The organism is Streptomyces hokutonensis (assembly GCF_000376565.1).
In the GTDB taxonomy this organism is placed as follows: Bacteria; Actinomycetota; Actinomycetes; order Streptomycetales; family Streptomycetaceae; genus Streptomyces; species Streptomyces hokutonensis.
Genome location: NZ_BARG01000018.1, coordinates 1 through 226,139 on the forward strand (window position 1 = coordinate 1; position 226,139 = coordinate 226,139).

Consider the following 226,139-nt stretch of genomic DNA (forward strand, 5'->3'; position numbering starts at 1 on the left):
CAGTGGGAGTGGGTGGGCCCTCGCCGTGGGGTGAGGGCTTGCGCCGTTGGTTCAGCTTGCCAGGGCTGATTGGTGGGCGGCTTGTACGAGCCGTGTGTTTTCTGGTGCCGGGCCGCCGGGGAGGGTGAAGCGGCGGCGGGTGTAGCCGTAGGTCAGGCCGGTGCGGGGGTCGGCGAAGGCCTGGGAGCCTCCGGCGCCGCTGTGGCCGATCGTGCCGGCGCTCAGGAACGGGTACCAGGTGCTCGCCGTCGCCTGGAAGCCGAGGCCGTACGCCCGGTGCGTGCCGGTGATCATGTCGTGGCCGACGGAGTGGAGCTGGCCGAACTCCGCGACCGTGTCCGGCTTCAGGAGCGGGGCCCGGTCCTCGACCACGCTGATCGCCGCCGCGTAGAGGCCGGCCAGGCCGCGTGCCGATGCCACTCCGCCGACCGATGCGGGGCCCTTGGCGCGGATGGGTGTCTGGTTCGGGAGCGACATGAGTTCGGTGGGCTGGGCCGCGTGTTCGTTGAAGGCGATGCCGGTGAGGCTGCGGCGGTCATCCGGTTCCGCAGCGACCGGGGCCGGTTCGGTGGAGGAGGGGAGCGGTGGTTGGGTGGTGCGGAAGCGTGGCTCTTGGGCGGACGGCAGGCCCAGGTAGAAGTCCAGGGCGTAGGGGGCGCGGACTCTCTCCTCGTACACGTCCTGGAGTGAACGGCCTGTCGCTCGCCTTACGATCTCGCCGGTCAGGGCGCCGATGACCAGGGCGTGATAGCCGAAGATCGTGCCGGGGCGCCAGAACGGGCGCTGGTCGGCGAGGCGTTCGGCGACCGCGCGGTCGTCGGCGAGTTCGTCGAGCGTGAAGCCCGTGTCCGTGCCGATCAGGCCCGCCCGGTGCGCGAGCAACTCGCGTAGAGTCAGCGCGCCTTTGCCCTCGGATGCGAACTCCGGCCAGTAGTAGGTGACTTTGCGGTCCAGTTCGAGGGTGCCGTCCTGGACCAGCAGGGCCACCACGAGGTGGGCTGCGCCCTTGGTGGACGAGAACACGCCGTAGAGGGAGTTGTCGGGGGTGGTGGGTGGTCCGGCCCAGAGGTCTACTACCTGTCGGCCGTGGACGTATGCGCACAACTGGCCCTCGTAGTCCGCGCGTTCCGTCGACACGAACGCGGCGAACTCCTCCCGGACTGTCTCGAAGCCGTCGGCTACGGTGCCGTGGATCTCCTGGGTCATCCGCTCTCCTCAACTGATCCGCTGCTCGCGTGTGCCATGGTGAACAACGCCTGTCCGACCTGCGGGAGTTCCCCCTCGGACCTCCTCCTGGTTCCAGAGATCGGTACGGCGAGCGGCACCCGTTCGACTCAATGGGCCAGGGAAGAAGCAGGGGAGATGCGGGGAAGGTGTTGGTGTCGTAGATGCCCGGATGTCGCATTCAGGGGGGTGGGGAGTGGGCATGCTGAGCACAGGTACCGGGCAGTGGTCGGCGGGCGCACGGTGAGGAGTTCCCATGGCGACTATTCCTTCGCTTCCCAGCAGGGACGAGGTGTTGCGCATGGCACGCAGCACCACCGACATCACGGGGCAACTCCTGGACACCGCCGGGAACATCACCAGAATCGCCATCAACACCCTTGATCCACGCGACGGTTCGGGCGCCGAGGCGCTGCGGGTGCTGCGGGAGACCACCGCGGAACTGGCCGAGGCGAGTGCTTCGCCGCAGGCCCAGGAGGCGTTCTATCGGATCGTCGACACCCTGACGCGGCTCGGTACGACCGGCGCGCCGCTGGCCGTGCATCCGGTGAGTCAGCCGGCGCAGGTGTTGTTGGGTGTGCTCGGGGACAGTCTGCTGCCCGTTCTGGACGCGGTGGAACCGGCCGTGGAGGAGTTCGCCGCGGCACTCGGCGATCTGGTCGAGGCGGCCTCCCCGCTGCTCCCCGCGGCTGCGGGCGTGGCCGCCGGCATCCTCCTCGCCCTCACCCCGCTGCTCCGCGCGGCGGCCGACGCCCTGGCCGACTCCTCCCCCGAACTCCGCCGCATCGCCGAGGCGTTGACGGCAGCACTGGCTCCACTGCTGCCCCCACAGGTCGCCCTCGCCCAACGCGCTGCGACTACGGGCGCGAAGGTCCTCCGCGCCACCCTCCCACCCCTCGCCGACCTCACGGAGGCCGCGGCCGCGACGACGAAGACCGCCGTGCCGATGGTCGTCGCGGGCGAGGAGTTGTTCGTCGCCGCCTTGGAGAAGGTCCAGCCGGTTCTGCTGGCCGCAGCCTTCCGGGCGGGGCGGGTTGCCCGGGCCACCGCGGTACGGGTGACGGCTGCGGTGTCGCCTGCGGCGGATCAGGGGGTTGTCGTGGGTGTGAGCGTGGCTTGAGGGTGTCTGCTTCTAACGGGGCGAATCTCGCTCATCGCCGCACAAGTTTGTTCCAGATACTTGCGCCGGTTTCTGATTTTTCGTAGGTAAGGCCCCCTTTTGGGGCAAGTGGCCTGGTTTCGGGCACCTATTCACTACGGTCGTTGTGTGAGTGACGACGGACGCGACGAGGTCGGCGGTGCGGTCGAGAGTGTTCTGACGGAACTGCGTCGCCGCATCGTCGCCAGGGAGTACCCGGAGGGCGGCATGCTGCCGTCCCAGCGAGAACTGGCCACCTCGTTCAACGTTTCCCGGGACACCGTGCAACGCGCCCTGCGGGAACTGCGTGACGAGGGCTGGATCAAGTCCCGCCAGGGCAGCGGTTCACGCGTCGTCATCAAGGAGCCCCAGACCGCTTCCGCAGCGGACGCTGCCGCCCGGATCCAGAGAGTGGGAATGAGCTGGTTCGTTGAGCGGGCTTTCGCGAGGACGGAAGTGCGGCTGGACGCCTTCTGCTTGACGTCTGAATCGCTCGACGTTCATCTCCGGGTTCAGGTGGAACGCATTCTGGCTGGCCTGGCCCCTGTGCCGGCAGAGATCAGACTGCGGATGCTGCTTCCGGACAGGGAGATGGACCTGCCTGTCCCGCGCAACATCGATGCGCCGGATGACAAGAGCGTGGTGGAGCGCCTGTTGGCGATCTCCGACCGCTGTCTGTCATCTCTGAGGGACACCCTCCAGAATCTCCGGGCGAACAGCCCGGTCCAGGAGGTCGACTTCCAGGTCAGACGTGTTCCCGTGGCACCGATGTTCAAGTTGTTCCTGCTCAACGAGTCCGAGGCCTTCCAGACCATGTACAAACTGGCCCGGCGGCGCATCCCGCTGGGTGGGTCGGAAGAGGTGGAGGCGGTCGACATCCTCAGCGTTGGCGCCACCGGCACCTACTTCGACAAAGGTGATGACGAGGACGACGCGCAGGCTGCCTGGGTGAAGGACCAGCAGGAGTGGTTCGATTCGCTCTGGGAGCACCTCGCCACCTGACTGCGGCGCACCCGACCCGGTGGCGGCCGGGACCCTGAGTAAGGTTCTCCCCATGCATGATCTTGGGGCGGGATTCGGCTATCTCCTGAAGGGCCAGCGCTGGGTGGCCCGGCACGGGCGGCAGTACGGGTTCGGGTTGGTTCCCGGGCTGATCACGCTGGTTCTCTATGTCGCGGTGCTTGTCGCGCTCGCGGTGTGGGGTGACGACTTCGTCGGCTGGGCCACGCCCTTCGCGGACGACTGGTCGAGTCCGTGGCAGGGGCTGTTCCGGGGATTCCTCACCGTCGTTCTGTTCGTACTCGCCCTGCTGCTCTCGGTGTTGACCTTCACGGCGGTCACCCTGCTGATAGGGCAGCCCTTCTACGAGACCCTCTCCGAGAAGGTCGACCGGGACGTCTCACCCGACGGCACGGCCCCCGAGTCGGGGCTCCCGCTCTGGCGCGAACTGTGGGTCTCGGCCCGCGACAGCCTGCGTGTGCTGGTCCGCGCGCTGGTGTGGGGTGTGCTGCTCTTCGCGCTGGGGTTCCTGCCGTTCGTCGGGCAGACCGTCGTCCCGGTGATCGGGTTCTTCGTCACCGGGTTCTTCCTCACCGAGGAGCTGACGGCCGTCGCCCTCCAGCGCCGAGGCGTCGACCTCCGCGCCCGCCTCACCCTCCTCCGCTCCCGCAAGCCCCTGATCTGGGGCTTCGGCACCCCCCTCGGCCTCGCCTTCTTGGTCCCGTTCGTCGCCGTCTTCCTGATGCCGGGTGCGGTGGCGGGGGCGACGATGATGGCGCGGGAGCTGTTGGACGAGGAGACCGAGGGGAGCGACGAGGGGGAGGACACGGAGAGCGGGCCTGCGTCAGTCGACCGCTGACGCGTTCATCGCCGCTGTCACCATTGCCTTCACCTGCGCGATGATGTCCACCCGGTTCTGTATGAAGTCAGGGTCGGTGATCGTCCCGGTCGTCGGGTTCGTGTTGCCCGTTCCGAACTGCAGTACCGGCGTGTGGATGTGCCCGCCCGGCAGCGAGTCGTGCAGCCCGAGCCGGTCCCGCAGCAGGGTCGCGCGGTAGGCGATCTCGTTGGAGAGGTAGTTGCCGCCGCCACCGGAACGCGCCGTGGAGCCGGCGGTCGGGCCGTCCGGCTGTACGACGGGAGTCGTCCCGCCCGCCGGGATCTCGGTGACCTCGGTGTGGTCGTAGACGGGGAAACGTCCCGTGTTCGCGGCCACAATCGCCTTGTACGGCAGGGTCGTCGACGTCCACTGGGGCTGCGAGGCCGGGTCGGTGACCGGGATGGTCTCCGTGCGCGAGACGGTGTCGTTGTCCGGATAACCGCCCCGCCAGGCCCCGTTGGTCCGCTCGACGTCGAACCGGCCCACCCGCCCCTGGCTCACGGTAGTGAACAGGTCCACTTTCGGCAGATACGGCCGCAGCGTCCGCTCCACGGTCCCCTCGGCGAAGTCCGCCCAGCGCACCGGGAACATCGCCGTCTCGATCCGCGCCGGACCGTCCGCCGTCTGGATCACCGTGCCGTCGAGCGCGAGCGCGGTGGCCCCGGACGGGTTGGAGATCCTGATGTCCGCGTCCAGCGTGAACGGGTCGAAGCCGGTCACCAGGATCCGCTTCAGCCCCTTGTCACGGGCCGGGTAGCGGATGCTGCTCTGCCCGCGTGAAGTCTGCTCCAACTGGCCGAGCAGCGCAGCCCGTTGACCGGCACTGATCCCGAACTCCGGTTCCCAGGCCCGGACTTCCCTGGTCATCCCCAACCGCGCCCAGTACAGCGGCCGGTCGTCGTCCCGGCTGAGGTCCCCGCCGGCCGGTCCCCGTCCCTGCGCGCGGTCGACTGCCCGCTGCCACAGGGCGGTTCCCTCGCGTACGACGATGCGGCGGGCCTGCGCGTAGCTGTGCGCCCCTTCGAGCGCGCGGGTGAACTCCGGTGTCACCGTGTCGAATCCGGAGTGTTCGAGGATCTCCTGGGGGACCGCCCTGTCGAGCCGTTGTTCCTCGACGGTCGGGGGGAGCGTGGTGTCGGCCGCCGCGGCGCTGGTGCCGGGGGCGGAGAAACCGGCCAGCAGGGCCAGCCCGAGGACGCCTGTCCGAACTCGTATGACGTTCAAAGTGGTTGAGGCCTTCCGTCGCAGTGGGGTGCGGTGCCGGACGGCCGCAGTATCGCGTGACGGGAGTGGTCTACGCCACGGGTGCGGCGGACGATCCGATCCCCCGCCTCCTCGGCCGGGACGGAGTGATCCGCTCCGGGTGATACTGCCGCTCATGACGGCACTGAAGACAGCGAAGGCAGCGAACCTCGGCGTGCTCTTCGCCATTGAGCTCGGCGCCCTGGTCGCCGTCGCCTACTGGGGGTTCACCCGGGACATCGCCACCCCGCTGACCTGGCTGCTCGGCCTGGGCGCGCCCGTTGTGCTCGCCGTGCTGTGGGGGCTGTGCGGTTCACCGAAGGCCAAGTACAAGACGCGCGGGGCCGGTCGGGTCGCCTTCGAGGTGGTGTGGTTCGGTGCGGGCGTGGCCGCGCTGGTCCTTGCCGGGGCCAACGACTGGGCGCTCGTCTTCGGCCTCGTGTGCGCGGTGAGCAAGACGCTCACCGTCATCTGGCGGCAGACGTAGGGGAGTTGGGGGACGTCATGTCTCGCCCAGCAGCGTCAGGAAGTCGCGGAACGCCCCGGGCATGTCCACCGACTCCGGGTCCAGCAGCCACTGGTACTGCAGGCCGTCCATCACCGCGACCAGGAGCGGGGCCGTGCGCTCCGGGGTGAGGCCGTTCGGCAGTCGATCGCCGTATTCGGCGCGCAGTACCCCGGCCATGCTCGCCCGCACCCTCGCGTACCTCGCGGTGAAGTAGTCGCGCGCCGGATGCTCCTCCGTGACGCTCTCGCCGAGGAGTGCGGAGAAGGTCTGGATGATCGCGGGTCGCATCGCGTTGTACTCGACGAGGGATGCGAGTAGGTCGATTCGCCACTGACTGTCCGGGACCGCGTCCCACTGGTCCCGTTCCTCCAGGACGGCCACCAGCAGCGCGTCCTTCGTGGGGAAGTAGTGCAGCAGGCCCTGCTGGGTCAGCCCGACCCGCTCCGCCACCGCCGCCAGGCTCGCGCCCCGGTAGCCGCGCTCGGCGATCACCTCCAGCGCCGCCCGCACGATCTCGGCGCGCCGCTCCGCACTCTTGGCCCTGGCGTTCATGGCGTCACCGTACGACATTCGCCGATTGTGAATATAACGGCAAGGTTACAAAACCTACCGATCTACAGGTAGTCGATGCACGATGGAGGCACAGGGCACAGGACGGACCCGGACTCAACGAGGAGGCGCCTCGGTGGCGGAAACCCATGAAATCCATGAAACCCATGAAACCCGTGAAGCAGTCGTCGAAGCGGCCCTCGGCGCACTCGACCTCGATGCCAAGACCCGGCTGCTGGCCGGTCAGGACATGTGGTCCCTGCCCGCGCTCCCGGAGATCGGCCTGGCGTCCCTCGTGATGTCCGACGGCCCGATCGGCGTCCGGGGGCGGCACTGGACCGCCGACGACCCCTCCGTCGCACTGCCCTCCCCGACCGCCCTCGCCGCCGCCTGGGACCCCGAACTCGCCCGCCGCGCCGGTGTGCTGCTCGCCCAGGAGGCCCGCCGCAAGGGCGTCCACGTGCTGCTCGCGCCCACGGTCAACCTGCACCGGTCCCCGCTCGGCGGCCGGCACTTCGAGGCGTACAGCGAGGATCCGTACCTCACCGGGCGGATCGGCTCGGGGTATGTGGCGGGCGTTCAGGCGGGTGGCGTCGGCACCACCGTCAAGCACTTCGTCGCCAACGACGCCGAGACCGAGCGTTTCACCGTCGACAATCTCATCTCCCAACGCGCGCTGCGTGAGCTGTACTTGGCCCCCTTCGAGCTCATCGTCGAGCAGGCCCGCCCCTGGGGTGTCATGACCGCCTACAACACGGTCAACGGCACGACGATGACCGAACACCGCCGACTGGTGAACGAGATCCTGCGCGGCGAATGGGGCTTCGACGGCTTCAACGTCTCCGACTGGACCGCCGCCCGCTGCACCGTCGGCGCCATCGAGGGCGGCCTCGACGTCGCCATGCCCGGCCCTAAGACCGTCTACGGCGATGACCTCGCCCGGGCCGTGCGCGACGGCGAGGTAGCCGAGGCCACGGTCGACGCGGCCGTACGGAACGTGCTGCGGCTCGCCGCCCGCGTCGGCATCCTGGCCGGCGCCGAACCCGTCGTCGCGGCAGCCGAACTCCCGGCCCCCGTCGACGGCGAGGCCCTCGCCCGCGAGATCGCCCGCCGCTCCTTCGTCCTCGTGCGGAACCAGGACAACGCCCTTCCGCTGAAGCCGAGTTCGACCGTCGCGCTCATCGGCGCCGCCGCCCGCGACGCCCGCGTCCTCGGCGGCGGCTCCGCCACCGTCTTCCCGGCCCGGATCGTCTCCCCGCTCGACGGACTCACCGCCACCCTCCCCGAAGGCGCCCTGACCTACGCCGTCGGCGCCGACCCGAACACCGAACTCGCCGTCGCCGAACAGGGGTTCACGCTCCGCGCGATCTGCCGGGACGCGGCGGGCCAGGTCGTCGCGACCGTCCCCCTGCCCAACGGGCAGATCAAGTGGGTGGGTTCGGACCTTCCCGACGGTGTCAGCCACGACACCCTCCACACCGTCGAACTCACCGGCACCTTCACCCCGCGCGCCACCGGACAACACACCTTCGGCATCAAGGGAATCGGCGCGTTCACCCTCACCGTCGACGGCACGACGTACTACGACGACGTCCAACGCCCGGCGAAGGACGACCCGTTCATCTCCTTCTTCGGCGCCCCCGAGCCCCGCGCCCTCGTCCAGCTCACCGCCGACGCCCCGGTCCAGGTGTCCCTGACCTACACCGTCGCCCGGCCCGTCGGCATCCCCCTTCGGGTCGTCGGCTTCGCGCTCGCCCACCAGGAACCGCAGCGCGACCCCGACGAACTGATCGCCGAGGCCGTCGAGTTGGCCCGTGCCGCCGACACCGCCGTCGTCGTGGTCGCCACCACCGAGCGGGTCGAGTCGGAGGGGTACGACCGTACGGATCTTCAACTGCCCGGCCGTCAGGACGACTTGGTGCACGCCGTCGCCGCCGCCAACCCGAACACCGTCGTGATCGTCAACTCCGGCTCCCCGGTCGAACTGCCCTGGCGGGAGGAGGTCGCCGCGGTTCTGCTCGGCTGGTTCCCCGGCCAGGAGGCCGGTGCCGCGCTCGCCGACGTCCTCACCGGCGCTCACGAACCCGGCGGCCGGCTCCCCACCACCTGGGGCTCACTGGCCGATGCCCCGGTCAGCCAAGTGGTCCCCGAGAACGGCGAACTCCCTTACACCGAGGGTGTGTTCATCGGCTACCGCGCCTGGGAGAAGGCGGGCCGCATCCCCTCGTACCCCTTCGGGCACGGCCTCGGCTACACCGACTGGACCTACGACGACATCAAGGCCGACAGTTCGTCCGTCACCGTGCGCGTCACCAACTCCGGTGCCCGGCATGGGCGTGAGGTCGTCCAGGTCTATCTGGCCCCGACCGAGCCCGATCCCGAGCGTCCGGCCCGCTGGCTGGCCGGATTCGCCGGGGTCGAGGCCGGGCCCGGCGAGAGTGTCGAGGTGCGGGTCGAACTGCCGCGCCGATCTTTCGAGATCTGGGATGAGACGGCGAACGGGTGGGCAGTTGTAAAGGGTTCGTACGAGATCCAGGCGGGCCGCTCGATCACGGACCGCAGGGTCGCCACGACGATTAACGTCTGACCCGGGACCCGTCTCCCCACAGACAGCCCCGGTCCGGGACCTGACCCCTGGACCGGGGCTCATTTCATGCCCATGCCCGCGTTACCGCCACGGTCAGCGGGTCGAGAAGGCGTACACCGTCTCCGAGTTGTAGACCTCGCCCGGGCGCAGTTCCGTGCTCGGGAACTCGGGGCGGTTCGGGGAGTCCGGGAAGTGCTGGGTCTCCAGGGCGATTCCGGCGCCCGGGGCGAACGGGTCGCTCAGGTGGTCACCGGTGTAGAGCTGGATGCCGGGCTCGGTCGTCGCGATCGTCAGGACCCGGCCGGACGCCGGGTCGTGCAGCTCGGCGATCTCCACGGGGGCCGGGGTCAGACCCTTGTCGAGCGCGAAGTTGTGGTCGTAGCCCGTGCCGACCTTGCGCGACTCGCGGAAGTCGAAGCGGGTGCCCGACACGTCGTCCAGGGAACCCGTGGGAATCAGGTCCGCGTCGACGGGCGTGAACCGCGAGGCGGCGAGCCGCAGTTCATGACCGCCCGGGTTTCCGCTGCCGCTCAGGTCGAAGTAGCTGTGGTTGGTGAGGTTCACGACGGTCGGCGCGTCGGTCGTCGCCTCGTAGGCGATGCGCAGCGCGCCCGACTCGTCCAGCGTGTACGTCGCCGAGACGTCCAGGCGCCCGGGGAAGCCCTCCTCGCCGTGCCCGCTGACCCGGGTCAGCCGCAGCCCGTGCTCGACCGGCTCGACGTCCCACACCCGCTTGTCGAAGCCGCGCTCGCCGCCGTGCAGGGAGTTGGGCGCGTTGTTGCGCGCCAGCGCGTAGGTCACGCCCTCCAGCGGGAAACGGCCGCCCGCGATCCGGTTCGCGTACCGGCCGACCAGCGCGCCGAGATACGGCTCCGGGTGGGTGAGATAGCCGTCCAGCTCGGCGAACCCGAGCACCACGTCCGCCGCGTGGCCCGCCCGGTCCGGCACCTCCACCGACTGCACGATCCCGCCGTACGACAGCACCCGCACCCGTACGCCCGCCCGCTCCAGGGTCCAGCGGCGCACGGGAGTGCCGTCGGGAAGGGTGCCGAAAAGTTCGCTCATGAGGGAAACCCTAGGTCACGGGTTCGCGTGCGGTGATCCTCTGGTAGGCCATCGCCGCGAGCCGCGCCTGGCCGTCCTTGCTCGGGTGGAACCAGTCCCAGTGGCTCAACTGGTCCGTGCCGAAGCGGTAGTCGTAGACCGCGCCCCCGTCGAAACGGCAGCGCACATCCGTCGCGCACACCTGCTCCAGGACCTTGTTGTACGCCTCCACCCGGTCCTGCACCGTGTCGCGCCGCTCGGTGGCCGCCGAGTCCAGGGAGTCCGCGTCGGCCAGCATCGAGGGGCAGATGCCCAGCTTCCACACCGCCTTGCCCATGGGGTTGGTCCGCCCCTGCGACCAGAGCCGCTTGAGATTCGGCACGCTCGCGACGTAGACCTGTGTCTTCGGCAGCGCCCGGCGCAGGGACTTCAGGGAGTTCTCGAACTCGGTGCGGAAGTCGGCCACGGAGGTCATCGCCGAGGTGGAGGCCCGGCAGGCGTCGTTGGCCCCCACCATCACCGTGACCAACTGAGGCTTGCGGGCGACCGCCTGGGCGATCTGGCCGGACAGGTCGGCCATCCGCGCGCCGGTCTCCGCGTAGTTCCAACTGCGCTCGGCCGCCCCGGTCTTGCCCAGCAGCCGTACGGCGAGACTGTCCACCGAGGCTTCGCTGCCCGTCGCCCAGGACACCTCGGGGCAGTCCGACAGGACCGTACAGGCGTCGAAACCACGGGTGATGGAGTCGCCGACCGCCGCGACCGAGGACGGGCTGCGGTCCCAGACCGCGGTGGGGGAGGGCTTCGCCTTGGCCGCCGTACCGCTCTTGCTGTGGGCGCCGGAGGACGCGCCGCCGCCCGAGTCGCAGCCGGCCGCGCCCAGCACGGCCGCTGTCATGAGGGCGAGCGCGGCCCGTGAACGAGTACGTCGCATGCGCATGTTGAGACCCATCCCCTCCATAACGGTCTCAACCCATAACAACGCGCCAGGGTTCCCGTTGCGGCCCGATGCAACGGCTCACCCCCGTACAAGCGTCCCCCTGGGTGAATGGCAGGGTTTCCTGGCACCGGGAGGGACGGTACGTCACACTCCGCGCGTCGCCGCACGGTAGCCTCGCCCTCAACGTGGCGGCCCTGCCGCCGCTGTTTGCCAGTCAGCAAGATGCCCCGCTCTGTCCGGAGGTCCCGGTGACGACACGTGGAGTTCTGTACGTGCACTCCGCGCCGCGCGCGCTGTGCCCGCACGTCGAGTGGGCCGTCGCCGGGGTGCTCGGCACACGCGTCAGCCTCGACTGGATCCGACAGCCCGCCGCGCCCGGAACATGGCGCTCCGAATTCTCCTGGCAGGCGGAGGCGGGAACGGCCTCCAAGCTGGCCTCGGCCCTCCGCGGCTGGCACCTCCTCCGCTTCGAGGTCACCGCCGAGCCCTGCCCCACCGCCGAGGGCGAGCGCTACAGCTGCACCCCCGACCTCGGCATCTTCCACGCCGTCACCGGCATCCACGGCGACATCCTCATCCCCGAGGACCGCCTCCGTGCCGCCCTGACAAGGTCCCAACAGGGCGAGACCAACCTGGAAGCCGACATCGCCAAACTCCTCGGCAAGCCCTGGGACGACGAGTTGGAGCCGTTCAGGTACGCGGGCGAGGGCGCGCCGGTGCGCTGGCTGCACCAGGTGGTCTGAGAAACGCCTTCAGGGGCGACTCCCTTAGGGGCGCGGGGAACTGCGCGACCAGCCCCCACCGGGCCGGCACCCGACAAACGACGAAGTGGCCCGCCCCCAACCCGGGGAGCGGGCCACACGCCGTTCACAGCAATTCTCAGACCGTCCGGAACGCCAGCACCACGTTGTGCCCACCGAACCCGAACGAGTCGTTCAGCGCGGCGATACGGCCCTCGACCGGCAGCTTGCGGGCCTCGCCGCGGACGACGTCCGCGTTGGCCTCCGCCTCCGGGTCGAGGTTCTCGACGTTGATGGTCGGCGGGGCGATGCGGTTGTACAGGGCGAGGACGGTCGCGACCGACTCGACGCCGCCCGCGCCGCCCAGCAGGTGACCGGTCATCGACTTGGTGGCCGAGACCGCCATGTGGTCTGCGTCGTCGCCGAACACCTTGCGCAGCGCCTTCAGTTCGGCCACGTCACCGGCCGGCGTCGAGGTCGCGTGCGCGTTCACGTGCACGATCTCCGCCGGGTCCAGGTCGGTGCTGTCGAGCAGGTGCTTCAGGGCCTGCGAGATACCGCGGCCCTCCGGCTCCGGCTGCACGATGTCGTGGCCGTCGGCCGAGATGCCCTGACCGACCGCCTCCGCGTACACCCGGGCACCGCGCTTGGCGGCGTGCTCGGCGGACTCCAGGACCAGGACGCCGGCGCCCTCGCCGAGGACGAAGCCGTCGCGGGCGGTGTCGTAGGGACGCGAGGCGCCCTGCGGGTCGTCGTTGTTCTTGGACATCGCCATCATGTTGCCGAACGCGGCGATGGGCAGCGGGTGGATCGCCGCCTCCGTGCCACCCGCGACGACGACGTCGGCGCGGCCGGTGCGGATCATCTCGATGGCGTAGCCGATGGCCTCGGCGCCGGAGGCGCACGCGGAGACCGGCGTGTGCACACCCGCGCGGGCGCCCACGAGCAGACCCACGTTGGCGGACGGGCCGTTCGGCATCAGCATGGGGACGGTGTGCGGGGAGACGCGGCGGACGCCCTTCTCCTTGAGCACGTCGTACTGGTCGAGGAGGGTCGTCACACCGCCGATGCCGGAGGCGATGACGGTGCCCAGGCGGTCGGGGTCGACGGCGGGATCCTCGCCGGCCTTGTCGGTGAAGCCGGCGTCGGCCCACGCCTCCTTGGCCGCGATCAGCGCGAACTGCGCCGAGCGGTCCAGTCGGCGGGCCTGCGGACGCGGGATCACCTCGGAGGGGTCCACGGCGGCCGGCGCGGCGATACGGACCGCCTGCTCGGCGGCCCACTCCTGGTCGAGGGCCTTCACACCGGACTTGCCGGCGATCAGCCCTTCCCAGGTCGAGGCTGCGTCGCCACCCAGCGGTGTGGTTGCGCCGATACCGGTGACGACCACGGTGCGATTGGTCGGGCTCACGGGAATTCTCTCTCCAACGGTACGAGGATTAAGCGGCGCCACCGCCGGGTGGCGGGGCCATGCAGCCGGGCCTAGGGGGTGGCTCGGGCCTGGTGGTGGTCCGGGCCTAGAAGGTGGCTCAGCCCTGGTTCTTGAGGATGTAGTCGGTCGCGTCGCCGACCGTCTTGAGGTTCTTGACGTCCTCGTCGGGGATCTTGACGTCGAAGCGCTCTTCGGCGGCGACGACGACCTCGACCATGGACAGCGAGTCGACGTCCAGGTCGTCGGTGAAGGACTTGTCCAGCTGGACGTCCTCAACCGGGATGCCGGCGATCTCGTTCACGATGTCGGCGAGACCGGCGACGATCTCTTCCTGAGTGGCGGCCATGTCAGGCGCTCCTTCTTTGTGATCCAGAGGGTGTGGCGGTGCTTTCCACGCCGGATCCGATGATGATCCGGCACGGAGTGCCTAGGGGAGGGTAACGACCGTCGCGGCGTACACAAGACCCGCCCCGAAGCCGATGACGAGCGCGGTGTCGCCGCTCTTCGCCTCGCCGGTCGCCAGAAGCCGCTCCATAGCGAGCGGAATCGAGGCGGCCGAGGTGTTGCCGGTGGTGCGTACGTCACGCGCGACCGTGACGTGCTCCGGCAGTTTCAGCGTCTTCACCATCGAGTCGATGATCCGCTCGTTGGCCTGGTGGGGAATGAAGACATCCAGGTCGTCCGGGCTGATCCCGGCCGCGTCCAGCGCCTGCTGCGCGACCTTCGCCATCTCGAACACGGCCCAGCGGAACACCGCCTGGCCCTCCTGCGTGATCGCAGGGAACTTGCCCGTGGAGTCGTACTCGTTCCACGGCACGGTCTGCTTGATGGTGTCGGACTTGTCGCCCTCCGAACCCCACACGGTTGGGCCGATCGCCGGCTCCTTGGAGGGGCCGACCACGACCGCGCCCGCGCCGTCGCCGAACAGGAAGGCCGTCGCGCGGTCCTCCAGGTCGGTCAGGTCGGACAGCCGCTCCACGCCGATGACGAGGACGTACTCCGCGCTGCCCTCGACGACCATGCCCTTGGCGAGGGTCAGGCCGTAGCCGAAGCCCGCGCAGCCCGCCGAGATGTCGAACGCGGCGGCCTTGTTCGTGCCCAGCTTGTCGGCGATCTCCGTCGCCACGGCCGGGGTCTGCTTGAAGTGCGAGACCGTCGACACGATCACGCCGCCGATCTGCTCGGCGGAGATCCCCGCGTCCGCGATCGCCTTGCCGGACGCCTCGACGGACATCGCGGCGACGGTCTCCTCGTCGTTCGCCCAGTGCCGGGTCTCGATACCGGAACGCGAGCGGATCCACTCGTCGGACGAGTCGATCGTCTCCAGGATCACCTCGTTCGGGACGACCCGGACCGGACGGTAGCCGCCCACGCCGAGAATGCGCGCGTACGGTGCGCCCTTGCTCGGCTTGATCTTCGTCGACATTTCCTACGGCTCCTTCTTCAGGCGTTGGCGTGCTCTGCGATGAGCTCGCGGGCCGCGTCGAGGTCGTCGGGGGTCTTCAGGGCCAGCGTCTTGACGCCCGGCAGGGCGCGCTTGGCGAGGCCGGTCAGGGTGCCGCCGGGGCACACCTCCAGGAGCGCGGTGACGCCGAGCTCCTTGAAGGTCTCCATGCACAGGTCCCAGCGGACCGGGTTGGCGACCTGGCCGACGAGGCGGTCCAGCACCTCGGCGCCGGTGGCGACCGCCTTGCCGTCCTTGTTCGAGATGTACGTCAACTGCGGGTCGGCGGGCGTCAGTTCACGCGCGGCCTCGGCGAGCGCGTCGACCGCCGGGCCCATGTGCTCGGTGTGGAACGCGCCGGCCACCTTCAGCGCCACGACCCGCCGCACACCCTCGGGCTTGTCGGCCTCCAGGGCGGCGAGCTGCTCCAGCGTGCCGGCGGCCACGATCTGGCCCGCGCCGTTCACGTTGGCCGGGGTCAGGCCCAGCTTCTTGAGGTGCGGGATCGTGGTCTCCGGGTCACCGCCGAGCAGCGCCGACATACCCGTCGCGGTGATCGCGGCGGCCTCGGCCATCGCCAGACCACGCTTGCGTACGAGGGTCAGGGCGGCCGTGTCGTCGAGGACACCGGCGAGGACGGCGGCGGTGATCTCACCGACGCTGTGACCGGCGACGGCACCCGGGGACACCTCGCCGAGCGCGGTCGCGGAGACCAGTCCGGCGGCGACCAGCAGCGGCTGGGCGACGGCGGTGTCGCGGATCTCGTCCGCGTCGGCCTTCGTGCCGTAGTGCACCAGATCGAGGTCGACGGCGGCCGAGAGGGCACGCAGACGGTCCTCGACACCGGGGAGGTCGAGCCAGGGGGTCAGGAAGCCGGGCGTCTGGGCGCCCTGGCCGGGAGCGACGAGTACGAGCACTCTCACACTCTCTCTTGGGGACGGGCACGGCCGCCCGTGGGGACAGGGACGAAGAACACGAGGGGGTTTTGTGGGGCCCCGACAAAAACCTAGGTCTGGAGATCTCCATCGGCCAGACGCCCCAGGATCAGCGCGATCCGCAGCGTGAACGCGGAACGTACATCGGACGGCGACCAGCCGGTGACGTCAGTCACACGTCGAAGCCGGTAGCGCACGGTGTTGGGATGGACGAACAGCATGCGTGCCGCACCTTCGAGACTACTCGCCTGCTCCAGATAGACACTGAGTGTCTCCAGGAGCGCGGACCCGGCCTCCTCCAGTGGTCTGTAGATCTCCTCCACCAACTGGTCACGCGCACTGGGGTCACCGGCCATCGCGCGTTCCGGAAGCAGGTCGTCCGCCAGCACCGGGCGCGGTGCGTCCTGCCAGGCGGAGCAGGCCTTCAGCCCGGCCGCGGCGGCCTGGGCGGACCGGGTGGCGGCGAGGAGATCGGGCACGATGGGGCCCGCGACCACGGGTCCTGCCGCGTACGGGCCGATCAGCGACTTGGCGACCGCGAGGGGGTTGTCGCTGCCGCCCGCGATGACGACCAGCCGGTCGCCGAGCACCCCGGTCAGCACCTGGAGCTTGGCGTGCCGGGCGGCGCGGCGGATCGCCTCGACGGTCAGCTCGCTGTCGCCGTCGGGCGCGGTGCCGAGTACGACACACACGTGCTCCGGCGAGTTCCACCCGAGCGCGGCGGCCCGGGAGACGGCTCCTTCGTCCGCCTCGCCGCTCAGCACGGCGTTCACGACCAGCGACTCCAGCCGCGCGTCCCACGCGCCGCGCGCCTCGGCGGCCTGCGCGTACACCTGCGCGGTCGCGAAGGCGATCTCCCGGGCGTACACGAGCAGCGCCTCGCGGAGGACGGACTCGTCGCCCGGGGCCGCCACCTCGTCGATGGCCGACTCCATGACCTCGATCGTCGTGCGCACCATCTCCACGGTCTGGCGGAGCGTGATCGCCCGGGTCAGCTCGCGGGGCGCCGTACCGAAGACGTCGGTGGAGATGGCCTGCGGCGCGTCGGGATGCCGGAACCACTCGGTGAACGCGGCGATACCCGCCTGGGCGACCAGCCCGATCCAGGAACGGTTCTCCGGTGGCATCGCCCGGTACCACGGCAGCGACTCGTCCATGCGCGCGATGGCCTGGGCGGCGAGACTCCCGGACGACTGCTCCAGCCGCTTGAGGGTCGCGGGGTGGGAGTGGGCGCGGGGGAGGGGGGCTGCGGGTCTGGTGGTTTCGGGTTCGGGCACGTGACAAGACTGCACCATCTTTTGGTTCGGTCACCTTCGGGGCGCCTCAAGCCGGTGGCGTGGGGACAGAACAAGTGGGTGGGCCCTTGCCGTGGGCGGGACTACCGTGGTGGGTGTGATGGACGTGCGGCGCTCTGCGGAGCGGTACCCAGGCGGTGACCCGCAGGTCGGGATCCAGTCGTGGCATGCCTTTTCGTTCGGGCCGCACTACGACCCCGACAATCTTCGGTTCGGCGCGGTCATCGCCTGCAACGAGGAACGGCTTGCCCCCGGCGCCGGGTTCGGTGAACACCCGCACAGCCACACGGAGATCGTCACGTGGGTGGTGGAGGGGGAGCTCAGCCATCGCGACTCCACGGGGCAGTTGACGCGCGTCCGGCCCGGTGACGTGCAGCGCCTCAGTTCGGCTGCCGGTGTGCGGCATGTCGAGCGCAACGACAGCGACTCGCCCCTGACCTTCGTGCAGATGTGGCTCGCCCCGCTGGAGCCCGGTGGCGAGCCGTCGTACGAGATCGTCCACGGCATCGCGGACTCGACTCCGTACGCGGTGCCGGAGGCCGGCGCGATGCTGCATGTGCGGCGGCTGGTTCCCGGCGAGCGGACGGCCGTACCGGACGCGGCGCATGTGTACGTTCATGTGGTGCGCGGTGAAGTGAGCCTGGGTGGGGAGAAGTTGGGGCCGGGGGATGCTGCTCGGATCACGGACGCGCGGGATCTGGCGGCTCAGGCGGTCACCGGGGCCGAGTTGTTGATGTGGGAGATGCTCTAGAGCTCCGCGAGGACCGCGTCCGTGAACGGCGGCCATGCCTCCACTGCCCACGGGCCGAACGCGCGGTCCGTCAGGGCCACGCAGGCCGCTCCCGCTGCCGGGTCCACCCACAGGAACGTGCCGGACTGGCCGAAGTGGCCGAAGGTGCGTGGGGAGGACGAACTGCCTGTCCAGTGCGGGGACTTGGAGTCGCGGATCTCGAAGCCGAGGCCCCAGTCGTTGGGGTTCTGGTGGCCGTAGCCCGGCAGGACGCCCTTGGTGCCGGGGTACTGGACCGTCATCGCCTCGGCGACCGTGCGGGGGTCCAGGAGGCGCGGTGCCTGGACTTCGGCGGCGAAGAGGAGCAGGTCGTCGACCGTCGAGATTCCGTCCTTCGCCGGGGAACCGTTCAGCGAGGTCGCGTTCATGCCCAGGGGGGCCAGGACCGCCTGGTGCAGGTACTCGGCGAACTCGATCTCCGTCGCCTTCGCGATGTGGTCGCCGAGTTGCTCGAAGCCCGCGTTCGAGTACAGGCGGCGCTCTCCGGGGGGTGCCGTCACGCGGTGTTCGTCGAAGGCCAGGCCCGAGGTGTGGGCGAGGAGGTGGCGGACGGTGGAGCCGGGCGGGCCCGCCGGTTCGTCCAGCTCGATGGCGCCCTCCTCGTACGCGACGAGGGCGGCGTAGGCCGCGAGCGGCTTGGTGACCGAGGCGAGCGGGAAGCGGTCGGCGGTCGGGCCGTGGGTCCCGAGGACGGTTCCGTCGGCTCGTACGACGCCCGCCGCCGCGGTCGGCACCGGCCAGTTCTCGATCAGCGCGAGGTTGTGCAAGGACATGGCCTTGAGCCTAAGCGCTCGGTCTCGGGCCTCCCGCCGATTTCTTACCGGTTCCGCTTGCTTCGAGTGCACTCCAAGGCCATAGCGTGGTGGTCATGACGGTGATGGAGACCACGGGTACCAGGACCGACAGCTGCGGAGGCCCGCCGCAGGCCGAGCGGCGTCCCGACGGCGCGGACAGCTACACGATCAGCGAGGTCGTCGCCTTCACCGGCCTGACGGCTCACACCCTGCGGTGGTACGAGCGCATCGGGCTGATGCAGCACATCGACCGCTCGCACACCGGCCAGCGCCGCTACAGCAACCGCGACCTCGACTGGCTCGACCTCGTCGGCAAGCTCCGGCTGACCGGCATGCCGGTCGCCGACATGGTCCGGTACGCCGAGCTCGTGCGCGAGGGCGACCACACCTACGGCGACCGCTTCGAACTCCTCGAGGCCACCCGCCGGGACGTCCTGGCCAGGATCGCCGAACTGCACGACACCCTCGCCGTACTCGACCGGAAGATCGCCTTCTACGGCGAGGCCCACGCCTACGAGAAGGAGAAGGCAGGATGACCGACACCACGATCCCGACCGCACGGCTCGGCGCGGACGGCCCCGAGGTCGGCGTCCAGGGTCTCGGGTGCATGGGCATGAGCTTCGCCTACGGTCCTCCCGACGCGAAGGAGTCGCTGGCCACCCTGGACCGGGCGCTGGAGCTCGGCGTGACCTTCTACGACACGGCGGACGTGTACGGGGCCGGGGAGAACGAGCGGTTCCTCTCGCCGTTCTTCAAGGCGCACCGCGACGAGGTCGTGATCGCCACCAAGTTCGCCATGTCGATCCCGCCCGGCGAGCCCACCCGGCGGGTCGTCCGCAACGACCGGCCCTACATCCGCCAGGCCGTCGAGGCGAGCCTGCAGCGGCTCGGCATCGATGTCATCGACCTCTACTACATGCACCGCCGCGACCCGGCCGTCCCCATCGAGGAGACCGTCGGCGCGATGGCGGAGCTGGTGCGCGAGGGCAAGGTCAGGCACCTCGGGCTGAGCGAGGTCACGGGAGCGGAGCTGCGTGCCGCGCACACCGTGCACCCGATCGCCGCCGTGCAGTCGGAGTGGTCGCTGTTCAGCCGGGACGTCGAGATCAGCCTGGTCGGGGCGGCCGTCGAGCTCGGTTCGGCCGTCGTGCCGTACTCGCCGCTCGGCCGCGGCTTCCTCACCGGCTCCTTCGCCAACGCCGAACAGGACCTGACGGAGGGCGACTTCCGCCGCCACCAGCCCCGCTTCACCGGTGAGAACGCGGCGGCCAACGCGGCCCTCCTCGACCCCGTCCGCACGGTCGCCGAAGCCCACGACGCCTCCCTCGGCCAGATCGCCCTGGCCTGGGTCCAGCAGCGCGCCCAGGTCCACGGCCTCCCGGTGATCCCGATCCCCGGCACGACCAAGCGCAGGCGGGTGGAGGAGAACACGGCGGCGACGAGGATCGTCCTCACGGACGATGAGCTGAGCCTGCTGGAACCGATCGCGGGCAAGGTGGCAGGCGACCGCTACGCGGACATGACCTTCGCTTCCACCAGCAGGGAGTAGGGGTTCTTACAGTTCCGCGAGGAGTTCCGCCTTCTTCACCGTGAACTCCTCGTCCGTCACCAGCCCCGCCGCATGCAACTCCCCGAGATGCCGGATCCGCTCGGCGATATCGGCGGGGTCACGCCGAGCAGCCGGTATCACGGCAGTGGGCCGAGCAGACCGCACCGCAGCAAGGACCGCTGCCGCGAACGGCAGTGACTCGTGCACCGGCCCGTATCCTAGCCCGAACACCACGGCCGCCGGATCCTGATCCACCGGCACAGGCGGCGCAGTACCTCGCAGCAGCCGTAGATGCCCCTCGAACACCTCGGGGGAGCGCCACTCGACGCCATTCAGGTCGGCGACCGGGAAGGTCTGGTCGCCGGCCTTCCACTTCGCCGACGAGGCGCCGGTCCAGAACCAGCGGAAGGAGACCGTCTTCCCGTCGAAGGTCGCCTTTCCGTCGTACGCCTTGAAACGCAGTGGTACTTCGGGCGCGGCCACCAGGAAGCGTTCGGCCGGACCGCGGTCCCGCTTCAGCTGGGCGCGCAGCTCGTCGGCGTAGTACTCGGCGAGGGTCTCGCGCTCGGCGGGCAGGACGAGTTGGTAGGGGTCGCTGCCCTCCTTGAGCTGGCCGGCGGCCGCCTCCATGAGGGGGTCGGCGCCGGCGCGCGGTACGAGGCGCAGGACGACGGTGCCGCGCTTGCCGGGGGCGAGGGTCACCGTCTCCATCGCCTCGAAGGGGATCCGGCGTTCACCGAGTGCCTGGAACAGCTTGGGGGTTCGAATGCCCCGCTCGTAGCGGATACGCACGAAGTCGGACTCGAACTCCCAAGCGGCATGAAATCCGGCCAGTACGTCACCCATGCGGCTCATCGTAGGCGGCACATGTCCTCCGTCCCATCCCCGCGCAGACCGCAGTTCCTGCTGTTTCTACGCGCGTCCGGCCTCTGGGGCGTCGGACAGACCCTGTCGGCAGGTGTCGGTGTCGTGCGCGCACGACACCGCGTCGTACGCGCCCACACCGATGTCGGCGAAATTGGCGAGGCTGTCGGTACCCCACGCGAAGTAGCCGGTGTGGCCCTTGGCGTCCTTCGCGGCCAGCACCCGCGCGCCGAACGCGTTGGACACCGGGTCCTCGCCGTGGCCGAGACCGCCGACCTCCATGTACGGCACGTCCTGGATCCAGTCGTCGGCGTCCCGCATCGCCCACACCCGGGCGAGGGTGTGCAGGTGGGCGGCGTTCGAGGCGCGCATGCCGGGGCTGCCGGCCACCGCGATGTCGGTCACCCGGGTCGGCAGTTCGTGCGCGGCGACCCCGCACACCACCGAGCCGTAGCTGTGGCAGAAGAGGGCGATCTGCGAGGTGCCGGGAAGGGCGCGCACCAGCGAGTTCAGTCGTACGGCGCCTGCCTCGGCGCGGCCCGCGGTGGCCGAGTCGATGCCGAGGCCGCCGGGCGCGGTGTAGTCGGCCCAGGCGATGACGGCCGTGCGCGTGCCGGTGTCGGTCGCGGACTTCGCCGTGTTCTCGGCGGCGTACAGGTTCTGCGCCATGCCGACCGGCGCCGAGTAGCTCTTGTTCGTCTTCTGGAAGGTCAGCAGGTCGGTGTCGACACCGGGGACGATGATCGACACGCGCTGCGCGGTGTCCAGGTCGCCGAAGACCTCGGCGATCCGGCCCGAACCCTCGGGGTCGAAGGCGAGGATGTGGCGGTCCCCGCTCATCAGCGCCTCGAAGCGGTGCATGAGGCGGCCTGCCTCCTGCTTGCCGTAGGGCGTGAGGCGGCTGTCGTGCATGCGCTTCCGCTCGACCTTGCGGGCCTGGTCGAGGGCGATGTGGTTGGCGCGGTAGCGCAGCTGGACCGGGGCGCCGTTCATGTTGCCGACCGCGAGCGGGTAGCGGTGCGCGAGGCGCGTGCGCTGCTGTGCGGTGAGCGAGGCGAAGAAGCGGGCCAGCCGGGTCGGGGAGGCGTCCGGGTCGGGCAGCTCGCGCCCGTTCATATGGCCGTGTTCCCAAGCGGAGAGGGAGGCCTGGAGCGCCGTTTTCCCGGGATGGCTGCGCACCGCGGTCCAGCCGGTGGTCGCCAGCATCACGAACACCACGGCCAGCGCGAGCAGCGCGCGCCAGGCGTTCAGCGTGGGGGAGGAGTCGAAGGAAGTCACTGGGAGGACACACTAGGAGAACGAGAGGGTCTCGCGTTAACCGAGTGACGGGGATCACGTTTCAGCGGTACGTGATGAGGAACTCAGTACGACTCGCTCGCGCGCCAGTTCCCCGCGAGCGCCGGGCCCACCCCGTCGAGGTAGGCGGCCGTCAGCTCCCGCATCGCCTCGATGCTCAGGTCGTCCCCCGCGATCCACATCCGCTCCACCACCCGCATCACCCCGCCGAACACCGCCACCACCAGCCGCGGCCTGGGGTCCGTGTCCATCGCCAGCCCCTCGCGTACGGCGATGATCTGCGCGAGTTCCTCCTCCAGCTCCATCGAGCGCCGCAGATGCGCGGCCAGCAGTCCCGGCGTCGACTCGATGACCCGGTAGGTGCGCATGTGCAGCTCCAGCGGTACGACCTGCTGGATCGCCTCGTTGATGGTGTCCCAGCTCTCCAGCACGGCCCGGCGCAGCGCCTCCAGCGGGGCCTCGTGCGGCGGGCGGGCGCGGACGGCGTCGACGAAGTGCGTCTCGGTGAGCCGGGGCACGAAGAACGCGGCCTCCTCCTTGCTCGCGAAGTAGCGGAAGAAGGTGCGCTGCGAGACGTCGACGGCCTCGGCGATCTCGTCGACGGTGGTCTGTTCGTAGCCCTTGGTCGTGAACAGTTCGAGGGCGGCGTGCAGCAGCGCGTCCCGCGTGCGGGCCTTCTTGCGCTCGCGCAATGTCTCCATGCCGTTCTCCTCGCGATTGTTGACAGCCGCCGACATCTGAACCTGTTTGTCAACTGTCAGTGGCTGACACTAGCCTCGAACGCATGACTAGTCAGACCACCATCAGCGCGACGGGGCCGGGGGACAAGGCGGCGGCCGCCCCGTCCGACCCGACGCCCTCCACGGGGCTGCGCGGCCACCCGTGGTTCACCCTCATAACCGTCGCCGTCGGCGTCATGATGGTGGCCCTCGACGGCACCATCGTCGCCATCGCCAACCCGGCCATCCAGAAGGACCTCGGCGCCAGCTTCGCCGACGTCCAGTGGATCACCAACGGCTACTTCCTCGCCCTCGCGGTCTCCCTCATCACCGCAGGCAAGCTCGGCGACCGCTTCGGCCACCGCCAGACCTTCCTGATCGGCGTCACCGGCTTCGCCGCCGCGTCCGGTGCCATCGGCCTCTCCCACAGCATCGCGTTCGTCGTCACCTTCCGCGTGCTCCAGGGCCTGTTCGGCGCGCTGCTGATGCCGGCCGCGCTCGGCCTCCTGCGGGCCACCTTCCCGGCCGAGAAGCTCAACATGGCCATCGGCCTGTGGGGCATGGTCATCGGCGCCTCCACCGCGGGCGGCCCGATCCTCGGCGGTGTCCTCGTCGAGCACGTCAACTGGCAGTCGGTGTTCTTCATCAACGTGCCGGTCGGCGCCATCGCGCTGATCCTCGGCCTGCTGATCCTGCGCGACCACCGCGCCGAGAACGCCCCGCGCTCCTTCGACATCCTCGGCATCGCGCTGCTCTCCGGCGCGATGTTCTGCCTCGTCTGGGCCCTGATCAAGGCGCCCACCTGGGGCTGGGGCTCCGGCACGACCTGGGCGTTCCTCGCCGCGTCCGTCCTGGGCTTCGGCCTGTTCGCCTTCTGGGAGCAGCGCGTCAAGGAACCCCTGATCCCGCTGGGCCTGTTCCGCTCGGTCCCGCTGTCCGCGGGCGTGGTCCTGATGGTCCTGATGGCGATCGCCTTCATGGGCGGCCTGTTCTTCGTGACGTTCTACTTGCAGAACGTGCACGGTATGAGCCCCATCGACGCCGGTCTCCACCTTCTCCCACTCACCGGGATGATGATCGTCGGCTCCCCGCTGGCCGGCGCCGCGATCACCAAGCTCGGCCCGCGCATCCCGCTGGCCGGCGGCATGGCGGCCACCGCGATCGCCATGTACGGCATGTCCACCCTGGAGTCGGACACCGGCAGCGCGGTCATGTCGATCTGGTTCGCCCTGCTCGGCTTCGGCCTCGCCCCGGTGATGGTCGGCGCCACCGAGGTCATCGTGGGCAACGCGCCGATGGAGCTCTCCGGTGTCGCCGGCGGTCTCCAGCAGGCCGCGATGCAGATCGGCGGCAGCCTCGGTACGGCCGTCCTCGGCGCCGTGATGGCCTCCCGCGTCGACAGTGACCTGCCCGGCAACTGGACGGACGCGGGCCTGCCCAAGCTCACCCGGCCCCAACTGGACGCGACCGCCGAAGCGGTCCAGGTCGGAGTCGCCCCGGTCGCCCCGGGCACCCCGGCGGCGGTCGCCGCGAAGATCACGCAGGTCGCCCACGACACCTTCATCTCCGGCATGAGCCTGGCCTGCCTGGTCGCCGCCGGCGTGGCGGTGGTCGCGGTGTTCGTCGCCCTGCTGACCAAGCGCGGCGAGAACGCGGAGGCGGGTGCCGGAGCCGCTCACATCTAACCCTGATTCAGGGCGAGTTCGCCTATCAGGGTGACTGCGCTAAAGATTCCTGGCGTTCGGTACGCGCCGCAGGTCACAGTAAGTCAAGTCCTCCGCAGGGCAGGGGGGGACGGGTGGTCTGCGGCGCGCTGCCGGAGGGGGGCAGCGCGCAGGCAGGCTTTTTTCGCGTGTACGGGGGTATCCGGTCACTGTAGGAGTACGGGCCGAACGGGCGTGAACGCCCAGGGAGTTGACGATGACAGGCTTCGGCAACGGAACGCGCAGGACCCCCCGCTCACGTGGCCGCATGGGGTCAGGGACCGGGCCGGACCGCGCGACCCTCGCCATCGTCGGACTGGTCTGCGCGATCGCGGGCTTCTTCCTGGCGGGCAACCTGGGGATCGTCCTCGGCCCGATCGCGGTGGTCTGCGGCTGGCTGGCCATGGGCCGCCGGTGGGCGGGCTCACGCCGGGTGATGGCCCTGGTGGCCCTCGTCCTGGGCGCGATAGACACGGTGGCGGCGGTCCTGTGGACGTTCTTCTGAATCAGGGCCGGATCCGCGGCTAGCGGGACACCTCGTCCCCGACCGGCTCCGGAACCCCCACCACCGGCACCCCGGACAGGGCCGCCACCTCCGCCCGCAGCGCCCGCACTTCCTCTGTCAGCGCCTCGATGGCCTCGGTCTGCCGGCGCTCCTCCACGTCGTCCTTCTCGAACCGGGCGATGAACCAGGTGGCGATGTTCGCGGTGACGACACCGAGCAGCGCGATCCCGGACAGCATCAGCCCGACGGCGATCATCCGACCGAGCCCGGTGGTCGGCGCGTGATCCCCGTACCCCACCGTCGTCATGGTCGTGAACGACCACCACACGGCGTCACCCAGCGTCCGGATGTTCCCGTTGGGCGAGTCCCGTTCCACGGACAGCACCGCGAGCGAGCCGAACATCAGCAGCCCGACGACCGCGCCGGCGACATACGTCGTCAGCTGGATCTGCGAGGCCATCCGGGCGCGCCGCCCGACGAGTATGAGCGTCGACACCATGCGCAGCAGCCGCAGCGGCTGGAGTATCGGCAGCACGACCGCGCACAGGTCCATCCAGTGCGTCCGTACGAACCGCCGCCGGTCCCGGGACATCGCGAGCCGCATCAGATAGTCGGCGGCGAACGCCGCCCACACCACCCACTCGACCGCCGTGCACATCTCCGTCAGCGAATGACCGGCAGTGGTGTCCACGATCGGCACGGCATAGGCCACGGCAAACGCAACGGCGAGCGCCAGCAGGGGCCGTTGAGTGAGCTGCTCCCAACGGGCTTGCGCCGATTGTTGCTTCATGCCCGCATCGTAGGGCGGCGGGATGGCTCTCAAAGGCGCCCCGAAGGGGCTTGCCTTCGGGGGCGCGGGGAACTGCGCGACCAGCCCCCACGCACCCGCAGACGAGAAACGACTACGCGTCCCCTCCAGCCACACCCGGATCGGCCGAGGCGACATCCAGCAACTGATACCGATCGATCGCCTGCTTCAGCACAGACCGGTCGACCTTCCCTTCCCGGGCCAGCTCCGTCAGCACAGCCACCACGATCGACTCGGCGTCGATGTGGAAGAACCGCCGAGCAGCCCCGCGCGTATCCGCGAACCCGAATCCATCAGCCCCCAACGACTGATAAGTCCCCGGCACCCACCGAGCGATCTGATCAGGAACCGACCGCATCCAGTCGGAAACCGCCACGAACGGCCCCTCCGCCCCGCTCAACTTCCGCGTGACATAAGGAACCTGCTGCTCCTCCTCGGGATGCAGCAAGTTGTGCCGCTCCACCTCGACCGCCTCGCGCCGCAGCTCGTTCCAGGAGGTCGCGGACCACACATCGGCCCGTACGTTCCAGTCCTCGGCGAGAATCCGCTGCGCCTCGATGGCCCACGGCACCGCCACACCCGACGCCATGATCTGCGCCGGAACCGTGCCCGAGGCACCCCGGCTGATCCGGTGAACGCCCTTGAGGATGCCCTCGACGTCGACGTCCGCCGGCTCGGCCGGGTGCTGGATCGGCTCGTTGTAGACGGTGAGGTAGTAGAAGACGTCCTCACTGTCCGGCCCGTACATCCGCCGCAGCCCGTCCTGCACGATGTAGGCGATCTCGTACGAGTACGCCGGGTCGTAGGCGACACAGCCCGGGTTGGTCGAGGCCAGCAACTGCGAGTGTCCGTCCGCGTGTTGCAGACCCTCACCGGTCAGAGTCGTACGCCCGGCGGTCGCACCCAGGACGAAACCGCGCGCCAACTGGTCGGCCATCTGCCAGAACTGGTCACCGGTGCGCTGGAAACCGAACATCGAGTAGAAGACGTAGACCGGGATGAGCGGTTCGCCGTGCGTGGCGTACGCCGAACCCGCCGCGATCAGCGAGGCGGTGCAGCCCGCCTCGGAGATGCCGTCGTGCAGCATCTGCCCGGTCGGCGACTCCTTGTACGCGAGCAGCAGATCGCGGTCCACCGACTCGTACTGCTGGCCCAGCGGGTTGTAGATCTTCGCGCTCGGGAAGAACGAGTCCATGCCGAACGTGCGGTACTCGTCCGGCGCGATCAGCACGAACCGCTTGCCGATCTCCTTGTCCCGCATGAGGTCCTTGAGCAGTCGTACGAACGCCATGGTGGTGGCGATCGACTGCTGGCCTGAACCCTTCTTCACGCTCGCGTACGTCTTGTCCTCGGGGAGGGCGAGCGGCTTGGAGCGCACGACACGGGTCGGGACGTAGCCGCCCAGCGCGTTGCGCCGGTCGTGCATGTACTGGATCTCCTCCGAGTTCCGGCCCGGGTGGTAGTACGGCGGCGCGCCGGACTCCAGTTCCTGGTCGGTGATCGGGAGGTGCAGGCGGTCGCGGAAGCCCTTGAGGTCGGCGACCGTCAGCTTCTTCATCTGGTGCGTGGCGTTGCGGCCCTCGAAGTTGGGGCCCAGCGTCCAGCCCTTGACCGTCTGGGCGAGCACGACCGTCGGCTGGCCCTTGTGCTCCTTGGCGGCCTCGAAGGCGGCGAACACCTTCCGGTGGTCGTGGCCGCCGCGCCCCAGGTGCAGGATCTGGTCGTCCGTCATGTTCTCGACCATCGCGCGCAGCCGGTGGTCGTGCCCGAAGAAGTGCTCGCGGATGTACGCGCCGGTCTCCGTGGCGTACGTCTGGAACTGGCCGTCCGGCGTGGTGTTGAGCTGGTTGACCAGCACACCGTCGCGGTCCTGGGCCAGCAGCGGGTCCCAGGTGCGGTCCCAGACCAGCTTGATGACGTTCCAGCCGGCGCCCCGGAACTGGGACTCCAGTTCCTGGATGATCTTGCCGTTGCCGCGCACCGGGCCGTCGAGCCGCTGGAGGTTGCAGTTGACGACGAAGGTCAGGTTGTCCAGGCCCTCGCGCGCCGCGATCGACAGCTGGCCGAGCGACTCCGGCTCGTCCATCTCGCCGTCACCGAGGAACGCCCACACGTGCGACCTGGAGGTGTCCGCGATCCCGCGCGCCTCCATGTAGCGGTTCATCCGCGCCTGGAAGATCGCGCCGAGCGGGCCGAGGCCCATGGACACGGTCGGGAACTCCCAGAAGTCCGGCATCGACCGCGGGTGCGGATACGAGGACAGCCCGTACGGCGCCTTCGACTTCTCCTGGCGGAACGCGTCGAGCTGCTGCTCGCTGAGCCGGTCCAGGAGGAACGCGCGGGCGTAGATGCCCGGCGAGGCGTGCCCCTGGAAGAAGATCTGGTCGCCGCCGTCGCCCTGGTCCTTGCCGCGGAAGAAGTGGTTGAAGCCCACGTCGTAGAGGGAGGCGGAGGAGGCGAAGGTGGCGATGTGGCCGCCGACCCCGATACCGGGACGCTGGGCCCGGGACACCATCACCGCCGCGTTCCAGCGGGTGGCGTTCAGGATCTTGCGCTCGATCTCCTCGTTGCCGGGGAAGAACGGCTCGTCCTTGGTGGCGATGGTGTTGACGTAGTCCGTGCTGCGCATCTCGGGCACGGCCACGCGCTTCTCGCGGGCCCGCTCGATCAGCCGGAGCATCAGATAGCGGGCCCGCTCACGGCCGCGCTGGTCCACGGCGGCGTCGAGCGAGTCGAGCCACTCCTGGGTCTCTTCGGGATCGAAGTCAGGAACCTGACTCGGAAGGCCGCCAATGATGATCGGATTGCGATCGGATCCGGAAGCCACGCTGTTCCTTACCTGTCAGAGGGAGCTGGGTGAGGGGGCTGCACCGTTCCCCATGGTCTACCGCGGGGCGGCAATCGTCATCTCTACCGTGAGGTAACCGTGACTCGTTTAGCAAAGTCATTCGAGTCGCGTACCCTCGGAGGGTTCTCAAACGTGCAAACCGGGCAGAACGCTGTGGTGTACGTCACCAGCGGCCGCGATAGCGTGCCTGGAGTTGCGGCGACACGGCCAGGATCGTCACCGTTTCGGCGTTCCGAATCGCCGGGTACTTGCGCGATCCGGCCCGTCCGTGTGGACTACGGCCAATGCTTCGCGCACGCGCGATGCTGGACATTCATCAAGACATGATCAGGAGGCAACCCGTGAGCGCGACCGCGGACCACGCGGAGGAGCGGACGAACCCTGCCGCAAGGCTGGGGTTCCAGCCCGAGCAGGTGGTCCAGGAGATCGGCTACGACGACGACGTAGACCAGGAACTCCGCGAGGCCATTGAAGAAGTCATCGGCAGCGACCTGGTGGACGAGGACTACGACGACGTCGCCGATGCCGTGGTGCTGTGGTTCCGCGACGAGGACGGCGACCTGACCGACGTGCTGGTGGACGCCATCTCGTACGTCGAGGAGGGCGGCTCCATCCTGCTGCTGACGCCGAAGACCGGCCGTGACGGCTACGTCGAGCCGAGCGACATCTCGGAAGCCGCCACGACCGCGGGACTCTCCGCGGCCAAGAGCGTCAGCGTGGGCAAGGACTGGAGTGGCAGCCGGCTGGTGACGCCCAAGGCGGCCAAGTCCAAGAGGTAGTCCACGGAGGTACCTCGATCGTCGAACCCCGGACGGGCCGGCCACGCCGGCCCGTCCGTCCGCATGCCGTGATCGCTGCGTAGGGTGGTGGACCCAGGGTGCTCTCACCCGAACGGCCCCATCGAAGGGATGCAGGACGAGATGGCGATCCAGGTCGGCGAAAAGGCCCCCGATTTCGAGCTCAAGGACAACCACGGCGCCACCGTGAAGCTCTCCGACTTCCGCGGTGACAAGAACGTGGTGCTGCTCTTCTACCCCTTCGCCTTCACCGGCGTCTGCACCGGCGAACTGTGCTCCCTGCGCGACAACCTGCCGCAGTTCACCGACCGCGACACCCAGCTCCTCGCGGTCTCCAACGACTCCATCCACACCCTGCGCGTCTTCGCCGAACAGGAGGGCCTGGAGTACCCGCTGCTCTCCGACTTCTGGCCGCACGGCAACACTTCGCGCGCGTACGGCGTCTTCGCCGAGGACAAGGGGTGCGCGCTGCGCGGCACCTTCATCATCGACAAGGAGGGCGTCGTGCGCTGGACGGTCGTCAACGGTCTCCCGGACGCGCGGGACCTGGGCGAGTACGTGAAGGCGCTCGACACCCTGTGATTGTTAGGTTCCAGGGCCTGCGAGGGTCGGGAACCCGTCACTAGGATCGAGACGTTGATCCGATACCGACGCACTACGGGGCATCCCCGCCCCTGGACACCAATGGAGGACTCGTGGGAGTCAGCCTCAGCAAGGGCGGCAACGTTTCACTGACCAAGGAGGCCCCGGGCCTGACCGCGGTCATCGTCGGTCTGGGGTGGGACGTCCGCACCACCACCGGTACCGACTTCGACCTCGACGCCAGCGCACTGCTGCTGAACAGCGCGGGCAAGGTCGCGAGCGACGCCAACTTCGTCTTCTTCAACAACCTCAAGAGCCCCGACGGCTCCGTCGAGCACACCGGTGACAACACCACCGGTGAGGGCGAGGGCGACGACGAGGCGATCAAGGTCAACCTGGCGGCGGTCCCGGCCGACGTCGACAAGATCACCTTCCCGGTCTCGATCTACGACGCCGAGAACCGCCAGCAGTCCTTCGGCCAGGTCCGCAACGCGTTCATCCGCGTGGTGAACCAGGCCGGCGGCGCCGAGATCGCCCGCTACGACCTCTCCGAGGACGCCTCGACCGAGACGGCCATGGTCTTCGGCGAGCTGTACCGCAACGGCGCGGAGTGGAAGTTCCGCGCCATCGGCCAGGGCTACGCCTCGGGCCTGCGCGGCATCGCCCAGGACTTCGGCGTCAACGTCTGACGTCCCCAGGCTTCACCGCCCGGCGCCGCACGGTTCGCGTGCGGCGCCGGGCCGCAGGACAACTCACACAGCATCGCCTCGGGGAGGACCAGCACTATGGGCGTCACACTCGCCAAGGGGGGCAACGTCTCCCTGTCCAAGGCCGCACCGAACCTCACGAACGTACTGATCGGACTCGGCTGGGACGCGCGTTCCACCACCGGAGCCGACTTCGACCTCGACGCCAGCGCGCTGCTCTGCAACGGCGGCCGGGTGCTCGGGGACGAGTGGTTCATCTTCTACAACCAGCTCAAGAGCCCCGACGGCTCCGTGGAGCACACCGGCGACAACCTCACCGGCGAGGGCGAGGGCGACGACGAGTCGATCCTGGTCGACCTCTCCAAGGTCCCGGCCAACGTCGACAAGGTCGTCTTCCCGGTCTCCATCCACGACGCCGACAACCGCGGCCAGACCTTCGGCCAGGTCAGCAACGCCTTCATCCGCGTCGTCAACCAGGCAGACGGCCAGGAACTCGCCCGCTACGACCTCTCCGAGGACGCCTCCACCGAGACGGCCATGATCTTCGGCGAGCTCTACCGCTACCAGGGCGAGTGGAAGTTCAGGGCGGTCGGTCAGGGGTACGCGTCCGGCCTGCGGGGCATCGCACTGGACTTCGGGGTCAACGTCTCGTAAAGGGCCTTGGTCCCGACCGGCTGTCCCGGTCCGGGGAGTCTCCCTCTAGACTCAGTGCTCGACGTCAAATTTTAAGTAAAGCCGAGTGCGGCGCGGGGGAGACCCGTACACACAGGGATTGGGTAGCCAGTGCTTCTGAAAACCTTCGGCTGGTCGTTCGCGGTCACCGCGCTCGGCCTGGTCGCGGCGGCGTTCTACGGGGGGTGGGAAGCCTTCGGAATCGTGGCGATCCTGGCCGTCCTGGAGATCTCGCTGTCCTTCGACAACGCGGTGGTCAACGCCGGGATCCTGAAGAAGATGTCCGCCTTCTGGCAGAAGATCTTCCTCACGGTCGGCGTCCTGATCGCCGTCTTCGGCATGCGGCTGGTGTTCCCCGTCGTCATCGTCGCCGTCACCGCCAAGATCGGCCCGATCGACGCGGTCGACCTCGCGCTCAACAACAAGGACCACTACCAGCAGCTGGTCACCGACGCCCACCCGGCGATCGCGGCCTTCGGCGGCATGTTCCTGCTGATGATCTTCCTCGACTTCATCTTCGAGGACCGGGACATCCAGTGGCTGCGCTGGATCGAGCGCCCGCTCGCCAAGCTCGGCAGGGTCGACATGCTGTCGGTCTGCATCGCGCTGATCGTCCTGCTCATCACGTCCTTCACCTTCGCGGCCCACGCCCACCAGCACGGCGGTGCGCACACCGACAAGGCGCAGACGGTCCTGATCGCCGGCATCTCCGGTCTGATCACGTACATGATCGTCGGCGGACTCTCCGGCTACTTCGAGGACAAGCTCGAGGAAGAGGAGGAGCGGGAGCACGAGGCGGAGGAAGAGGCCGCGCGCACCGGCAAGCAGCGCTCGGCGGTGGTCCTCGCCGGCCAGGCCGCGTTCTTCATGTTCCTGTACCTCGAGGTCCTGGACGCGTCCTTCTCCTTCGACGGCGTGATCGGCGCCTTCGCCATCACGAACGACATCGTCCTGATGGCGCTGGGCCTGGGCATCGGCGCGATGTACGTCCGCTCGCTGACGGTGTACCTGGTCCGCCAGGGCACGTTGGACGACTACGTCTACCTGGAGCACGGCGCCCACTACGCGATCGGCGCCCTCGCCGTGATCCTCATGGTCACCATCCAGTACCAGATCAACGAGGTCATCACCGGCCTCGTCGGCGTGGTCCTGATCGGCTGGTCCTTCTGGTCCTCGGTCCGCCGCAACAACGCCATCGCGGAAGCCGAGGGAAAAGCCGGCTCGGACGAGAAGACTGAGGTCTCGTCCGGGGTGTGACAAGCTCCCTGGTAAGGGAACGCTCTGTTCGGGGCGGCAGACAGAGGACATGCCCTCGGTCCGCCGCCCCGAACAGCTTTGTCGTGAGTCATGTGGACGTGGGGGCGGGAATGGGCTTCTTCGACGGAATCTGGCGCCGCGAGATCGACTTCGACTCGGGCAGCGCGGCCAGCAACGCGATCGAACTGACCAAACGGCACCACCAGGTCTCGCTCACCAAACAGGGCGCGGCCACCGGCAACCTGCGCGTCAACCTCACCTGGCGGATGCGGACCTCCGACATCGGCGGCCTCCAGCGCGACAGCCTGCTTCGCCACCCCTTCAAGGCCCTCAAGCCGCCCGAGGTCATGGGCCACAGCCAGAGCATGGTCAACGTCGACCTCGACCTGGGCTGCCTCTACGAACTCATGGACGGCACCAAGGGCGTCGTCCAGCCCCTCGGCGGCCTCCTCGGCGACGTCAACTCACCCCCGTACGTGAAGCTCAGCGGCGACGACCGCTTCGGCTCCGCGTCCGGCGAGACGATGTACGTCAACCTCGACCACCGCGACCAGATCAAGCGCCTCCTGGTCTTCGTCTACATCTATGACCAGACCCCCGCCTTCGACCGCACCCACGCGATCGTCACCCTCTACCCCAGCAACGGCCCCCGCATCGAGATAGGCCTCGACGAACGCCACCCCCAGGCCCGCTCCTGCGCGGTAGTGATGATCGAGAACGTCAAGGGCGAACTCGTCGTCCGCCGGGAAGTGAAGTTCGTCTACGGCTTCCAGGCGGAGCTGGACAGGTTGTACGGCTGGGGATTGCAGTGGGGCCGAGGCTACAAAACCAAGGTCGAGCGATAGGTCTTCAGGGGCGCGGGGAACTGCGCGACAAGCCCCCACCGGCCCGCGCCGAAAAAACTACGCACGCGCCCTCAAATGAACTGCGGCCCCTGCGGAGGCAACCGAAAATCCGGATCCACCGCACTCGCCGCAGGCACAGGCTGGGGATACCCGTAGGTCCCCGCAGGAGCCGCCTGCGGATACCCGTACGCAGGCTGAGTCACCGGCTCCTGCGCCGGCGGATACCCGTACCCGGACTGACCCGGAACCGCCGGAGGCACCTGCACAGGAACCGCCGGAGGCAACGGCTGCGAGACCGCCTCAGGACTACCCCCCGCCTCCGACTCGTCCACCGTGATGCCGAAGTCCATGGCCAGCCCGCGCAGCCCGTTCGAATACCCCTCGCCGAGCGCCCGGAACTTCCACCCCTCGCCCCGCCGGTACAGCTCCCCGCAGATCAGCGCGGTCTCCTCGCCGGTCTCCGGCTTGATGTCGAAATACAGCAGCGGATCGCCCTCGGCGACCGCCGCGTCGTACAGCATGATGCGCAGACCCTGTACGCGGTCGAAGGTCTCGTCCTCCGCCGATGCGACCACCAGAATCCGGCTGACTTCGGGCTCGACACCGGCCAGATCTGTCTGGATCGTGTCGGTGGGGCCCTCGGCGACACGCTTCTTGCCGAGCCGCCAGACCTTCCCGGAGGGGTGCCGGGGCTGGTTGTAGAAGACGAAGTCCTCGTCGGAACGCACCCGACCGGCGGGGCCGAGGAGCAGCGCCGAGACATCCACGTCCGGGCCCCCCTGCCCGGGCGTCCAGCGCAGCACGGCACGTACCGTGGTGGCCTCCAGCGGGACGTTCGACCCCTTCAGCATCGCGTGCGTCATGCGGTCATCCTGCCCTCTCGGTCCTGGTCACGACAACGTGGGGTGCGGACTCCGACACGGCCGAGTTACCTGAAGTTCATGCCCGGCGGGAACCCCTGACATGGGTTTGTACGTACTATTACCGGCCACCTATCGAAAACACACACGGTTCACATCGTCACCACGGGGGAGCTTTATGCGTCATTTCGGGCACATTGCCCCTGAGGTGCGGCAGCGTCTCTTCTTCCAGGAGCCGTGCGAGTTCGACGCGGACTCCCCGGCCCGGCTGCTCGCCGCCGCCCTCGGCGCCACGCTCTACAGCCCGGCCACCCGCCCGCACCTGGCCGACGACATCGTCAAGCTGGCCGGGCGCGGCGTCGTGTCGATGGTGCTGTGCCTGGAGGACTCGATCGGCGACGAGGACGTCCCGGCCGCCGAGGAGAACCTGGTCCGGCAGTTCACCGAGCTGGCCGCCCGCCCGGGCGTGGAGCTTCCGCTGCTGTTCGTCCGGGTCCGCGTGCCCGAACAGATCCCCGATCTCGTCCGCCGCATGGGCCCTGCCGTACGACTCCTCTCCGGCTTCGTGATGCCGAAGTTCACCGAGGAACGCGGCATGCCCTTCCTGGAGGCGCTGTCCGACGCCGAGACGGAGAGCGGCCGACGCCTCTTCGGCATGCCGGTCCTGGAGTCGCCCGAGCTGCTCTACCGCGAGTCGCGCGTCGAGACCCTGGAGGGCATCTCCCGCGCGGTCGACAAGTACCGCGACCGCGTCCTCGCGCTGCGCCTGGGCGTGACGGACTTCTGCTCTTCGTACGGCCTCCGCAGGGCCTCCGACATGACGGCCTACGACGTCCAGATCGTCGCCTCCGTGATCGCCGACGTGGTGAACATGCTGGGCCGCGCCGACGGCACCGGCTTCACGGTGACCGGCCCGGTGTGGGAGTACTTCCGGGTCCAGGAGCGCATGTTCAAGCCGCAGCTGCGCCGCAGCCCCTTCCTGGAGGGACAGGCCGAGGAGCTGCGCGAGGCGCTGATCGAGCACGCCATGGACGGGCTGCTGCGCGAGATCGCCCTCGACCAGGCCAACGGGCTGATGGGCAAGACCTGCATCCACCCCACGCACGTACTGCCCGTGCACGCGCTGTCCGTGGTCAGCCACGAGGAGTTCTGCGACGCGCAGGACATCCTGCGGCCGGAGCGGGGCGGCGGGGGCGTGCTGCGCTCGGCGTACACGAACAAGATGAACGAGGTGAAGCCGCACCGCGCCTGGGCCGAGCGGACCATGCTGCGCGCCGAGATCTTCGGCGTCGCACGCGAGGACGTCGGCTTCGTGGAGCTGCTCGCCGCCGGAATCCCCGGCTGAATCGCAAGGGACGCATGAACAAGGCAGTGAACAACGGGGCTTGGTCCGGCAGTTGGGTCGCGGAGCGGCTCGGCGTCGAACTCCTCGGCGACCCCGAACTGACCGACCTCCTGGGCCTGGCTCTCCGCCGCAACCCCAAACGGGCCCATCTCCTCGTCTCGAACGTGCTCGGCAAACACGTCCCCCAGTCCCCGTCGATCGTCTACGGCTACGGCGTCACCCTGGGCCACCGCGTACGCGACCTCCTCGGCCCCGAGGAGTCCCGCCGTGCGGTGGTCCTCGGCTACGCGGAAACCGCGACGGGCCTGGGCCACGCGGTGGCCGACGGCATCGCCGTCGCCCCCTACCTCCACTCCACCCGCCGCCCCGTCCCCGGAGTGGCCACGGCAGGCGGCTTCGAGGAGTCCCACTCCCACGCGACGTCCCACCTCCTGCTGCCGGAGGATCCGGAGCTGCTGGCCGGTGACGGCCCGCTGGTGCTGGTCGACGACGAGTTCTCGACGGGCAACACGGTCCTCAACACGATCCGCGACCTGCACGGGCGCTATCCCCGAGACCGGTACGTGGTGGTGGCCCTGGTCGACATGCGGTCGGCGTCGGACGCGGGCCGCCTGGACGAGTTCGCGGCGGAGATAGGCGCGAGGGTGGACCTGGTGGCAGCGGCCTCAGGCACGGTTCGCCTGCCGGCGGGGGTGCTGGAAAAGGGGCAGGAGTTGGTGGCGCGATACGAGGCAGGGGGTGCCGGGACAGGTGATTCGTCGAGTGCGGCGCCGTCTGGGCTGGCCGCGCAGTTCCCCGCGCCCCTAAAGACCCACCTGGGCGCCAACCCCCTAGGGGCGCGGGGAACTGCGCGCCCAGCCCCCACCGGCCCGCAGCCAACACGAGTCGACCTCCGCTGGCCCCTCAACCTCCCCGACGGCGGAAGACACGGCTTCACCCCCGCCCACCGAATACGCCTGGAAGCAGCTCTCCCCGCCATGGCCGCCCGCCTGGCAGAGGCTCTCCCAGAAAAAGCGCACCGTGTGCACATCCTGGGCTTCGAAGAGCTGATGTACGCCCCCCTCCGACTCGCCCGCGAACTGGAGCAGATAGTCGACGCCGACGTCACCTACTCCACGACCACCCGTTCCCCCGTGCTCGCGGTGGACGACCCCGGCTACGCGATCCGCACCCGCCTCACCTTCCCCGCCCACGACACCCCCGCCGACGGCCCCGGCGACCGCTACGCCTACAACATCGCCGGCGCCGGCTTCGACGCGGTCGTCGCGGTCGTCGACTCGCGCGGGGACACTCCCGAACTGCACGGCCTGCTGGCCGAGTTGGCCGCACACACCCCGCACGTCGTCCTCGCGGTGATCCCCTCGTACGTCCCCGAAAGGCCCCCCATGCTGCCCGAGCCCCTCCGCGGCCCCGCCTTCTCCTCGTACGCGCCGGAAGAGGTGGGCTGGCTGCTCCAGGACCTCTCGGACGTGACGCTGGAGGCGCCGACCGAGGAGCGGGAGGAAGCGATCCAGAGCGGCGGGGCGCACTACGCCGAGTCGCTGCCGGTGGAGTACCAGCCGAGCGAGCAGTACCAGGAGCTGTTCCACACCGCACTGGACGAGGCGGCAGGACGCCTCGCGCTGGCGGTCGGCGCGGTCACCGAACTGGTCCTCGCCGAGCGCTCACCCCACCCCGTGCTGGTGTCCCTCGCCCGCGCCGGCACCCCCGTAGGTGTCCTGATGCGCCGCTGGGCCCAGTACCGCCACGGTCTCGACCTCCCGCACTACGCCGTGTCGATCGTGCGCGGCCGGGGCATCGACGCCAACGCGCTGCGCTATCTCGCCGCCCATCACGACCCCGCCGACGTCGTGTTCGTCGACGGCTGGACCGGCAAGGGCGCCATCACCCGCGAACTCGCCGACGCGATCAGGGAGTTCGAGGAGTCCGACGGCATCACCGGCTTCGACCCGGAGATCGCGGTACTGGCCGACCCCGGCTCGTGCGTGAAGACGTACGGCACCCGCGAGGACTTCCTCATTCCCTCCGCGTGCCTCAACTCGACCGTGTCGGGGCTGATCTCACGCACGGTGCTGCGCTCGGACCTGGTCGGCCCGCACGACTTCCACGGCGCGAAGTTCTACCGCGAACTCGCCGGCGCGGACGTCTCGGTGGAGTTCCTGGACGCCGTGGCCGCCCGCTTCCCGGACGTCACGGACGCCGTGGCGACCCTCGCCAAGGAGTTGCTGGCCGCGGACCGCACGCCAACCTGGGAGGGCTGGGCGGCAGTTGAGCGGATCAGCGAGGAGTACGGCATCCACGACGTGAACCTCGTCAAGCCCGGCGTCGGCGAGACGACCCGGGTGCTGCTGCGCCGGGTGCCCTGGAAGATCCTCGCGCGAGCCGGTGCGGGTGCCGACCTCGACCACGTCAGACTGCTCGCCGAGCAGCGGGGCGTACCCGTCGAGGAGGTGGCCGAACTGCCGTACACCTGCGTGGGGTTGATCCACCCCAAGTACACGCGCGGTGCGACCGGTGCCGACGGCAAGGCGGTGGCGGTCTGATGCCGGTACTCGTCGCGAGCGACCTCGACCGTACGCTCATCTACTCCTCGGCCGCCCTCGCCCTGACCATGCCGGACGCGCGGGCACCCCGGCTGCTCTGCGTCGAGGTGCACGAGAGCAAGCCGCTGTCCTTCATGACGGAGACGGCGGCGGGACTCCTCACCGAACTCGGCGGACTCGGCGCCGACACGGCCGTCTTCGTGCCGACCACCACCCGCACCCGCAAGCAGTACCAGCGCATCAGCCTGCCCGGTCCGGAGCCGAAGTACGCGATCTGCGCCAACGGCGGCCACCTTCTGGTCGACGGCGCGACCGACGAGGACTGGCACGCCGGGGTGCAGGCAAGGCTGGCCGCCGAGTGCGCGCCGCTGGAGGAGGTCCGCCAGTACCTGGCCGACTCCGCCGACCCGTCCTGGGTACGCAAGCACCGCGTCGCCGAGGACCTCTTCGCCTACCTCGTCGTAGAGCGCGAACTCCTCCCCGAGGAGTGGGTGAAGGAACTCGCGGTCTGGGCCGAGAACCGCGGCTGGACGATCTCCCTCCAGGGCCGCAAGATCTACGCCGTCCCGAAGCCCCTCACCAAGAGCGCGGCGATGAGGGAAGTAGCCCACCGCACAGGCGCCACCCTGACCCTCGCAGCCGGCGACTCCCTCCTCGACGCCGACCTCCTCCTGGCAGCGGACAAGGGCTGGCGCCCAGGCCACGGAGAACTGGCAGACGAGTCCTGGACGGCCCCCAACATCACGGCCCTACCGGAGCGAGGCGTCCTGGCAGGCGAACGGATCCTCCAGGAGTTCCTCAGGGCAACTCCTTAGGGGCGCGGGGAACTGCGCGACCAGCCCCCACGCACCCGCACCCGACAACGCACCGAACCCGCCTAGCCGCAACACCCTCCACCACAGCAACCGCCCCCTCCGCCCGCCGCAGGCGAGGGGGCGGACGACGTCCCACCCACCGCCACAGCCGACAGCAACTTCACCGTGTCGTCATGCCCCGAGGGGCACGATGCGGGCGCGGAAGACTCCGCCATCGGCCGGCTGACTTCGAACGTCGATCCGCAGGTACGGCAGCGGTACTCATAGCGAGGCATGGCATCAGGCTAACGCCGCGCTGACATGAAGACGGCACCTTGTTTTTTCATGAAGGTTTCGGCTGTGTCCTGTTCTGTCGTTTTCTTATATGGAGAACTTGCGAAGACCACTGGTAATTTGAGTTCGCCGCGTGACCTGTGAGGCCGGGGGGAACCGGGATTTGCAGCCGCGTCCACGGCAACCTTGTAGGACCCTCGTACGTCTGTGCGTCTGCCTGTGCGAGCAATATGGAGTGCGGAGGGAGCCGTCGTGACCCACGAGGGGGAGGGGGAGCAGCCTCAACGGCCGGACGAGACCATGCAGTTGAAGCTCCCCGCCGGGTTCCGGGCGGACGAGACCATGCAGCTGCGGGTGTCCGACCTGGTCATACCCGAGGCCCCCGAGATACCCGAGGGGGAGACGAAACCGGTACGGCACCGGGGCCGCAAAGCCCCCCGCCCGTCCCTCCGCACCCGTCTCTCCCGTCTCGCCCAGGCCCTCGGCCCCCGCTTCGCTCCCCTCATCGCCCGCCTCGCCCCGGTCGTGATCTTCCTCACGCCGTACGTCCGCAAGATGCGCCCGCAGTACCCGCGCCCGGGCCGTACCGACTGGCGCCGCTGGATACCGTCCTGGCGGCAGTGGCTCGGGGGAGCGCTCGCCTCCGTCGGGTTCAGCGGACTGTTCCTGGTCGTCGCCTACGCGGCCACCGACATCCCCTCGAACCTCAACTCGTACGCGACCCAGCAGGACAACGTGTACTTCTGGTCCGACGGCACGCCCATGGCCCGTACCGGCTGGGTGCAGCGGCAGGCGATGCCGCTGAAGGACATTCCGACCGATGTCCGCTGGGCGGTGCTCGCCGCGGAGAACGAGAGCTTCTACAGCGATCCCGGCATTTCGATGAAGGGCATCGCCCGCGCCCTCTACCGCACGGTCGGGGAGGGGGACACCGAGGGCGGCTCGACGATCACCCAGCAATATGTCAAAAACGTCTATCTGACCCAGAACCAGACGGTGAGCCGCAAATTCACCGAAGCGATGATCTCCCTCAAGCTCGACAACAAGATGAGCAAGGACAAGATCCTCGAGGGCTATCTCAACACCAGCTGGTTCGGCCGCGGCACCTACGGTCTGCAGCGCGCGTCGCAGGCGTACTACGGCAAGGACGTCAGCCAGCTCAACGCCAGCGAGGGCGCCTTCCTCGCCTCCCTGCTGAAGGGCGCGGGCCTCTACGACCCGACGATCAGCAAGGCCAACCACGCCCGGGCGGTGGCCCGTTGGTCCTGGATCCTGGACCGCATGGTGAAGATCGGCAAGCTGTCCCCGGCCGAGCGCGCCAAGTACAAGACGTTCCCCGAGCCGCTCAAGCAGTCGAAGACGTACGACACCGGTAAGCAGAGCGACTACCTGGTCGAGCTGGCGACGCAGTACGCGAAGAAGACCGGGCACATCTCGGACAAGGACTTCGACCTCGGCGGCTACCAGATCTACACGACCTTCGACCGCAACCGCGAGACCGAGCTGACGGACGCCGTCACCAAGGCCCGCAAGGCCGCCCAGAAGGACGACCCCGCCAATGCGAAGGCCGCGCACTACGGCGCCTCCTCGGTGGCTTCCGACGGCCGCATCCTCGCGGTCTACGGCGGCCCGGACCACCGTACGCAGGGCTTCAACGAGTCCAACGCGACCACCGTCCCGGCGGGTTCGGCCTTCGAACCCTTCGTCTACGCGGCCGCGTTGGAGCACGGGGTCACCAAGACCCGGGGCCAACCGCCGACGCCGGTCACCCCTCAGACGCTGTACGACGGGGACGACGGCGTGCCGGTGACCACGCCGGAGGGACCGTACTGGGACCGCAGCGGCAAGAAGGTGTCCGCGCACAACGACGGCAAGAAGTCCTACGGGCAGATCAGTCTGCGCCAGGCCCTCGCGCAGTCCGTGAACACCCCGTTCATGCAGCTCGGCATGGACACCGGCCTGTCGACCGTGCGGGCGACCGCGGAGAAGGCCGGACTGCTCTCCTCCAGTTTCGGGGCGCAGGTGCCCGCGCTGTCCCTGGGCAACGCCACGCCCAGCGCACTGCGGATGGCGAGCGCGTACGGCACGTTCGACGCCGGGGGCATCCACACCGAGCCGTACTCGGTCCGCCGTATCACCCGCAACGGTGCCGCGGTCGTGCTGGAGCGGCCGAAGCCGAACCGGGCGATGAGCAGGACCACCGCCGACGAGGTGACGGACGCGCTCACGGACTCCTTCGGCCTCGCGCACCCCACCGCGGCCAGGGCGGCCGGAGCCGAGGTGGCGGGCAAGACCGGCACCACCCAGGACGACACCGCCGCCTGGTACGTGGGCACCGCCAAGTCCGTGTCGACGGCCGTCGTCGTCTACCGCATCGACCTGGGCAAGAGCCTCGAGCCCCTGCCGCTGAAAGGAATCTCCGGCACCCCAGTCACCGACGTCCCCTACGGCATCTGGTCGAGAGCCATGACCTCGCTCGGCTGACCACCGCAGCGCAACCGCCACCTCCTCGCAGAATGAGCCGCCCATGAAGCCCCCGACGAAGGCACCGTCCGGCCGCCGCCGCAGAGCCCGTGAACCTCGTCGTACCCCGAAGCCGGGATTTCTCACCCTGGCCGTGTTCCTTGTCGTCGCCTCGCTGGTGACCGGGTATCTGGCGTTGAACCGGGACAGCACGGCGCCGACCGCGTCGGCCGGCAAGAACGCCTCGCCGAAGTCGACCAAGGAACCCGTCTGGGACGGCAAGACGAAGGTGCTGGGGGACGGCTCGACCTCGTACACGGGGCCGCAGAAGGACCAGTTGAAGGCCGTACCGCTCAAGCCCGGTGAGAAACCGCCCCAGTTCGTCGTCTTCTCCTGGGACGGGGCCCTGCAGGGGGACGACAAACTCTTCTCGCACTACCGGGAGATGGCCAAGGAGTACAACGCCCACATGACCTTCTTCCTCACGGGCATCTATCTGCTGCCCAAGAGCAAGAGGGACCTGTACCACCCGCCGATGCACCCGGTGGGCTCGGCCGCGATCGACTTCCCGACCGACCAGCACATCCGCGACACCCTGGAGCAACTCCGCCTCGCCTACGAGCAGGGCAACGAGATCGGCACCCACTTCAACGGCCACTTCTGCGAGGCCAAGGGCGGCGGTGACTGGAGCGTCGCGCAGTGGAAGAGCGAGATCGACCAGTTCTTCTCCTTCGTCGAGAACTGGAAGACCAACACCGGCTACACCGACATCCCGGCCCTGCCCTTCGACTTCAAGAAGGAGGTCGTCGGGGGCCGCGCCCCCTGCCTGGAGGGCCAGCCCAACCTCCTGAAGGCGCTGAAGGGTTACGGCTGGAAGTACGACGCCAGCTCCCCGGGCGACTTCCAGATATGGCCCACCAAGAAGAACGGCCTCTGGGACTTCCCGCTCGAACTGCTCCCCTACGGGAACAACATCCAGGCCCTGTCGATGGACTTCAACTTCCTCTACAACCAGTCCAACGGCGCCACCCAGGGCGACCCCGCGAAGTACGCCGAGTGGGAACAGAAGACCGTCGACTCGTACATGGCCGGCTTCAACCGGGTCTACTACGGCAGCCGTGCGCCCCTGTTCATCGGCAACCACTTCGAGAACTGGAACGGCAGCATCTACATGAAGGCCATCGACCAGATCATCCCGAAGATCTGCACCAAGAAGGGCGTCAAGTGCGTGTCCTTCAAGGAGCTTTCGGACTGGATGGATGTGCAGTCGCCGCAGACTTTGCAGCAGTTGCGCAGTCTGGACCCGGCCCAGTCGCCGGACTGGTCCACGGTGGTCAAGTGACCTGTCGCGACTGGTGAACTCACCAACCGCAACCCCCTTCACAGGAGCCACACATGGCGTGCGAAGATGCCCTCGCCCGGTAGGCGTACCGGCGTAGAGGGGAACCCCATTGAAATCCAGAAAACTGAGCCGTAGCAGGAGCCGTACGGCCATAGTCACGGCGGCGGCAGCCTCGGTCGTCGCCGGTGTCGCCCTCGTGCCCAACTGGAGCGCGGGCGCGGCCGTAGTGAACGACCCGACCGTGGACGCCTCGACCAAGGCGACCTTCCAGAAGCTGGCCGACGCGGTCTTCACCGACCGCACCCAGGCCCTTGTCCACGGGGCGACCACGAAGCAGAGCACCACGCGCTTCTCCGGCGACGTCCGTCTCTCCGGCACCCAGTCGCGCGACGAGAAGGCCGCGCTGACCCAACTGCGCGGCCGCCAGAGCAGCATCGCGAAGCTCGGCGAGACGTACAGCACGGGCAGCACCAAGGTCACGCTCGACGCCACCCGGGTCACCGGCCGTACCGCCAAGGCCGACGTCACCGAGACGACCACGCTGACGTACGCGAAGGCCGTCGCCGGGGCGCCGAAGACCACCGGCTTCCAGGCCCACCACGAGCTGACCTTCAAGGCCGACCAGCAGGGCACCTGGCAGCTGTCGAACATCCAGGACACCGACACCGGCGGCCTCGCCGTCAACACGGTGGCCAAGCCCGCGGTCAAGGCCTCGCCCGCCCCCGCCGACGACGGCAACACCACGCCGGACGCCCCGCGCGCGGCCACCACCCGCAACCCGGTGGCGGTGCCGAAGACGAGCACGGCGTACGACTACAAGGCGATGGCGACCTACGCCGAGAAGTACTGGAACGTGTACAACACGGACTACCCCAACTACAACGGCCACGCGGACGGCGGCGACTGCACCAACTTCGTCAGCCAGTCCCTCAAGGCCGGCGGTTGGAAGCACGTCCCGGGCTACACGTACGACTACACGAAGTGGTTCGGCAACGCCGACATCCAGTCGGACTCCTTCGTCGGCGTCAACGAGTGGTCCTGGTTCGCCCAGAACTCCAAGCGGACCACCCCGCTCGCCAACGTCTACCAGGCGGAGGTCGGTGACGTCATCCAGGTCGACTTCGACCGGGACGGCGCCAAGGACCACACGATGATCGTGACGTACAAGGCCAACGGCATCCCGTACGTCACCTACCACTCGAACAACACCTACCGCAGGTCCCTGTCGAGCCTCATCGCGTCGTACCCGAACGCGTACTACTACGCGTACCGCACCTGAGCCTCGCGGCTCGGCAGCACGTCATCGGCCCCCGTCGCTTCAATGCGCGACCGGGGGCCGATCCGCGTTCACGGCCTCGCCCTGGGCGCGTGGCTCACGGGGAGAGCGTCGCCCTTACAAGGCGCAGGTCGGCCGCCGTGGGACGTACTCGCGTGACCGGGGTCAGTGCCCGGGCGTCCCGCGCTCCTCGCGGATCTGGCCGACCACCCGTGCGACCGTCTGTCGTACGGCCTCGGTCTCGGTCAGGAAGTGCCAGTAGTCGGGGTGGCGGCCCTCCAGCGTGGTGATCGCGCGGTCCAGGCGGGCCACGGCGTCGTCGAGGGGACGGGCGTGCCGCGGCTCGGGTGTGGTCCGGCCCGACATGGCCAGGCGCTGGGCGTCGCGGATCGCGAAGCGGGTGCGGTTGATCTCCTGCTGGGGGTCCTTCTGTACGGCGTTCAGCCGCCGCAGCCGGTCACCGGCCGCCGACACGGCCTCGTCGGTGGTGTTCAGCAGCGCCCGTACCGTCGACAGCAGTGACGTGGCGTCCGGCCAGCGCTGCGCGTCCCGCGCGGCCTGCGCCTCCTTCAGCTTCAGCTCGGCCTGCCGTACGTTCTCGCCGGCCTGGTCGGGCACGTGCTGGAGGTCCTGCCAGCAGGCGGCCGAGAACCGCCGCCGCAGCTCGCTCAGGACCGGGTCGACCTGCCCCGCACGGGTGGTCAGCGCCTGGGCGCGGGTCCGCAGCGACACCAGCCGGTGGTCGATCTCGGCGGCCCGCTCGGGCAGTTGACCGGCCTCGGCCGTGATGGCCTCCGCCTCCCGCGCGACCTGCGTGGCCCGCTCCAGCGTCTGCGGCACTCCGTGCTGCCCGGCGCCCTGGTTCAGCTTCGTCAGCTCCGGCCCGAGCTTCGCGAGCCGCCCGGCGAGATCGTCGGCCCGCAGCCCCGACGCCCGTACGGTGTCCAGCGCGTTGCTCGCGGCCAGCAGCGCCTGCCGGGCCCGCTCCACGGCCGGCGCCAGCCGCGCGAGCTGTGTCTCCGCCTTGCCGAGCAGGGGTCCGAGCCCGCTCTCGAACCGGTCCAACTCCTGCTTGACCTGGCCGAGTTGGTCCTTGGCGGCGGTCAGCTCGGCGCGGGCGCGGTTCGCGGCGGCGGCCTCCAGGTCGTCGCGGTCGAGGTCGTGCGCGTCGACGGCGTTGATGTACCGGCCGCTCGCCTCGTCGATCCGCCGGCCCAGCGCCTCGAAGTCGGTCACCGCGCGGCGCGCGGCCGGCGAGTCGTCGACCGCGGTGATGGTGTCTATCGAGATCCGCAGATCCCGCTGGGCGGTGTCCAGCTCGTAGAACGCGGCCGCCGCCGCGTCCTTCGCCGCCTGCGCCTCGGCCCGCTGGCTCTCCGCCCGCCCGCCGAACCAGCGCCGGGTGCCACCGCCCGCGAACGCGGCGGCCAGCGCCGGCGCGGCGAGCAGCGGCAGGCTCAGCAGCGTGAGGGTGTCGAAGGCGGCACGGGCGGCGGTGGAACCGCGCCGGGACCGTGTGAGCGGCGAATACGGCTGCGCAGGTGTCGCCGTCACATCCCTCTCCCGTGTTGTGCGTCCTGACCGTTGTCATTCTCCCACCGGTAGAGGACGAACACACGGGCCGGTCAGTTCGCGTTCCGCACCGTGACTTTCCCGTCGCCCGTGTGGGCGCTCACCACATGGGAACTCGACGAGTCCCGGGGCACCGACACATCCACTCCGCCGTCCCCCGTCTTCGTCGTCACCCGGTACTCGGTGGCCCCCTCGGGCAGCGTGACCGTCACCGATCCGTCGCCACTGCGCGACTCCACCAGATCCGGTACGACCCCGAGGTCCAGGTGCACCGAACCGTCACTGGTGGTCGTGCGCACTTCCCGGGACGACACCTCGGCGTGCACGGACCCGTCCCCGGTGTGCAGCGTCAGCGGCCCGGTGGAGTCGGTCACATGCACGGACCCGTCGCCGGTCCGCACACTCAGCGCGTCCTTGAACCCCCGCGCCCGCACACTCCCGTCCCCGTCCTCGACCTTCACGGTGACCCCGCGCGGCACCTCGATCCGGTGCTTGGCCGAGCAGTCCGCGATCACCCCGGAACACTTCATCCGCAGCACCAGCCGGTCCCCCTTCATGGCCCAGGTCACCTTGGGATCCGAACCGATCGCCACGCTGCCCTGCCACCACCGGGTGACCTCGATCTTCCCCGCCGGGTTGGAGTCCGCGGCGACGACTTCCAGCGCCGAGTCGTCCGAGTCGATCGTGAGCGTACGGCCCGACAGCGCGAAGGTCCGCTGATCGGGATGCTTGTCGTCACCGGCGGAAGCACCGGCGCACGCGGTGACCCCGACGAGGAGCAGGGCGAGGCCGCCGGTCGCGGCGAGGACACGGCGGGTGCTGCGGATGCGGGTCACGATGATTTCCCCCTGGGACGGTCGCGGAGTCCCGATGACTCCTACGGCTCCCCTCGACCGTAGAGAGCCGCGATCCTCCGGGGCATCCGGCGCACTCCCGGACCAGGGGTGGGGAAAACCCCCGGCACATCTCCGTGGGGATACGGGTTTGCAGGACAGGCCCCCTGGCAATGTAGGCTGTCGACTCGTCCTGGGCGCGTAGCTCAGGGGTAGAGCGTCGCCCTTACAAGGCGAATGTCGGCGGTTCGAAACCGTCCGCGCCCACCAGGATTGCCAGCAGATCGGCCCCGTACCTCCCAGCTCAGGGTGGTGCGGGGCCTTTCGCGTGGGCTCAACTCCGAGCCGTCTACGTAGTGGCTGCCCCTTACTGTGCCCCTACTGCGGGGCCGGTCCCCTAAAAAGCCCCCAGAGGATCACGGTGTTTCCGCAGGTCAACCCGGAAGCCTGTAACCCCCGCACTCCCCAAGGGCGCGGGGGCTGTCCGCGCAGGGGCCGGCACGTGGTTGCTGACGTGGCGCCAGCCGGCCGCGGACAGTTCCGCCAGTGCGGCGGCGGTGTCGGGGAAGACGGTCCAGCGGGTCGGTTCGGTGTAGTGGGCCCGTACGCCCCGCGCGGCGTCGGCGGCCGGTTCGGCGGCGATGCCCGCGTCGACGTAGGCCTTCACGAAGAGCGGGTGAAGGGCGTCCCACCAGGCGTCGGGGGTGTTCAGGGCGGGATGGCCGGTCTCCGGTCGGTGCCAGGGGAATCCGTCGTGCAGCCCGGGTGCCAGGTCGGCGCGGGTCACGCCGTGGCCGGGCGTGACCTCGGTCAGCGCCTCCACCAGGCAGCCGCGCCACATGCCGTCCCTGAACGCCAGGGTTCCGTCGAAGTCCCACAGCACGACGCTTCCGGTCACGGGCGGGATTCTACGGAAGTGCCGGAAGGCGCTCGCGGATTTCGGGGGCGGTGGGCAGGATGGGGGCATGACTCAAGCCGGCGCCACGCACTCGGGTTCCGTGTTGTCCCTGTGGTCGAAGGACTCGGTGTTGTCGATCGGTTCGGTGGGGTCGGTGCTGTCCATCGGGTCCGTCGGGTCGGCCCTGTCCGTCGGGTCGATCGGCAGTTCGTTGTCGGCCGGGTCGATCGGCTCGGCGCTGTCGGTGGTCTCGGCGGGCTCGTGGCTGAGCACGGGGTCCGTGCTGTCCGCGCAGTCGCGCTGGTCGGTGCTGTCGTGGCGGGCGACGCGCGGTTTCCGGGCGGTCGGGGACGGGGCGGGGACCGGCACCGGGGTCCGGTTCGGCGGGGTGCCGGTCGTGGGGGCGGTGGGAGTCGCCGGTGCCGTTGCCGTCCTTGCGCTGGCCCAACGGGCCCTGCGCAGGCCGTAGTTCGGGTACGGCGGGGCGGTCAGGACCAGAACTCGTTCGACTTGTCGATGTCCTCGACGCACTCGTCCAGGTCCGTGATCTTGTCGCCGAGGATGCGGAACACGATGCCGCCGGTCTCGTCGATGTGCTTGCCTTCGCGGTCGGCCGTGAAGTGGTGGAGTGTGACCGCGTGGCCCCGGCCGTCGACGAGGACGTTGCGCAGTTCGACGCGCAAGGTGCCGTTCGTCTGCGCGAACAGCTGACCGTACATGTCGATGGCCGCGTCCAGGCCCTTGAAGTCGCCGGACAGCGGGTGGGTGCCGGGAACGTGGTGCGTGACGTCCGAGGACATCAGTGAGCGCAGGGTGTCCATGTCGCCGCGGACGAAGGCGTCGTAGCCCTTGCGGACGAGGAGTGCGTGCGGGTGGTCGGCCATGATCGATCGCCGCCTCTCGATTGCTTCGGCGATATAAGGCTTAACTCACCCATTGTCCGCCTTTTCGTCCACCGGTGGCGCCTCGTGGGCATGCTTCAGCTTCATCCGTGACTCGACGCGCTCCGCCGCGGTGACCTCCGTCCAGAAGCGGTGGCCGCTGACGAAGACCGCGAGCTCGTGCTCGCGCTGCCGGAGCTTCTCCACCTCGGCCTGTTCGTCGGGCGTCCAGCCCGGGGAGGCGGGGCGCTCCACCTTGCGCCAGCCGCCCGTGTCGCTGAACCCGTCCAGGGGCTCGACCGACCAGGGCAGACGCTTCAGCAGGGTCGCCAGCTCTGCCCGGACCTGATGCAGCTCCTCCTGACCGGCTAGGAGGTCGCTCGGGAAGTCGTAGGTCGTTGCCACGCGCTAATGCTACGCCTGTTCGAATTTGGGTCGCGAGTTCCTTCCGGGACTTCATACGAACGGGTGTGGGCGGCCGTGGTGGCCGAGGAGCCCGGCGGTGTCAGTGGGGCCGCCTACCGTGGTCGGCATGGACGTGGAACGGGTACGGCTCCGGTCGTGGGCGGACAGTGACTTCTGGCTGTTGGGGCGGCTCAACAGCCCTGAGACGACCGAGCACTTGGGGGGTCCGGAGACCGAGGCGCAGCTCGAGGCCCGGCATCGGCGGTACGTCGGGCTGGAGTCGGGGCGCATGTACCGGGTCGAGTCGGCGGGGAGCGGGGAGACCGTCGGCTCGATCGGGTTCTGGGAGCGGGAGTGGCGGGGCGAGCCGGTGTGGGAGACCGGGTGGGGAGTGCTGCCCGAGTTCCAGGGGCGCGGGCTGGCCGCCCGCGCCGCCCGCGCCGTCGTCGAAGCGGCACGGGCAGCGGGGCGGAACCGGTATCTGCACGCCTTTCCGGGCGTCGACCATCACGCGTCCAACTCGGTCTGCCGGAAAGCCGGGTTCACCCTGCTCGGCGAGGCGGAGTTCGAGTACCCCAAGGGGCACTGGCTCACCTCGAACGACTGGCGGATCGACCTCGACGAGGCGTGAGCCGCCGGTCAGTTGGCCTGCGGCTTCGCCAACTCCCTTACCAGTCCTGCCGCCACCGGCACCGCGATTCCCTTGCGCTCCGCCGCCCGCAGCAACGCCCCGCCGATCGCGTCCAGTTCGAGCGGCCGGTGGGCCTCCGCGTCGCGCTGCATCGACGACTTGGTGCCCGGCGGGAACGTGTCGTAGCGGGCCAGCGCTCCCGCCGGGTCGGACGGGCCGCCGTAGGAACGGCTCACCGCCGCCGTCTCCTCCAGCAGGGCCGTCAACTCCTCGCGGTGGCGCGTGCGGACGTCGCCGAGGGGGAGGTCGTAGCGGGTCGTGAGGAGGGCGAGGGGGGCCAGGAAGGTCATCTTGGCCCAGAGCGCCGCCGTCTCGTCGGGCAGGACGCGGGTCGTGGGGCCGGTCGCGCGCAGTGCGGCTGCCAGTGTCTCCAGGCGTTCGTGGGGGACCGGGTCGCCCGTGACGTCGATCTCCGCGAACGGGCTGCCGTGCTCAATCACCCCGGGGGCGAGGCGAGTTGACTCGACGCGGATGATCGCGGGGGCGACCTGGGCGGGCGGGTAGTGGGCGCGGAGACGGGCCGGGTGTTCTACGCCGTTCAGGAACGGGACGAGGAGGGCGTCGCCGAGTGCCTGTGCCGGGACGCGGGCCAGTGCCGGGGTGAGTGCCGTCGCCTTGACCGTGATCAGGCAGGCGTCGACCGGTTCGCGCAGTTCCGTGTCCGCCTCCACCGGTGCCGTGAAGTCCCCGAAGGGGGCGCTGCGGACGCGGATTCCGTTGGTGCGGAGGGTGGTGGCCGTCTCTTCTCCGGCCAGGCAGATCACCCGGTGGCCGGCCCGGGACAACAGCGCCGCGAGCAGGCCGCCCACGCCGCCGGGGCCCAGTACGGCCACGGTGAGTTCGTTGTTCGCCATGTTGTCGGTCCTCTCGTCGGTCGGCCCCCTACGCGGTATCGCCTTCGGGGCGCGAGACTGGACGTATGTGCCGCAGTATCAAGACTCTTCGACCGCCCGCCCTGCCCGACGAGGCCACGGAGGAGGAGATTCGCGCCGCCGCGTTGCAGTACGTGCGCAAGGTCTCCGGGTTCCGGGCGCCCGCCGCGCACAATCGCGAGGTCTTCGACCGCGCGGTTGATTTGATCGCCGAAGCGACGGCTGAGCTGCTGTCCGGGCTTGAGGTGAGGGGGGTTTCGCGGTGATCAAAGTGCGGGTCGGTGGGGGCTGGTCGCGCAGTTCCCCGCGCCCCTGAAGGCGGTCGCCTGCGGCGCCCGGCCTTCAGGGCGCGACAGCTTCGGCGCCCGGCCCGTCTACGGCGCGGCAGGCGCCTCTGTCGCCCCCGGCTGGCGTCGCATGACATACGCCGCCCCCGCCCCCGCCCCGAACAGCGCCGCCAGTGACACCCCCGTCGCCAGCCACGTCGCCCCCAGCCACTGGGCGCCGTAGTAGCCCAGCGCCACGCTGTACGCCGCCCAGGACAGGCCCGCGAGGGCCGACCAGGGGAGGAAGTCGCGGGCTCGGCGGTGGGCGGCGCCCGCGCCGAGGGAGACGACCGAGCGGCCGGCGGGGGCGAAGCGGGCCAGGATGACGAGGGCGCCGCCGCCGCGGGCGAGGGCGTGGCCGAGACGTTCCTGCGCGGTGGTGAGGCGGCGGGAGCGGGAGATGGCGCGGTCGAGGCGTTCGCCGCCGAGCCAGGCCAGGCGGTACGCCACCAGGTCGCCCAGGACGGACGCGGCGGCGGCCGACGCGATCAGGGCCAGGATGCTGGGGACCTCGTGCGGGACGGGCACGGCGTCGGTCGCCGCGCCGGTGCCCGCTGCCGCCGCCGTGGCCGCCGCGATGACCAGGACACCGCTCGGCAGGACCGGCAGGAACACATCAAGCAGTACGGACAGGGCGATCATGGCGTAGATCCATGGGCTGCCGGTCAGCGACCCCACACTCTCGAACAACGCGTCTCCCCGTGAACTCCCCCGTGGGCCGCGGCAGCAGCGGCCAGTGACAGCCATACAGCGTACGCCTGGGTGGGGACAGGAGATTCACGGGGGGCGCGTGTGATCGGCACAGCTTGTTCACTCGGCTGCCCCGTCCCGAGGGGCGGGGCGGGCCCGTATCCCGTAGCAACGTAAAGGGGATCGAAGCGCAACTGAACGTGAGGAACGGTACACATCATGGTGGCAGGCATATGTGCGAGCGCGGTCGTCGCGGCCCTACTGGCGAGCGGCGGCACCAGCGCCGGCGCCCCGGACGGCTACTCGATGCGCACGGACGCGCGGTTCGCGCCGGTCGGCGCCCTCGTGCCGTCGGCGGCGGTCACGTACGACACGAAGCTCGTCCCCGCCGCCGCGTGGATCGAGGTCGGCCAGCGGACGACGGTGGGCGGTGCCACGACCGTGCGGCTGCGGGTCGACGGGATGGTGCCGGGGCACGCGTACGCCGTCCATGTGCACCAGAAGCCGTGCGGCGCCGACCCCGCGGCCGCGGGCGGGCACTTCCAGCACAAGCCGTCCACCGACCCGGCCGACGTCACCGCCGACAACGAGGTCTGGCTCGACTTCACGGCCGACGAGCACGGCGCCGGTGAGGCCACCGCCCGGCACGACTGGAACTTCCGGGAGGGCGAGGCGTCCTCCGTCGTGATCCACGAGATGCCGGGCAGCAAGGTCCGCGCCGCCTGCTTCACCGTGCCGTTCGGCTGGGCTCCCTGAGTCGCGCCGAGTACGTCCAGGGGCGGGCGTCGGCCGACGGCGTCCGCCCTGTCGTCGCGACCCGGAGAACCGCTCGCGCCACCGCGTCCGCGTCCGACAGCGTGACCGAGTCCACGCCGGGGCGGGCGCCCGCCGCGGTCACCCAGTGCACGCCCTCCGTGGGCACCCCGAACGCGAACCGCCGTGCGTGGGCCCGTCCCTGACGATCTATCAGACGGTACGGGCGCGCCGTCACGTCCAGCCCGCCCGTCTCGTAGCCGTCCACGGTGTGCGGCCGGCACCCGCCCGTCTTCAGCAGCCGGCCGAGCAGCGGGTCGGCGGTGCGGCGCAGGTCCGGTTCGGGGAGGCGTGCTTCTACGAGCGTGGTCACCCGCACCGCCGAGCCCGGTATCGCCGGCGAGCGGGCCACCCAGGCGCCGTCCGCCTCCCGCACCTCCAGCCGCGGCCCGAGCACCTCCACCACGCCCGCCGCCATCAGCGCGGCCAGCTCCTCGATACGGCGCCGGGGCGGGCCGATGGACAGGAACGCGTTGAGCGGGGTGTACCAGCGGTCCAGGTGGTCGCGGCGCGAGTCGCCCGCGAGGCCGCGGTGGTCGACGACCAGCCGGAGTTCGTTGCGCAGATCGCGCAGCACGTCCAGGGCGGCCTTGAGCGGGCCGTCCACATTGCCGAGCGCGGCCTGCCCGGCGTCCTCGCGCAGATACGCCAGCAGCCAGTCCCGCCAGGCCGCCGGGTCGGCGAGAGCGCGGTCCGGGTACGGGCGGGACAGCCGGTCCCAGCTCCAGCGTTCGGCGGCCGGGATCCCGAACTCGTCGAGTATCAGCGCCTCTTGGGGGTCGCGGTGCGGGACGGCGAGGAAGCACTCGGTGAACTCCGGGCGCCGGGACGGGCGTAGCAGAGTGGTGTAGTAGACCGTCTCCACCTCCTTCGCCACCAACGGCCATATCTCCGTGCGGAATTCGGGGGCCTCGCCGGAGTCGGCGCGTTTGCGGAAGGCGGCTGTGGCCTCCGGGGTGAGGACGAGCGGCGTGTGGCGGCCGTGCGGGCCCTTCGCGTTGTCGCCGCGGGCCTGGTACGGGATGCCTCGGCGTGAACCGGCGTACAGGCGGGGCTCGTTGCCGGAGGGGAGATAGCGGAGCGAGCCGTCCCCGGCGCGGACGAAACGGCCGCCCCGGCCCGTCGTCAACAGGGCCGTGTGGTCGAAGAAGTTGAGGCCGAGGCCGCGCAACAGCACTGGTTCGCCCGGCTGTACGGCGGACAGGTCGGCGTCGGCCGGGTTGGCGGGCGGGAGGTGGCGCAGGCCGTGGTGGCAGGCGTAGGCGGCGAGGCGTCGTTGGGCCGGGTCGCCGAGCGTCGGGAGGTGGCCCTGGGCCAGGACCACGGCCGAAAGGGCGGACAGGGTACGGCCGTTGTCGAGGGTGAGGGACTGGTGGCCGTCGGGTGTGTCGTCGAGCCGTACCGCGCTCGCCCGGTGTGTCGCGACCTCGACGGAGTCCGGCGCCTCGCGGACCGTGCGGGCGAACACCCACTCCAGATAGCGACCGTAGTGGGCGCGGGTGGGGTAGTCGTCGGGGCCGAGTTCGGCGGGCGCCCACTCGTGCAGGCTCGGGCCGGGGCGGATCGGGCCCGAGCAGTCGACGCTGTCGTCGGTGAAGAGGGTGACCTGGGAGGCCACGGTGTTCATCAGCAGCTCGGGAGACTGCGTGGAGCGCCAGACGCGGCCCGGGCCCGGGGGCGCGGGGTCGACGACGTGGACGGTGAGCCGGGCGCCGGGCGGGAGGAGTTCGGGAGCCGAGGCGCAGAGGCGTTCCAGGACGCTGGTGCCGCGCGGACCGGCGCCGACCACGGCGACGGAGACGGATGCCGGTTCGTCGTCGGACGCGTTCACTGCGGACAAAGACGCGTTGACTGCGGACAAAGGGGGGACTCCCGGGCGTGTGGGGCGCAATGGAGCGGACCGCCCACCGGAAGCGGACGGTCCGCCTCATCATGCCCTCAGCGACGTCACGGGGATGTCAGCGGGGACTCCTCCACGGTTCTCAGCGTCCCGTCCGCCCGCGCCTGCTCCAGCCGCAGCCGGGCCGAACGGCCGCGCAGCGTAAGGGTCATGAGCTGGTTGCCGAACCAGGGCCCGCCCGTCTTCCGCCACTTGACCGAAGGCTCGGCGCAACGGCCGTGCCGGGCGAAGCGGCGGCCCAGGCCACGGGCGACGGCACTCCAGCCGAAGCGGAAGCCGACCCGTATGTAGGCCGGGATGGAGTTGTGGACGGGGGAGCAGGTCAGCTGGAGGACGCGTGAAGTCGGGCCGCCGGTACGCCACTTGGGCTCAGCCACGTACGCGTGGTGCACGTCCCCCGACAGCACGAGCACCGACGCCGGTGCCGCCTCGCCCGATCCCACCTCGGCGATCAGCCCCGCCAGCTCCTCGAAGGAGTTCGGGAACGCCGCCCAGTGCTCCAGGTCCGCGGCCCGGCGCAGCTTCTCCCCGAACTCGGCCCAGCGGGCGCCCCGTTCCCCCTGGCACAGGGCCGCGTCCCACGACTCGGCGTCATGGATGAGGTGCGGCAGCAGCCAGGGCAGTGAGGTCCCGATGAGGAGATGGTCGTAGGAACCGCGGTCGGAGAGTGCCTCCGTGCGCAGCCAGTCGGCCTCGCCGGGGTCGAGCATCGCGCGGTGCTGCTCGTCGAGGACGCGGGCCGCCCTGCTGTCCACCATCACCAGCCGTACCCGGCCGAAGTCGCGCCGGTAGCTCCAGCGGACGGAGGCCGGGTCGGCGTCGGCCTTGCAGGCGAAGGCGCGGAGTTCGTCGGTGCCGTCGGGGGCGCTGCGGACGGCCAAGTAGAGGGGATCGGCGGCCAGTTCGGCGGGGGAGAGGTTCCCCAGGTGCTGGTGCACCCAGTACGACATCAGTCCGCTCAGCAGCCGCTCGCGCCACCACGGGGTCTCCCGCATGTCGGCGAGCCAGGAGGCGGAGGTGTTCCAATCATCGATCACGTCGTGGTCGTCGAAGATCATGCACGACGGCACGGTGGAGAGGAGCCAGCGGATCTCGGGGTCGAGCCAGGACTCGTAGTAGAGGCGCGTGTACTCCTCGTAGTCCGCGACCTCGCTCCCGGGCGGTTCGCTCAGGTCGCGGCGGGCGGAGAGCCAGCGGCGGGTCGCGTCGGAGACCTCGTCGGCGTACACCTGGTCGCCCAACAGGAGGAGTACGTCCGGCCGTTCGGTCTCCGGGTCGCGCGCGATGCGCGAGGCCAGCGTGTCCAGGGCGTCCGGGCCCACCGGGTCGTGGTCGTCGGCGGGCGGCGCGGCCCACCGGCAGGAGCCGAACGCGACGCGGACCGTGCCGTCGGCATCGGGGGTGTGGATCGCGGAGGGCGGGAACGGCGAGTCGGGCAGCGGCCACACCCGCGTGCCGTCCAGGAGGACGTCGTACGGCGTCGAGGTCCCGGGCGTGAGGCCCTCCACCGGCACCAACGCGTAGTGGTGGCCCGCGACTTGGAAGGTGCGGGCGGTGCCGCCGGCCCCGTCCGCGCAGCGCACCTCGGCGGTGCACGGACGGCTCGCCTCGACCCATACGGTCGCGGACGAGCCGTCGGCGTAGCGAAGCAGCGGTCCAAGACGCAGTCCGGCCACGGGTGATCACTCTCCTCCGTCGCCCCGTACGGTACGGAACGACGGAGGTCAGCGACTAGGTCTCCGGGCTGTCGAAAGAGGATCAGCAGCCGCTGAGGACCGAGGTCAGCTTGGCCTTCTCGGCGGTGTCGACCGAGAGGTCGTAGTAGTACTTCACCTGGACCCAGGCACGGACGTACGTGCAGGCGTACGAGGTGAGCGGGGGCATCCACTCGGCCGGGTCCTGATCGCTCTTGGACTGGTTGACGTTGTCCGTGACGGCGATCAGCTGCGGCCGGGTGATGTCGTTGGCGAAGGCCTGGCGCTGGGCGGTGGTCCAGTTGCGGGCGCCGGAGTCCCAGGCCTCGGCGAGCGGGACGAGGTGGTCGATGTCCAGGTCGGAGGCGGCGGTCCAGGTGGCGCCGTCGTAGACCGAGTACCAGCTGCCGCTGGTCGCGGTGCAGGCGGAGTTGGTGACGACGTTCGTACCGTCCCGCTTGAGGATGTACTCACGGGTGTTGCAGGTGCCGCTGATCGTGATCCAGGTGGGGAACAGGTCACGGTCGTAGCCGGTCCGGACCTCGGTCGCGACGGTCAGTGAGGCGAGGTAGGTGCGGGCGGTGGCGGCGCTGACGGGGGTGGGGAGGGCGGCGGAGGCGGTCGGGCCGTTGAAAAGCGCGACGGAGGCTATGAATCCGGTAAGAGCCGCGAGTATGCTCAGCCGTCGACGCGCGTAGAACTTCGGCATACGAACTCCCTTGTGGTGTGGGGGTGTTGGAGTCGAGCGAAGGAATGCTTGCGGTGCCGTGTTGCGGCCGGGTGTGCGTTTGGTAAGAAGTTAGTGACGCGAGCATGACAAGGCAATGCTTTGGCGGTCGCGTACTATGAATGGCGCAGAAGGGGAGTAGCTCTTCGCCGGACCGTCGACATACTGCTCAGCTCGTCTGAGCCGGCGCCCGGAGGACGATCTCTTGCAGGTCGGCCAGCGAGACCTTCGGCAAGCAGTGCACCGTTTTCCTGTGTGCTGCCATGCCGAGGTGTCCGTGGACAGCAGTAACACTCTCGGTGGGGCAGCCCCGACCGATTGAGGAACCTTGATCAGCATCACCGTCACGGCGCTCGTCTTCGGCGTCGTCTTTCTCGCCGAACTCCCCGACAAGACCGCGCTCGCCGGACTCGTCCTCGGCACCCGCTACCGCGCCTCGTACGTCTTCGCCGGCGTCGCCGCCGCGTTCCTGCTGCACGTCGTGCTCGCGGTGGCGGCGGGGAGCGTGCTGACGCTGCTGCCGCAGCAGATCGTGCACGCGGTCACCGGTGTGCTCTTCCTGGGCGGGGCCGCGGTGCTTCTCTTCAAGAAGGGGGATGACGAGGAGGAGGTCCGGGCGCCCAAGGACCAGTCCTTCTGGAAGGTCTCCGGCGCCGGGTTCATGCTCATCCTGGTCGCCGAGTTCGGTGACCTGACCCAGATCATGACGGCCAACCTCGCGGCCCGCTACGACGACCCGTTCTCCGTCGGTCTCGGCGCGGTGCTCGCGCTGTGGGCGGTCGCCGGGCTCGGCATCGTGGGCGGAAAGGCGCTGATGAAGCGGGTGCCGCTGGAGTTGATCACACGGATCGCTGCGGTGCTCATGCTGGCGCTGGGGGCGTGGAGTCTGTGGGAGGCCGTGGCGGGCTGAGCCCGCGTGCGAGCTGAACGGTGAGTGAACTGTTTCCGGGGATGGTGGCGCGATGCCGGTCCGGTTTTGTACCGTAGAGAAACAAAGTGGCTCCCGTCCGTTTTCCCTGACCGGCGGACGGGGCCGCCTTGTCCCTCCGGGGGCCGGCTTGTACCCCCTGATCCGTTCCGTTCCTTGGAGCCTGCCGATGACGGCCACCACCGTGCTCACCGCCCGCGCCCTCCTGCTGGACATGGACGGCACCCTCGTCGACTCGCACGCCGTCGTCGAGCGGATCTGGCGGCGCTGGTCCGAGCGGCACGGGCTGAACGCGGACGAGGTCATGAAGGTCGTGCACGGCCGGCAGGGCCACGCCTCCATGGCACTGCTGCTGCCCAACCGGCCCATGGAGCAGAACCACGCCGAGAACGCCCGCATGCTCGCCGAGGAGACCGCCGACGTCGAGGGCGTCGTCCCGATCCCGGGCGCACCCGAGTTCCTGGCCTCGCTGCGCGGGCTCCCGCACGCGCTGGTGACATCGGCCGACGTCGCGCTCTCCACGGCCCGGATGGGCGCGGCCGGGCTGGAACTGCCCGACGTCCGGATCACCGCGGAATCCGTCGGCGCCAGCAAGCCCGACCCCGAGGGCTTCCTCAAGGGCGCCGCCGAACTGGGCATCGCGCCCGCCGACTGCGTCGTCTTCGAGGACTCCGGGGCGGGGATCGCGGCGGGGCGCGCCGCCGGGATGCGCGTGGTGGGGGTCGGGCCGCAGGCCGCGTATCACCGGCCGGATGTGCTGGTGCGGGATCTGCGTGCGGTGCGGGTGGAGGGTGTGGGCGGGGAGATTCGGTTGTCCGTGGGGTAGGGGCCCATGGGCATAGGGGCTCATGGGTGCTGTGTTACGGCTCTGTCGTCTCCGACTCCAGCTTTGCCCGTGTCGCCGCCCCGTACACCCCGAGCGTGTCGGACTGGATGCCGCGTGCCAGCTGGTAGGTGCGTACCGAGGCCTGCACCTGCTTGTCGAAGACGCCGTTGTCGGGGCCGGTGTAGAGGTTCAACTGCGTCAGCCTGAGCTGGAGTTCGGTGACCTCGGGGCCCTCGTCGCCGCGTTGCAGGACCGGCGCGGTGCTGCTGCCGCCCTGGCGGTCCGTGGCGGACGCGCCGCCCGACGCCGTGGCGCTGGTCGTCGGGGTCGGGCTGGCGGCCGCGGACCGTGACGCCGTGGCGGACGGGCTGCTCGACGTCGACGCTGACGGGCTCGCGCTGAGCGTCGGGGACGGGGACGCCGACGTCGGCTGTACGGACGTGGAGGCGCTCGTGGACGGTGTCGCCGGTTCCGCGCTCTCCGACGCGGTCGGGACGCTCCCCCGTACGTCCTGGGGTGCCGCGTCGTCCCGCGACGGCGGCTCGTACGAGAACATGCCGCTCGCGAAACCGGCCGCCGCGACCACTGCTACGACGGCTCCGGTGGAGGCGAGGAGGACGGTGCGGCGCCGGCGTCGGCGGGGGCGGCTGTCGTCGGCGAGCTGTTCCGGGATGTCCTCGCCGCCCTCGAACAGGCTCAGGTCGTTCATGCCCGCGGCCGTCGGTGGCACGGCGCGCAGTGGCATCGTCTGCTCGACCGCCGGCAGTTGTTGCGTCTCGCCCTCGGGCGGCGCCGGGGTCCCGGGTGCGGGCCGCTGCTCCTGCGGGGTGGCGTCCAGTTCCACATACGGTCTGATCCGCAGCGGGTCGAAGTCCTCCGCCGCTGCCGCCTCCGCCGTGCGCGCGTCGCGCAGCGCGTCGGACGCCCGCTGGGTGCAGGTGCAGGACGGGGAGCCGTCGGCTGCCCGCGGCGCCCCGCACTGCGGGCATATGTGGCCCTTCGCCTCGTTCACGTGTTCGTCCCTCCCCGTCAGAACTCCCGAGGTTATGCGGATCTCCTTCACGCCGTCTCCTCCGACCCCCGGAATGACGGCTTCCATTCGGACTCGACAGGCCGTAACGGGACACACCGATCACCATGGGTGTGTCGGGACACACCGATCGCCATGGATGTGTAACGAGAGCCTCGGGAGGTCTTCATGGCCGGCGATGCGCACGGTATGACAGGGAATGTGCACGACGCGCAGCCACCGGAGAAACCCCCGCGGCGGGGCAGCGCCGCCCAGGAACACGTGTCGGGCAACGTCCTCGTCTCCATCGGGGCGCTGCTCCTCGGGCTGCTGCTCGCCGCCCTCGACCAGACCATCGTGTCGACCGCGCTGCCGACGATCGTCAGCGATCTCGGCGGGCTGGAGCATCTGTCGTGGGTCGTTACGGCCTATCTGCTCGCCTCGACCGCCGCGACTCCGCTGTGGGGGAAGCTGGGCGACCAGTACGGGCGCAAGCGGCTGTTCCAGATCGCGATCGTGATCTTCCTCGTCGGGTCCGCGCTGTGCGGGGCGGCGCAGAACATGCCTCAGTTGATCGGCTTCCGGGCGCTTCAGGGCTTGGGCGGCGGCGGGCTCATCGTGCTCTCGATGGCGATCGTCGGCGATGTCGTCTCACCGCGTGAACGCGGGCGCTACCAGGGGCTGTTCGGCGCTGTCTTCGGCGCGACGAGTGTTCTCGGGCCGCTGCTGGGAGGGCTGTTCACCGAGCATCTGAGCTGGCGGTGGGTCTTCTACATCAACCTTCCGGTCGGTGTCGTCGCGCTTGCCGTTATCGCGACCGCGCTGCATATCCCGCGCAAGTCCACCCGGCATGTCATCGACTACCTCGGTACGTTTCTCATCGCCGCCGTCGCGACCTGCCTGGTGCTCGTCGCCTCGCTGGGGGGTACGACCTGGGGCTGGGGGTCGCCGCAGATCGTCGGGCTGGCGGTGCTTGGGGTGGTGCTGGCGGTGGCGTTCGTGGCGGTGGAGCGGCGGGCCGCGGAGCCTGTGCTTCCGTTGAAACTGTTTCGTGTCCGTACCTTCTCGCTGGCCGCCGTCATCAGTTTTATCGTCGGCTTCGCCATGTTCGGTGCGATGACCTATCTGCCGACCTTCCTCCAGGTCGTGCAGGGCATCTCGCCGACCATGTCCGGCGTGCACATGCTGCCGATGGTGTTCGGCATGCTGATCTCGTCCACCACGTCCGGGCAGATCGTCAGCCGGACCGGTCGGTGGAAGGTTTTCCCGATCGCGGGCACCGGTGTTACGGCGCTTGGTCTGCTTCTGCTTCATCAGCTTGACGAGAACAGTTCCACCGGGGAGATGAGTGCTTATTTCTTTGTCTTCGGGCTCGGGCTCGGGCTGGTCATGCAGGTGTTGGTGTTGATTGTGCAGAATGCCGTGTCGTATGAGGATCTTGGCGTTGCTACTTCTGGTGCGACCTTCTTTCGGTCCATTGGTGCCTCTTTCGGTGTTGCGATCTTCGGCACGATCTTTGCGAGTCGGCTGGGGGACAAGCTGACGGATGCTCTGCGGGGTGCGTCGTTGCCGGGGGGCGTCACGGCTGATGGCCTTGAGTCCGATCCGCGGGGTATCTCCCAACTGCCGTCAGCGGTACGGCCCGAGGCCCTGCACGCTTATGCGTCGTCGATTACGGATGTCTTCCTGTACGCCGCTCCCGTCGCCCTCGTCGGCTTCGTCCTGGCGTGGTTCCTCAAGGAGGACAAGCTGCGCGGCTCCGTCACCGCACCCGACCTCACGGAGACCCTTGCCAGCAATCCGGTTCAGCGGTCCTCCTACGACGAGGTGTGCCGCGCGCTGTCCGTGCTGGGTACGCGGGAGGGGCGCCGGGAGATCTACAAGACGATCACTGCGAAGGCGGGCTACGACCTTCAGCCGGCGGCCAGTTGGCTGCTGCTGCGCATCAAGCGGGACGGGTGGGCGGAACCGGGGGTGCTGGCCGAGCGAAGTTCCGTGCCATTGCCCGTCATCCTCGCCGCCGTCCGGCAGATCGAGGGGCGGCAGCTGGCGGTGCGGGAAGGGCTTGATCTTCAACTGACCGATCAGGGGAGGGAGATGGCCGACCGGCTGGCGCAGGCTCGTGAGGAGTCCCTCGCGGAGACGCTGGGGGACTGGTGGGGGCCTGATCGGCCGACGGATCTGGTGCAGTTGGTGAAGGAGCTCAACGGGGAGTTGTGCGGGTCGGATCGGGAGCAGCCGCACAACGGGGCGGTTATCGGCGGTAGTTGAGGTCCTTGAGGGGGCGGTGTTGGGTAGGCGCCGTGCGCGCGCACCTCTTTTGGTTCGGTCGCCTTCGGGGCGCCTGAAGCCGGTGTCGAGAGCCCCACCGTGCTCGGCGCTGCGCGCCTCCGCGCGCTGGGGCTCTCGACACCGGCGCGCCCCTACGGCTCCCTCTCGGCCGGTGGCGTGGGGACAGAACAAGTGGGTGGGCCCTCACTGTTGGTTGAGGAGGGCTTTGCGGAACCAGTGTTCTGCGTAGGGGTCGTTGTTGTGGCGGGCGGTTTCCGTGTAGCCGAGGTGGGTGTAGAGGGTTCGGGCCTCGATGAGGTCGTGGCGGGTGTCGAGGATGATGGTGTTGGCTCCGAGGTTGCGGGCTGCTTCCTCTGCTGCCACCACGAGTTTTGCGGCGCCGCCCTGGCCGCGCATGCCCTTGTGGAGGAAGACCCTCTTCAGCTCGGCGGTCGTGGGGGAGAGGAGTCGTACGCCCGCGGTGCCGGCTGGTTCGCCCTTGTAGCGCGCCACCAGCAACTGGCCGTTGGGTGGGGTGAGTTCGGCGCCGGTGACGGCGGCGATCTCGCGCTCCAGCTCCGCCGGGTCCGTGCGCCGGTTCTCGTGGAGCAGGTACCAGCGGTCGCTGACCTCCGTGTAGTACGCCCGCCAGAGTGCGGCGGCCACGGGGGAGTCGTAGGGTTCCGGGGCGATCGTCCAGGGCATGGGGCATTGTCACGAAGCCGCCCGTGGGCCACGCAAGTGAATTGGCACGCAAGTGAATATGGGTGACCCGGGTGCCGTGCCTTGCGGAGACTGGGTGTTATGAACCGCACCGATCGGCTGTACGCCCTGGTGGAGGAGTTGCGGGCCGCCTCGCCCCGGCCGCGCAGCGCCCGTATGCTCGCCGCGCGCTTCGAGGTCAGCGTGCGGACCGTCGAGCGGGACCTCGCGGCGTTGCAGCAGTCGGGCGTGCCGGTGTACGCCGTGCCGGGGCGCAGCGGCGGGTACGTGCTGGACCGGCGGCGGACCCTGCCGCCGCTGACGATCACGCCGGCCGAGGCTACGGCGCTGGCGGTCGGGCTGAACGCGCTCGCGGGGACGCCGTTCGCCGCCGACGCGCGCAGTGCGCTGCACAAGGTGCTCGCGGTGATGCCGGAGCGGGAGCGGGCCGCCGCCGCCGAGATGGCGGGGCGGGTGCAACTGCTTGTGCCGGCGGCCGGGGCGGCGCGGTCCGCCGAGCCTGTCGTACCGGCCGTGCTGCGCGAGGCGTTGACCGCCGGGCGGGTGCTGCGGCTCGAGTACGGCGACAGGGAGGGGGCCCTCACCAGTCGTGAGGTGGAACCGGTCGCCTTTCTCGGGGGTGACGAGCACTGGTATCTGGCGGGGTGGTGCCGGCTGCGGCAGGCGCCTCGCGGGTTTCGGCTGGATCGGATCCGGGCGGTCGAGGCGCTCGACGAGCGGGTTCCGGCGCGTCATGTCGATCTGTCCGAACTGGACACGCTGGGCTCGGACTTGGTGCCCCTGGCCGAGTTCGGGGTGTGACGGCAATCACCGACAGGGGGGTGTCGCCGACGGGGGACAGGGTGGCCGTATGACCACAGACACAAGCACTGTCATCGGCCTCTTCGAACGCTGGACCGCCCTGTGGAACGGCGACTTCAGCCAGCCGGAGAGCTTCCTCGCCCCCGATTTTCGTATCCGTTTCGGCAGCCTTCCGGAAGGGGCGCCGGACACCGATGCGCTGCGCGGTCCCTCGGGCATCGTCGAACTCATCGCCCGGCATCGTGCCGAGAGTCCCGGACGCCGGTACGCCGTCGAGGGCGTACCGGTTGTCGACGGAGGGCTGGGGCGGGTCGCCTCGTGTTGGTACGTCACGCGTGCCGACGGCTCGCAGAAGAGCGGGATCGATCTCCTGGAGGTCGTGGACGGGCGGATCGCGTCCGTGTGGTCCGTGACCGGGGTGCGCCGGTTCGCCGCGTGACGGCGGCCGTTTGAAGGGTGCCTTCCGGGCAACCCGGTACAGGAACCGACCGACTACGAGAGCCGGTTGGCCAAGAATCCGGAAGGCACTCATGTCCACAGGCGTGATCATCGTTTTGATCGTGATCTTGGTCGGCGTGGTCGCTGCCGCGGCGGCCCTGGTACCGCGTGCCCGAGGCGGGTTCGGCGGCTCGGGTCTGAAGCGGCGCTTCGGGCCCGAGTACGACCGGACCGTGGCCCGGCACGACGGCGACACGAAGGCCGCCGAGCGGGAGCTCGGCGAGCGCGTCCAGCAGCACGGTTCGCTGCGGGAGCAGCCGTTGGAGCCCGCGGCCCGTGAGCAGTACCAGGCCCGCTGGGCCGCCGCCCAGGAGCTCTTCGTCGACTCGCCCCGCCAGGCGGTGGCCGACGTCGACCAGTTGCTCGGCGAGGTGGCCGGGGCCCGGGGCTTCCCCGACGTCGAGGAGTACGACAAGCAGTTCGACGCGCTGTCCGTGCACCACGCGGACCACGTCCACGGCTACCGGCGCGTGCACCGCGTCGTCCAGTCGCGCACCAACGGCGCGCCGGAGAGCCAGGCCGGTACCGAGGAGATGCGCGAGGCCATGCTCGAAGCCCGCGCCCTCTTCGACGACCTGATCAGCTCGGACGACGGCGGCCGTGGCAGTGGCAGCAGCAGCGGGCGTACCGGACGGCACGCGTTCGGCTCATTCAACAGGCAAGCAGTGAAGGGAAGTTGAGCCGCATGACCGATGTGACACGACCCAACGGCGACACGAGCGACAAGCGGGACGAGAGCGACGAGCGCAAGGGCGCGAGCACGGACACGGGCAAGGGCAGCACGGACATTGGTACGGGTACGGGCGCGGGTACCGATCGGCGGGACCTGACCAAGGCCGGCGACCGGCGCGAGGCCACGACGGTCACCCCGATCCCGCGGCAGACCGACCGCCCGGCCGATCGCCAGATCGATCGGCAGACCGACCGGCCGGCCGACAAGACCGCCCCCGTGCACGCCCCCGAGCCTGCGCCCGCACCCGCGTCCACCGCCGCCGACAAGCGGCACGACCGGCTGGACACCGGGAACGGGAGCCTGCTGCCGCACGACGAGAGCGACAAGTTCAACCTGCGGCTGCAGCACGCGGTGACCGGGTTCGTCGACGAGCCGCGCTCCGCGGTCGAGGAGGCCGCCCATGTCCTGGAGGAGGTCGCCGACCGCCTCACGCAGGCCGTCACCAAGCGGCGTGACACCCTGCACAGCTCCTGGGAGTCCAAGGGCTCGGACGACACCGAGCAACTCCGGCTGGCGCTGCGGGACTACCGCGAACTGACGGAGCGGCTTCTACACATCTGACCCGCCGGGTCCACCGGACCCGTCGACCGCCCGGCGCTCCCGCCACTCCCGTGCGACCTCTTCCACGTCGTACGGCTTCATCCCCAGCGGAGGGCCGGGCGGCGGCTTGAACATCATGTCGCGGATCTTGACGTTGACCTCGGTGATGATCTGCCGGGCGATCCGCTCCGAAGGGGCCGAGTACGCCGCAGCCAGGGCGTCCTCGGCCTCTTTGCGCAGGGCCAGCGTCGGCGGGAGCACGGAGATGCCCTCGCGGGCCATCTTCTGCTTGATCCACCACAGTTCGTCGTACGTCGTGTCGGAACCGGACGGCAACGGTTTGCCCGCACCCGGGAGTTGGGCGAACTCGCCGGCTCGCTCGGCGTCCCGGATCTGCTTGTCGACCCAGGACTCGAAGGACACACCCGGTGGCTTTCGCTCGGTCATGACTCCATTGTGCCGGACGTGGCGCGGCCGGGGGATTTATCATGCGGCGGCTGTGTAAGGACACCTCAAGGGGGAAGCGCACGTGCTCGAACTCACCATGGCCTCGGTCTCCGGGACGGACGAGGGCGCCACGGCCGGCATGCTGATGGCCGAGGCGCCCGACGACCCGGGCGCGGTGCTGCGGGTGGGCCGCGACGAGTCGGTGTGCCGGCTGGTGACACCGGACGACTGGCTGTTCATCTCACGGGTCCATCTGGAGTTCCTGTGCGGACCCGAGGGCACCTGGCAGGTGAGCTGGCTGCGCGGCTCCCAGCCCGACCCGTCCTCCGAAGTACGGCTGATCGTCGGGGAGTACGCCCAGACGGTCGGCTACGGCGGCAGCGTCCCGTTGCCCCGTGGTGGCAGCGGCGAGATCGTCATCAAGGACCGCACCGGGCCGCGCAGCATCAACGTCGGCTTCTATCACGAGAGTTGAGGCGCGCTGATGCAGAGCTCCTAGTCGATGACCCTGGCCAGGGCGAAGCCGTCGTAGCCCTTCTCGCCCACCGTCTGGATCGCCGTGCCGGACAGGCGCGGGTGCGAGCCGATCAGTTCGATCGCCGCGCGGGTGCCCAGGACATCGGGGTCCGTGTTGGCCGGGTCGGCGACCCGGCCGCCGCGGACGACGTTGTCGACGATGATCAGGCTGCCGGGGCGGGTGAGCTTGAGGGCCCATTCCACGTAGTTCGGGTTGTTGGCCTTGTCGGCGTCGATGAAGACGAGGTCGAAGGGGGCCGTGTTCTCGTCGGCGAGCGCGGCCAGTGAGTCCAGGGCCGGGCCGACCCGGATCTCGACGATCTTGTCGAGGCCCGCGCGGGCGATGTTGCGGCCGGCGACCTCGGCGTGCTTCGGGCTGTACTCCAGGGTGATCAGGCGGCCGTCGGCGGGCAGCGCGCGGGCCAGCAGGATCGTGCTGTAGCCGCCGAGGGTACCGATCTCCAGGATGCGGGCGGCGCCCTGGATGCGGGCGAGGAGGTGCAGCAGCTTGCCCGCGGCGGCGGACACCGCGATCTGCGGGAGGCCGGCGGCGTCGCTGTCGCGGAGGGTCGCCTCCAGAACCTCGTCGTGCGGGGAGAGGTGGCCGATCAGGTAGTCGTCGACGTCGTTCCACAGCTGCGACTCGCTCATGTGCCGGTGCCTTTCGTAAATCCGGTGATCATGAATCCGGTGAGAATGTTGCGAACCCGTTCGTGTGCAATCACTCACTCTACGGATACGCCGTTATTTGCCGTGCCCAGGCAACCTGGGGCCGACTATCGTCATCCGGACAAAAGGAGGGCGGCCGTCAGGTGAAGAGGGGGTTGCCTGCGTCCCTCCCGCAGGGGGTGCGAACCTCATAGGGTTCGCAGAGGGAACAGCCGCGCGTGTGACGCGTGGGACGAGCGGGGCGGGAGGCCTACGAGGCGTGGCGAACGTGGAGCACAGCGGGCGACCGGCGGGAGCCGTAGGAGCTTTCGGGTCGACGGCCACCGGGACGGCCAGGGCACGGCTGCGCGCGGCGCGCCTGGTCCTGTGGCTGGTGGCCGCGGTCCTGGCCGTACGGCAGGTGGCCGTGGTCCTCAGCACCCCGCGCGGGGACCGGCTGACCGACCTGGAGACCTGGGTCGGGCCGAACGGCGTGCTGCATGTGAAGGGCTCGCTGTACGACTCGACGCAGTTCACCGGCACCCCCTTCGCCGGGCTCGTCCTCAAGCCGCTCACCCGGGCGGCCGAGCAGGCCCTCGGCTGGGGCTGGACCTTCGGCACACTGCTGCTCGTCGTGGCGCTCGGTCTGGTCGTCTCGCGGGCCCTGCCGCAGCCCGTGACCCGGCGGGCCTCGCTGCTCGCCGCGCCCGTCGCGATCAGCCTGCTGATGCTGTCGCTGCCGGTGCGCAACACGCTCTGGCTCGGCCAGACCAGCATCATCCCGGTCCTGCTCGTGCTGCTCGCCTGCTTCACGGTGCGCGGCGAGCGGGCCAGCGGCGTGCTGATCGGGCTTGCCGCCGCGCTCCAGCCGACGGTGCTGCTGTTCGCGCCGCTGCTGTGGTTCACCGACCGGCGCCGGGCCGCGGTGACCTCCGCGCTGACGTTCGCCGCGAGCGTGGTGGTCGCCTGGGCGGCGATGCCGCACGACTCGTACACCTACTGGGTGCACCACATGGCCGGTGTCGGCCTCGGCGGCAAGGCGGACGACCTCGGCAACCAGTCCCTGCACGGCGCGCTGCTGCGGCTCGACCTGACCGGGCCGCTGGAGATCGGTGTCTTCCTGGCGCTCGGAGCGGTCGTCGCCTGCCTGGGCCTGCGCCGGGCCGTGCGCTACGCCCGCGACGGGCAGCTGCTGCTCGCGGTCGCGGTCACCGGCTGCGCGGCGATCGCCGTGTCGCCGACGACGTGGCAGCACCAGCTGCTGTGGGTGCTGCTCGCGGTGGTCGGCAGGGTCGGCAAGCGGGCCTCGGACCGGTATGTGTGGCCGGTGGCGGTGGTCCTCGTCGTCACGCTGCCCGCGAAGATGATGCTGCCGAACATGTCGGCCGTCTATCCACTGCGTGACAACGTCGTCCTGCTCATGGCGCTCGCCGCCGCGACCGTCGTGCCGTTCCTGCCGCGCACCTCGGAGTACTACCGGCGGCCGATCCCCACGGAGTACGCCGAGCCGGTCCCGACGCGCTGGAAGCACGTCCCGCTGATCCCGCAGCTGCGCCGCGTCCTGACCCGCCCGAACCTCCTCCTCGAACTCCTCCTCATCCGCGTCACCTACGCCGCCTACCAGCAGGTCCGCCTCGCGGCGACGGGCGGCACCAACGCGGGCGGCCGGGCCACGGCGGAACACCACGGCCATCAGATCCTCGACATCGAGCGCTTCCTGCACATCGACATCGAGCACGCGGTCAACCACTGGGTCGTGAAGGTCGACTTCCTGCGGGAGTTCTTCAACTTCTACTACGAGTCCTTCCACTTCGTGGTCCCGCTGAGCGTGATGGCCGTCCTGTACTGGCGCCGCCCGGTCGACTACCGCTGGGCCCGCTCCTCCCTCGGCTTCGCCACCCTCCTGGCCCTGGTCGGCTTCTGGCTCTACCCGCTGGCCCCGCCGCGCCTCCTCCCCGGCCTCGGCATCATCGACACGGTCCACGGCGTCCAGGACTTCTCCAAGCCGGACTACGGCACCCTCACCGCCCTCACCAACCAGTACGCGGCGATGCCGTCCCTGCACTTCGGCTGGTCCCTGTGGTGCGGCGTCGTCATCGCGATCATCGCCCCCAAGTGGTGGATGAAGGCCCTCGGCCTCCTCCACCCCTTCTTCACCGTCTCCGCGATCGTCGCGACCGGCAACCACTGGGTCCTGGACGCGGCGGGCGGCGCGGCGGTCGTCGCGGCGGGCTTCGGTCTGTCGTACGTCTTCCAGGGGCCGCGGGCGCGGTCGGCGAGGAAACGGGCGGAGATCAGAGCCGAGTCGGAGCTGAGTCGGCTCTGATCAGTTCGGCGGTGAACTCGACCGCCTCCTCGGGGTCGTCCGTCAGGAAGAGGCAGATGTCTTCGGGATACAGGGCCCGGAGCGTCGGGTTCTCGTACGCGGCCGACAGCAGTCGCCACATGTCCGAGGCCGGATGACCGTCGGGCCGCCCGGAGGGCCTGTGCTCTTCCAGAATGACGTTCCACTCTTCTTCACGCGTTCGCATATGAGGACCGTCCGGTGTGTCAGCGATGGCTGTCGGCGTTCCAACCGGCCAGGAGGCGGATCGCGTCGGCTCCATGCTCGACAAGCCCAGGGTCGTGTAGCGGGTGACCGAAAGGGTGTTCAGCGGACTTCCGCGCCGAGGGCGATGTCGAAGCCGGCGCCGTTGCGGGCCAGCCCCATCAGCAGGATGCCGGCCCATTCGAGGACCGAAGCCATCGCGAGCCCTCCCGTGTCGAGGGGCCGCAGGTCGATGCTCTCCAGAAACGCCGCGACCTGGGCCTTCGCGGCGGCGTCGTCGCCGGCGACAAAGACGTCCAGGGGCGTGTCGTGAGCGAGGACGTGGCCGAAGACGGAGTTCAGCGCCTTCACGACGGGTGTGCCCTCGGGGGCGGCGGCAGCGATCTCCTGGGCCGCCGAGCTGTCCGGGGTGGTCGCGAGTCCGCTGGCGTCGGCGTTGAAGGGATTGGAGATGTCGACGAGGATCTTGTCGGCAAGCGCGTCGCCGTAGTGAGTGACCACGTCGACCGCGCCGGTGTACGGGACGGCCACGATGACGATGTCACCCGCCGGCGTCGCGCCGAGCGCGCCGACCGTGGCTCCGTGGCCGATCCGGTCGGCCAGCGCCGAAGCCTTGGCGGTGTCGCGGCTCATGAGCTCGACCGCGTGGCCGTGCTTGGCCGCCCGGGTGCCGATGGCGGTGGCCATGTTGCCCGAACCGATGATGCTGATGGTGGTCATGACGTGTTCCTTTGCTGTCCATGGAGCTGGCGGTAAGGAGTGGGTTGCCGGTCTGACGGGCCGCATCAAGCACTTTGGCCATGCAGCGTCGGCTCGCGGACTAGGGCCTGTCCGGCGGATCAGGTCGCAGGAGAGCAACAGCACCTGATCAGCGCCGGTGAGCAGGGCCTGGTGCGTGCAACTGCAAGGCGGAGGAGGCAGGCGACGCGGAGCGGCATGATCCGCCGGACAGGTCCTAGGTGCGTTCGCGGGCGACGTGTTCGCGTACCGCGGGGATGGTTTCAGCGGCGAAGCGCTCGATCACGTCCTGGTCGTCGCTGGCCAGGATGAAGACGCTGACGCCGTCCTCGACGGCCAGCCGGGTCAGTGCCTCCGGAGTCTGTTGGCCCGGGAAGATGTTGAGGAGACGGGTGATCTCGCGGGGATCGCGGCCCGCGGCCCGGGCGGCGTCGTCGATGATCGCGTTTCCCTTTGACACGCCGCCCGGCTCCATCATCGGCAGCGACGGCAGCCAGCCATCGGCCTTGCGTCCCACCAAGCCCTGCATCTTCGGCTTGTGGGCGCCGACCCAGATCGGGATCTCGTGGGCGGGCGCGGGTCCACGCTCGGCGCCGTGGACCGAATAGAACTCGCCGTCGACATCCACGCCGCCGGGCCCGTCGGCGTCCCAGACCCCGCGGATGATGTCGATTGCCTCGCCAAGTGCCGCAACGCCCTGCAACGGGGTCAGCCGCCGTCCGCCGGCCGCCTGCACGGCGTCCCAGTAGAAGCCGGCTCCGAGCCCGAGGCCGACCCGTCCACCGGAGAGCAGGTCGAGGCTGGCCACCGCGCGGGCGAGTACGGCGGGGGGCTGACGCAACGGCAGGTTCAGCACGTTGCCGGACACTCCGATGCGCTCGGTCCGCGCGGCCACCCAGCTCAGCAGAGTCCAGGTATCGAGAAAGCTCGACTGGTAGGGATGGTCCTGGAAGGTGACGAAGTCGAAGCCGAGCCGCTCGCTCAGCTGCGCCAACTCGACCGGACGGCTCGGCGGGGAGTTGGTGGGACCGAGGAATGTCGCGAAACGCAGGGGATGACCGTAGTCGGGCATCGGTGTCTCCTTCAGCCGTTCGTTCGTGGCCAGCCGCGACTCGACGTCGTCGCGCACAGCGTGTCGTCAGATCTGGCTGAACCCGCCGTCGACGACCAGGTTCGCGCCGGTGACGAAGCTGGCGTCCGAGGAGGCCAGGAACAGCGCGGCAGCCCCGATCTCCTCGCTGGTTCCCAGCCGTCCCAGCGGGATGGCGGCGGTGATCTGCTCTCGGAACTCGGGGGGCACGGTGCTGAAGAGCGCGGTGTCGATCGAACCGGGGCTGACGACATTCACCCGGATACCGCGGACCTTCAACTCCTCGGCCCAGGTGCGGGCCAGCGAACGAATGGCGGCCTTGCTCGCCGAGTAGACACCGGCACCGGGGATGCCCTTGGTCGCGCTGCTCGTGCCGTTCAGGATGATCGACGCACCGTCGCTCATCAACGGCAGCAGGTACTGAACGGTGAACACGGTGCCGCGGAAGTTCACACCCACCAGCGCGTCGAACGAATCGGGGGTGATACTTCCCAGCGGGTCGGACACCGACGCGACGCCGGCGCTCGCAAAGAGGACGTCGACCCGTCCGTGGCGCTCCCGCACGGTCTCGGCCAAGCGAGCCAGGTCGTCCAGATTTCCCGAGTCCGCCTGTACGCCCGTCACGTTGTGGCCGATGGCTTCGACCGCCTCGTCCAGTCTGTCCTTGTCCCGCCCGGTGATGAACACGTGGGCGCCTTCGGCCACGAACAACTTGGCCGCCGCCAACGCCATCCCAGAGGTCGCTCCGGTGATCACGGCGACCTTGCCATCAAGTTTGAGCATGTTGACCTTCACCTTTCTGTCGGCCAAAAGGCCGAACGGCAGTTCGATGCAAGCGGGGCTGGTCTCCCGTTCACGACTGCATGCCCACCGTAGCAGATGCGTGCGCGCGCACCTAAGTGGGCGAGCATCCAATTTCGGGTATGCTGCCGCGTATGAGGGCACCCGTGTCGCAGCCGCGAATCCTTTCCCCGGACCAGGTCAACGGCTGGTTCGCGCTGCTGTTCACCCACGCGACGGTCACCGGGCGGATCGACACCGTGCTGATGGACCAGCACAAGATCTCGTTCAGCACGGTCGAGATCCTGTGCTGGCTCCTGGAGGCCGAGCCTCAGTCGGTTCGAGGTCTGTCCGGCAAACTCGTCAGCGTCAGCCCGACCAGGGCATCACGGTTGGTTCAGCAACTGATCGATGCCGGGCATCTGCAACGTGGAGCCGACCAGGGCGACGGGCGGGTGTCGCTCATCAGCTTCACCAAGAGTGGACGGCGCTTCGCCGAGACGGTCAGGCGAACCTTCGAGGATTCGGTCAAGAAGTATTTCGTCGATCCCCTCGACGACGATGACATCGCTGCCCTCACCCGGATCTGGGCCAAGCTCGAAAACGCGGAAGGTCCTGCCTGAGGGAATCCCCGATTCGCCCTGGGCGGCGCGGCCGGGCAGCCGCCGCGCATCGCTGTTCCGCCGTCCCTGAATAGGATCGTGTTCTTGACCGGCGTGAACACGTTTGATTCCAGGGGGAGTTGTGGGGATTTCGGTGCGTGAGTCCGGGCCGCGGAGAGCGACCGGTGTGGCGTTCGCCGCTGTGCTGCTCGGTGGGGGAGCGGTGGGGTGTGGGGGTGACTCCGCGGACGAGGACTCGGCCAGGATGGCGCCCTCGGCGGCTGTGGAGAAGGTGGCGGAGGAGTCCGAGGGCATCAGCTCGCTGCACTACCGGGCCACCGGGACCGTGCCCGAGAGGGGGCGGCTGACGGCCGAGGCGTCCATGAAGGCGAAACCGGCGGCCATGACGATGGTGATGACCGTGGCCGGCGCGCGTAAGGGTGAGCTGGACATCCGGTTCGTCGATGAGGCGATCTATCTTGGGGGCAGTGGCGTCGACTCGGCCGAGCTCGGCGGCAAGAGTTGGTTCAGAGCCTCGCCTGCCGTGTGGGGACGGGGTGCGGCGGACAACAACTCCTATGGTGTGCTGCCCCGTTCGCTGGAGGTGAGCCCGGTCGTGCAGTCCACGTTCCTGGCCGGTTCCAAGGATGTCAGGAGGGTCGGTACCGAGACCGTCGACGGTACGAAGGCCGTGCACTACCGGGGAACGGTCGCCAGTCGCGAGCTGCGCGCCGCGCAGAGCGCCGCCAAGGGAAAGGACACCTGGGACGCCCGTACGGAGCGTGTGGACCAGTTCGTGAACCTGGGGATCGACGGCGCCCTGTCCATGGACCTGTGGGTCGACGGCGACGACCACCCCAAGCAGTTCCGGGTGCGGGGCAAGACCTTTGCCACGCAGAACGACACCGACGGCGGCACGCTCGACCTGACCGTCACCTTCCTCGACATCGATCAGAAGGTGACCGTCAAGGCCCCGCCCGCCGCCGACACCGCCGAACTCGGGGGCTGACGGCCCGAGTTCACGAGCACTCGAACCACACCGTCTTCCCGCCCCTCGACGCCGGTGACACCCCCCACTTGTCGGTCACCGCGTCCAGGATGACGAGCCCGCGGCCGCTCTCCGACTCAGGGTCCAACTCCGGCTTCAGTTCCGGGAGTTCAGGACAGCCGTCGGTCACCTCCACGCGGATTCCGGCGACCTGGCGTTGCAGGCGCAGTCCGCAGCGCCGGTCCGGGACGTGCCGGACGACGTTGGCGAGCAGCTCCGTCGCGGCCAGTTCCACGGTGTCCGACAGCTCCGGCATGCCCCACTCCAGCAGGAACGAGCGGACGATACGGCGGATGTGCCGGGCGGAGTGTTCACCCACGGTGAGGTGCATGACGTACTGCCGGCGGTCGGGAAAGGCCAGCATGGCGGGGGGAGTTGGTTCATTCACACTACGAGGCTGACGCCCCGCCGCTACCCTCGGCAACGGTACGAATACAACCCGTTCGCGGGTGGACAGGGGGCCTAACGTGCACATCAACACCCTCGATCCGGGGGCGTCACCGTTGGACTACTACGGCTTCGAGTTGCGCCGTTACCGGGAGGCCGCCGGTCTCACCCAGCGGGAACTCGGCAAGATCGTCAACTACACCGGGTCACTGATCGGCCAGATCGAGACGGCCAGGAAACTACCCACGCAGGCGTTCAGCGACGCGGTTGACGCTGCGCTGGGCACGGGTGGGTTGTTGTCCCGGTTGCTGGATCTCGTGCTGCGCAGTCAACTCCCGTCCTGGTTCCAGCAGGTGGCCGAGTTGGAGGCACGGGCGGCCGAGATCTGCACCTTCCGGACGCAGATGATCCACGGTCTCTTCCAGACCGAGGCCTACGCCCGGGCCACGCTTGCCGCGATGGACGAGACCGACCTCGACGACCGCACCGCCGTACGCCTGGCCCGTCAGCGCATCCTGAAGAAGGAGCACCCGCCGGTTGCGTGGATGATCCTCAGCGAGGCCGCGCTGTACCAGGAGATCGGCGGCCCGCAGGTCATGCGCGGTCAACTGGCCCACCTGTTGTCATTCGAGAACAATCCTCGGATCAACATCCAGATCCTGCCATTCTCGGCCGGGGCACACGCTGGACTCACGGGCTCGTTCACGCTGTTCCGCTTCGACAGCGATCCGACCATCGCCTACACCGAGGGCTACGGAAGTGGGCATCCGACTGCCAACCAGGACACCGTCAAGGACTGTTCACTCCGTTACGATCATCTACAAGCCGCCGCCCTTTCCCTCAGGGACTCGGCGGAGCTGATCCGGCGTGTGATGGAGGAACGTTATGGAGAAGTGGCGGAAGTCCAGCTACAGCAGTGATCAGGGCGGCGAGTGCGTCGAGTGCGCGCCGATCGGCCTCCTCACCTGGTGCAAGTCCTCGCACAGCAGTGACCAGGGCGGCCAGTGCGTAGAGATCGCCGAAGCCTCCTGCCCCACAACCCCCACCACCCTCCTCATCCGCGACTCCAAGACCCCGGCGGGGCCGATCCTCACCCTCGACCCCGCCGCGTTCACCACGTTCGTCAACTGGACCGCTACGACGGTTGGTTGAAGTAGTAGTCGTGGTCCAGGTCGGCCAGAAGGCCGATCCGGGTCGGAGTCCAGTCGAACCGCTTCTGTGTGAGCGTGCTCGTTCCTTTGAGGTCGGACGAGACGAAGTGGCCCAGCCAGCCGAAGTGGGTTCCGGCCTCCTCGGCCGGCACGCTGGTCACCGGTAGGTCCAGCCGCTTGCCGATGACTTCGGCGATCTCCCGTACGGGTACGCCCTCGTCGGCGACCGCGTGCAGGACGGTGCCCGCCGGGGCGTTCTCCAACGCCAGCCGGTACAGCAGCGCAGCGTCCTCGCGGTGGACGGCGGCCCAGCGGTTGGTGCCGGCGCCGACGTAGGCGGAGACGCCCTTGGCGCGGGCGATGTCGATGAGGCCGGGGACGAAGGCGTGATCGCCCTCGCCGTGCACCTGCGGCAGCCGGATGACCGACGCGCGGATGCCCTGCGCTGCCGCCGCCAGGACCGTCACCTCCGCCGGGAGGCGTGGCAGGTCGGGGCGTGCGGACGGGTCGGGTACGTCGTCCTCGGTCGGGCCGTGGCTCATCACGGAGCTGATGACGAGGGGGCGGTCCGAGCCGGAGAGCGCGTCGACGAGGGCCCTGACCGCGTTCAGGTCCGTCACGACGGAGGCCGCGTAGTTCGAGAAGTCGTGGATGAAACCGGTGTGGATCACACCGTCGGCGGCGGACGCGCCCGCGCGGAGCGCGTCGAGGTCCTCCAGGGAACCCCGGTGGACCTCCGCTCCGGTCGCGGCCAGCTGTTCCGCCGAGGTGTCGGAGCGGGCGAGGCCGAGGACCTGGTGTCCCGAGTCGAGCAGTTCGCGGACGACGGCGCCGCCGACGAATCCGGTCGCGCCGGTGACGAAAACACGCATGACGAAATCACCCCAGGTGGGTCGGGAAGTGGTGTGCTTCCAGCCTGCGCCCGCCCGGGTTCGTCCGTCCAAGACGGACTCCGGAAGACGTGATTCAGTTCCGGTATCACCCCAGCTCCTACGGACGTACAGTCGATGTATGACTGACCTGGACCTGCGTCTGGTGCGCTGTTTCACCGTCGTCGCCGAGGAACTGCACTTCGGGCGGGCGGCGGCCGTGCTGCATCTCGCGCAGCCTTCGCTCAGTCGCCATGTGCGGCGGCTGGAGGGCGAGTTGGGGGTGCGGCTCCTGGACCGGACCACGCAGGGCACCCAACTCACCGAAGCGGGGGCGGCGTTCCTGCCCCGGGCCCAGGCACTGCTGCGGTCGGCGGAGGAGGCGGCGGCCGTGGCGCTGGCGGTCGGGCAGCCCGGTCGTATCGTCATCGGGTTCATGACCGGGCTGATCGTCACCCCGGCGGTGCGCGCCCTGCGCGGGCGCCACCCGGACGCCGACGTGCACAGCCGTTTCCTGGCCTGGGGTGCGCTGCCGGCCGCCCTGCTGGAGCACCGGGTGGACGTGGTCGTGGGCCGATTCCCGTTCCCCACCGAGGGATTGAGCGTCACCGTCCTCTACGAGGAGCCCCGCGTGGTGATGATGCCGGTCACCCACCGGCTGGCCGGCAAGGAGCTCGTCACCCTCGACGACATCGCCGACGAGCCCGTACCCCGGTTCCCCGACGAGGAGTTCAACGCGTTCTGGCGCGTCGACCCCCGTCCGGACGGACGCCCGGCGCCGGACGGTCCGCTCGTCAAGAACCTGGAGGACAAGCTCGAACTCATCGCCGCGGGCGAGGCGGTGTGCCTCGCCCCGGCCGGCAGCGTCTTGAAGGGCCTGCGACCCGATCTGACCACGGTCCCACTGGAGGGAGTGGACCCCATCCCGGTCGTCCTGGCCACCCGCGCGGGCGAGGAGAACCGCCGACTGCTCGCGGCCTTCCGCGCCTGCGCGATGGAGCAACTGCCCCCTGCCGACTGGTCGGCTACAGCCGCTGAATGATCGTCCCGGTCGCCAGCGCCCCGCCCGCGCACATCGTGATCAGCGCGAACTCCTTGTCGGCGCGCTCCAGTTCGTGGAGCGCGGTGGTGATGAGGCGGGCGCCGGTCGCGCCGACCGGATGGCCTAGGGCGATCGCGCCGCCGTTCACGTTGACCTTCTCCAGGTCCTGGCCGAAGACCTGCGCCCAGCTCAACACCACTGATGCGAAAGCCTCGTTGATCTCGACGATGTCGATGTCCTTGAGGGTCATGCCCGCCTTGCCGAGTACGGCCCGTGTCGCGTCGATGGGGCCGTCGAGGTGGTAGTGCGGGTCGGCGCCCACCAGCGCCTGGGCGACGATCCGGGCGCGGGGGCGGAGCTTGAGCGCCCGGGCCATCCGCTTCGACGCCCACATGATCGCCGAGGCGCCGTCGCTGATCTGGGACGAGTTGCCGGCCGTATGGACGGCTGTCGGCATGACCGGCTTCAGCTTCGCCAGCGCCTCCATCGACGTGTCGCGCAGGCCTTCGTCGCGGTCGACGAGCCGCCACATGCCGAGGCCCGCGCGCTGCTCGTCCTCCGTCGTCGGCACCTGGACGGCGAACGTCTCCTTCTTGAACCGCTCCTCGGACCAGGCGATGGCCGCCCGCTCCTGCGAGATCAGGCCGAGCGAGTCGACGTTCTCGCGGGTCAGCTTCCGGTTGCGGGCGATGCGTTCGGCGGCCTCGAACTGGTTGGGCAGGTCCACGTTCCACTCGTCCGGGAACGGCTTCCCCGGCCCGTGCTTCGAGCCCGACCCCAGCGGCACCCGCGACATCGCCTCGACACCGCAGCTGATCCCGACGTCGATGACGCCCGCCGCGATCAGGTTGGCGGTCATGTGCGAGGCCTGCTGCGAGGAGCCGCACTGACAGTCGACCGTGGTCGCCGCCGTCTCGTACGGCAGGCCCATCGTCAGCCAGGCCGTGCGCGCGGGGTTCATCGACTGCTCGCCGGCGTGGGTCACCGTGCCGCCGACGATCTGTTCGACGCAGTCGGCGTGAATGCCGGTGCGGCCGAGGAGTTCACGGTAGGTCTCGCCCAGCAGATAGGCGGGATGAAGGTTGGCGAGCGCGCCGCCGCGCTTGCCGATGGGGGTGCGTACGGCTTCCACGATGACGGGTTCCGCGGCCATGGGACACGTCCTCTCCTCGTCCACCGCGCGGCGCGGGCGTCCCGGCCACCCGCCACGCAGAACTAGTACGCGTTCTAGTTCTGTGTGCAGTCTGCTGACAGGCCGTCCACAACCGCAAGGGTCGTGCAGGGAATTCGGCTTGCCGTGCCTCTTGCTACTTGTAGAACCCGTTATTACCTTCACGGCAGCCGGGTTCCTGATGGACCGTCAGATGACGGGAGTTGCGCCGATGCCCTGTCCAGCGTTGCCCGAAGGGTTCGACTTCACCGACCCCGATCTGCTCCACCACCGCGTGCCCCTACCGGAGTTCGCCGAACTGCGCGCGGCCGAACCGGTCCGCTGGATACCGCAGCCCGCCAACATCGCGGGGTTCCAGGACGAGGGCTACTGGGCCGTCACCCGCCACGCCGACGTCCGGTACGTCTCCACCCACCCGGAGATCTACTCCTCGACCCTCAACACGGCGATCATCCGCTTCAACGAGCACATGAACCGCGACTCGATCGACGCCCAGCGGCTCATCCTGCTCAACATGGACCCGCCCGAGCACACCCGCGTCCGCCAGATCGTCCAGCGCGGGTTCACCCCGCGCGCGATCCGCGCCCTGGAGGAACGCCTGCGCACCCGGGCCGAGGCCATCGTGGCGAACGCCCGCGCCCACTCGGGCCCCTTCGACTTCGTCACCGAGGTCGCCTGCGAACTGCCCCTCCAGGCCATCGCCGAACTCATCGGCATCCCGCAGGACGACCGCGTCAAGATCTTCGAGTGGTCCAACAAGATGATCGCCTACGACGATCCCGAGTACGCGATCACGGAGCAGGTGGGCGCCGAGTCCGCCGCCGAACTCATCGCCTACGCCATGGGAATGGCCGCCGAGCGCAAGCAGTGCCCGGCCCACGACATCGTCAGCACCCTGGTCGCCGCCGAGGACGAGGGCAACCTGAACTCCGACGAGTTCGGCTTCTTCGTGCTCATGCTGTCGGTCGCCGGGAACGAGACGACCCGCAACGCCATCACCCACGGCATGCACGCGTTCCTCACCCACCCCGAGCAGTGGGAGCTGTACAAGCGGGAGCGTCCGTCGACCGCCGCCGAGGAGATCGTCCGCTGGGCCACCCCGGTCAACGCGTTCCAGCGGACGGCGACCCAGGACACCGAACTCGGCGGCAAGCACATCAAGAAGGGCGACCGCGTCGGCATCTTCTACGCCTCCGCCAACCACGATCCCGAAGTCTTCGAGAACCCGGACGAGTTCGACGTCATGCGCGACCCGAACCCGCACCTCGGCTTCGGCGGCGGAGGCCCGCACTACTGCCTCGGCAAGTCCCTCGCGGTCCTCGAGATCGACCTGATCTTCAACGCGATCGCGGACGCGATGCCCGACCTGACCCTGACGGGCGACCCGCGCAGGCTGCGCTCCGCCTGGATCAACGGCGTCAAGGAGCTTCAGGTGACCGCCGGTTGAGGACACGCACACAGCTCGGGCCGGCGGCATCCCGGCGCCGCCGGCCCGTCCTCGCTATGGCCGTGCCTACTTCCGTACCGCGAACTTCATCAGTTCGCGCTCGTCCCCCTGCTTGATCTTCCCGGTCTCGTTGATGACCTGGAGCTTCCAACTGGCGCCCTCCCGGACCGCCTTGGCGACGGCGCAGCCGTTGTCCGCGCTCAGCAGGTTGGGCCAGATCTCGGCGACCTGCTGGGTGCTGCCACCGGTCGCGTCGTACACCTTGAAAGCGATGTTCCGTGCCTTCTGGAAGGAACTGCCCTTCTTGTAGGCGGCGGCGATGAAGACGATCGACGTGATGGCGGCCGGGATCTTGGTGAGGTCGACGGTCACCGTCTCGTCGTCGCCCTCGCCCTTGCCGGTCTGGTTGTCGCCGCTGTGCACCAGCGAGCCGTTGCCCAGCGGGTCCAGGGAGTCGAGCCCGGCGAGCCGCACCGGCTCCGCGCCCTGGAGGGCGATGGCGATGAGATCGAGGTCGGTACCCTGCTTCTGCCGCAGCTTCCCGATGATGCCGCCGCTGCTGCCGACGGTGGGGTCCCAGGACGCCCCGATCTCCAGATGGGTCACTCCGTCCAGATCCGCCGGACCGTCTTCCTTCGTGAGCGTGATCATGTGTGATCGATCCTCTTGATCGTGGGACTCAGACGCACGAATTCTGCCTTCTTGACCGGGCTTTGGGCTACTCCCGTCCAGAAGCGGTCATGGCGAACACCCCGGCGACCAGGGCCGCGAGCAGAAGTGGGTAGCGCAGATCGTGGTGCAGGATCAGCCACGCGCCGAAAAACGCGCCTACGGCCATCGCCACGGCCGCCGACAGGCGGCGGAAGGTGCCCGGGCCCCAGCCGTCGCCCGCGACCGAGTCGGCGACCAGACCGGTCAGCGTCATCGTCAGGACCGTGGTGGTGGAGAAGTCGGTGACCTTGAGCTTGCGGACCACCGCGTTGCGCAGGCCCATCGCGAAGGCGGTGAGGGCGATCAAGGGGTGCGTGGTGGCGCTGTCGCCCGGCGCGACGAACGCGATCACCGCGGCCACGCCCACGAGCAGCGCCTCCGCGCCGAGACTCACCCGGGCCCAGGTCCGGCGCGAGCCGGTGTCCATCCGCAGTGCGATCCGGCCCCCGGCCGCCGCGCCCACCAGGAAGGCGCCGAGCGAGGTGAGGGTGCGCGACACCGAGAAACCGGGCGCCCCGGCGGCGGCGAAGCCGAGGACGACGACATTGCCGGTCATGTTCGCGGTGAAGACATGCCCGAGGCCCAGATAGCTGACGGCGTCGATCAGCCCGCTCACCAGGGTCAGCCCCAGCAGCACGGGCACCAGCCGGAGTCCGCGCGCCTCACGGTCGTAGGACTTGGGCTGTGTGTTCTGGTCCATGAACGCAATGTAGCGGCGGCCTCCCGGGATGCCGGGGGCCGCCGCTACGAGCGTGTGTGTGGGCCGGTGATCAGTACCAGCCGTTGGACTGCCAGAAGCTCCAGGCCGCGGCGGGGGAGCCGTAGCGGGAGTTCATGTAGTCCAGACCCCACTTGATCTGCGTGGCGGGGTTGGTCTTCCAGTCCGAGCCGGCCGAGGCCATCTTCGAACCGGGCAGCGCCTGGACCAGGCCGTAGGCGCCGGAGGAGGAGTTCGTGGCGGTGACGTTCCAGCCGCTCTCGTGCTCGACGATCTTGCTGAACGCGTTGTACTGCGCCGCGCTCGGGATCATCTTGTGCGCGATCGCCTGGGCGGAGGAGGCGGAGGTCGTCGCGGCCTGAGCGGGAGCCGAGGTCAGCACCAGACCGGTGGTGGCGGCGGCCAGAGCGGCGGCGGTCAGGGCCTTCTTCGGGGAGGCGATGCGAGCGACGATGCGGGAGACGGACACGGAGAACCTGTTTCTTCGGGGACAGAGACGTCGTATGCCTGCCGGTGTCACGCGGGGCGCGGCCCCGGCAAGGCGTCGGCGCCGAGGCCCGTGAGGACTCGTCGGCGCCGTGCGACTGCTCCACAGAAGCACTCTCGATCCGTGTCCGCAAAGACCCCTTTTACTAGTTGTGGTCGCATGTGGGTGAATCGTCAACTGTGTGACGTGGCTCTCAAACCCCAGGTCAGAGGGCATGCGGACGCGTGCATGACACCTATTTGACCTACTAATCCACATCGTTGGTGACATGCGTCATGTGGGACGCTTCACCCGGTTCGTCCGTCGAAAGTGACCCGCGTCTCGAAGGCCGCCCGCCGGGTCGCCCGGCGCAGCGCCCGCAGCAGCGCCGGACCGACGGCCAGCGTGAGGACGACCGTGACGACCGCCCGCCCCAGGTCCCAGCCCAGCGAGGTGGCCACGCAGTAGGCGACGAAACGGGCCAGATTCGTGGGGACCGCCGCCCCGGGGTCGAAGGCGACCGACGAGGCGAGCGCGCCCATGAAGGGCCAGCCGGCCAGGTTCATCGCGGTGCCGTAGGCGAACGCGGCGAGGAAGCCGTAGCAGGCGAGCACCACGATCTCGCTACGGCCGCGCAGCCGCTCCCGGCCCGGCAGCAGGCCCGCGCCCATCGTGAACCAGCCCATCGCCAGCATCTGGAACGGCAGCCACGGGCCGACCCCGCCGGTCAGCAGCGCCGACGCGAACATCGTGACGTTGCCGAGCACGAACCCGAAACCGGGCCCCAGGACGCGTCCGCTCAGCACCATCAGGAAGAACATCGGCTCGATACCGGCCGTACCGGCGCCGATGGGGCGGAGCGCGGCGCCCGTCGCTGCGAGCACACCCAGCATGGCCACGGCTTTCGGGCCGAGCCCGGACTCCGCGATCGCCGCGGCCGCCACGGCGACGAGCAGCACGAGCAGACCCGCGAACAGCCACGGCGCGTCCTGCGAGTGCGCGGCGACCTGCGAGGCGGGCGGGGCGAGGAAGGGCCAGGTGAAGGCGGCGATCCCGGTGGCGGTGACGAGGGCGAGGGCGGTGGCGGAGCGGGGGGTGAGAGGGATGGGCCTCATGCCAGGGCCTCCCGTACCTCGGCGACCGTCAGCCACTGCTGCGGGGCCAGGATCTTCGTCGTCTGCGGGGCGAAGGACGGGGAGGCCACGACCACCTCCGCGGTCGGACCGTCCGCGATCACCTCTCCCTCGGCGAGGAGGACGACCCGGTGGGCCAGTTCCGCGGCGAGCTCCACGTCATGGGTGGCCAGGACGATCGCGTGACCCTCGGCCGCGAGCGCGCGCAGGATCGTGACCAGGCGGGACTTGGCCGCGTAGTCGAGACCCCGGGTCGGCTCGTCGAGCAGGAGGAGGGGCGGGCGGGCCGTGAGCACGATCGCGAGGGCGAGCGCGAGGCGCTGCCCCTCGGAGAGATCGCGGGGATGGATGTCGTCGGTCACGTCGGGGAGGAGATCGGAGACGAGCGCACGGCAGGTGCCCGGTTCGGCGCCCGCGTCCGCGTCGGCGGCCGTGCACTCGGCGGCGACCGTGTCCGCGTACAGCAGGTCACGCGGTTCCTGCGGGACGAGACCCACACGGCGTACGAGGTCCCGTGGCGCCGTGCGATGCGGGGTGAGGCCGCCGACCCGGACCGATCCGGAGGTGGGCGCGACCAGACCGACGAGGGTGTTGAGGAGCGTGGACTTGCCGGCGCCGTTGCGGCCCATGAGGGCGACGGTCTCGCCGGGGGCGAGGGTGAGGTCGACGCGGCGGAGGGCGTCGATGCCGGCGCGGCGGACGGAGAGGGCTTGGACTTCCGCTGTACGGGCGGGAGTTGGGGCCGGAGTCTTGCGTATGCGCCAACGGGTTGTCGGCGGGCGGGAGTCGGGGAGCGGTCCGGTGAACAGGGTTGTGCCACGGGCCGGTTCCTGTCCGGCCAGGCGCTCCCGCAGTCCGTCCGCCCGGCGTCGCGCGTCCCGCACGGTGAGCGGGAGCGGCGTCCACTCGGCGAGCCGGCCCAGGGCGACGACCGGCGGGTGCACGGGGGACACCGCCATCACCTCCGCCGGGCTGCCGAGGACCGGCGCGGCACCCGGGGCCGGGAGCAGGACGACCTGGTCGGCGTACTGGACGACGCGTTCCAGGCGGTGTTCGGCCAGCAGGACCGTGGTGCCGAGGTCGTGGACCAGGCGCTGGAGGACGGCGAGCACTTCCTCGGCGGCGGCCGGGTCCAGGGCGGAGGTCGGTTCGTCGAGGACGAGGACCTGGGGATGCGGGGTGAGGACCGAGCCGATCGCGACGCGCTGTTGCTGGCCGCCGGAGAGGGTGGCGAGGGGGCGGTCGCGCAGTCCGGCGAGGCCCAGCAGGTCGAGGGTCTCCTCGACGCGGCGGCGCATCACGTCCGGGGCGAGGCCCAACGACTCCATGCCGTAGGCGAGTTCGTCCTCCACCGTGTCCGTCACGAAGTGGGAGAGCGGGTCCTGGCCCACCGTGCCCACCACGTCGGCGAGTTCACGCGGCTTGTGGGTGTGGGTGTCGCGGCCGGCGACCGTGACCCGGCCGCGCAGGGTGCCGCCGGTGAAGTGCGGGACCAGTCCGCTCACCGCGCCGAGCAGGGTGGACTTGCCGACCCCCGACGGGCCGACGAGCAGCACGAGTTCGCCTTCCGGGACCTCGAAGTCGAGCCCCTGGACGGCTGGTTGGGCGGCCCCGTCGTACGTCACGGAGACGTCCTCGAAGCGGATCACGACGGCTCCTTGAAAGTGGGCAACGCGGGGGCCAGGCCCAGCAGTACGGCGGCCGCAGGCCAGAGGGGAAGGGTCGGCGCGACCAGTGGAACCACCCCCGGAGCCAGCGCGCCGGGGTCGCGGACGGAGGCCAGCGTCAGCAGCGCGGCGACCGCCGCACCCGAGCCCGCGACCAGCCACGCCCGCGCGCCCCACGGGTCGGGGCGGTACCGGGTGCGCAGCGTGCGGCGGCCGCCCAGCCGCAGCCCCGCCGCCGCGGCGACCACCCCGGCGAGCAGTAACGGCAGCCCGTAGCCGCCGCCTTCGGCCGTCAGTAGCCCGTACGTCCCCGCGCACACGCCCAGCAGTCCGCCGAGCGTGAGGGCGGTCGTCGTCCGCCGCACGGAGGCGGGCACCTGTGCCGTACGGCCGTAACCGCGCGCGTCCATCGCGGCGGCGAGCGCGACCGAGCGCTCCAACGAGCCCTCCAGGACCGGGAGTCCGACCTGGAGCAGGCCGCGCAGGCCCCGGTCGGGGCGGCCACGGAGGCGGCGGGCGGCGCGCAGGCGCTGGACGTCGGCCACGAGGTTCGGGGCGAAGGTGAGCGCGACGACCACCGCGACGCCGGTCTCGTACAGCGCGCCCGGCAGGGACTTGAGGAGCCGGGCCGGGTTCGCCAGGGCGTTCGCCGCGCCGACGCAGATGAGCAGTGTGGCCAGTTTCAGGCCGTCGTAGAACGCGAAGGTCAGGCCCTCCGCGGTGACCTTGCCGCCGAGGCGGATGCCCTGCGCCCAGTGGGGGAGCGGGACTTCGGGGAGCGTGAGGAGGGTGTGCGTGCCGGGGATGGGGGAGCCGAGGGCTGTCGCGAAGAGGAGGCGGATGAGGAGTACGGCCAGGGCGAGTTTCGCGAAGGCGGTGTAGGAGCGGGACCAGGGGGTGGGAGTGCGGTTCGTTGCCACGACGTAGGCCGTGACCGTGATCAGGAGGGTGAGGAGGAGGGGGTTGGTGGTGCGGGTGGCGGCGGTGGCGAGGCCCAGGGACCAGGTCCACCAGGCGCCGGGGTGGGTGACGTTGGCGGGGTTGGGGGCGCGGGAGGAATTGCCGCGGTCTGTCGCTCGGCGGGTGCGGCGCCGTCCTGGCTGGTCGCGCAGTTCCCCGCGCCCCTTGAGGGGGTTGCTGCTAGGCATGTTTGTGCCTGCGGGTTTGCCGGACCGCTGCCACTGCCAGGAGGGCGATCGCTGTCGCGCCCGTGAGTATGCCCACCGAGGGGCCGTCGTGGTGTTCCGCGGTGATCTGCTCGCCGCAACCCTGCTCCGGATACCCCCCGATCGCGCACAACAAGGCGTTCGTGTCGTAGCGCAGGGGTTTTGCGACCGTTGCCAGGGCCTCCGCCGTCGTCGCGTCGGAGGACACCGTGGCGCAGGCGGTGCGGGCGGCGGGTGGGGTCTCGCCGGACGGGGCATCGGACACCGTACCGAAGTCGATGACGAGAGCGACGCGCTTCTTCCCTTCCACGGCCGGGGAGTTGGCGCAGATGGTCGCGAAGTCGGGTGCTGGGCCCCGGGGTTGCTCGGCGTCCGCCGAGTCCTCGCTCACCGCGAAGCGGAAGCCCTGGATGTCGCCGTCGGTGGGGCGGGTGGTGGAGGGGCCCTGGGTGGCGTAGGTCCAGTGGGTGCCGGTGCGGTCCCAGAAGGACCAGTAGCGGTAACCGGCCGCCTGGGCGGGGGAGTTGGCCGCGAGGGTGAGCAGGAGTGCGGTGAGGAGGAGGATGAGGGAGGGGCGGCGGGTCACTGTTGCCGTCCGCGCTTGCGGTTGCGGGCGACCAGGACGAAACCGGCGATCGCGACGGCGAGCAGCGCGCCGCCGACGGTCCAGGCGACGTTCAGGGAACCGTCGTTGTCGTCAGAAGCTGTTTTCTCCTCCGGGCCGGCGGTGACCGGTTCCTCGATGTCCGCGGGGGTCGGGCCGGTCGCGTTCAGCAGGGTGACGAGGTCCTGGCCGCCGAAGTCGTGGACGTCGGCGCCCTTCGCGGTGGTCGCGACGAAGACGAGCTGCGCGTAGGCGGCCGGACCGCCTTGCGCGGCCCATGACTTGGCGTGGGTCTCCAGCCAGCGCAGCGGCTTCGCCGCCTGGGCGTGCAGGCCGAGGGAGGACAGGGCGACGATCGCGTCGGCCGTGTTGCCGTAGTCGGGCTGGGGCTTGGCGCCGGGGAGCGCGGAGGTCAGGTGCCCGTCCTTCACCATGGCCTTGGCGAGCCACGCGGCGCCGTTGATCGCCGACTGCTCGGGATCGGCGCCGGGCTTCTCGCACTCGGCGGGCGAGTCGGCGTCGTCCTGACGGCTGCCGGCCACCGACTGGCCGGACATCCCGAGCACGGCCGCGGCGGTCGCGTCCGCGTTGGCGAAGAGCTTGCCGTTCTTGTCGGGCTGGTAGGCGAAGGCGCCCGCGTCCGCATCGCTGTCGCAGGGCAGCGCGAGCTTTTGCAGCGCGTCGTAGGGGGACTTTCCGTCCTTCCGGACGTTCGGCACGGTCACTCCGGCGTCGGCGAGCGCGCCGATGACGACGGCGGTGGAGTTCGCGTCACTGGCGCCGCCGGGGGAGTACCCCCAGCCGCCGTCGGCGTTCTCCACGGACTTCAGCCACTTGACGGCCTTGGCGACCTGCGCGTCGTAGGAGACGGTCAGCGTCGAGAGGGCCTGTACGGCGACGGCCGTGCTGTTCGTGTCGACCTTGACCTTGGCGTCGCACGCCTTGCCGGGGTCGGCCCGGAACGCCGCGAAGGCGCCGTCCGCGCACTGCTGCCCGGCCAGCCACGCCACCGCTTCGTCGGCGGGCTGCACGCCCACGGCGTCCTGCGCGAGCAGGGCGAGGGACTGGCGCCAGACGCCGTCGTAGGTGGGGTCGGAGGTGCCGTAGAGCCCGGTGGGTATCGCCACGGACGGGGACGGTGAAGGACCGGCGGCGACGGCGGGCGTCGCGGCGATCACGGTCACGGTGATGCCGGCGGCCAGGACCGCGGCGCTGCGGCGGACGTTCATGATCGGCGGATGCCTTCCCCTACGGGGAGCACGGCAGCACGGGAACACCCCCGGGCGGCTCGGCTCCGTATTCCTCGACGGTGCGTATGAGCCGGTCACGTACCGTACGGGGCGGTCCGGCTCACCGACCCCGGACGGGGACGGATCACGGTTGCGGGTCAGCGCCGGAATTGCACCGGCTTTCCCCCGTACGGGCGTGATGACGACTCCGCCACTGTACGGCCCGGCTGAGCGTCCGCTGTGAGCAGGGGTTGCGCGGTCCGGCAGGCCCGATAGGTTCTGGCCATGCCGACGACGGAGAAGCTGATCGGCTCCGGCCGTACCGCGGACGTGTACGAGATCGACGACGCATGGGTGCTGCGCCGCAACCGTGAGGACTGGGGGGACGCGGCGGCCGAGGGCGCGGTGATGGAGCATGTGCGCGCCTACGGCTATCCCGTGCCCCGGGTACGGCCGGTGGCCTCGGTCACCTCGCGTACCTCGCGTACCGACCTGGTGATGGAACGGCTGGCCGGGCCCACCATGCTGGAGGCCCTCACCGCCGGCTCGATCGACGTGCGGGAGGCGGGGACCGTACTCGCCGCGCTGCTACGGCAGTTGCACGCGATACCCGGCCGGCGCCCCGGCACCCGCGTCCTGCATCTCGACCTCCACCCGGAGAACGTGATCCTCACCCCGGCCGGCCCCCGCGTCATCGACTGGGGCACCGCGGAGGACGGCGACCCCGGGCTCGACTGGGGGCTCTCCGCGATCATCCTCGCCCAGGTCGCCGTGGACGATCAGCCGATCGCCGACCCGGCCCGCGCGATGCTCGCCGCGCTCCTCGCCGATCCCGCCGACCTCACGGAGGCGGGGCTGGCGGAAGCCCGGCGCAGGCGCGCGGCCAACCCGACGATGACACCGCGCGAGGTCGAACTCCTCGGTGCGGCAGCGGAGTTGATTCGGTCGCTCGCGCACCTCGGGAACCGTGAATCAACGTGAACGCGTCACCGCCGACGAGTGCGTGAGGGGCCGGGGCGCCGGACGGCGTCTTCGGATGGGTTCCGATGGCTGCGGGGCAGTGTGAGGGAACTTCGGGCACGTGGGGAAGAGAGCGGGCTGCCGGGCGGCGCGGTCCCGTTCCGCCGGCGGCTGCTTGCCGGGGCGGTGGCGTCGCTCGCCGTGCTGGCGCTGACGGTGTCCTGCGCCAACTCGGCCGCACCGCAACGTCGTTCGGCCGTCGGGGTGGGTGCGACCGCGTCCACCGCCAGCGCTTCCGCGTCAGCGGCGGCCGACGGGAGCTGCGATCCGTTGCGGTCGTTGAAACCCCTCGCCCACATGCCGACGCCTGGCGGCAGGATGCCCAGCGGTACGGCGATGGAGCGGATCCTCGCCCGGGGGCGGCTGATCGTGGGCGTGGACCAGAACACCTATCTCTTCGGCTACCGCAATTCCGACACCGGACAACTGGACGGGCTCGACATCGACCTCGTGCGGGAGATCTCCCGCGCGCTGTTCGGGCGGCCGGACCGGGTGCAGTTCAAGGCCGTGCCGTCCGCGCAGCGGATCGGGATACTGCAGAGCGGTCAGGTCGACCTCGTCGCCCACTCCATGACGATCACCTGCGAGCGCATGCAACAGGTGCTGTTCAGCAGCGACTACCTCGACTCCGGCCAGCGCGTCCTCGTCACCGACACCTCCCCGGTGAAGACCCTGGCCGACCTCGCCGGACAGAAGGTGTGCACGGCCCGGGGCACCACCTCCCTGACCGAGCTGCAACGCGCCCGCCCGGCGGTGCGGCCGGTGACCGTCTCCGACTGGACCGACTGCCTCCTGCTGCTCCAGCAGGGCGAGGTCGCCGCCGTGTCGACCACGGACAACGTCCTCGCCGGACTGAGCGCCCAGGACCCCGCCACCCGCATCACCGGACCGCGGTTCACCTACGAGCCGCACGGAATCGCCGTACCGAAGACGACACCGGAACTCGTCCGCTTCATCAACGGCGTCCTCGCGGACCTGCGCACCTCGGGCAGGCTCCGCGCCCTGCACGAACGGTGGTTGGGCCCCTACGGCGACTTCTACCCGCCCGCGCCGCGCTACCGCGACTGAGGACGGGCGCAGGCTAACCGGCCGGCACCTCACCCACCCTGTCCGCGACGCCGACTCCCAGGAGAGCGGCGTCGGTTGTGCCGCGATAGACGAGGCTCGACGCGTCGAAGACCCAGGCGTAGCCCTTCGGGGCGTCCTTGAACGTGAGGCCGACGCCCTCCCGTCCCGCCGCGTCCTTGACGTGGTCCACGACGCTCACGCCCGGGAGCTCGGCCAGGGCACGGTAGATCGCGGCACTGAGGTCGGGCAGCAGGGTGGCCTCGTCGACGACGGCGCCGAGGTTCTCCACGACACCTTCCGTACGGCGGGCCGCCGATACGTTCGCGGCATCGCCGGCGAACTTCTTCAGCAGGGCGTCGGGGTCGGTGGGCAGGGCCTGGAGCTGACGGAAGGTCAGGTATCCGGTGCCCTTCATGCCCATGGACATCTTCTGGGTCGGATCGGCGACCGCGACGCCCTTCCGCAGCCCGTCCGCCTTTCCGTCCACCGAGTCCCACTGCTCCTGCCGGACGGCCCCGTTGTACGGCTTCGGCGTGAAGAGCCCCTTGTGCTGGGAGAGTTCGGCGGCGCTGCTGAACTGGACGCCCAACTCGGCCGCCGATCCCTGCGACTTGGTGTAGATGAACTGGTCGTCGCGTGCCGTGACCGCGGTGCGGTCGGCGGCGGCCAGCGCGATCCGGTCCAGCAGCTGTACGGCCTTCTGGTGGTCGTCGGCGGCGGCCGAACCGTCCTTGCCGTCCCACGTGTTGCCGACCGTGACCACGCCCAGGCCCACGGCGGCGGCGAGGGCCAGCGGCGCGGCGACGAGGACGAGCCGTCGGCGCGCGGACGGCTTGGGCGCGGTGGGGGTCGTGGTCGACTGCTCGCGGATGGTGTCGTGTTCGTGGGTGATGTGCTGCATCAGGTGTTCCCTCAGTACGCGGTGGCGGTCCCGCGAGAGCACCGGACGGCCCGGGGCGGGCAGCAACTCGGCCAGTTCCTGGGGGTCGGTGGTCATCGCGTCTTCTCCTGCGTGGACTTGGGTGTGGACCGAGCCGCCTGGAGGCGGCTGTCCGGTGACTGTCCGACCGGCGCCGGGCGTTGCGTTTCCTGTGCTTTTCTCTGCTTCTGTGCCTGTCCGAGTTCGAGGTCGGTGAGCTTGCGCAGGCGTTTCCTGGCGCGGGACAGTCGGGACCGTACGGTGCCGACGGCAACGCCCAGGGCCGCGGCCGCCGTGGCCGCGTCCAGCCCCTCCCAGACGCAGAGCGTGAACGCCTCCCGCTCGCCCCGGCGCAGCCTCCTCAACGCCCTTTGCGCGGCGGCGAGTTCCTCGGTGTCGGCCATGCGCCGGGTCACCTCGTCGGCGAAGTCGGGCACGGGATCGGGCGGCGGGATTCTGACGAGCGCGGCCTGATGTCTTCGCGCCGCCCGTGCGGTGTTGCGCGTGACGTTGGTCGCGATGCCGAGCAGCCACGGGCGCAGGCTGTCGTCGCCGGGCAGCACGCGCTCGCGCAGCCGCCATGCCTCCAGGAAGGTCAGCGACACGATGTCGTCGGCCGTGCCCCGGTCGCCGGTCATGCGGACGGCGTGCCGGTGGACCACCGAGGCGTGCTCGTCGAAGAGCTGCCCGAACGCGTCGGGGTCTCCGGCTCGCACGCGGGCCCGTAGTGAGATCTCCACACTGTTCCCTGTCCACCGGGCCGACCGCGCTGCGGTGACCCGCGTCACACGGTCCTGGGGCCGGGCCTGTCCGGCGGATCATGCCGGAGACGCGGGGTCCGGCTCACCCTCCCCACTGCCCTGAAGGAGTGGGAGCACCCCCATCGCGTCGGCGCCCTCCTCCGCCGTGCAGCTGCACGCGTCCGCCTTCCAGCTGCACGCGCCAGACCCCGCTCACCCGCGCCCATGAGGCGCCGCGGCTTTCCTCCGGCCTGATCCGCCGGACAGGCCCTGGCCGGTCACCTCGGACCGGGAACGGCCGGCGTCGGGTGTCCGGGTCGCGGACGCGAGGAGGGCCAGTTTCTCGGCGGAGTCGGTGCCGGGGTCCGGGTGGTAGACGACCAGGGTCTGGCCCGGTACGCCGTCGATGCTCAGGCGCTCCCGGTTCAGTTCCAGGCCGCCGACCTGGGGGTGGGCGATGTACTTCGGCGCGGCCTCGCAGGCCTGTACGTCGTGGCGGGCCCAGAGCCGGCTGAACAGCGGGCTGGCGAGAGAGAGTTCGCCGACGAGCTCGATGAACCGGGGGTCGTCCGTGTCGGGGCCGACGGCCTCGCGGAACCCGGCGACCATGCCTCCGGCCGCGCCCTGCCAGTACGGGTAGAGCGCCTGCTCGGCCGGGTCGAGGAACAGGGACAGCAGCCGGTTGGACCCGGCCGAGAAGCGCGGGGACAGCGCGGTCGCCAGGGAGTTGGCGGCGAGGACGTCGAAGTAGCGGCCCTCGACCAGCGCGGGCAGCGGGAGCGTGTCGAGGAGTTTGGCTATCCCCTCGGGCACGGTCTCCTTCACCGGGCGGGGCCGGCGGCGCCGGGGCTTCGCGGCGCCCAGGCGCAGCAGATGGGCCGTCGCGTCCTCGTCGAGCCGCAGCACCCGGGCGATGGACTCCAGGACCTGTACGGAGGGGTTGCGGTCGCGGCCCTGCTCCAGGCGCAGGTAGTAGTCGGCGCTGATCCCGGCGAGCAGCGCGACCTCCTCCCGCCGCAGGCCCGGCACGCGCCGTACCCCGTAGACGGGGATACCGGCCTGTTCGGGGGTGACGAGTTCGCGGCGGGCGCGCACGTACTCGCCCAGCAGATTCGGTTCACCGGCCATCCCCGCACTGTAATTCGGCCGCCGCGCGCGTGCCTGGTCCTGTCACCCCCAGGGGCGCGGGGGCCCTGGCTGGGGCCATGCGCGGGCGGCAGCGTCACCGGTGGCCGACAGCAGGCGCGCCGAACGGCGGCCCTACGACGAGGAGTCATCGCCATGTCCACATATCTACTGATCCACGGTGCCTGGCACAGCGGGGCGAGCTGGGAGCGGGTGGTCCCGCTGCTGACGGCGGCCGGACACCGGGTGTTCGCGCCCTCGCTGACCGGCCACGGCGACAAGGCCGAGTTGCTCGGGCCCGAAGTGGGCCTCGACACACACGTCGACGACGTCGTCGGGCTCATCACCGAGGAGGACCTCACCGAGGTGATCCTCGTCGGGCACAGCTACGGCGGGCTGGTCGTCTCGTGGGCCGCCAACCAGGTCCCCGACCGCATCGGCCGGCTCGTCTACCTCGACGCGATGGTCCCGGAGGACGGGGAGAGCGCGCTCGACATCATGCCCGTGACGCAGGTGCTGATCGACATGGCGGAGAGTTCGGGCACCGGCTGGCGGATCCCGCCGCTGCCCGAACTGCCGCCGCCCGGCGGCCTGTTCGGGGTCACCGACCCGGCGGACATGGCCTGGCTGCGGACCACGCTCTCGGACCAGTCGGCGCGCTGCCTCCAGCAGTCGGTACGGCTGGACAACCCGGCCGCCCGCTCGATCCCCCGCACCCACATCCACTGCGTGGGCAGCGAACCGGAGGGCTTCGAGCGGCGACCGGTCTCCGCGATCCAGCCCAACGGCACCCCGGCCCAGGTGTGGGAACTGGAGACCGGCCACGACTGCATGGTCACCAAGCCGGCCGAACTGGCCGACCTGCTCAGCAAGTTGGGCTGATCCGGGGTCGGCCTCAAAGGCATCAAAGGCATCAGACCCGCACCGGCGCCGTCACTCCCATCGGCTGGCACAGGACGAGGGCCAGGTCGTCGGCGGGCGGGCCGCCGGCGTGCGCGAGCAGACGGTCGTACAGCGCGTGCAGCGCCGCGTCCGGCGTCGGTTCGCTCAGCGCCGTCGCGCACTCGGTGAGCAGGGCGAACGGGGTGCCGTCGACGGCGCGGGACTCGGTGAGGCCGTCCGTGTAGAGCAGGAGCCGGTCGCCGGGCTGGAGGCGGACCCGGTACTGCCGCGGGTCCGGGCGCAGGCCCAACGGCGGTGCGGGGACCCGGGGTTCGAGGAGTTCGAGGCGCTGCCCGGAGCGCAGGGGCGCCGGGTGGCCGCAGTTGACGAGCCGCACCTCGCCGGGACCGAACTCGGCCAGCACCGCCGTGACGAAGTCCTCGGGGCCGAGACCGGGCGCGAGCCGGGCGTCCAGCGCCTTCGCCAGGGTCGTCAAGTCCGGTGCCGTATAGACGAGTTCACGGAAACCGATGAGCGTGTCGGCCGCCGTCCGCAGCGCGTCGAGCCCGTGCCCGCGCGCGTCCCCGACCAGCACCCGCAGGCCGTACGGCGTCACCGCGAGGTCGTACAGGTCGCCGCCGACCGAGGACTCGCGGTGCGCGCAGTGGTAGCGGGTGCTGACATGGGTGCCGGAGAGGGTGCGGGAGACCGGCCGCAGGATCGCCTCCTGGGTGATCCGGGCCACCTCCCGCGCCTCCGCGAGCCGTTCCCGCAGCCGGCCGCGCTGCCGCGCCGCGTACACACTGCACACGCAGCCGAGGAGCAGCCCGCCCCAGCGGACGGCGAACCCGGCGTTCAGCTGTGCCCCCGAGCCGAGCCCCGCCGCCAGCGCGAGCAGCACCGTCCAGCAGCAGACCAGGAGCGTACGGCGGGCACCGAGGAAGGTGGCGGCCATCAGCGGTCCGATCGCCAGCAGCGGCAGGATCGGCTGCACCCGGCCGATCAGCAGACCCGGCGTGGCCGCCAGCAGACAGCCGACCGGTGCGACGAGCAAGCGGCGTCCCCCGTCCATCGTGTTCACGGCACGACCATTGCGGAATTCCGCTCTCCGTACCCGCGCCAACGGAGAGTTGATCAGCTCTCGATCGCAACTCGTCCAATCAGGGTGGAAAGTGATCGAAAGTAATGGCCTTTCCGATGGTGACGCGATTCTTTTGATCAGCCGTGGGCCGCGTTCCGGGACCCACGCATGGAGCCGGTGACGTACGGACACACTGGCCTCGTGCCGGACAGGACCGACCGTACGAACGCGGGTGACGTCAACAAACAGGGGAATCTGCCGCCCGAGACACTGAGTTTCGTCGGGCGGGGCGTCGAACTGGCCCGGCTGCGGGCCGCGTTGGCCCCGGACACGGAACCGGCCCGGCCGGTGACCGTCGTAGGGGTCGGCGGGGTCGGCAAGACCCGGCTGGCGCTGCGCGCGGCGGCGGGGGTCCGGGACGCCTACCCCGACGGCGTCTGGCTGACCGAACTCTCCCCGCTGCGCACCTCGGGACTCGTGGACCTCGCCGTCATGGAGAGCCTCCGGCTCGCCGACCGGTCGACGCGCCCGGTGATCGACGTCATCACCGAATGGGCCCACGGCAGAAGGCTGTTGCTGATCCTCGACTCCTGCGAACACGTCCTCGCCGACTGCGCCAGGTTCACCGCCGCACTGCGCTCCCGCCTGCCCGGCCTGCGCGTCCTGCTCACCAGCAGGGAACGGCTCGCGCTGCCCGGCGAGGAGGTCCTCCACCTCGAACCGCTCCCGGTGGACGGCCGCCCCGGTGCCGACGAGGACGCCGGTGCCGCCGTAGCCCTGTTCGCCGAACGCGCCGCGGCCGCCGGACGCCCGCTGCGGGACGACGACCCGGCCGCCCGCGGCACCGCCGTCGCCGTCTGCCGCCGCCTCGACGGCATCCCGCTTGCCCTCGAACTGGCCGCCGCCCGTCTCACCGACCTGACCCTCGACCAGCTCCACACCCGCCTGGGCGAACGCCTGCCCACACTCCCGCCCCTGGCGGAGGCGTCCATGCCGTCGGGCACACCCGCCCCGTCCTCGCCCCTCGACCTGCTCGTCTCCGCCCCCGGTGAACGCCCGCCCCGCCACCAGACCCTGCGCACCGCCATCGGCTGGAGCCACGAGCTGTGCGCTCCGCTCGAACGGCTGCTGTGGGCGCGGCTGTCCGTCTTCAGCGGCGGCTTCTGCCTGGAGGCCGTCCGGCAGGTCTGCGCGGGCGGGCCGTTGCCCCCGGAGCGGATCGCCGGGCTCCTCGACCGGCTCGTCGCCCAGTCCATCGTGCTGCCCGACCCCGTCATCTCGGCCCGCTACCGCATGCTCGACACCGTCCGCGAGTACGGCGCCGACTGGCTGCACGCCCTCGGCGAGGAACGCGCCGTACGCCGACGCCACCGCGACCACTACGCCCGCCTCGCCCGCGAGGGCTGCGCCGAGTGGAACACCGGACGGCAGGTCGCCTGGTGCGAGCGCGTGCTGACCGAACACGCCAATCTCCGCACGGCAGTCGACTGCGCGCTCGCCGAGCCCGACGGGGAGCCCGCGACCGCCGTGGAGATGGCGGGCCATGTCGGCTTCCTGTGGCGGCACTGCGGCTATCTCCGCGAGGCCCAGCACTGCCTGGACCAGGCCCTCGCCGCCGAGTCGCCGCCCGGCCCCGGCCGCACCCTCGCCCTGTGGTCGCGCGGCGCGGTCGCCGTCCTCCAGGGCGACCAGGAGGCGGCGGCCAACTGGGCGGTCCGCTGCGCCGACGCGGCCCGCGAACAGGGCTCCGCGGTCGCCCAGGTCGCCGCCGTCTACCTCAGGGGCGGCCACCTGGCACTCACCGGCCGCCAGGCCGAGGCCATCGCCGTCCTCGACGCGGCGCCCCGACTCCCGGTCCAGGACGACGGGTTCGGCGCCGCCCAGCTGCAGGCCCGGCTCGCGCTGTCCCTCGCACACGTGCTGCGCGGCGAGTTCGAACGCGGCCGCGAGGTCGCCGACGAGGTGCGCACGGCCAGCCGGAAACAGGGCGAGTACTGGTGCGGGGCCTTCGCCGACTACCTGATCGCCCAGGCGGACCTGGCACGCGGCGACATACGGGCCGCGGTGAACGGCGCCCGCACGTCCGTCGCAGGCCACGCCCTCCTGCACAACACGGTCGGTGCCGCCATGTCCCTCGACCTCCTGGCCGCCGCCGTCGTCACCGCCGGCGACGCCCACCGAGCCGCCCGCCTCCTGGGCATCGGCACCCGCCTCTGGGAGTTGACCGGCCGCGCCCAGATGGACTCCCCGGACCTGATCGCCACCCGCCGCACCTGCGAACTCCGCGTCCGCGAACTCCTCGGCGACGACGCCTACACGACCGGCTACCGCACGGGCCTGGCGATGACGTACGACGAGGGAATCACGTACGCGGCCATCAGCCAGTGACACGGAAGTCAGTGACGCGGGGTGGGCCCGCCGAACGGCAGGAACAGGGTGCGGGTGCTGATCAGCCAATCCCCGTCCACCTGGCGGAAAGTGTCCTCGTAGTGGCCGACCTGGACCGGGGGAGCGGCGGGGACCATGCCGCCGTGGTGGCCGTCGACGCGGTACGTCGTGAAGTACGCCGTCGAGATCGCCGTGTCGGGGGAGGTGAGGGTGACCAGGACGTTCGACATCAGGCGGCGCGAGAGCCGGCCGGCGGGACGGGCGCCGAAGTACTTCCGCAGCGCCTCCCGCCCCTCGACCGCTCTGTCCCCCTCCGGCCACTCCCAGCGGCCGTCCTCCGTGAACAGCCCGGCGACGGAGGCCGGTTCACCGAGATCGAGCCGACGGACGAAGTCCAGGACGACGCGCTCACAGGCACGTTCGGCGAGCAGTCGCTGCAAAGGGTCCAGGTCCATGGGGTCGTTCGTACCAGCCGCACCCCTCGCCCCACGACCGAATTACACCGCCACGTACGTCACCGGCTCGCTCCCCGTCATGACCTCCGCCTGGCCCAGCTTCACCAGTCGTCGCAGGTGCGCCTCGGCCTCGGACACCGCGATGTTCCTTGACGGGAAGGGGATTTGGGACCAGGGGCGGTTCCACTCCATGCGCTCGGCGACCTGCCAGGCGGTGAGGGGTTCGGAGAGGAGGGCGAGGAGGCCGGTGAGGCGGTCCTCGTGGTGGGTGAGCAACTCCCGTACGCGGCCGGGCGCGTCGGTGAAGGTGTGCTGGTGGGCGGGGAGTACTTCGGCGGGCGCCAGGCGGCCGATCCGCTCCAGGGAGTCGAGGTAGTCGCCGAGCGGGTCGGCGATCGTGGTGTCGTCCGGGTCCTCGTACAGGCCGATGTGCGGGGTGATCTCGGGGAGCAGGTGGTCGCCGGAGAACAGCCGTCCGTGGCCCGGGAGTCGGGACGGGTGGTCCTCCTCCAGGTGCAGGCAGACGTGGCCGGGTGTGTGGCCCGGGGTCCAGATCGCGCGCAGTCGGCGGCCCGGCAGGGGGAGGAGTTCGCCGGGGACGATCTCCCGGTCGGGCAGCGCGGGCGCGAGGCCCGGCACGCTGCGCGGGCGGGCCGCCCGGAGCGGGGCCAGGTGCTCCTCGGGGGCGCCCGCCGCCGCGAGCTTCGCGGTCATGTACGTCAGCCAGCGGCCCGGTTCGGTCGAACGGGCCCGCCGGACGATCGCCGTGTCCGCCGCGTGCATCGCGAGCCACGCCCCGGACGCCTCGCGCACCCGCCCGGACAGGCCGTGGTGGTCGGGGTGGTGGTGGGTGACGATCACGCCGTGCACCTCGCCGACCCCCGTGCCACAGGCGTCGAGACCCGCGACGAGGGTGTCCCAGGAGGCCGGGTCGTCCCAGCCGGTGTCGACCAGGACCGGACCGCGGTCGGTGTCGACGACGTAGACGAGCGTGGTCCCAAGTGGGTTGTCGGGGATGGGGACTTCGATGGAACGAACACCGCCGCCGTGGTCGTGGACCTGACCCGTGGACGTCATGGACTCCCCAATCGCCGCCTTCCGGCCACTATACGTGGACTCCATCGACCGGAACTGGTATTCAGTCCTCGTATCTGATGGATCGTCAGACCGCGGTACCGGGGAGGCGTTCGGCCATGACAGAGCTCGTGGAACACCGACAGCTGTTCATCGGCGGGGAGTTGACCGATCCCCTGGGCAAGGACGTCATCGAGGTGATCTCCCCGCACACCGAGGAGGTCATCGGACGCGTCCCGCACGCGTCGAGGGAGGACGTGGACCGCGCGGTCGCCGTGGCCCGCCGGGCCTTCGACGAGGGACCCTGGCCGCGCATGACCCTGGACGAACGGGTCGCGGTCGTCACCCGCGTCAAGGACGCGATCGCCGCCCGGTACGAGGAGATCGGCCGCGTCATCTCCTCCGAGAACGGGTCGCCGTACTCCTGGAGCATCCTCGGGCAGGCCCTCGGCGCGATGATGGTGTGGGACGCGGCGATCACCGTCGCGAAGGACTTCACCTACGAGGAGTACCGCGACGGAGTCCTCGGCAGGATCCTCGTACGCCGGGAGCCGGTCGGGGTGGTCGCGGCCGTGGTCCCCTGGAACGTCCCGCAGTTCGTGGCCGCCGCCAAGCTCGCGCCCGCGCTGCTCACCGGCTGCACGGTGATCCTGAAGCCGTCGCCCGAAGCACCCCTGGACGCCTACCTGTTGGGCGAGATCGCGAAGGAGGCCGGGCTGCCGGACGGCGTCCTGTCGATCCTCCCCGCCGACCGCGAGGTCAGCGAGTACCTCGTCGGGCATCCCGGCATCGACAAGATCTCCTTCACCGGCTCGGTCGCGGCCGGCAAGCGCGTGATGGAGGTCGCCGCCCGTCATCTCACCCGCGTGACACTGGAGTTGGGCGGCAAGTCGGCGGCGATCGTGCTGCCCGACGCGGACATCACCACGTCCGTCCCCGGCATCGTCTCGGCGGCCTGGATGAACAACGGCCAGGCGTGCGTCGCCCAGACCCGCATCCTCGTACCCCGCTCGCGCTACGACGAGTTCGCGGACGCCTTCGCGGCGGCGGCGAGCGCCCTCGTCGTCGGCGACCCGCTCGACCCGGCCACCCAGGTCGGCCCGCTCGTCGCCAAGCGCCAGCAGCAGCGCAACCTCGACTACATCCGCATCGGCCAGGAGGAAGGCGCCAAGATCCTTACGGGCGGCGGCCGTCCACCCGGCCTGGACCGCGGCTGGTACGTCGAACCGACCCTCTTCGGAGACGTCGACAACTCCATGCGCATCGCCCGCGAGGAGATCTTCGGCCCGGTCATCTGCCTGCTCCCGTACGGCGACGAGACCGAGGCCGTGAAGATCGCGAACGACTCCGACTACGGGCTCAGCGGCAGCGTGTGGACGGGCGACGTGGCCCACGGCATCGACATCGCCCGCCAGGTCCGCACCGGCACCTACAACGTCAACACCTTCAGCCTCGACATGCTCGGCCCCTTCGGCGGCTACAAGAACAGCGGTCTGGGGCGGGAGTTCGGGCCCGAGGGCTTCTCCGAGTTCCTCGAACACAAGATGATCCACCTGCCGGCCGGCTGGGAGGGGTGAACGAGGGATGGGTGACCGCTGGCAGGTCGAGGTCGACCGCTCCGTCTGCATCGGCTCGGCCCAGTGCGTCCACCAGGCCCCCGACCGTTTCCGCCTCGACTCGGCCATGCAGTCCCACCCGGCCGAACCGGAGACCGACGCCAACGAGCGGATCCTCGCGGCGGCCGAGGGCTGCCCGGTGGAGGCCATCATGATCACGCTCCTGGGGAGCGGGGAGCCGGTGTTCCCGCCGGAGGAGTAGCGGTGGCCGCAGGGGAGTTGACGCCCTAGGAGACCAGGAGGTCGGCGAACAGCCCACGGACACGGGTGCCGTCGGGCTGAGCCCAGACGCCGGTGACGTGGCCGAGCGCGCCCTCGGGGGCCGTGGAGCCCGGTTCGAGCACCCGGCGCAGCCGCAGCGTCGGGCCGTCCGGTACGGCGAACTCGGTTGCCGTGTCGGTGTCGTTGGGGGCGCCGAGGGCGGGGAGGGGTGCTGTACCGGTCCAGGAGCGGGCGACCTCCCGGTCCAGGGTGTCGGAGACGCTCTGCGCCTGCGCCTGGGTCCGCCCCTCGACGAACGCCACCAACTCGGCGGTCAGCACCGGGTCGTGGCAGCCGTCGTAGGCCCAGCGCGGACCGAGGACGCCGTGCTCCATGGTGCCGACGAGGGCGTGTTCGGCGCCGGGGAGCGGGGCGGCCCGGTAGGTGAGCGGCACCAGGTAGGCCGCAGGGCCGTCGGTGACGACCATGAACTCGATGCCGACCTCGCCCTCGGGGTCGTCGAGCCGGAAACCGCCGGCCTTCGCCAACTCCGGTTCCGCGGAGCCGTGATACCAGGGGCGGGTGGGCAGCCAGACGGTGAGGAGTTCGAGCTTGGTGGGCTTGACGTGGGTCTGGTGGATGATGGCCATGCGGGAATTATCGGTCCGCGCCCGGCTCCGTGAGGTCGATGAGACGGCACACCGTCTCGATGTCGATCTTCACCTGGGCGATGGACGCGCGGCCCGACAGCCAGGTGATCAGGGCCGAGTGCCAGGTGTGCTCGATCACGCGGACGGCGGAGAGCTGCTCGGGCGTCGGGTGCTCCAAACCCATCGCGTCCAGGATGATCACCGTGGTCTGCCGGGAGACCTGGTCGACCTCGGGGGAGACGCTGCGGTCCGCGAAGGTCAGCGCGCGGACCATCGCGTCGGCGAGATGCGGCTCCCGCTGGAGTGCGCGGAAGGCCCGCATCAGGGTCTCGGCGACCCGCTCGGCCGCCGTCTCGCCGCCCGGCGGCTTCTTCCGCAGCGTGCCGTGCATGTGCTCCAGCTGGTCCTGCATCGTGGCGACCAGGAGATGCACCTTGGACGGGAAGTACCGGTACAGCGTGCCGAGCGCGACCTGCGAGGACTCCGCGACCTCCCGCATCTGCACGGCGTCGAAACCGCCCCGGCTCGCCAGCTGCGCGCTCGCGTGCAGGATGCGGCGCCGCCGGGCCTCCTGCCGCTCGGTGAGGGGCGGCGAGGTCCGCGCAGTGGCTTCGGGCTTGGTCTCCACTGGCATGGCTCCCGTTCCGTGACTGTTCCCGTGACTGTCGGTGAGGGCGGGTGATCGGACCGATCATGGCAGGGTCCCGGCCGTGGTGTGAATCACCTGATCCACTTCTCACAGCGCCCGTACCGGCCGGTAGATTCAGAACCTCCTGGACGATCAAGTCTGAAACTTGTTCTAGATTAGCGTCCCGGCGTAATCTCGCGGGACAGTGCAGGCAGAAGGGGGCTCAGAGTGACCGCTGAGGCCAGTCAGGCGGGTCCCCAGGAGGATCCGGCAGCCGACGGCGAGCGACCGCTCCGTATCGCACTCCTCACCTATAAAGGGAACCCGTTCTGCGGCGGTCAGGGCGTCTACGTCCGCCATCTCTCCCGCGAACTGGCCCGCCTCGGGCACCGCGTCGAGGTCATCGGCTCGCAGCCGTACCCGGTCCTCGACGAGGGCTACCCCGGCATCTCCCTGACCGAGCTGCCCTCGCTCGACCTCTACCGCTCCCCGGACCCCTTCCGCACCCCGAAGCGCGACGAGTACCGGGACTGGATCGACGCGCTCGAAGTCGCCACGATGTGGACCGGCGGCTTCCCCGAGCCCCTCACCTTCTCGCTGCGCGCCCGCCGTCATCTCCGCGCCAGACGCGGCGAGTTCGACGTCGTGCACGACAACCAGACACTGGGTTACGGGTTGTTGGGGGATGTCGGTGCACCGCTCGTCACGACCATCCACCATCCCATCACCGTGGACCGGCAGTTGGAACTGGACGCGGCGGAGAACTGGCGCCAGCGCATGTCGAAGCGCCGCTGGTACGCGTTCACCCAGATGCAGAAGCGCGTCGCCCGCCGGCTCCCCTCCGTGCTCACCGTCTCCGGCACCTCGCGCCAGGAGATCGTCGACCACCTCGGCGTCCGCGACGACCGTATCCACGTCGTCCACATCGGCGCCGACACCGACCAGTTCTCCCCGGACCCCGCCGTACCCCAGGTACCGGGCCGGATCGTCACCACGTCCAGCGCGGACGTCCCCCTCAAAGGCCTGGTCTTCCTCGTCGAGGCCCTGGCCAAAGTCCGCACGGAACACCCCGACGCCCACTTGATCGTCGTAGGAAAACGCCCCACGGAGGGCCCAGTGGCCCAATCCATCGAGCGCTACGGCCTGGAAGGCGCCGTCGAGTTCGTCAAGGGCATCTCCGACGCCGAACTCGTCGACCTGGTCCGCTCGGCGGAGGTCGCCTGCGTGCCCTCGCTGTACGAGGGCTTCTCGCTCCCGGCGGCCGAGGCGATGGCCACGGGGACGCCGCTCGTCGCGACGACCGGCGGAGCGATCCCGGAGGTCGCGGGGCGTGACGGGGAAACGTGCTTGGCGGTACCGCCGGGCGACCCGGGAGCGCTGGCGACCGCCCTGAGCAGGCTGCTGTCCGACCCGGAGTTGAGGGTGCGGCTCGGCCGGGCCGGGCGTGAGCGGGTACTGGCCCGGTTCACCTGGTCGCGAGCCGCAGAGGGCACGGTCCTGCGCTACCGCGAGGCGATGGCCGCCTCCGCCGGCGAGGCCATGCGCGGCTCCGCCGCCAAGCTCCCCGGCCGCTCCGCGGCCTCTCAGGGTGTCGAATCCACGACCTCCGCGACCTCCACGACTGACACCGGCGTCTATCCCGAAAGCAGGGCCACGTGCTGACCGTCGACTTCTCCCGGTTCCCGCTCGCCCCTGGCGACCGTGTCCTGGACCTCGGGTGCGGTGCCGGGCGGCACGCGTTCGAGTGCTACCGGCGAGGGGCACAGGTCGTCGCCCTCGACCAGAACGCCGAGGAGATCCGCGAGGTCGCCAAGTGGTTCGCGGCGATGAAGGAGGCCGGTGAGGCCCCGGCCGGCGCCACCGCCACCGCGATGGAGGGCGACGCGCTCCAACTCCCCTTCCCCGACGAGTCGTTCGACGTCGTGATCATCTCCGAGGTGATGGAGCACATCCCGGACGACAAGGGCGTGCTCGCCGAGATGGTCCGGGTCCTGAAGCCCGGCGGCCGGATCGCCATCACCGTCCCGCGCTACGGCCCCGAGAAGGTCTGCTGGGCGCTGTCCGACGCGTACCACGAGGTCGAGGGCGGCCACATCCGCATCTACAAGGCGGACGAACTCCTCGCCAAGATCCGCGAGGCCGGCCTCAAGCCCTACGGCACCCACCACGCGCACGCGCTGCACTCGCCGTACTGGTGGCTGAAGTGCGCGTTCGGCGTGGACAACGACAAGGCGCTGCCGGTGCAGGCGTACCACAAGCTCCTGGTCTGGGACATCATGAAGAAACCCCTCGCCACCCGGGTCGCCGAACAGGCGCTGAACCCGCTGATCGGCAAGAGCTTCGTGGCCTACGCGACCAAGCCGCACCTCCCCCTGGCGGAAGCCAAGTGACCGCTCCCCGGACAGAACACCTCGTCCTGCCCGGGGTCCTCACCGCGGAGGAGGCCGCCGCGACCGTCGCCGGCATCCTCGCCGTGCAGCGGGAGGACGGGGCGATCCCGTGGTTCCGGGGCCATCACCTCGACCCGTGGGACCACACCGAGGCCGCGATGGCGCTGGACGCGGCGGGCGAGCACGAGGCCGCCGAGCGGGCGTACAGCTGGCTCGCCCGGCACCAGAACGAGGACGGCTCCTGGTACGCGGCCTACGCCGACGGCGACGCCCACGACGTCACCGACCGGGGCCGCGAGACCAACTTCGTCGCCTACGTGGCCGTGGGCGTGTGGCACCACTACCTCTCCACCGGCGACGACACGTTCCTCGACCGGCTGTGGCCCACGGTCTACGCGGCGGTCGAGTTCGTCCTCCGGCTCCAGCAGCCGGGCGGGCAGATCGGCTGGAAGCGGGACGCCGACGGCACGGACACGGCCGACGCGCTGCTGACCGGTTCCTCCTCGATCCACCAGGCGCTGCGCTGCGCGCTCGCCATCGCCGAACAGCGCGAAGAGCCGCAGCCGGACTGGGAGTTGGCGGTCGGTGCGCTCCGGCACGCGATCCGCCGCCATCCGGAACGGTTCCTGGACAAGGACCGCTACTCGATGGACTGGTACTACCCGGTCCTCGGCGGCGCGTTGACCGGTACGGAGGCCAAGTCCCGCGTGGAGGAGGGCTGGACCCGCTTCGTCGTGCCCGGGCTCGGGGTGCGGTGCGTCGTCCCCAACCCGTGGGTCACGGGCGGCGAGTCCGCCGAACTCGCCCTGGCGCTGTGGGTGTTGGGCGAGTCCGACCGTGCGCTGGAGATCCTCCAGTCGATACAGCATCTGCGCGATGCGGAGACCGGGCTGTACTGGACCGGGTACGTCTTCGAGGACGACGCGATCTGGCCGCGTGAGTTGACGACGTGGACTGCGGGGTCGTTGCTGCTGGCGGTGGCGGCGCTGGGGGGCCATGACGCGACATGCGCCGTCTTCGGCGCCGAGCTTTTGCCGAACGGGCTGGATCCGGACTGTTGTTGAGCGCGGGCCGGTGGGGGCCGGCCGCGCAGTTCCCCGCGCCCCTAAAGACTCCGGCTCGCCGTGGCTTTTAGGGTCGCGCAGTTCCTCGCGCTTCTGAAGACTCCGGCTCACCGTGGCTTTTAGGGTCGCGCAGTTCCTCGCGCTTCTGAAGATTCCGGCCCACCGTGGCTTTTAGGGTCGCGCAGTTCGTCGCGCTTCTGAAGACTCCGGCTCGCCGTGTTTTTTAGGGTCGCGCAGTTCGTCGCGCTCCTGAAGACTCCGGCCCACCGTGTCTTTTTGGGGCCGCGCAGGTCCCCGCGCTCCTGAAGACTCCAGCCCACCGTGTCTTTTGGGGGCGCGGGGAACTGCGCGGCCAGCCACAACGGACCCGCACCCGCCAAACCGTCAGGAACGGTGTACCCGGTTGGCGATCGCATGGCCGATGAACAGGTACACGATCGCGGCGAGGCCGTACCCGCAGACCACCCGCGCCCACGCCTCGTCGAAGGTGAACAGGTCGCGGGACCAGCCCGCGAGCCAGTCCGCCGTGCGGTGGACGAACTGCACGAGGTCGTTCGCGCGGTTGGCGTCCAGCAGGTACATCAGGATCCAGAGCCCCAGGATGAGGGCCATGATGTCGGCAATGATCACGATGACATTGCCGGCGGAATTCGAACCGCGTCGGTAGTAGGGGGACATGCCCACCGGATTACCGCTTCCGCGGTGATGAAACCCGAACGGCGTCCCCCGGGTGGCGCAACCGCCCGGGCCGGGTGAGGCTGCCGGGGTAAGGACACCCACTCGGGGAAACCCCCGGAGGATTCCGTGCCCGTACCGATACGGCGCCTCTTCGTGGCGCTCACCCTGTGCTGCGCCCTGCTCGCCGGCGCCACCGCCTGCGGCAGCGCGACCGAGGACGCCACACAGAACACCGCGGCCGTCGTGGCAGCCGCTGCCGCGACCCCGAGCCCCAGCACGACCGCCGAGCGCCAGAAGCTGGCCAAGACCCGCTTCGTCGCGAACGCGGGCCTCGCCGCCGGTGCCACCTACCAGTGGATCGTGAAGCCCTGGAAGGCCGGCAAGTTCAAGAAGGGCGCGAGCGGACGCAGGTTCGCCCTCGTCAAGGCGGGCCTCGCGGGCGCCTTCGCGTACAACCGGCTCAAGGCGGCCAAGAAGAACGCCCAGGGCGACCCCACGCTCTCCAAGGCACTCGCCCCGCTGACCGCCGGCATCGACTCCCTCAAGGACCTGCCGTCCAAGCTCCGCAAGGGCGACTCGACCGACGCGACGGCGAGTTCCTTCGACGACATCATCAACAAGGTCAAGGACGCCGGGAAGAGCGCGGGCGCCGAGGTGACCGAGAAGGTGCCGTCGGCGGGCCAACTGGCGGGTGGCTCCTAGGAGTTCAGCTCGGCCAGCACCCGCAGCGTGTGCGGGTCGGGCGCAAGGGCCAGCAGGTCCGTGACCGGGCCCTTGCGCCACGACTCCAGGCGTTCCGCGATCCGTTCACGCGGGCCGACGAGTGAGATCTCGTCGGCGAACGCGTCCGGCACGGCGAGGACGGCCTCCTCCCGGCGCCCGCCGAGGAACAACTCCTGTATCCGGCGGGCCTCTTCCTCGTACCCCATGCGTGCCATCAGGTCCGCGTGGAAGTTGCGGGCCGCGTGCCCCATCCCGCCGATGTAGAAGCCGAGCATCATCTTCACGGGGAGCAGGCCTTCGGCGACGTCGTCGCAGACCTTCACCTGTGCCATGGGCGCGACCAGGAAGCCGTCGCGGAAGTCGGTCGTGCCGTAGACCTCGGGGCGGCTCGGCGACCAGTACAACGGCAGCCACCCGTCGGCGATTCGGGCCGTCTGCGCCACGTTCTTCGGCCCCTCGGCCCCCAGCAGGATCGGCAGGTCGGGGCGGAGCGGGTGGGTGATGGACTTGAGCGCCTTGCCGAGCCCGGTACCGTCCGCGCCCCGGTACGGATGCGCGTGGAACCGCCCCTCCACCTCGACCGGCGCCTCCCGCCGCAGCACCTGCCGTACGACCTCGACGTACTCCCGGGTCGCGGTCAGCGGCGACCTGGGGAACGGCCGCCCGTACCAGCCCTCCACCACCTGCGGCCCCGACAGTCCGAGCCCGAGCATCATCCGCCCGCCCGACAGATGGTCGAGGGTGAGCGCGTGCATCGCGGTGGTGGTCGGCGAGCGGGCCGCCATCTGCGCAACGGCCGTCCCCAGCTTGATCGTTGACGTCTGCGCGGCGATCCAGGTCAGCGGGGTGAACGCGTCGGAACCCCACGACTCGGCCGTCCACACCGAGTCGTAGCCGAGCCGCTCCGCCTCCTGGGCCAGCGGCACATGGCCCTCGGAGGGCCCGCGCCCCCAGTACCCGAGTGCGAGACCGAGCCGCATGTCGCCTCCACAGTCAGCAATCTGACGGATCGTCAGCCAGTCGACGGGACGGCTGCGACTGTACGACAACGGCCCCCCACCCGGAAGGGTGAGGGGCCGTGGGAGACGGTGCGGGGCTTCAGCCGCGCTGGATCCCTGACGTGTCCTGCAGTACGCCGCGACGGCCGTCCTGCGTCTGCGCGATCAGTGCGGCACCGCGCTGCTCGACGGCCAAGTACCAGGTACCCGGCGCGAGTTCGGCGATCGGCGACGGCGAACCGTCCTCCCCGAACAGCGGCCGGGCCACCGGCACGGCGAACCAGAACGGCGAGAACTCCCCGCCCGGAGGCGGCGTCGGCTGCGGCTGGGGCTGCCCGAACGGCTGGGCGGCCTGCGCCTGCTGCGGCGGAGTGCCGTACGAGGGCTGCGGCGCACCGGCACCCGGGTAGCCGTAACCACCGGGCGGCTGGGCGCCGTAGGGCTGCGGGGCGGCCGGCTTGGGCGCGGGGACGAGGGCGGCCTGGAGGGCCGGGACGAGCGGCGTCGCGATGGCGGCACCGGCCATGGCGAGGGCCGCGATGAAGCCGAGGATGAGGCCCGCGCCGGCGCTGACGTTGTCCCCGACGTCGACCAGCGTCCAGAACAGGGCCCACGCGGTGAGGACCGTGAACGCCACGCCGACTGTGCCGAGGTCCAGGCCCAGGATCTTGCGCGGCTGGGGCAGGCTGCGGTTGACGACGATGAGAGCGGCACCGATGACGCCGCCCATGTAGGTACCGAGGCCGTTACCGAGGCTCGTCCACGCGGTGATGTCCAGGTTGTACCCGTTGGCCGTGTAGAACTTGAGGAACGACGCGATGAAGAGCAATACCGCTGCCCCGATCACCACACCGTCGCCTCGTGTGAGGGAGCGGATATTCACTTCAGGTCCTTCGTAGGTCGTCTCGTCGTCGGTTGACCCTATCGTCCACCTTGCCAGGGTGTCCGCCCGGATCAGCCCACTGATCGCTACCCGCGCAGGAAACTCACGATTCCCTCAGAGATCCCCTGCGCCGCCGCCTGTCTCCAGGCGCCGTTCGTCAGCAGTGCGGCATCCTTGCTATCGCGCATATTGCCGCACTCGATGAACACCTTGGGAACCGTTGACAGATTGAGACCGCCCAGGTCCTTACGCGTGACGAGACCGGTCCCGTCGCCGACGTAGTTGGAAGGCTGTTCGCCCGTCGTACGACGGTAGTCGCTCTCGATGTTGCGGCCGAGAACGGCGGAGGGGGCGACGATCGCCCGGGTGTCGGCGCCGCCCGCGTGCACGGAGGCCGGCAGGATCACATGGAAGCCGCGGTCGCCGGCCGGTGCGCCGTCCGCGTGGATGGAGATCGCGGCGTCCGCGTGCGCGGCGTTGCCGATCTTCGCGCGCTCGTCGACACACGGTCCCCAGGCGGGGGAGGAGCCGTCGTGCGTCAGCTTCACCGTGGCGCCCTGCCGCTCCAGGATCTTCTGCAGCCGGTGGGACACGTCCATCGTGAACTGGGCTTCCGAGTAACCCGCGTTGGTGGACGTCCCGGTCGTGTCGCACTCCTTCCAGTTCGTGCCGATGTCCACCTTGCGGTTGATCTCGGCGGTGTGCTGGAAGTTGGTGACGTTGTGCCCCGGGTCGATGACGACGACCTTGCCCGTGAGGGGCCGGGAGTTCGGCGGCTTGTCGTCGTTCGAGGCGGCGACCGAGGGCGAGGAGGACGCGCCGGGCGCCGTGGCCGCCGTACCGGCCGCCGCCCCGCCCGAGTCACCCGGGCCGCCCACCGCCTCGTACACGAACCACCCGATCAGCGCCCCCGGCACCAGCGCGGCCAGCGCCACGGTCAGGGGCCCACGACGGAAACGACGGGGCTGCGGAGGATCGAAGTCCGGACCTACGTACGACACGGAAACCACCCTAGCCGTCCGACGGTGCGGTCCCGCCGAAGCGGCGACGAGCGCCGCCAGGAGTCGCGGCCGATCTTCAGATGCCGGTTCCCGTGCGCCGTAGCACCCGCAATGAGTCCGTCACCGACACCTCCGTGAACGCGCCCGATTCCAGGGCCCGTCGGTACACGCGGTACGGGGCCTGCCCGGTGAACTCGTCCTCCGGGTCCGGGAACACGTCGTGGATGACGAGCAGCCCGCCCTCGGCGACATGGGGCGCCCAGCCCTCGTAGTCGCCGTTGGCGTGCTCGTCGGTGTGCCCGCCGTCGATGAACACGAGGCCGAGGGGAGTGCCCCACACGCGTGCCACTTGCGGCGACCGCCCGACGAGCGCCACCACATGCTCCTCGAGCCCCGCCCGGTGCAGGGTCCTGCGGAACGTGGGCAACGTGTCCATCAGCCCGATCTCCGGGTCGACCGTCTCCGGATCGTGGTACTCCCACCCCGGCTGCTGCTCCTCGCTGCCCCGGTGATGGTCGACCGTGAGCGCGGTGACACCGGCCGCGCGGGCGGCATCGGCGAGGAGGATGGTGGAACGCCCGCAGTACGTCCCGACTTCCAGCAAGGGCAGCCCGAGGCTTCCGGCTTCTACGGCGGCGGAGTACAGGGCGAGCCCTTCGCCGACCGGCATGAACCCTTTCGCCGCTTCGAACGCGGCGAGGATTTCGGGCTTGGGTGCCGGGGGCATGGGGCGATCCCTTCGATACGGGCGAGCTTTCAGGAGCAGCCAGGCTACGTCTTTTGTCTTTAGGGGCGCGGGGAACTGCGCGACCAGCCCCCACGCACCCGCACAAGACGACGAAACCGATTACGCGCTAACAGTCTCACCGGGCAACGAAAGATCCAGGTCAACTGCAACCTCGTCCCCCGCGTGCGACGCAGACGAAGCCAACGGCCCATGCCCCGCCGCCCGAGCAGCCAACACATACGCTCCCTCAGACGGCACCGCGAGCACATAACTCCCGTCCTCGGAGGACAACGTAGCCCCGGCCTGCCGCCCCCGCCGGTCGATCAGCGTGACCTTGGCCCGCGCGACCGGCGAACCGTCGGCGCCCAGAACCCGCCCCCGGAAGCCCCGCAGGATCTCCTCCGCGCGCTCCAGGTTCGCCTCCTCCTCGCTGCTGAAGTTCAACTGCGGCGCCCGGTTCGGCTTCGGGAGGAACAGCGCCATCAGCAGACCGACGGCGACCGCACCCGTCGCGATCATGAAGGAGACACGGAAGCCGTGCATGGTCGGGATCGCGACCCCGCCCACATGGTTCGCGGTGTTGGCCAGCACCATGCCGATCACGGCGCTGGAGACGGACGTACCGATGGACCGCATCAGGGTGTTGAGCCCGTTCGCCGCACCGGTCTCCGACGCCGGCACCGCACCCACGATCAGCGCGGGCAGCGAGGAGTACGCGAGGCCGATGCCCGCGCCCAGGACGACCGCGATGACCAGGCTCTGCCAGGCCGCGCTCATGAGGCCGAGGCCCGCGCCGTAGCCGATGCCGATGATCAGCATGCCCAGGATCAGGGTGACCTTGGGACCGTACTTCGCCGAGAGGCGGGCGTAGACGGGGGCCGTGAACATCATCGTCAGGCCCAGCGGCGCGACCAGCAGACCGGCGGTGACCATCGACTGGCCGAGACCGTAGCCGGTGGCCTTCGGCAGCTGGAGCAGCTGGGGAAGGACGAGGGAGACGACGTAGAAGGAGACGCCGACCATGATCGAGGCGAGGTTGGTGAAGAGGACCGCGGGGCGGGCCGTGGTGCGCAGGTCGACCAGCGGGGCCTTCACGCGCAGTTCCATCACGCCCCAGAGGAGCAGGACGACGGCCGCCGCGGCGAACAGGCCGAGCGTGGTGCCGGAGGTCCAGCCCCAGTCGCTGCCCTTGGTGATGGGCAGGAGGAAGAGAACGAGGCCGGCGGAGAGGCCGATCGCGCCGAGCACGTCGAAGGTGCCCTCCGCGCGCATCGGGGACTCCGGTACGACGAGGAGGGTGAGGACGATGGCGAGGACACCGAGGCCGGCCGCGCCGTAGAAGAGGGCGTGCCAGTCGGCGTGCTGCGCGACCAGGGCCGCGAGCGGCAGCGCGAGGCCGCCGCCGACGCCGATCGAGGAGCTCATCAGGGCCATGGCCGACCCGAGCTTCTCGCGGGGCAGCATGTCGCGCATCAGGCCGATGCCCAGCGGTATCGCGCCCATGGCGAAGCCCTGGAGCGTACGGCCCGCGATCATCGTGAGGAGATCGCTGGTGAGGGCGCTGACGAGGGCGCCCACCACCATGATGGCCAGGCTGGTGATCAGCATCCGCCGCTTGCCGTAGAGGTCGCCGAGGCGGCCCATGATCGGCGTGGCGACGGCTCCGGAGAGGAGCGTCGAGGTCAGGACCCAGGTGGCGTTGCTGGGCTCGGTGCTCAGCAGCTGCGGCAGGTCCTTGATGACCGGGACGAGCAGGGTCTGCATCACCGCGACAACGATGCCCGCGAAGGCGAGCACCGGCACGATGGCGCCGGACGGCCTCCGTGCGGGCTGGTCGGTCGACGTGTGCGTCATGGAGTGAGGCCTCCAGGCCGTAAGGGTGAGTGATCCGTGCGGGATAAGTGCACGGTAAACCTCGTATGCATGGGCAACTATTCCGATGCTTCGGCGTACTAACGAATCCTTGACCGTCCCATGAAGATCTGACCCTCCGTCACCCCTGGCCATTTACTGGAACGTGTTCTAATCTCGCCCGCCATGAAGGCCTATGTCGCCGGCGTCGGGATGACGAAGTTCGAGAAGCCGGAGAGCCGGGAGTGGCAGTACTGGGACATGGTGCGGGAGGCCGGGAGCGCCGCCCTCGCGGACGCCGGGATCTCCTACGGCGACGTGGAACAGGTTCCTGTCGGCTACTGCTTCCAGCCCTCGACCGCCGGCCAGCGCGCCGTCTATGAACTCGGTCTCACCGGCATCCCCGTCTACAACGTCAACAACAACTGCGCCACGGGTTCGACCGCCCTGATGCTCGCCCGCCAGCTCGTCGAGGGCGGCGCCGCCGACTGTGTGCTCGCGGTGGGCTTCGAGAAGATGAAGCGCGGCGCGCTCGGCGGGGGTACCGACGGCGGAGACTTCGCCACGTCCCCCGTGGCCCGCCACTACGGGATCATGGCCGCCCGGCACGGCTTCGAGATGACCCCGCCCACCGCCCAGATCTTCGGCGACGCGGCCCGCGAACACATGGAGAAGTACGGCACGACCGAGGCCCAGCTCGCCGCCGTCGCCGCCAAGAACCACCGGCACTCCGCGCACAACCCGAACGCCCAGTTCCAGGACGTCTACGACGTCGACGACATCCTCGCGGCCCGGGTCGTCCACCACCCGCTGACGAAACTCCAGTGCTCACCGACCTCGGACGGGGCCGCGGCGGCGGTCGTCGTCTCCGAACGCTTCGCGCGGTCAAGGCAGTTGGCCGGCCGGCTCGTCGAGATCGTCGCCCAGGCGATGACCACCGACACCGAGGACTCCTTCGCCTCCGGCTCCTGCGTCGACGTCGTCGGACAGCCCATGTCCCGGGCCGCCGCCCGCCAGGTCTACGAACGGTCCGGACTCGGCATCGAGGACGTGGACGTCGTAGAACTCCACGACTGCTTCTCGATCAACGAACTGCTGACGTACGAGGCCCTCGGCATGTGCGAACCCGGGGAGTCCGGGAAACTCGTCGAGTCCGGGGGCACGACGTACGGCGGGCGGTGGGTGGTGAACCCGTCCGGCGGCCTGATCTCCAAGGGGCATCCGCTCGGCGCCACCGGGATCGCCCAGGTCGCCGAGCTGGTGTGGCAGTTGAGGGGCACGGCGGGGGAGCGGCAGGTACCGGGGGCCGAGGTGGGGCTCGCGCACAACATCGGGCTGGGCGGGGCGGCGGTGGTCACCCTGCTGCGGGCGGCTTAGGACCTACGGCGGTGGTACGGCTGAGGCGAAATGCCGATGCCGGGGGCGTGGACCGGTTGAGAGTATGACGACCATGTCCCGAGCCGATGGTGCCTCCCGAATATCCCGCCTGTTCAGCAGGGGCGCGCCGCCGCCCGCCTGGCTCGTGGTGGCGCTCGCGTGTGCCGGACAGTTCCTCGTCGTGCTCGACGTGTCCGTCGTCAACGTGGCGCTGCCGTCGATGCGGACCGACCTGGGCATGAGCGCGCCCGGGCTCCAGTGGGTGGTCAACGCGTACGCCATCGCCTTCGCGGGGTTCATGCTGCTCGGCGGGCGCGCCGGTGACCTCTACGGCCGCAAGCGGATGTTCCTCGTCGGGCTCGCCCTGTTCACGCTGGCCTCGCTGGCCGGCGGACTCGCCCAGGACGGCTGGCAACTGCTCCTCGCCCGGGCCGCGCAGGGACTCGGCGCCGCCGTGCTGGCGCCCTCGACGCTGACGATCGTCACCTCGGCGGTGCCGGAGGGCGCGGCCCGCGCCCGGGCCATCGCCACCTGGACCGCGGTCGGCGCGGGCGGCGGGGCCGCCGGCGGACTCGTCGGCGGGGTGCTCGTGGACACGCTGTCGTGGCGCTGGGTGCTGCTGATCAACGTGCCCGTCGGCGCGGTCGTGCTGCTCAGCTCACTGCGCTGGCTCCCGGAGAGCCGGGCCGGGGACGGCCGACGGCTCGACCTGCCCGGCGCCGTCCTGGTCACGGCGGGCCTCGGGATGCTGGCCTACGGCATCTCGCAGACCGAGGCCGAGGGGTGGACGGCCGCCGCGACCCTGGTCCCGCTGGCCGCCGGACTCGCGCTGGTCGCGCTCTTCCTGGTCGTCGAGGCCCGTACGGCGGCTCCGCTGATGCCGCTCGGGCTGTTCCGGTCGCGGGCGGTGTCGTCGGCCAACGCGGCGATGTTCCTGTGCGGCTCCGCGATGTTCTGCATGTGGTTCTTCATGACGCTGTACTCGCAGAACGTCCTCGGGTACAGCCCGCTGGAGGCCGGGCTCGCCCTGGTGCCGAGCTCCCTGGCCGTCCTCGTCGGCTCCAAGTCGGCGCCCCGCTTCATGCCGGTCCTCGGCGCGCGCAACGTCGCCGTCCTCGGGACGCTGATCGCGGCGGTCGGCTTCGGCTGGCAGTCGCTGATGACCGCGCGGGGGGACTATCTGACGGAGATCATGCTCCCCGGAATCCTGATGATGCTCGGCGCGGGCCTGACCGCCACCCCGCTCGCCGCGCTCGCCACGTCCGGGGCCGCGCCGGGTGAGGCCGGTCTCGTCTCCGGTTTGATCAACACCTCGCGCACGATGGGGGGTTCGCTGGGCCTCGCCGTGATGTCGACGATCGCGGCGGCGCGTACGGCGAGCGCGCTGGGGGTGGGCGGGACGCGAGGCGCGGCCGGTGTGATCAGTACGCCGGGGCCCGACGGCGGTGTGCCGGAGGCGCTGACGGAGGGATACGCGCTGGCCTTCCGCACGGGGGCGGGGGTGCTGCTCGGCGGGGTGGTGCTGATGCTGGTGTGGCTGCCGTGGGGGAAGGGGGCCGGGCCGGCAGTGGCCGCGAAGGTCGCCGAGGGGGCGCCCTCCACCAACGCGGAGGGTACGACTTCCACGAGTTTCGAGAAGTGAGGCAACGGTCCGGGCGGCTCATGGACTCCTTCAGACATCTAGGAGGTGCCCATGGGGGATCGCAAGGAGGCTCGGGGGACTCGGGATGACGAGTTCCAGAGCTTCGTCATCGGCCGCTGGCCGCGGTTGATGCGGACGGCATTTCTTCTCACGGGGGAGCAGCACGCCGCGGAGGACCTGGTCCAGTCGACGTTGGAGCAGGTCTTCGTGGCCTGGCGCAAGGTCGGCTCGGCGGACGATCCCGAGGCGTACGTACGGCGCGTGATGATCAACGCCCACGCACGCAAACACCGCAGACGGCTCAAGGAGTTCCTCGCCCCGAAGGACGACTCGGGACTGGTGCGCGAGATCGCCGACACCGGTGACCGCATCGCCCAGGCCGAGGACCGCAACACGCTGCTGAAGGCGCTGGCCCAACTGCCCGCGAGGCAGCGGGAAGCGGTGGTGCTGCGGTACTGGGAGGACCTCACCGAGACACAGACGGCACAGGCGATGGGCTGTTCCGTCGGCGCGGTGAAGAGCAACGCGGCCAAGGGGATCGCGAAACTCCGCGCCATACCAGGACTCGCCGAGACGGTGACGCAGGGAGGGCCGAAGCGATGAACGCGGACCGGGAGACGAACCACACCATGACGGACAGAGACATCGCCCTCCTGCTGGCCGACGCGGCGGACGGGGTCGAGATCGGCATAGCCCCCTACCAGGCGGTGATCCGCGGCGGCCGCCGCCGCCGGGCCCGCCGCTGGGCACTCGCCACGGCCGCGGCCCTGGTGATCACGGGCACGTCGGGCACCCTGGCCCTGGCTTCGCTGCGCGACGGGAACGGCGTGGAGGTGGCACCGGCGGTGAGCCAGAAGCCGACGGTGCCTTCGACGCCGGAGGAGCGGCACGTGTACGAGCCGCAGCGGACGGCGTTGGCCATGGGCACCTACCGCGACAAGCCGTGGCGGGCCGCCATCGAGGTGTGGGGGGCACCGCGCGACAAGGCCGAGGCGGACAAGCAGCTGGCCGCCATGACCGACCTGGGCCTCGAACCCGCAGGCGGACGCAAGGCCGCCGCCTTGATCGGCAAGACCTCCTTCTTCGTGACCCGGGCCTACGGCGATGCCCGCCCCCAGCAGGTCATGTTCAACACGGAGGCGAAGCAGGACACGCTGGTGGGCACGGACATGGAAGCCGCCGCGACCCGCCTGGGCACGAGCGGCGAAAGCTCCGGGCGCCTGGTGATCGGCGAGGTCGCCAAGACCGCGCAGCACGTGACCTGCCACTGGAAGGACGGCACCTCGACGGTGGCCGGCAAGATCAACGCGAACCACGACATCTACACCGAGGATCCGGTGATCCGCTCGGTGGACGGCTATCCGGGCGCCAACTGGTTCGTGTGCGTGGCTCCGGCGGGGACGAGCTATGAGTCGGCGGAGGTGACGAAGTAGCAGCTGTCCGGCCGTTCCCGCGGCGGATCCAGGGAGCGGCCGGCAGCACGCTGGCCTGGGCTGCTCGCTCGGTCGCTTCCCGTAGTAGGGGCTGACGGTCCGGGCAATTCGTGCTCGCCCTTTCCTGCCCGTCCCTTGAGGTGCATCCGCGCTACAACCACCCCTGCTGCCGAGCCTCCCGCATCGCCTCCATGCGGTTGCGCGTGGCCGTCTTGCCGATCGCCGACGAGAGGTAGTTGCGGACGGTGGATTCGGAGAGGTGGAGCTTCGTGGCGATGTCGGAGACCGTCGCGCCGTCCACCGAGGCATTGAGGACGTCGCATTCGCGGGCGGTCAGCGGGTTCGGGCCGGCGCTCAGGGCGGCGGCGGCGAGGGCCGGGTCGATGACCGTTTCGCCGGTGAGGACGCGGCGGATCGCGGCGGCGAGGTCCTCCACCGGGCCGTCCTTCACGAGGAAGCCGGCCGCGCCCGCCTCCATCGCGCGGCGGAGATAGCCGGGGCGGCCGAAGGTGGTGAGGATCAACACCCGGCAGTCGGGGGCCTGTTCGCGGAGTTCGGCGGCGGCGTCCAGGCCGCTCATGCCGGGGAGCTCGATGTCGAGGAGGGCGACATCGGGACGGTGGACCAGGGCGGCGTCCACGATCGCGTCGCCCCTCCCGACCTGGGCGACGACCTCCAGGTCCGCCTCCATGCCGAGCAGCAGGGCGAGGGCGCCGCGCATCATGCCCTGGTCCTCGGCGAGCAGCACTCTGACGGACTTGGCGGGCCGGTGGTCCCGGGGCATCTCATCCACGGGGCAAGGGTAAGGCCCGGGGCGGTTATCAAAAACTCTTCATTGTTCGCGTCCGCGAGTCTTGACGGTCTTCGGCTGCGGGCAAACAATCGCCTCGGCATTCCGCCGACATCCTGGAATTCCCCGAGCAGAGCCGTTTTCGGAAAACTTTCGACAGTTCGACATTTCGATCGCGAATTGGTTCGGCATTTCGATCGAACGACGTCCGGTATATCGAACCAATCGATCGATCGCCCGCCCGCTCCTCCGGATGTCGGTCACCCGCACCGCCCTACCAGGAACAGAAAAAGAGGTGCACCGTGTTCTTGAGACTCCTCCGCACTCGGCCGCGCCGGCTGAGAAACGCGACCCTGGCCGCCCTGTCGGCGCTCGTGACCGTCCTCGCACTGGCCGTCGGTGTTCCGCAGGCGTCGGCCGCCACCTCCCTCCCGTGCGACATCTACGCCACCGCCGGGACACCGTGCGTCGCCGCGCACAGCCTCGTCCGGGCGCTCTACTCGTCGTACAACGGCTCGCTGTACCAAGTGCAGCGCGCCTCCGACAGCGCCACCGCGAACATCGGGCTGCTCGCCGCCGGCGGATACGCCAACGCGGCGGCCCAGGACTCCTTCTGTTCCGGCACGACGTGCATCATCACCAAGATCTACGACCAGTCCGCGCGCCACAACGACCTCACGATCGAGGGCGCGGGCGGGGCCGGCGTCGCCGATGTCGGGTCGCCCGCGGACGCCCTGCCGGTGACCGTCGGCGGGCACCAGGTCTACGGCCTGGAGATCTCGGCCGGGATGGGCTACCGCGACAACTCCACCTCGGGCGTGGCCACCAACGGCGCCGCCGAGGGGATGTACATGGTGACCTCGGGCACCCACGTCAACGGCAGTTGCTGCTTCGACTACGGCAACGCCGAGACCAACAACCAGGACACCGGCAACGGGCACATGGACGCGATCAACTTCGGCACGGAGTGCTGGTTCGCGCCCTGCTACGGCAGCGGTCCCTGGGTGCAGGCCGACCTGGAGAACGGGCTGTTCCAGTCGGACTCCGGGTACAGCAAGAACACGGCGAACACCGGCACCGGGGCGATACCGTTCGTCACCGCTTTGCTGAAAAACAACGGTCAGGACCATTTCGCGCTGAAATACGGGAACGCGCAGTCGGGGAGTCTCACGACCACCTATTCCGGGGGTGAGCCCACCACGAGCGGTTACTCGCCCATGCACCAGGAGGGCGCGATCGTCCTGGGCACCGGCGGCGACAACAGCAACGGCTCCATCGGCTCGTTCTTCGAGGGCGTCATGACCGCCGGCATCCCGACGGACGCCGCCGACAACTCCGTACAGGCCAACATCGTGTCCGTCGGCTACGGCGGCTCGACCGGTACCACCGGCACGCTCGCGGCCGGTTCGGAGATCTCGCTGCGGGCGACCACCTCGTGCTGCACGGCCGACTACATCCGCCACCAGAACAACGCGGCGGTCATCTCGGCCATCACATCGAGCAGTTCGACGCTCGACAAGGGCGACGCCACCTGGATCGTCCGCCGGGGACTGGCCGACAGTTCCTGCTACTCCTTCGAGTCGCGGAACTACCCCGGCGACTTCCTGCGGCACTACAACTACCAGCTCTACCGCCAACCCATGGTCGGGACAACGCAGTTCAGACAGGACGCCACGTTCTGCGCGTCGACCGGCAAGAGCGGCACGGGCACCTCGTTCGCGTCGTACAACTACCCGACCAGATACCTCCGGCACTACAACTACAACGTCTACATAGCGAGCGACGGCGGCTCGAACGCCTTCGACAGCGCCACCTCGTGGACGGACGACGTGAGCTGGGTGGTCACGGCTCCCTGGGCGCCGTAGCCACGATTGACGATGTCAAGTCCGTCTGCTCCACCGGGAGTTCGGCGGTCACCGTGAAACCGCCGCGCGGCGACGGGCCGGCCCGCAGGGAGCCGCCCGCCGCCGCGAGGCGTTCGGTGAGGCCCTTCAGGCCGGTGCCGCCGACACTCTCGGCGGCACCGGACCCCGTGGAGTCGCCGGCGCCGTCGTCCTCGACGGTCAGGCGGGCGCGGTCCAGGACGCCGTCGAGGGTGATCTCGCAGCGGGTCGCGCCGCTGTGCCGTACGACGTTGGTGACCGCTTCGCGGACCACCCAGCCGAGCAGGGCCTCGGTCCCCGGGGTCAGCGGCGGGCCCGACTGGCGGACCACCGGGTCGATGTCGGCGGCGGACAACGCGGAGCGGGCGCGGTCGAGTTCGGTGGCGAGGCTGCCTTCGCGGTAGCCGGTGACGGCCTCGCGGATCTCGGTGAGCGCCTGCCGGCCGACGGCCTCGATGTCGGTGATCTGGCCGAGCGCGGCCTCCATGTCACGCGGTGCGAGGCGCCGGGCCGCCTCCGACTTCACCACGATCACCGAGAGGGTGTGGCCGAGCAGGTCGTGCAGGTCGCGGGAGAAGCGCATACGTTCCTCCGCCACCGCTCGGCGGGCCAACTCCTCGCGGGCGGCGCGCAGTTCGCGTACGGCCTCGGAGAGGGAGAGGATCGCGGCGGTCACCATCGTCGACAGGAAGGTGCCGTAGGCGACGTTGATCGCGTCCCAGCCCGCCCGGTAGACGGAGACCGCCGCCGCGAGCGCGGTGAGCGAGAGGCCGACCTGGCCGAGTCGCGGGCCCCGCACGACGGCGCCGGTGGCGAGGCCGAGCAGCGGGAAGAAGTACAGCCAGCTGCCGCCGTAGCCGAGGGCGAGGCCGCAGGTGACCAGGCCCATCACGACGAGCGCCACCCGGGTCGGGACCGCCTCGCGCTTCTCCTTCACGAAGGAGCGGAACACCACATAGATGTAGAGGGAGTTGAAGGTCAGCAGGCCCAGGCTGCCGATCCAGGGGTTGTCGGCCTTGCCCTGGAGGAGGTTGGAGAAGGATCCCAGACCCATCAGCAGCCACGGCAGCAGCGAGAAGCCGGTCGGCGGCGGGCCCGGGTTCTCGGGCCACTCGCCCTTCCTGCGCGCCTCCTTCTGCGCGACCTTGAACTCCGCCATGTCGGCCCGCCACCGGGCCCGTGCCACCCGCCAGGCGCGGACCTGGCACCTGATCCCTCGCATCCAGGACATCTCTCCCGCTCCCCCGGTCACACGGTCCGCCCGGTCCGGCGGTACGCCAGCACAGCGTACGAACCGAACGCGAGCAGCCAGGCCGTCAGCACCACGATCGCGCCGAGTGCCGGGGCGTGCCCGTCGGCGACGGAGGTGCCGAGCTGGGCGAAGCGGTTGGTGGGGGTGTACGTCGAGATCGCGCGCAGCCAGCCGGGGAACAGGCTGATCGGGAACCACAGGCCGCCGATCACCGCGAGCCCCAGGTTGCAGGCCATGTTGGCGACGCCGGTGGTCTGGGAGGTGAGGCCGTAGCCGTTGCCGAGGCCGAGCAGGGTGAAGGGGACCGAGCCCAGCCACAGCAGCAGCGCGATCACCGCCCACTGCCAGGCGTCGAGCCGTACGCCGTTGACCAGACCGCCCGCCGCGAGCACGGCGACGATCGCCGGCAGCACGGTCACCGAACCGGTCAGCGCCCGGCCCATGACGACCTGGCGCGGGGTCATCGGCGTCACCCGCAGCTGCCGCAGCCAGCCGATCGCCCGGTCCTCGGCGACCCCGCCACCGGTGTTGAGCGCGGAGCCGACGGCGCCGTAGGCGGCCATGCCGACCATCGCCGTGGCCTTGTAGCCGCTGTCGTCGCCACCGAGGTTGGTGAACAGCAGGTACATCATCACGGGCATCGCGATACCGCCGATCACGAAGCCGATGTCACGCAGGGTCCGGCGGACTTCGAGGCGCAGGTAGTCGATCATCGGACGGTCTCCGTCTCGGGGAACGTGCGGGCGGGGAAAAGGTGGCGCCGGGACCCGGGGGCGGCTCTGCGGCGGCGGACGTCTCGGGATCGGCCCGCGCAGTCGGTGTTCGGGGATCCCTGGGTGGCCGTGAGTCGGCGGATCGTGACCGCGCCGGCGGGCGCCGAGCCCGGGTCACGCACGGTCCGGCGACCTGCGAACCGCGGACGGTCGGCCATCACACCGTCTCCAACTCACGTGCCGTCAGCGCCAGAAACGCGTCGTCCAGCGACGCCGGCGCGACCTCCAGGCCGTGGATCGCGTCCAGGTCCGCCAGTGCGCGTACCGTCGCGTCGGAGTCGTCCGTGCGCAACAGGGCCCGGTCGCCGCGGACTTCGAGGGTGCGTACGCCGGGCAGCCGGTCGAGGCCCTCGGTGGGGCGGCCCGCCAGGTCGATGGAGACGAGGCTGCCGCCGGCCGCGCGCTTGAGCTGTTCGCCGGTGCCGTCGGCGACGATCCGGCCGCGGTCGATGACGACGATCCGGTCGGCGTGCGCGTCGGCCTCCTCCAGGTAGTGCGTGGAGAACAGGACCGTGTGGCCGCGCCGCGCGAAACCCCGCATCGACTGCCAGAACGCGTGCCGCGCCTCGACGTCCAGCGCGGCGGTCGGCTCGTCCAGGACGATCAGTGAGGGGTTGCCCGCCAGCGCCACGGCGAACCGCACCCGCTGCGTCTGGCCGCCCGACAGCCGGTCCACCCGCCGCCCGGCCAGCTCGCCGATCCCGGCCAGCTCCAGGGCCCGCGCGACGGGCATCGGCGCCGGATAGCGCCGGGCGACGAACGCGACCAGCTCACCGACGGTGACGCGGGGCACCGCCCGCGCCTCCTGGAGCATGGCCCCGACCAGGCCGCCGCGTACGGCCAACTCGGGTGCCGCGCCGAAGAGTTCGACCGTTCCGGCGTCGGGCGCGTTCAGCCCGAGCAGCAGCGAGATCGCCGTCGACTTGCCCGCGCCGTTGCGCCCGAGCAGCGCGACCGTCTCGCCGCGCCCGATCTCCAGGTCCACCCCGTCGACGGCACGCACCGCGCCGAAGGTCTTGACCGCCCCCGCGAAGGACACCGCGCGCTCTGTCCCACCTGTCTGTGTCATGGCTACGACGCTACGAACTCGCACCCCCTGTCCGGCAGATGCGCTTGTACGGACTCGGGCAGGACAAATGTCACCGGTCCCCGGCCGCGCCACCCGGACCTGACACAGTGTCAGGAGCCTTCACAACTGCCGGGTGCTGGGCTATACAAGGGTCGCCGGACTGGAACGCGTTCTAGGTCGGCCCGTGACGACCTCGGTGCGGCCGACGGTGCGGACGGCCGCACCGAGGTCTTCGACCACCGGCGATCAGGAGCCCCATGCCCATCGACGCAGCCCTGGCCCTCGCGGCCGAACCCCGGACCGGCGAGATCTCCTGGACCACCAAGGACGTCCAGCTCTACCACCTCGGCCTCGGCGCGGGCACCCCGGCGACCGACCCCGACGAGCTGCGCTACACCCTGGAGTCCCGGCTGCACGTCCTGCCGAGCTTCGCCACCGTCGCGGGCAACGGATCGCCCGGCGTGATCAGCGGCCTGTCCATGCCCGGCATCGAGGTCGACCTCGCCCGCGTCCTGCACGGCGGCCAGTCCCTGCGCCTGCACCGGCCCATCCCGGTCCGGGGCACCGCGACCAGCACCGGCCGTATCGCCGCCGTCTACGACAAGGGCAAGGCGGCCGTCCTCGTCATGCGCACCGAAGTCGCCGACGCCGACGGCCCGTTGTGGACCAACGACGCGCAGATCTTCGTACGGGGGGAGGGGGGATGGGGTGGCGACCGCGGGCCCTCCACCCGCCTCGAACCACCGACGGGCGCCCCCGACAAGGTGGTCGAGCGGCACATCCGCGAGGACCAGGCCCTCCTGTACCGCCTCTCCGGCGACTGGAACCCGCTGCACGCCGACCCCGAGTTCGCCAAGGTCGCCGGGTTCGACCGGCCCATCCTGCACGGTCTCTGCACCTACGGCATGACGCTCAAGGCCGTCGTCGACACCCTGCTCGACGGAGATGTGACCCGGGTGCGCGGCTACGACACCCGGTTCGCCGGAGTCGTCTTCCCCGGCGAGACGCTGCGCATCCGCATGTGGCGGCAGGGCGAGCCCGGCGCGGGCACCGTGCGGGTCGCGGTGAGCGCCGTACAGCGGGACGACGCGCCCGTACTCGCCGACACGATCGTCGAACACTCCTGAACCAGGCCGGACTTGAGGGGAGCCGCACCATGCGCGCAGCCGTACTGCACGAGATAGGCCAGGACAAGCTGGAAGTCCTCGACGACGTCGAGGCGACGGGATTCGGGCCCGGCCGGGTCAGGATCCGGGTGCGCGCCACGGGGCTGTGCCACTCGGACCTGTCCGCGATGGCCGGTGTCCTGCCGCAGCCGGCGCCGTTCGTGCCCGGCCACGAGGGCGCGGGCGAGATCCTCGAAGTCGGCGAGGGCGTCAGCCACTTGAAGCCCGGCGACCGGGTCGTGGTCTGCTGGCTGCCGGCCTGCGGTGTGTGCGCCGCCTGCAAGCGCGGCCAGACCCAGCTGTGTCTGGCCGGGTTCATGAACGCGGGCACCCCCAACTTCAGGCGCCCCGGCGGCGATGTGTTCGGCTTCGCGGGCACCGGCACCTTCGCCGAGGAGGTCGTCGTCGACGCGGGCTGCGCCGTCCCCATCCCCGACGACGTGCCCTTCGACATCGCGGCCCTCATCGGCTGCGGGGTCACCACCGGACTCGGCGCCGCCCTCAACACCGCCGACGTGGAGGCCGGTTCGTCGGTCGCCGTGATCGGCTGCGGGGGCGTCGGCATCTCCGCGATCCAGGGCGCCCGCCTCAAGGGCGCCGCCGAGATCGTCGCCGTCGACCCGGTCGCCTCCCGCCGCGAGGCCGCGCTCAGGTTCGGTGCCACGAAGGCGGTTTCACCGGACGAGCTGCCCGCCGCCAAGCAGGAGGTCACCGCGGGCGAGGGTTTCGACTACGTCTTCGAGGTCGTCGGCCGCTCCGCCACCGCCCGCACCGCCTACGAGAACACCCGGCGCGGCGGCACCCTCGTCGTCGTCGGCGCGGGCGCGCTCGACGACTTCCTCCAACTCAGCATGTTCGAGCTGTTCTTCGACGAGAAGCGCATCCTGCCCTCGATGTACGGCGGGGGAGACGTGCTGCGTTCCTACGAGCGCACGATCGCCCTGTGGCGGGCGGGCCGCGTCGACCTGGAGAGCCTGATCACCCACCGGGTGCCGCTCGCCGACATCAACGAGGCCCTGGACCAGATGCGTTCGGGGACGGCCCTGCGCACCTGCATCGAGATCTGAAGGCCGGTCATGACGCTGCCACTTGAGGGCCTGGTCGCGATCGTCACCGGCGCCGGACGCGGGCTCGGCCGGGCCGAGGCGCTCGAACTCGCCCGGCTCGGCGCGGCCGTGGTCGTCAACGACTACGGCCGGCCCGGCCGGGACGGCTCCGGCGAGGCCTCCGCGGGCCCCGCCGAACAGGTCGCCGCCGAGATCCGCGAGGCGGGCGGCCGGGCCGTCGCCCACACCGGTGACGTGGCCGACACCCAACAGGCCGGCGAACTGGTCGAGTCGGCGCTCGACGAGTTCGGCGGGCTCGACATCCTGGTCAACAACGCGGGCATCCTCCGCGACCGCATGGTCTTCTCCATGACGGAGGGCGAGTGGGACTCGGTGATCCGGGTCCACCTCAAGGGCCACTTCAACACGACCCACTTCGCGTCCGCGCACTGGCGCCGCCGGTCCAAGGAGACGGGCGCGCCGGTGTACGGGCGGATCGTGAACACCTCGTCCGAGGCGTTCCTCGCCGGTTCCGCCGGACAGCCCAACTACGCGGCGGCGAAAGGCGGAATCGTCGGCCTGACCACCTCCACGGCCCTGGCGCTGGCCAAGTACGGCGTCACCGCGAACGCCATCTGCCCGCGCGCCCGCACCCGGATGACCGAGGACGTCTTCGCCGGTTTCCAGGAGCCCGAAGACGGCCTCGACCCGCTCGCACCCGAGCATGTCGCCCCGCTCGTCGGCTACTTGGCCTCACCGGCCGCCGCCCGGATCAACGGACAGCTGCTCGTCGTCCACGGCGGCATGGTCGCGATCGTCGAACGCCCGCACGTGCAGGCCAAGTTCGACAGCAAGCAGGACACCTTCACCTACGACGAGCTGGACGCCGTACTCACTCCGCACTACGCGAGGCGGCCGGCGGAGGAGACGTTCGCGGCGGCCGAGGTGCTCGGGCTCAAGCGGGAGCCGGGCGGGGCATAGGGAACGCGACGGCCCCGCCCGTCCGGAGACGAGCGGGGCCGTGTGGCGCAAGGTGCCTGACGTGCCGTCAGGCGTTCGCGTACTCGGACTGCTCCGAGGGCTTGCGGTGACGGCCGTGGGCGGCCGAATCGCCGTCCTGCGCCGAGACCGGGCCCCGGTGCTTGCCGTGGCCGGAGGTGTCCTGCGTGTCGGCGGACATCGTCTGTGTGCTGCTCGTGTCGTTCATCGGAAACTTCACCCCGTAGTAACAAGATCCTTCATACAGCTCGGCGATCTTATCCAGCCGTTCCGGGGCCGACGCGAGGCGGACCGCCGTCCGGAACGACTTCGTTACCGAGCCGCACCACTTTGTTACCCGACCGCCACCCGGCCTTTCAACGGAGCCTCCCGCAACGGCACCGGACGCGGTGCGACCGGCACCGGAGGATCCGGTTCGGACGGCCCTGACGGCTCGGGCGCGGCCTCCCCAGGCGCGCCCACCGTCCCGTCCCGAACCGGATCCCCCGGGCGTGTATCCCCCGTACCCCCCATTTCCCCCGTCACTCCGGGGTTCCCCGCGACCCCCGAGCCCCCGTGGCCCCCGTTGTCCCCCGCCCCCCTGGGCACCGCGAACCGCGCCACACCGCACGGCACTTCCCGTGTGGCGTACGGCAGTCGCAGCACCCCGTCCTCGCTCCACAGCCCGGCGCCCGCCAACCACCCCTCGGGCGCCGGGAGTTGGAGCAGCTGCCGGTCGGTGGGCCGCCATACGCCGAGCCAGCTGCCGGCCGGCCCGTCGATGCGCAGCGCCACCCCGCAGTTCTCCGGCATCAGCACCTGCCCCGGCTGGATCGCGAACGGCGTCACCGTGCAGTCCGGCACCCGCAGGCACTCCGGGAACCGCACCGGCAGCGTGGAGCCGATCACCCCCCAGCCGAGCCGCTCCTCCCGCCCGGGCGACGGCGCGTCCGAGCGGATGAGCAGCAGCCCGCTGTCGGGATCGGCCGCGAGCAGCCGGTCGTCGCTGTCCGCCGCGATCTGGAGCAGCGGCGACACCTCCCCGTCCCGCTCCAGGTCGACCACGATCGCCTTGGTCCGCCCGCCGACCTCCCGGTCGAGCGCCAGCATCCGCCCCGCCCGGTCCAGCCAGACCCCGCCCGAACAGCGCCCCGGCACCATCGCGAGATGCTCGGGCCCGAAGGCACCCCCCGCCACCAGCCACACGGCCGTCGACCGCCGGCCCACGGCGAGGGCGTACGCCTTCTCGCCCCCAGGCGCAGGCGGCAGCAGTCGCAGCCGGGTGTCCGGGTCCGGGCACTCGATCGCGCCGAGCGCCAGCTCACCGGTGCCCGGACCGGTCGGGTAGAGCAGCGAGAACGTGTGCCGCCCGTCGACCAGCCGCCGGATGAGCACCCGCCCGTCGCCCATCGGCTGCACCTCGCTGCCGGGCTCCTCCGGCTGGTTGCCGGGCAGCGGCACGGCGTACGGCTCGGGGCCGTCCAGGGTCCACCGCTCCGGGAACAGACAGTCACCGGCCGGCGCGAGGCGGGCCGCGTACGCCCCGTCCGCGCTGATCGCGCACGCGGTGCCCGCGGCACCATCGGTCCGCGTCTCCCCGTCCGTCTCCCCGTCCTCGTCCGCCGCCGTGGGCTCGATCGCACAGGCCGTCATGGTTCGGTCACCTCCGGCGACGAAACTAGTTTTCGTACGTACGGACGTGGGACCGATGAGCAGCCTCATCACACATAAGGGTGGCCAAGTAACGATTCGCCTGAGGAAACCGGGGCCGGTGTGCTGAACGGGACCGTAGGCCGTCTACGGCCGCTTCAGCGGTTCAGCCGCACAGTGCGGCCAGGTAGCCTTTGCCCGTGCCCCGTCAGCCCGTATCCCGTCAGTCCGCACCCCGCCTGTCCGAAGTCGTCGCCGCGCTGGAGAACCTGTGGCCCGCCGAACGGGCCGAGTCCTGGGACGCGGTCGGCACCGTCGTGGGCGACCCGGATCAGGACGTCACGCGCGTGCTGTTCGCCGTCGACCCGGTCCAGGAGATCGTCGACGAGGCGGTGAAGCTGGGCGCCGACCTCCTGGTCACCCACCACCCCCTCTACCTCCGCGGTACGACCACGGTCGCGGCCTCCACCTTCAAGGGCCGCGTGGTGCACACCCTGATCAAGCACGACATCGCGCTGCACGTCGCCCACACCAACGCCGACCGCGCCGACCCGGGAGTCTCCGACGCCCTCGCGGGCGCGCTCGACCTCCGTGTCGTACGACCCCTCGTGCCGGACCCCACCGACCCCGACGGCCGCCGGGGCCTCGGCCGCGTCTGCGAGCTGGACCACCCCCTCACCGTCCGCGAACTCGCGGCCCGCGCCGCCGAGCGCCTCCCCGCCACCGCGCAGGGCATCCGTGTCGCCGGCGACCCCGACGCCCTGGTCCGCACGGTCGCCGTCAGCGGCGGCTCCGGCGACAGCCTCTTCGACGACGTACGCGCGGCGGGCGTCGACGCCTTCCTCACCGCGGACCTCCGCCACCACCCGGTGTCCGAGGCCCGCGCCCACAGTCCTCTCGCGCTGCTCGACGCGGCGCACTGGGCCACCGAGTGGCCCTGGTGCGAGCTGGCCGCCGCCCAGCTCGACGAGATCTCCGACCGCGAGGGATGGGACCTCAGGGTCCACGTCTCCAAGACGGTCACCGACCCCTGGACCGCCCACGCGGCGTCCTCCGCCACACCTGACCCACTGGGAGCCCCCAACTGAACGCCGCGCCCGCCGACCAGATCCGACTTCTCGACGTCCAGGCCCTCGACGTACGCCTCTCGCAGCTCGCGCACAGGCGCAACTCGCTGCCCGAGCACGCCGAGATCGACGCGCTGACCAAGGACCTCACGCAGCTGCGCGACCTGCTCGTGGCCGTGCAGACCGAGGAGAGCGACTGCGCCCGCGAGCAGACCAAGGCCGAGCAGGACGTCGACCAGGTCCGCCAGCGCGCCACCCGCGACCAGCAGCGCCTCGACTCCGGCGCCGTCACCTCGCCCAAGGACCTGGAGAACCTCCAGCGCGAGATCGTCTCCCTCGCCAAGCGCCAGGGCGACCTGGAGGACATCGTCCTGGAGGTCATGGAGCGCCGTGAGTCCGCGCAGGAGCGCACCGCCGAACTGACCGAGCGCGTCGGCTCCGTGCAGGGCAAGATCGACGACGCGACCGCCCGCCGTGACGCCGCCGCCGAGACCCTCGACGCGGACGAGGCCAAGGCCGAGAAGGAGCGCGAGGTCATCGCGGCCACCATCCCCGCCGACCTCCTCAAGCTCTACGACAAGCTCCGCCAGCAGCAGGGCGGCATCGGCGCGGCCAAGCTCTACCAGCGCACCTGCCAGGGCTGCCGCCAGGAGCTCGCCATCACCGACATCAACGAGATCCGCGCGGCGGCCCCCGACACGGTGGTCCGCTGCGAGAACTGCCGCCGCATCCTGGTGCGCACGTCCGAGTCCGGTCTGTAAGGGGTTTACGGCGTGCGGGAGTTCATCGTCGAGGCAGACGGCGGTTCCCGGGGCAACCCGGGTCCCGCGGGTTACGGCAGCGTGGTCATCGACGCGACGACGGGGGAGACCCTGGTGGAGGCGGCCGAGTACATCGGCGTAGCCACGAACAACGTCGCCGAGTACCGGGGCCTGATCGCGGGCCTCCACGCCGCCCACACCCTGGACCCCGCCGCCCGGATCCACGTCCGCATGGACTCCAAGCTGGTAGTGGAACAGATGTCGGGCCGCTGGAAGATCAAACACCCCGACATGAAGCCCTTGGCGGCGGAGGCGGGTTCGGTGTTCCCGGTGGACCAGGTGACGTACGAGTGGATTCCCCGGGAGAAGAACAAGCACGCGGACAGGCTGGCGAACGAGGCGATGGACGCCGGGAAGCGGGGCGAGCAGTGGTCGGCGGCGGATTCCACGGCTGAACTTCGCAGCGCAGGCTCAGGCGTCCCACCTAAGGGGCGCGGGGAACTGCGCGACCAGCCCCCACCGGCCCGCACTCCGACGACGACCGAAGCCGATGTCCGCGCCGCCCGCAATGTAGCGACCCCCAGCACAGGTTGGGCCCCCGCAGACATGGGCGCCCCCGCAACCTTCGTCCTCCTCCGCCACGGCGAAACCCCCCTCACCCCCCAGAAGCGCTTCTCCGGCAGCGGCGGCACCAACCCCTCCCTCTCACCCGTCGGCCAGGACCAAGCCGCCCGCGCGGCAACCGCGTTGGCGGCCCGCGGCACGATCCAGCACATCCTCGCGTCCCCCCTCACCCGCACCCGCGAGACCGCCGCGGCCGTGGCCGACCGTCTCGGCCTGGACGTGACGATCGAAGAGGGCCTGCGCGAAACGGACTTCGGCGCCTGGGAGGGCCTCACCTTCGGCGAGGTCAGGGAGCGCTACCCGGACGACCTGACGACATGGCTCGGCGACCCGACGGCCCAACCCACCGGCGGCGGCGAGAGTTTCGCGGCCACGGCGACCCGTATCGCCGCCACCCGCGACAAGCTGGTCGCGGCCTACGCGGGCCGCACGGTCCTGCTCGTCACGCACGTCACGCCGATCAAGACGTTCGTCCAACTCGCCCTGGGCGCCCCGCCGGAGTCCCTGTTCCGCATGGAACTCTCGGCGGCCTCGCTCTCCGCGGTGGCGTACTACGCGGACGGCAACGCGAGCGTACGGCTGTTCAACGACACGTCCCACCTGCGCTGAGCGTCGCCGCCTCGCGGGCCAGTGCCTCGATCCGCCCCCAGTCCCGCGCGGCCACCGCGTCCGCCGGGATCATCCAACTCCCGCCCACGCAGCCGACGTTGGGCAACGCCAGGTAGTCCGGTGCGGAGTCGATGCCTATCCCACCGGTGGGACAGAACCGCGCCTGCGGCAACGGCCCGGCCAGCGACCTGAGATAGGCCGTACCGCCCGCAGCCGCGGCCGGGAAGAACTTCATCTCCCGCACCCCGCGCTCCAGCAGCGCCACGACTTCCGACGTCGTCGACACCCCCGGCAGGAACGGCACCCCGGACCCCTGCATCGACTCCAGCAGCAGCTCGGTCCACCCGGGGCTCACCAGAAAACCGGCCCCCGCCGCCACCGACTCCTTCACCTGCCCCGGAGTCAGTACGGTCCCGACCCCGACGACCGCCCCCGACACCTCGTCCGCGATGGCCCGCAGCGCGTCCAGCGCGGCCGGTGTCCGCAACGTCACCTCGATCGCCGGCAGCCCGCCCGCGACCAGTGCCCGCGCGAGCGGTACGGCGTCGGCCGCGTCCTCGATGACGACGACGGGCAGAACGGGAGCGAGATCGAGCAGCGAGGAGGAGGCCATGGCCTCATCCTGCCGAGCGCAAGCATTCTGCGCAAAGGTCATTGCGCAGAATGCAACACGCACCCGTCTCGGGAAATGCTCAGTGAATCTCGTCCACCAGCACATCCAGCGACCAGGCCCGCCCCGCCTGCCCGGGCGCCTCCGCCTCCACCTCGTACCCCAGCCCGCGCAACGCGTCCACCAGCTCGGCGGGCGTGCCCGGCACGCTCGGCGCCGAGACCAGACTCCGTACGATCCGCCCCTTCGTCGCCTTGTTGAAGTGGCTGACGACCTTCCGGGTCGGCGCGTGCAGCACCCGTACGGTCGCCGTCCGCCCCGCGACCTCGCCCTTCGGCTTCCACGCCGCCGCGTACGCGGAGGACCGCAGGTCGAGCACGAGCCCGTTCCCGGCGGCCTCGGGCAGCACGGCCGCCATCGGCGCCCGCCAGTGCGCACCCAGCGCCCCGAGCCCCGGCAGCCGTACCCCCATCGAGCAGCGGTACGACGGAATCCGGTCCGTCACCCGCACCGCGCCCCACAGCCCGGAGAACACGAGCAGCGAGCGCGCGGCGCGCTTCTTCGCGGCCGTGTCCAGCGAGGCCAGGTCGAGGGCGTCGTAGAGGACACCCGTGTAGATCTCCCCGGCGGGTCGCGCGCCCGCCGTCCGCAGGTCGACGTTCTTGGCGATCTCGCCGCGCAGTCCCTCGCTCAGGCCCAGCACCTCGCGTGCCTTGTCCTCGTCGGCCGCGCACAGGTCGACGAGTTCGTCGAGTACGGCCGCGCGGGCGTCGGCGAGTCCCGGCAGCGACAGCGATTCCGGCTTGAGCGGGGCACCGCGGCCGGAGGAGGCCTTGCCTTCGGAGGGCGGCAGCAGGACGAGCACGGTGGGTATCTCCTTACGGTGGGTGCTGCGCCAGCGTAAAGGGTGCGGCCGGGCGGATTGTGCCTACGCTCGTGTCATGCCCCGCCGCCGCATCCGGGTGACCGGCACCCCCGAAGCCCCGCTCCGCGCCGCCCTCGCCGCGCTCCGCACCGAACTCGGCGTACCCGAGAGCTTCCCGCCGGAGGTACTGGCCGAGGCGGAACGGGCCGCCGCCGCGCCGCTGCCGCAGGTCCCGGACGCCACGGACCTCCCCTTCTTCACCGTCGACCCGCCCACGTCCATGGACCTCGACCAGGCGATGCACCTGTCCCGCCGGGGGACCGGCGGCTACCGGGTCCGGTACGCCATCGCCGACGTGGCCTCCTTCGTCGTACCCGGCGGAGCGCTCGACACGGAGGCCCACCGCCGCGTCACCACCCTCTATTTCCCCGACGAGAAGACCCCGCTGCACCCGCCCCTGCTCAGCGAGGGCGCCGCGAGTCTGCTGCCGGACGTGACCCGGCCGGCGGTGCTGTGGACGATCGACCTGGACGCGGACGGCCGTACGGTCGCCGTCGACGTCCACCGGGCGCTCGTCCGCAGCCGGGCCAAGCTCGACTACGCGACCGTCCAGCGGCGCATCGACGCGGGCACCGCCGAGGAACCGCTCGCGCTGCTCAAGGACATCGGCGAGGCGCGCGAACGCCTGGAGGTGGAGCGCGGCGGCATCTCCCTCAACGTGCCCGAGCAGGAGATCGTCGAGCGCGACCACACCTACGAACTCGCCTACCGCGCCCCGCTCCCCGCCGACGGCTGGAACGCCCAGATCTCCCTGCTCACCGGCATGGCCGCCGCCGACCTGATGCTCAAGCACGGCACGGGCGTCCTGCGCACCCTGCCCGCCGCCCCGGACGGCGCGGTCGGCCGCCTCCACCGCACGGCCCACGCCCTGGGCATCGACTGGCCGCACCACGTGTCGTACGCGCAGCTCATCCGCTCCCTCGACCCGCACCTCCCGCACCACGCGGCCTTCCTCCAGGAGTGCACGGCTCTGCTGCGCGGCGCGGGCTACACGGTCTTCCGGGACGGCGAACTCCCGCCCATCACCACCCACGCGGCCGTCGCCGCCCCCTACACCCACTGCACGGCCCCGCTACGACGTCTCGTCGACCGCTACGCCGCCGAGATCTGCCTCTCTCCGCAGTCCCCGCCCGCCTGGGTCCTGGCCGGCCTCGACGCCCTCCCCAAACAGATGGCCGACGGCACCCGCCTCGCGGGCACCGTCGAGCGCGAGTGCGTCGACATCGTCGAGGCCGCACTGCTGAAGGACCGCGTCGGCGACCTCTTCGACGGCTATGTCGTCGACGTGGACGAACACCAACCCGCCGTGGGAAAGGTGCAGTTGGACTCCCCGGCCGTCGTCGCCCGCCTCGAAGGCGGTACGACTCCGCTGCCCCTGGGGGAGCGGCTGCGGGTCCGGCTCACACAGGCGGACCCGGGGACGTCGAAGGTGCGGTTCGCGCCTGCTTGACCGCCGCTACGAGAGTGTCGGCGTCGTCGGCGTGGAAGCGGACGGTGCTCACCTCCTGTTGGCGTCCGAGGAACGTGAAGTGGGTTACGGGCTCGATGAGTTGGAGTGTGACGGTGGTCTGGGAGCCGACGGGGAGGTTCAGTTCGCCGTCGGCCCGTTCGTGGGTCATGCGCAACTCCCGCCCTACGGAGGCGACTTGGTCCAGCGGTATGCGCAGGTCGACATGGACGCCCCGGCGGATCCGGAGCGAGTCGGCCGCCAGGACGTGCGGGCGGACCGTGAAGGCCGCGTGCATGCCGACGACGAACACGATGGTGTAGACGTCCAGGGCGAGCACGACGCGGTGCACCGCCGGCAGGTTCCGCAGCAGTACGGACATGCCGAGCGTCTCGATCACACACACGAACACCAGCCCGGCCATCATCGCCCCCTGCCCCCGCCCGTACCCGAACGCCCGCCCGCCGTCCGCCCCGTGGGTCCGCCGGGTGATCCACAGCCAGAGGCTCACCAGCAGTCGCAGTTCGTGCCGCAGGAGCACGGAGACGGTCCTCATGTCCGCTCCCGGGTGACGAGTCGCAGCATGCGGCGGATCGCCTCCGCCTGGGCCGGCGCGAAGTCCGCGTAGAAGGCGCGTAGGAAGCCGCTGTCCTGGTCGACCGGGCTCCCCTCGGGGAGCACCGTGGCCGGAACGCAGGCGGCGAGGGCGCGGGCCGCCTCGTCCACGCGCGGGTCGGCGGGGTCGACGGGGTGCTCGGTGTCGGCGAGCGCGTCGAGCAGCGCGTACGCCTCGTGCGCCCGGGCGACCGCGTCCGGGGTCGCGACGGCGCTGCCCACCAGCTCCATGATCCGCGAGCGTTCGGCCGGGGTCGCCACAGTGTCGAGCAGGGCGAGCATCTCGCGGTCCTTGGTGGCCATGGGCGAGTCGGCCGGGAGCGTCGAGGTGTGGGTCAACTCGCTGAACACCGCGGTCAGTTCGGGGGAGACCGGTCCTTCGGCGGGCAGTTCTCCCGAGTCCAGCAGGGTGCGCAGCCGGGCCCGGCGCTCCCGGATCGCCGACTCCTGCCGGGCCAGGTCCTCGTCGAGTTCGGTGAGCACCTCGACGAGGTCCCGGCCCGCGTCGTCCGCGAGCACGTCCCGTACCTCGGTCAGCCCCAGACCCAGCTCGGTGAGCCGCCGGATCCGGGCGAGGACGACGGCGTGCCGCAGACCGTAGTCGCGATAGCCGTTCGAGCGTCGCTCCGGTTCCGGCAGCAGGCCCAGGTGGTGGTAGTGCCGGACGGTCCGCGTGGTGACGCCGACGGTCTCGGCGAGTTCTCCGATCCGCATGGGACCAGTAGAAACGCTGACGTTACGGCAGGGTCAAGCACCGACCGGCGCGCCGAACCAGAGCCGCAGCGCGTCCGAGGGATCGCCGTCGGAGCCGTCCGTGTCCGCCGCCCAGGCGGTGAATCCGTCGGGCCGCACCAACAGCCCGGCGAGCTCCGGCCGCCCGGGGCAGGAGGCGGTCAGGACGTCCACCACACCCTCGTAGCCGTCCGCGCGGGCCCGGAGTTTCGGGTCGTCGGCGAGGTCGAGGCGGAGGGCGCGGCCGTGGTGGAGGTGGTCGGCGAGGCGGGTGCCGTCGGCGAGTTCGAGGTCGGGGGCGCTGCGGCCGGTCAGCGGGTGGTCGCCGGGAAGGTCGTAGTGCTGCCAGACGCCGGAGATCCGCTTGACGAGATACGTCGTCCCGTCGACCGTCCCCGCGAGATCGGTGACCACCGAGCGCAGGGCCCGGGAGTGCGGCTCGGGGCGCATCACGGCGATCTGGGCGCGCGTCCAGTCGAGCACCCAGGCGCCGATCGGGTGCCGTTCCGCGGTGTAGGTGTCGAGCAGCTCCACCGGTGCCTGGCCGCTCACGACGAGGGCGAGCTTCCAGCCGAGGTTCATTGCGTCCCCGACACCGAGGTTGAGCCCCTGCCCGCCGAACGGCGAGTGGACGTGCGCCGCGTCGCCCGCGAGCAGCACCCGGCCCGCCCGATAGGTGTCCGCCTGACGGCAGTTGTCGGTGAACCGGGTCGAGGAGTGGACCTTGTGCACGGTGACGTCGACGCCGGTCACCCGGCGCACACTCGCCTGCAACTCCTCGACGGTGACCGGGGATTGGCGGTCCTCGGGCGGCCCGTCGAACTCGACGGTGAGGATCCGTCCCGGCAACGGCCCGAAGGCGTACGTCCCCACGTCCGTGGTGTTCCAGCCGCCGCTGAGCGGCTCGGTGCCGGTCATGTCGGCGATGGCCTGGTAGCCGGTGATCTCCGGTGCGGTGCCCGGGAATTGGATCCCGCTGAGCTTGCGCACGAGGCTGCGTCCACCGTCGCAGCCGACCAGCCAGCCGGCCCGGACGGCATACGGCGCGGAGCCGTCAGTGGGAGCGAGGCGGACCGTCACGCCCTCCTCGTCGGTGTCGAAGCCGGTCAACTCGACCTGCCTGCGCACCTCGACGCCGAGTGCGTCGGCATGCCGGCCGAGCAGCCGCTCCAGCGGGGCCTGCGGGACGAGTCCGACGCGGTCGACCGGGCCGAGGCCCGCGAAGGCCGGGTCCGACTCGTCGAGCAGATCGGCCCGCAGCATGATCCCGGAGAAGTGCCCGGCGAACTTCGGCGGCGGAACGGGGTTGTTGTCGCCCTCGCCGTGCGTCCGCCGGAACTCCTTGAAGCGGTTCATCGCCTCCTCGTGTATCCCGGCCAGCTCGGGCAGCAGTCCGCGCCGGTAAAGGGCCACGGTGGTCGTGGAGTTGAGACCGCCGGCCTTGATCGTCTCGTCCACGTCGGCCAGCCGCTCCACGACCAGCACGCGGGCTCCGCCGAGGGTCAGCTCGGCGGCCAGGAGCAGGCCCACGGGGCCGGCTCCGGAGACGACGACGTCGTAGTGGTTCGTTTCGGTGTTCTCGCTGATCTTGGTGCTCTCGGTGTCCATGGCCAAGAGTGTAGTCACTAAAAAATTATGTTCGCTACACTGTTCTCATGAGTGAGCGCGAGCTCTCCCTGAGAGAGCGCAAGAAGCGGGCGACCCGGCAGCGGATCTCGAACGTGGCCACGGGCCTGTTCAAGGAGCGGGGCTTCGACGGGGTGTCGGTGGCGGAGGTCGCGCGCGCCGCCGAAGTGTCGACGATGACCGTCTTCAACTACTTCCCGCGCAAGGAGGACCTGTTCCTCGACCGCATCCCGGAGGCGGTCGAGGTGCTCAGCGGGGCGGTACGCCACCGTGCCCCGGGCGAGACCCCGCTCGCCGCGCTGCGCCGCCTCACGCTCGAACTCCGCGACCAGCACCACCCGTTGGTCGGCCCCAACGACAACTTCCCGGCCTTCTGGCAGGTCGTGATCGACTCGCCGGCCCTGCGCGCCCGTGCCCGCGAAGGCCTGGAGGAGATCGAGACCGCCCTGTCCGACGCCCTCGCCGAGACCGCCCCGGACACCCCCGACCCCGCCCTGACCGCGGCCCTGATCGTCGCCGCGTACCGGTCGGTCTACGTCACCACCGCGCGCCGCCTGCTCGCGGGCGAACGCGGGGACGCGACGGCCGAGGACCACCAGGATCGGATGAACGCGGCGTTCGACATCCTGGAGCGGGCGCTGACCTGGGCATAGCGGGCGTCCCCGCCGCGTTGCACTCTTGAGGAAAGGGGGTCCCACTGGTGAACGCACGCGAACAGGCCCTGTGGACGAGGGCGAGACTGGGCCACTGCGGCCCGCCGCTCGACCTCCTGACCGCCCGCTTCGACCGGCACGTCTACGCCCCGCACGCCCACGAGGAGTTCACGATCGGCGTCTGCGTCGGCGGCTCCGAACTCATCGACTACCGCGGCGGCCACATCCGTACGACCCCCGGCTCCATCGTCGTACTCGCCCCCGGCGAAATGCACACCGGCGGCCCCGGCAGCCCCACCGCCGGCTACGCCTACCGCGCCCTCTACGCCGACCCGGCACTGCTGACCGACGGCACCCTCGGCGGCGTCCCGCACTTCCGCGAGGCGCTCCTCGACGACGTCGAACTCGCCCGGGCGTTCCGCCTCGCGCACACCGAACTCAGCGTCTGCCCCGACCCGTTGGAGGCCGAGTCCCGCCTCCCGTGGCTGCTCACGGCCCTGGCCCGCCGCCACTCGACGTCCCGCCCGGCACCGGATCTCCTCGTCGGCGCGGCCTGGGTGGCGCACGCGGTACGCGACCGCCTCGCGGACGAACTGCTGACCCCGCCGTCGCTCTCGGCCCTGGCCGCGGACTTCGGCCTGTCCCGCTACCAACTCCTCCGGGCCTTCCGTACGACGATGGGCATACCGCCGTACGCCTGGCTCGCCCAGTACCGGGTCACCCGGGCGCGCGGCCTGCTGGACGCGGGCGGGCGCCCCGCCGAGGTCGCGGCCCAGGTGGGCTTCGCGGACCAGGCGCATCTGACCCGCTGGTTCCGGCGGGTGCTCGGGGTGACCCCGGCGGCGTACCGCAACAGCGTTCAAGACGCCCGATGAGGGGGCGGCGCATCCTCGCCGTATGACTGCACGCGGCTGGTTCCTGTTCTCCCTGATGGGAGTGGTGTGGGGCATCCCCTACCTGATGATCAAGGTGGCGGTGGACGCCCCGCTCTCCCCGTCCATGGTCGTCTTCACACGCTGCGCCCTGGGCGCCGTACTCCTGCTCCCCTTCGCGCTACGACAGGGAGGCCTGATTCGTGTGGTCCGTTCGCACTGGCGCCCGATGCTGGCCTTCGCGTGCATCGAGATCATCGGCCCGTGGTTCACGCTGACGGACGCGGAACGGCACCTGTCGAGCTCTACGGCGGGTCTGCTGATCGCGGGCGTACCGATCGTGGGCGTGCTGATGGCGCGCTTCTTCGGCGACGCGGAACGGCTGGGGGCGCGCCGGGTGGCGGGCCTCGCCCTGGGCCTGTCCGGGGTCACGGTCCTCACGGTCCCGCACCTGACGGGCGGCGACGCGCGCTCCCTGGCGGAGGTGCTGCTGACGGTGCTCGGCTACGCGACGGCGCCGCTGATCGCGGCGCGCTACCTGAAGGACGTCCCGACGCTCCAACTGACGGCGCCGTGCCTGGCGTTGGCGGCGGTCGTCTACGCCCCGGCGGCGGCGGTGACCTGGCCGTCGTCGGTCCCGTCGCCCCAGGTCCTGGCCTCCCTCGCCGGTCTGGGCGTGATCTGCACGGCGGTGGCGTTCGTGGCCTTCCTGGAACTCATCAAGGAGGTCGGCCCGACCCGCTCGACGGTGATCACGTACGTCAACCCGGCGGTCGCGGTCGCGGCGGGCGCGCTGTTCCTGGGCGAGGACCTGACGGTCGGCATCGGGGTGGCCTTCACGCTGATCCTGGCGGGGTCGGTGCTGGCGACGGCGGGGCCGGGCGCCGGTCGGCGGGACGGCGACCGCCCGGTAGCATGGTCGGCACGGCAGACGAGCCGGGCGGACGGCCGCGTGGAGTGCCCCTAGCGGGAACTCCCCGAGGAACGTCCGGGCTCCACAGGGCAGGGTGATGGCTAACGGCCACCCGGGGTGACCCGCGGGACAGTGCCACAGAAAACAGACCGCCCGGCGCTTCGGCGCCGGGTAAGGGTGAAACGGTGGTGTAAGAGACCACCAGTGCCCAGGGTGACCTGGGCAGCTAGGTAAACCCCACCCGGAGCAAGGTCAAAAGGAGCGCCGCCGTAAAAAGCGCGCTCTGCGCGGACGTTCGAGGGCTGCCCGCCCGAGTCCGCGGGTAGACCGCACGAGGCCGGTGGCAACACCGGTCCTAGATGGATGGCCGTCGCCGGGGGGATCGTGAGGTCCCCCCGGAAACAGAACCCGGCGTACGGCCCGGCTCGTCTGCCGGCGGGGCTCTGAACTGGCCTTATGGGCCGGTTGGAGCCCTTTCCTGTGTTCGAGGGCTTCCCGCTTCTACCCGCGAGTTCCCGGGAGTTCCCGTGGAAGTGTGCACGCGTTGTGCACTGGAACGGCCGTCCCGGCGGTGGATCTGATGAGTGATGCCGCCGACCCCCGGGAGGGAGTCACCGGAAGCCGAGGCTTCGATCTCGATGTGTGGGTCCGTCCTCTGTGTGCTCTCGTGGTAGCCGGGGTCGCGGCCTACGCCTCGTATGTCCACCAGCGGGAGTTCGCGTTGCAGGGTGGGGCGGACATGGTCAGCGCCTCGTTGTGGCCGCTGTCCGTGGACGGGCTCTTGCTCTTGGCCACGGTCGGCTTGCTGAAGCCTTCCGGGGCTCACACTCGCCGGGCCCGAGGCGCGGTGTGGTCGGCGTTCCTTCTGGGTATCGCGGTCTCCCTGGCTGCGAACGTTGCGGCAGCCCCGGCTTTGGAGTGGAAGCCAGTGTTGGTCGCTGGGTGGCCTCCGGTGGCACTGCTGTTGTCAGTGGAGCTACTGGTGCACCGCTCAGATGGACTTCAAGGGGAGTGGGGAGGGCGAAGGGAGCAGGGGAAGAGCAAGCGGCCGCACGATGACGACGACCCGTTGCTGGCACAGGCTCGGCTGCTTGATGCCCGGCACCGGGAGCTTCACCAGCGCTCCGTGTCCGCCGAAACTCTGCGGAAGGAGCTGCGAGTTGGAGCCGGTCGATCGCGGCAGTTGGCGGCTCTCGTGCGGGGAGGGCGCAGCGTCGGGACGGGCACTGAAAAACCCAGGCCTGATCGGATACGGGGAACTCACCAGTAAGCGGTGCTTGGGAAGCGATGGTGCTTACCGCGCTGGACACCACTTGAGCTGGCACTATGTGCTCTCGTGTGGCGCCTAGGGGTGTGGGGCCGCACCGCTGTTGACCGTGGTTTACCGGTCTTATGGGCACGTTGGGGGCACGCCGCCACCCCGGTGGCGTGGAGAGCCGCTCTGTGTGGGTGGCGAGGGGGTGAGCTCGGGGAGTGAGCGTCGGCCGGAAGGGTGGCGTTACGTAGCCAGTCACAGCCATACACCGGCCCTTGTCACCGGCAGCCGGAGGGGAAGGTGAACGGGCACGGCGTCTTCGCCTCCCGCACTTGATGCTCCGTCGCGGCTGCGCGCGCCGATGTGCATGGCTGGTGGCCGGGTCGGTTCTGGTCAGGCGGGGACGCTCAGCCGTTGCCGTTCCGCCTCCGCGAGGCGCGCCGAGCGTGTGCGGGTGCCGAAGACGGCCAGGAGCATCGCGCCGAGGAGCCAGGTGCCGGCGATGAAGTAGAAGACGCTCTGGTAGCCGTGGCCGTTGTAGAGCGCGGCGACGATCAGTGGGCCGGCGGCGTTGGACAGGCGGCCGAGGCCGTAGGAGACGCTTGTGCCCAGTGAGCGGCTGCGGGTGTCGAAGAGTTCGGGGGAGTAGGCGTAGGCGAGGGCGGTGTAGCCGCGTTCGAAGAGGTTGACCAGGAAGCCGAACACGACGATGAGGACCGGGTTGAAGGTGAGGCCGTACAGCAGGCCGCAGACCGCGATCACCGTGCCGAAGGCGACCAGGCACCATTTGCGCTCGAACCGGTCGGTGACCAGGGAGGCCAGGTAGCAGCCGAGAGGTGCGCCTACGGTGGTCAGGGCCACGTAGAAGACGGACTTCTCGACGCTGAAGCCCTCCTTGGCCAGCAGGGTGGGTGCCCAGCTGGAGTAGCCGAAGAAGCCGATGGTCTGGGTCATCCACAGCATGGTGAGCAGGAGCGTCGGCAGGAGGTACTTGCGCTGGAGGAGCAGCCGCAACGGTGCCTTCGGTGACGGCTTTCCGGCGACCGGGGGTGCGGGCTGGGGGAGCAGGCCCTTCTCCGCCGCGACGCGTGCCTCGATCTCCCGCAGGGTCGAGTCCGCCGCGGCGTGGTCTCCCCGGCTTTCGAGCCAGCGCGGTGACTCCTTGAGGTGCCTGGTGAACAGGACGAGCAGGATGCCCAGGGAGCCCCAGAGGTAGACCAGTCGCCACGACCAGTCGTTGAGCGGTACGACCGCGCTGGCGAGGAGATTGGTGACGGGGGTGCCGCAGATGCCGATGGCGATGGCGTACGCCTGGTACTTGCCGCGGGTCGCCGACGGGTACATCTCGTTGACGTAGACGACTCCCACGACGGTCATCGCCGACAGGCCGGCCGAGGTCAGGACGCGGAAGACGCCCAGGGACATGAGGTCCCAGGAGAAGACCGCGGCGAAGGAGGAGAGGCCGAAGAAGAGGGTCGTCCACAGCAGGGCCCGTTTGCGGCCCCAGCGGTCGGCGAGTGATCCGGCGACGATCGCGCCGACGAACATGCCGACGAACGACAGCGAGGTGACGTAGGCGATCTGATCGACCGTCACGCCCCAGAGCTTGATCAGTTTCGGTGCGGTGGTGGCGAAGCTGTTGATGTCCGCGAACTCGAAGAAGTACGCGAAGGCGACGGCGAGCAGGGTGACCTTGTGGAAGCGGGATATGGGAAGCCGGTCCAGCCGGTTCAGCGCGTTGGCGTGTTGCATGAGCGGCCCTTGTCGAGGTCGAAGTCGGTCAGCAGGGTCGGGAGTTGGGACGTCAGGCGTCCTCGTCGGGCCAGTACAGGCGCATCGGGTTGGCGACGAGGAGCTTGTGGCGCTGGTCGTCGCTGACCGCCACCTGCGGGACGTGGTCGACGAGGAGGCCGTCGTCCGGCATGTGGTCGGTGAGGTTGGGGTGCGGCCAGTCGGTGCCCCACAGCACTCGGTCGGGGAACTCCTCCACGACGCGGCGGGCGAAGGGGACGACGTCGGTGTAGGCGTGACGTTCGCCGTTGAGGGCGGCCGGTCCCGTGACGCTGAGGCGCTCGGGGCAGGTCACCTTCACCCACACGTCGTTCTCCTCGACGAAGCGCAGGAACCGGGTGAACTCCGGTCCGTCCACCGGCCGGGTCACGTCCGGGCGGCCCATGTGGTCCACCACCAGCGGCACGGGCAACGACCCGAAGAATCCCTCCAATTCGGGCAGGTGGGCGCTCTCGAAGTAGAGGACGACGTGCCAGCCCAGGGGGGCGACCTTCTTGGCGATCGTCTGCAGGTCGTCCTCGGGTGAGGCGTCGACCAGACGCCGTACGAAGTTGAAGCGGACCCCGCGCACGCCCGCCGCGTCGAGCGCGAGCAGTTCGCTCTCGTCGATGTCCGGTCGTACGGTCGCGATGCCGCGCGCCCGGCCGCCCGATGCCCGGACGGCGTCGACCATGGCGCTGTTGTCCGCGCCGTGGCAGGTGGCCTGCACGATGACGTTGCGGGCGACCCCCAAGTGGTCGCGGAGCGCGAACAGTTCGCCCTTGCCGCCGTCGCAGGGCGTGTACTTGCGTTCCGGCGCGAAGGGGAACTCGGCCTGCGGGCCGAAGACGTGGCAGTGGGTGTCGACGGTTCCCGGCGGCAGCCGGAAGGCCGGGGCGGACGGATTCTCGTACCAGTCCAGCCAGCCGGGGGACTTGGGGGCGAGGGTGCTCATGCGCGTCACCGCCCCTGGCGCTTCAGCAGCGCGTCGAGGCGGGGGTACACGGCGCGGGCGTTGTGCTCCTGGACCGCCGCCAGGTCGTCCGCGGGCAGTTTCGCCGCCTCCGCGTAGCGGCGGGTGTCGTCGAAGTGGTGGCCGGTGCACGGGTCCACGTCCCGCACCGCGCCGATCAGCTCCGAGGCGAAGAGGATGTTGCGCGCCGGGATGACGTCGTAAAGGAGGTCGGAGCCGGGCTGGTGGTACACGCAGGTGTCGAAGTAGACATTGCCCAGGACGTGTTCCTCCAGCGGCGGCTTCCCGAGCGCCATCGCGAGCCCACGGAACCGGCCCCAGTGGTACGGCACCGCCCCGCCGCCGTGCGGGATCACCAGGCGCAGGGTCGGGAAGTCCGCGAACAGATCGCCCTGGACCAGTTGCATGAACGCCGTGGTGTCGGCGTTGAGATAGTGCGCGCCGGTGGTGTGGAAGGCCGGGTTGACGCTCGTACTGACGTGGATCATCGCCGGGATGTCGTACTCCACCATCTTCTCGTAGAGCGGATACCACGAGCGGTCGGTGAGCGGCGGGGCGGTCCAGTGGCCGCCCGAGGGGTCGGGGTTGAGGTTGACCGCTACGGCGCCCAACTCCTCTACACAGCGCGTGAGTTCGGGGACGCAGGTGGCCGGATCGACGCCGGGCGACTGCGGGAGCATCGCGGCGGGCACGAAGCGCTCCGGATACAACTGGCTGACGCGGTAGCATAGTTCGTTGCAGATCGCCGCCCAGGCGGCGGAGGTCTCGAAACCCCCGACGTGGTGCGCCATGAACGACGCGCGCGGCGAGAAGACCGTCACGTCGATGCCGCGCTCGTCCATCAGCCGCAACTGGTTCGGCTCGATGCTCTCGCGCAGCTCGTCGTCGCCGATGCGCAGCTCCGCACGGGCGGGGGCGGCCGACGGGTCGGTGAGGGAGGCGATCTGCCGCTTGCGCCACGCCTCCAGGGCCGGCGGGGCGGTCGTGTAGTGACCGTGACAGTCGATGATCATTACGGCGTCCTTCTCGGGCTGCTGGGTGCCGTGCAGCCTGGCCCCGCCCCGCACCGGCGGACGAGAGGGCCCAACGCAGAACTAACCTCCCCTTAACACTCCGGCGGGCACCCGGTCAGTGTGGTCTACATTCGGCTGGACGGGGTCGCCGGAGTGGCCGAAAGGAGGTGGGCGGAGTGCAGATACTGCTGGCCGAGGACGACGACGGCGTGGCCGCGGCGCTCGTGGAGGTCCTCTACGACCACGGCCACGTCACCCGACGCGTCCGCTACGGCCGGGACGTCCTGACCTACCACCGCAGCTCCGACCTGCTCCTTCTCGACCTGGGCCTGCCCGACACCGACGGCCTGGACGTACTGCGCGCCCTGCGCGCGGTCAGTGACATGTCCGTCGTGGTGCTCACCGCCCGCGGCGACGAGCGCTCGGTCGTGCGCGGACTGCGGCTCGGGGCCGACGACTATCTCGTCAAGCCGATACGCCTCGCGGAACTGCTCGCGCGGATCGATGCCGTCACCCGGCGGACCGCGGCGAAAGGCGGCTCGACGGTGCGGACGGTCCGTGCCGGTGACGTCGAGGTGGATCTCGACGCGCGCCGGGTCCGGGTCGGCCGGGCCGAGGTCGAGCTGACCACCAAGGAGTTCGACATCCTCGCCGTGCTGGCCGGACGGGCGGGCACCGCGGTCAGCCGTGAACAGCTCCTGGACGAGGTGTGGGGCGACGCCTACCACTCCGTGTCCCGGTCGCTCGACGTCCACCTCACCCAGCTCCGGGCCAAACTCGCCCGCCCCGAACTGCTCACTACGATCCGGGGCTTCGGCTACCGCTTCGGGGACCTCGGGAACTGAGGAACCGACGCGTGCGCACCCGGGTCCAGGCCGCGCTGCTGCTGTTCGTCGTGATCGCGGTGGCCGCGTTCGCCGTACCCCTGCTGCTGTTCACCGCGTCCGACCGCACGCAGCAACTCGTCCTCGCCCGCAGCGCGGACCTCGACCGCTTCGCCTCCCTCATGGACCAGGCCGCGCAGACCGGCGACACCTCGGCCGTCACCGCCGAGGCGCGCCGCTACACCCAGCTGTACGGCGAACCGCTCGTCGTCACCGACACCCGCCGCAGACCGATCGTCCAGACCGGCGGGATGCGCGCCGCCGACCCCGCCGTCGGTCGGCTCCTCGACGCGGCGCTGCGCAACCAGACCGCACACCCCACCGACGCACTGCGTCCCTGGTCGAAGGGGTCCCGGATGTTCGCCGAGCCCGCGGGCACCGGGACCCGGGTCTCCGGCGCCGTCGTGCTCCGGGCCTCGGTCGACACGGCGGCGGAGGACATCACCCGGCGCTGGGCCGCCGTCGTCGCGGGAACCGCTCTGGTGGCCGTCGCCTGCACGGTCCTCGCGCGGGCCGCGACGCGGTGGGTGGTCAGCCCGCTGCGCCGCTTGGACCGCGCGGTCGGACAACTCGCCGCGGGACTCCCGCCCGAACAGACCCGGGCCGGCGGCCCACCGGAACTGCGCCAGCTCGCGACCGGCTTCAACCGCATGGCGCGTACGGTCACGGCGGCACTGGAACAGCAGCGCCGACTCGTCGCCGACACCTCCCATCAGATGCGCAACCCCATGGCCGCGCTCCGGTTGCGCGTCGACGCCCTGCACCGCCACCTGCCCGCGTCCGCCGACCGCACGTACACGGGCGTGACCACCGAACTCGACCGCCTGGAGACCCTGCTCGACGACCTGCTGACCCTCGCCACCGCGGAACACCGGGCCGGGGAACTCGCCGTGACCGACGACTCCGGCGCCCACTGCGACGCCACGGTGGTCGCGACCATGCAGTACCGGCTGTGGGAGCCGGTCGCCCACCGCGCAGGCACCCGCCTCACCCTCCACACCGACGAGACCCCGGTCATGGTCGCCTGCACGGACCACGAACTCGCCCAGATCACGGACATCCTCCTGGACAACGCCATCAAGTACGCGGGCCCCGAAGCCGAGATCTCCCTGCGCTGCACCGCCGAAGGACCGCACACGGCCCTCACGGTGACAGACGACGGACCCGGCCTGACCCCGGAGGAACTCACCCAGGCCACCACGAGATTCTGGCGCTCCGGCCGACAACGGCAGGACGGGACGGCCGGTACGGGCCTGGGGCTGGCCATCGTCGAACAGCTCCTGGCGGGCCGGGGCGGCCGACTGGAACTGGGGCCGGCGCGACCGCGAGGACTGCGGGCCACAGCGGTTCTGCCGTGTGCCGTGGCCGGTGCGGCCGACTCCGGGAACGGCGGTGCGGGATGAACGGCCACAGCCACGCCCGTCGCCCGCCGCACGAGACGACCGCGGCCCGCCGTGATCCGCGCGGCGGCACACGATGACCCGCCCTGTCGCCCGCTGCACCCTGCTCCGCGCGGCCCTCGGCGCGACGACCGCCGCCGTGCTCGGGGGCGCGCTCACGGGCGACGCCTCCGGGCAGCGGCCCGGACCGAGTGGTGTCCTGCGCTTCGCGACCGGAGAACCCACGGCCTTCTACGAGGCTTTCGGCCGCCTTCTCGCCGCCGAGGTCACGGCGGCGTACCCGCGACTGAGCTGCCGCGTCCGCACCACCCCGGGCAGCCTCACCAACATCGAACTGCTCCGCGACCGCCGCGCCGACCTCGCGCTCGTCCTCACCGACACCGCGCGGGCGGCCCAGGGCACCGCCCTCTTCCCACACCCCGTTCCCCTGCGGGCGATCGGCAGGCTGTACGAGACCTATCTTCAGTTCGTGGTCCGCGCCGACTCGCCCGTGCGTACGGTGGCCGACCTGGCCGGACACGCTGTGTCGCTCGGCGCTGCTGGTTCGGGCGCGGCCGTGCTCGGCGAACAGATCCTGCACGCCGCGGGTCTGTCGCCGGGCACCGAGGTCGCCGTACGCCATCTGCCGCTGGCCGACGCGGCCGACGCCCTGCGGGCGGGCTCGGTCGACGCGTTGCTCGTCGCGGGCGGCGTACCGCTGCCGGTTCTGTCCGAGCTGGACGACCGGTTCGGTCTGCGGTTCCTGCCGTTGGCCGGCCTGCTGCCCCGGCTCGGCGGACCGGGCGGCCAGGCGGCCTCGGGCCTGGAAGAGGTGTCCTTGCCGCAGGGCGCGTACCGGGTGGCGGGCGGGGTCGCCACCATCGGGGTGTCCAACCTGCTGGTGTGCCGCCCCGAGCTGCCCCGCGGTGTGGCCGAGGCGCTCACCCGTCTGCTGGTCCTGCGCGCGAGCGACCTCGTTCCCCGCAACGCCGTCGGTACCCAGTTCCTCGACGTCCGTAGCCTCATCGGGACGGGTGCCATCCCTCTGCACCCGGGGGCGGTCGCGGCGTACCGCGCGCTGCACGGCTGAAGTCCGGACGACCTGCCGGTGTACCGCGGTACCAGTCACCAACGGTGATCTGCGCGCTGAGCGACTCCGTGATCCCGATGATCGCCGGACGGGCCCTGCAGGGACTGACCGCCGGTGTCATCCCGCTCGGCATCAGCATCATGCGCGACGTGCTGCCCGCCGAGCGGCTCGCCGGGGCGACCGCGCTGATGAGCGCGAGTCGACGGTCCGCACCGGGGGACGCTTCGACCTCATCGGCTCCTTCGGTTGGCGGTCGGCCTGGTCTGCCTGCTGCTGGCCGTCTCCAAGGGCAGCGACTGGAGCTGGACGAGCGCCCCCACGCTCTGCCTGTTCACCACCGCGCTCCTCGCCCTGCCCGCCTGGGGCCTCTACGAGCTGCGCACCACGCAGCCGCTGGTGGACCCGCGAACCACCGCCCGCCGCCAGGTCCTGGTCACCAACCTCGCCTCGGTGGCGATGGGCTTCTCGATGTTCGCGATGTCCCTGGTGCTGCCGCAGGTGCTCCAGCTTCCCCAGGCCACCGGCTACGGCCTCGGCAGGTCGATGCTGACCGTCGGTCTGGTACTGGCGCCGCAGGGCCTGGTCATGATGGCCATGTCCGCCGTATCGGCGCGCCTCACCCAGGCCAAGGGCCCGAAGCTCACCCTGATGTGCGGTCCCGTCATCGTTGCCGCCGGGTACAGCCTGAGCCTCGTGATGTTGCCCCAGCTCTGGCACTTCACTCTGATCGCCTGCACCATCGGCGCCGGTATCGGCTTCGCCTACGGCGCCATGCCCGCCCTCATCATGGCCGCCGTGCCCGCCTCCGAGACGGCCGCCGCCAACAGCCTCAACACCCTGATGCGGTCCCTCGGGACCTCCTTCGCCGGCGCCATCGACGGTGTCGTCCTCGCGCAGATGACCACCGAATTCGGCGGCAGTGCGCTGCCGTCCGAGAACGGGTTCAAGGTGGTCATGGCCATCGGCGCGGGCTCGGCCCTCCTCTCCCTCGCCGTCGCCTTCCTCCTCCCGCGCCACGACGCCGCCGCCCGGGAGGCGCCGGCCGCCGACGACCCGGTCGACAGTGCGGGCGTCACCGAAGCCCACGCCTGAGGCACCGCGAACCGACTTCACGCCCCTCGCCGGAGGGCCGACGAAGAAGACCTGCATCGCTTGACTCAAGCAGGGAAAAGAGACTCCTCTGAAAGGAAGATCCCGTGAACGCGCTCCTCTACTCTCGCCCCACCCTGTGGTTCCTGTTCCTGTTCAATTTCACCGTCGCCGCTGCCGCCCCCTTTGTAGTAGATGGCATCCAGGGCCTCTCACCAGCGTCGGCATGGGCGTCGCGGCCCTCGGTGCGGGCACCGGTCTCCTCCGCAGCCGCAGCCGACACGCCTGACCGCCACGTCCTCAACCGCCGACCCGTAACTCGACTCCGCGGCGAATTACTGCCTTCTCCAAAACCTAAGCTTGCGCGTTGTGTATCTCCACAGGGGATATCCCCACAGGCGCGCGCCCTGTCCGAACGGGCAGGCAGTCCAGTCAGGAGCGGTCATCTGGCGCGACTCTGTGAGTCTGTTATCGATTTCCTGAAGAACGGATGATTCCAAAGCGTTCTCCTTGCTCAGCTTCCTCGGCCGGGACTACCGTCCCAGGAAAGCTTTGAGACCGGTCGTTCCATTAACTCGGTCGAGTTGCCCGAAGAGAAGCCAATCGGAGGATCCCTTGACCCCGGAAAAGACACAGCGCCCCCGTGGCGGAACGGTGAGCCGACGTCTGTTCCTCGGCGGCACGCTGGCCGCCGCCGCAGGAGTGGGCGCCCTCGCCGGCGGCGCGAACCCGGCCTTCGCGGCCACCGCCGCGTCGTCCTCCACCACGTCGGGCGGGGCCGGACCGCTGCCCGGCCCCGTGCGGACCTCCACCGGCCTGCTCTCCGGGACCGCTGCCCAGCTCTCCGGTGTAACCGCCTACCTGGGCATCCCCTACGCGGCCTCGACCGCCGGGGCGAACCGCTGGCGGCCACCGCAGCCCGCCGCGTCCTGGTCGGGTGTGCGCAAGGCCGACGCCTTCGGTGACATCCCCCCGCAGCCGTCGATGGGACCCGGTGGTTCGACCTCCACCCCGGCGCAGAGTGAGGACTGCCTGAACCTCAACGTGTGGACCGCGGCGTCGTCCTCGCGCGAGCGCCGCCCGGTGTTCGTCTGGATCTACGGCGGCCGTTTCTCCATGGGTTCCGGAGCGGACCCCACCTTCGACGGAGCGGGCCTGGCCGCCAAGGGTCTGGTCGTGGTGACCCTCAACTACCGCGAAGGCGCCCTCGGTTTCCTGGCCACCCCCGAACTGACCGCCGAGGACGCGCACGGCTCCTCCGGGAACTATGGGCTGCTGGACCAGATCGCGGCGCTGAAGTGGGTGCAGCGCAACATCCGTGCCTTCGGCGGCAACCCGGACCAGGTGACGATCGCCGGGCAGTCCGCGGGGTCCGCCTCCGTCCTGGAGCTGGTGTACTCCCCGCTGGGCAGGGGGCTGTTCCACGGGGCCATCGCGGAGAGCGGGGCGCGCTCCCCGCACGATCCCGAGACCGCCGGGCTGGCCACCTCCTACCGCCCGACCCTCTCCGGGGCTGAGGCACAGGGCACCGCCTACCTCGCGGCCCTCGGAGTCAGCACCGTCGCCGAGGCCCGCGCCCTGGACTACAGCAAGGTGATCGCGGGCGAGAACGCCAACGACACGACGGTGACCGCACCGATGAATGGCAACCCACCGCTGTTCCGCCCGGTGCTGGACGGTTATGTGCAGCCCCGCAGCTACCAGGAGGCGCTCGCCCGCGGCCTGCACAACGACGTCCCGATCATCACCGGCAACAACAAGGACGAGAGCGGCGCCACCCCCACCGCGGACACGACACTGGCCGCTTACCAGGCGATGGCCAAGGCCAAGTACGGCTCGCTGGACGACCGGTTCCTGGAGCTCTACCCGGCGAGCACCGACACCGAGGCCTGGGAGCAGACCAACGCCTCCGCCCGGGACAGCTCCCGCGTCTCCACCACGCTGTGGGCCACCGAGTGGCTGAGCAAGGCCAAGAGCCCGGTGTTCACCTACTTCTGGACGCACGCCCCGCCGGGTCAGGACCGGGGCGCCTACCACGGCTCGGAGATCCAGTACGTCTTCGACAACCTCTACTCCAGCGGCAGCGGGTGGACCGACACCGACCAGAAGATCGCCGACACCCTCTCCGACTATGTGGTCAACTTCGCGACCCACGGCGACCCCAACGGCAGGGGCCTGACCCGCTGGCAGCCCACCCGCCCGGGCCGCCACACCACCATGGAACTCGGCGACAACTGGGGCGCCATCGCCGACGCCACCGGCGAACAACTGGACTTCTACGTCAAGGACTACTTCCCCAGTCAGCCGGCCTGGTGACTCTCCCGCCAGATTCGACCAACCGGTCCTAAATGCCGGAGAACGGGATCGATGTTTCGCCGTACAGGGCCACATCATAGGAAGTTGAGAGGAACTGGAGAGCCCGGATCCTGATTGCGGCGTGATAGACAAAGAGTCTGAATTGGCCTTCTCTCCTTCTCCGTAAACCGAGGAGTTCCTCCGCTCATGCGCAAGAACCTTGCCCTCGCAACCGGCGCCGTTCTGTCGGCGACTCTCGTCGTCAGCGGCTGCGGTTCAAGTGATTCCACATCGTCGTCGAGCCCCTCGGCGCAGCAGAGCAACAGCCAGGGGGGCTCGGGGGGCATGGGGATGCAGCAGGTTACGGCAGTCAACCTCAACACCGACGGGGCAAGCCCGGGCGGCGCCAACACCGCTGCGGTCGTCACGGCGGTGAAGGCGTTCCTGGCCACGTTGGACGACACCGAGCGGAAGAAGGTCGAGTACGACTTCTCGGACAACAAGTCGCGGCAGACCTGGTCGAACTTCCCCGCGACCACCGTGCCCCGCGAGGGCATCGAGATGTCCGCCCTCACCACCGCGCAGCAGAAGGCCGCCGACGCCGTGCTCCAGGTCGCTCTCAGCCCCAGCGGCGCCCAGGAGGACGCCGACATCCGGAAAGCCGACAACGAGCTGAACCGGCTCGGGGGCCAGGGCGCGGACGGCTTCGGCAGCCTGAAGGACTACTACTTCGCCGTGTACGGAACGCCCTCGACGACCCAGCCGTTCATGGTCCAGTTCGGCGGGCACCACCTGGCCCGCAACCTCACCTACAACGGCGACAAGGTCAGCCAGACCCCGCAGTTCGTCGGCTCCGAGCCGACCTCGTTCAAGTCCGACGGCACCACGGTCGAGCCGGTCAAGGCCGAGTCGACGGCCATGTTCGCCATGCTGGCGGGGCTCGACGCCAAGCAGAAGAAGGCTGCGGAGATCACCTCAGGCACGTTCGACGACCTGGTCATGGGCCCCGGCAAGGACTCGGGCACCTTCCCCGCCTCCGAGGGGCTGCTGGCATCACAGCTGACCGCCGCCCAGAAGAAGCTGGTCACCGCGGCGATCAAGACCTACGCCGGCGACCTCAACGACACGGCCGCCGCCAAGCTGATGGCCAAGTACGAGTCCGAGCTGGACAAGACCCGCATCGGCTGGTCCAACAACACCGGCCCGACCGACGAGAACAGCTATATCCGTATCGACGGCCCCAGCGTGTGGATCGAGTTCATCAACACCCGCAGCCAGAGCACACCCAACATCCACTACCACTCGGTCTACCGGGACAAGACCAACGACTACGGCAGCAGCAAGCCGAAGTGACCATGCCCGCCCTCGCACATTCCCGCTCCCGGCGCGGCCCTCTCCGCAGGTGTGCGGCCCGCGCCGGGACACTGCTCACGTGTCTCGCGGCCCTGACGGCCGTCCTGACGGTCACGGAACCGACGCGCGCGAGCGCCCACCCCCTCAGCACCACCGCGATCCTGCTCGACGCGGCACCGGACCAGGTGACCGGCGAGGTGGAACTCCCCATCGACCGGCTCGCCATCGCCCTCGACCAGCCCCTCACCCCGAAGACCGTCGTCAATCCGGCCAAGCTCGAAGAGCTGCGCCGCTACGTGCTCGGCCACACCTCGGCGGCCGACTCCGACGGCACACGGTGGACCACCGCGGTCAGCGGCGGCCGGGTCCGGCGGATCGACGGCGTCGACCACCTGGTCTTCGACCTGATGCTGAGGCCGCCGACCGGCACGGTCCACGACTTCCGGCTCACCTACGACGCGATCGTGCACCACCTGCTGTCCCACCAGATCCTCGTCTCGCTGCGCCCCGACGGCTCCCACAGCTACACGACCGTCGGCGTGCTCGACTGGCAGCAGCACACGCTCGCAATACCGGCCGCCGGCGCCTCCACCGAGCACGGTTTCGCCGCCGCCGTGCACCTGGGCATCCGGCACATCGCCGAAGGCGCCGACCATCTGCTCTTCCTCATCATGCTCCTGCTCCCCGCACCGCTCCTCGCCCGCCGCGGCCGCTGGGTACGCGCCGACGACCTGCGCCGTAGCTGCCTCCGTATCGTGCATGTGGTCACCGCCTTCGCCATCGGGCACTCCATCACCCTCGCGCTGGCCGCCCTCGGCTACATCAGCGCTCCCACGCGCGTCGTGGAAAGCCTGATCGCCCTGTCCATCCTGGTCTCCGGCATCCACGCCATCCGGCCCCTCGTCCCCGGCGGCGAAGCGTGGATCGCCACCGGGTTCGGGCTCATGCACGGCCTCGCCTTCGCCGCGCTCCTCGGTGACCTCGACCTCGGCCGCGGATCCCTCGTCACCACCCTCCTCGGCTTCAACCTCGGCATCGAACTGACCCAGCTCATGGTCGTCGCCCTACTCATGCCGTCCCTGCTGATCCTCAGCAGAACCCGGATCTACCCGGCGGTTCGCCTCACCATCGCGACGATCGGCATCGTGCTGGCCGCAGCGTGGCTCGCCGAGCGCACCACCCTGCTGGCGAACAACCCGCTCAACCACGTCACCGACGCGCTCATCGCCCATCCATTCCTTGTCGCCGGAACCCTCGCGGCCGTCGCGGCGGCCAGCTGGTCTATGCCCGACCTGCGCACGACCAGGGGACCGGAGGGCTCAGCCGCGAGGTGATTCGTCGAATCACCGCAGAAGGCCGCCATCTACCGGTGAAGGTTTAGGCCTGGCTGGATAGCAGAACATGGCCATCACGAAATGCGGAAAATCTACAGCGGTAGATGTAGATATTGGGGATCGCGGGGGGGGGGGGTAATCTCTTGCCTGTAGCCAGGAAGTCAGGAAGGTGCGGCAGACACGAACTGCCGTGCATGCAGGACGCAGGTAGTGGCACGGCAGTGGAGTGGCGGGGCCGGAAGGTTCTCGGGGTCTTCTCGCTGGCTGCCGGGCCGGGCGGCTCGACGGAGCCGTCGCAGTACGCACGATTGCAGGCATGAACAGACAGAAGGAAGCGAAGGAGGCTGACGCCATCAGGATCGCCCGGGCGGAGACAGTCGGCCCGGGTACCGCAGGCCCCGGAACGGAAGGTGGTCCCACGGTCACGCAGACGCGATCCCCGCACGCATCTCCCTCTCACGGGAGAGCGAGCGGAAAGACAACGCCGGTATCGCAGTAAGCCGGCGGATGGTGTTGAAAATCCCTCGGGGCCTTGGTGCCGTACGGCGCCAAGGCCCCCTGATGTGTTTCCGTGAAACGAGGTGCGAATGACAGCAGAAGACTCTCTCAGCCGTATCGACGACGACGACTACCCCGCCCACACGATGGGGCGGGCGGCCGAACTGCTCGGCACAACGCCCGCCTTCCTGCGGGCGATCGGTGAAGCCCGCCTGATCACGCCCCTGCGCTCGGAGGGCGGCCACCGTCGCTACTCCCGCTACCGGCTGAAGATCGCCGCTCGCGCCCGCGAACTCGTCGATCAGGGCATGCCGGTCGATGCCGCCTGCCGCATCATCATCCTCGAAGACCAGCTCGAAGAAGCCCGGCGCATCAACGAAGAACACGCCAACGCCGCCGACCCCCATCGTGCGGCGGAGACCTGACCTGCCTTTCCGGCCCGAAAGCCCGAAGCGCCGGGCTCCGACGATGACGTCGTCGGAGCCCTTCTGTGTTCCCGCCGTTCCTTGGCCGCGGTGGCGGTCGGCGCCTGTGGCGGCCTGGAACGGTCAGGCGGGCTGGGTGAGTTCGGCGCGGCCGAACAGCAGCGCGTATCCGGATGGGAGCTGGGCCAGGATGCGGTCCATGAGGCTGGGGCCGGCCAGGCAGCCGACGACGGCGAGGACGGCTCCGGTGTTCCAGCGGGCGGTCGCGGGGGTGGCGCCTGTCCGGGCGGCCAGATCCTTGACGAAGCCCCAGCCGGTGAGCGGTTGGGGGGTCGGGATCTGGCCGGTGAGGTCGAGTGCGGCCTCCACGGGCAGGCAGGCGGCGAGTTCGACGCGTTCGTCGCCGGTGAGCTGGCGGCCCAGGGCCTCCAGCACGGCGCGCGTGACGTCCTCGGCCTGCTCCCGGGTGGGGTAGGCACCCTCGTAGCGGATCCTTTCCAGCATCTGGTGAAACGTCATGCCGGGCCGGGCGGAGGCCGGTTCACGCAGCGGAAGCATGGGGAAGTGGTGCCTTTCTCGTGCGATGGGCTTGTCGCCAGTGGGAAGAGCCGGCCGGATCGGGACCGGCCGGCTGTGTGGGCGGGGCGCGTGTCGGGGTTCAGGTGTGCTCGGGGCGGCCGAAGAGGAGGTCGTAGCCCGGGGGGAGCTGGAGCAGGATGCGGCGGGTGAGTTCCTCGCCCGCCGCATCGGCGGTCACGCTCAGTACGGCGCCGACGCCCCAGGCCGCGGTCTGTTCGGTGGCTCCCTCGATCCATGCCGCGGTCGCCCGCAGGAACCGCTCGGGCGGGAGGGGTTCGGTGGCCCGCAGCGGGTTGAGAAGGATCAGGGCGAAGGTTTCCGGGAGCCGGGCGGCCAGCTCGGCCCTGACCTTGCCCACCAGATGCGCGCCAAGCAGTGCGAGAACGGTGCGCGCGGCCCTCTCTGCTTCCTGGGGTGTGGTGTACTCGCCGCGTTCCCGCACGTGGTCGAGGAATGCTTCCCAGCGCATGGCCACCCGTGCCCCTTCTGCGTCGTTGTGCGAGGGAGGTAGCGCGGAGGACGGCAGTTGAGGGGGAGATCGATGCCCGTCCTCCGCCGTCGGTGCGGTCGAGGGAACTGGCTCCTCAGTCGCTGATCTGCCGGGGCTCGGACTGGCCGCCGATGGTGATCCTGCGGGGCTTGGCGCGCTCGGCGATCGGGATCCGCAGGGTCAGCACGCCTGCTTCGTAGTCGGCCGTGATGCGCTCGGTGTCCAGGGTGTCGGCCAGCACCAGCTGACGGGAGAAGACACCCAGCGGCCGCTCGGAGAGCTCCATCTGCACGTCGTCGGCCTTCGTGACCGGGCGGCGCTCTGCCTTGACGGTGAGCATGTTCCGCTCGACGTCGATGTCGATCGCGTCCTTCGCCACACCGGGCAGGTCGAGGGCGATCACGTACTCCTCGCCCTCGCGGTAGGCGTCCATCGGCATCGTCGAGGGCCTGGACCAGGTGCCGGTCACACCTGTCAGCTGCTGGGCGAGCCGGTCGAGTTCGCGGAACGGGTCGGTGCGCATCAACATCGCGAAAACACCTCCACAGGTCTGGCAGGAACTGCCAATGCGCTTCGTCTGACACCGTTGTAACATGTCATCCAAACGATGACAAGCAAAGTGTCATCCAAACGATGACGACTGAGAGGATCTTCATGGATGCCTCCCCCGAGCCCCGTGACCCCACCTCGTTCTTCGCCGCCGCGGCAGCGCTGAACACGATCAACGAGGCCGTCCACACCGCCCAGAACTCGCAGACCCCGCCACCCGCCGAGGGCGGGCAGGCCAGTTCCGAGGAGGCCCTGGCCGCCTTGCTCATGCTGCGCGAACTACGCGAGCAGCTCGCGGGGTGGGAACCCGGACTCATCGAGGCGGCCCGCGCAGCGGGCTCCAGCTGGGCCGACCTCGCCCACCCCCTGGGCGTCGCCAGCCGCCAGGCCGCCGAACGCCGCTACCTGCGCGTACGCCCCGGAACACCCGGCACCACCGGCGAACAGCGCGTACAAGCCACCCGCAACCGCCGCGCCGCCGACCGCACCCTCACCACCTGGGCCCGCGCCAACGCCGCCGACCTGCGTCAGCTCGCCGGCCAGATCACCGCCCTCACCGACCTCCCCGCCCAGGCCCACACACCCGTGGCTCGCCTCACGGAAGCCCTCGCCGACAACGACGCCGCCAACCTCATCGCCCCACTCGCCGCCACCCACACCCACCTCACGGCCAACCACCCCGACCTCGCAGCCCGCATCACCACCTTCACGCACCACGCCGACCAACTCGGCCAAACCGGCAGCGACCACCGCCGAACCACCACCTGACGTCCCGAACCGACGGCCCCACAGGACAACACGACGATCCCGACAGGGCCCAGGACAGGTGCCGACGAGGCGACCGGGCTGCGGACGTCGAGGAATTGCGTGCCGATCGCGTCGCGGGGGCGGCCGGAGCGGCTCATCAGCAGCGCTGTGGGCTCACAGGTGGAGTCGGTCGGCGAGCATCGCCATGGCGAGTTCGGCCCGTGAACCGTGCCGTGTGTGCGAACCGTCGGTTCTCGACGCTCTTCGCTGGCTGGAGGGCCTTCGCGACCGGGCCGCGGACCTAGAAGTAGTGTTTGCGCCCGCCGATCTTGCGACCGCTCGCCCCGAGAATCCAGAGGACCGCGCCGACCACGACGAGCACGCTGCCCACGGTGGTCAGGAGGGATATACCGACCAGCAGGCCGATGATGAGCAGGATGGCGCCAAGGACGATCATTTTGGTTCCGATCTTCAGATTCCTCGGTGTGGGCCAGAGCCCGGCCGGCCGCACTGTCGGCGGCTGCCAGATCCCTGTCGTGCCACCTACGTGTGCCCCGGTCTCCGCCGACAACGCCACGGTCCTTGAACCCCCCGTCCCGGATTCCTTACCGGGCCGGGCCAGCAGCGGGCGTGTACGCCGACGTACGGCGCCATCCGCTGTCCGCCGCTCGCCCGGCAGGTCCAGGAACGGGACCGGTCGGCGTGCGCATCGAGGCCGATGGACGGGTCAGAGGAAGCGTCGTATCGGCAGGACGGCCGTCTCCATGACGCGCTGGATCAGCGCGCGTCGCTTCCACCGGCCGGCACTGATGAGTTCGCTGTGCTCAAGGTCTTCCGTGAAGTGGCGGTCCAGCGTCGCGGTGAACGTGGGATCCAGCACGGCGAGCATGACCTCTTCGTCGTGGTCGAGGGAGCGACGGTTGAAGTTCGTCGAGCCGATGAGCGCCGTGGCCCTGTCGACGGTGACGACCTTGGTGTGGAGCATGGTCGGCTGGTAGTGGTAGATCTTCACCCCGCATGCGGTGAGCTCCTCGTAGTAGCGTCGGCCCGCGAGTTGGCAGACCCGCTTGTCGGTGTACGGGCCCGGCAGCAGGATCTCCACCTCGACACCTCGGCGGGCCGCGGCGCACAGCAGCTCGATGAAATTCGCGTCGGGTGCGAAGTAGGCGGTGGCCAGCCGGAGCCTTTCCTCGACCGTCTCGATCATCACGCGGAACAGGGTCTGCATGTCCTGCCAGCCGAAACTGGCCGAGCCCCGCACCACCTGTACCACGGCATCGCCCCGGGGGATGTGGTCGGTGAACCGGTCGCGGTCGTCGAAGAGTTCGTCGTGGCACTCGGCCCAGTTCTGGGCGAAGGCGGCGGCCAGCCCGTCCACGGCGGGTCCGCGCACCTGGACGTGGGTGTCGCGCCATTCCTCCGGGCTGCGCGCGTCGCCGCACCATTCCTCGGCGATGCCGACGCCGCCGGTGAAGACGGTCTCCTCGTCGACGACAAGGACCTTGCGGTGACAGCGATGGTTCTGCTTCAACGGAGACAGGTACAGCGGCTTGCGGAACCAGGCCACCTGCACCCCGGCCCGCTCCATCGCCTCCAACTGGTCCTTCTCGATGAGCCGGCTCCCGAAGCCGTCCAGCAGCAGCCGTACGCGCACTCCTTCCCGCGCCCGCTCCGCGAGCGCGTCGGCGAACTGCCGGGCGATGTCCCCCTTCCAGTACACGAACGTCATCATGTCCACGGTGTGGCGGGCGGAACGGATCCGGCCCAGCATGGCGCCGAAGATCTCGTCCCCGTTGCGCAACGGGAACAGCGCGTTGCCTTCCGTGGCCGCGATCCCTATGAGCCGCTCCAGCCGGCGTCTGGTGCGCCGGGCCCGATCGGCGAGGACGCCACCGACGTCCTCCGCGCCGCCGGCCTCATCGGACCTGACGGTTCCCGCCGTTTCGGCGGCTGCGACGGCTGCGTTCTGCGTGTTCGGCATGGCTGCACCTTTCCTGGACACCGAGTTGGGAGACAGAACCCGGATGCCCTCGTACTTCGCGGGCATCCGGAATGGCATGGCTACTGGATCGGCAACGGCACGGGGACAGGGACAGGCCCGCCGTGCGGCGAACAGCAAGATGGTCGCGGCGGCGGCCCGTGCGGGGTTCGTCGCCCGCGGGGTCATCTACGTACTGATCGGCGTCCTCTCCCTGCGGATCGCCTTCTCCGGCGGGGGTGAGCAGGCCGACCGGGGTGGCGCGATCGCCGAGATCGCCCAAAAGCCCTTCGGTACCGTGCTGTTGTGGTTGCTGGGGATCGCTCTGGCCGGGATGTCCCTGTGGCGGCTGTCCGAGGCCGCCTTCGGGCAGGCGGGCCCCGACGGCGACAAACCGGGCAAGAGGGCGATGGCGGCGGGCCGTTTCGTCTTCTACGGCTTCGTGTCGTACTCCGTGCTCTCCTACGCGGCCGGGGACAAGGGCAGCGGCAGCGGCAGTTCCGACAAGAACTCCCAGGACGTCACGGCGAAGGCGCTGGACTGGCCCGGCGGGCAGTGGATCGTCGGCATCGCCGGTGCCGCGGTGACCGCTGCCGGCCTGTGGATCGCCGTCCGGGCGATCCTGCGCAAGTTCGAGAAGCACCTCAAGATGACGGAGATGTCCCCGAAGACCCGTCAAGTCGTCACCTTCCTGGGCGTGTTCGGCGGCACGGCCCGCGGCATCGTCTTCGCCACCGCGGGAGGCTTCGCCATCACCGCGGCCGTCCAGCACGAGCCGGGCAAGGCCAAGGGCATGGACGACACCCTGCGAACGTTCGCCGACACCCCGGCGGGCCCCTTGCTGCTGATGGTGATAGCGATCGGCCTCATCGCCTTCGGGGTCTTCTCCTGGGCCAACGCACGCTGGCGCGACGTCTGAACTGCGGTACTACGCGATACACGCCGCCGACGCGGCGCGTGCAGCCAGGGGCACGCGAATCACCACGCGTCGGACTCGCCAAGGACAGGTTGGGTCCGGATACGTTCAGGCTGCGGGGCTCCGCCTGAGTCCGCTCTGGCCGACAGGGGCAAGGACACTGTGCAGTCCGGCAAGCCCCGTGACCAGTGTGAGGCGGTCGTCCAGGGGCATCGCTTCGATGGCCGAGGTCAGCTTCCCTTCGCGCTCGGCGCGAATCTGCTGCAAGTGGCGTCTGCCGGCGGTTGTCAGACGCAGAGTCACCTCACGTCCGCTGTCGGGGCTGGGCAGGCGCTCGATGAATCCGGCCGCCTGAAGGCGGTCGCAGAGCCGGCTGACGGAGGGCGGGGCGGCGCGCAGGAGTTCGCCGAGCGCCCGCATACGTATGCCGTCGTTGCGGTCCACCAGGCACATCAGGCGTAGCTGGGAGCTGGAGACCGAGCCCGTGGTGACGGTGTCGCGTGCGTGCTCCCAGAGCAGGTCGAGCATTTCGACGACATCGCTCGCCGAGAGAATCGCGTCCCGTGCGAGCCGGTGGGTGTCGGAGTTGCCGGCTCTCGGGAACCGGCCGATCACCGTACCTCGACGGTCCGAGTACAAACAGTTCTTCGCAGAGCTCAAGGCCGGGGGCAGCCCTCGTGCCCCGGGCCGAAAGGCTCCGGGACAGCTCAGTGTCGGCATCCGTCGAGAACTCAGGGAGGTAGCAGACCATGATCACCAAGAGGAGGGCCTACGGTCATGCTGCGACGAGCCCTGCTCTGGGCGGTGTGCACGTGATGTGCACGGCGTCTCGTCGCGTGGAACGCTGGCACAGGTCAGAGGCCGTTTTCGGCAGTCTCGTCACTGTCCCCGGCGTACGGCCCGGCTCGTCTGCTGGCGGGGTTCTGACCTGGATGTGTGGATCCGGCCGCTCTGAATGCCCAGGCCGAGACGGAGCGTCGGGAAGAACAGCGTCACACTGCGGCGCACGCGGAAACCCTGTGGTTCACGGGGCTGTTGGTGCTGGAAGGGCCGCTGTGCCGCAATGGACTGTTCCGCTGCGCACAACCTTCTGGAGAGCCGCCGGTCTGAAAGGACACACACCTGCGCGAGCTACTGGGGGGTAGTCATGCGACGGATAGGTATTGCGCTGGCCGCGACAATGCTGGCGGGCGGCGGGCTGTTGGCCGGCACGGTTCCGGCGGTGGCCGCGCCGACGGCCGTGGACTGTGCCGTGACGTGGGGAAGCCTGGACAAGTCCGGTGACTCCGTTGCCTCCAGGCGACTGGCCGACGTAAGGGCCGGACAGCACGAGTGCTTCGACCGTCTGGTCTTCGACGCCCAGGGCACGGCGGCCGGCCCGATCGGCTACACGGTCCGCTACGTCGACGTACTGCACCAGGACCCGAGCGACGTCGTGGTTCCGATCAAGGGCGGAGCCATTCTGGAGATCTCGCTGTTCTCCTCGCGCTACGACCCGGCGACCGGACAGCCCTACCCGCCGCTTCCGTCCGTCGACGTCACCGGGTACCGGACCTTCCGGGAGTTCAAGGTCACAGGCGGCTCCGAGGGATACACCCAGGCCGGACTGGGCGTCCGCGCCCGGCTGCCGTTCCGGGTCTTCCAGACGGCCAACCATCTCGTGGTGGACGTGGCTCACACCTGGTGACCCCGTACGGCCCGACTCGTCCGTCAACAGGGCTCCGACCTGGCCTTATGGGCCGGGTCGGAGCCCTGCACGCGTTGTGTGCCGGTTACAGCGCGGCGCGTTCCTTCAGCGGTTCCCACCAGGCGCGGTTGTCGCGGTACCACTGCACCGTCTCCGCGAGGCCCTGCTCGAAGGCCTTGCGGGGCTCGTAGCTGAGCTCCTCGCGGATCTTCGTGCAGTCCACCGAGTAGCGGCGGTCGTGGCCCTTGCGGTCGGTGACGTACTCGACGCTGGTCTCCCAGTCGGTGCCGCAGGCCTCGAGGAGGAGGCCGGTGAGCTCCTTGTTGCTGAGCTCGGTGCCGCCGCCGATGTTGTAGACCTCGCCGGCCCGGCCCTTGGTGCGCACGAGTTCGATGCCCTGGACGTGGTCGTCGATGTGCAGCCAGTCGCGGACATTGCCGCCGTCGCCGTACAGCGGGACCTTCTTGCCGTCGAGGAGGTTGGTCACGAAGAGCGGGATGACCTTCTCGGGGAAGTGGTGGTGCCCGTAGTTGTTCGAGCAGCGGGTCACGCGGACGTCCAGGCCGTGGGTGCGGTGGTAGGACAGCGCGATCAGGTCGCTGGACGCCTTCGCCGAGGAGTACGGCGAGTTGGGCTGCAACGGGTGCGTCTCGGGCCAGGAGCCCTCGTCGATGGAGCCGTAGACCTCGTCGGTGGAGATGTGCACGAAGGTCTTGATGCCCGCGCGGTGGGCCGCGTCGACGAGGGTGTGGGTGCCGACCACGTTGGTGCGCACGAACTCCGCGCCGCCGTCGATGGAGCGGTCCACATGCGACTCGGCGGCGAAGTGCACCACCTGGTCGTGCTCGGCCAGCAGCTTGTCGACCAGCGCGGGGTCGCAGATGTCGCCCTGCACGAAGGCGAAGCCGGGGTGCTCGCGCACCTCGTCGAGGTTGGCCGGGTTGCCCGCGTACGTCAGCTTGTCCAGGACGGTGATCGCGACGTCACCGGGGCCCTGGGGGCCGAGCAGCGTACGGACGTAGTGCGAGCCGATGAAGCCGGCGCCGCCGGTCACCAGGATCCGGGTGGAGGGGGCCGGAGCCGAAGGGGAGGTCATGAAGAGATCTGTACCTTGCTGTGGTCGCCGAGAACAAGACGGTGGGCCGCGGGGTTGCGGGGCGCGGGAGTGACCTGGACGTTGCGGCCGATGAGGGACACCTCGACCCGCCGTACGCCGGTGATGGAGGAGTCGCGCAGGACGATGGAGTACTCGACCTCGCTGTCGTCGATCCGGCAGCCCTCGGAGACCGAGGTGAACGGGCCGATGTACGAGTCGCTGATCACCGAACCGGGGCCGATGACGGCCGGGCCGACGATGCGCGACCCCCGGACCTCGGCGCCGGCCTCGATCCGTACCCGGCCGATGATCTCGCTGGACTCGTCGACGGTGCCCTCGATGCGGGGCTCGACCGTCTCCAGCACGGAGCGGTTGACCTCCAGCATGTCGGCGACGTTCCCGGTGTCCTTCCAGTAGCCGGAGATGGTCGTCGAGCGCACGTCCTTGCGCTGGTCGATCAGCCACTGGATGGCGTGGGTGATCTCCAGCTCGCCGCGCCAGGAGGGCTCGATGGACCGGACGGCCTCGTGGATCGCCGGGGTGAAGAGATACACGCCCACCAGGGCGAGATCGCTCTTGGGCTCCTTCGGCTTCTCCTCCAGGCCCTTGACGCGGCCGTTCTCGTCGAGCTCGGCGACACCGAACGACGTCGGGTTGGGCACCTTGGTCAGCAGGATCTGCGCGTCGGGGTGCTCGGTGCGGAACTCGTCGACGAGGCCGGTGATGCCGCCCACGATGAAGTTGTCGCCGAGGTACATGACGAAGTCGTCGTCACCGAGGAACTCGCTCGCGATGAGCACCGCGTGCGCCAGGCCGAGCGGCTTGTCCTGCGTGATGTACGTGACATCGATCCCGAGCTTCGAGCCGTCGCCGACGGCTTCCCGGATCTCCTCGGCGGTGTCGCCGACGATGATCCCGACATCCGTGATCCCGGCGTCGGCGATGGCCTCGAGACCGTAGAAGAGCACGGGTTTGTTGGCGACGGGCACCAGCTGCTTGGCCGATGTGTGGGTTATGGGGCGCAGGCGTGTGCCCGAGCCACCGGAGAGAACGAGAGCCTTCATGCGCGGAATCCTAACGGGGGCTCTGTCAAGCGACACTCCGGCCGGTCCACCACAGTTCGCAAAACCGTTCCATGGGCTTTGTGATCCGTTTGTATCCTGGTCCGTCACTTGCTGTGACTGCGGTGGGCCCGTCACCCGCTAGCCTTAATCGAACGTCTACCGAGCGGCGGCGTACGCCGGGTCCTGACGAATGATCCCCAGCAGCTGAGGCGGAAGAAGACACATGCCCATCAAGGTGAGCGTGGTGATCCCGGTCTACAACCCGGGCAAGTACATCGAAGACTGCATCGCCTCTCTTCTGCGTCAGAGCCTGCCGGACGACGAGTACGAAGCGATCTTCGTCAACGACGGTTCCACCGACGGCACTCCCGAGCGTCTGGACCGGCTCGCCGCCGAGCACGCGCACATGCATGTCATCCACCAGGAAGCATCCGGCTGGTCCGGCAAGCCCCGCAATACGGGTATCGCGGCTGCGAAGGGTGAATTCATCCAGTTCGTGGACAACGACGACTGGCTGGGCGACGAAGCTCTCGAACGTATGTACAACTACGGTGTGGAGAACAACGCCGACGTCGTCGTGGGCAAGATGGTCGGCAAGGGCCGTGGCGTCCCCCGCGAGCTGTTCCGCAAGAACCGCCCGCGGGCCAATGTCGGCAACGCTCCACTGATCGACAGCCTCACCCCGCACAAGATGTTCCGCAAGGAATTCCTCGACCGGCACAATCTCCGTTACATGGAGGGACGCCGACGTCTTGAGGACCACGTCTTCGTCGCCGAGGCGTACCTGCGGGCCGAGAACGTCGCGGTGCTCAGCGACTACCGGTGCTACTACCACATCAAGCGTGAGGACGCGTCCAACGCGGGCTTCCAGCGCTTCGACCCGGTCGGTTACTTCAAGAACCTGCGTGAGGCCCTCGACGTCGTCGAGAAGCTCACCGAGCCCGGCCCGCTGCGCGACAAACTGTTCCGGCGCTGGCTGCGCAACGAGATGGTCGAGCGCATGCGCGGACAGCGCCTGCTGAAGCTGCCGGAGGACTACCGGCAGGAGCTGTTCGACGAGATCCACAAGGTGGTGGTCGAGCGCTTCGGACCTGGTGTCGCGGCCGGCCTGCAGCCCACGCAGCAGATCGTCGCGGGACTGATCGCGGCCGACCGGCTGGCCGACGTCGAGGAGTTCGCCCGGTGGGAGTCGGGTATCAAGCCCTCCGCTGTTCTTGACGAACTCGGCTGGGAGGACGGCAGGCTGACGATCGGTTTCACCGCCGAGTACAGGTCGGGCGGCGCGCCCGTCACCTTCCGTGCCGATGGCGAGAAGGACCTGCTCGTTCCGCCGTTGCGGCAGACCAGCCTGGACGCCATCGCCCTGCTCGGTGCGAACACCGCCGCTCCGCTGGCCAGGTCGAAGGTGGACCTCGTCCTGCGTGAGCGTTCGACGGCCGCGGAGTTCTTCCAGCCCGTCGATCTCACCCGGGAGAAGGTCGCCGTGGAGGGGCAGGAGGGATACTTCCGCCAGGTGCTGCGTGCCGTCTCGCGGGTGGACCCGCTGTCGGCGGCGAACGGCGCGGGACTGGACGCCGGTATCTGGGACGTCGTCATCCGCATCAGCTCCTGCGGGTGGTCCAAGGAGGCCCGCCTCGGTTCCGTCCGCAGCGAGGAGGCGGGGCGCGGGCGCGGCGGTGCCGTTGTCGGTTCCCCGGCCCACCTGGTGCTGCCGTACTGGACCGACCCGCAGGGCAACCTGTCACTCGACGTCGACCAGCGGACCGACCGGCTGCCGTACGAGTTCGCCCATCTCGCCTCCGCCGACGTCACCGTGACGACGGACCCGGGCCGGCTCGTCGTCGTCCTGCCGTTCCACGTCCAGGGCGAGAGCGAGGCGGCCCTGAAGCTGACGAACGTCGCGAGCGGTCGTGCGGTCGCCCTCACCGCCACGCTGACCGCCCGCGTGACCGGCGACGCCGACCTGAGTGCCGACCTCCCGGTCGACGAGTTGACGGACGGCCAGTGGCGACTGGAACTGACTCCGCCCTCGACCGGGGCCGGCAGTCCGGTGGCCCTCCCGCTGGCCCTCGATGTCTCCGCGAGCGGAGATGTCGTCGTCAGACGTCTCGCTGCCGCCGCGGCCGATCTGGCGGCGAAGGATCCGGGACGCCGCAGGCCGGCCCCCCGCCCCGCGGCCTCGACGATCTTGCGCCGCGCCGCGGGCAAGGTCCGTCGGGCTCTGAAGAAGTAGCGGGACCGACCGGGGCACCCCGCGCGGCGTCCGGAGGCCGCTACGGCTTCGGTACCTGAATGTCCGTACTGCTCAGCGTCTGCGGCCTGTCCGTGAAGACCCTCAGCCGCACCCGCAGGTGGGCCCGATCCGGCAGGGAGTAGCGTCCCGTGCTGGGCACCAGGACGTAACGCGCCGACTGGTGCGGGCGCAGCACGGCAGGGCCCTCGCGCACGGTCCAGTACGAGGAGGTGCTCTCGCCGGTGCTGGAGGCGAAGTGCGGAGTCAGCGCGGTGTCACCGGAGTTGGTCGCCCGCACGGTGAGCTCGTGGATCCCGCCGCTGTCGCCCCGTACGCCACTGACGGTCAGCCGGATCGGTGGCCCGCTCGCGGCGGCGACGGCCACGCACACGGCGGCCGGCGCCAGCACCGCCGCCGCCGTCATCGCGCTGACGGCCCGCCGCCGGCCGAACGGCAGCCGGGGCTGCCAGGCCGAGGCGAAGTCGGAACCGGTGGCGGTGGCCGCGGCGGCGACCCACAACGGGGTCATCATCAAGTAGTAGCCGTCCTGCGACCGCGTGGCCAGGTAGAACGCGCACCAGGGCAGTACGACGGCGGCCGGGCCCAACCGCCGTACGAAGAGGGCGAACAGCACGAGCAGTCCGGCGGCCAGCAGCATGCTGGCGTACGAGTAGAAGTCCAGGCGGCTGCTGCCGTCGGTGAAGTAGTAGGACAGGCCCATGATGCCCTGGCCGTGGGGTACTCCGTGCTGGGTGAACGGCAGGGCCAGGCCGGTGATCCAGGCCCGGGGGCTCTGCGCGATGAAGTAGGCGTTGGCGGCCAGGGCCACGACCGCGGCGATCGCGGTGAACCGTGCGACCACGCCGAGCGCCGCCCGCGCCGGGAGCTCACCGCGCCGTACCGCGTAGACCCCGACGAGCAGGAACGGCGTGAGGAACCAGGGCAGTTGGTGGGTCGCACACGCGGCCCCGAGGAGCCCCGCGCGCACGATGTCCGAGCGGTGAAGTCGTCCCCCGGCGCCGATCGAGGGCCAGTTGATCACCACCGGGATGAGCAGGACGAGCGCCGTGATCGCCGGGTAGCCCATGGCCGCGTACCCCTTGAGCATGGGGAAGCCCAGGCAGACCGCCGTAGCCGCCGACCGCCACGGCGTCGGCAGCAGTACCCACAACGTCGCCGCGCCGACGATCAGCAGGACTGTCGGGACGAACGTGATCGCCTTGGCACCGATCAACGCGTACACGGGAGCGTTCAGCAGCACCGCCAGCGGCGGATACGCGAAGGAGTAGTCCGCGCCGCCCGACATCGTCTTCGTGACACCGACGTGGCTGCGCTGGAACACCCACGGCCACTCGTGCCCGTACACCGCGTGGCCGTGCACCAACTCGTGCGTGGCCTGCGTCATCAGCACCGTCTCGTCGTTCATCGCGCTGCCGAGGGCGTACGAGCACATGGTCAGCACGATGCCCAGGAGCAGCACCCCCGCGTCGACCAGTACGAGAGCGCGGCGGTTGCGCACCGCGAGGGCCAGGACGCCCAGGATCAGGATCCCGGCGTATCCGAGCATGATCACTCCGCCGACCTTGGGCCGGGAGGCGATCGCCGTCGACCATTCGCCGCGTGTGCCGATGAACAGGCTGATGACGGCGAGCAGGGTGATCGCGCGGTGCAGCGGCGCAGGGCTCGCCGACTGCGACGGACTCGGGTGGATCAGCGGGGCGTGGGTGGCGATACCGCCGACCGTCTTGCTCATGTGGGGCACACCTCAAGCAGTGCAGATCGTGGTCAGATGAGACTGCTCTTGTAGTAGAAGCTCGCCATCTTATCCGTGGCGGTTGCCGAACTCTCCGAGGCGAATCCCATGACCAGTCGGCAGGCGGCCGTGTTGCTGGTGTCCGGGATCTGAATGGCGAGGCCTTCGGGTTCGCGGAAGTAGAGGCTTTGGGCGGCTTTGGTGAGCTGACGGTCGCTCACGGAACCGGTGTTCCAGTCGATTCTGGTGATGTAGGTGTTGCCGTCAGGGTTGGTGGGCGTCGTCGTTGTGGAGTTGGCGTATGTGTACGCGTTTCCGTCGAGCATGTACAGGTACTGGCCGAGGCTTGTGAAGCCCTGGAAGTCGGAATAGGCGCTGCCGGTCGGCTGGGTGGCCGTGGCCAGCGGAGTGAATGTGCCGGATTTGAAGGTGGCCAGGTCGTAGAGGCCGAATTTGAAGACACCGCCGACCCGGTACCGCACGGCCAGGCGGCTGTTGACCGGGTCGATGGCCACCGTGGTGCGGTCGGCTCCGGAGACCGGGCTGAACTTGGTCAGCTGGGACGAACCCGTGGTGAGGACCGTGCCGTTGGCGAACTTGAAGCGGGCCAGCTTGCTGCCCCAGCCGTTGGTGTTGCCGCTCGAATCGGTGGAGGCGACGGCGTCCGTCTCGGTCCACAGATAGGCGCTGTTGCCGGACGGCTCGGCGGCTATCTGAACGCCGTGGCCGAAGCCTTTGAGGTACATGCGGCCGATTTCCGCGCCGGTGAGATCGAGTCGGGTCACGACGAGGTCGCCGTTGGCCGAGCGTTCGTCGCCGGTGTACTGACGGGATTCGCCGGGGAGTTGTCGGGATCCCTGGACCAGGCCGACCGTGTAGATGTGCTTGTTGGTGTTGTCGAAGGAGAACGACTGCAGGACGCGTACGTCCTGGAGACCTATTTCCCGCAGCAACTCGCTCGACGACGCGGTGAGGTCGAACTTCGTGGACGAGGCGACGGCCGCGGAGGCGGTGCCGCTGCTCACCGCGACGGCCGCTGAGCCCACCACGGCCGTACCGAGCAATCCCCCGGCCCATTTGACCAGTTGTCTGCGGCTCATCTCCGAAAGAGCGTCGCGCATCCCGTCTTCCCCCTGAAGCTCTCCTTGGTTGTGAGGAGGGATTGAAGCATCAGGTGATCTCGTGACGCCAGACCCGGCTCGGTGCTGGTTCACGGAGGCGTGGAGTGTGACTCAAGTCACTCAAAGGGTCTGCTGAGGCTTGGTGCGGTCTGCTGTTCTCTGTCCGTTTTATTGATCTTTCCCTGGATGTTTGCTGCCGGTTAGGTTCCGCTTCTGCCTTGTGACCGGGCTGTGGGTTCGAAGTGAAAACCACAGGTCGGCGTTGTTGCGGCCACGTGCCATGTCTGGTGGGGGATACGGGATGCCGTCGCTGTTGAAGAGCCTGGTGCTGCTCGTTTTCGGCACGCTGGTGACGGGTCTGTTGTCCGGTGCGCCGGCGGTGGCCGCGTCGCAGTCGGCGACGTCACATGTCGTGCGGACGCCGGCGGTGCCGACGCGATCCGCCTCGGCCGTTCGCAAGGACGAGTCGGACCCGACACCCACCGGGCCGAGCAAGTCGTCTTGGCCGAAGGCCACCGGCGCTCTGGTGGACCTGAACGGCGTCGAGCCCGGCAAGGAACTGGCCGTGGCGCCCTCCGGCGCGGTGGTCGACGCGGCCGGAAGCAGCGCGGACGCGAAGGCCGCGGTCGTGTCCGTCGGGCCTGCGGCTTACCGCGACCTGCTGAAGAACGCGCCGGATTCAGGTGTGTCGGGCGGCTCCGGGGCGGCGAGGGCGGAGTCGGCGGCACCTGCCTCGGTCGACGTCGAGGTGCTGGACCGCAAGGCGGTGGCCCCGGCGGGCGGTGTCGGGCTGGGAGTGCGGCTGACCCGCAAGGACGGCGTCAAGTCGGCGGGCCTGGTGCGGGTGAGCCTGGACTATTCGGGCTTCAAGAACGCCTACGGCGGTAACTTCGCCTCGCGTCTGCGGCTGGTGAAACTCCCGGCGTGCGCACTGACCACACCGAAGGCCAAGGGGTGTTCGCCGGGTGACCGCAAGGTCGTGGAGGCGGCCAATGACGTCAAGAGCGGCACGCTCACGGCGACGGTCCAGGCGGACGGGGATCCGGCCGGCGTTCCACTCGATCAGCAGTCGCTGGACGGACTGACCCCGGGCGTGTCGACGCAGTTGGCACGTTCGGTCCCGCTGGAGGCGTCCGCCGACGCGTCGGGGACGGTGTACGCGGTGGCGTCGGGGTCGTCGTCGGACGCGGGGGACTACCGGGCCACGCCGCTCAGCACATCCGGCTCGTGGAGCGTGTCGCCGGGATCGGGCGGCTTCAACTACTCCCTGCCGATCCAGCTGCCGAAGCCACCGACGGGTGAGGCGCCGGATCTGACGCTGTCGTACAACTCCCAAGCCGTCGACTCCCTCACCTCCGCCGCCAACACCCAGGCCGGCCAGGCGGGCTTGGGCTGGGACCTGAACCCGGGCTACATCGAGCGCCGTTACCGCCCCTGCCGCACCGACGGCATCTCCACGGTCGGTGACCTGTGCTGGGACTCGCCGAACACGGCCAAGGAGCCGGACGGCGCGATGTACGTCATCAACTTCAACGGCCACACCTCCAACCTGGTCCAGGACGGCACCGGCACCGGCTCGTACCACCTCCAGGACGACCCGGGCTGGCGAGTGCAGCACCTGACGGGCGGGCACGGCGCGGACGACGAGTACTGGGTGATCTCCGCCCAGGACGGCACCCGCTACTACTTCGGCTGGGGCCGCAGCGAGCGGGACAAGGTGCAGAACGGCACCGACGTCTACACCCACTCCGTGCTGACCGTGCCGGTCGCGGGCAACGACGCCGGCGAGCCCTGCCACGACGTGTTCCCCGAGCCCTGCGCCCAGGCCTGGCGCTGGAACCTCGACTGGGTCGTGGACCGGAACGAGGTCGAGAACACCTACTTCTACGAGAAGCAGGCCAACCGCTACCGCTCCTGGATCAACACCGACAAGGCCCGCGACTACGACGCCTCCTCCTACCTGGTGCGCGTGGAGTACGGCTGGGCCTCCCAGCTGTCCGGCGCCCAGCTGCCGGCGAAGGTCGAACTCAGCCACGTCGGCCGCTGCACGCAGCGCATGACCGACGACCCGCTGGCCCACGACCCCGGCGCCTGCCCGTCGATCTGGACCAGCCCGTCCTCGTACCCCGACGTGCCGACCGACCTGATGTGCGACACGGGTGACGACTGCAGGTCGATCACCGGCCAGACGGCGTCGCCGACGTTCTTCAACACCGACATGCTCTGGGACATCAAGACGTACGTCCGCGGCTCCGACACCAACACCGTCCAGTCGCAGATGACGTGGGACCCGGCGATGCAGTACCAGATGAAGTACGGGCTGCCGAACCCCGACGGCACCATCGGCAACCAGCTGTGGCTGGACTACGTACAGCGCAAGGGATACGGCGACGGCCCCGACCTCACCCTGCCGACGATCAACTTCAACGGCGAGTGGCTGGACAACCAGGTCGGCTCCAGCCTGCTGAACTTCCGCAGGGTCAACCAGGTCCACGGCGACCTGGGCTCGTTCGTCAACGTCTCGTACGGCTTCGCCAACGCCTGCACCTCCGACAACCTGCCCACCGAGTCCAGCAACGACATGGACTGCTTCAAGCAGTCCTGGACGCCGGAGGGCCAGACCTCCGCCACCTCGGGCTGGTTCAAGAAGTACCTGGTCACCAGGGTCGAAGCCGACCCCGGTGTCGGCAAGGGCGCCTCCGACGACGGTGACCCGGTCATGACCACCACATACGACTACAACGGAAAGCCCGCCTGGGCGTTTCCCAACGACCCGCTGACCCCCGACAGCGACGAGTCGTGGACGGACTGGCGCGGTTACCAGCAGGTCGAGGTCCACTCCGGCACCAAGGCCAACGCGGCCTCCACCTACTACTGGCTGTACCGCGGCATGGACGGCGACCGCACCTCCAAGACCGACTCCTCGGCCACCCGCAGCGTCAGCGTCACCGACGGCCAGGGCACCTCCTACACCGACAGCGCCTGGCTGCGCGGCAAGGTGATCGAGACCAGCCAGCGCGACGGCGCGGGCAGCTCCCATCAGCGGGTCTTCCACGACTACTGGGTGCATGACACCGCGGTCTACGACGGCCTGCCGGACGCACGCTTCGTACGCGAGACGAAGACGACCACGTCCACGCTGGTCTCCTCGGGCTGGCGGGACCACGTCCTGGAGGATCAGTACGACGCCACCAGCGACACCAGCGCCAAGTTCGGCCTGCCGCTGCGCACCAACGACTGGGGCGAGGTGAACGTCGACGACAACCGGTGCACCGTCTACGGCCGCGCCTACAACACCGACTACTTCACCGACTCGAAGGTGCAGCGCTGGATGGTGCTGCCGGACGAGACCATCCACCACAGCTCCGACTGCGCGAGCCGCACGGACGCCAACCGCGACGCGTACCAGGTGAACCTGTACGACAACGCGACCGACGTGGCCACGGACAAGCCCACCGACGGCAACATCACGAAGGCCCTCGCCTACGACACGGCCTCCCACGCACGCACCACCACGACCGGCTACGACGCGGCCGGCCGGGTGAAGTCCTCCAGCGACGGAAAGACCAACGTCACCACCACCGTCTACAACTCGCCCAACAACGCCTGGCCCACCGACGGCGTCGTCGTCACCTCGCCCGACCCGGACGGCAGCGGCGCGCTGACGGCGCAGACGACCACCACCTGGTACTCGCGGCTGTGGGGCAACCCGTACAAGATCGTCGACGCGAACGGCAACCAGACCCGCGTCGTCGACGACTCGGTGGGCCGCGTCTCCCAGGTCTTCAAGCCCACCGAGATCGCCAACTACCCCGACGGGCACCCGTCGATGGCGTTCTCGTACGACATCCCGACGGCCACCAACTCCGACGGCGTGCCGACGCTCGTCACCGGCGCCGCGCTCGTCACCAGCAAGACCCTGCTGAGCGGCACCACCGACCTCGCGAGCCACGTCTACTACGACGGTCTCGGCCGCACCCGCGAGACCCAGAGCCCGGCGCCGGGCGGCACCGGCCGCACGGTGGTCGCGACCCGCTACGACACCTCCGGCAACGTCACCGGCACCTCCTCGGCGTTCTACAACGGCTCCGCGGCGGGCAGCGGCATGGTGCTGCCGACCGTGGCGACCCTGCCGTCGTACACCGACCTGCTCATCGACTACGCCGGCCGCACCACGCAGTCACGGATCCTGGTCGACGGCGATCCGCAGATCCAGGGCCAGACGATCACCAACTACCACGGCGACTACACCACCACCGTCCCCTCGGTGGGCGACCGCACGAACACCTACACCGATGTGTACGGCCAGGTGTCGAAGGTGGTCGAGTTCGGCCCTTCGACCTACACGACGGTGTACGAGTACACCCGCAGCGGCCAGCTCTCGAAGATCACCGACGCCAAGGGCAACCTCACCACCTACACGTACAACTGGCTCGGCGAGCGCATGACGACGACCGATCCCGACGCGGGCGGCTCCTCCACGGTGTACGACGACGACGGCCAGCAGCTGACGACCACCGACGGCAACGGCACGGTGCTGTCGTACGGGTACGACAACCTGGAGCGCCCGACGACGGTCAAGCAGGGCAGCACGCTGCTGACCGAGACGAAGTACGACACCGCGACCGGCGGCAAGGGCGAACTCGCCTCCGCGACCTCGTACGACAGCGCGGGCAACGCCTTCACCGAGGCCGTCGACGGCTACGACGCCCGAGGCCGCCAGACCGGCACCACCGTCACCCTCCCCAACGCGGGCGCCGGCGCCGGCCTGAACGGCAGCTACGACTTCGTCTACCACTACGACCAGGCCGACCACCGTACGGCGGTCGACTACCCCGCCATCGGCGGGCTGAAGGCGGAGACGGTCACCACCGGCTACGACAGCCTCGGCATGGTCGACAAGCTGACCAGCCCGTTGGCGACGTACGTCGGCGCGACCGACTTCGACACCCTGGGCCGCCTCTCCGGGCGTACCTACGGCAGCGGCACCGACACCACCAACACCCCGGTCACGGCGCGCCGCAGCTACACCTACGACGACGCGACCGGCACCGGCTGGCTGAAGAACATCACCTCCACGACCAGCAAGGCCGGCAGCACCCCGGTGCAGAACGACGACTACGTCCGGGACGCGTCAGGGCAGATCACCGACCGCACCGACGAGCTCACCGGCCAGCACGAGTGCTTCACGTACGACGAGCTGAACCGCCTCACCCAGGCATGGACGACGGCGGTCTCGACCGGCTGCACCGGCGCCTTCACCCCTGACCTGACCAGCACCAACGACCCGTACCAGCTGGCGTACACCTACGACGGCCTCGGCAACCTGCAGAAGGAGACGTCCACGACGTCGAGCGGCTCGACCGTCCGTGACTACGTCTACCCCGGCTACTCCGCCGACCAGCAGAGCTACACCGCGGGCGCGGCCCAGCCGCACGGCGTCACCAGCGTCGTCACATCGACCGGCACGGACACCTACGGCTACGACGACGCCGGCCAGATGGACTCCCGTACGGTGAACGGGGTCGCCTCCACGGTGCACTGGTCGTCGCTGCACAAGGTCTCGTCCGTGGTCACGGGCTCGAACACGACCAGCTACGTCTACGACGCCACCGGCAACGTGCTGCTGCGCAACGCCCCGAGCGAGAAGGTCCTCTACCTGGAGGGCCACGAGATCCACAAGACGCCGAGCGGCTCGGCGACGGCCAGCCGCTACTACTCGGCGGACGGCGCGACGGTCGCGGTCCGTGTCGCGGACGGCTCCGCGAACGGCGCGCTGACCTGGCTGCTCAACGACGGCCAGGCGTCGACCCAGCTCATGATCACCACGGTCGGCGGCATCGTGACCCGCCGCCGCTATCTGCCCTTCGGCAAGCAGCGCGGCTCCACCGCCCTGCCGGCGGCCATGGACCGCGGCTTCACGGGCAAGGCGGAGGACGACTCCACGGGCCTGTCGATCCTGGGCGCGCGGATGTACGACCCGTCGCTGGGCCGCTTCCTGTCCACCGACCCGGTGAACACGCCGTACGACCCGGAGACCAACAACCCGTACACCTATTCCGGCAACAACCCGACGAACTTCAGCGACCCCGCGGGACTTGACCCGGGTGGTACGCAGGGCACCTGCCTCTACGACATTTCACTGCCCTGCTCGAAGCCGAAGCCGAAGTCGACCGGCAGCGGCAGCAAGAAGTCGTCGACGGTGACGTCCGTGGTCGTCAACGGCACGGGTGCCGGGGTCAACGCCAGCACCAACATCCTTCCGCGGCTGTCCAACGCCCAGCGCAACGCAAAGTGGCTGCGCAACTGGGCCCGCAGCCAGGGGTGGTCGCTGAAGCCGAACAGCAATGTCGAGAAGTGGGGCTACGTCGACGCCGACGGCAACTTCAAGTGGATGATGGAGCTGAAGTTCGAGGCCAGCACCACGAGCGGACTTCAGGGGGGCAGTCAGTTCCCGAGGTTCACCGGGCGGACGGCCAACGAGGGCGAGTACACCAACCCGTTCACCGGCCAGAAGGGGGCGAAGAGCGCACTGGTGCCGGAGTCGAGCACACCGGGCTCCAACCTCAAGCACATCCCCCTGGACGAACCGTGGGCTCCGAGCGGGAGCATCGACCTCAGGTCGGCCGCCAGGGTCGGCGGCAAGTTGGTGCTGGGCGGGGCCATCGCCTACGACATCTACGATGTGGCGACGGCACCGAGCGGCGAGCGCACGCAGACGGCGATCCACGACGGCGCCAGCCTGGCGGGCGGGCTCGCGGGCGCGGGTGTCGGTGCCGAGTACGGTGCGGAAATGGGCGCCGCCTTCGGCTCCGTCATACCGGGCGCCGGAACCGCCGTCGGTGGCGTGGTCGGAGGCGTCGTGGGCGGTGTGGTCGGCGGCGTGGTCGGCAGCGGCATGGGCGAGACAGTCGTGGACGGGATCGAGGATCTGTTCTAGATGAGAAGCTGGCTGGCGAGGTTGCTCAAGAAGGACCGGCCCCGCGATCCTGCCGAGGACTCGGCGACGGTCTCGTCGCCGGGTCCGGTGTGGGCCGATCCGGAGATCCCGGACGACGAGCGCGCGGTTCTGCTGGTACGCCTTCTGGAGGACCCCGCGGCGCGCGAGGACGATCGGGAGGACGCGGCGTCGGATCTGGAGTTCCTCTCCGGACCGCTCGTCGAGAAGGCCTTGATGAGGGCGGTCCGGGACGGCGCCTTCAACAGCGTCCTGGCCCAGCACAGCGCCGAGTCCCTGGCCGGGATCTGGGCCAGGGAAGGCCACGTGGACCCCGCCTTCCTGGCGGAGCTGCGCGGCCTGGCGAAGGCGGAGGTCTTCGGCATCCTCGGTGCACGCGCCCCGCACCTGCTGCCCCCTGACGCCCACCCGCGCGAAGAAGGTCCGTGACGTCTGCCCTGAGGTAAGTCCGTGAGGGATATCCGGGATCGCCCTTGCTGTGAATTCCTCGTCCCCGCAGTCGCTATTTGTTTCCCGTGAAGTCCCTCTTGGTTTTCCAAGAATTCATGTTTGATCAAACTCCCTTGGTTGGATCTTGGGCAGATCTTGACCGTGTGCGCTCAATCCACGTAGAACTTGTGACCAGATGTTGAAGCATCGTGGCTACGGGGGCTGTTGTGGCATCAGTTGTGACGCACCGTCATGTTCGCGCGCGCAGACGGCGGTTGAGAGATATCGCGGGGTTCGTGACGGCGATGGCCGTTCTGGCGGGGATTCCCGCCGTCGGTGTCACCGCGACCGCCTCGGCGGCGCACGCGGATTCGCTTTCCGAATCCTCCGGGGACAACACCCCCGAGGCGGAAAAGGCCGCCGCGAAGGCGGTGGCGACCGGTGAACGCGTGGAGATCGTCGGAAAGCGCACGGAATACACGTCGACTTATGCGAATCCGGACGGCACCACTTTTTCCCTCAGCATGTCCACCGCGCCGGTCCGGGTGAAGCAGGCCGATGGATCGTGGGCCGCGCCGGACGCGACGCTGGAGCGCCGGGCGGACGGCACGGTCGGTCCGAAGGCGGCCGTGGCGGACGTGTCCTTCTCCGGCGGCGGGGACGGTGCCGACCTGGTGACCGTCGAGGAGGGCGGCAAGTCGCTGACGGTCGGCTGGCCGGGCGAACTGCCCGAGCCGAGGCTGGACGGCGCTTCGGCGGTGTATCCGGAGGTGCTGCCCGGAGTGGACCTGCGGATGACCGCGACCGGTGAGGGTTATCGCCAGGTTCTCGTCGTCAAGTCGGCCGCCGCGGCGAAGAGCGACGAGCTGAAGAAGCTGGACTTTCCCGTCGAGGCGCGGGGGTTGACCCTGCGGGACGGTGGCGGTGGCGGCCTGGACGCCGTCGACGCCAACGGCAATGCCGTGTTCCGCACCCCCACCGCCCGGCAGTGGGACTCCGCGGGGGACGCGTCGACGTCCGGAGCGTCCACCATGTCGCTCCGTACCGAGGACACATCCTCGGCCACCACCGAGGACCCGACCGCAGACAACGGCGATTCCACGCCCGACCCCACCGCCGGCCCCAGCAACGGCGACGCCACCGCCGTCCTCCCCGTGACCTCGGACGCCGACTCGATCACCGTCGTGCCCGACGCCGGGCTGCTGACCGGTGACGACACCGTGTACCCGGTGTACGTCGACCCCGACGTGACCTGGGGCGAGGCGGAGCGCACGCTGCTGTCCTCGGACGGCGACACCTTCTACAACTTCTCCGGCGGCAGTGACGGCGAGGGCATCGGCTACTGCGGGACGTATGTGACGGGCGGCATCGGCTACTACTGCGGCTCGGGCTACAAGCAGCGGATGTACTTCGAGTTCGCGCCGACCGCGCTGCGCGGCAAGCGGGTGCTGGACGCGACGTTCCGGGTGACCGAGCGGTTCTCGATGTCCTGCGAGCGGACGGTCGTACAGCTGGTCCGGACGCCGAACATCTCGTCGGCGACGAACTGGCCGGGGCCGACCAGCAATTGGGACGTGATGGGGGACCGTACGGTCGCGGCCGGCCGCGGTGACGCGTGCACCCCGAGCCAGCCGGACGCGCCGATCGAGTTCAACGACGACCCGACGCAGAGCTACGAGAACCTCACCAGCACCGTGAAGTCCTTTGCCGCCGGCGGCTTCTCGCGGCTCACGCTGATGCTGAAGGCGGGCAACGAGTCCGACCCCAACGGCTGGAAGCGGTTCGACGACGACGCCGTACTCGATGTCAGCTATGTGGGTCTGCCGGGTGTGCCGACGAGCCCGGTCGTGGGCACCTCGTGCGAGACGGACCCGGCGGACCCGGCCTGGCTGTCGAACCCGAAGCCGAAGTTCAGCGGTGTGGTGCAGACGGAGGCGGGCGGTGAGAGCGGCGCGAATCTGCGGGCCCACTTCACCGTGCAGGAGAAGCAGAGCGACGGGACCTGGGACCTGGTGACCGAGCCGGTCCGGCCCTCCTCCGGCTATGTCGGCGACGGAGTGAAGGTCACGGAGGACTCGCCGATCACGCTGAAGCAGAACACCCCGTACCGAATGGCGGTGTTCACGCGCTCCTACTACAACAGCGGTGCGAACAACATCGAGGCCCACAGCACGGTGACGACCAAGGGCTGGTGCTACTTCACGATCGACTCGACCCGGCCCAAGGCGCCGACGGTCACCAACCCGGCCGGCTCGCTCTACGACGTGTGCCCGGCCGAGGGCGACGGATGCGGGGCCGCGACCGGCGGGCCGGGGAAGTCCGGCGCGTTCGTCTTCACCAAGAACGCGGCCGACGCCAACATCGTGGCGTTCGAGTACAAGCTCGCCACCGACACCAAGTGGACCAAGGTGGCGGGCACGAACTCGGTGCTCCGCTCGGTCAAGCCCGTGTTGTCCGGCCTCCAGGTGCTGTACGTACGGGCGGTGGACAGCGTGGGGACGGGGCAGTCGGGAGACACGACGGCGGTCCGGATCAATGTCGCCGAGAGCAAGGGCGCCTCGGCCCGGTGGAACTTCAACGACAGCGCGGTCGGCTCCGGCGAGACCAACGCGTCCGACTCCGCGACGACCGAAGGGGTACGGCACCCGGCCACCCTCTACAACACCGGCGCGGGCTGGTCGGGCCTCGGCCGCCGCGGTTCGCAGGACAGGTCGCTGGTGCTGAACGACAACTCCGACGCCACCCGGCAGACGGGGTACGCCGCGACCGCGGGACCGGTGGTCAACACCCAGTCCTCGTACACCGTGTCCGCCTGGGCGTACCTCACGGACGACACCGTCTACCGGGGTGTCATGTCGCAGACCGGCAGCGACAGTTCGGGCTTCGTCCTCTACTACTCGGGCGGCGTCAAGCGGTGGATCTTCCGCTTCAACTGGAGCGACAGCACGGGACGGCACTTCGTCACCACGGGTTCGACCGCCGAGGGCGTGCCCCTGAAGGTGTGGACCCACGTCGCCGCCGTCTACGACGCCGACGCCAGGACCATCCAGCTGTACCTCAACGGCCGTGCCCAGGACCCCCCGGTCGCCGTGCCGGCCGGCGGTGAGGTCCAGACCCCCGACGGTGCCCTGCAGATCGGCCGGGCCAGCTATGTGTACGGCACGTACACGCAGTACTGGAAGGGCCGTATCGACGAGGCCGCGGTCTTCCCGGAGGCCCTTCAGCCGTCGGACATCGCGAAGGAGGCCAAGCTGCTGGACGCCACCGGCACCGCCACCGCCACCGAACTCATGGCGAACTGGAATCCGCAGGGCGCGACCGGCACCACGCTGGCCGACTCCCTCACCGGGTACGGCCGTTCGCTGACCCTGTCCGGGGGCGCCGCGCTGGACGGTGAGTCGATCGTCCTGGACGGCGTGAACGACGCGGCCACCGTGGCGGGACCGGTCGTCGACGACACCGGCTCCTTCACCGTGACCACCGAGGTCGAACTCGATCGGGCCGCCCTGAGCACCAGAGCGGTCGGCTACGTCGGGCAGGTCCTCGGCCAGCGCGGCGCCGACGGTTCGGCCTGGGGGCTGTGGTACCAGCAGACCGGCACCGAGACCTGGTTCGACGACGACGGGAACCTGCACGAGGACCCGGCCGGGTTCTGGAAGTTCGGCCGCCGCAACAGCGACGGCAGCTTCGACGCGGTCACCTCCGACAGCACCGCCCTCACCGGCGCGGTCCGCCTGACCGGGGTGTACGACGCCCAGGACGGCACGATCCGGCTCTACCTGGACTCCACGCGCAACGACGTGGAGACCGCGTACACGGCGAAGGCCGGCACGGGCGAACTGGCCGTCGGCAAGGGCTACGTCGGCGGGGCCTGGGGGTACTACCTGCCCGGCCGGATCAACGACATCCGGATCTGGGTCGGCGCCGCCGCGGACAGCGACCAGGTCGACACGATGATCGGCTGATCTCCGTCGGCCGGCCCGGGTACCACCCCGGGCCGGCCGACGCACCGGCACGTCTTCCGTGCCCCGGGTTCACGCGGTCCCGCTCACACTTCTCACGGGGGTCATCTCTCATGTTCCGGAAACGCAGGTCACGACTGCGCCGTTGGCAGGTACGGGTCATACCCGGGGTGGCGCTCGGCGTCGCCCTGAGTCTCGCCGCCGGCGGCCTGACCGTCGCCCAGGCGGCCGAGAGACCCGAGCCCAAGCCCCTCTCGGCACTGTGGAAAAGAGACACCGCCGACACCAGGGCGGTGACGGCCCCCGGCGCCAAGGCCGCGCGCGAACGCGCCGCCCAGCAGCGCAAGGCCAACGACCGCCAGGCCCGGCGGGCCCGCGCCGAACAACAGGCCGACTGGCCCGCCCCCGCCGACCGCACCCTGGGCATCGGCCGCTCGGCCGCCCCCGCGACCGTGGGCGAGCTGCCCGTCGCACTGACCGTCCCGAAGACCGCGAAGAAGCCCGCGTCGGGCACGGCCGCCGTGCGGGTCCTCGGCCACCAGGCCGCAACTGCCCTGGGCATCAAGGGAGTTCTGCTCAGCGTCCGTGCCGGGCAGGGCGGCTCCGCCCAGGTCGCGGTGGACTACGGCCGCTTCGCCTCCGCGTACGGCGGCGGCTGGGCCGGACGGCTCGGCCTGGTGAGCCTGCCGCAGTGCGCCCTGACCACTCCGGAGAAGACCGAGTGCCGCAGGACGACCCCGGTGGCGTCCCGCAACGACATCGACGGGCAGTCCGTGACCGGCACGGTCGCCCTGGCGAGCGCGGCGCCGACCGTGCTGGCCCTGGCCGCGACCGCGTCCGGCGAATCCGCGTCCGGCACGGGCACCTACGAGGCGTCCACGCTCTCCCCGTCGGCGACCTGGGAGGCGGGCTCCTCCTCCGGCGCGTTCAGCTGGTCGTACCCGATGGCCGTCCCGCCGGCCCCGGGAGCGACCCCGCCACTGACCCTGAGCTACAGCTCGGCCACCGTGGACGGACAGACGGCCGCCACCAACAACCAGACCAGCCAGGCCGGTGAGGGCTTCGACCTGTCGGCGAACTCCTATGTCGAGCGCTCCTACGGGTCCTGCGACGAGGACGGCCAGACCGACAAGAACGACCTGTGCTGGAAGTACGACAACGCCAGCCTGGTGCTCAACGGCAAGGCCACCGAACTGGTCAAGGACGACACGACCGGCGCGTGGCGGCTGAAGAACGACGACGCCTCCACGGTCGCCCTGTCGACCGGCGCCGACAACAGCGACAACAACGGCGAGTACTGGACCGTCACCACCGGCGACGGCATCCGCTACGTGTTCGGCCTGAACAAACTGGCGGGCGCCGGCACCGAACGCACCAACTCGGTGTGGACCACCCCGGTCTTCGGCGACGACTCGGGCGAGCCCGGCTACGACCAGGGCAGCGCGTTCGCGAGCCGCGCCGTCACCCAGGCCTGGCGCTGGAACCTCGACTACGTCGAGGACCTGCACGACAACGCCATGTCGTACTGGTACACCAAGGAGTCCAACCACTACGGCAAGAACGGCGCGAGCACCGCGACCGCGTCCTACGACCGCGGCGGCTACCTCACCAAGATCCTCTACGGGCAGCGGGCCGACGCCCTGTTCTCCGGGGTCACCTCCGCGAAGGTCGAGTTCACCTATCTGGAGCGCTGCACGGCGACCGACTGCTCGGAGCTGAAGGACTCCACCTCGGACAACTGGCCCGACGTCCCCTTCGACACGATCTGCGCCTCCGGCGCCGACTGCCACGCGACCGGCCCGGCGTTCTTCACCCGCAAGCGGCTGACCGGCGTCAACACCTTCGTGTGGTCGGCGGAGACCAGCGCCTTCACCGCCGTCGACTCCTGGGCGCTGACCCAGCAGTACCTCGACGGCGGGGACATCGGCGACACCTCGGACCAGACGCTCACGCTCAAGAGCATCGTGCGCACCGGCAAGGCCGGCACCGACCTCGCCCTGCCCCCGATCACCTTCACCTACAACATGCGGCCCAACCGCGTCGACGCGACCACCGACGACATCCTGCCGCTGTCCAAGCCCCGTATCCGCACGGTCACTTCGGAGACGGGCGCGATCACCGACGTGACGTTCTCCGACCCGGAGTGCGTCCGCGGCAGCAACATGCCCGCCGCCCAGGACGACAACGCCAAGTCCTGCTACCCGCAGTACTGGCACATCAACGGCGCCACGGAGGCCTCGGTCGACTGGTTCCACAAGTACCGGGTGCTCGCCGTCGTCACCAGCGACCCGGCCGGCCACAACGAGAACGTCGTCAACAGCTACACCTACGCCGACCCGGCCTGGCACTACAACGACTCACCGCTCGCCCCGGCCGACGAACGCACCTGGTCGATCTGGCGCGGCTACGGCACCGTCACCTCCACCCGGGGCAACGGCGGCAACCTGAACAAGGTGACCTCGGTCTACCTCCAGGGCATGGACGGGGACCGGCTCCTGGGCAGCGGCGGCACGCTCGACCCCGACGCCCGCCGCTCGGTGAACGTCTCCGGCATCCCCGTCTCCACCCTGAGCGTGCCGGCCCAGAAGGACAGCGACCAGTTCGCGGGCCTCCTGCGCCAGCAGATCACCTACAACGGCAGCACTCCGATCACCGTGGCCGTCAGCGACCCCTGGTCGAAACGGACCGCCACCCAGCACAAGTCGTACGCCGACACCGAGAGTTACTACATCGGCATCGACAAGTCGACCACATCCACCTATCTGACGGCCTCCGGCACCTGGCGCAGCCGCACCACGGCCAGCACCTACGACGACTACGGCATGGTGTCCAAGGTCGACGACACCGGTGACACCGCCAAGTCGGGCGACGAGACCTGCACCCGCACCTGGTACGCCCGCAACGACGGCCTGGGCATCAACTCCCTGGTCTCCCGCACCCGGGTCGTCGGCCGGGCCTGCTCCGTCGCGGAGACCGCCCTGTCGCTGCCGGCCAACGCGGCCACCGCGGGCGACGTCCTGTCCGACTCGGCCACCTTCTACGACAACGCCACCACCACCGTGTGGAGCGCCGCCCAGACACCCACCAAGGGCGAGGCGACCTGGACCGGCCGCCCCAGCGGCTACCCCACCGCCGCGACCGGCGGCGAGCGCAACCCCGCGTCCTGGCAGACCACCGGCCGCACCACCTACGACACCCTCGGCCGCTCCCTGACCACCACCGACGCGGGCGGCAACCCCACCACCGTCGTCTACACGCCGACGGCGACCGGACCGCTGACCCGCACCCAGACCACCGACGCCAAGTCGCAGAAGTCGTACATCTTCTTCGACCCGGCACGCGGCCTGACGACCAAGACCTACGACGTCAACAACAACCTCACGGAGTCGGCGTACGACGCGCTGGGCCGGACCACCTCCGTGTGGCTGCCCAACCGCAGCCACTCCGGCGGGCAGAGCGCCAGCTACGTCTTCCGCTACTCCGTCACCAACGACGCCCCGTCCTGGACGACGACCGGCACGCTCAAGGCGGACGGCGACACCTACACCACCAGCTACAAGATCTACGACTCGATGCTCCGCACCATCCAGACCCAGACACCGGGAGCGACGAGCGGACGCATCCTCACCGACATCCGCTACGACAGCAGGGGACTGGCCGACGAGAACTACGCGGACGTCTACGACGCCGCCGCGCCGTCGGGGACGTACACACAGGCCGAGTACGGCGAGGCGCCCCGCCTGACGAAGACCGCCTACGACGCGGCCGGCCGGCCCGTCACCACCACGTTCCTGACCGGCGGCGTACAGCAGTGGCAGACCACCAACACCTACACCGGTGACTCCACCAGCACGACGGGCATCCCCGGCGGCTCCGCCAAGCGCACCATCACCGACGCCCTGGGCCGCACGGTCGAGGAACGCCAGTATGCGGGCACCTCACCGACCGACACCGAGTTCGGCGGCACCACCGGAGCGGCCCACACCGGCACCCGGTTCACGTTCACACCCGACGGGAAGAACAAGACGATCACCGGCCCGGACGGCGCCGCCTGGTCCTACACCTACGACCTGTACGGCCGTCAGATCACCGCGAACGACCCGGACAAGGGCACCACGGCCACCGGCTACACGGCCCTCGACCAGGTGTCCTGGACGAAGGACGCCACCGGCCACGCCGTGATCTCCGCCTACGACGTGCTCGGCCGGGTCACCGACACCTGGAAGTCCGCCGTCGACGCGGACCTCACCAGCGCCACGGTGCTCACCGCGCAGAAGACGGACGCCAACAAACTGACCCACTCCGAGTACGACACGGTCACCGGCGGCAAGGGACAGCCGGCGTCCTCCACCCGGTACGTCGGCGGCGCCACCACCAGCGGGTCCGCGTACACCCAGAGCGTCACCGCGTACGACAAGCAGTACCACGCCACCGGCACCCGGCTGACGCTGCCCGCGAGCGACTCCCTGGTCACCTCCGGGGCGCTGGCCTCCAACACGCTCGACTTCTCCAGCTACTACAACATCGACGGCACCCTCCAGTACACCAACGAACCGGCGGCCGGCGGCCTCGCCGCGGAGAAGGTCGAGTACGGCTACAGCGACCGGGGACTCGCCACCACCCTCAGCGCCGGCGGCCAGGGCATCGTCCTCGGCACCACCTACACCGACCTCTCCCAGGTCTCCACCCGGCGCCTCGGCGTCTCGGAGGCCACCGGCGTGATGAAGGTCGACATCGTCCACGACTACCAGGACGGCACCGGCCGGCTGCTGCGCACCGAGGCCCGCGGCCAGGCCCACGCCTACGACGCGCTGAACCTCTTCTACTCCTACGACACGGCCGGCAACGTCACCAAGATCTCCGACACCACCACCCTCGGCGGCACCGGCGCGGCCGACACCCAGTGCCTCGGCTACGACGGCTACCAGCGCGTCACCGACGTCTGGACCCCCGCCGCCGGCGACTGCTCCGCCACGCCCAGCGCCTCGGCCCTGGCCGGCCCGGCCCCGTACTGGACGAGCTACACCTACAGCGACGGCGGACAGCGCGCGACCGAGAAGGAGCACCGCACCGACGGCACCGTCACCACGCTCAACTACTGCTACAAGGGCGGCGCCACCCAGCCGCACACCCTGCTGACCACGACCACCGCCTCCTGCACCGGCGCCACCGCGACCTACGGCTACGACGCGGCCGGCAACACCACCAAGCGGCCCGACGGCACCGCCACCCAGTCCCTCGCCTGGGACGACGAGGGCCGCCTCGCCAAGGTGACCGAGGACGCCCACACCACGGACTACGTCTACGGCGCGGACGGAAACCTGCTCATCCGCCGGGACGCGGCCGGCGACACGGTGCTGTACCTCGGCTCCACCGAGGTCCACCTCAAGGCGGGCAAGAAGTGGGCCGACCGGTACTACGGCCTCGGCGAGAGCACGGTCGCGCTGCGCAGCACGCAGAGCGGCTCGGCCCAACTGTGCTGGCTCGCCGGGGACAAGCAGGGCACCAACAGCGTGGCCATCACCGCCGACGCGACCCAGACCCTCACCAAGCGCTACACCACGGTGTTCGGCGAGAGCCGCACCGGCGGCAGGGGCACCTGGCCCGACGACAAGGGCTTCCTCGGCCAGCCGTCCGACGGCGGAACAGGCCTGACCCACCTCGGCGCACGCGAGTACGACCCGGTCATCGGCCAGTTCCTCAGCGTCGACCCGGTCCTCCAGGCGGAGATCCCGCAGAGCCTCAACGGCTACAGCTACGCCGGCCAGAACCCCGCCACCTACGCCGACCCGGCCGGCACCGAGATCGGCTCCCGTCCCAACTCCTGCCAGTACGACCTGAAGTACTGCGACAAGAAGACACAGCAGGCCGTGGGCTACGACCCGAAGACCCGCACGGTGGACTACACCAAGGGCACCCAGGTCGGCGACGGCTCGATCGTGAACGGCAAGCCGAAGACGAAGAAACTGCCCAAGATCGTCTACGACTGGATGACCAAGGACCTCGGCTACCAGGGCACGCGGTGGCTCACCGAACCGCAGTACAAGTCCTGGATCAGAACGGCGTCCGAGGACCAGGCGAAGGCCCAGATCTCGTTCTTCCATGAGTGTTTGCAGGGCGGTAGCGCCAAGGACTGCATGAGCAAGTCCCAGAACGTGAAGATCGAGGAGAAGGAGGAGGACGACGGCCACGCCTTCTTGAGCGACGACGTCGCCAACACGCTGAGCATCGCGAGTTCGGGCCTGGGTATTGCGGCGGCGTGCATGGGACCGACCCCCGCAGGAGCCGCCGTAGGCGTCGTGGCGGTCACCATCGGTATCGTTCTCGCGCTCGACACATGCGTGGCCGACCCGATCAGCCTGGGCTGTGCCTCGGCCGCCGTAGGCATCGCGGGTGGTTTGTTCCCGATCATCAAGAGCGGTGAAGCCGTGCAAGGTGTCACCTACCTCGCCAGCAACGCCGGCCGAGCCGGAAGGGCTGTCGCCAGCGGGGCGCGCAGCGCCTGGCGAAGCGTCAGCGGCTGGTTCGGCTGACGGACAGAACGGCCTCCTGCTTCTCCCCGGGGCGCCCGAAGCCGCCCCGGGGAGAACAACCGGCAGAAGAGAATGAGGAACGACGATGGTTCTGGAACGGATCGCACCCTGGTGGGACCGGCAGGTGCTGGTCGGCATCTGTGTCGCGGCTGTCGTGGCCGCGGCCGTGGCGTCCCTCCGGTCGCTGTCCGAGGTGAGGGTGTGGCAGGTCTCGCTGATCGTCAGCCTGTTGTGCGTGATGCTCTGGGTGGCGCGCACACAACTCGTGCCGTCCGCGTCCGTGAGCGCGTCCGTCCTGGTGGTCCGCAACGTCTACAGCACCTACGAGATCCCCTGGCAGACGCTGACGGGCATCGACTGGGAACCCCGCTCGGGCCTGCTCTCCCTCGAACTGGCCGACGGCCGACGGGTTCCGGTCCAGGCGTTCAGCCGCTGGCCCTCCTTCGGCCGCCACCGGAAGGTGATCGAGACCCTGGAGGAGGGCCGTCGCCTGGCGGCGGGTCCGGCGGAGGACGAGGTGCGGGTCACCGGCGCCTCCGGAATCACCGAGTTCCTCCTGGCGCTCTGCTTCGGGGCCGCCCTGGTGGCACTCCTGATCGAGGGTGTCATCGCGCTTCTGTGAACGGCACGAGTCCCAACAGGGTTTTCCCGCAACCCTGTTGGGACTCGTGGCACAGGCGCCGCTACCCCGCGCCCCCGCGAAACGCCCCGGCCACCACCGGCACCAGCTGCCGCTCCAACCGCTCGGCGGGCAAGGCCGCCAGTTCGGTACCGATGGGCGCCAGCGCGAGCCAGTTCAACAGGCCGGCCGCGCAGCGCGTGCGGAAGATCAGCTCTTCCTCGTCGACCCCGGGGACGTTCGGCCCCAGTACCCGCAGGACGTCCCGGCGGCTCTTCTCGAACTTGCCGGTCAGCCGCTCCCATCCCTGGGGCGGCTCGATGCCGATGCGCGCCACGGTTCGCATCACGGCGAGGTCCTGCCCGCCGGCCGCGAACGCGCGCATCATCGGCCCGGCGAACGCCGCGGCCACTTCATCGAGGGTCGCGGCGGGGCCGAGGGAGTCGATCGCCGCCATCTGGGCGTCCAGATACTGTTCCAGCGCGTGCTCGATCGCCGTGTCGCACAGCGCCTTGAGCGACCCGAAGTGGTAGCTCACCGCCGCGACGTTGGCCCCGGCGCGATCCGTGATCTCGCGGAGCGTCACGCCTTCCTGGCCCCGTTGCGCGAGCAACTCGAGGGCGGCCGACTGCAGGCCGTCCCGTGTGCGTTGACCGGCCTCCCGGCGCAGGTCCGTCTTTTTCACCCTTATCACGCCATGTAGTCAATCACTTGTTTGACTGCATCGTCAAGTGGTCGGCGCCTGGTCAGCCACACAATTCAAACAGTGGCTTGACAGCTTGCTGCGGCCCTCCATAAAGTCAAGCCATCGCTTGATTTACTAAGAGCGAGCGGGGGACCGCTGCTGTGCGGCTCCCGGATCCTGAGAACAAACGTGAAGGAATACGTCATGAAGCTGCTCAGCCGGAAGTCGATCACCGCCGCGACCGCGGTAGCTGTTCTGGGTGGTCTCTCCATCGCCGCCGTGCCGTCACAGGCCGCGAGCCCCACGCACCACAAGTCCGCCGCCCCGACCCTGACCGCGCGTCAGCTGGCGGCGCTGCCGCTCACCGACCGGCACCTGACCAAGCACGAGAAGACCAACCTCGCGATCGTCCTGCGCGACTACTACGTGGCCGAGGGCAGCCACATCGACGTCCCGACCTTCGTCAACAGCTTCGCCAAGGACGGCGTCTTCAACGACATGGTCCCCGGCGTCGCCTACCGGGGTAAGGCGCTCGGCAACGTGCTGCCGTACATGAAGGGCCTCTTCTCCAACGTCCACCGTGACCTCAAGCGCATCACCGTGAACGGCGACACCATCAGCATCGAGCTGTCCATCCAGGGCACGTTCGACGGGCAGCTCCAGGCGCCGACGGGCGGCTTCGTCAAGGGCAAGGGCCAGAAGGTCGACGCCCCGACCGCCGACTTCTGGTACCTGAAGAACGGCAAGGTCGAGAAGTTCGACTGCTTCGTCGGCTACTCGAAGATGTACTCCGACATGGGTGTGAACTTCGACTGGGCCTCGGCCGTCAACCAGCACTGAGCCACTCGCGGCGGGTGATGCCCGGCCCTCTGCGGCCCCGCATCACCCGCCGCGGCCCGTCCCGTCCCATCCACCTTCGGGGAACCCCTTGAACGCCACAGGCAACACCGTCCTCGTCGCCGGAGCGACCTCCGGCATCGGCCTCGGACTGGCGCTGCGGCTGCACGCGGCAGGCAACCGGGTCATCGTCTCCGGACGCCGCGAGGACAGACTGAAACAGATCGTCTCGGAGCACCCCGGCATCGAGTCCGTCGTGCTCGACGTCACCGACCCGACCGCCGTCCGGGACGTGACCGCGCAGCTCCTGCGACGCTTTCCCGACCTCGACGCCCTGGTGACGATGGCCGGCGTCATGCTGCCGGAGGACCTCCACCACGCCGATTTCCTCGCCGTGGCGGAAGAGACGGTGGCGACCAACCTCCTCGGCACCATCCGCCTCGTGGCCGCCCTGACCGAACACCTCGCCGGCCGGCCCCGGGCGACGATCATGACCGTCTCCTCCGGACTCGCCTTCGTCCCGCTGCCGATCGCCCCGACCTACAACGCCACCAAGGCCGCCGTCCACTCCTTCACCGAGAGCCTGCGCGTCCAGCTGGCGGACACGAGCGTCGAGGTTCTCGAACTGGTGCCCCCGGCCGTGCGCACCGCCCTGATGGGCCAGGAGGACTCGGAGACCGCGATGCCTCTTGACGCCTTCCTCGACGAGGTCATGAGCATCCTCGGCGCCGGCGAACAGCCCGACGAGATCCTCGTCGAGGCCGTCGAACCGATCCGGTTCGCCGAGGCCCGCGGCGAGTACGCCACCATGCTGCGCCTGCTCTCCGGCCGCTGACGAACGGCCACTTCGCCACCACACCGACTTGATCGCGCAACCGACCGCAGAGGAACGCATCGGCATGACGACCCGGCTGGGAATCGGTCTCCCGCAGAATCGGCAGTACGACCTCGGCAAGGACGTGCCCGACGTGGCCCGCGCCGCCGAGGCCATCGGATACGACAGCCTCTGGGTGTACGAACGCGCCCTGTTCCCGGAACCACAGACCCAGCCGCTCTACGGCGTCCCCGGCCTGCCGTGGCCCGAGGCCTACCGGGGCGTGGCCGAGCCGCTGGTCACGCTGACCCTCGCGGCGGCGGCCACCGAGCGGGCCGAACTGGGCACCGCCGTACTGGTCGCCCCGCTGCACATCCCCTTCCAACTCGCCAAGTCCCTGGCCACGTTGGACGCGGCGAGCGGCGGCCGGGTGATCGCCGGCCTCGGCAGCGGCTGGTCCCTCGACGAGTACGCCGCCGCCGGAGTACGCCCGTTCGCGGAGCGCGGCAAGGTCATGGACGAGGTCTTCGAGGTGTGCCGGGCGGTGTGGGGCCCGGACCCGGTGGTCTACGACAACGGCCGGATCACGAGGATCGCCTCGGCCGTGGTCGGACCGAAGCCGGCCCGCCCGATCCCGATCCTCGTCCCGGCCAACTCCCCACGGTCCATGCGGCGGTTGGTCGACCACGCCGACGGCTGGCTGCCGTACGCCGACGGTCCCGAGCAAGTGGCCGCGAGCCGGTGCCAGTTGCAGGACCTCGCCGCCGAGCGGGGCCGGACCCGCCCGCTGCGGACGGTGGTTCGCGTCAACCCGGACTACACCGCCAAGCGCTACGAGGGCCCGGACCGCCGTCCCTTCCAGGGCGACGTCGAGCAGATCGTCGGCGACCTGATGGCGTACGACGGGATCGGCCTCGACGAGTTCCTGGTCGACCTCTCGTGGGCCGCGCGGGACGCGCAGGAACTGAAGGACGTCTCCGCCGAGTTGTACACGGCGGCACGCGCGGCCGGCTTCTGACCGGCCCGGCCCTTGACGTGACGACAGGATCCGGGGTCCGGAGCGCCCCCCGCGCGCCCCGGACCGTGGACCCCCCATCCCCCCGTCGTCATGCAGCTCCTGGGTGCCGGGCGGAGCGCGGTGGGTGTGCTGCGGGCGAGTGCCTCCGGCATATCGACCCCCGTCGACGCCACAGGTTCGCCCGAAGGCATGACCAGTGCTCCTGTTCCGCCAATGGGCACGCCCCTGTGCCCGGTAGGCTCCCGGCACAGACAGCTTCGTCGGTAATCGTGCCGGTCCGCAGGGGTCGGGTGTTGCCAGCGGGTATTTGGCAACACCGGTCGGCCGGCGTGTTGTTGGGGGGATGGTCATCGAGCACGACGGATTCGGCGCGGAGTTACGCAGGCGCCGCATTGCGGCCGGTATGTCACTGAGCGAGTTGGCCGGCAGGGTGTACTGCAGCCGCAGCTTCCTCAGCCGCGTCGAGAACGGACGCCGCAGGGCGTCCCTGGAGCTGGCCCAGCTGTGCGACGAAGTCCTGCGCGCCAAGGGAGCGTTGGCGGGCCTGGCACCACCACCCGGCACCGACGCGCCGCCGAAGACAGTGCGCGGGGAGACCGTCCGCCTGGTCAAGTCCCCCGGAAACAACGGCCGTTCGGCCCAGGCGCAGGAACGGGCCGAGTTCCTACGGCTGTTGCGGCGCGGTGATCTGAGCCACGCGGCCGGCGAGATGCGCGAGGCGGAGCGGTACTACACGGCCGCCTATCGCGGCGCCGCCGGGGACCCGAGGGCGCAGGCCGAGGCCGTGATCAGGCTGGCGCGCCGCTGGTCCGACCCCGGGCAGGTCGACCGCGAACTGATCCAGTCGATCAAGGGGTGCCTGGCCGCGCTGGAGGGCGACGCGGGCCCCGAGGCCGCGGGGCTGCGGCTGCGGCTCGAAGCGCATCTGGCGAAGAAGATGGCCCTGGCGGTCAGCCAGGACACCGCGGCCGGGCTCGCCGGTCCCGCCGAGGGCGCCCGGCTCGCCGAGGACACACTGCGCCGATTACCCGAGGACGGCGACGACGAGGTGCGCTGTGAAGTCCTCACCGAATGCCGGTGGGCACGCTACGACTTCATGAGCGCCCCCGATTCACTGGACCTCTCCGAACGGCTGCGCGAGGCCGCGGCCCGGCACGATTCCGCGTACTTCCGCGGTGAGGCGCTCATGGCCGTCGCCATCGACCAGTTGCGCAACGGCAGGATCTTCAGCGCGCTGGCCACCGCCAACCAGTACCGCAAGCACGCGGCGGACACCCAGAGCGCCCTGGCCCTCTGGCAGCGGCACACCCTCGACGCCCTGCTCGACCTGTGGCACGGCCGGTTCGACGCCGCCGCCGAGTGGATCTTCGTGGAGTCACTGAAGTTCATCGAACTCCTCCGCGCCGACTACGCCGTACCGGCGGACAACCTGACCCAGACCCGGCTCGGCCAGGCCTACTGGCTGCTGCGCCAACAGGGCCGTCTGCATGAGCTGTTCACCTCCGACCTGGCCGGCGACGTCGAGCGCCACGCCTACTTCCCCGTCTGGCGGGCCGGGCTGGCCCTCGCCCTGTGCGAGACCGGGCAGCACGCCGAGGGCGCGGACCTGTTCCTCGGCTGCGTCGCCGACGTCGACCGGTTCCCGCCCTCGGGCTGGGCGGTCCCCGCGCTCGTCCTGCTGGCGGAGGTCTGCGCGGCGCTGGACCTGGAGGGCGGATTCGAGGCCGAGTTGGCGCAGGCGGTGCCCGGGCTCCGCGCGCGTCTCGCGCCGCACGACGGCGAGCAGATCGCGCTGGGCGGCTGGCCCACCGTCCTCGTCGGCCCGACCGCCCGGGCCTGCGGGCTGCTGGCGCTCGCGGCGGGGGAGCCGGAGACCGCCCTCGACCGCTTCCGGCAGGCGGCGGTCCCGGCCCGCTCCTCGCAGCCCGAACTCGCCCGCCTCCGCCTGGCCCAGGCCCGCGCGACGCGCCGGCTGGGCGGTCCGGGCAGCGAGCCGCACGCGGTCCGGCTGCTGCGGGAGGCGGCACGCGGGGCGGAGACGTACGGCATGACGGCGCTCGGTGCGCAGACCCTGGCGCTGCTGGAGGAGGCGGGGCGGGGGTGAGCAACGGCCTCTGCGGCCGGTGGAGTCGGTGTGCGCGACCGGTGTTCATGCTGTGAACTAGGTCACATTCGAGTCCTCCTCGGGTGCCCCGCCCCGCAGCTCCTGTCGCGTCCCGGGTGTCACCCGGGGCACCCTCTGCCCCGCACTTCACCGTGGGTAGTCAGCCAAAACGTCTTCGTGGGCGGGCGGTTGGACGCACCGGCCGCCGGATTGTCTACCCGCGTAGTGTACTGAACGCCCTAAACGGCTCTGCCTGGCGTGTTTGTGGGGTCCCTTGACCCGGGTCGGATGGCTCGGTTTCATAACTGACCAACTGCGCGGGGGGCTCGGGCGCCCGTCGGGAAACCGCAGCCCGTCTTTGGCGTACGTGCTTTGCTGCGCCGCCAACTCCCCAGTCTGTGCAGGCGTGTTGACGTATGCCCGCGATTCGACGCGTCACGCGCCACCCCGGAAAGGAAACCACCGGTGTCGCAGTTCCTCACCGCAGCCCGCCTCTGTCGTCGCGCCGTCGGACATCGGTGGGTGAAGTGAGCAGACACCGGGACACGTCCACGCAGACCGGACCCGGTAGCGGTCGCGGGCGCAGTATCCGCGCCTCGCTCATCACGCTCGCGGTGGTGCCGGCGACGGCGATGGTGCTGCTGTGGGTCAGTGGTTCCTTCGCGCTGTTCGACCAGTGGCACCGGTCCAACACCGTCGGGCAGGCGGCGAAGACCACATACGCCCTGCAGCCGGCGATCGGCGAGTTCCAGAAGGAACGGCAGCTGACGGTCGGTCTGTTGGCCTCGCACGGCAGCCGTACCGCGCTGGAGGCGCAACGGCGCAGGACCGATGCCCTGCTCGCGGGCTTCCGCACGGCGGACGCCGCCTCCAGCGGTGCCGGATCGGCGCAGTACAAGGCCCAGTTGGCCACCGTACGCAAGCGGATCGGCGCGCTGACCGCCGAACGGACCGCGGTCGACGCCGGGAAGAGCACCCGGCAGCAGGCCTACGCCGTCTACTCCGACGCGGTGTCGTCGGCGCTGAACCTCTTCGGGATGCTCAGCACCGACAGCGGCGACGCGGCCACCGCGGCCGACGCCGGCCACGCCCTGGCCTTCCTGCGCGGCACCGAGGCACTCTCGCAGGAGGAGGCGATCCTCGGCGGGGTCGCCGCGTCCGGGAAGCTGAGCGTCCAGGAGCGGTCCTCGCTGGCAGCGGCCGAGGCCGTCCGGGTCTCCGTGCTGTCCAACGAGGTGGAGCCGTATCTGTCCACGGAGATGGGCGCGGCGCTGGAGCAGGTCATGGGCGGCCGGGACTGGGAGGCCATGGCGGCCTTCGAGACGGCCGTCGCGTCGGCGTCCGCCGGGCACGACGGCACGATCGCGGTGCCGCACACCACGGCCGCCCGGGCGGCGGCGCCTGCGCGGGTGACCGGCGGGGTGCAGGCCGTGGAGGGCCAGTTCCTGTACAAGGTCACCGGCGACTCCCAGGACCGGACCCACCAGGTGCTCGTCAAGGCACTGCTCGGCAGCGCGCTCGCCCTGGTCGCCGTACTCGCCGTCGCCCTGCTGTCCTGGCGCATCACCCGCTCCCTCCTCGGCCGGATGTCCGGCCTGCGCGCCGAGACCCTCGAACTCGCCGAGGAGCGACTGCCCGAGCTGATCACCCGGCTGCGCACCCAGGGCAAGCGCGCCGAACTCGACGACCTGCCCGAACTCGACTACGGCACCGACGAGTTGGGCAAGGTCGCCGAAGCCTTCAACAGCGCCCAGCGGACCGCGGTGAGCGTCGCGCTGGAACAGGCCTCGCTGCGCGAGGGCGCGCGGCTCGTCTTCCACAACATGTCCCGCCGTATCCAGCTCCTGGTGCACCGTCAGCTCACGGTGATCGACTCCATGGAACGCAAGGAGCAGGATCCCCAACTCCTCGCCGACCTCTACCGCGTGGACCACCTCGCCACCCGGATGCGGCGCAACGCGGAGAGCCTCACCGTGCTGTCCGGCGCGGCCCCCCGCCGCCGCTGGAAGCACGCGGTGCCGCTCGCCGACCTGCTGCGCAGCGCGGTCTCCGAGATCGAGGGCTACACCCGCGTCGTCGTCGAACCCCTCCCGCCCATAGCGGTGTTGGGCCCGGCGGTCGGCGACACGATCCACCTCATGGCCGAACTCATCGAGAACGGCGTGACGTTCTCCCCGCCGCACACCGAAGTACGCGTCCGCGCGCTGCCGGTGGCGCAGGGGTACGCCGTCGAGGTCGAGGACCGGGGGCTCGGCCTCGCCGTGGACGAGTACGCGGCGGCCAACGAACTCCTGCACCACCCCAAGGACTTCAGCTTCACCACCCTCGGCGAGGACCCGCGCCTCGGCCTCTTCACCGTCGGCCACCTCGCCCAGCGCCACGGCATCACCGCCAGCCTCCAGGCCTCGTCCTACGGCGGCTCGCTCGCCGTCGTGGTCCTCCCGCAGGCCCTCACGGAGCCGGTCGCCGACGCCGTACCGTCCCCCCTGGACGCCCGCGCGGAACGCCACCTGGCGTCGGTCGCCGGTTCCCCCACCGACCCGTTCCCGCCCCCCGGCCAGCCCACCGGCCCGGTCGGCGGCCCACCCCGCGCCGGAGTGACGGCAGGCGGCATGCCGATGCGCACACGCCGCACACGAAACGCCGCGGCGGGCCCCGTGGTTACCACCACTACGCCGACCCAAGAGGCCACGCCCTCCTACGGGACCGCACCGACCTACGAACCCGCACCTTCCCGCGAGCCCGCGCCCTCCTACGAAGCGGCGCCGTCCCGCGAGCCCGCGCCCTCCTACGACGCGGCGCCGCCCCGCGAGACCGGTCCTTTCACCGGCTCGCACGCGGGGGACGCGCCGTCCGACGGCCCCCGCACGGGAGATGCGCCGACGCCTGGTGACATGCCGTCAGCGGGTTCCCGCACGGGAGACATGCCGTCCGGGGCCTCTCGCGCCGGCGACATGTCGTCCGCAGGGTCCCGAGCGGGGGACCTGCCCTCGACCGGTTCCCGAGCGAAGGACCTGCCGTCCAAGGGTTCCCGCATCGGGGAGATGCGGGCCCTGGGGTCCCGCAAGGGGGGCGCGCCGTCCCCGGGTTCCCGCGCGGGGGAGACGCCGTCCGTGGGCTTCCAGGCGGGGGACGCGTCGTACACGGGCTCCCGTACCGGGGAGATGCGGTCGTTGAGTCCGCAGGCGGGGGACGCGCCGTACACGATCTCCCGCACTGGCGAGACGCCGTCCGTGGGTTCCCGTACCGGGGAGACGCGATCCCCGGGTTCGCAGGCGGGGGATGCGCCGTATGCGGGTTCCCGTACGGGTGAGACGCCGTCCGCAGGTCCTCGTACCGGGGAGACGCGATCCCTGGGTTCCCAAGCGGGGGATGCGCCGTATGCGGGTTCCCGTACGGGTGAGACGCCGTCCGCAGGTCCTCGTGCCGGGGAGACGCGATCCCCGGGTTCGCAGGCGGGGGACGCTCCGTACGCGGGCTCCCGCACCGGCGTGACGTCGTCCGCGGGGCATCGCACCGGGGAGGTACGGCCCCTCGGCTCCCGGGCGGGTGACGTGCCCTCCGCGGGCTCCCGTACCGGCGAGATGCCGTCCGCGGGTTCCCCCGTCCGGGAGGCGCCGGCCGCTGGTCTTTACGCCGGTGATTCGGCTTCCGTCGGTTTGCGGGCCGGAGGTGCTCTGCCCGGCGGGTCTCGTTCCGGTGGGGGCGCGTCGTCGCTCGGGGCCCGGTCGGGAGGTGTGCCCGGCTCGGGTGCCTGGAGTGGGTCCGGGCGGCTGCCCCGGCGGGTGCGGCAGGCCAATCTGGCGCCGCAGTTGCGGGACCGGGTCGTGGAGGCCGACGGTGACCACGGGCCGGGGCGGGAGGCGGAGCGGCGGCCGGAGCAGGCGCGGTCGATGCTCGCCGCGCTCCGGGACGGTACCCGTCGGGCCCGTGCGCAGGAGGAAGTGCCCATGCCCGCCTGGCCGTCGGCGATGGGCAGGGAAGGCTCCGCGCCGGGCCGTCCGGCAACCCCGCAAGACGAGTTTCCGCCGGCCACCTGGCCCACCACCCCGCCCGAGCGGCGTCAGCTGCCCACCCGTCCCCGTCCGACAAGGAACAACCCATGACTGCGCCCAACACCACGCACGGCGGACTGGCCTGGCTGCTGGACAACCTGATCGAGCGGATCCCCGAGACCCTGCACGCCATCGTCCTGTCGGAGGACGGACTCCTCGTCGGCTCCTCCGAGAAGCTCGCCCAGGACGACGCCGAGCAACTCGCCGCCATTTCCTCGGGAGTTCACTCGCTCGCGCTCGGCACCAGCCGCCACTTCGGCGGCGGCCGGGTGCAGCAGACCGTCATCGAGATGGACGACCTGTTCCTCTTCGTCACCACCGCGGGCGGCGGCGCCCGGCTCGCCGTCCTCGCCACCTCCGAGGTCGACGTCGGCAACGTCGGTTATGAAATGACCATGGTCGTGCGGCAGGTGGGGCAGTTCCTCAGTGCCGCCCCCCGGTTCCCGGAGTACAGCGGTGTGCCCTTCGCGGGTGAGCATGAATGAGACATTGGTCGGAGGAAGATCCCTGGGAGGACGAAGACCCCGCGCTGCTCGTCCGCCCGTACACGGTGACCGGCGGCCGCACCCCGACCGCCCACTCCGGCATCGAGCTGATCACCCTGATCAGCACGGTCCGGCCACCCACCCGCGACCAGCGCCTCCAGCCCGAACAGAACCGGCTGCTCGCGCTCTGCCGCACCCCGACGGCGCTGGTGGAGGTCGCCGCCCTGCTCGACCAACCCGTCGCGGTCATACGGGTGTTGCTCGATGACCTCCTGGACAACGAACTCGTCTCCGTCTCCCCGCCCGCCGCGGCCGGTACCCCCGACGCCCGTTTCCTCCAGGCAGTGATCGATGGCATTCGCAGAATCTGACCCCCGCGCAAGCCGCTCTCGCGCCACCACCGTCGCGCCCAACGCCGCCACGGCCAAGATCCTCGTCGCGGGCGGTTTCGGCGTCGGCAAGACCACGCTCGTCGGCGCGATCAGCGAGACGACGCCCTTGCGCACCGAGGAACTCATCACCGAGGCCAGCGTCGGCATCGACAGCCTCGCCGGCGTCGAGCAGAAGACCACGACCACGGTCGCCATGGACTTCGGCCGGATCACGCTGAGTTCGGCCCTCGTGGTCTATCTCTTCGGCGCCCCGGGCCAGGACCGGTTCTGGTTCATGTGGGACGACCTGTCCCGCGGCGCGCTCGGCGCGGTCGTCCTCGCCGACACCCGGCGGCTGGAGAGCTGCTTCCCGTCCGTCGACTTCTTCGAGCACCGCGGCATCCCCTTCGCCGTGGGCGTCAACTGCTTCAACGGCGTCTGCGAGGAGGACCCCGAGGAGATCCGCACCGCCCTCGACCTCGCCCCCGACATCCCGCTCGTCCTGTGCGACGCCCGAGACCGCGAGTCGGTCAAGACGGTCCTGCTCGCCCTCCTCGAACACGTCATGCGGGGCCTGGCGGTGGAGGCGTCGGGGGACCGCCAGCCGGTGTAGCCGTACGGCCGGGCGTCCGGTCGTACGGCCAACCACGCGGTCGTACGGTCAGGAGGGCTTCGTCGCCGAAACGGCGGTCGCGGTCAGCGTGCCGTCGCACTCCGCGAACTGCCCGTCTTCAAGGGCGACTTGGTGTTTCCCGGCGCCGGGCAGTCCGATCACCATCGTCGGGTAGATCACCGGCGCCGACCCCGACTCGCAGTAGCCGTCCCCCTCGCCCTGCACCTGCACGAAGGTCAGCTTCAGCCAGGCCTGGCCGCCGGGCGACAGCTTCACGGGGGAGGCGGAGCCGGTGGGGGTGACCTTCAGGGGGACGTTGAGCTCCGGGGAGCCGTTCGCGGCGCCGGCGACAGTGGGGTGGCCCTGGAGGAGGCACGACTTGGCGGTGGTGTTGGTGAACTGGACGATCGCCGCCCCGGTTCCGGTGCCCTGCGGCCGGTCGGCGGCCTGGTAGGCGATCGCCTTGAGTGATGCCGCCGCACAGGTCTTCACCGCGGTGCCCGTGGACCCGGACGACCCTGTGGACCCCGTGGATCCGGAGGTCCCCGTGGATCCCGTGGATCCGGACGACCCCGTGGACCCGGAGGTCCCCGTGGACCCCGTGGATCCGGACGACCCCGTGGACCCGGAGGCCCCCGTAGAACCGGAGGCCCCCGTGGATCCGGAGGAGATGGGGGAGGCGGTCGAGGTCGGCGACTGTGACGACACGTCGGACCCGGCGGACCCGGTGTCCGTGTCGCCCGGCTGACATGCCGTCATCACCAATGCCGCCGACAGCGCGGCCGTCGCCATCGCGGCCCTGCGGATGCTGCTCTTCTGCATGACGTCCCCCGAGTTCGGTTCGTGCGACCGGACTTGCCGGCATTTCGGCGGGGGAGACAGTTCAGGTCGTACGCCCGGTTTCCTCTATGCGTTCGCTGTGTCCCGGCTGTGACGAGATCAAGGCCGGATCAGGACGACTCGGCCGGCTTCCCGTCCGTCCCCGCCTCGAAGCTCGCGAAGTACGCCGCCGCCATGTCCTCGTCGCCGTGCCCCTGTGCCGCCGCCCGCGCGAACCGTTCCGCGCCCGCCGCCGCCACATCCAGCCGTACGCCGTTCGCCGCGCCGGCCTGCACGATCAGGCGGGCGTCCTTCTCCGCCGTCGAGACCGCGAAACTCGCCGGAGTCAGCTGGTCGTTCAGGATCGCGGCCGACTTGGCGTGCAGGTACCCCATGTCGAGGGGGCCGCCGGCGATGAGGTCGAGGAAGCTCTGGGGGTTCACGCCCAGGCCCTTGGAGAGGGCCAGGGCCTCGCCCGCCGCGTTCGTCACGGCCAGCACCCAGCTGTTGGCGACCAGCTTCAGGCGGGTCGCGGTGGCGGCCGCGCCGTCCTCGCCCACCCACATCGTGCGGGCGCCGACCGCGTCGAAGACCGGGGTGACCGCCGCGCGCCCGGACTCCGGGCCCGCCGCGAGGACCGTCAGCTGGCCGGCCTCGGCGGGCTGGCGGGTGCCGAGCACGGGGGCGTCGTAGAAGACCAGTTCGTGGCGGCCGGCGAACGCGGCCAGTTCGGCCACCGATTCGAGGCCCGAGGTCGTCGACTGGATCCACGCGGCGCCGGGACGCAGGACGGGCGCGGCCTCGCGCATCACATCGAGGACGGTGTCGCCGTCGTAGAGCATGGTGAGGACGACGTCCGCGTCGCGTACGGCCTCCGCCACGGTGTCGGTGACGTGCGCGCCGTCGGCGGACAGCGGTTCGGCCTTGGCGCGGGTGCGGTTCCAGGCGTGCACGGTGTGTCCCGCACGGGCGAGGTTGCGGGCCATCGCGGCGCCCATGATGCCGGTGCCCAGGACACCTACGGTGAGCTTCTCGGTGGTCATGACTCGGCTTTCGTCCTCGACGATGTTGTCGAGGACCAGGGTGCCAGGACGACACACGCCCGGCCTCCCGGCGGTGCGGGCGACACCCACCGGCTTCGGCCGGCCACCCGGTACCCGTTCCGGGCACGCGCACCCGTCGCCTTGGGTCGGGCGCGCGGCACCCCTCACCTCTGACCGCGCGCGTGTTCCCCACCCGGCTCTGGCCGGGCGCCAGGCACCGGCCAGTTCTGGCCGTGCGTAAGCCGCCGTGCGTCAGCCGGTGATCGTGAGCTGCCCCTCGTGAGCTGCTCCCCCGCAAGCTGCCGCCCGTCAGCCCGTGAGCGTGAACCAGGTCGAGCGGGACTTCTGCCACTCCGGGTGGGTGAGGTCCTTGGCCTCGGTGCCGTCGGCGTAGAGGTCGGCCGAGCCGTCGTCGGTGATCAGTTGGGCGCGGGCGTCCGTCGCCGTCAGGTCGGGGACGTCTACGACCGCCTCCCAGGCGCCCGGGTCCGTGGTCGGCAGGTCGCGCAGCTTGACCGGCTTGTCGGCCGCGTTGCCGGTCCAGGAGTAGAGGGCGTACGGGTCGGAGTTGTCGTCGGCGGCCCAGGAACCGGCGACGATCAGGTACTGGTTCGCCGCGTTCTTGCGGATGTCGCGCACCGAGAGACCACCGAGGTCCAGCTCGACCGGCGTGCCGAAGGTCGCCGCCGTGCCGTTCGCCACCACCTTGTCGATGTTGGTGACCGGGACCAGGAGCGCCTTGCCGCCCGCCACCGCGGGGGCGAGGGGTGCGCGGAAGCCGACGTACGCCGTCGTCGTCGAACCCGGTGCGAACTCCAGCCCCTCCACGTTGAATCCGTCGATCTCCTTGGGGATCTCACCGTCCGCGGTGCCCGCCGCGAAGCCGTACTTGTTGCCGTTCGCCTTGTCCCAGGCCACCAGGTCGTCACGCAGCTTGCCGTACGAACTGCCGTAGGAGAGCGCGGTGTCGGCGCCGGTGCCGGTCACCTTGGTGGTGAAGACCGTGTTGCGGGCCGCCTTGTACTCGCCGTCCTTGTTGTTGCCGAGCGAGCCGGTCCAGTAGATCGTGTCGCCGACACGGGCCGCGCCCTCGATGTCGATCTCCTTGTCGACGCCGATGTCGTCGCTGAAGTCCCAGGTCTTGATCGGCGCGCCGGACGCCGAACGGTCGTACAGGCGGAGGACGTTGGACTCGTCGTCCGCTACGACGACGTAGCCGCCGCCCACGTCGACTGCGGCGGAGGCATCGCTGGAGCCGGTCAAGTAGCGGGTGTCGGCGGGCTGTTGGACCGCCGCCGACGCCGCGTAGTGGAGGGTCTTGGTGGCCGTCTTGCCGCCGAGGCCCGTGACCTTCACCGTCAGGTCGGTGTAGCCCTGCGCGGCCGCCGCGACGGCGAGTTGGCGGGTGGCGCCGGTGCCGGTGACGGTCACCGCGCCCGTCGGCGCCACGGACGTCCTGCTGCTCTTGCTCGCCGCCACCGTCAACGCGCCGACGTCCGCGCCGCTCTGGGCGACCGTCACCCGGACCGTCGGATCGCCGACCGCGCCCACCGCGCCGGAGAGGTAGGAGGCCGAGAGGGAGATGGTCGGGGTGCCGTAACTCGCCGCATGCGCCCGGGTGTTGAAGCTCAGGCCGAGGGCGGCGAGGGCGAGGCAGGTGCCTGCCACGGCGACCGTCCTGCGCCCGCTGGAGAAAACTCCGTTGGAAGCTCCGCTGGAGAAAACGTAGTCCTGCACTGGGACCCCTTCGTCGGCTCGGTGTCGACGAGAAGGCTCAGTGGATCTCACCAACTTGGCGCGGCGCGGGCAGGTCCTGAGGGTGAACAACGGCGGACGGGCCGAGGGAGCGTTCCATGACCCGGGCCAGGTGACGGGTGAAGACCTCCTGTGCGTCGGGGGTCAGCGTGCGCAGCGCGATCAGCGCGGTGATGACGACGTCGCACAGTTCGGCCCGCACGTCGTCCCAGGTGTGGGTGACGCCCTTGCGCGGGTTCTGGCCGGTCACCCCGATCACCGCCTCGGAGACCTCGCCGACCTCCTCGGACAGCTTCAGGATGCGGAGGAGGAGCCCCTCCCGGCCGTCGAGGGGACTGTTCGTGTCCACCCAGGTCCAGAGGTCCTCGATACCGGTCCAGAGCCCGGTGGGCTGGTCCTTCTGATCACTCATGGACCCAGCCTGCCATCAGGTCCCTACTCGTCGAACAGCGTCTCCTGCTCGAACACCGCCGCCTCCCGCACCCGCCGGTTGCGCAGGCCCACCACCACGGCCGTCGCCGCCCCGGTCACCGCGAGCGCGGCCGGGACCATCCAGTCCCGGTTCACCGCGTGGCCGAGCGCGTGGTCCAGGGAGAGACGGCCAGGGCCCGTGATCGCGAGGCCGGCCACGGTCAGGGCGAGGGAGGCCGCGTACTCGTAGCCGCCGCCCGCCGCGAAGAAGCCGTTGGGCGCGTGCACGGCGGTCGCGCCCGCCATCGCGCCGGCCGCCGCGGCGCCCGCCGCCGGGGTCGCCAGCCCCAGTGCCAGCAGGGCACCGCCACCCGCCTCCGCGAGGCCGGCCATCGTGGCGCTCCGTCTGCCGGGGGAGTAGCCCATCGCCTCCATGGCCGCGCCGGTGCCCTCGATCCCGCCCCCGCCGAACCAGCCGAACAGCTTCTGCGAGCCGTGCGCGGCCAGCACCCCGCCGGTACCCAGCCGGAGCAGCAGCAGGCCCAGATCTTGTCGGTCGTAACAGGTCATGGTGACTCCCCGGACGGACGGCGCGGACGGTCCCTCCACCGTCGCACCTCCGACCTGCGACGGGCTCGCCCGGACAGCCGTTCGGGTGGCGGCCCCCACGGAACGGTGTGAGTCTGGCCCGCATGACGATTCAGCCAGCCAAACTCAGCGATCCGGCCGTCCGGGCCTTCGTCAGCGCCGTCAACGCCCATGACCGCGACGCCTTCCTGGCGCTGCTCGCGCCCGGCGCGACCATGGCCGACGACGGCTCGGACCGCGACCTCGACGAGTGGATCGACCGGGAGATCTTCTCCTCCCACGGCCACATGGAGGTCGACCGCGAGTCGAACGGCGGCCGGGCCCTCGTCGCCCGCTACTCCAACGACGCGTGGGGCGAGATGCGCACCCGCTGGAGTTTCACGGTCGGCGAGGACGGCAGGATCGCCCGCTTCGAGACCGGGCAGGCCTGACCGACGTAAAAGGCACCGCCCCGATGTAAAAACCCTTGCCTTGGTGTGCACTCCAACTCCTAGTGTCCGCAGGCATGGAGACGAACAGCAGGACCCTGGGACGCAGTGGCATCGACGTGAGCGCTCTCGGCTTCGGCTGCTGGGCCATCGGCGGGGAGTGGCAGGACACGAGCGGGCAGCCGCTGGGCTGGGGCAAGGTCGACGACGAGGAGTCCGTACGGGCCGTCCGGCGCGCCCTCGACCTGGGGGTCACCTTCTTCGACACCGCCGACACCTACGGCGCCGGGCACAGCGAGCGCGTCCTCGGCCGGGCGCTCGGCAAGCGCCGCGACGACGTGGTCCTCGCCACCAAGTGGGGCAACGTCTTCGACGAGGAGACCCGCACCCTCACCGGCTCCGACGACTCCCCGGAGTACGCCCGCCGCGCCCTCACCGCATCGCTGGAGCGGCTCGGCACCGACCACGTCGACCTGTACCAACTGCACCTGTCCGACGCCGACTTGGGCCGCGCAGCCCAACTCCGGGACCAGTGCGAGGAGTTCGTGAGCGAGGGGCTGATCCGGGCCTACGCCTGGAGCACCGACGACCCCGCGCGCGCCGCCGTGTTCGCCGAGGGGGAGCACTGCGCCGCCGTACAGCACGCGGCGAACGTGTTCCAGGACGCGCCCGAAATGTTCGCCCTGTGCGAGGAGTTGGGGCTCGCCAGCATCAACCGCAGCCCGCTCGCGATGGGACTGCTCACCGGCAAGCAGGCCGCCGGGCGGACGCTGGAGGCCGGCGACATCCGCAACACCCCGCCCGCCTGGATGCAGGGCTTCAAGCAGGGCGCCGGGGCCGACGAGGACTGGGTCGCCCGGGTGGACGCCCTGCGCGAGATCCTCACCTCGGAGGGCCGTACGTCCGCGCAGGGCGCCCTCGCCTGGCTGTGGGCGCGCAGCCCGCGCACCGTGCCGATCCCGGGCTTCCGTTCGGTCGCGCAGGCCGAGCAGAACGCGGGCGCGATCGCGAAGGGGCCGCTCAGCGCGGGGCAGTTGGCGGAGATCGATCGGGTGCTGGGGCGGTAGGCGGTCCAACGGGAGGGCGACAGCGGGCGGCCGGTCCCTGCTGTGGGGGAGCGCGGGCGCGGCGGCGGAAGAGCGGCTCACCGCCGGGCGGTCGGCCTCGGCCGTACGGGAGCGTCGGGGTGATCGCCAAGGGGCCGCTCACCGCCGGGCGGTCGGCCTCGGCCGTACGAGAGAGAACGCCGGGGGGATCGCCAAAGGGCCGCTCACCGCCGGGCAGTTGGCCGAGATCGGCCAGGTGCTCGGGAGGTGAACGGCCCCGACGGGGTCGACAGGCGGGCTCAGTAACCCTGGTTGCCGTGCTGTGCGTACTGCTGCTGGGGAGTGAACTGGCCGTTGCCCCGGCCCTGTTCGGTCAGCGTGATCTGGCCGGCCTTGATGGTGGCCAGGCGCGGTGCGCGGCGGGCGATCGACGAGTCGTGGGTGACCATGATGAAGGTCAGCCCGTACTCGTGCCAGAGGCCTTCGAGCAGGCCCATGATGTCGTCGCGGGTGCCCTCGTCGAGGTTGCCCGTGGGCTCGTCGGCGAGGAGCACCTTCGGCTTCTTGACCAGCGCGCGGGCGATCGCGACGCGCTGCTGCTGGCCGCCGGAGAGCTCGGAGGGGGCGTGCTTGAGGCGGTCGCCGAGGCCGACCGAGGTCAGCGCCTCGGCGGCCCGCTCGCGGCGCTCGGCCGGCTTGACGCCGAGCGGGACCAGGGCCGTCTCGACGTTCTCCTGCGCGGTGAGCGTCGGGATGAGGTTGAAGGACTGGAAGATGATGCCGATCTTCTCGGCCCGCAGCCGGGTCAGCTTGGCCTCGCTGATGGTGGCGAGGTTGACGCCGTCCAGCTCGACACTGCCCTCGGAAGGGCGGTCCAGGCCGCCGATCATCTGCAGCAGCGTCGACTTGCCGCCGCCGGTGGGGCCCTGGATGACGAGCTGGTCGCCGTCCTCGATCGTCAGGTCGACGCCGCGCAGCGCCTCGACCGTCTCCTTGCCCCGCGTGTAGCGCTTGGTGACGCCGGTGAGCTTGTACATGGGATCTCCGTCGATACGTCGGTGAAGAAGAGGGTCGGGGCGCCGCCACCCGGGGGGAGTGGAGGCGGCGCCCCTGTTCAGGGGGGTACGGCCGGTCTACGACACGCTGCGCAGGGCGTCCGCCGGGCGCATCCGGGAGGCGCGCCAGCCGCCCATCGCGCCGGCGATCAGACCGCCGGTGACGGCCAGGCCCACCGCGAGGGCGATCGTGGTCAGCGAGACCGGCGCGTTCAGCGCGATCTCCAGGGTGTTCTGGGTGGCCTGCTGGCCGGGACCGCCCTGACCGCCGCCGGGGCCGCCCTGGCCGCCACCGCCGGTGCTGCCGAGCTGCGCGGTCAGCTTGGGGCTGATCGCGGTGACCGTGTAGGCCGCCGCGAGGCCCAGCGCGATACCGAGACCGCCGCCGATCAGACCGTTGACCATGGACTCGCCGACGACCTGCCGGGTCACCTTGCGGCTCGGCCAGCCGAGCGCCTTCAGGGTGCCGAACTCACGCACCCGGCGGGACACCGCGGAGGAGGTGAGCAGCGCGGCCACCAGGAACGCGGCGACGAGGACCGCGATGGACAGCCACTTGCCGACGCTGGTCGCCAGGTTGGAGGCGGTGGACAGCGAGCCGGAGACGGTGGAGGCGAGGTCGGCGGAGGTGGTGACCGTCGTACCCGAGATGTTCTTCTGGATCGTCGACTTGACGGCCGAGATCTGCTTGGAGTCGGTCGCCTTGACGTAGATCGTGGTGACCTTGTTCTTCGAGTCGCCCAGCGTCTGCGCCTGCTTCAGCGGCAGGTACACGTCGATCGTGGACTCGCTGCTGTTGGGCGTCGCGATGCCGATGACCGTGAACTTGGTGCTGGAGATCTTGAAGGTCGAACCGACCTTGTACTTCTTCGACTTGGCGTAGGACGCGCTGACGACGGCGACCTTCGCGTTGGTCTGCGAGGCCGTGAACGTCTTGCCGGAGGTGATCTTCGAGGTGGACAGCGGGCCGAGCGTCTGGTTGGTGACGTCGATGCCGGCGACCGAGTACGAGTTCACGTTGAAGTTGGCGCCGCCGCCCTGGACCTGGGGCGCGCCGGTGCTGCTGGTTCCGCCACCGCCGCCGGGGCCGCCCTGCTGCGAACCGGAAGAGGAACCGGACGTGGTGGTGGACTTCGCCTTGCCCTGGGTGAAGGAGCCGTCGACCTTGGTGACGTTCAGGGTGAGCGAACCGACCGCGCTCGACACGCCCTTCTGCGCGGCGACCTTGGTGACCAGGGAGGACGCGAGGACCTGACCGCCCTGCGTGTTCACCCGGTCCGAGCTCTGCGAGCTGCTGCTGGAGGAGGTGGCGCCGAACTTGAAGCTGGGACCGCCTGAGGTGCCGGCCTTGGGGGCCGACTGCGCCTTGGTCACGGTCATGTCGGTTCCGAGACCGTAAAGAGACTTGAGGACCTTGTCCTGAGCCTGATTCATGCCGGCCGACACCGAGTTGACGGTGATGACCAGCGCGATACCGAGCGCCAGACCCATGGCGATGACCAGGGCCGCCTTCTTGCGCCGGCTCAGCTCGCGCTTGAGATAGATGCCAAACATCCCATTCCCCAAAGGTTCTTGGCGCCCGCTGTGGGCGCGGCCACAAGCTATGGAGAAACCTTTGAGTCGACCTGAGTAAAGGATGTGTCTGGCCTGAGAAAAAGACGCCCGAAATCAGAATTGTGTCAGACAGCTCATTCCTAAGCTGTGGAGGGCTTCCTGCCAGGAAACCCCAGTTCAATGGCGTGTTGGTGTGGGGTGCCGCGCCTTCGCAGCGGCTTCTTTTCGCCACCCCCGCCGTGCACCGTCCGGCTCCGATTTTGTACGGTCCCGGGATGCGCGATTCCTCTCGGCTCACCCGGCGTGCCGCTCTCGGCCTGACCGCCGCCGCCCTTCCCGTGGCAGCGGCCACTCCAGCGTCCGCGGCGACAGCGATAGGCGGTGAGCGTCTGGCCCGCGACGGGATCCAGCTGAGTGGTGCCACCGGTCTGCCCAAGAAGCTCACCGCCCGTTCCTGGCTCGTCGCCGACCACAGGACGGGCGAGGTGCTCGCCTCGTACCGCGCGCACCAGCGCCTGGCGCCCGCGTCCACGCTGAAGATGCTGTTCGCCGACACCGTGCTGGGGAAGTTCGAGAAGACCCGCACCTACCGGGTCACGGACGCCGACCTCGCCGACGTCCCCTCCGGCTCCAGCATGGTCGGCGTCAAGCCCGGCATCACCTACACCGTCCACCAGCTGTGGCAGGGCGTCTTCCTTCGCTCCGGCAACGACGCCGTGCATGTGCTGTCCCACATGAACGGCGGGATCGCCAAGACGGTCGCCGAGATGCAGGCCAAGGCGAAGGACCTCCAGGCCCTGGACACCCATGTGGTGAGCCCGGACGGCTTCGACCACCCCGGGCAGGTCTCGTCGGCGTACGACCTCACCCTCTTCGCCCGGCACGGCCTGCACGACGACGACTTCGGCGCCTACTGCTCCACCAGGACCGCGAACTTCCCGGCCGGCGGCAAGAAGACCTTCCAGATCCAGAACACCGACCGCCTGCTCACCGGCGCCTACGGACTGCGCCCGTACAAGGGCATGATCGGCGTCAAGAACGGTTACACCAGCCACGCCGGCAACACCTTCACCGGCGCCGCCACCCGCGACGGCCGCACCCTGCTGGTCACCGTGATGCACCCGGCCAACGGCGGCAACGAGGTCTACAAGGAGACCGAGGCACTGCTCGACTGGGGCTTCGACAAAGGGAGTTCGGCCCAGGCGGTGGGCACGCTGGTCGAGCCGCTGAGCGAGGGCGGGGCGAGCGCGAGCCCGACACCTTCGGGGAAGGGCGCCAAGGGGGCGCCGGGCGCCACTGGCGCGGCCTCGGCGGAGGACGGTGCCTCGCCGTGGCGGCTGCTGGAGGGCGCGGCCGGGACGGTGGTCCTGCTCGCGGGCGGCGCGTTCGCGCTGCGCCGGCGGCGGGCGGCCGTAGCGGCGGCGAAGTCCCGGGAGGACGACGGGAGTTGAACTGTGCGACAGCCGTTCCACCGCCCGGTGCGAAACCCCGCGGTCCCACGCGAGGTCCACCCCCACCCGGGCAGTGGAACGGCTGTCGCCTCCCCCCTCGGGTTGGCCTGCGGAAGCCGTGTGCTCCAACTGTGAAGCTTTGGTGGAGAAGAGTTGAGCATAAGTCAGTAACCGGGCGCAATGGTGCGGACGGTCAAATTCCGTTTGTGCAACTTGCCTCAGCCACGGCCCACATACGGCATCGAGGTCGCCAACACCGTCGCGAACTGCACATTCGCCGCCAACGGCAGCTCCGCCATGTGCCGCACCGTGCGCGCCACATCCGCGACATCCATCACCGGTTCCGGGGCTACCACCCCGTTGGCCTGCAAGGCCCCGGTCTCCATCCGCCGCGTCATGTCCGTCGCCGCGTTCCCGATGTCGATCTGCCCGACCGCGATCGAGTACGGCCGCCCGTCCAGCGACAGCGACTTGGTGAGCCCCGTCAGTGCGTGCTTGGTCGCCGTGTAGGCCACCGAGTGCGGCCGGGGCGCATGCGCGGAGATGGACCCGTTGTTGATGATCCGCCCGCCCTGCGGCGCCTGCTCCTTCATCTGCCGGAACGCCGCCTGCGCGCACAGGAACGCCCCGTTGAGATTGGTGTCCACCACGTGCCGCCACGCGTCGTAGGGCAACTCCTCCACCGGCACCCCGCCGGGCCCGAACGTCCCCGCGTTGTTGAACAGCAGGTCCACCCGCCCGAACCGCTCCACGGTCGCCGCGAACAGCCCGGCCACGTCCTCCGGCCGCGCCACATCCGTCGCCACGGCGACGGAGGCACCCTCGGGCACCAGCGCGGCCGTCTCCTCCAGTGTCCCGGTGCGGCGGCCGGCCAGCGCCACCGACCAGCCCGCGCGCAGCAGTTCCACGGCGACCGCGCGGCCGATCCCGGAGCCCGCGCCGGTCACCACCGCGATCCTTGATTGCTCAGCGTTCATGGACCGCAGCCTACGAGCCGGAGTCAGCCCTCCTGCGGGTACCGCACCCCGATCCGCTCCCGCACCGCGTCCAGCGTGCGCATCACGGCGAGGGTGCCCTCCAGCGGCACCAGCGGCGACTCGGTCTCCCCGGCCCGCAGCGCCCGCATCACCTCGGCCGCCTCGTGCCGCAGCGTGTTGCGCGGCCCGTCCGCCGGGTCGAGGACGAACTCCTCGGGGTCACGGCCGTCCCGGTGCAGCACGAACCGCTCCGGGTGGAAGAAGCCGTCCGGGATGTCGATCCGGCCCAGCGAACCGGTCACCGACGCCGAGGTCCCCGTACCGCCGACGATCGAGCAGTGCAGCGCGGCCAGCGCGCCGCTGTCCCAGGAGAACAACGCCGCGGTCTGGAGGTCGGCGCCCTCGGCGGACAGCACGGCCGACGCCTTGATGTCGGCGGGCTCACCGAGCAGCAGGTGCGCGAACGACACCGGGTACACCCCGAGGTCCAGCAGCGCGCCCCCGCCCTGCGCCGGATCGCGCAGCCGGTGCGAGGGCGGGAACGGCCCCGCGAGCCCGAAGTCGGCCTGGACGGTGCGCACTTCACCGATCGCACCGTCGTCGACGAGGGCCTTCAGCCGCCGTACCAGCGGATTGCAGTACATCCACATGGCCTCCATGAGGAAGCTGCCGCGGTCGGCCGCCAGCGCGACAAGTTCGGTCGCCTCACGGGAGTTGAGGGTGAAGGCCTTCTCGACGAGCACGTTCCGTCCGGCCTCCAGACAGAGACCGGCCGCCGCGCGGTGCGCCGAGTGCGGGGTGGCGACGTAGACGACATCGATGTCCCCGTCCGCCGCCAGCGCGGCCCAGTCGCCGTAGGCCCGCTCGATCCCGAACCGTTCCGCGAACGCCTTCGCCGACTCCTCCGTCCGCGAGGCCACCGCGACCACCTCGGCGTCCGGCAGATCGACCAGCGCCGCCGTGAACGCGGCGGCGATCCCGCCGGTCGCCAGGATCCCCCAGCGCACGTTCTCTTCCGTCATCGCGGCCCCACCCTCGCTCACCAGTACCTCGGCACCCTGTACGAGCTGAGAGCATAGGTGGCGGACCAGCCAGGGAGGGAGGGGCACATGCCCGAGCAGAGGGCGCAGGCGCAGTCCGCGCCGCAGTCCGCCGTACCGTCGTCGCTGACGGCGACCCGCCGCGCGGGCCTCCTCGTCGTCCTCATCCTCGGCGGCCTCACCGCGACCCCGCCGCTGTCGATGGACATGTACCTCCCCGCGCTCCCGGCGGTCACCCGCGCCCTGCACGCGCCCGCCGCGACCGTCCAGCTCACCCTCACCGCGTGCCTCGCCGGCATGGCGCTCGGGCAGCTCGTGGTCGGCCCGATGAGCGACCGCTGGGGCCGCAGACGCCCGCTGCTGACCGGCCTCGCCGTCTACGTCGTCGCGACCGCCCTGTGCGCGGTCGCGCCGAACGTGGAGTTCCTGGTCGCCTTCCGCCTCCTCCAGGGCCTGGCGGGCGCGGCCGGAATAGTGATCGCGCGGGCGGTCGTCCGCGACCTCTACGACGGCGTCGCGATGGCCCGCTTCTTCTCCACCCTCATGCTGGTCTCCGGGGTCGCCCCGATCGTCGCGCCGCTCGTCGGCGGCCAGATCCTGCGGGTCACGGACTGGCGGGGCGTGTTCGTGATCCTGACCTTCGTCGGGACGGCCCTCGCGGTCCTCGTCTGGACCCGCCTCCCCGAGACCCTCGCACCCGCCGACCGGCACGTCGGCGGCACCGGCGAGGCCCTGCGCTCCATGCGCCGCCTCCTCGCCGACCTCCCCTTCACCGGCTACATGCTCACCGGCGGCTTCGCCTTCGCCGCCCTGTTCGCCTACATCTCCGCGTCCCCCTTCGTCGTCCAGGAGATCTACGGCGCCTCCCCGCAGACCTTCAGCCTGCTGTTCGGCGTCAACTCGGTCGGACTGGTCGCGGTCGGCCAGATCAACGGCAAGCTGCTGGTCGGCCGGGTCTCCATGGACAAGGTGCTGGGGGCGGGCCTGGCGGTGGTGGTAGCGGCGGCGACGGCCCTGCTCCTGATGGCGACGGGCGTGTTCGGTGAGGTGGGCCTGCTGCCGGTGGCCACTGCGCTCTTCGTCCTCATGTCGGCGATGGGCGTGACCCTCCCCAACGCCCAGACCCTCGCCCTCATGCGCACCAAGCACTCCGCGGGCTCCGCCTCCGCACTGCTGGGCACCTCCTCCTTCCTCATCGGCGCGGTCGCCTCCCCCCTCGTCGGCATCGCGGGCGAGCACACCGCCGTCCCGATGGCCGTCGTCCAGTTGGCGGCCGCACTGGTGGCGGTGGCCTGCTTCGTGGGAATGTGCCGTCCCTGGAACACCCGTACGACCGCGGAGGGAGTGGCGAGCTGAGCGCCCCGAGACTGCGCAGCGACACACCGGAACGAGCGGGCCTCGACCCCGGGGAACTCCGGCACCTGATCCGGGAGGTCCACGACCTCACCACCGGCGACCGCCCCTGGGCGGCGGGCACCGTCGTGGTCGCCGGCCGCGGCCCGGTGATCGCCGTGGAGGAGGCGGCGGGCTGGGCCGTACGGTATTCGGCCTACGACCCCGAGACGGACGCGGGTGTGGAACTGCCGCCGTCCTCCCGCGTCCCGACGACGGTGGACACCCCCTTCGACCTGGCGTCCCTCACCAAACTCTTCACCTCGGTCGCCGCGATGCAGCAGATCGAGCGGGGCACCCTCGGCATCGACGCCCGCGTCGGCGCCTACCTCCCGGACTTCCGCGCCGCCGCCCGCCACGACATCACCGTCCGCCAACTCCTCACCCACACGTCGGGCCTGCGCCCCGAACTCCCGCTGTACGACTGCGCGGACGACGCGGAACGCCTGGCGATGCTGCGGGCGGAGGCGCCGGTGCGGGAACCCGGCGAGTATCTGTACTCGGACCTGAACCTCCTCCTGCTCCAGTTCGTCCTGGAACGCGTCAGCGGCCGCACCCTCGACGTCCTCGTCCACGACGGCATCACCCGCCCCCTCGGCATGACCTCCACCGACTTCGGCCCCTGCCCCGACGCGGCGGCCACCGAGGACCAACGCCGCCCCTGGGCCAAGGCGGACCGGGGCATGCTGCGGGGCGTCGTCCACGACGAGAACGCCTGGGCACTGGGGGGCGTGGCGGGCCACGCCGGCCTCTTCTCGACGGGCCGAGACCTGGCCGTCTTCTGCCGCACGCTGCTGGCCGGGGGCTCCTACGGCCCCGCCCGCATCCTGGGCGCCGACTTCGTGGAGCTGATGCTGACCCCGCCGGGGCTCGGCTTCGCCGTCGACCAGGCCTGGTTCATGGGGGAGTTGGCGGGGCGGGGGGCGGTGGGCCACACGGGCTTCACGGGAACGTCGCTGGTGCTGGATCCCGGGACGGACACGTTTTTGGTGCTGCTGGCGAACACGGTGCATCCACGGAGACGGGGGGCGGACAGCGGGCCACGGGCGGCGGCGGGGACGCGGGTGGCACGGGCGGTACGCGGTTTCTGAGGCTCACCGTTCGGCGCGCCGAGTCGGCGGGCCGTGCGGGGCTTCGGGCGTCCGGCTTTCGCCCCGCTGAGTGGGCGGGTTGTGCGGGGCCTTGGGCGTCTGCCGGTTGGCGTGCCGGGCGGGCCGAGAGGGCGGGGCGTGTCGGCCTTGGCGTATGCCTCTCGCTTCGCCTCGTCGGAGGGTCACGTGAGGTCCTGGCCGTGTGCCTCGTGACCTGCCGAGTGGGCGGGCCGTGTGGGGTTTCGGGCGTATGGCTTTCGCCCTGTCGAGTGGGCGGTCTGTGTGGGGTTTTGGGCGTCCGCCTCGTGACCTGCCGAGTGGGCGGTCTGTGTGGGGTTTTGGGCGTCCGCCTTGTGACCTGTCGAGTGGGCGGTCTGTGTGGGGTTTTAGGCGTCCGCCTCGTGACCTGCCGAGTGGGCGGTCTGTGTGGGGTTTTGGCCGTCCGCCTTGTGACCTACCGAGTCGGCGGCCCGTGTGGGGTTTTCGACGTCCACCTCTCGACTCACCGAGTCGGGTGGTGGGTGGGCATAGGTCCGGGGGTCTGGGGGCGGAGCCCCCAGGGGCGGCGGCACCAGCACCGGGCCACTTAGAATCGGCGGGTGAACGACCCCGTGGCCCCGGCCGAAACCCTCCGTACCGCTCTCGCCGCGCTGCTGGCCGGGCTTCCGCCCAGGCAGGCTGCCGGTGCTGTGGAGCGGCTGATCGGCAAGTATCGCGGGGCCACTCCGACCGACGCCCCGATTCTCAGGGACCGTGCGGATGTGGTCGCGTACGCCGCGTATCGGATGCCGGCGACTTTCGAGGCCGTACGCTCCGCGCTGGACGCGTTCGCCGACGCCGTACCCGGCTGGGCTCCGCAGGGGCATGTGGATGTCGGCGGTGGTACCGGGGCCGCGACCTGGGCCGTCACCGCCACCTGGTCCGGTGACCGCCCGGTGACCGTACTCGACTGGGCCGAACCCGCACTCGCCCTCGGGAAAGAGCTCGCCGCCGCCGACCCCGGCCTGCGCAACGCCAGTTGGCGCCGCGCTCGTATCGGCTCCGCGCTCACCCTCGACCCCACCGACCTCGTCACCGTCTCCTACGTCCTCAACGAACTCACCGTCCCCGACCGCGCCGCCCTCGTCGACGCCGCCGCGTCCGCCGCCCAGGCCGTCGTGATCGTCGAGGCCGGCACCCCGGACGGCTACGCCCGCGTCATCGAGGCCAGGGACCGGCTGATCGGCGCCGGGTTCCACATCGCCGCCCCCTGCCCGCACAGCGCCGCCTGCCCGATCGTCCCCGGCGAGGACTGGTGCCACTTCTCGACCCGGGTCAGCCGTTCCTCCCTGCACCGCCAGGTGAAGGGCGGCTCCCTGCCGTACGAGGACGAGAAGTTCAGCTACGTCGCCGCCACCCGCCTCCCCGTCGAACCCGCCCCCGCCCGGGTCGTACGGCGCCCGCAGATCCGCAAGGGACAAGTACTCCTCGACCTCTGCGAGAGCGACGAGCACCTCCGCCGTACGACGGTCACCAAACGCCACGGCGACCTGTACAAGACGGCCCGCGACGCTAGCTGGGGCGACCCCTGGCCCTCGTAGCGCCGTAGCGCCGTAGCGCCGTAGCGTCCCGGCGTCGTAGGCCCGAAGGTCGTAAATCACGGCAAATCGTCCGATAGGCGGTGATCCGGGTCTCGGTGTGTCTCGTCCCACCTACCCCGCATGTGGGGTACCGCCACCCGGGGCGCAGGATGGTGCGACGATGGGGGAGGTTCTCCGTACAACAACAGGACAAGAACAGCAGGGCGACAACAGCGAGGCGAGGAGATAGATGAGCGCGACGTTCGGTGGCCGGACCGGTCGGCAGGGCAGACTCTCCTCGTGGCTGCGCGGACGCCGCCCGCAGGACGAGGCCGCCGACGGCAGTGAGCGCGAGGCGCTGCTGCTCGCCGCCGCCGGAGCGGGACTGCCGCTCGCGCCCGCCGCGCACCCGGCCCCGGGCTACCGATGTTCGTGCGACCGCGTGGGCTGTCCCACCCCCGCCCGGCACCCGGTGTCGTTCGCCTGGCAGACGCAGTCCACGACCGACCGCGCGCAGATCGAGCGCTGGGCCCGCCATCAGCCGCAGGCCAACTTCATCACCGCGACCGGCATGGTGAACGATGTCCTGGACGTCCCCCTGGAGGCCGGCCGCGAGGCGCTGGAGCGGCTGCTCGCCGCCGGTATCGAGGTCGGGCCGGTCGCCGCGAGCGACGACGGACGGCTGCTCTTCTTCACCCTCACCCGCGGCACCCCCGAGGACGAGGACGAGTGGTGGCCGTGCGAACTGGACTGCCACCCCGAGACGATGGACGAACACCCGGGACTGCGCTGGCACTGCCGGGGCTCCTACGTCCTCGTCCCCCCGGCCCAACTGCCGGGCGACAACCAGTCGGTGCACTGGGTACGCGGCCCCGAGCATCCGCTGCCCGACCCGCTGACCCTCCTGGAAACCCTCACGGACGCCTGCGCCCGCCACGCCGGGCAGGAACCCGACCACGCCAACGCGGCCTGGCCGCTGGGCCGTTGACCGCCAGGAGTTCTTGACCGCCTGATCGTCAGCCGCCCTGCGCGGAGGTCAGCCCCTCGATCCGGCCCAGCACCGACACCTTGCCGCCCCGCTTCGGGTCCAACGCCACCTGGTTGGACATGAGTTGGAGGGTGAGGGACTGCTGCACGGCGCCCGTCGTCAGCGCCTGCACGTCCTTGTTCTGGGCCGGCACCGAGGTACCCGTCGCCGCGGTCTCCTTCTGGAAGTAGCGCGTCGTGTAGAACACCAGCGCCCCGCCGTCCGCCGTGCGCAGCGCCAGCGGCGCGTAGTCGCCGTTCGTCACCGGTTCGTCGAGGAACTGGACGGCCAGACCGGGCTTGGTGGCCTTCTCGCGGTCCGCGCGCCACGCGCTGGTGTGCGCGCCGTCCGCGAAGTCCGTCCCGCCGCTCTTCAGATACGTCGCGTAGCGCTTGCTCAAGTCCCCGGGCGCGACGGCGAGTTCGGCCGCGTTGGCGGGCACGGCCTCGGCCCAGCCGTCCTTGTCGGTCCTGAACTTCGGTACGGAGGCGGGCGCGAGCAGGGTCAGATACGCCACCTGCCACGGCTCGGACAGGTCGTTGCGGGTGAACACCAGCAGCCAGCGGGCGCTGCCGCCCTTGTTGGCGGCGGCGTCGGCGAGGAACCAGCGCGGCCAGCCGGCCTTCTTCGGGATGGTGAACTTCGCGTCCGTCAGCTCCAGCGGGGCGTAATTCGGGTTTCCCGACGGGTAGTTGGTGTGCCCCGCCTTCAGTCGCGCCGCGTCGATGTCACCGAGCGCGCCGGTGACATGGGCGGCGTCCAGGGAACTGTCGTACGCCTTGTCCGCCGCGTTGTACGCGGTCGTGAACTGCTGGAGCGCCTTGGCGGCCTCGGCGCGCGTGGTGGCCGGGAGGACCTCGCGTTCCCCGTGGACCACCACGCATCCGCTCGCCGTCAGCGACAAAGCGGTCATCGAGGCCGCTATGAGTACGCGCCGGTCAAGCCTGCGGAGCCTTCGAGGGCTGCGATCCCTGCTCATCAGGTGTCTTCACCTTCCCCTTCCCGGAGGCGAACCCTACCGGGACGAAGAACAGGGTGAGCGTGGGGACCAGGTACAGCAGCCACACCGTGATCTGGAGCACGGTCGGGTCCGGCTGGAAGTTGAAGACGCCCTTCAGGAGGGTGCCGTACCAGCTGTCCGGCGGGATCGTGCCACTGATGTCGAAGGCCTGATGCGTCAACCCCGGGATCCAGTCCGCCTCTTGGAGGTCGTGGAAGCCGTAGGCCAGCACGCCCGCCGCGACCACGACCAGCATCGCGCCGGTCCAAGTGAAGAACTTGGCGAGGTTGATCTTCAGGGCGCCCCGGTAGAACAGCCAGCCCAGGAACACGGCGGTGGCCAGACCCAGGCCCACGCCGACCAGCGGGCGCGGGGTGCCGTCGCTCGCCGCGTGCACCGACGCCCACACGAACAGCGCGGTCTCCAGGCCCTCGCGGCCGACGGCGAGGAACGCGGTGGCGACCAGCGCGCCGGTGCCCATCGCGAGGGCCGCGTCCAGCTTGCCGTGCAGTTCGGACTTGAGGTGCCGGGCGGTGCGCCGCATCCAGAACACCATCCACGTCACCAGACCGACCGCGAGGATCGACAGCGAGCCGCCGAGCGCCTCCTGCGCCTGGAACGTCATCTCCTGGGAGCCGAATTCGAGCGCGCAGCCGAAGCCCATCGCGATGAGCACCGCGGCGGCGATGCCGATCCAGATCGGCTTCAGCGCGTCGCGCCGCTCCGTCTTGACCAGATAGGCGATCAGGATGCAGACGACGAGGCTGGCCTCCAGGCCCTCGCGCAGACCGATCAGATAGTTGGAGAACACGGTCTACGACTCCTTCGCTTCCTTGGCTTCCTTGGAGAACAGCGTGCTGCCCCACCAGTCGTCCTTGTCGCGGACGCCCGGCGGAACGGCGAAGACCGCCGAACCCACGTGCTGGATGTACTCGTTGAGCGCGTCGGTCGCCGACAGCCTGCGCTGCAGCGGGATGAACCCCTTGCGGACGTCGCGCTGGTAGGCCAGGAAGAACAGGCCCGCGTCGAGCCGGCCGAGGCCGTCGGTGCCGTCGGTGAAGGAGTAGCCCCGGCGCAGGATGGTGACCCCGCCGTTGGAGTCGGGGTGCGCGAGCCGGACGTGCGCGTCGGGCTTCATCGCCTTCAGGAACGGCGCGTCGTGCTCCTTCGCCTTGCCGACCGGCGCGCCCTCGCCCTTGTCGCGGCCGAAGACGTCCTCCTGCTCCTGGAGCGAGGTCCGGTCCCAGGTCTCGATGTTCATCCGGATGCGCCGGGCGACGAGATACGAACCCCCGGTCATCCAGGCCGAGTTCTCGCCGACGTCCCCCTCGCCGACCCACACGAACTTCTTCAGCCGGTCCGTCTCGGTGCCCGCGATATTGCGGGTGCCGTCCTTGAACCCCATGAGATTCCGGGGGGTTTGGGCACCCGGCGTGGTCGACGACGTCTTCCCGAAGCCGAGTTGGGACCAGCGGATGGCGACCTTGCCGAAGCCGATCCGGGCCAGGTTGCGGATCGCGTGCACGGCGACCTGCGGATCGTCCGCACAGGCCTGGACACAAAGGTCGCCGCCCGTACGGGACTTGTCGAAGTTGTCGCCGGGGAACTGCGGCAGGTCGACGAGCGCCTCGGGACGGCTGTCCTCGAGCCCGAACTTCTCGAAGAACGACGGCCCGAAGCCGATGGTGAGGGTCAGCCGCGAGGGTTTCAGCCCCAGCGCCTCACCGGTGTCGTCCGGCGGCGCCTCGGCGAGCCCGCCGTAGGCACCGTCGCCGACCGCGTGCCCGCCGGTCATCCGCCGGGCGGCGGCCGTCCAGTCCTTCAGCATCTGCACGAACTCGGCGCGGTCGTCGGTCTTCACGTCGAACGCGGCGAAGTGCAGCCGGTCCTGCACGGGCGTGGCGATGCCCGCCTGGTTGGCGCCGTGGAAGGCGACCGCGGCACCGGTGTCGGCGCCCGCCGGATCGACGTCCTCGCCGACCCGGGTCATCGCCACCGCGCCACCGGCCGCGACGGCACCGAGCGCGAGCCCGGCACCGCCCCAGCCGATGAGCGAACGACGGGAGGGGCTCTCGGATTTCGGGGTTTCGGCCATGGTGATCGCCTACTTCACAACGGCGGCGGCGAGCTTGGACAGCGGCTCCGCGAGCGCGTTGACCGCGTCCGACAGTTCCTTGCGCTGGTCCGCGGTGACCTTGTCGTACGACACGAAGCCGTCCGAGGTCGACGTGGAGCGGTACTTGTCGAGCAGCGTGTCGATCGCGGCGAACTGCTTGTCCAGCTCGGCGGTCAGCGCCGCGTCGTTCTTCTGCGCGACCGGCTTCAGCAGCTCGTACGCCTTCTCCGCGCCGTCGACGTTGGCCTTGAAGTCGCTCAGGTCGGTGTGCGAGTAACGGTCCTCCTCGCCGGTGACCTTGCCGGTGGCGACCTCGTCGAGGAGTTCCTTGGCGCCGTTGGCCATGGAGGTCGGGGTGATCTCCGCCTTGCCGACCCGCTTCTGCCAGTCCTTCAGGTCGGTGAGCAGCTCATCGGCCAGTGCCTTCTGCTCGGCGCCGACCTTCTTGTCCACCCACAGGGCCTTCTCCAGCGCGTGCCAGCCGGTCCACTTCTGGCCCTTCTCCAGGTCGTTGACGCGGGTGTCGGTCTTGGGGTCGATGTCCCCGAACGACTCGGCGATCGGCTCGGTGGTCTCCCAGCCGACGCGGGAGGGGGCGTAGGCGTTCTTGGCGGCCGTGATGTCACCGGCCTTGATGGCGTTGACGAAGGTCTCCACCTTCGGGATCGTCGCGTCGGCCTCGCTCTGCGCGTACTCGCGGTAGGCGGCGACGGCGGCGTCCAGCTTCGGATCACGCTTGGCGACGCTTCCCCCGGTGACGGTCAGCTTCTGCCGAACGCCGTGCCCCTTCATCCCGGGCCGGCAGGCGATCTCGTACGACCCGGCCTTCACCTCGGCGGTGAGCGTGTACTTCGTCCCCGGGCCGATGTTCTCCTTCTCGGAGACGATCCGGTCGTCCGGGAAGAGGATCTCGACCTCGGTCGCCTTCGAGCCGGTGTTCTCGATCTTCAGCGTGACCTGGCCTGCCGGTATCGACTTCGTCGAGGTCGTGCACTTGGAGTCGGCCGCGGTGACCTGGATCGCGTCACCGTCCTTGGCGTCGCTCTTCGCGGTGCACGCCGTGACGGCGGTCAGTGCGGCCGCGGTGGCGACAGCGGTGACGACGGGAAGTCGGACGGCACGCATGCAGGCTCCAAGCGGGAGTGTCTGGTGAGGCGGTGTGGTGAGGCTGCCCTAACTTACCTGAGGCTTACCTCACTCATACCCGCCCGGGTGGGTATTCACTGCCCACAGAAAAATCACAGACACGGCTTGATCTCGATGGCGAAAAATGAATGCCAAGGAGAAGTCAAGAAAAAGTCAAGCGAGCCGTCGCGGGGCCACGACGGCCACCCCCGTGCGCGGATGCGGAAACACCTCAACCGGCTGGTCGTAGACGTCCGAAAGCAACGCCTCGGTGAAAACCTCCTCCGGCGGACCGTCCGCGGCGACACGACCGGCGCGCAGAATCGCGACCCGGTGCGCGTAGGCGGCGGCCAGCGCGAGATCGTGCAGCACCACGACCACCGCGTCCCCCGCGTGCGCCCTTTCCCGGCACAGCCGCAGCACCAGTTCCTGGTGCCGGAGGTCCAGCGCGGCCGTCGGTTCGTCCAGCAGCACCAGCGGCGCCCGCTGCGCGAGCACCCGGGCGAGCGCGACCCGGGCCCGCTCGCCACCACTCAGCGCCGAGAACGGCCGTGGCGCGAAGTCCGTCACCTCCGCCCGCGCCATCGCCTCCGCGACGGCGAGATCGTCCTCGGCGGGGGTGCTCGCGTGCGGCGCCCGCCCCATCCGTACGACCTCTTCGACGGTGAACGGAAAGGACAGCGTGGCCGATTGGGGGAGTACGGCGCGACGCAGGGCGAGTTCGGGAGCGGACCACTCGGCGGCGGGCCGACCGTGGATCCGTACGACCCCTGCGGCGGCCGGAAGATCCGCCGCGAGCGCCCCCAACAGGGTTGACTTACCGGCCCCGTTGGGCCCGACGAGCGCCAGCACCTCACCGGCCCGGACGCACACGGAGACGCCGCGCAGCACGCTGCGCCGGCCGAGATCGAGGTGCAGGTCCTCGGCCTCGGCGAGGATGTCGCCCGGCTCGGCGTGGGCGGGAGGCTCGGGGCGACTGCGGAGGAGTCTCATGCGCGGGCTCCGAGGGTGGGAGGGGTGAAGGTTGTTCGGCACCGCCGGGATGGTTCGCGGGGGCTGAGCGCCGTTGCGGCGGAGAAGAGTCGGCGGGCGGAGGCAAGTTGGCGGGTGGAGGGGAGTTGGCGCGCGGTGGAAAACTGGCGGCCGGAGCAGAAGGGGCGCGGGGAACTGCGCGACCAGCCCCCACCGGCCCGCACCCCCCAAAGCGCATCCAGGGGCAGTGTCGGCCGGGAAGCGGGAAACGGGCCGACGGAGAAGAACGGGCGGTCGGAGTAGAAGGGGCGCGGGGAACTGCGCGACCAGCCGCCACCGGCCTGCACTCCCCAACGCACATCCAGTGGCAGTCTCGGTGGGACCCGGTTCACGCCCAGCCCCCCTGCCCGCGCCGCGCCCTCCGCAGCAGCCAGAAGAAGAACGGGCTCCCGATCAGTGCCGTCAGAACCCCCAGCGGGAGCTCCGCCGGAGCCGCGACCGTGCGGGCGGTCAGGTCGGCGCCCAGGAGCACCAGCGCACCCAGCAGCGCACTCGCCGGGATCAGAAAGCGGTGCCCCGGCCCCGCCGCCATCCGCAGCAGATGCGGTACGACCAGGCCGACGAAACTGATGATCCCGGAGAGGCTGACCGCCGCCGCCGTGAGCAGCGCGATGACCAGGACCAGGACGACACGGAGCCGTTCGACGTCAACTCCCAAGTGGCGCGCGGGGCGTTCACCGAGGGCCAGCAGGTCCAGCCGGCCGGCGTACAGCGGCGCGAGGGTCAGCCCGACCACCGCGCACGGCAGGACCGCGAGGACCTTCGGCCAGGTCGCCTGGGAGAGCGAACCGAGCTGCCAGAAGGTGATCTGGTTGACGGCCGCGGTGTCCGCGAAGAACAGGAACAGACCGATCAGCGCCCCCGCGAACGCGTTCACCGCGATCCCCGTGAGGATCAGCGTCACGACCTCCGTACGACCGCCCGAGCGCGACATCGCGTAGACCAGCAGAACCGTCGCGAGCCCGGAGACGAACGCCACGGCGGACACCGTCCACGTACCGAGGAAGTCCAGCCCGAGCGCGATCACCGCGACCGCGCCCACCGCCGCCCCCGAGGACACCCCGATGACCCCCGGTTCGGCGAGCGGATTCCCGAACACGCCCTGCATCAACGCCCCCGCGCAGCCGAGCGAGGCCCCGACGAGCAGCGCGAGCACGATCCGGGGAAAGCGGACGTTCCACAGGACCGACTCCGGTACCCGCCCCAATGCGCCCCCGCCGAGCCCCAGTCGGTGCTGCACGGAGGAGAGGACATCACCCACCGGGACGGGGTACGCGCCCAGTCCCGCGGCCACCGGCACGAGAACGAGCAGGGCGAGGACCAGCCCGGCGGTGAGCAGCCAGGCGGTGCCGTACTTGCGTCTCACTTGGTGTCGTCCCCGTACAACTGGTGCACGATCGACCTGAGTACCTGGTCGGTGCGCGGCCCGTAGTTGAGCAGCACCCCGTCCTCGACCGACACGACCCGCCGGTCCATCCCGGCCGGGGTCTGCGCGACTCCAGGGATCTTCACCAGCCCGTCGAGCCCGCCGACCGACTCAAGTCCCTTGGTCATGACGAGAATCGCGTCCGGCGCGGCCTTCGCGAGCGCCTCGGTGGTGATGGCCGTGAAGTCCTGTTCCAGCCCGGACTCCGCGCCCGCGTCGACCGCCCCGGCCGCCTCCAGGAGCGAGGTCGCGCCCGAGCCCTTGCCGCCGATGAGATACACGGACGCGGACCCGCGCAGATAGAGGAACGCGACCCGTGGCTTCTCCTCGCGCGCCGGAATCGCCTTGCGTACGGCGGCGATCCGGTCCTCCGAGCGCTTGGTCAGCTCCTTGCCGGCCGCCGGTACACCGAGCGCGTCGGCCACCGCCCGGATGCGCGGGCCGACATCCGCCAGCCCCTGTGCCGGATCGACGACCAGCACCGGGACGCCTCGACGGCGACACCGGCAAACTGACGGCGGACGTGACGAGCCTGGGCGAGAAGTCCGAAGAGGTGGTCCTGGCCGACCTGAAGGCGGGTTCGACCGACCTCACCGCCAAGAACGACGTCATCACCCTCGACGACGTCACCACCACCCTGACCGCAGCCGGCGCGAAGGCCTTCGGCGGCTTCTACGAGACCGGTGCGACCCTCGACCCGCTGAACCTGACGGTGGCGCTGACCGACGACGCCGACCTCCCCTCGGACGACCCCTCGTCGACGACCGGTACGGGCTCCTCCGACAACTCCGGTACGACAGGCTCGACTTCGGGCGGCGTCACCGGCTCCACGACAGGCAGCACGACCGGCTCCCTCGCCTCGACGGGCTCCGGCATACCGGCGACGGCCCTCGGCACGGCGGCCGCGGTCACCGTGGCGGCGGGCGCGGGCGTGGTCTTCGCGATGCGCAGACGGCGTACGGAGGCGTGAGCCTGTGCCGGGGCGGTCCCGTACTCGATGCACGGGACCGCCCCGACGGGTGTTTCAATTCCCTCGTGACCGACTACGACGTACTGCGTGTCTTCTGCGGCCCAAGTGGCGGATACGGCAACGAACTCGGCGTCGTCCGCGAGGGTTCCGTCATGCCGGACCCGGACGAGCGACAGGTGTTCGCCGGGAAACTCGGCTTCAGCGAGACGGTGTTCGTCGACGACCCCGAGCGCGGGGTCATCGACATCTACACGCCCACCCTGCGCCTGCCCTTCGCCGGTCACCCCTGCGTCGGCACGGCCTGGCTCCTGGACATACCCGAACTGGTCACGCCCGCAGGCATCGTGGGCGCCCGTCTCGACGGCGAGTTCAGCTGGATCGAGGCCCTCCCGGAGTGGGCCCCGCCGCGCACCCTCCGCCAGTACGCCACCGCCTCCGAGGTCGACGCCCTGCCCGTGCCCCCGCCCGGCGAGTGGATCTACGCCTGGGCCTGGGAGGACGAGGCGGCCGGCCGTATCCGTGCCCGCGCTTTCCCCGGCCGCGACGACGGCATCCACGAGGACGAGGCGACGGGCGCGGCGGCACTGCTGCTGACCGACCAGCTGGGCCGCGCCCTCAACATCGCTCAGGGTGCGGGGTCGCAGATACTCACGGCTCCGCAGCCGGGGGGTTGGGTGGAGGTCGGCGGCCGGGTGTTCCTGGAGCGCTAGCCCGCGTCACGCGCTCAGCGGGAACTCCTCGCCCAACGCCCGGAACACCCCGGTGTTGAGCGCGAACGCCCGCTTGCACTCCGCCACGATCCGCTGCTTCTCCAGGTCGTCGACCCGGATGCCGTCCAGCAGTTCGCGGTACCCCCGCTTGAACGCGGCCGGGTTGCCGATCCCCTCGAAGACGTAGAAGCGCACGCCGTCGCCCTTCCGCGAGAACCCCCACGTCCGCTCCGCCTTGTCGCGGATGATCTGGCCGCCGGAGAGGTCGCCGAGGTAGCGCGTGTAGTGGTGGGCGATGTAGCCGGCCGGCCATGACTCCGCGCACTCCCGTACCCGGTCCGCGTAGGCCTGGGTGGCGGGCAGCGCGGTCAGTCCCGTGCGCCAGTCCGCGCCCCGCAGATGCTCCAGGTCCCGCTCCAGCGCCGGCAGGCGGAACAACTCGGCCCGGATGAACGGGCCGGTCACCGGGTCCGCCGCCAGCCGCCCCGTACCGGTCTCCAACGCCCCGTACACGAACCACAGTTGCTCGGTGTAGCGGGCGTACGCGTCCACGCCCAGCCGGCCGCCGAGCAGATCGCTCATGAAGGTGGAGGTCTCGGCCTCCACATGCTGTTCGTGGGACGCGGTGCGGATGACTGTCGAGAAGGAGTCCATGAGCTCTATCCTCTAAGGTAAGCCTTACCTAAGTCAACAGGTTTACCGACATCCTGTCGGTAAAAGCGTACAAGAAAAGACCCGCCCTCAGCGGAGGACGGGTCCTGACCTGCTACGGCAGCGTGAGAACCTCCGCCCCCGTCTCCGTCACCACCAGCGTGTGCTCGAACTGTGCCGTCCGCTTGCAGTCCTTCGTGACGACCGTCCACCCGTCGTCCCACATGTCGTACTCGTGCGTGCCCAGCGTCAGCATCGGCTCGATCGTGAACGTCATCCCGGGCTGGATGACCGTCGTCGCGTGCGGGCTGTCGTAGTGCGGGACGATCAGGCCGGAGTGGAAGGACGAGTTGATGCCGTGGCCGGTGAAGTCCCGGACCACGCCGTACCCGAAGCGCTTGGCGTACGACTCGATGACCCGGCCGATGATGTTGATCTGGCGGCCGGGCTTGACCGCCTTGATCGCGCGGTCCAGGGACTCGCGGGTGCGCTCGACCAGCAGGCGGCTCTCCTCGTCGACGTCGCCGACCAGGTACGTCGCGTTGTTGTCGCCGTGCACCCCGCCGATGTACGCCGTCACGTCGAGGTTGATGATGTCGCCGTCGCGCAGCACGGTGGAGTCCGGAATGCCGTGGCAGATCACCTCGTTGAGGGAGGTGCACAGGGACTTGGGGAAGCCGCGGTAGCCGAGCGTGGACGGATAGGCGCCGTGGTCGCACATGTACTCGTGCGCCACCCGGTCGAGTTCGTCCGTGGTCACACCCGGCGAGATGACCTTCGCGGCCTCCGCCATCGCCCGCGCGGCGATCCGCCCGGCGATCCGCATCGCCTCGATCGTCTCGGGCGTCTGCACCTCCGGCCCCGTGTACGGGGTCGGCGCGGGCTTGCCGACGTACTCGGGGCGACGGATGTTTCCGGGCACGGAACGGGTGGGAGAGAGCTCCCCTGGTACGAGCAGCGACTGGCCAGACATGCCAGCGAGTCTAACCAGCGGACATGGGGGAACATGGCCGTAGGGAAAGGAGCCGTTGATGGCCCTGTTCAAGAAGCGCACGGTCGGGAAGCCCGGCGAGTGGTACTACTGCCTCGAGCACAAGAAGGTCGAGGAGGGGCCGGAGTGCCCCGCCAAGGACCGCTTCGGGCCGTACGCCACCCGCGCGGAGGCCGAGCACGCGATGGAGACGGCCCGCGAGCGCAACCTGGAGTGGGAGAACGACCCGAAGTGGCACGACGCCACGAAGGGGAGCGCCGACGAGGACTGATCAGGCACCGGCACCGGCAGGGGCGCCGGCGGCGCGCTGCGCCTTCAGCCGCAGCGCGTGCTCGTCCGTCCTCGCGTCGTACGACATCAGCTTCGGCAGTCCCGCCGCCAGCAGCCCCACCGCGCCCACGCACATCAGCCCGCCCGCCCACACCGAGGTCCGCACCCCGGCCAGCGCGGCCATGCCACCGGACCTGACCTGGCCCAGCTGCGGGCCCACCGAGTAGGACAGCAGCTCGATCCCGGCGAGCCGGCCGCGCAGCTCGTCCGGGATCGTCTGGTTCCAGATCACCGCGCGGAAGATCCCGCTCACCATGTCGCAGCCGCCCGCGACGGTCAGGAACAGCAGCACCAGCCATACGTTGCCCACGGCACCCGCGCAGGCGATCGCCACGCCCCACAGCGCGGCGGCCAGCACCACCATCCGCCCGTGCCGGTGGATCCGCGAGGTCCAGCCGCTGGTCACACTGACCAGCAGGGCACCCGCCGGGACCGTCGAGTACATCAGCCCGAGGGCCCACTCGGCGTGCAGATCGTCCGCGAGGAACGGCAGCACCGCCAGCGGCATCGCGAAGAACATCGCCGCGAGGTCGATCGCGTACGTCCCGAGCAGCTCCTTGCGGCTCCACGCGTACCGGGCGCCCTCGGCGATCGACCGCAGCGAGGGCTTCTGCGCCTCATGAGCCCTGGGGGAGGCGGCGATCCGGAAGATCAGGACCACGGACACGACGAACGTCAGCGTGTCCGCCGCGTACGCGTAGGGCAGCCCCGCGAACGCCACCACCACACCCGCCAGCGCCGGGCCCACGACCCCGCCGACCGTCCAGCGCAGGGAGTTGAGCGCGGACGCGGCCGTCATGTGCTCGTGGGCCACGATCCGCGGCCACAGCGAGTCCAGGGCCGGCCGCTGGACCGAACCGAGGACGGAAGTCAGCGCCGCGATCACGTACAGTGGCCATACGGCGGGCTTCGGCAGCAGCGAGTTGAGCAGCAGCGCCCCGCACAGCACACCGAGCCCGGCCTCGGTCCAGACGATCAGCTTCCGCTTGTCCCACGCGTCGGCGAGCGCACCGCCGTAGAGCCCGAACACGATCAGCGGCACGAGTTCTACGGCCCCGATCGCGCCCACCGCCGCGGCGGAGCCGGTGAGTTCCTTCATCTGCACCGGGAGCGCGACGAAGGACAGGAAGTTCCCGAAGTTCGAGATCAGGCCCGCGACCCAGAGCCTGCGGAAGTCGGCGGAGGCATGCCAGGGGGCGAGGTCGGGGAGGAGGGCGCGCAGGCCGGAGGCGGTCACAACAGAGCATCGTTGGATGGGGAGTCGCCGCGGGCAACTGCTTTTGTGCCCTACCAACGGGCGGGCGGCGGGGCCGTCAGTTGGTCGGTCAGCCGCGACAACCGGTCCCGGAAACGCCTCCGCCCCCGCGCCGCCGGCAACACGTTCTCCCCGGCCGCCGCACTCACGAG

The 226,139-nt window shown here is 70.2% G+C and carries 207 protein-coding genes, 1 tRNA gene, 1 other RNA gene and 3 pseudogenes (1 of these 212 running past the window's edge); 106 read left to right on the forward strand and 106 right to left on the reverse strand.

All coding sequences use genetic code 11. The features are described from left to right. Positions 1-51 precede the first annotated feature (51 nt). On the reverse strand, positions 52-1,206 hold the full coding sequence (locus SSP08S_RS08125; RefSeq protein WP_019067079.1) for an EstA family serine hydrolase: 1,155 nt from the start codon (positions 1,204-1,206) through the stop codon (positions 52-54). Between the two features lie 319 nt (positions 1,207-1,525). Here SSP08S_RS08125 and SSP08S_RS08130 point away from each other — a divergent pair, with 319 nt between their 5' ends. The 3 genes from SSP08S_RS08130 (at position 1,526) to SSP08S_RS08140 (ending at position 4,220) form a co-directional block, all read left to right on the forward strand. Beyond that, positions 1,526-2,344 carry a hypothetical protein gene (locus tag SSP08S_RS08130; RefSeq protein WP_019067080.1) on the forward strand — a complete coding sequence of 273 codons (819 nt, stop codon included), beginning with the start codon at positions 1,526-1,528 and terminating at the stop codon, positions 2,342-2,344. Between the two features lie 147 nt (positions 2,345-2,491). Beyond that, on the forward strand, positions 2,492-3,364 hold the full coding sequence (locus SSP08S_RS08135; RefSeq protein ID WP_019067081.1) for a winged helix-turn-helix domain-containing protein: 873 nt from the start codon (positions 2,492-2,494) through the stop codon (positions 3,362-3,364). A gap of 52 nt (positions 3,365-3,416) precedes the next feature. Next, positions 3,417-4,220, forward strand: a complete 804-nt coding sequence (locus tag SSP08S_RS08140) for an EI24 domain-containing protein (RefSeq protein WP_019067082.1) — start codon at positions 3,417-3,419, stop codon at positions 4,218-4,220. On the opposite strand, the gene SSP08S_RS08145 is transcribed toward SSP08S_RS08140, so the two are convergent. Continuing rightward, a complete protein-coding gene (locus tag SSP08S_RS08145) occupies positions 4,206-5,465 on the reverse strand; it encodes a pyroglutamyl-peptidase I (RefSeq protein WP_019067083.1) in 1,260 nt (419 codons plus the stop codon). The genes SSP08S_RS08140 and SSP08S_RS08145 overlap by 15 nt on opposite strands. Before the next feature lie 154 nt (positions 5,466-5,619). Here SSP08S_RS08145 and SSP08S_RS08150 point away from each other — a divergent pair, with 154 nt between their 5' ends. Beyond that, positions 5,620-5,970: a YrdB family protein gene (locus SSP08S_RS08150; protein ID WP_043259340.1), complete on the forward strand. Its 351-nt coding sequence runs from the start codon at positions 5,620-5,622 to the stop codon at positions 5,968-5,970. A 15-nt stretch (positions 5,971-5,985) separates the two neighbouring features. Here SSP08S_RS08150 and SSP08S_RS08155 read toward each other — a convergent pair whose 3' ends face one another. Next, entirely contained in the window at positions 5,986-6,561 is a 576-nt protein-coding gene (locus SSP08S_RS08155; protein WP_019067085.1) for a TetR/AcrR family transcriptional regulator, read from the reverse strand. A 115-nt stretch (positions 6,562-6,676) separates the two neighbouring features. Between SSP08S_RS08155 and SSP08S_RS08160 the strand changes: the two genes are divergently transcribed. Beyond that, positions 6,677-9,127: a beta-glucosidase family protein gene (locus SSP08S_RS08160; RefSeq protein ID WP_019067086.1), complete on the forward strand. Its 2,451-nt coding sequence runs from the start codon at positions 6,677-6,679 to the stop codon at positions 9,125-9,127. A 93-nt stretch (positions 9,128-9,220) separates the two neighbouring features. Here the strand turns inward: SSP08S_RS08160 and SSP08S_RS08165 are convergent, their stop codons facing one another. Next, complete coding sequence (locus SSP08S_RS08165) at positions 9,221-10,192, reverse strand: aldose epimerase family protein (protein WP_019067087.1); 972 nt, start codon at positions 10,190-10,192, stop codon at positions 9,221-9,223. A 10-nt stretch (positions 10,193-10,202) separates the two neighbouring features. Beyond that, on the reverse strand, positions 10,203-11,108 hold the full coding sequence (locus tag SSP08S_RS08170; RefSeq protein WP_026178290.1) for an SGNH/GDSL hydrolase family protein: 906 nt from the start codon (positions 11,106-11,108) through the stop codon (positions 10,203-10,205). A gap of 248 nt (positions 11,109-11,356) precedes the next feature. Between SSP08S_RS08170 and SSP08S_RS08175 the strand changes: the two genes are divergently transcribed. Further along, on the forward strand, positions 11,357-11,851 hold the full coding sequence (locus SSP08S_RS08175; RefSeq protein ID WP_026178291.1) for a DUF3145 domain-containing protein: 495 nt from the start codon (positions 11,357-11,359) through the stop codon (positions 11,849-11,851). Between the two features lie 136 nt (positions 11,852-11,987). On the opposite strand, the gene SSP08S_RS08180 is transcribed toward SSP08S_RS08175, so the two are convergent. The 5 genes from SSP08S_RS08180 to fasR form a co-directional block, all read right to left on the reverse strand. Further along, positions 11,988-13,259, reverse strand: coding sequence for a beta-ketoacyl-[acyl-carrier-protein] synthase family protein (locus SSP08S_RS08180; protein ID WP_019067090.1), 1,272 nt, complete (start codon positions 13,257-13,259; stop codon positions 11,988-11,990). 118 nt (positions 13,260-13,377) lie between these two features. Then, a complete protein-coding gene (locus tag SSP08S_RS08185) occupies positions 13,378-13,626 on the reverse strand; it encodes an acyl carrier protein (protein ID WP_019067091.1) in 249 nt (82 codons plus the stop codon). Between the two features lie 81 nt (positions 13,627-13,707). Then, positions 13,708-14,706: a ketoacyl-ACP synthase III gene (locus tag SSP08S_RS08190; RefSeq protein WP_019067092.1), complete on the reverse strand. Its 999-nt coding sequence runs from the start codon at positions 14,704-14,706 to the stop codon at positions 13,708-13,710. A gap of 17 nt (positions 14,707-14,723) precedes the next feature. Continuing rightward, complete coding sequence (locus SSP08S_RS08195; RefSeq protein WP_019067093.1) at positions 14,724-15,641, reverse strand: ACP S-malonyltransferase; 918 nt, start codon at positions 15,639-15,641, stop codon at positions 14,724-14,726. An 89-nt stretch (positions 15,642-15,730) separates the two neighbouring features. Further along, positions 15,731-16,936: a fatty acid biosynthesis transcriptional regulator FasR gene (fasR, locus tag SSP08S_RS08200; protein WP_019067094.1), complete on the reverse strand. Its 1,206-nt coding sequence runs from the start codon at positions 16,934-16,936 to the stop codon at positions 15,731-15,733. Positions 16,937-17,054: 118 nt separating this feature from the next. Here fasR and SSP08S_RS08205 point away from each other — a divergent pair, with 118 nt between their 5' ends. After that, entirely contained in the window at positions 17,055-17,705 is a 651-nt protein-coding gene (locus tag SSP08S_RS08205) for a pirin family protein (RefSeq protein WP_086021949.1), read from the forward strand. Here the strand turns inward: SSP08S_RS08205 and SSP08S_RS08210 are convergent. After that, the gene (locus SSP08S_RS08210; protein ID WP_019067096.1) at positions 17,702-18,517 is read right to left on the reverse strand and encodes a serine hydrolase domain-containing protein; all 816 of its coding nucleotides are present in this window, start codon (positions 18,515-18,517) and stop codon (positions 17,702-17,704) included. The two genes, SSP08S_RS08205 and SSP08S_RS08210, sit on opposite strands and share 4 nt — an antisense overlap. Before the next feature lie 95 nt (positions 18,518-18,612). On the opposite strand from SSP08S_RS08210, the gene SSP08S_RS08215 reads away from it, so the two are divergent. Next, positions 18,613-19,074, forward strand: a complete 462-nt coding sequence (locus tag SSP08S_RS08215) for a MerR family transcriptional regulator (protein ID WP_019067097.1) — start codon at positions 18,613-18,615, stop codon at positions 19,072-19,074. Further along, positions 19,071-20,087 carry an aldo/keto reductase gene (locus tag SSP08S_RS08220; RefSeq protein WP_019067098.1) on the forward strand — a complete coding sequence of 339 codons (1,017 nt, stop codon included), beginning with the start codon at positions 19,071-19,073 and terminating at the stop codon, positions 20,085-20,087. The genes SSP08S_RS08215 and SSP08S_RS08220 overlap by 4 nt, the downstream gene beginning before the upstream one ends. A gap of 6 nt (positions 20,088-20,093) precedes the next feature. On the opposite strand, the gene SSP08S_RS08225 is transcribed toward SSP08S_RS08220, so the two are convergent. The 3 genes from SSP08S_RS08225 to SSP08S_RS08235 form a co-directional block, all read right to left on the reverse strand. Further along, positions 20,094-20,942 carry a DUF4429 domain-containing protein gene (locus SSP08S_RS08225; protein ID WP_043259330.1) on the reverse strand — a complete coding sequence of 283 codons (849 nt, stop codon included), beginning with the start codon at positions 20,940-20,942 and terminating at the stop codon, positions 20,094-20,096. A 57-nt stretch (positions 20,943-20,999) separates the two neighbouring features. After that, a complete protein-coding gene (locus tag SSP08S_RS08230; RefSeq protein ID WP_019067100.1) occupies positions 21,000-22,229 on the reverse strand; it encodes an alpha/beta hydrolase in 1,230 nt (409 codons plus the stop codon). 83 nt (positions 22,230-22,312) lie between these two features. After that, entirely contained in the window at positions 22,313-22,948 is a 636-nt protein-coding gene (locus SSP08S_RS08235) for a TetR family transcriptional regulator (protein WP_019067101.1), read from the reverse strand. 83 nt (positions 22,949-23,031) lie between these two features. On the opposite strand from SSP08S_RS08235, the gene SSP08S_RS08240 reads away from it, so the two are divergent. Next, positions 23,032-24,651, forward strand: coding sequence for an MFS transporter (locus SSP08S_RS08240; protein WP_019067102.1), 1,620 nt, complete (start codon positions 23,032-23,034; stop codon positions 24,649-24,651). Positions 24,652-24,886: 235 nt separating this feature from the next. Then, positions 24,887-25,174, forward strand: a complete 288-nt coding sequence (locus SSP08S_RS08245) for a DUF4190 domain-containing protein (protein ID WP_043259331.1) — start codon at positions 24,887-24,889, stop codon at positions 25,172-25,174. Between the two features lie 19 nt (positions 25,175-25,193). Here the strand turns inward: SSP08S_RS08245 and SSP08S_RS08250 are convergent, their stop codons facing one another. Next, positions 25,194-25,964, reverse strand: coding sequence for a potassium channel family protein (locus tag SSP08S_RS08250; RefSeq protein WP_019067104.1), 771 nt, complete (start codon positions 25,962-25,964; stop codon positions 25,194-25,196). 112 nt (positions 25,965-26,076) lie between these two features. Continuing rightward, positions 26,077-28,809 (reverse strand): pyruvate dehydrogenase (acetyl-transferring), homodimeric type, encoded by a 2,733-nt coding sequence (gene aceE, locus SSP08S_RS08255; RefSeq protein WP_019067105.1) that lies wholly within the window; start codon positions 28,807-28,809, stop codon positions 26,077-26,079. Positions 28,810-29,171: 362 nt separating this feature from the next. Between aceE and SSP08S_RS08260 the strand changes: the two genes are divergently transcribed. From SSP08S_RS08260 to SSP08S_RS08285, 6 genes are all read left to right on the forward strand, one after another. Then, the gene (locus tag SSP08S_RS08260; RefSeq protein WP_019067106.1) at positions 29,172-29,609 is read left to right on the forward strand and encodes a DUF3052 domain-containing protein; all 438 of its coding nucleotides are present in this window, start codon (positions 29,172-29,174) and stop codon (positions 29,607-29,609) included. Between the two features lie 141 nt (positions 29,610-29,750). After that, positions 29,751-30,209, forward strand: coding sequence for a peroxiredoxin (locus tag SSP08S_RS08265; RefSeq protein ID WP_026178294.1), 459 nt, complete (start codon positions 29,751-29,753; stop codon positions 30,207-30,209). A gap of 113 nt (positions 30,210-30,322) precedes the next feature. Continuing rightward, positions 30,323-30,898, forward strand: a complete 576-nt coding sequence (locus SSP08S_RS08270) for a TerD family protein (protein WP_019060360.1) — start codon at positions 30,323-30,325, stop codon at positions 30,896-30,898. A 96-nt stretch (positions 30,899-30,994) separates the two neighbouring features. Then, positions 30,995-31,570, forward strand: coding sequence for a TerD family protein (locus SSP08S_RS08275; protein ID WP_019067108.1), 576 nt, complete (start codon positions 30,995-30,997; stop codon positions 31,568-31,570). Positions 31,571-31,699: 129 nt separating this feature from the next. Then, positions 31,700-32,845 (forward strand): DUF475 domain-containing protein, encoded by a 1,146-nt coding sequence (locus SSP08S_RS08280; RefSeq protein WP_019067109.1) that lies wholly within the window; start codon positions 31,700-31,702, stop codon positions 32,843-32,845. Positions 32,846-32,955: 110 nt separating this feature from the next. Further along, a complete protein-coding gene (locus tag SSP08S_RS08285) occupies positions 32,956-33,690 on the forward strand; it encodes a TerD family protein (RefSeq protein ID WP_019067110.1) in 735 nt (244 codons plus the stop codon). A gap of 71 nt (positions 33,691-33,761) precedes the next feature. Here the strand turns inward: SSP08S_RS08285 and SSP08S_RS08290 are convergent, their stop codons facing one another. Continuing rightward, on the reverse strand, positions 33,762-34,553 hold the full coding sequence (locus SSP08S_RS08290; protein WP_019067111.1) for a TerD family protein: 792 nt from the start codon (positions 34,551-34,553) through the stop codon (positions 33,762-33,764). Positions 34,554-34,728: 175 nt separating this feature from the next. Here SSP08S_RS08290 and SSP08S_RS08295 point away from each other — a divergent pair, with 175 nt between their 5' ends. Genes SSP08S_RS08295 through SSP08S_RS08305 form a run of 3 tightly spaced genes read left to right on the forward strand, consistent with a single transcriptional unit; the run spans position 34,729 to position 39,253 of the window. Then, a complete protein-coding gene (locus tag SSP08S_RS08295; protein WP_026178295.1) occupies positions 34,729-35,895 on the forward strand; it encodes an HpcH/HpaI aldolase/citrate lyase family protein in 1,167 nt (388 codons plus the stop codon). 14 nt (positions 35,896-35,909) lie between these two features. Further along, positions 35,910-38,438, forward strand: a complete 2,529-nt coding sequence (locus SSP08S_RS08300) for a phosphoribosyltransferase (RefSeq protein WP_019067113.1) — start codon at positions 35,910-35,912, stop codon at positions 38,436-38,438. Next, complete coding sequence (locus SSP08S_RS08305; RefSeq protein WP_019067114.1) at positions 38,438-39,253, forward strand: HAD family hydrolase; 816 nt, start codon at positions 38,438-38,440, stop codon at positions 39,251-39,253. Before SSP08S_RS08300 ends, SSP08S_RS08305 begins: the two co-directional genes overlap by 1 nt. A 62-nt stretch (positions 39,254-39,315) precedes the next feature. Here SSP08S_RS08305 and SSP08S_RS59140 read toward each other — a convergent pair whose 3' ends face one another. Beyond that, on the reverse strand, positions 39,316-39,528 hold the full coding sequence (locus SSP08S_RS59140) for an FmdB family zinc ribbon protein (RefSeq protein WP_078532374.1): 213 nt from the start codon (positions 39,526-39,528) through the stop codon (positions 39,316-39,318). Positions 39,529-39,826: 298 nt separating this feature from the next. Between SSP08S_RS59140 and SSP08S_RS08310 the strand changes: the two genes are divergently transcribed. The 3 genes from SSP08S_RS08310 to SSP08S_RS08320 all read left to right on the forward strand — a co-directional run bounded on the left by SSP08S_RS08310 (position 39,827) and on the right by SSP08S_RS08320 (position 44,610). Beyond that, positions 39,827-42,010 carry a transglycosylase domain-containing protein gene (locus tag SSP08S_RS08310; protein ID WP_026178296.1) on the forward strand — a complete coding sequence of 728 codons (2,184 nt, stop codon included), beginning with the start codon at positions 39,827-39,829 and terminating at the stop codon, positions 42,008-42,010. Positions 42,011-42,053: 43 nt separating this feature from the next. Beyond that, the gene (locus SSP08S_RS08315; protein WP_026178297.1) at positions 42,054-43,331 is read left to right on the forward strand and encodes a polysaccharide deacetylase family protein; all 1,278 of its coding nucleotides are present in this window, start codon (positions 42,054-42,056) and stop codon (positions 43,329-43,331) included. A gap of 109 nt (positions 43,332-43,440) precedes the next feature. Further along, complete coding sequence (locus SSP08S_RS08320; RefSeq protein ID WP_026178298.1) at positions 43,441-44,610, forward strand: amidase domain-containing protein; 1,170 nt, start codon at positions 43,441-43,443, stop codon at positions 44,608-44,610. Between the two features lie 162 nt (positions 44,611-44,772). Here SSP08S_RS08320 and SSP08S_RS08325 read toward each other — a convergent pair whose 3' ends face one another. Together SSP08S_RS08325 and SSP08S_RS08330 are read right to left on the reverse strand one after the other, a co-directional pair. After that, positions 44,773-46,161, reverse strand: coding sequence for a hypothetical protein (locus tag SSP08S_RS08325; protein ID WP_019067118.1), 1,389 nt, complete (start codon positions 46,159-46,161; stop codon positions 44,773-44,775). Positions 46,162-46,232: 71 nt separating this feature from the next. Then, entirely contained in the window at positions 46,233-47,015 is a 783-nt protein-coding gene (locus SSP08S_RS08330) for a DUF4097 family beta strand repeat-containing protein (protein WP_019067119.1), read from the reverse strand. 192 nt (positions 47,016-47,207) lie between these two features. On the opposite strand from SSP08S_RS08330, the gene SSP08S_RS08335 reads away from it, so the two are divergent. After that, positions 47,208-47,282, forward strand: a tRNA-Val gene (locus SSP08S_RS08335). A gap of 127 nt (positions 47,283-47,409) precedes the next feature. On the opposite strand, the gene SSP08S_RS55005 is transcribed toward SSP08S_RS08335, so the two are convergent. Then, the gene (locus tag SSP08S_RS55005; protein ID WP_019067120.1) at positions 47,410-47,910 is read right to left on the reverse strand and encodes a hypothetical protein; all 501 of its coding nucleotides are present in this window, start codon (positions 47,908-47,910) and stop codon (positions 47,410-47,412) included. A gap of 67 nt (positions 47,911-47,977) precedes the next feature. Here SSP08S_RS55005 and SSP08S_RS63290 point away from each other — a divergent pair, with 67 nt between their 5' ends. Further along, positions 47,978-48,379, forward strand: a complete 402-nt coding sequence (locus SSP08S_RS63290) for a hypothetical protein (protein ID WP_078532375.1) — start codon at positions 47,978-47,980, stop codon at positions 48,377-48,379. Positions 48,380-48,398: 19 nt separating this feature from the next. Here the strand turns inward: SSP08S_RS63290 and SSP08S_RS08350 are convergent, their stop codons facing one another. Both SSP08S_RS08350 and SSP08S_RS08355 read right to left on the reverse strand, forming a co-directional pair. Continuing rightward, complete coding sequence (locus tag SSP08S_RS08350) at positions 48,399-48,794, reverse strand: nuclear transport factor 2 family protein (protein WP_019067122.1); 396 nt, start codon at positions 48,792-48,794, stop codon at positions 48,399-48,401. A 45-nt stretch (positions 48,795-48,839) separates the two neighbouring features. Continuing rightward, on the reverse strand, positions 48,840-49,196 hold the full coding sequence (locus SSP08S_RS08355; RefSeq protein ID WP_019067123.1) for a DUF8825 domain-containing protein: 357 nt from the start codon (positions 49,194-49,196) through the stop codon (positions 48,840-48,842). Between the two features lie 127 nt (positions 49,197-49,323). Between SSP08S_RS08355 and SSP08S_RS08360 the strand changes: the two genes are divergently transcribed. Continuing rightward, complete coding sequence (locus SSP08S_RS08360; protein WP_026178299.1) at positions 49,324-49,827, forward strand: GNAT family N-acetyltransferase; 504 nt, start codon at positions 49,324-49,326, stop codon at positions 49,825-49,827. A gap of 8 nt (positions 49,828-49,835) precedes the next feature. Here SSP08S_RS08360 and SSP08S_RS08365 read toward each other — a convergent pair whose 3' ends face one another. Further along, positions 49,836-50,741, reverse strand: coding sequence for a ketopantoate reductase family protein (locus tag SSP08S_RS08365; RefSeq protein WP_019067125.1), 906 nt, complete (start codon positions 50,739-50,741; stop codon positions 49,836-49,838). A gap of 65 nt (positions 50,742-50,806) precedes the next feature. Between SSP08S_RS08365 and SSP08S_RS08370 the strand changes: the two genes are divergently transcribed. Further along, positions 50,807-51,025, forward strand: coding sequence for a DUF2277 domain-containing protein (locus SSP08S_RS08370; protein ID WP_019067126.1), 219 nt, complete (start codon positions 50,807-50,809; stop codon positions 51,023-51,025). 108 nt (positions 51,026-51,133) lie between these two features. Here the strand turns inward: SSP08S_RS08370 and SSP08S_RS08375 are convergent, their stop codons facing one another. Then, positions 51,134-51,775, reverse strand: a complete 642-nt coding sequence (locus tag SSP08S_RS08375) for a DedA family protein (RefSeq protein ID WP_026178300.1) — start codon at positions 51,773-51,775, stop codon at positions 51,134-51,136. Positions 51,776-51,994: 219 nt separating this feature from the next. On the opposite strand from SSP08S_RS08375, the gene SSP08S_RS08380 reads away from it, so the two are divergent. Beyond that, positions 51,995-52,531 (forward strand): superoxide dismutase family protein, encoded by a 537-nt coding sequence (locus tag SSP08S_RS08380; RefSeq protein WP_019067128.1) that lies wholly within the window; start codon positions 51,995-51,997, stop codon positions 52,529-52,531. Here the strand turns inward: SSP08S_RS08380 and SSP08S_RS08385 are convergent. The 3 genes from SSP08S_RS08385 to SSP08S_RS08395 form a co-directional block, all read right to left on the reverse strand. Next, entirely contained in the window at positions 52,503-54,428 is a 1,926-nt protein-coding gene (locus SSP08S_RS08385) for an FAD/NAD(P)-binding protein (protein WP_019067129.1), read from the reverse strand. The two genes, SSP08S_RS08380 and SSP08S_RS08385, sit on opposite strands and share 29 nt — an antisense overlap. A 107-nt stretch (positions 54,429-54,535) precedes the next feature. Next, positions 54,536-56,164, reverse strand: a complete 1,629-nt coding sequence (locus SSP08S_RS08390) for an alkaline phosphatase D family protein (protein ID WP_019067130.1) — start codon at positions 56,162-56,164, stop codon at positions 54,536-54,538. Positions 56,165-56,246: 82 nt separating this feature from the next. Then, positions 56,247-56,891, reverse strand: coding sequence for an HNH endonuclease family protein (locus SSP08S_RS08395; protein WP_019067131.1), 645 nt, complete (start codon positions 56,889-56,891; stop codon positions 56,247-56,249). A gap of 346 nt (positions 56,892-57,237) precedes the next feature. Here SSP08S_RS08395 and SSP08S_RS08400 point away from each other — a divergent pair, with 346 nt between their 5' ends. Together SSP08S_RS08400 and SSP08S_RS08405 are read left to right on the forward strand one after the other, a co-directional pair. Continuing rightward, a complete protein-coding gene (locus SSP08S_RS08400) occupies positions 57,238-57,819 on the forward strand; it encodes a TMEM165/GDT1 family protein (RefSeq protein WP_019067132.1) in 582 nt (193 codons plus the stop codon). 187 nt (positions 57,820-58,006) lie between these two features. After that, entirely contained in the window at positions 58,007-58,663 is a 657-nt protein-coding gene (locus tag SSP08S_RS08405) for an HAD-IA family hydrolase (RefSeq protein ID WP_019067133.1), read from the forward strand. A 34-nt stretch (positions 58,664-58,697) separates the two neighbouring features. Here SSP08S_RS08405 and SSP08S_RS08410 read toward each other — a convergent pair whose 3' ends face one another. Next, entirely contained in the window at positions 58,698-59,675 is a 978-nt protein-coding gene (locus SSP08S_RS08410) for a peptidoglycan-binding domain-containing protein (RefSeq protein WP_026178301.1), read from the reverse strand. 186 nt (positions 59,676-59,861) lie between these two features. Here SSP08S_RS08410 and SSP08S_RS08415 point away from each other — a divergent pair, with 186 nt between their 5' ends. Then, positions 59,862-61,943 carry an MFS transporter gene (locus SSP08S_RS08415; protein ID WP_026178302.1) on the forward strand — a complete coding sequence of 694 codons (2,082 nt, stop codon included), beginning with the start codon at positions 59,862-59,864 and terminating at the stop codon, positions 61,941-61,943. 204 nt (positions 61,944-62,147) lie between these two features. Here SSP08S_RS08415 and SSP08S_RS08420 read toward each other — a convergent pair whose 3' ends face one another. Beyond that, on the reverse strand, positions 62,148-62,648 hold the full coding sequence (locus SSP08S_RS08420) for a GNAT family N-acetyltransferase (protein WP_019067136.1): 501 nt from the start codon (positions 62,646-62,648) through the stop codon (positions 62,148-62,150). A gap of 99 nt (positions 62,649-62,747) precedes the next feature. Between SSP08S_RS08420 and SSP08S_RS08425 the strand changes: the two genes are divergently transcribed. The 4 genes from SSP08S_RS08425 to SSP08S_RS63295 all read left to right on the forward strand — a co-directional run bounded on the left by SSP08S_RS08425 (position 62,748) and on the right by SSP08S_RS63295 (position 65,259). After that, positions 62,748-63,467, forward strand: a complete 720-nt coding sequence (locus SSP08S_RS08425; protein WP_019067137.1) for a helix-turn-helix transcriptional regulator — start codon at positions 62,748-62,750, stop codon at positions 63,465-63,467. 49 nt (positions 63,468-63,516) lie between these two features. Next, positions 63,517-63,906 (forward strand): nuclear transport factor 2 family protein, encoded by a 390-nt coding sequence (locus SSP08S_RS08430; protein ID WP_019067138.1) that lies wholly within the window; start codon positions 63,517-63,519, stop codon positions 63,904-63,906. A 91-nt stretch (positions 63,907-63,997) separates the two neighbouring features. Next, complete coding sequence (locus SSP08S_RS08435; RefSeq protein WP_019067139.1) at positions 63,998-64,645, forward strand: hypothetical protein; 648 nt, start codon at positions 63,998-64,000, stop codon at positions 64,643-64,645. Positions 64,646-64,650: 5 nt separating this feature from the next. Then, positions 64,651-65,259 carry a hypothetical protein gene (locus SSP08S_RS63295; RefSeq protein WP_019067140.1) on the forward strand — a complete coding sequence of 203 codons (609 nt, stop codon included), beginning with the start codon at positions 64,651-64,653 and terminating at the stop codon, positions 65,257-65,259. On the opposite strand, the gene SSP08S_RS08445 is transcribed toward SSP08S_RS63295, so the two are convergent. Next, the gene (locus SSP08S_RS08445; protein WP_026178303.1) at positions 65,248-65,685 is read right to left on the reverse strand and encodes a DnaJ family domain-containing protein; all 438 of its coding nucleotides are present in this window, start codon (positions 65,683-65,685) and stop codon (positions 65,248-65,250) included. The genes SSP08S_RS63295 and SSP08S_RS08445 overlap by 12 nt on opposite strands. An 82-nt stretch (positions 65,686-65,767) precedes the next feature. Between SSP08S_RS08445 and SSP08S_RS08450 the strand changes: the two genes are divergently transcribed. Continuing rightward, positions 65,768-66,160: an FHA domain-containing protein gene (locus SSP08S_RS08450; protein ID WP_019067142.1), complete on the forward strand. Its 393-nt coding sequence runs from the start codon at positions 65,768-65,770 to the stop codon at positions 66,158-66,160. 20 nt (positions 66,161-66,180) lie between these two features. On the opposite strand, the gene SSP08S_RS08455 is transcribed toward SSP08S_RS08450, so the two are convergent. Continuing rightward, positions 66,181-66,852, reverse strand: coding sequence for an O-methyltransferase (locus tag SSP08S_RS08455; RefSeq protein WP_019067143.1), 672 nt, complete (start codon positions 66,850-66,852; stop codon positions 66,181-66,183). A gap of 277 nt (positions 66,853-67,129) precedes the next feature. On the opposite strand from SSP08S_RS08455, the gene SSP08S_RS55015 reads away from it, so the two are divergent. Beyond that, the gene (locus tag SSP08S_RS55015) at positions 67,130-69,175 is read left to right on the forward strand and encodes a bifunctional glycosyltransferase 87/phosphatase PAP2 family protein (protein WP_019067144.1); all 2,046 of its coding nucleotides are present in this window, start codon (positions 67,130-67,132) and stop codon (positions 69,173-69,175) included. On the opposite strand, the gene SSP08S_RS08465 is transcribed toward SSP08S_RS55015, so the two are convergent. From SSP08S_RS08465 to SSP08S_RS08480, 4 genes are all read right to left on the reverse strand, one after another. Next, on the reverse strand, positions 69,144-69,380 hold the full coding sequence (locus SSP08S_RS08465) for a hypothetical protein (RefSeq protein ID WP_019067145.1): 237 nt from the start codon (positions 69,378-69,380) through the stop codon (positions 69,144-69,146). The genes SSP08S_RS55015 and SSP08S_RS08465 overlap by 32 nt on opposite strands. Positions 69,381-69,499: 119 nt before the next feature. Further along, the gene (locus SSP08S_RS08470) at positions 69,500-70,117 is read right to left on the reverse strand and encodes an NADPH-dependent F420 reductase (RefSeq protein WP_019067146.1); all 618 of its coding nucleotides are present in this window, start codon (positions 70,115-70,117) and stop codon (positions 69,500-69,502) included. Between the two features lie 235 nt (positions 70,118-70,352). Beyond that, complete coding sequence (locus tag SSP08S_RS08475; protein WP_019067147.1) at positions 70,353-71,264, reverse strand: LLM class flavin-dependent oxidoreductase; 912 nt, start codon at positions 71,262-71,264, stop codon at positions 70,353-70,355. A gap of 9 nt (positions 71,265-71,273) precedes the next feature. Next, the gene (locus SSP08S_RS08480) at positions 71,274-72,008 is read right to left on the reverse strand and encodes an SDR family NAD(P)-dependent oxidoreductase (protein WP_026178305.1); all 735 of its coding nucleotides are present in this window, start codon (positions 72,006-72,008) and stop codon (positions 71,274-71,276) included. Positions 72,009-72,160: 152 nt separating this feature from the next. Here SSP08S_RS08480 and SSP08S_RS08485 point away from each other — a divergent pair, with 152 nt between their 5' ends. Together SSP08S_RS08485 and SSP08S_RS08490 are read left to right on the forward strand one after the other, a co-directional pair. Further along, the gene (locus tag SSP08S_RS08485) at positions 72,161-72,628 is read left to right on the forward strand and encodes a MarR family winged helix-turn-helix transcriptional regulator (protein WP_026178306.1); all 468 of its coding nucleotides are present in this window, start codon (positions 72,161-72,163) and stop codon (positions 72,626-72,628) included. A gap of 166 nt (positions 72,629-72,794) precedes the next feature. After that, positions 72,795-73,616 (forward strand): SCO4651 family lipoprotein, encoded by an 822-nt coding sequence (locus tag SSP08S_RS08490; RefSeq protein ID WP_245607849.1) that lies wholly within the window; start codon positions 72,795-72,797, stop codon positions 73,614-73,616. A 10-nt stretch (positions 73,617-73,626) separates the two neighbouring features. On the opposite strand, the gene SSP08S_RS08495 is transcribed toward SSP08S_RS08490, so the two are convergent. Next, positions 73,627-74,019: an ATP-binding protein gene (locus SSP08S_RS08495; protein WP_019067151.1), complete on the reverse strand. Its 393-nt coding sequence runs from the start codon at positions 74,017-74,019 to the stop codon at positions 73,627-73,629. Positions 74,020-74,122: 103 nt separating this feature from the next. On the opposite strand from SSP08S_RS08495, the gene SSP08S_RS08500 reads away from it, so the two are divergent. Both SSP08S_RS08500 and SSP08S_RS08505 read left to right on the forward strand, forming a co-directional pair. Continuing rightward, positions 74,123-74,962, forward strand: a complete 840-nt coding sequence (locus SSP08S_RS08500; protein ID WP_019067152.1) for a helix-turn-helix domain-containing protein — start codon at positions 74,123-74,125, stop codon at positions 74,960-74,962. Further along, entirely contained in the window at positions 74,928-75,194 is a 267-nt protein-coding gene (locus SSP08S_RS08505) for a DUF397 domain-containing protein (RefSeq protein ID WP_019067153.1), read from the forward strand. The genes SSP08S_RS08500 and SSP08S_RS08505 overlap by 35 nt, the downstream gene beginning before the upstream one ends. Here the strand turns inward: SSP08S_RS08505 and SSP08S_RS08510 are convergent. After that, positions 75,178-76,065, reverse strand: coding sequence for an SDR family oxidoreductase (locus tag SSP08S_RS08510; RefSeq protein WP_019067154.1), 888 nt, complete (start codon positions 76,063-76,065; stop codon positions 75,178-75,180). The two genes, SSP08S_RS08505 and SSP08S_RS08510, sit on opposite strands and share 17 nt — an antisense overlap. Before the next feature lie 139 nt (positions 76,066-76,204). Here SSP08S_RS08510 and SSP08S_RS08515 point away from each other — a divergent pair, with 139 nt between their 5' ends. Next, a complete protein-coding gene (locus SSP08S_RS08515) occupies positions 76,205-77,104 on the forward strand; it encodes a LysR family transcriptional regulator (protein ID WP_019067155.1) in 900 nt (299 codons plus the stop codon). Here the strand turns inward: SSP08S_RS08515 and SSP08S_RS08520 are convergent. Next, the gene (locus tag SSP08S_RS08520) at positions 77,088-78,257 is read right to left on the reverse strand and encodes a steroid 3-ketoacyl-CoA thiolase (RefSeq protein WP_019067156.1); all 1,170 of its coding nucleotides are present in this window, start codon (positions 78,255-78,257) and stop codon (positions 77,088-77,090) included. The two genes, SSP08S_RS08515 and SSP08S_RS08520, sit on opposite strands and share 17 nt — an antisense overlap. A 229-nt stretch (positions 78,258-78,486) precedes the next feature. On the opposite strand from SSP08S_RS08520, the gene SSP08S_RS08525 reads away from it, so the two are divergent. Continuing rightward, positions 78,487-79,722, forward strand: coding sequence for a cytochrome P450 (locus SSP08S_RS08525; RefSeq protein ID WP_026178308.1), 1,236 nt, complete (start codon positions 78,487-78,489; stop codon positions 79,720-79,722). Positions 79,723-79,788: 66 nt separating this feature from the next. Here SSP08S_RS08525 and SSP08S_RS08530 read toward each other — a convergent pair whose 3' ends face one another. The 8 genes from SSP08S_RS08530 to SSP08S_RS08565 all read right to left on the reverse strand — a co-directional run bounded on the left by SSP08S_RS08530 (position 79,789) and on the right by SSP08S_RS08565 (position 87,416). Then, entirely contained in the window at positions 79,789-80,373 is a 585-nt protein-coding gene (locus tag SSP08S_RS08530; protein ID WP_019067158.1) for a TerD family protein, read from the reverse strand. Positions 80,374-80,440: 67 nt separating this feature from the next. Beyond that, positions 80,441-81,133, reverse strand: a complete 693-nt coding sequence (locus SSP08S_RS08535) for a YoaK family protein (protein ID WP_019067159.1) — start codon at positions 81,131-81,133, stop codon at positions 80,441-80,443. Between the two features lie 70 nt (positions 81,134-81,203). After that, a complete protein-coding gene (locus SSP08S_RS08540) occupies positions 81,204-81,620 on the reverse strand; it encodes an aggregation-promoting factor C-terminal-like domain-containing protein (RefSeq protein WP_019067160.1) in 417 nt (138 codons plus the stop codon). Positions 81,621-81,925: 305 nt separating this feature from the next. Further along, positions 81,926-82,732, reverse strand: a complete 807-nt coding sequence (locus tag SSP08S_RS08545; RefSeq protein WP_019067161.1) for an ECF transporter S component — start codon at positions 82,730-82,732, stop codon at positions 81,926-81,928. Next, complete coding sequence (locus tag SSP08S_RS08550; protein ID WP_019067162.1) at positions 82,729-84,399, reverse strand: ABC transporter ATP-binding protein; 1,671 nt, start codon at positions 84,397-84,399, stop codon at positions 82,729-82,731. The genes SSP08S_RS08545 and SSP08S_RS08550 overlap by 4 nt, the downstream gene beginning before the upstream one ends. Next, the gene (locus SSP08S_RS08555; RefSeq protein WP_019067163.1) at positions 84,396-85,565 is read right to left on the reverse strand and encodes a CbiQ family ECF transporter T component; all 1,170 of its coding nucleotides are present in this window, start codon (positions 85,563-85,565) and stop codon (positions 84,396-84,398) included. Before SSP08S_RS08555 ends, SSP08S_RS08550 begins: the two co-directional genes overlap by 4 nt. Then, positions 85,558-86,169: an SCO2322 family protein gene (locus SSP08S_RS08560; RefSeq protein WP_019067164.1), complete on the reverse strand. Its 612-nt coding sequence runs from the start codon at positions 86,167-86,169 to the stop codon at positions 85,558-85,560. Before SSP08S_RS08560 ends, SSP08S_RS08555 begins: the two co-directional genes overlap by 8 nt. Further along, positions 86,166-87,416, reverse strand: a complete 1,251-nt coding sequence (locus tag SSP08S_RS08565; protein ID WP_019067165.1) for an SCO2321 family membrane protein — start codon at positions 87,414-87,416, stop codon at positions 86,166-86,168. The genes SSP08S_RS08560 and SSP08S_RS08565 overlap by 4 nt, the downstream gene beginning before the upstream one ends. 285 nt (positions 87,417-87,701) lie before the next feature. On the opposite strand from SSP08S_RS08565, the gene SSP08S_RS08570 reads away from it, so the two are divergent. Together SSP08S_RS08570 and SSP08S_RS08575 are read left to right on the forward strand one after the other, a co-directional pair. Next, positions 87,702-88,397, forward strand: coding sequence for a phosphotransferase (locus SSP08S_RS08570; RefSeq protein ID WP_019067166.1), 696 nt, complete (start codon positions 87,702-87,704; stop codon positions 88,395-88,397). A 336-nt stretch (positions 88,398-88,733) separates the two neighbouring features. Then, positions 88,734-89,504, forward strand: coding sequence for a glutamate ABC transporter substrate-binding protein (locus SSP08S_RS08575; RefSeq protein ID WP_102133302.1), 771 nt, complete (start codon positions 88,734-88,736; stop codon positions 89,502-89,504). A gap of 13 nt (positions 89,505-89,517) precedes the next feature. On the opposite strand, the gene SSP08S_RS08580 is transcribed toward SSP08S_RS08575, so the two are convergent. The 3 genes from SSP08S_RS08580 to SSP08S_RS08590 form a co-directional block, all read right to left on the reverse strand. Further along, complete coding sequence (locus tag SSP08S_RS08580) at positions 89,518-90,501, reverse strand: CU044_5270 family protein (RefSeq protein ID WP_019067168.1); 984 nt, start codon at positions 90,499-90,501, stop codon at positions 89,518-89,520. After that, positions 90,498-91,163 carry an RNA polymerase sigma factor gene (locus tag SSP08S_RS08585; RefSeq protein ID WP_019067169.1) on the reverse strand — a complete coding sequence of 222 codons (666 nt, stop codon included), beginning with the start codon at positions 91,161-91,163 and terminating at the stop codon, positions 90,498-90,500. The genes SSP08S_RS08580 and SSP08S_RS08585 overlap by 4 nt, the downstream gene beginning before the upstream one ends. Before the next feature lie 213 nt (positions 91,164-91,376). After that, on the reverse strand, positions 91,377-92,291 hold the full coding sequence (locus SSP08S_RS08590) for a helix-turn-helix domain-containing protein (protein WP_019067170.1): 915 nt from the start codon (positions 92,289-92,291) through the stop codon (positions 91,377-91,379). Between the two features lie 153 nt (positions 92,292-92,444). Here SSP08S_RS08590 and SSP08S_RS08595 point away from each other — a divergent pair, with 153 nt between their 5' ends. Beyond that, positions 92,445-93,170 carry an alpha/beta fold hydrolase gene (locus tag SSP08S_RS08595; RefSeq protein WP_019067171.1) on the forward strand — a complete coding sequence of 242 codons (726 nt, stop codon included), beginning with the start codon at positions 92,445-92,447 and terminating at the stop codon, positions 93,168-93,170. A 31-nt stretch (positions 93,171-93,201) separates the two neighbouring features. Here SSP08S_RS08595 and SSP08S_RS08600 read toward each other — a convergent pair whose 3' ends face one another. Then, positions 93,202-94,242 (reverse strand): PP2C family protein-serine/threonine phosphatase, encoded by a 1,041-nt coding sequence (locus SSP08S_RS08600; RefSeq protein WP_063739153.1) that lies wholly within the window; start codon positions 94,240-94,242, stop codon positions 93,202-93,204. A gap of 210 nt (positions 94,243-94,452) precedes the next feature. On the opposite strand from SSP08S_RS08600, the gene SSP08S_RS08605 reads away from it, so the two are divergent. Next, the gene (locus tag SSP08S_RS08605; protein ID WP_063739154.1) at positions 94,453-96,639 is read left to right on the forward strand and encodes an ATP-binding protein; all 2,187 of its coding nucleotides are present in this window, start codon (positions 94,453-94,455) and stop codon (positions 96,637-96,639) included. 8 nt (positions 96,640-96,647) lie between these two features. Here SSP08S_RS08605 and SSP08S_RS08610 read toward each other — a convergent pair whose 3' ends face one another. Further along, a complete protein-coding gene (locus SSP08S_RS08610) occupies positions 96,648-97,094 on the reverse strand; it encodes a nuclear transport factor 2 family protein (protein ID WP_019067174.1) in 447 nt (148 codons plus the stop codon). 42 nt (positions 97,095-97,136) lie between these two features. After that, the gene (locus SSP08S_RS08615; RefSeq protein ID WP_019067175.1) at positions 97,137-98,171 is read right to left on the reverse strand and encodes a Strvi_7410 family MBL fold metallo-hydrolase; all 1,035 of its coding nucleotides are present in this window, start codon (positions 98,169-98,171) and stop codon (positions 97,137-97,139) included. Positions 98,172-98,287: 116 nt separating this feature from the next. On the opposite strand from SSP08S_RS08615, the gene SSP08S_RS08620 reads away from it, so the two are divergent. Together SSP08S_RS08620 and SSP08S_RS08625 are read left to right on the forward strand one after the other, a co-directional pair. Continuing rightward, entirely contained in the window at positions 98,288-99,745 is a 1,458-nt protein-coding gene (locus SSP08S_RS08620) for an aldehyde dehydrogenase (RefSeq protein WP_019067176.1), read from the forward strand. Between the two features lie 7 nt (positions 99,746-99,752). After that, the gene (locus tag SSP08S_RS08625) at positions 99,753-99,986 is read left to right on the forward strand and encodes a ferredoxin (RefSeq protein WP_019067177.1); all 234 of its coding nucleotides are present in this window, start codon (positions 99,753-99,755) and stop codon (positions 99,984-99,986) included. Between the two features lie 25 nt (positions 99,987-100,011). Here the strand turns inward: SSP08S_RS08625 and SSP08S_RS08630 are convergent, their stop codons facing one another. Then, positions 100,012-100,635: a maltokinase N-terminal cap-like domain-containing protein gene (locus tag SSP08S_RS08630; RefSeq protein WP_019067178.1), complete on the reverse strand. Its 624-nt coding sequence runs from the start codon at positions 100,633-100,635 to the stop codon at positions 100,012-100,014. Between the two features lie 7 nt (positions 100,636-100,642). Next, positions 100,643-101,269: a TetR family transcriptional regulator gene (locus tag SSP08S_RS08635; RefSeq protein ID WP_026178312.1), complete on the reverse strand. Its 627-nt coding sequence runs from the start codon at positions 101,267-101,269 to the stop codon at positions 100,643-100,645. A 222-nt stretch (positions 101,270-101,491) separates the two neighbouring features. On the opposite strand from SSP08S_RS08635, the gene SSP08S_RS08640 reads away from it, so the two are divergent. The 3 genes from SSP08S_RS08640 to SSP08S_RS08650 are packed head-to-tail and all read left to right on the forward strand — an operon-like array spanning position 101,492 to position 104,717. After that, entirely contained in the window at positions 101,492-102,925 is a 1,434-nt protein-coding gene (locus SSP08S_RS08640) for a glycosyltransferase family 4 protein (RefSeq protein WP_019067180.1), read from the forward strand. After that, entirely contained in the window at positions 102,919-103,653 is a 735-nt protein-coding gene (locus tag SSP08S_RS08645; RefSeq protein ID WP_019067181.1) for a class I SAM-dependent methyltransferase, read from the forward strand. Before SSP08S_RS08640 ends, SSP08S_RS08645 begins: the two co-directional genes overlap by 7 nt. Then, positions 103,650-104,717 carry a prenyltransferase/squalene oxidase repeat-containing protein gene (locus SSP08S_RS08650; protein WP_019067182.1) on the forward strand — a complete coding sequence of 356 codons (1,068 nt, stop codon included), beginning with the start codon at positions 103,650-103,652 and terminating at the stop codon, positions 104,715-104,717. The genes SSP08S_RS08645 and SSP08S_RS08650 overlap by 4 nt, the downstream gene beginning before the upstream one ends. 384 nt (positions 104,718-105,101) lie before the next feature. Here the strand turns inward: SSP08S_RS08650 and SSP08S_RS08655 are convergent, their stop codons facing one another. Beyond that, a complete protein-coding gene (locus SSP08S_RS08655) occupies positions 105,102-105,395 on the reverse strand; it encodes a hypothetical protein (RefSeq protein ID WP_026178313.1) in 294 nt (97 codons plus the stop codon). A 126-nt stretch (positions 105,396-105,521) separates the two neighbouring features. Between SSP08S_RS08655 and SSP08S_RS08660 the strand changes: the two genes are divergently transcribed. Continuing rightward, entirely contained in the window at positions 105,522-106,097 is a 576-nt protein-coding gene (locus SSP08S_RS08660) for a hypothetical protein (RefSeq protein WP_019067184.1), read from the forward strand. On the opposite strand, the gene SSP08S_RS08665 is transcribed toward SSP08S_RS08660, so the two are convergent. From SSP08S_RS08665 to SSP08S_RS08685, 5 genes are all read right to left on the reverse strand, one after another. After that, positions 106,094-107,098, reverse strand: coding sequence for an LLM class F420-dependent oxidoreductase (locus tag SSP08S_RS08665; protein WP_019067185.1), 1,005 nt, complete (start codon positions 107,096-107,098; stop codon positions 106,094-106,096). The genes SSP08S_RS08660 and SSP08S_RS08665 overlap by 4 nt on opposite strands. Before the next feature lie 118 nt (positions 107,099-107,216). Further along, positions 107,217-107,999: a DUF5336 domain-containing protein gene (locus tag SSP08S_RS08670; protein ID WP_174479374.1), complete on the reverse strand. Its 783-nt coding sequence runs from the start codon at positions 107,997-107,999 to the stop codon at positions 107,217-107,219. An 86-nt stretch (positions 108,000-108,085) separates the two neighbouring features. Further along, positions 108,086-109,000: an N-acetylmuramoyl-L-alanine amidase gene (locus SSP08S_RS08675; protein ID WP_078532378.1), complete on the reverse strand. Its 915-nt coding sequence runs from the start codon at positions 108,998-109,000 to the stop codon at positions 108,086-108,088. Positions 109,001-109,076: 76 nt separating this feature from the next. Then, a complete protein-coding gene (locus SSP08S_RS08680) occupies positions 109,077-109,727 on the reverse strand; it encodes a class I SAM-dependent methyltransferase (protein WP_019067188.1) in 651 nt (216 codons plus the stop codon). Between the two features lie 120 nt (positions 109,728-109,847). Beyond that, complete coding sequence (locus SSP08S_RS08685) at positions 109,848-111,581, reverse strand: MFS transporter (protein ID WP_019067189.1); 1,734 nt, start codon at positions 111,579-111,581, stop codon at positions 109,848-109,850. Positions 111,582-111,764: 183 nt separating this feature from the next. Between SSP08S_RS08685 and SSP08S_RS08690 the strand changes: the two genes are divergently transcribed. The 4 genes from SSP08S_RS08690 to SSP08S_RS08705 all read left to right on the forward strand — a co-directional run bounded on the left by SSP08S_RS08690 (position 111,765) and on the right by SSP08S_RS08705 (position 116,030). Then, positions 111,765-112,955, forward strand: coding sequence for a lipid-transfer protein (locus SSP08S_RS08690; protein ID WP_019067190.1), 1,191 nt, complete (start codon positions 111,765-111,767; stop codon positions 112,953-112,955). Between the two features lie 73 nt (positions 112,956-113,028). Continuing rightward, positions 113,029-114,597, forward strand: a complete 1,569-nt coding sequence (locus tag SSP08S_RS55020; protein WP_078532396.1) for an MFS transporter — start codon at positions 113,029-113,031, stop codon at positions 114,595-114,597. A 51-nt stretch (positions 114,598-114,648) separates the two neighbouring features. Continuing rightward, positions 114,649-115,200 (forward strand): SigE family RNA polymerase sigma factor, encoded by a 552-nt coding sequence (locus SSP08S_RS08700; protein WP_019067192.1) that lies wholly within the window; start codon positions 114,649-114,651, stop codon positions 115,198-115,200. Between the two features lie 26 nt (positions 115,201-115,226). Next, positions 115,227-116,030 (forward strand): hypothetical protein, encoded by an 804-nt coding sequence (locus tag SSP08S_RS08705; protein WP_245607850.1) that lies wholly within the window; start codon positions 115,227-115,229, stop codon positions 116,028-116,030. 151 nt (positions 116,031-116,181) lie between these two features. Here the strand turns inward: SSP08S_RS08705 and SSP08S_RS08710 are convergent, their stop codons facing one another. After that, the gene (locus SSP08S_RS08710; protein WP_019067194.1) at positions 116,182-116,814 is read right to left on the reverse strand and encodes a response regulator transcription factor; all 633 of its coding nucleotides are present in this window, start codon (positions 116,812-116,814) and stop codon (positions 116,182-116,184) included. Between the two features lie 308 nt (positions 116,815-117,122). Here SSP08S_RS08710 and SSP08S_RS08715 point away from each other — a divergent pair, with 308 nt between their 5' ends. After that, positions 117,123-118,685, forward strand: a complete 1,563-nt coding sequence (locus SSP08S_RS08715; RefSeq protein WP_019067195.1) for an alpha-L-arabinofuranosidase B — start codon at positions 117,123-117,125, stop codon at positions 118,683-118,685. Here the strand turns inward: SSP08S_RS08715 and SSP08S_RS08720 are convergent. The 3 genes from SSP08S_RS08720 to SSP08S_RS08730 all read right to left on the reverse strand — a co-directional run bounded on the left by SSP08S_RS08720 (position 118,663) and on the right by SSP08S_RS08730 (position 121,797). Next, positions 118,663-119,934, reverse strand: coding sequence for a sensor histidine kinase (locus SSP08S_RS08720; RefSeq protein ID WP_019067196.1), 1,272 nt, complete (start codon positions 119,932-119,934; stop codon positions 118,663-118,665). The two genes, SSP08S_RS08715 and SSP08S_RS08720, sit on opposite strands and share 23 nt — an antisense overlap. A gap of 17 nt (positions 119,935-119,951) precedes the next feature. Further along, the gene (locus SSP08S_RS08725) at positions 119,952-120,668 is read right to left on the reverse strand and encodes an ABC transporter permease (protein ID WP_019067197.1); all 717 of its coding nucleotides are present in this window, start codon (positions 120,666-120,668) and stop codon (positions 119,952-119,954) included. Positions 120,669-120,885: 217 nt separating this feature from the next. Then, the gene (locus SSP08S_RS08730; protein ID WP_026178315.1) at positions 120,886-121,797 is read right to left on the reverse strand and encodes an ABC transporter ATP-binding protein; all 912 of its coding nucleotides are present in this window, start codon (positions 121,795-121,797) and stop codon (positions 120,886-120,888) included. A 257-nt stretch (positions 121,798-122,054) separates the two neighbouring features. On the opposite strand from SSP08S_RS08730, the gene chsH3 reads away from it, so the two are divergent. The 3 genes from chsH3 to SSP08S_RS08745 are packed head-to-tail and all read left to right on the forward strand — an operon-like array spanning position 122,055 to position 124,990. Beyond that, complete coding sequence (chsH3, locus tag SSP08S_RS08735; protein ID WP_019067199.1) at positions 122,055-122,924, forward strand: enoyl-CoA hydratase ChsH3; 870 nt, start codon at positions 122,055-122,057, stop codon at positions 122,922-122,924. A 29-nt stretch (positions 122,925-122,953) separates the two neighbouring features. After that, a complete protein-coding gene (locus SSP08S_RS08740; RefSeq protein ID WP_019067200.1) occupies positions 122,954-124,030 on the forward strand; it encodes a Zn-dependent alcohol dehydrogenase in 1,077 nt (358 codons plus the stop codon). 9 nt (positions 124,031-124,039) lie between these two features. Beyond that, the gene (locus SSP08S_RS08745) at positions 124,040-124,990 is read left to right on the forward strand and encodes a 3-oxoacyl-ACP reductase (protein WP_019067201.1); all 951 of its coding nucleotides are present in this window, start codon (positions 124,040-124,042) and stop codon (positions 124,988-124,990) included. A 67-nt stretch (positions 124,991-125,057) separates the two neighbouring features. Here the strand turns inward: SSP08S_RS08745 and SSP08S_RS62480 are convergent, their stop codons facing one another. Then, positions 125,058-125,216 carry a hypothetical protein gene (locus SSP08S_RS62480; RefSeq protein ID WP_019067202.1) on the reverse strand — a complete coding sequence of 53 codons (159 nt, stop codon included), beginning with the start codon at positions 125,214-125,216 and terminating at the stop codon, positions 125,058-125,060. A 125-nt stretch (positions 125,217-125,341) separates the two neighbouring features. Then, on the reverse strand, positions 125,342-126,640 hold the full coding sequence (locus SSP08S_RS08755) for a hypothetical protein (RefSeq protein WP_019067203.1): 1,299 nt from the start codon (positions 126,638-126,640) through the stop codon (positions 125,342-125,344). 197 nt (positions 126,641-126,837) lie between these two features. On the opposite strand from SSP08S_RS08755, the gene SSP08S_RS08760 reads away from it, so the two are divergent. The 3 genes from SSP08S_RS08760 to SSP08S_RS08770 are packed head-to-tail and all read left to right on the forward strand — an operon-like array spanning position 126,838 to position 129,698. Continuing rightward, entirely contained in the window at positions 126,838-127,725 is an 888-nt protein-coding gene (locus tag SSP08S_RS08760; RefSeq protein WP_019067204.1) for a Nif3-like dinuclear metal center hexameric protein, read from the forward strand. Beyond that, entirely contained in the window at positions 127,722-128,465 is a 744-nt protein-coding gene (locus SSP08S_RS08765) for a zinc ribbon domain-containing protein (protein ID WP_078532379.1), read from the forward strand. Before SSP08S_RS08760 ends, SSP08S_RS08765 begins: the two co-directional genes overlap by 4 nt. Positions 128,466-128,477: 12 nt before the next feature. Next, the gene (locus SSP08S_RS08770; RefSeq protein ID WP_019067206.1) at positions 128,478-129,698 is read left to right on the forward strand and encodes a bifunctional RNase H/acid phosphatase; all 1,221 of its coding nucleotides are present in this window, start codon (positions 128,478-128,480) and stop codon (positions 129,696-129,698) included. Here the strand turns inward: SSP08S_RS08770 and eda are convergent. Beyond that, entirely contained in the window at positions 129,673-130,311 is a 639-nt protein-coding gene (gene eda / locus SSP08S_RS08775; RefSeq protein WP_019067207.1) for a bifunctional 4-hydroxy-2-oxoglutarate aldolase/2-dehydro-3-deoxy-phosphogluconate aldolase, read from the reverse strand. The genes SSP08S_RS08770 and eda overlap by 26 nt on opposite strands. A 79-nt stretch (positions 130,312-130,390) precedes the next feature. Further along, on the reverse strand, positions 130,391-131,173 hold the full coding sequence (gene yaaA / locus SSP08S_RS08780) for a peroxide stress protein YaaA (protein WP_019067208.1): 783 nt from the start codon (positions 131,171-131,173) through the stop codon (positions 130,391-130,393). A 76-nt stretch (positions 131,174-131,249) separates the two neighbouring features. On the opposite strand from yaaA, the gene SSP08S_RS08785 reads away from it, so the two are divergent. Beyond that, a complete protein-coding gene (locus tag SSP08S_RS08785) occupies positions 131,250-132,683 on the forward strand; it encodes an RNB domain-containing ribonuclease (RefSeq protein ID WP_019067209.1) in 1,434 nt (477 codons plus the stop codon). On the opposite strand, the gene SSP08S_RS08790 is transcribed toward SSP08S_RS08785, so the two are convergent. Genes SSP08S_RS08790 through SSP08S_RS08800 form a run of 3 tightly spaced genes read right to left on the reverse strand, consistent with a single transcriptional unit; the run spans position 132,634 to position 135,635 of the window. Then, positions 132,634-133,236, reverse strand: a complete 603-nt coding sequence (locus tag SSP08S_RS08790; protein WP_019067210.1) for a hypothetical protein — start codon at positions 133,234-133,236, stop codon at positions 132,634-132,636. The two genes, SSP08S_RS08785 and SSP08S_RS08790, sit on opposite strands and share 50 nt — an antisense overlap. Beyond that, entirely contained in the window at positions 133,233-134,009 is a 777-nt protein-coding gene (locus SSP08S_RS08795; protein WP_019067211.1) for a MerR family transcriptional regulator, read from the reverse strand. The genes SSP08S_RS08790 and SSP08S_RS08795 overlap by 4 nt, the downstream gene beginning before the upstream one ends. Positions 134,010-134,042: 33 nt before the next feature. Beyond that, complete coding sequence (locus SSP08S_RS08800; protein ID WP_019067212.1) at positions 134,043-135,635, reverse strand: FAD-dependent monooxygenase; 1,593 nt, start codon at positions 135,633-135,635, stop codon at positions 134,043-134,045. A gap of 47 nt (positions 135,636-135,682) precedes the next feature. Between SSP08S_RS08800 and SSP08S_RS08805 the strand changes: the two genes are divergently transcribed. The 5 genes and pseudogenes from SSP08S_RS08805 to SSP08S_RS08820 all read left to right on the forward strand — a co-directional run bounded on the left by SSP08S_RS08805 (position 135,683) and on the right by SSP08S_RS08820 (position 139,361). After that, entirely contained in the window at positions 135,683-136,306 is a 624-nt protein-coding gene (locus tag SSP08S_RS08805; RefSeq protein WP_019067213.1) for a TetR/AcrR family transcriptional regulator, read from the forward strand. Positions 136,307-136,353: 47 nt separating this feature from the next. Continuing rightward, complete coding sequence (locus SSP08S_RS08810) at positions 136,354-137,181, forward strand: helix-turn-helix domain-containing protein (RefSeq protein WP_019067214.1); 828 nt, start codon at positions 136,354-136,356, stop codon at positions 137,179-137,181. Between the two features lie 22 nt (positions 137,182-137,203). Continuing rightward, positions 137,204-137,986: pseudogene (locus SSP08S_RS64465) on the forward strand (DMT family transporter); the annotation flags it as partial. Between the two features lie 124 nt (positions 137,987-138,110). Next, positions 138,111-138,523, forward strand: an RNA gene (gene rnpB, locus SSP08S_RS58175) — RNase P RNA component class A. A gap of 148 nt (positions 138,524-138,671) precedes the next feature. After that, positions 138,672-139,361, forward strand: a complete 690-nt coding sequence (locus tag SSP08S_RS08820) for a DUF2637 domain-containing protein (protein ID WP_043259348.1) — start codon at positions 138,672-138,674, stop codon at positions 139,359-139,361. 378 nt (positions 139,362-139,739) lie between these two features. Here SSP08S_RS08820 and SSP08S_RS08825 read toward each other — a convergent pair whose 3' ends face one another. From SSP08S_RS08825 to SSP08S_RS08835, 3 genes are read right to left on the reverse strand one after another with little or no spacing between them, the layout of a single operon-like run. Further along, complete coding sequence (locus SSP08S_RS08825; RefSeq protein WP_019067217.1) at positions 139,740-141,098, reverse strand: MFS transporter; 1,359 nt, start codon at positions 141,096-141,098, stop codon at positions 139,740-139,742. A gap of 52 nt (positions 141,099-141,150) precedes the next feature. Beyond that, on the reverse strand, positions 141,151-142,071 hold the full coding sequence (locus tag SSP08S_RS08830; protein WP_019067218.1) for an amidohydrolase family protein: 921 nt from the start codon (positions 142,069-142,071) through the stop codon (positions 141,151-141,153). A 5-nt stretch (positions 142,072-142,076) separates the two neighbouring features. Continuing rightward, the gene (locus tag SSP08S_RS08835) at positions 142,077-143,102 is read right to left on the reverse strand and encodes an amidohydrolase family protein (RefSeq protein WP_019067219.1); all 1,026 of its coding nucleotides are present in this window, start codon (positions 143,100-143,102) and stop codon (positions 142,077-142,079) included. A 176-nt stretch (positions 143,103-143,278) separates the two neighbouring features. Here SSP08S_RS08835 and SSP08S_RS08840 point away from each other — a divergent pair, with 176 nt between their 5' ends. From SSP08S_RS08840 to SSP08S_RS08875, 8 genes and pseudogenes are all read left to right on the forward strand, one after another. After that, positions 143,279-143,947, forward strand: coding sequence for a response regulator transcription factor (locus SSP08S_RS08840; RefSeq protein ID WP_019067220.1), 669 nt, complete (start codon positions 143,279-143,281; stop codon positions 143,945-143,947). An 11-nt stretch (positions 143,948-143,958) separates the two neighbouring features. Further along, complete coding sequence (locus SSP08S_RS08845) at positions 143,959-145,389, forward strand: sensor histidine kinase (protein ID WP_019067221.1); 1,431 nt, start codon at positions 143,959-143,961, stop codon at positions 145,387-145,389. 73 nt (positions 145,390-145,462) lie between these two features. After that, positions 145,463-146,455 (forward strand): TAXI family TRAP transporter solute-binding subunit, encoded by a 993-nt coding sequence (locus tag SSP08S_RS08850; protein WP_019067222.1) that lies wholly within the window; start codon positions 145,463-145,465, stop codon positions 146,453-146,455. A 35-nt stretch (positions 146,456-146,490) separates the two neighbouring features. Beyond that, positions 146,491-147,547, forward strand: a pseudogene (locus SSP08S_RS55025) (MFS transporter); the annotation flags it as partial. A gap of 651 nt (positions 147,548-148,198) precedes the next feature. Beyond that, entirely contained in the window at positions 148,199-149,860 is a 1,662-nt protein-coding gene (locus SSP08S_RS08860; protein WP_019067224.1) for a carboxylesterase/lipase family protein, read from the forward strand. A gap of 186 nt (positions 149,861-150,046) precedes the next feature. Beyond that, positions 150,047-151,192: a DUF3500 domain-containing protein gene (locus SSP08S_RS08865; RefSeq protein ID WP_218006636.1), complete on the forward strand. Its 1,146-nt coding sequence runs from the start codon at positions 150,047-150,049 to the stop codon at positions 151,190-151,192. Positions 151,193-151,194: 2 nt separating this feature from the next. Beyond that, positions 151,195-152,526, forward strand: coding sequence for a HupE/UreJ family protein (locus SSP08S_RS08870; RefSeq protein WP_102133303.1), 1,332 nt, complete (start codon positions 151,195-151,197; stop codon positions 152,524-152,526). A gap of 587 nt (positions 152,527-153,113) precedes the next feature. Further along, positions 153,114-153,449, forward strand: a complete 336-nt coding sequence (locus tag SSP08S_RS08875; protein ID WP_019067227.1) for a helix-turn-helix domain-containing protein — start codon at positions 153,114-153,116, stop codon at positions 153,447-153,449. A 123-nt stretch (positions 153,450-153,572) separates the two neighbouring features. Here SSP08S_RS08875 and SSP08S_RS08880 read toward each other — a convergent pair whose 3' ends face one another. From SSP08S_RS08880 to SSP08S_RS08890, 3 genes are all read right to left on the reverse strand, one after another. Continuing rightward, positions 153,573-154,007 carry a DUF2267 domain-containing protein gene (locus tag SSP08S_RS08880; protein WP_019067228.1) on the reverse strand — a complete coding sequence of 145 codons (435 nt, stop codon included), beginning with the start codon at positions 154,005-154,007 and terminating at the stop codon, positions 153,573-153,575. 100 nt (positions 154,008-154,107) lie between these two features. Continuing rightward, a complete protein-coding gene (locus tag SSP08S_RS08885; RefSeq protein ID WP_019067229.1) occupies positions 154,108-154,497 on the reverse strand; it encodes a DUF2267 domain-containing protein in 390 nt (129 codons plus the stop codon). Positions 154,498-154,612: 115 nt separating this feature from the next. Then, positions 154,613-155,047 (reverse strand): Hsp20/alpha crystallin family protein, encoded by a 435-nt coding sequence (locus tag SSP08S_RS08890; protein WP_019067230.1) that lies wholly within the window; start codon positions 155,045-155,047, stop codon positions 154,613-154,615. 125 nt (positions 155,048-155,172) lie between these two features. Here SSP08S_RS08890 and SSP08S_RS08895 point away from each other — a divergent pair, with 125 nt between their 5' ends. Then, a complete protein-coding gene (locus SSP08S_RS08895; protein ID WP_019067231.1) occupies positions 155,173-155,835 on the forward strand; it encodes a hypothetical protein in 663 nt (220 codons plus the stop codon). A 280-nt stretch (positions 155,836-156,115) separates the two neighbouring features. Here the strand turns inward: SSP08S_RS08895 and SSP08S_RS62485 are convergent, their stop codons facing one another. Both SSP08S_RS62485 and SSP08S_RS08905 read right to left on the reverse strand, forming a co-directional pair. Continuing rightward, complete coding sequence (locus SSP08S_RS62485; RefSeq protein WP_019067232.1) at positions 156,116-156,271, reverse strand: hypothetical protein; 156 nt, start codon at positions 156,269-156,271, stop codon at positions 156,116-156,118. Positions 156,272-156,541: 270 nt separating this feature from the next. Next, positions 156,542-157,795 (reverse strand): phospholipase D-like domain-containing protein, encoded by a 1,254-nt coding sequence (locus SSP08S_RS08905; RefSeq protein WP_019067233.1) that lies wholly within the window; start codon positions 157,793-157,795, stop codon positions 156,542-156,544. Between the two features lie 76 nt (positions 157,796-157,871). On the opposite strand from SSP08S_RS08905, the gene SSP08S_RS08910 reads away from it, so the two are divergent. Then, positions 157,872-158,711 (forward strand): DUF1206 domain-containing protein, encoded by an 840-nt coding sequence (locus SSP08S_RS08910; RefSeq protein WP_026178317.1) that lies wholly within the window; start codon positions 157,872-157,874, stop codon positions 158,709-158,711. A gap of 105 nt (positions 158,712-158,816) precedes the next feature. On the opposite strand, the gene SSP08S_RS08915 is transcribed toward SSP08S_RS08910, so the two are convergent. Next, positions 158,817-159,323 carry a MarR family winged helix-turn-helix transcriptional regulator gene (locus SSP08S_RS08915; RefSeq protein ID WP_019067235.1) on the reverse strand — a complete coding sequence of 169 codons (507 nt, stop codon included), beginning with the start codon at positions 159,321-159,323 and terminating at the stop codon, positions 158,817-158,819. Between the two features lie 532 nt (positions 159,324-159,855). On the opposite strand from SSP08S_RS08915, the gene SSP08S_RS08920 reads away from it, so the two are divergent. Next, positions 159,856-160,395: an AMIN-like domain-containing (lipo)protein gene (locus tag SSP08S_RS08920; protein ID WP_026178318.1), complete on the forward strand. Its 540-nt coding sequence runs from the start codon at positions 159,856-159,858 to the stop codon at positions 160,393-160,395. An 85-nt stretch (positions 160,396-160,480) separates the two neighbouring features. Here SSP08S_RS08920 and rfbB read toward each other — a convergent pair whose 3' ends face one another. After that, entirely contained in the window at positions 160,481-161,491 is a 1,011-nt protein-coding gene (gene rfbB / locus SSP08S_RS08925; RefSeq protein WP_019067237.1) for a dTDP-glucose 4,6-dehydratase, read from the reverse strand. Continuing rightward, positions 161,488-162,555 (reverse strand): glucose-1-phosphate thymidylyltransferase, encoded by a 1,068-nt coding sequence (locus SSP08S_RS08930; protein WP_019067238.1) that lies wholly within the window; start codon positions 162,553-162,555, stop codon positions 161,488-161,490. Before SSP08S_RS08930 ends, rfbB begins: the two co-directional genes overlap by 4 nt. A gap of 223 nt (positions 162,556-162,778) precedes the next feature. On the opposite strand from SSP08S_RS08930, the gene SSP08S_RS08935 reads away from it, so the two are divergent. Beyond that, positions 162,779-164,788 (forward strand): glycosyltransferase family 2 protein, encoded by a 2,010-nt coding sequence (locus SSP08S_RS08935; protein WP_019067239.1) that lies wholly within the window; start codon positions 162,779-162,781, stop codon positions 164,786-164,788. Positions 164,789-164,828: 40 nt separating this feature from the next. Here SSP08S_RS08935 and SSP08S_RS08940 read toward each other — a convergent pair whose 3' ends face one another. After that, entirely contained in the window at positions 164,829-166,541 is a 1,713-nt protein-coding gene (locus tag SSP08S_RS08940) for a hypothetical protein (RefSeq protein ID WP_019067240.1), read from the reverse strand. A 32-nt stretch (positions 166,542-166,573) separates the two neighbouring features. Further along, positions 166,574-167,662 (reverse strand): phage baseplate protein, encoded by a 1,089-nt coding sequence (locus SSP08S_RS08945; protein WP_019067241.1) that lies wholly within the window; start codon positions 167,660-167,662, stop codon positions 166,574-166,576. A 301-nt stretch (positions 167,663-167,963) separates the two neighbouring features. Here SSP08S_RS08945 and SSP08S_RS08950 point away from each other — a divergent pair, with 301 nt between their 5' ends. The 5 genes from SSP08S_RS08950 to SSP08S_RS08970 all read left to right on the forward strand — a co-directional run bounded on the left by SSP08S_RS08950 (position 167,964) and on the right by SSP08S_RS08970 (position 186,166). Continuing rightward, positions 167,964-174,602: an RHS repeat-associated core domain-containing protein gene (locus tag SSP08S_RS08950; RefSeq protein WP_019067242.1), complete on the forward strand. Its 6,639-nt coding sequence runs from the start codon at positions 167,964-167,966 to the stop codon at positions 174,600-174,602. Next, a complete protein-coding gene (locus tag SSP08S_RS08955; protein WP_019067243.1) occupies positions 174,603-175,049 on the forward strand; it encodes a hypothetical protein in 447 nt (148 codons plus the stop codon). Between the two features lie 305 nt (positions 175,050-175,354). Then, positions 175,355-179,014 (forward strand): laminin G domain-containing protein, encoded by a 3,660-nt coding sequence (locus tag SSP08S_RS08960; RefSeq protein ID WP_019067244.1) that lies wholly within the window; start codon positions 175,355-175,357, stop codon positions 179,012-179,014. A gap of 110 nt (positions 179,015-179,124) precedes the next feature. Next, on the forward strand, positions 179,125-185,544 hold the full coding sequence (locus SSP08S_RS55030; protein WP_078532381.1) for an RHS repeat-associated core domain-containing protein: 6,420 nt from the start codon (positions 179,125-179,127) through the stop codon (positions 185,542-185,544). 85 nt (positions 185,545-185,629) lie between these two features. After that, entirely contained in the window at positions 185,630-186,166 is a 537-nt protein-coding gene (locus tag SSP08S_RS08970; RefSeq protein WP_019067245.1) for a PH domain-containing protein, read from the forward strand. Between the two features lie 61 nt (positions 186,167-186,227). Here SSP08S_RS08970 and SSP08S_RS08975 read toward each other — a convergent pair whose 3' ends face one another. Further along, entirely contained in the window at positions 186,228-186,848 is a 621-nt protein-coding gene (locus tag SSP08S_RS08975; RefSeq protein ID WP_019067246.1) for a TetR/AcrR family transcriptional regulator, read from the reverse strand. Positions 186,849-187,052: 204 nt separating this feature from the next. On the opposite strand from SSP08S_RS08975, the gene SSP08S_RS08980 reads away from it, so the two are divergent. The 8 genes from SSP08S_RS08980 to SSP08S_RS09015 all read left to right on the forward strand — a co-directional run bounded on the left by SSP08S_RS08980 (position 187,053) and on the right by SSP08S_RS09015 (position 197,145). Next, entirely contained in the window at positions 187,053-187,688 is a 636-nt protein-coding gene (locus tag SSP08S_RS08980) for a nuclear transport factor 2 family protein (RefSeq protein ID WP_019067247.1), read from the forward strand. An 88-nt stretch (positions 187,689-187,776) separates the two neighbouring features. After that, complete coding sequence (locus tag SSP08S_RS08985) at positions 187,777-188,520, forward strand: SDR family oxidoreductase (RefSeq protein WP_019067248.1); 744 nt, start codon at positions 187,777-187,779, stop codon at positions 188,518-188,520. Positions 188,521-188,584: 64 nt separating this feature from the next. Continuing rightward, entirely contained in the window at positions 188,585-189,517 is a 933-nt protein-coding gene (locus SSP08S_RS08990; protein ID WP_019067249.1) for an LLM class F420-dependent oxidoreductase, read from the forward strand. Between the two features lie 343 nt (positions 189,518-189,860). Beyond that, positions 189,861-191,621, forward strand: coding sequence for a helix-turn-helix domain-containing protein (locus SSP08S_RS60695; RefSeq protein WP_086021950.1), 1,761 nt, complete (start codon positions 189,861-189,863; stop codon positions 191,619-191,621). A gap of 527 nt (positions 191,622-192,148) precedes the next feature. Continuing rightward, entirely contained in the window at positions 192,149-195,727 is a 3,579-nt protein-coding gene (locus SSP08S_RS09000) for a sensor histidine kinase (RefSeq protein ID WP_019067251.1), read from the forward strand. Continuing rightward, a complete protein-coding gene (locus tag SSP08S_RS09005; protein WP_019067252.1) occupies positions 195,724-196,161 on the forward strand; it encodes a roadblock/LC7 domain-containing protein in 438 nt (145 codons plus the stop codon). Before SSP08S_RS09000 ends, SSP08S_RS09005 begins: the two co-directional genes overlap by 4 nt. Then, positions 196,158-196,532 carry a DUF742 domain-containing protein gene (locus tag SSP08S_RS09010; protein ID WP_019067253.1) on the forward strand — a complete coding sequence of 125 codons (375 nt, stop codon included), beginning with the start codon at positions 196,158-196,160 and terminating at the stop codon, positions 196,530-196,532. Before SSP08S_RS09005 ends, SSP08S_RS09010 begins: the two co-directional genes overlap by 4 nt. Then, the gene (locus SSP08S_RS09015) at positions 196,513-197,145 is read left to right on the forward strand and encodes a GTP-binding protein (RefSeq protein ID WP_019067254.1); all 633 of its coding nucleotides are present in this window, start codon (positions 196,513-196,515) and stop codon (positions 197,143-197,145) included. Before SSP08S_RS09010 ends, SSP08S_RS09015 begins: the two co-directional genes overlap by 20 nt. Before the next feature lie 48 nt (positions 197,146-197,193). Here the strand turns inward: SSP08S_RS09015 and SSP08S_RS63020 are convergent, their stop codons facing one another. After that, on the reverse strand, positions 197,194-197,637 hold the full coding sequence (locus SSP08S_RS63020) for a DUF4232 domain-containing protein (protein WP_019067255.1): 444 nt from the start codon (positions 197,635-197,637) through the stop codon (positions 197,194-197,196). Between SSP08S_RS63020 and SSP08S_RS63025 the strand changes: the two genes are divergently transcribed. Continuing rightward, positions 197,609-197,893: a hypothetical protein gene (locus tag SSP08S_RS63025; RefSeq protein WP_218006637.1), complete on the forward strand. Its 285-nt coding sequence runs from the start codon at positions 197,609-197,611 to the stop codon at positions 197,891-197,893. The two genes, SSP08S_RS63020 and SSP08S_RS63025, sit on opposite strands and share 29 nt — an antisense overlap. Before the next feature lie 202 nt (positions 197,894-198,095). Here the strand turns inward: SSP08S_RS63025 and SSP08S_RS09025 are convergent, their stop codons facing one another. From SSP08S_RS09025 to SSP08S_RS09040, 4 genes are all read right to left on the reverse strand, one after another. Beyond that, the gene (locus SSP08S_RS09025) at positions 198,096-199,007 is read right to left on the reverse strand and encodes an NAD(P)-dependent oxidoreductase (RefSeq protein WP_043259356.1); all 912 of its coding nucleotides are present in this window, start codon (positions 199,005-199,007) and stop codon (positions 198,096-198,098) included. A gap of 309 nt (positions 199,008-199,316) precedes the next feature. Then, positions 199,317-200,744 (reverse strand): hypothetical protein, encoded by a 1,428-nt coding sequence (locus SSP08S_RS09030; RefSeq protein ID WP_026178322.1) that lies wholly within the window; start codon positions 200,742-200,744, stop codon positions 199,317-199,319. A gap of 37 nt (positions 200,745-200,781) precedes the next feature. Next, complete coding sequence (locus SSP08S_RS09035; RefSeq protein ID WP_019067259.1) at positions 200,782-201,174, reverse strand: MazG-like family protein; 393 nt, start codon at positions 201,172-201,174, stop codon at positions 200,782-200,784. A gap of 23 nt (positions 201,175-201,197) precedes the next feature. Continuing rightward, positions 201,198-201,743, reverse strand: a complete 546-nt coding sequence (locus SSP08S_RS09040; RefSeq protein WP_019067260.1) for a DoxX family protein — start codon at positions 201,741-201,743, stop codon at positions 201,198-201,200. 122 nt (positions 201,744-201,865) lie between these two features. On the opposite strand from SSP08S_RS09040, the gene SSP08S_RS09045 reads away from it, so the two are divergent. Then, the gene (locus tag SSP08S_RS09045; RefSeq protein ID WP_019067261.1) at positions 201,866-202,192 is read left to right on the forward strand and encodes a nuclear transport factor 2-like protein; all 327 of its coding nucleotides are present in this window, start codon (positions 201,866-201,868) and stop codon (positions 202,190-202,192) included. Between the two features lie 74 nt (positions 202,193-202,266). Next, positions 202,267-203,256: an aldo/keto reductase gene (locus tag SSP08S_RS09050; protein WP_019067262.1), complete on the forward strand. Its 990-nt coding sequence runs from the start codon at positions 202,267-202,269 to the stop codon at positions 203,254-203,256. 278 nt (positions 203,257-203,534) lie between these two features. On the opposite strand, the gene SSP08S_RS09055 is transcribed toward SSP08S_RS09050, so the two are convergent. Both SSP08S_RS09055 and SSP08S_RS09060 read right to left on the reverse strand, forming a co-directional pair. After that, positions 203,535-204,272: an ABC transporter ATP-binding protein gene (locus SSP08S_RS09055; protein WP_019067263.1), complete on the reverse strand. Its 738-nt coding sequence runs from the start codon at positions 204,270-204,272 to the stop codon at positions 203,535-203,537. A 96-nt stretch (positions 204,273-204,368) separates the two neighbouring features. Next, positions 204,369-205,844 (reverse strand): ABC transporter permease, encoded by a 1,476-nt coding sequence (locus SSP08S_RS09060; RefSeq protein WP_019067264.1) that lies wholly within the window; start codon positions 205,842-205,844, stop codon positions 204,369-204,371. A gap of 275 nt (positions 205,845-206,119) precedes the next feature. On the opposite strand from SSP08S_RS09060, the gene SSP08S_RS55045 reads away from it, so the two are divergent. Next, a complete protein-coding gene (locus SSP08S_RS55045; RefSeq protein ID WP_019067265.1) occupies positions 206,120-207,295 on the forward strand; it encodes a D-alanyl-D-alanine carboxypeptidase family protein in 1,176 nt (391 codons plus the stop codon). Positions 207,296-207,513: 218 nt separating this feature from the next. On the opposite strand, the gene SSP08S_RS09070 is transcribed toward SSP08S_RS55045, so the two are convergent. Further along, complete coding sequence (locus SSP08S_RS09070) at positions 207,514-208,272, reverse strand: SDR family oxidoreductase (protein ID WP_026178323.1); 759 nt, start codon at positions 208,270-208,272, stop codon at positions 207,514-207,516. 23 nt (positions 208,273-208,295) lie between these two features. Next, complete coding sequence (locus tag SSP08S_RS09075) at positions 208,296-209,294, reverse strand: Gfo/Idh/MocA family protein (protein WP_019067267.1); 999 nt, start codon at positions 209,292-209,294, stop codon at positions 208,296-208,298. An 87-nt stretch (positions 209,295-209,381) separates the two neighbouring features. Here SSP08S_RS09075 and SSP08S_RS09080 point away from each other — a divergent pair, with 87 nt between their 5' ends. From SSP08S_RS09080 to SSP08S_RS09095, 4 genes are all read left to right on the forward strand, one after another. Beyond that, on the forward strand, positions 209,382-210,668 hold the full coding sequence (locus tag SSP08S_RS09080) for a multidrug effflux MFS transporter (RefSeq protein WP_019067268.1): 1,287 nt from the start codon (positions 209,382-209,384) through the stop codon (positions 210,666-210,668). Beyond that, entirely contained in the window at positions 210,620-211,795 is a 1,176-nt protein-coding gene (locus SSP08S_RS09085; protein WP_019067269.1) for a serine hydrolase domain-containing protein, read from the forward strand. Before SSP08S_RS09080 ends, SSP08S_RS09085 begins: the two co-directional genes overlap by 49 nt. A 599-nt stretch (positions 211,796-212,394) precedes the next feature. Continuing rightward, complete coding sequence (locus tag SSP08S_RS09090) at positions 212,395-213,375, forward strand: small ribosomal subunit Rsm22 family protein (RefSeq protein WP_019067270.1); 981 nt, start codon at positions 212,395-212,397, stop codon at positions 213,373-213,375. Positions 213,376-213,604: 229 nt separating this feature from the next. Then, positions 213,605-214,342: a bifunctional DNA primase/polymerase gene (locus SSP08S_RS09095; protein WP_019067271.1), complete on the forward strand. Its 738-nt coding sequence runs from the start codon at positions 213,605-213,607 to the stop codon at positions 214,340-214,342. A gap of 28 nt (positions 214,343-214,370) precedes the next feature. On the opposite strand, the gene SSP08S_RS09100 is transcribed toward SSP08S_RS09095, so the two are convergent. The 7 genes and pseudogenes from SSP08S_RS09100 to SSP08S_RS55050 form a co-directional block, all read right to left on the reverse strand. After that, on the reverse strand, positions 214,371-215,360 hold the full coding sequence (locus SSP08S_RS09100; RefSeq protein WP_078532383.1) for an SCO2278 family lipoprotein: 990 nt from the start codon (positions 215,358-215,360) through the stop codon (positions 214,371-214,373). After that, positions 215,320-216,192, reverse strand: a complete 873-nt coding sequence (efeU, locus tag SSP08S_RS09105) for an iron uptake transporter permease EfeU (RefSeq protein ID WP_019067273.1) — start codon at positions 216,190-216,192, stop codon at positions 215,320-215,322. Before efeU ends, SSP08S_RS09100 begins: the two co-directional genes overlap by 41 nt. Positions 216,193-216,195: 3 nt before the next feature. After that, positions 216,196-217,476, reverse strand: coding sequence for an iron uptake transporter deferrochelatase/peroxidase subunit (efeB, locus tag SSP08S_RS09110; protein WP_019067274.1), 1,281 nt, complete (start codon positions 217,474-217,476; stop codon positions 216,196-216,198). 9 nt (positions 217,477-217,485) lie between these two features. Then, the gene (gene efeO / locus SSP08S_RS09115; protein ID WP_019067275.1) at positions 217,486-218,622 is read right to left on the reverse strand and encodes an iron uptake system protein EfeO; all 1,137 of its coding nucleotides are present in this window, start codon (positions 218,620-218,622) and stop codon (positions 217,486-217,488) included. Between the two features lie 174 nt (positions 218,623-218,796). Further along, the gene (locus SSP08S_RS09120) at positions 218,797-219,615 is read right to left on the reverse strand and encodes a heme ABC transporter ATP-binding protein (RefSeq protein WP_019067276.1); all 819 of its coding nucleotides are present in this window, start codon (positions 219,613-219,615) and stop codon (positions 218,797-218,799) included. Between the two features lie 367 nt (positions 219,616-219,982). After that, entirely contained in the window at positions 219,983-221,020 is a 1,038-nt protein-coding gene (locus SSP08S_RS09125) for a FecCD family ABC transporter permease (protein ID WP_019067277.1), read from the reverse strand. Further along, a pseudogene (locus SSP08S_RS55050) lies at positions 221,017-221,580 on the reverse strand (heme/hemin ABC transporter substrate-binding protein); the annotation flags it as partial. The gene SSP08S_RS09125 and the pseudogene SSP08S_RS55050, both read right to left, overlap by 4 nt. A gap of 23 nt (positions 221,581-221,603) precedes the next feature. On the opposite strand from SSP08S_RS55050, the gene SSP08S_RS09135 reads away from it, so the two are divergent. Both SSP08S_RS09135 and SSP08S_RS09140 read left to right on the forward strand, forming a co-directional pair. Next, positions 221,604-222,050: an HtaA domain-containing protein gene (locus SSP08S_RS09135; RefSeq protein WP_019067279.1), complete on the forward strand. Its 447-nt coding sequence runs from the start codon at positions 221,604-221,606 to the stop codon at positions 222,048-222,050. A 65-nt stretch (positions 222,051-222,115) separates the two neighbouring features. Continuing rightward, positions 222,116-222,760, forward strand: a complete 645-nt coding sequence (locus tag SSP08S_RS09140) for a PhzF family phenazine biosynthesis protein (RefSeq protein WP_019067280.1) — start codon at positions 222,116-222,118, stop codon at positions 222,758-222,760. A gap of 6 nt (positions 222,761-222,766) precedes the next feature. Here the strand turns inward: SSP08S_RS09140 and SSP08S_RS09145 are convergent, their stop codons facing one another. Continuing rightward, the gene (locus tag SSP08S_RS09145) at positions 222,767-223,414 is read right to left on the reverse strand and encodes a biliverdin-producing heme oxygenase (protein WP_019067281.1); all 648 of its coding nucleotides are present in this window, start codon (positions 223,412-223,414) and stop codon (positions 222,767-222,769) included. 112 nt (positions 223,415-223,526) lie between these two features. Then, positions 223,527-224,384 (reverse strand): type I methionyl aminopeptidase, encoded by an 858-nt coding sequence (map, locus tag SSP08S_RS09150; protein WP_026178325.1) that lies wholly within the window; start codon positions 224,382-224,384, stop codon positions 223,527-223,529. 58 nt (positions 224,385-224,442) lie between these two features. Here map and SSP08S_RS09155 point away from each other — a divergent pair, with 58 nt between their 5' ends. Beyond that, positions 224,443-224,673: a hypothetical protein gene (locus SSP08S_RS09155; RefSeq protein ID WP_019067283.1), complete on the forward strand. Its 231-nt coding sequence runs from the start codon at positions 224,443-224,445 to the stop codon at positions 224,671-224,673. Here the strand turns inward: SSP08S_RS09155 and SSP08S_RS09160 are convergent, their stop codons facing one another. After that, positions 224,674-225,969: an MFS transporter gene (locus SSP08S_RS09160; protein ID WP_019067284.1), complete on the reverse strand. Its 1,296-nt coding sequence runs from the start codon at positions 225,967-225,969 to the stop codon at positions 224,674-224,676. It abuts the gene before it with no gap. Between the two features lie 50 nt (positions 225,970-226,019). Beyond that, positions 226,020-226,139 carry the final stretch of a hypothetical protein gene (locus tag SSP08S_RS09165; protein ID WP_019067285.1) on the reverse strand. The gene runs 483 nt beyond the window's last position, so 120 of the gene's 603 nt are visible here — the last part of the coding sequence; the start codon falls outside the window, past its right edge — the gene reads right to left on this strand; its stop codon occupies positions 226,020-226,022.

Bases quoted from the DNA above. Each gene is read 5' to 3' on its own strand.
- SSP08S_RS08125 (WP_019067079.1), bottom strand. From the start codon at position 1,206: ATGACCCAGGAGATCCACGGCACCGTAGCCGACGGCTTCGAGACAGTC.
- SSP08S_RS08130 (WP_019067080.1), top strand. From the start codon at position 1,526: ATGGCACGCAGCACCACCGACATCACGGGGCAACTCCTGGACACCGCC.
- SSP08S_RS08140 (WP_019067082.1), top strand. From the start codon at position 3,417: ATGCATGATCTTGGGGCGGGATTCGGCTATCTCCTGAAGGGCCAGCGC.
- SSP08S_RS08150 (WP_043259340.1), top strand. From the start codon at position 5,620: ATGACGGCACTGAAGACAGCGAAGGCAGCGAACCTCGGCGTGCTCTTC.
- SSP08S_RS08155 (WP_019067085.1), bottom strand. From the start codon at position 6,561: ATGTCGTACGGTGACGCCATGAACGCCAGGGCCAAGAGTGCGGAGCGG.
- SSP08S_RS08165 (WP_019067087.1), bottom strand. From the start codon at position 10,192: ATGAGCGAACTTTTCGGCACCCTTCCCGACGGCACTCCCGTGCGCCGC.
- SSP08S_RS08170 (WP_026178290.1), bottom strand. From the start codon at position 11,108: ATGCGCATGCGACGTACTCGTTCACGGGCCGCGCTCGCCCTCATGACA.
- SSP08S_RS08185 (WP_019067091.1), bottom strand. From the start codon at position 13,626: ATGGCCGCCACTCAGGAAGAGATCGTCGCCGGTCTCGCCGACATCGTG.
- SSP08S_RS08190 (WP_019067092.1), bottom strand. From the start codon at position 14,706: ATGTCGACGAAGATCAAGCCGAGCAAGGGCGCACCGTACGCGCGCATT.
- SSP08S_RS08205 (WP_086021949.1), top strand. From the start codon at position 17,055: ATGGACGTGCGGCGCTCTGCGGAGCGGTACCCAGGCGGTGACCCGCAG.
- SSP08S_RS08210 (WP_019067096.1), bottom strand. From the start codon at position 18,517: ATGTCCTTGCACAACCTCGCGCTGATCGAGAACTGGCCGGTGCCGACC.
- SSP08S_RS08215 (WP_019067097.1), top strand. From the start codon at position 18,613: ATGACGGTGATGGAGACCACGGGTACCAGGACCGACAGCTGCGGAGGC.
- SSP08S_RS08220 (WP_019067098.1), top strand. From the start codon at position 19,071: ATGACCGACACCACGATCCCGACCGCACGGCTCGGCGCGGACGGCCCC.
- SSP08S_RS08225 (WP_043259330.1), bottom strand. From the start codon at position 20,942: ATGAGCCGCATGGGTGACGTACTGGCCGGATTTCATGCCGCTTGGGAG.
- SSP08S_RS08235 (WP_019067101.1), bottom strand. From the start codon at position 22,948: ATGGAGACATTGCGCGAGCGCAAGAAGGCCCGCACGCGGGACGCGCTG.
- SSP08S_RS08240 (WP_019067102.1), top strand. From the start codon at position 23,032: ATGACTAGTCAGACCACCATCAGCGCGACGGGGCCGGGGGACAAGGCG.
- SSP08S_RS08245 (WP_043259331.1), top strand. From the start codon at position 24,887: ATGACAGGCTTCGGCAACGGAACGCGCAGGACCCCCCGCTCACGTGGC.
- SSP08S_RS08250 (WP_019067104.1), bottom strand. From the start codon at position 25,964: ATGAAGCAACAATCGGCGCAAGCCCGTTGGGAGCAGCTCACTCAACGG.
- SSP08S_RS08265 (WP_026178294.1), top strand. From the start codon at position 29,751: ATGGCGATCCAGGTCGGCGAAAAGGCCCCCGATTTCGAGCTCAAGGAC.
- SSP08S_RS08275 (WP_019067108.1), top strand. From the start codon at position 30,995: ATGGGCGTCACACTCGCCAAGGGGGGCAACGTCTCCCTGTCCAAGGCC.
- SSP08S_RS08285 (WP_019067110.1), top strand. From the start codon at position 32,956: ATGGGCTTCTTCGACGGAATCTGGCGCCGCGAGATCGACTTCGACTCG.
- SSP08S_RS08290 (WP_019067111.1), bottom strand. From the start codon at position 34,553: ATGACGCACGCGATGCTGAAGGGGTCGAACGTCCCGCTGGAGGCCACC.
- SSP08S_RS08295 (WP_026178295.1), top strand. From the start codon at position 34,729: ATGCGTCATTTCGGGCACATTGCCCCTGAGGTGCGGCAGCGTCTCTTC.
- SSP08S_RS08300 (WP_019067113.1), top strand. From the start codon at position 35,910: ATGAACAAGGCAGTGAACAACGGGGCTTGGTCCGGCAGTTGGGTCGCG.
- SSP08S_RS08305 (WP_019067114.1), top strand. From the start codon at position 38,438: ATGCCGGTACTCGTCGCGAGCGACCTCGACCGTACGCTCATCTACTCC.
- SSP08S_RS59140 (WP_078532374.1), bottom strand. From the start codon at position 39,528: ATGCCTCGCTATGAGTACCGCTGCCGTACCTGCGGATCGACGTTCGAA.
- SSP08S_RS08310 (WP_026178296.1), top strand. From the start codon at position 39,827: ATGCAGTTGAAGCTCCCCGCCGGGTTCCGGGCGGACGAGACCATGCAG.
- SSP08S_RS08315 (WP_026178297.1), top strand. From the start codon at position 42,054: ATGAAGCCCCCGACGAAGGCACCGTCCGGCCGCCGCCGCAGAGCCCGT.
- SSP08S_RS63290 (WP_078532375.1), top strand. From the start codon at position 47,978: ATGACTCAAGCCGGCGCCACGCACTCGGGTTCCGTGTTGTCCCTGTGG.
- SSP08S_RS08350 (WP_019067122.1), bottom strand. From the start codon at position 48,794: ATGGCCGACCACCCGCACGCACTCCTCGTCCGCAAGGGCTACGACGCC.
- SSP08S_RS08360 (WP_026178299.1), top strand. From the start codon at position 49,324: ATGGACGTGGAACGGGTACGGCTCCGGTCGTGGGCGGACAGTGACTTC.
- SSP08S_RS08365 (WP_019067125.1), bottom strand. From the start codon at position 50,741: ATGGCGAACAACGAACTCACCGTGGCCGTACTGGGCCCCGGCGGCGTG.
- SSP08S_RS08370 (WP_019067126.1), top strand. From the start codon at position 50,807: ATGTGCCGCAGTATCAAGACTCTTCGACCGCCCGCCCTGCCCGACGAG.
- SSP08S_RS08380 (WP_019067128.1), top strand. From the start codon at position 51,995: ATGGTGGCAGGCATATGTGCGAGCGCGGTCGTCGCGGCCCTACTGGCG.
- SSP08S_RS08395 (WP_019067131.1), bottom strand. From the start codon at position 56,891: ATGCCGAAGTTCTACGCGCGTCGACGGCTGAGCATACTCGCGGCTCTT.
- SSP08S_RS08405 (WP_019067133.1), top strand. From the start codon at position 58,007: ATGACGGCCACCACCGTGCTCACCGCCCGCGCCCTCCTGCTGGACATG.
- SSP08S_RS08415 (WP_026178302.1), top strand. From the start codon at position 59,862: ATGGCCGGCGATGCGCACGGTATGACAGGGAATGTGCACGACGCGCAG.
- SSP08S_RS08420 (WP_019067136.1), bottom strand. From the start codon at position 62,648: ATGCCCTGGACGATCGCCCCGGAACCCTACGACTCCCCCGTGGCCGCC.
- SSP08S_RS08425 (WP_019067137.1), top strand. From the start codon at position 62,748: ATGAACCGCACCGATCGGCTGTACGCCCTGGTGGAGGAGTTGCGGGCC.
- SSP08S_RS08430 (WP_019067138.1), top strand. From the start codon at position 63,517: ATGACCACAGACACAAGCACTGTCATCGGCCTCTTCGAACGCTGGACC.
- SSP08S_RS08435 (WP_019067139.1), top strand. From the start codon at position 63,998: ATGTCCACAGGCGTGATCATCGTTTTGATCGTGATCTTGGTCGGCGTG.
- SSP08S_RS63295 (WP_019067140.1), top strand. From the start codon at position 64,651: ATGACCGATGTGACACGACCCAACGGCGACACGAGCGACAAGCGGGAC.
- SSP08S_RS08445 (WP_026178303.1), bottom strand. From the start codon at position 65,685: ATGACCGAGCGAAAGCCACCGGGTGTGTCCTTCGAGTCCTGGGTCGAC.
- SSP08S_RS08455 (WP_019067143.1), bottom strand. From the start codon at position 66,852: ATGAGCGAGTCGCAGCTGTGGAACGACGTCGACGACTACCTGATCGGC.
- SSP08S_RS08465 (WP_019067145.1), bottom strand. From the start codon at position 69,380: ATGCGAACGCGTGAAGAAGAGTGGAACGTCATTCTGGAAGAGCACAGG.
- SSP08S_RS08470 (WP_019067146.1), bottom strand. From the start codon at position 70,117: ATGACCACCATCAGCATCATCGGTTCGGGCAACATGGCCACCGCCATC.
- SSP08S_RS08480 (WP_026178305.1), bottom strand. From the start codon at position 72,008: ATGCTCAAACTTGATGGCAAGGTCGCCGTGATCACCGGAGCGACCTCT.
- SSP08S_RS08485 (WP_026178306.1), top strand. From the start codon at position 72,161: ATGAGGGCACCCGTGTCGCAGCCGCGAATCCTTTCCCCGGACCAGGTC.
- SSP08S_RS08495 (WP_019067151.1), bottom strand. From the start codon at position 74,019: ATGCTGGCCTTTCCCGACCGCCGGCAGTACGTCATGCACCTCACCGTG.
- SSP08S_RS08505 (WP_019067153.1), top strand. From the start codon at position 74,928: ATGGAGAAGTGGCGGAAGTCCAGCTACAGCAGTGATCAGGGCGGCGAG.
- SSP08S_RS08510 (WP_019067154.1), bottom strand. From the start codon at position 76,065: ATGCGTGTTTTCGTCACCGGCGCGACCGGATTCGTCGGCGGCGCCGTC.
- SSP08S_RS08515 (WP_019067155.1), top strand. From the start codon at position 76,205: ATGACTGACCTGGACCTGCGTCTGGTGCGCTGTTTCACCGTCGTCGCC.
- SSP08S_RS08520 (WP_019067156.1), bottom strand. From the start codon at position 78,257: ATGGCCGCGGAACCCGTCATCGTGGAAGCCGTACGCACCCCCATCGGC.
- SSP08S_RS08525 (WP_026178308.1), top strand. From the start codon at position 78,487: ATGCCCTGTCCAGCGTTGCCCGAAGGGTTCGACTTCACCGACCCCGAT.
- SSP08S_RS08530 (WP_019067158.1), bottom strand. From the start codon at position 80,373: ATGATCACGCTCACGAAGGAAGACGGTCCGGCGGATCTGGACGGAGTG.
- SSP08S_RS08535 (WP_019067159.1), bottom strand. From the start codon at position 81,133: ATGGACCAGAACACACAGCCCAAGTCCTACGACCGTGAGGCGCGCGGA.
- SSP08S_RS08545 (WP_019067161.1), bottom strand. From the start codon at position 82,732: ATGAGGCCCATCCCTCTCACCCCCCGCTCCGCCACCGCCCTCGCCCTC.
- SSP08S_RS08555 (WP_019067163.1), bottom strand. From the start codon at position 85,565: ATGCCTAGCAGCAACCCCCTCAAGGGGCGCGGGGAACTGCGCGACCAG.
- SSP08S_RS08565 (WP_019067165.1), bottom strand. From the start codon at position 87,416: ATGAACGTCCGCCGCAGCGCCGCGGTCCTGGCCGCCGGCATCACCGTG.
- SSP08S_RS08570 (WP_019067166.1), top strand. From the start codon at position 87,702: ATGCCGACGACGGAGAAGCTGATCGGCTCCGGCCGTACCGCGGACGTG.
- SSP08S_RS08575 (WP_102133302.1), top strand. From the start codon at position 88,734: ATGCCGACGCCTGGCGGCAGGATGCCCAGCGGTACGGCGATGGAGCGG.
- SSP08S_RS08580 (WP_019067168.1), bottom strand. From the start codon at position 90,501: ATGACCACCGACCCCCAGGAACTGGCCGAGTTGCTGCCCGCCCCGGGC.
- SSP08S_RS08590 (WP_019067170.1), bottom strand. From the start codon at position 92,291: ATGGCCGGTGAACCGAATCTGCTGGGCGAGTACGTGCGCGCCCGCCGC.
- SSP08S_RS08595 (WP_019067171.1), top strand. From the start codon at position 92,445: ATGTCCACATATCTACTGATCCACGGTGCCTGGCACAGCGGGGCGAGC.
- SSP08S_RS08600 (WP_063739153.1), bottom strand. From the start codon at position 94,242: ATGGACGGGGGACGCCGCTTGCTCGTCGCACCGGTCGGCTGTCTGCTG.
- SSP08S_RS08610 (WP_019067174.1), bottom strand. From the start codon at position 97,094: ATGGACCTGGACCCTTTGCAGCGACTGCTCGCCGAACGTGCCTGTGAG.
- SSP08S_RS08615 (WP_019067175.1), bottom strand. From the start codon at position 98,171: ATGACGTCCACGGGTCAGGTCCACGACCACGGCGGCGGTGTTCGTTCC.
- SSP08S_RS08620 (WP_019067176.1), top strand. From the start codon at position 98,288: ATGACAGAGCTCGTGGAACACCGACAGCTGTTCATCGGCGGGGAGTTG.
- SSP08S_RS08625 (WP_019067177.1), top strand. From the start codon at position 99,753: ATGGGTGACCGCTGGCAGGTCGAGGTCGACCGCTCCGTCTGCATCGGC.
- SSP08S_RS08630 (WP_019067178.1), bottom strand. From the start codon at position 100,635: ATGGCCATCATCCACCAGACCCACGTCAAGCCCACCAAGCTCGAACTC.
- SSP08S_RS08635 (WP_026178312.1), bottom strand. From the start codon at position 101,269: ATGCCAGTGGAGACCAAGCCCGAAGCCACTGCGCGGACCTCGCCGCCC.
- SSP08S_RS08655 (WP_026178313.1), bottom strand. From the start codon at position 105,395: ATGTCCCCCTACTACCGACGCGGTTCGAATTCCGCCGGCAATGTCATC.
- SSP08S_RS08665 (WP_019067185.1), bottom strand. From the start codon at position 107,098: ATGCGGCTCGGTCTCGCACTCGGGTACTGGGGGCGCGGGCCCTCCGAG.
- SSP08S_RS08680 (WP_019067188.1), bottom strand. From the start codon at position 109,727: ATGCCCCCGGCACCCAAGCCCGAAATCCTCGCCGCGTTCGAAGCGGCG.
- SSP08S_RS08685 (WP_019067189.1), bottom strand. From the start codon at position 111,581: ATGACGCACACGTCGACCGACCAGCCCGCACGGAGGCCGTCCGGCGCC.
- SSP08S_RS08690 (WP_019067190.1), top strand. From the start codon at position 111,765: ATGAAGGCCTATGTCGCCGGCGTCGGGATGACGAAGTTCGAGAAGCCG.
- SSP08S_RS55020 (WP_078532396.1), top strand. From the start codon at position 113,029: ATGTCCCGAGCCGATGGTGCCTCCCGAATATCCCGCCTGTTCAGCAGG.
- SSP08S_RS08700 (WP_019067192.1), top strand. From the start codon at position 114,649: ATGGGGGATCGCAAGGAGGCTCGGGGGACTCGGGATGACGAGTTCCAG.
- SSP08S_RS08705 (WP_245607850.1), top strand. From the start codon at position 115,227: ATGACGGACAGAGACATCGCCCTCCTGCTGGCCGACGCGGCGGACGGG.
- SSP08S_RS08710 (WP_019067194.1), bottom strand. From the start codon at position 116,814: ATGCCCCGGGACCACCGGCCCGCCAAGTCCGTCAGAGTGCTGCTCGCC.
- SSP08S_RS08720 (WP_019067196.1), bottom strand. From the start codon at position 119,934: ATGTCCTGGATGCGAGGGATCAGGTGCCAGGTCCGCGCCTGGCGGGTG.
- SSP08S_RS08725 (WP_019067197.1), bottom strand. From the start codon at position 120,668: ATGATCGACTACCTGCGCCTCGAAGTCCGCCGGACCCTGCGTGACATC.
- SSP08S_RS08730 (WP_026178315.1), bottom strand. From the start codon at position 121,797: ATGACACAGACAGGTGGGACAGAGCGCGCGGTGTCCTTCGCGGGGGCG.
- chsH3 (WP_019067199.1), top strand. From the start codon at position 122,055: ATGCCCATCGACGCAGCCCTGGCCCTCGCGGCCGAACCCCGGACCGGC.
- SSP08S_RS08740 (WP_019067200.1), top strand. From the start codon at position 122,954: ATGCGCGCAGCCGTACTGCACGAGATAGGCCAGGACAAGCTGGAAGTC.
- SSP08S_RS08745 (WP_019067201.1), top strand. From the start codon at position 124,040: ATGACGCTGCCACTTGAGGGCCTGGTCGCGATCGTCACCGGCGCCGGA.
- SSP08S_RS62480 (WP_019067202.1), bottom strand. From the start codon at position 125,216: ATGAACGACACGAGCAGCACACAGACGATGTCCGCCGACACGCAGGAC.
- SSP08S_RS08755 (WP_019067203.1), bottom strand. From the start codon at position 126,640: ATGACGGCCTGTGCGATCGAGCCCACGGCGGCGGACGAGGACGGGGAG.
- eda (WP_019067207.1), bottom strand. From the start codon at position 130,311: ATGGCCTCCTCCTCGCTGCTCGATCTCGCTCCCGTTCTGCCCGTCGTC.
- SSP08S_RS08785 (WP_019067209.1), top strand. From the start codon at position 131,250: ATGCCCCGCCGCCGCATCCGGGTGACCGGCACCCCCGAAGCCCCGCTC.
- SSP08S_RS08790 (WP_019067210.1), bottom strand. From the start codon at position 133,236: ATGAGGACCGTCTCCGTGCTCCTGCGGCACGAACTGCGACTGCTGGTG.
- SSP08S_RS08795 (WP_019067211.1), bottom strand. From the start codon at position 134,009: ATGCGGATCGGAGAACTCGCCGAGACCGTCGGCGTCACCACGCGGACC.
- SSP08S_RS08800 (WP_019067212.1), bottom strand. From the start codon at position 135,635: ATGGACACCGAGAGCACCAAGATCAGCGAGAACACCGAAACGAACCAC.
- SSP08S_RS08805 (WP_019067213.1), top strand. From the start codon at position 135,683: ATGAGTGAGCGCGAGCTCTCCCTGAGAGAGCGCAAGAAGCGGGCGACC.
- SSP08S_RS08820 (WP_043259348.1), top strand. From the start codon at position 138,672: ATGAGTGATGCCGCCGACCCCCGGGAGGGAGTCACCGGAAGCCGAGGC.
- SSP08S_RS08825 (WP_019067217.1), bottom strand. From the start codon at position 141,098: ATGCAACACGCCAACGCGCTGAACCGGCTGGACCGGCTTCCCATATCC.
- SSP08S_RS08830 (WP_019067218.1), bottom strand. From the start codon at position 142,071: ATGAGCACCCTCGCCCCCAAGTCCCCCGGCTGGCTGGACTGGTACGAG.
- SSP08S_RS08835 (WP_019067219.1), bottom strand. From the start codon at position 143,102: ATGATCATCGACTGTCACGGTCACTACACGACCGCCCCGCCGGCCCTG.
- SSP08S_RS08850 (WP_019067222.1), top strand. From the start codon at position 145,463: ATGACCCGCCCTGTCGCCCGCTGCACCCTGCTCCGCGCGGCCCTCGGC.
- SSP08S_RS08865 (WP_218006636.1), top strand. From the start codon at position 150,047: ATGCGCAAGAACCTTGCCCTCGCAACCGGCGCCGTTCTGTCGGCGACT.
- SSP08S_RS08870 (WP_102133303.1), top strand. From the start codon at position 151,195: ATGCCCGCCCTCGCACATTCCCGCTCCCGGCGCGGCCCTCTCCGCAGG.
- SSP08S_RS08875 (WP_019067227.1), top strand. From the start codon at position 153,114: ATGACAGCAGAAGACTCTCTCAGCCGTATCGACGACGACGACTACCCC.
- SSP08S_RS08880 (WP_019067228.1), bottom strand. From the start codon at position 154,007: ATGCTTCCGCTGCGTGAACCGGCCTCCGCCCGGCCCGGCATGACGTTT.
- SSP08S_RS08885 (WP_019067229.1), bottom strand. From the start codon at position 154,497: ATGCGCTGGGAAGCATTCCTCGACCACGTGCGGGAACGCGGCGAGTAC.
- SSP08S_RS08890 (WP_019067230.1), bottom strand. From the start codon at position 155,047: ATGTTGATGCGCACCGACCCGTTCCGCGAACTCGACCGGCTCGCCCAG.
- SSP08S_RS08895 (WP_019067231.1), top strand. From the start codon at position 155,173: ATGGATGCCTCCCCCGAGCCCCGTGACCCCACCTCGTTCTTCGCCGCC.
- SSP08S_RS62485 (WP_019067232.1), bottom strand. From the start codon at position 156,271: ATGATCGTCCTTGGCGCCATCCTGCTCATCATCGGCCTGCTGGTCGGT.
- SSP08S_RS08905 (WP_019067233.1), bottom strand. From the start codon at position 157,795: ATGCCGAACACGCAGAACGCAGCCGTCGCAGCCGCCGAAACGGCGGGA.
- SSP08S_RS08910 (WP_026178317.1), top strand. From the start codon at position 157,872: ATGGCTACTGGATCGGCAACGGCACGGGGACAGGGACAGGCCCGCCGT.
- SSP08S_RS08920 (WP_026178318.1), top strand. From the start codon at position 159,856: ATGCGACGGATAGGTATTGCGCTGGCCGCGACAATGCTGGCGGGCGGC.
- rfbB (WP_019067237.1), bottom strand. From the start codon at position 161,491: ATGACCTCCCCTTCGGCTCCGGCCCCCTCCACCCGGATCCTGGTGACC.
- SSP08S_RS08930 (WP_019067238.1), bottom strand. From the start codon at position 162,555: ATGAAGGCTCTCGTTCTCTCCGGTGGCTCGGGCACACGCCTGCGCCCC.
- SSP08S_RS08935 (WP_019067239.1), top strand. From the start codon at position 162,779: ATGCCCATCAAGGTGAGCGTGGTGATCCCGGTCTACAACCCGGGCAAG.
- SSP08S_RS08940 (WP_019067240.1), bottom strand. From the start codon at position 166,541: ATGAGCAAGACGGTCGGCGGTATCGCCACCCACGCCCCGCTGATCCAC.
- SSP08S_RS08945 (WP_019067241.1), bottom strand. From the start codon at position 167,662: ATGCGCGACGCTCTTTCGGAGATGAGCCGCAGACAACTGGTCAAATGG.
- SSP08S_RS08950 (WP_019067242.1), top strand. From the start codon at position 167,964: ATGCCGTCGCTGTTGAAGAGCCTGGTGCTGCTCGTTTTCGGCACGCTG.
- SSP08S_RS08955 (WP_019067243.1), top strand. From the start codon at position 174,603: ATGAGAAGCTGGCTGGCGAGGTTGCTCAAGAAGGACCGGCCCCGCGAT.
- SSP08S_RS08960 (WP_019067244.1), top strand. From the start codon at position 175,355: ATGGCCGTTCTGGCGGGGATTCCCGCCGTCGGTGTCACCGCGACCGCC.
- SSP08S_RS55030 (WP_078532381.1), top strand. From the start codon at position 179,125: ATGTTCCGGAAACGCAGGTCACGACTGCGCCGTTGGCAGGTACGGGTC.
- SSP08S_RS08970 (WP_019067245.1), top strand. From the start codon at position 185,630: ATGGTTCTGGAACGGATCGCACCCTGGTGGGACCGGCAGGTGCTGGTC.
- SSP08S_RS08980 (WP_019067247.1), top strand. From the start codon at position 187,053: ATGAAGCTGCTCAGCCGGAAGTCGATCACCGCCGCGACCGCGGTAGCT.
- SSP08S_RS08990 (WP_019067249.1), top strand. From the start codon at position 188,585: ATGACGACCCGGCTGGGAATCGGTCTCCCGCAGAATCGGCAGTACGAC.
- SSP08S_RS60695 (WP_086021950.1), top strand. From the start codon at position 189,861: ATGGTCATCGAGCACGACGGATTCGGCGCGGAGTTACGCAGGCGCCGC.
- SSP08S_RS09005 (WP_019067252.1), top strand. From the start codon at position 195,724: ATGACTGCGCCCAACACCACGCACGGCGGACTGGCCTGGCTGCTGGAC.
- SSP08S_RS09010 (WP_019067253.1), top strand. From the start codon at position 196,158: ATGAGACATTGGTCGGAGGAAGATCCCTGGGAGGACGAAGACCCCGCG.
- SSP08S_RS09015 (WP_019067254.1), top strand. From the start codon at position 196,513: ATGGCATTCGCAGAATCTGACCCCCGCGCAAGCCGCTCTCGCGCCACC.
- SSP08S_RS09025 (WP_043259356.1), bottom strand. From the start codon at position 199,007: ATGACCACCGAGAAGCTCACCGTAGGTGTCCTGGGCACCGGCATCATG.
- SSP08S_RS09035 (WP_019067259.1), bottom strand. From the start codon at position 201,174: ATGAGTGATCAGAAGGACCAGCCCACCGGGCTCTGGACCGGTATCGAG.
- SSP08S_RS09040 (WP_019067260.1), bottom strand. From the start codon at position 201,743: ATGACCTGTTACGACCGACAAGATCTGGGCCTGCTGCTGCTCCGGCTG.
- SSP08S_RS09045 (WP_019067261.1), top strand. From the start codon at position 201,866: ATGACGATTCAGCCAGCCAAACTCAGCGATCCGGCCGTCCGGGCCTTC.
- SSP08S_RS09050 (WP_019067262.1), top strand. From the start codon at position 202,267: ATGGAGACGAACAGCAGGACCCTGGGACGCAGTGGCATCGACGTGAGC.
- SSP08S_RS09055 (WP_019067263.1), bottom strand. From the start codon at position 204,272: ATGTACAAGCTCACCGGCGTCACCAAGCGCTACACGCGGGGCAAGGAG.
- SSP08S_RS09060 (WP_019067264.1), bottom strand. From the start codon at position 205,844: ATGTTTGGCATCTATCTCAAGCGCGAGCTGAGCCGGCGCAAGAAGGCG.
- SSP08S_RS55045 (WP_019067265.1), top strand. From the start codon at position 206,120: ATGCGCGATTCCTCTCGGCTCACCCGGCGTGCCGCTCTCGGCCTGACC.
- SSP08S_RS09070 (WP_026178323.1), bottom strand. From the start codon at position 208,272: ATGAACGCTGAGCAATCAAGGATCGCGGTGGTGACCGGCGCGGGCTCC.
- SSP08S_RS09075 (WP_019067267.1), bottom strand. From the start codon at position 209,294: ATGACGGAAGAGAACGTGCGCTGGGGGATCCTGGCGACCGGCGGGATC.
- SSP08S_RS09080 (WP_019067268.1), top strand. From the start codon at position 209,382: ATGCCCGAGCAGAGGGCGCAGGCGCAGTCCGCGCCGCAGTCCGCCGTA.
- SSP08S_RS09095 (WP_019067271.1), top strand. From the start codon at position 213,605: ATGAGCGCGACGTTCGGTGGCCGGACCGGTCGGCAGGGCAGACTCTCC.
- SSP08S_RS09100 (WP_078532383.1), bottom strand. From the start codon at position 215,360: ATGAGCAGGGATCGCAGCCCTCGAAGGCTCCGCAGGCTTGACCGGCGC.
- efeB (WP_019067274.1), bottom strand. From the start codon at position 217,476: ATGGCCGAAACCCCGAAATCCGAGAGCCCCTCCCGTCGTTCGCTCATC.
- efeO (WP_019067275.1), bottom strand. From the start codon at position 218,622: ATGCGTGCCGTCCGACTTCCCGTCGTCACCGCTGTCGCCACCGCGGCC.
- SSP08S_RS09120 (WP_019067276.1), bottom strand. From the start codon at position 219,615: ATGAGACTCCTCCGCAGTCGCCCCGAGCCTCCCGCCCACGCCGAGCCG.
- SSP08S_RS09145 (WP_019067281.1), bottom strand. From the start codon at position 223,414: ATGGACTCCTTCTCGACAGTCATCCGCACCGCGTCCCACGAACAGCAT.
- map (WP_026178325.1), bottom strand. From the start codon at position 224,384: ATGTCTGGCCAGTCGCTGCTCGTACCAGGGGAGCTCTCTCCCACCCGT.
- SSP08S_RS09155 (WP_019067283.1), top strand. From the start codon at position 224,443: ATGGCCCTGTTCAAGAAGCGCACGGTCGGGAAGCCCGGCGAGTGGTAC.